The sequence below is a fragment of the Bradyrhizobium campsiandrae genome (genome assembly GCF_014529705.1).
GTDB classification, from domain to species: Bacteria; Pseudomonadota; Alphaproteobacteria; order Rhizobiales; family Xanthobacteraceae; genus Bradyrhizobium; species Bradyrhizobium campsiandrae.
Genome location: NZ_JAANIH010000005.1, coordinates 1 through 205,009, shown reverse-complemented (window position 1 = coordinate 205,009; position 205,009 = coordinate 1). Strand labels below are relative to the sequence as shown.

Below are 205,009 nucleotides of genomic sequence, written 5' to 3'. Positions count from 1 at the left end.
GGTGACCAGACGCTCGGACTTCGGACGCGCGGTCGAGCCCATCACGCTGGCGACCGGTCCCAATAGCTGCACGAGATCTGTGATGTAATACGGACCCATGTCGAGCATCGGCCCGCCGCCGCGCAGATAATAGAAGCCCGGCGCCGGATGCCAGCGCTCGTGGCCGGGGCAGCCGAAGAAGGCGTTGCCCGCCACGGGCGTGCCGATCGCGCCCTCGTCGATCAGCTTGCGCGCGGTCTGGTGCCCACCACCGAGGAAGGTGTCGGGCGCGCAGCCGACGCGAAGGCCCTTCTGCGCGGCGAGATCCATCACCTTGCGGGCTTCCGCGACGTTGATGCCGAGCGGCTTCTCGGAGTGAACGTGCTTGCCGGCGTTGAGCACCGCGAGGCTGACATCGGTATGTGCAAGCGGCACGGTGAGATTGATGACGATCTCGACGTCGTCGCGCTTGAGCAGCTGGTCGACCCGCATCGCCGGCAGGTTGAAGGCGGCACCCTGGCGCTCCGCGACATCGCTGCGCATGTCGGCGAGCGCCCTCACCTCCATGACGGGGAAGCGCTGCGCTGCCTTGAGGTAGGCTGTGCTGATGACACCACAGCCGATGATTCCCACGCCGACTTTTCTCATGATGATCTCCGTGAAGGCTTGTTCATCCCTTGACGGCACCTGCCGTCAGGCCGGCGACGATGTGCTTCTGCGCCAGCAGGAACAGTATGATCGTCGGCAGGATGGTGAGGGTGATGAAGGCCAGGATCAGGTGCCATTCGGACGAATACTCGCCCTGGTAAACCATGATGCCGAGCGGCCAGGGATAGAGCGCATCGGTGTTGAGCATCACCAGCGGCAGCAGATAGGCGTTCCAGCTGTTGACGAAGGTGATGGTGCCGACCGTCGCAAGGATCGGCCGCGACAAGGGCAGCGTCACGTAGCGGAAGAACTTGATGTAACTGCAGCCGTCGACCAGCGCTGCCTCGAGCAGCTCATAGGGGATGTCCTTGAAGAAGCGCCGCAGCAGCAGCACGCTCATGGCCAGGCTGAAGGCGACCTGCGGCAACGCGACGCCGAAATAAGTATCGAGCAGGCCGAGATCGCGTACCCTAATGAACAGCGGCAGCACGGCGGTCGCCGCCGGAAACAAGAGGCCGATCGTCAGATAGCTCAGCAGCATCGATGACCCATAGAACCTCACATGGGCGAAGGTGAACGCCGCCATCGAAGCCGTGATCAGGGTCAAGGTCACCGTGAGGGTCGAGATGATCAGCGAGTTGCGCAGGAGCTGCCAGTAACGCCCCGAAAACAGGATGTCGGCATAGTTCTGCCATTCCCAGTGCTGCGGCAGGCCGAACGGATTGACCCGCAATTCGCCAAGCGATTTGAAGCCGCCGAGCAAGGTCGCAAGCAGCGGCACCAGCACGAAGATGGCAACGATGCCGAGAAATGCCGCCTTGAACAGCACGGCGGGATCGAACAGCGCGCGCGTGGTTCCGACATCACTCATCGCGCATGAACCATCGCTTGTAGGTGAAGGCAAAGGTCACGCAGATCACAAAAAGAATGACGCCGATGGCGCTGCCGTAGCCGACCCGCATCCGCGAAATGCCATTGTTGTAGAGAAAGCTCACCATCGTGTTCGAGGAATCCGCAGGTCCCCCGCGCGTCAGCGGCATGACGAGATCGAACAGCTGCAGCGAGCCGATGATCGCGAAGAATACGGAGAGCCGGATGGTGGGATAGAGCAAGGGAATCACGACATGGCGCAGCGCCTGCGAACGCGTCGCGCCGTCGATGCGCGCGGCCTCGATCAGGCTCTTGTCGAGGCTCTGCAACGCCGCAATGAACAGCATCATGTGGAAGCCAAAATACTTCCAGACGATCACGATCAGCACCGCCAGCATCGCTGTGTCGGTCGAGGCCAAGAGATGCGGCGGCTCGGCGCCGAAAGTGCGCCAGATCGAGGCGACGAGGCCGTAATCGCCGTCGTAGACGAAGCTGAAGATGAGCCCCGTCGCGATCTCGGCCAGGATATAGGGCATGAAGAACAGCATGCGCAGCGCCACCGCCCCGCGAAAGCGCTCGGCGAGCATCAGGGCCAGCGTCAGCGCGAGCGGCAGCTGGATTGCGAGCGAGACGGCGATGATCAGTCCGTTGTTGCGCAGCGCGAGCCAGAAGGCGCGGGTTTCGAGCACGAAGCGGTAATTGTCGAAGCCGATCCAATTGGTGGGCCTGCCGAAGCCATTCCAGTTGAAGCCGGAGTACCAGGCAGCTTCGCCGATCGGCAGCACCACGAACAACGTGAACAGCAGCAAGGCCGGCGGCAGGAACAGGATCAGGACGGTGAAACGGCCGTCCCAGCCCGGGCCTCGGACCGCAGCCTGCGGGACTGCCCCGTCAGCAACACCGATCGGCGATGCGATCGCGATCCGCCGCGCCACCGTCAGTTACCCTGCTTGAACGCCGCATCGATCGCTTTTGCAGCATCCTGCGGGCTCATGCTGCCGCCGGCAATCTCCGCGGTGACGTCGTTGACGACGCGACCGATCGAGGGACCGAGGCTCTGATCGTAGAAGTTCTGGTGATAGTTCGACTTCGCCAGATTGGCGGCGATCAGCTTCATGAAGGAATTGTTGAGGCCGGCGTCCGCGCCCTGCACCACGGGGATGATGTAGCTGCCCGCAGCGAGCCGCGTCTGCACGTCCTTAGAGATGAAGTATTTCAGGAAGTCGACCGCCTCCTTCGGCGAGCCCTTGGTCACCAGCCAGCCGGTGATGCCGCCGAGCGTATCCGTCGGCGCGCCTTTGCCGCCGGGTACGACGGGGAAATCAAACCAGCAGATCTTGTCCTCGCTCAATCCTACCTTGTCGGCGGCGAGCGCGCGCTGCAGATTATAGACCGAGCTGATCGCGAGCGTCATCGCGGCCTTGCCGTCGCCGAAATAGCCGACAGCCTGCGGGTTTTTGAAACCGAGAAAGCCGTTCTGGAACGGCTGGAGATCAACGAGCTGCTTGAACAGCTCGCCGGATTTCTGGAAGGTCTCGCCGGCGAAGCCGCCATTCTCGCCGCGCAGCGCGGCGTCGAACGCCGCCTTGCCGCCGATACGCACGGCAAGGTGGGTCCAGTAGAAGTGCAGCGGCCATTTGTCGGCGCCGCCGACCACGATCGGCGTCATGCCCGCCGCCTTGAGTGTCTTCACCGCGGCGAGCAGATCGTCCCACGTCTTGATGGCGGCGGGATCGACCTTTGCCTTGGCCATCAGCTCCTTGTTGCAGAGGAAGCCGACCTGCGACAGCGAAATGGGCAGGCCATAGACGCGGCCATCGCGCGTGAACGCAGCGAGCGCCGCCGGCGTGATAGTGTCGCTGTAGCCCTTCACCTGGTCGGTGATGTCCTCGAGGACCCCGGCCTCGATCTGCGTCTTCAAGACGCCGCCGGCCCAGCTGTAGATGATGTTCGGCCGATCCTTGGATTGCAGGATGGTCGGCAGCTTGGCCTTGTAGGCCTCGTTCTCGAGGAATTGCATCTCGACCTTCACACCGGGATGCGATGCCTCATAGGCCCGTGCGACCTCTTCCCAGATCTTGACCTGGGCCGGATTCACCTCGATGTGCAGCCATTTGACGGTGGTGTCGGCCGACGCGGAACTGGCCCAAAGCAGGCATGCGGCAGCGGTGAGTCCCAGCTTGGCGAGCAGCCTCATCACGTCCTCCCAATCGGCTCTTGTTCTTTGGCCGCAATCCTGCCTTCAGTTTTTGAGGTACGCAACTAAAATTCTGACCTATGCACCTCACGCGCGAAATGGCTAAGGTCCGCAAAAGAATCGGGCGGCCTTCGCCGCCCGTAACAAACTGAAAGGTTCCCATGGCCGCCATCTATTCCGACCTCGCCGGCAAGGTCGTTCTCGTCACCGGCGGTGCAGCGGGAATTGGCGCTGCAATCGTGCGACGGTTCGCGGAGCAAAAATCCAGGGTCGTGTTCTTTGACATCAAGGTCGACGAGGGCCAACGCCTGGCGCGCGAGCTGTCGGACCAAGGCCTGGCGGCGCATTTTCAGCACGTCGATCTGACCGACATCCCAGCGCTGCGCGCCGGCATCGCGGAGGCACGCAAGGCGCACGGTGCGATCAACATTCTCGTCAACAACGCCGCGCATGACGAACGGCACAAGACCGAGGAGATGACGCCGGACTATTGGGACGACCGCATCGCGGTGAATCTGAAGCATCAGTTCTTTGCCTCGCAAGCCGTGCTGCCGGACATGAAGGCCGCAAACGCCGGCGCCATCATCAATTTCGGCTCGGTGTCGTGGATCGCCGGCCAAGGCGGCATGGCGGCCTACACCGCCAGCAAATCAGGCGTGATCGGGCTGACGCGGTCGCTAGCGCGCGACTACGGTCCCTACAACATTCGCGTCAATGCAATCGCCCCGGGCTGGATCATGACCGAGCGCCAGCTCGAGAAATGGATGACGCCGGCCGGCGAGATCGAACTGCAGCAGCGCCAGTGCCTGAAGCGCCGGCTCGTGCCGGACGAGGTCGCGAAATTCACCATCTTCCTCGCTTCCGACGAGGCCTCTGCCTGCACGGCGCAGCACTACATCGTTGATGGCGGCTGGGTGTGACATGCTTTGAGCATGGTCGCAGCAACTGGACACGGGTTGCCGAATTCATCCCACTGTATTGATCTTCCGCCTGCTGCACCGCGAAACCATCTGCGCCGCAACATCCAAAAATGAGACTGCCCGTCAAGCCGGACGAGGCGTCGACGCATGCATCGCGTGCGACTTCAGCTAGCTTCCTTCCAAAGCCGCGGGCCGCCGAGAGCCACGGGCGCCGCGCCGGTTCGGCGCGGCAACAAATCGACGACACAGGGAGGAGCACAATGTCGAAATGCAGTATTGGACTGCTCGCGCTGAGCAGCCTGTTTCTTTCGGGCGCAGCAATCGCCCAGGAGAAAATCAAGGTCGGCGTGACCGCGACTCTCGAAGGCACCTACACGGTGCTCGGCGAGGACGGCATGCGCGGCCACCAGACGGCTCTCAACGTGCTGGGCAAGAAGATCGGCGACAAGGAGCTCGAATTCATCGTCGCCTCGACCGACGCGACGCCGGACTCCGCGGTCCGCGCGGTCCGCAAGCTGATCGAGCAGGACAGGGTGCAGATCCTGCTGTCGCCGCTGTCCGGCGACGAAGGCATCGCGGTGAAGAATTTCGCGAAGACCCATCCCGAGCTGACCTTCATCAACGCGGCATCGGGCGCGCAGGAGACCACCTATGTCGATCCTGCTCCGAACTTCTTCCGCTACAACATGGACGGCGCGCAGTGGCAGGTGGGCCTCGGCAAATACGCCTATGAGGACAAGAAGTATCGCAAGATCGCAACTGTCGGCGAGGACTATTCCTTCATCTACACCCAGGTGTTCGGGCTGGTGCTCGAATTCTGCGGCTTGGGCGGACAGGTCACCAACCGGCAATGGGTGCCGCTCGGCACCAAGGACTTCGCCTCCGTCATCGCCGCCCTGCCCGACGACGTCGATGCGATCTATCTCGGGCTTGGCGGCGCGGATGCCGTCAACTTCCTGAACCAGTATCAGCAGGCCGGCGGCAAGGCGCATCTGATGGGCGGATCCATCATGATCGACCAGACCATCCTGTCGTCGAAGGGCAACGCCAAGAATGCCCTCATCGGCACCATCGCGGCGAGCGGCCAGGCCGACACCTGGGAGGATCCGGGCTGGCAAAAGTTCGTCAAGGCCTATCAGGACGCCTTCCCGCCCAACAAGCGCTTCCCGAGCCCTTCGCTGCTGGCCACCAACTATTATGGCTCGACGATGGCGCTGATCCTCGCGCTGCGTGAAGTCAACGGCGATCTCAGCGACAATCAGTCGAAGTTCAAGGCCGCACTGGCGAAGATCGAGCTCGACGCGCCCAACGGCAAGATCAAGCTCGACTCCAACCGCCAGGCGATCGGTACCAACTTCGTCACCGAAGTCGTCGATGACGGCAAGGGCGCGCTGTTCAGCAAGGTGGTGAAGGTGATCCCGAATGTGAACCAGACGCTTGGCTACGATCCGGCCGTGTTCTCCAAGATCGGGCTGCCGAGCCGCACCGTGCCGGAATGTAAGAAGTACTGACGCAACCAATCGGCAGTTAGCAACACCGGGGAGCGACCCGCTGACGCGGGCGCTCTCCGCTCTTGCAAATCCGGCCGCGTTGTTGAACGCTGGCTGAAAAGAAGAACGTTCGGGAGGGAAGGCATGAGCCGTGCGCTCGCCGTCTTCCACGGCCGCTTCGGCCGGGCGACGGTCTATCAGTTGAACCGCCCTTTCAATATCCACGCCCATCGAGAAGGTCATCTGATCTTCCATGTCGGCGGCATGCGCGCATGTATCGATGTGTCCGACGGACACTACGATCTCACCGACTCTTCCGTCGTCGCGGTCAATCCGTGGGAGCCGCACAACTTCCTGCCGACCGATCTCGATGGCGGCGCCATCTTCTTCGTGCTCTATGTCAATGCCGAATGGTTCGCGCCGGACGCCCCTGGTTCCGACCGGCTGCGTTTCGGCCGCACCCAGTTCAGGCGCACGCCTGCGCTCGACAAGCACATCAGGCGGACCGCCGCGCTCGTGTGCGGCGCGCCGTCGCTCTCCAGCCTCGATTCGGAACTGAGGCAGCTGATCGACATCTGCTACGACGAAAGCTGGCAGCAGGCGGAGATCGCGCGCGATCCGCGCGCAAGCGGTTCCGTCACCGATTTTCGCGTACGCAAATGCATCAAGATGATGTCGGAGAGTCCCGGCGCCGAGATCGAGCTCGACGCCATCGCGCGGGAGTCCGGCCTGTCGCGGCCGCACTTCTACCGGTTGTTCCGCGTCCAGACCGGCATCACCCCGAATCTCTATCTCAACACCCTGATCATGGAACAGGCGCTCGAGGCAGTGGTCACCGGCGAGACGCCCATCGCCGACATCGGCTTCGATCTCGGCTTCTCGTCGCAGAGCGGATTCACCCGCTTCTTCGCCGCCAATGTGGGGATGGCGCCGACTGATTATCGTCGCGCAGCCAAGGTTTTGCGCGGCTGACGGGCCACGAAAAGATACTCACGATCAAACGTCGCCCTCCCCGCCCGGCTAGGATGTCGGCAACGCGATCCCGAGACGATCGCGACCGACGGGAGCGCACGTCCATGGCAAGGCCTGCAGCCGCTGCAAGGCTGTCCGACCTGCATTCGATGAGCTATCGGCGTGCCGCCCCAACAACCGGGCGGCGCATATGAGCCGTTTCATCGAACGCCATCCTGCCTGGGCGCTGATCGTCATCATCGCGGTCGCAATAGCGCTCTGGCTGATCTTCGCCGTCTGGCCGCCGGGTCTCGAAGAGGCGATCGGCCGCAAGCGGGTCTTCCTCAACGCCGTCTTCAACGGCATCACGCTCGGAGGCCTCTACTTTCTCGTCGCCAGCGGTTTCACGCTGATCTTCGGCCTGATGCGCAACGTCAATCTCGCCCACGGCTCGCTCTATCTGTTCGGCGGCTATGTCGGCTACGCCATCAGTACATCGACCGGCTCCTGGATCCTCGGATTCATCGTTGCCTTCGTCCTGACTGCCCTGGTCGGCGTTCTGCTTCAGGTGATCGTGTTCCGACGCATGGAAGGCCAAGATCTCAGACAGACCATGGTGACGATCGGACTGTCGATCGTGTTCGCCGATCTCATGCTGTGGGCCTGCGGCGGCGATTTCTACCAGATCCAGACGCCCGGCTGGCTGATCGGGCCTGTGGACCTGCCGCTGATCACCGCGGTGAAATCCTCGGGCGAGCCGGTCTATCTCAGATACCCGATGGTGCGGCTCGTGATCTTCGCGGCGTCCGTCGTGATCGGGCTCGCGATGTGGCTTGCGCTCAACCGCACCCGGATCGGCATGATCATCCGCGCCGGCGTCGACGATCGCGACATCCTCGCGGCAACTGGCGTGCGCATCCAGCTCGTCTTCGTGCTGGTGTTCGCCTTCGGCGCGGGACTTGCGGGCATTGCCGGCGTCGTCGGCGGCACCTTCCAGTCCTTGTCGCCCGGGGAGGACATCCGCTTCCTGCTCGCCTCGCTCGTCGTCGTGATCGTCGGCGGCATGGGCTCGATCCCCGGTGCAGCGCTCGGCGCGCTGATCATCGGCCTCGCCGAGCAGCTCGGCTCGGTCTACATCCCGACCTACGCCATCGTCGTGACCTTCCTGATCATGGTGCTTGTGCTGGCTATCCGGCCGCAGGGCCTATTGGCGAGGCGCTGAGATGTCGCTCGCCCACGACGCCCGCGTCCCCGCTCGTCCCGCGCTGGCGCAGCGCCCCGCGCGGACATGGCCGGAGATCAACAATCCCGCTGCCTGGATCGTCGCGGCCATCCTCGTGATCATGCCGCTGATCGCCAACGGCTTCTTCCTGATCGAGATCTTCGCGACCGCGCTGATCCTCGGCATCATGGCACTGAGCCTGATGTTCCTCGCCGGCTACGGCGGCATGGTCAGCCTGATGCAGCTCACCATCGCCGGCTTCACCGCCTACATGGTCGCCGTATTCGGGGTCAGCGGCAACACCAATATCAGCCTGGGCTGGCCGTGGTGGCTCGCTGTCCCGATGGCGCTGGCGCTGGCGACCGCGTTCGGCACGCTCGGCGGCGCACTCGCGGTACGCACTGAGGGCATCTACACCATCATGATTACGCTCGCGATCGGCGCGGCGTTCTACTATTTCACCAACCAGAACTGGGCGATCTTCAACGGCCATACCGGGATCAACACCGTGGCCACGCCGCACTTCTGGGGCGTGAACTGGCGCGCGGACATTCCTTTCTATTATGTCGTGCTCGCGGTCGCCGCGCTCTGCTATTTCGCGGTCGAATATCTCGCGCGCGCCCCGTTCGGCCTCGCGCTTCAGGGCGTGCGCGACAATCCGAGGCGCATGGCTGCGCTGGGCTTCAACGTCAACGCCCATCGCGTCGCCGCCTATGCCTTCGCGTCCTTCGTCGCCGCGCTCGCCGGCGTTCTCCAGGTCTGGAACTATCGGCAGATTTCGCCGGGCTCGGTCAGCGTCGGTGCCTGCATCGACGTGTTGATCATCGCCGTCGTCGGCGGCATCACCCGGCCGATCGGTCCCTTCATCGGCGCTCTCATCTTCGTGCTGCTGCGCACTTTCGCGCTCGACTTCCTGGTCCGGCTCGGACTCGACGGCAATCGTTTCCGCCTCCTGATCGGGCTCGGCTTCCTCGCCATCGTGTTCTGGTCCTCGGATGGCGTGATCGGCCTGTGGCAGCGCTGGCGTCAAAGTCATCGTCCCCGCAGCGATCGCCCTGCCGGAGGGCGCGGCCATGGATAGCGTCGCCCAGCGGCTTTCCGCCGTCGGCGCTGGCGCAGCGCTAGAGCTGCGCGGCGTGACGCGGCTGTTCGGCGCGCTCGCCGCGCTGACCGACGTCACCATCACAGTGCGTCCGGGCGAGCGGCGCGCGGTCCTCGGCTCCAACGGCGCCGGCAAGACCACGCTGTTCAACTGCATCACCGGCGACTTCCTGCCCTCCTCCGGCACCATTCGCTTCTTTGGCGAGGACGTCACCCACTTCCCTCCCTATGAACGCATCCGCCGCGGGCTGCGCCGGACCTACCAGATCTCGGCACTGTTTCCCGGTCTCAGCGTGCAGGACAACGTCTACCTCGCCTGCCGCGGCGTCTCGCGCGGACGTTTCTCGTTCCTGCGTCCGGGAAAGAACGACGCCCTGATGCATGCCGCCGACAACCTCGTGCAGGCCGTACACCTGTCCGCCGTGAAGGACCAGCGCGTGGCCGAGCTCGCGCATGGCCAGCAGCGTCAGCTCGAGATCGCGCTCGCGCTTGCCGGCGCCCCGCGCTTCGTCCTGTTCGACGAGCCGGCCGCGGGCCTGTCGCCCACCGAGCGGGCCGAGCTGATCGAGATCCTGACCTCCCTGCCCGCTCATATCGGCTACATCATCATCGAACACGACATGGACGTGGCCTTGCGCGTCGTCGAAAGCGTCACGATGATGCACAACGGCCGCGTGTTCAAGGAAGGCCTGCCGCAGGAAATCCAGTCCGATCCCGAGGTGCAGGAACTCTATCTCGGAGGCGGCCATGACTGAGACCCGCCGCAGCAATGCCGCGCTCGAGGTCCGCGGCCTCGACGTCTACTATGGTCACTCGCACGCGCTGCAGGGCGTCGATCTCACGCTGGAAAGCGGCGTGTTCTCCGTCGTCGGCCGCAACGGCATGGGCAAGACCACGCTGTGCAAGGCGATCATGGGCCTCGTTGGCGTGAGCGGTGGCTCGATCCGCGTTCGCGGTGAGGACATCACGCGGCGGCCGCCGGCGCAGATCGCCCGGCTCGGCGTCGGCTATGTGCCGCAGGGACGCCGTCTCTGGCGCTCGCTCAGCGTCGACGAGCATCTGCAGCTTGCCGGTGGCATGCGGCAAGGGGCCTGGACCATCGAGCGCATCTACGACACCTTCCCGCGCCTCGCCGAACGAAGGGGACACGGTGGCGGCCAATTGTCGGGCGGCGAGCAACAGATGCTGGCGATCTCGCGAGCGCTGCTCACCAACCCGCATCTGTTGATCATGGACGAGCCGACCGAAGGGCTCGCGCCCGTCATCGTCGCGCAGGTTGAGGACATGCTGCTCCAGCTCGGCGAGGATGACGACATGGCCGTGCTCGTGATCGAGCAGAACATCGGCGTCGCCACGGCGATCTCGCGCAACGTCGCGATCATGGTCAATGGCCGCATCAACCGCATCATCGACTCCGGCCAACTTGCCGCCGACCGCGAGCTCCAGCAGCGCCTGCTCGGCGTCGGACTTCACGCCGAACTCGAGCCCGATGGCGACATCTCCCCGTCAGGTCCCGAGACGAGGCCCGCCCCGGCGCCGCGCCCTGACGGGCCGATCCGCATTTACATCTCCAACCCGACGCTGCCGACGCGATGGTCCCAACCCGTGCCCATCGCCCGCATCGAGGCAGCAGCCCGCACGGTCTCGACGCATGTCGCACGGCTGGAAGGGACGATGCGGCGCCAGCGGGAGGCGGCGGCGCCGCCGACCACAGGCCCGCCGGTCGTGCTGGTCGTCGGCACGCTCGACACCAAGGGCACCGAATTGCGTTTCATCCGCGACGTCATCGCAGGAACCGGTCTCCGGACCCGCCTGGTCGATGTTTCGACCAGTGGCAGGCATTCCAGCTGCGATGTCTCTGCGCAGGAGATTGCCCTGAACCACGGCCGCGGCGGATCCGCCGTATTCGGCGCCGATCGGGGCACTGCCGTGACCGCGATGGCCGATGCATTCGCCAACTGGCTGCGGCGTCAGGGCAATGTCGCCGGCGTGATCTCGGCCGGCGGTTCGGGGGCGGCATCGCTGGTCGCGCCGGCCATGCGCGCCCTTCCCGTCGGTGTGCCAAAGCTGATCATCTCCTCGGTCGCCTCGGGCGACGTCGGGCCTTATGTCGGCCCCGCCGATATCACGATGATGTACTCGGTCACCGACGTCCAAGGGTTGAACTCGATCTCGCGCGCCGTTCTGGCCAACGGTGCCAATGCGCTCGCCGGCATGGTCAAGGCGCGGATCGATACGCCTGCTGCGACGACGCGCGAGGCCGGCGCTCTGCCTTCGGTCGGAATCACCATGTTCGGCGTCACCACGCCGGCCGTGCAGAAGATCACCGCCGATCTGCGCGATGACTTCGAGTGCCTGGTCTTCCATGCCACCGGGGTCGGCGGCCGTTCCATGGAAAAGCTCGTCGAGTCCGGTCAGCTCTCGGGCGTCATCGACCTCACCACGACTGAAATCTGCGACCTCCTGATGGGAGGCGTATTTCCTGCGACCGAGGATCGCTTCGGCGCAATCATCCGCACGCGCCTCCCCTATATCGGCTCGGTCGGCGCGCTCGACATGGTCAATTTCGGCGCGCCCGACACCATCCCCGAGCGCTACCGCGGCCGCAAATTCCACGTCCACAATCCGCAGGTGACGCTGATGCGGACCACGGCCGAAGAGAACGAGCGCATGGGCCGCTGGATCGCCGACCGGCTCAACCAGATGGACGGCCCTGTGCGCTTCTTCTTGCCCGAGGGCGGCGTGTCCGCGCTCGATGCGCGAGGTCAGCCGTTCTGGGATCCGGATGCTGACGCCGCGCTGTTCCGCGCGCTGGAACGCAACGTGCGACAGACCGGCAACCGCCAGCTCATTCGCACGCCCAAGAACATCAACGATCCCGACTTCGCCGCCGCCATCGCCAGCGCGTTCCGAACGCTGTTCGGCCGCACCGGCACGCGGCGGAGACTAGCGAGGTGACCGATGGCCAGGTTTGAACGCGCAGCCCTTCTGAAGACGTTTCGCGACATGGCGAGGCGCGGTGAGCCAATCGTCGGCGGCGGCGCCGGCACCGGCCTGTCGGCAAAATGCGAGGAGGCCGGCGGCGTCGATCTCATCGTGATCTACAATTCCGGTCGCTACCGCATGGCCGGCCGCGGCTCGCTCGCTGGCCTGATGGCTTACGGCGATGCCAATGCCATCGTGCTGGAAATGGCCGGCGAGGTGCTGCCGGTGGTCACCCGAACGCCGGTGCTTGCGGGCGTCAACGGCACCGATCCGTTCCGCGACATGGACGTGTTTCTCGACCAGCTGAAGGCGCTCGGATTTGCGGGTGTCCAGAACTTTCCGACCGTCGGCCTGATCGACGGCACCTTCCGCGCCAATCTCGAAGAGACCGGCATGTCCTACGCGCTCGAGATCGACATGATCGCCAAGGCGCACGACAAGGACATGCTGACGACACCCTACGTGTTCAGCGAGAAGGAAGCCGCCGCGATGGCGATCGCCGGCGCCGACATCATCGTCTGTCACATGGGCCTGACGACCGGCGGCACGATCGGCGCCCAGACCGCGCCGAAGCTCGAGGACTGTCCCGCGCAGATCGACATCTGGGCCTCCGCCGCGCTCAGCGTCAATCCGGGGATCCTGGTGCTGGCCCATGGCGGTCCGATCGCCGATCCCGCCGACGCTGATTTCATCATGAAGAACACCCGCCATTGCCACGGCTTCTACGGCGCTTCCTCAATGGAGCGGCTGCCGGTGGAGCGGGCGCTGACGGAGCAGGTGCGGCAATTCAAGGCGATCGGCGCGCGCTGACGCCTGATAGGTTCGAGGGAGGGAAAGATGTCAGGGATGCTGGTCGGTGAGTTGATCCTCTGGCTGATCGTCGCGATCGTCGTGATCGTGGTCGGCGTCTATATCGTGAACTGGCTCTACCATCGGTCCTCCAAGGAGACCTCGTTCGTCCGGACCGGTTTCCTCGGCGAGCGCGTGGTGATCAATGGCGGCGCCTTCGTGCTGCCGTTCATCCACGACTACACGCCTGTGAACATGAACGTGCTGCCGATGGGCATCGTGCGTTCGCGGCAGGATGCCGTGATCACCCGCGACCGCATGCGCGTCGACATCGAGGCCGACTTCTATGTTCGCGTGCAGCCGACCCGCGAAGCCGTCTCGATCGCGGCCGCCACGCTCGGCCGCCGCACCATGGAACCGGGGCAGTTGCACGCCCTGCTGGCCGGCAAGTTCATCTCCGCGATCCGTTCAGTCGCCTCCGAAATGACGATGGAGGAGATGCACGAGCGGCGCGGCGACTATGTCGCGCGCGTCAAGACCAATGCGGCCGAGGCGCTCGCCCAGAACGGCCTCGAGCTGGAATCCGTCGCGATCACCGATCTCGACCAGACCGACCTCGAATTCTTCAACCCGTCGAACCGGTTCGACGCGGAAGGCCTGACGCGGCTGATGGAGGACATCGAAGCCAAAAGGAAGCTGCGCAACGACATCGAGCAGGACTCGATGATCAAGATTCGCTCCCGCAATCTCGAAGCCGAGCGGCAGGCGCTGGAGATCGAGCGTGAGAGCGAGACGGCGCGCCTCGAGCAGGAGCGCGACATCGAGATGCGCCGTGCGCTCCAGCGCACGGAAGTCGCCCGCGAACGGGCGCTCCGCGAGACTGAGGCCGAACAGGCGCAGATTTCGGCCCGCGAGGCCATCGAGCGCGCCCGCATTGCCAACGACCAGGCGATCGCGGAAGCCCGCATCGCCTCGGAGCGCGAGACCCGTCAGAGGGAGATCGAGCGAACCCGCACCATCGAGGAGAAGGAGCTGCTGGCGCGCGAGGAGATCGAAAAGACCAGGATCGCGAACCAGCGCTCGATCGACACCACCCGCATCGCCTCCGAGCGCGAGGTCCGCCAGCGAGAGATCGAGCGGATGCGCACGGTCGAGGAAGCCGAGATCGCGGCCCGCGAGGCGATCGAGAAGGCCCGGATCCAGCAGGACCGCGTCGTCACCGATGCCCGCATCGCCAACGAAGAGGAGACGCGGCGCCGCGAGATCGAGCGCACCCGCGCCGTGGACGAAGCCGAGATCGCCGCGCGCGAGGCCACCGAGAAGGCCCGCATTTCCCAGACCATGACCGTCAATGTCGAGCGCATCTCCTCCGACGAGCGCACGCGTGCGCTCGAGATCCAGCAGGTCCGCACCATCCAGGAGGCCGAGATCGAGGCGCAGCGCGCCGTCGAAGCCGCCCGCATCGCCCGCGAGCGGACGCTCGCCGCCGAGCGCATCGCCGCCGAGCAGAACACGCGTCAACTGGAGATCGAGCGCAACCAGGCGCTCGACGTCGCCGGCATTGCCGCGCGCGAAACCACCGAGGCCTCGCGCATCGCCCAGGAGGAGCGCGTTCGCTCGCTGGAGATCGCCCGCAATCGCGCCGTCGAGGAAGCCGACATCGCCTCGCGCGAGGCGATCGAGGCCGCCCGGATCGCCCAGGAGAAGGCGGTCGCGGCCGAGCGCATCCAGGCCGAGCGCGACACGCGCTCGCTCGAGATCGAGCGCACCGGCATTCTGGAAGCCGCCGAGCTGAAACGGCGCGATGCCATCGAGCGCCAGCGCATTACCGTCGATCTGGCGCTGGAGGCCGAGCGGATCAATTCGTCCAAGAAACGCGAGGTGCTCAATATCGAGCAGAAGAAGGCGATCGAGATCGCCGACGAAGATCGCGTCATCGCGCTGTCCGCCAAGAAGTCCGAGCGGATCGATGCGGACCGCCAGGTCCGGCAGGCCGAGATCGTCGCCCGCAAGGAGGTCGAGACCACAGATGTCTCGCGTGAGCAGGCGCTGGAGGCCGCCCGCCTGGAGCGCCGCCGCGCGATCGAGCAGCTCGAGGTGGCCCGCGTCCAGTCGCTGCAGGAGGCCGAGATCGCCTCCCGCGAGGAAGTGGAGCGTGCCCGCATCGCCTCTGATCGTGGCCTCGACGAAGCCCGGATCGGCCGCGAGCGCGAGTTACGCAAGCTGGAGGTGAACCGTGAGAAGGAGGTCGAGACGGTCCTGATGGAGAAAGCGATCGCGATTCATCAGAAGTCGCTTGAGGAATCGGCCGCCAAGGCGATGGCGGAGGAAGCCCGGATGCGCGCCACCGAGGCCACCGAACGCGTCATCACAGCGCGCGAGAGCGAGATCGCAAAGCGTCGCAAGACGGTCGAGGTACTGCTCGCCGAGAAGCAGGCCGAGGAGACCCGGATTGCCGCCGAGGCCGAGCGTGTGCGCGCGGCCGTCGAGGCCGAGGCGCAGCGGATGCTCAACGAGGCGGAGAACGTACTCACCGACCAGGCGCGCTACTCGCTGTTCCGCCGAAAGCTGCTCGACCGCATCGAGGGAATCGTGCGCGAGAGCGTCAAGCCGATGGAGAAGATCGAGGGCATCCGCATCCTCCAGGTCGACGGTCTCAATGGCAATGGGAATGGTGGCAATGGCGGCCGCAGCGCCACTGACGAGGTGATCGACTCCGCCTTGCGTTATCGCGTCCAGGCGCCGCTGATCGACTCCATCCTATCCGACATCGGGGTCGAGGGCGGCAGCCTCGCCAAGATGCCCGGCCTGATCCGCGAAGCCCGCGACATGCAGGGCATCAAGGACTCCGCGCGCAAGGGCGGCGGCGAGAAACCTGCGGCCTCCACGCCTGCGGCCGAAGGTAGTGGCGAGCCGCCGGCCGAGCGCGGGCCACGGAAGAAGAGCTGAGGTCGCGCCATGGCCCGCATCTACGTCTCCACCGTCGTCAATGCCCGCAACGATCGCGTCTGGGCGCGGGTGCGCGATTTCAACGGCCTGCCGAACTGGCACCCGGCCATCGCCGAGAGCCGCATCGAAGGCGGCGAGCCCGCCGACAAGATCGGTTGCGTCAGGGACTTTCGCCTGCGCAACGGCGACCGCATCCGCGAGAAGCTGCTCGGGCTCTCGGATTACGACATGTTCTGCACCTATTCGATCCTGGAATCGCCGATGGGGGTCGAGAATTACGTCGCGACCCTCCGGCTCACGCCCGTCACCGACGGCGACCAGACGTTTGTGGAATGGACCGCGGAATTCGACTGCGCGCCGGAGCGGGAGCCCGAGCTCGTCACCAATATCGGCGGCGGCGTGTTCCAGGGCGGGTTCGATGCCCTCAAGCGCGTGTTCGGAGGCTAGCCGGTGCCACACATCGTCAAGAGCACCATCCTCGATGCGCCGACCGATGCGGCTTGGTCGGTGCTGCGCGATTTCAACGGGCATGATCGCTGGCACCCCGCAGTCGCAACCTCTTCCATCGAACGCGCGCAGGCATCGGACAAGATCGGCTGCGTCAGGCGCTTCAAGCTCAAGGACGGCGCCGAGCTGCGCGAGCAATTGCTGGCACTGTCCGATCTCGAACAAAGCTTCAGCTACTGCCTGCTCGATACCCCGATCCCGATGTTCAACTACGTCGCCCATGTCCGCCTGCTGCCGGTGACCGACGGCGACCGCACCTTCTGGCATTGGGAATCCCGCTTCACCACGAAGCCGGAGGATCGCGACCGCATCGCCCACATGGTCGCTGAAAACATTTATCAAGCCGGATTCGACGCAATCCGCCGCCATCTGAAGGAGGCCGCCTAGATGGCCGTGACAGTGAAGACCTTTGCGAGCGCCAGCGAGGCGGCCGGAGCGCTGTCCTCGGACCGCAGCGCGCGCTATCTCGGCGGAGGCACGCTGGTGATGCGGGCGCTGAACGAGGGCGACGTTTCGATCTCGACCATCGTTCGCGCACAGGACCAGGCGCTGACCCGGATCGAAGCCTCCGGCCCGCGCGTCACGCTGGGCGCCAGCGTCACCTTCGCGCGCATCCTTGCCGAGCGTGACCTTTCCTTCCTGCACGCCCCTGCCCGTTCCATCGGCGGCCCGGCGGTACGCAACATGGGCACCGTTGGCGGCAACCTCTTTGCGCCGAACCCCTACGGGGATTTCACCGTCGCGCTGCTGGCGCTCGATGCCACCGTCGCTGTGCAAGGCGGCTTTGGCTCGCGCGATATCGGAATCGAAGAATTCCTGCAGGCGCGCGATCGGCAGGCCGGGACGTTGGTGCTGTCGATCTCGTGCACCCGGCCGGCAAGCGTCGAGGCATTCCGCTATCGCAAGATCGCGCGCATCAAGCCGAAGGGCGGTTCGGTCATCACGCTGGCCGCGCATCTGCCGATCTCGGGAGGCCGGATCGCTGGGGCCCGGATCGCGCTGGGCTCAATGGCTCCGACGCAGATCCGCGCACGCGCGGCCGAGCGGGCGCTCGAGGGCCGTTCGCTGGATGCGGCGACCATTGCCGCCGCGGCATCCGCTGCCACCGAAGGAACATCGCCCTCCGACAACGCGCTGGGCAGCGCGTGGTATCGCCGCGAGATCGTCGGCGTTCATCTGCGCCGCCTGCTGTCCGGACAGGAATAGAGCCAATGTCCAAGATTCCCTTGCAATTTCGTCACAACGGGCGCGAGGTCGCGATCTTCGTCGACGGCGGCACCAATCTGTTGGTGGCGCTGCGCGAGCTGATCGGCGATATGACGCCGAAATTCGGCTGCGGCCAGGGCGGCTGCGGCACCTGTAGTGTGATGATCGATGGTGAGCTTCACCTCTCCTGCCTGACCCTGGCAGAGACTGTGACTGGACGCTCGGTCGAAACGCTCGACGGCATGAAGCAGGGACCGAACCTGCATCCGCTGCAGCGCGCCTTCGCCGACAATTTTGCCGCCCAGTGCGGCTACTGCACGCCAGGCATGTTGATGGCTGCAAAAGCCCTGCTCGACCGCAACCCCTCGCCGAGCCGCGACGAGGTCATCGAGGCCATCTCCGGCAATATCTGCCGCTGCACCGGCTATGAGCCGATCATCAATGCCATCCTCGCCGTCGCCGGCGGCCGGGTCAGCGCCTGAAGGACGTCACCATGCTGGAATTGCGCAAGGACATTTTCGCCGACGAGCGCGACGATAATTTGAAGGAGATCGGCAAGGGCACGCAGCGCCAGGACATGCTAGGCCATGTCACGGGCACATCGAGCTACTTTAATGACCACAAGCTTCAGGGCATGCTGCACCTGAAGGTCGTGCGCTCGACGCAGGCGCATGCACGGATTCGCCGCATCGACACGTCAGAGGCCGAGCGGTCCGCCGGCGTGCGCCGGATCATCCGCGGCGCCGACGTACCTGTGAATCTCAACACGCTGCTCAGCCTGATCAATTTCGGCAAGGACGATGAGCCGTCGCTCGCCGTCGACAAGGTCCGCTACAAGGGCGAACCAATCGTCGCCATCGTCGCCGACAGCGAGCGCGAGGCCTTCGAGGCGATCGCAAAAGTCAGGATCGACTATGGGCCGCTGCCGGCCCTGTTCGACGTCGAGGACGCGCTCAAACCCGGCGCCCCCGTGGTCAACGAGACTTACCCGAAGAACACGTTCACCTACCACGAGACCTACGACCACCAGCGGCTTCGGTTCGGCGATGCCGATGCGGCGCTGGGGACTGCCGATCACGTGCTGGAGCAGCGCTACCAGATGTCGCCGATCGAGCACGCGCCGACCGAGACCAATGGCGCCATCGCCGCACCCGACACCAACGGCCGCTATGTCGTCTACACCTCGACCCAGGCGCTGTTCTTCTCGGTCGACACCTGCGCCAAGATCCTCGACGTCCCCTCGAACACCTTCCACTTCATCGGCGGCACCGTGGGCGGCGGCTTTGGCGGCAAGGTGGATACGCTGACCGAACCGCTCGCCATCCTCGGCGCCATGCTGACCGGAAAGCCCGTACGCTACGTGTTCGGACGCGAGGAGGAGATGCAATACGGCCCCCCGCGCGGCGCCGAGCGCATCTACATCAAGGACGGCGTGATGCGCGACGGCCGCATCGTCGCGCGCAAGATCCGATGCTATTTCGACAGCGGCGCCTATACGCGCCTCTCCAGCTACGCGGCGGTGAAATGCGCCGCGCATCTGCCGGGGCCCTACACCATCCCCAACGTCTATGGCGATGTCTATTGCGTCTTCACCAACCGCACGCCGGCGACCGCGATGCGCGGCTTCGGTGTGACCGCGATGGATTTTGCCATCGAGTGCCAGATGGACAAGCTGGCGAACCTCGTCGGCATGGATCCGATGGAGTTTCGCATCCTCAACGCCTATCGCGACGGCGACATGAAGGCGCACCGGCGCGAGGCCAAGAACACCGCGCTGATCGAATGCGTGCAGGTCGCGGCTGAGAAAGCAAAGTGGCCGATCCGCGACGAGTTCAAGCGCGCCTCCTCGCGCAAGGACGGCGGCGGCAGCCGCGCCGTGATCCCGCCGACACCCACGGACTCTTCGCGCGCACGATCCACTGCTCCGGTGCAGCAGCGTACCAGCTACGACCGGCTGCCGCCCACCGTCACCCGTGAACCGCCGCGCGAGCCGCCACCGCCGGCTCCGCCGCCACCCTCGCCGCGGCCGTCAGCGCCATCGCACGGCGCAACCCGTTTCTCCTCCGTCTTCGGCACCAGGAGGCGCTAGATGACCCGGCATCGCGGACGCGGCATGGCATCGATCAACTATCCCATCGGCATGAATCTCGGCGGCGATCCCAGCCAGGCGCTGGTGCATTCCAACCCGAGCGGCAAGTTCACGGTGGCGCTGTCGTCGATCGATCTCGGCCAGGGCATGAAATCGGTGACGCGGCAGATTTGCGCGGAGACGCTGGGCGTGCCTGTCGAGGACGTCTATGTCGACACGGCAGATTCCGACACCGGCCCGCACTGCATGGGCTCGTTCGCCTCGCGCGGAACGCATCGCGTCGGCAACGCCGTGATGGCCGCAGCGCGCGAGGCGCGCGGCGTCATGATGGAGGCCGCCGCCGAGGAACTGGAGGTCAACGCCGCCGATCTCGAGACCGACGGGCGCGGCAACATCCACGTCAAGGGCGCGCCGCACCGCTCGATCTCGACCAAGGACGTCGCGATCGCCGCGCAGTTCAAGCAGGGCAGGACCATCTCCGGCCGTGGCATCTTCCTGGTGCCGCTCTCGGAGGTGAATCCGGAGACCGGCGAGATGTCGCCTGCGACCTGTTACGCGCACGCATGCCTCGTCGCCGAGGTCGATGTCGACGACGAGACCGGCGAAGTGGCCATGATACGGATGGACTCGGCTTACGAGCTCGGCCGTGCGCTCAATCCCCGCCTGGTCGAGCAGCAGCTCGTCGGCGGCGCCTGGATGGGTGTCAGCCACGCGCTCTATGAGACGCCAGAGCCTTATTATCCCGAGCCCGTGCACGGCCCGCGCGACTTCGTCGAATATCTGATGCCGGGCCCCGGCGACATCTGCCCGCACGATATCGCGGTGCTGGAGCGCCCTGCCCCGGATGGTCCGTTCGGCGCGAAAGGTCCTGGCGAGATGTGCGCAAACCCGGTGCTGCCGGCCGTGGCCAACGCGATCTTCAACGCGGTCGGCGTGCGCATCGACGACCTGCCGATCACGCCCGAGAAGGTGCTGCGCGCGATCAAGGCCCAGGGCGGCGCACGGCCGCAGGCGCGGCGCTAGAGGCTTTGGTTCATGGCGGTCCGCGGCAACATCGTCGGCATCGACAGCCCCGAGGCGCTGGAGAAGGCGCTGCGTGCGGCCTATTACCTCGCCGACGAGGGCCTGGCGACATCAGCCTATCTCGGGCTCGCGCTCGGCAAGCCGCTGCTGCTCGAGGGCGCACCCGGCGTCGGCAAGACGGAAGCCGCAAAAGCCATCGCCGCCGTGCTCGGCCGTCGCCTGATCCGCCTGCAATGTTATGAGGGCATCGACGCCTCTGCGGCGCTCTACGAGTGGAACTATCCGCGCCAGATGCTCGCGATCCGCCAGGCCGGCGATGAGAGCATCGACATCTATGGCGAGACGTTCCTGATCGAGCGGCCGATGCTCGCTGCGTTGCGCGCACCCGATTCCACTGTCCTGCTGATCGATGAAATCGACCGCGCCGACCAGGAGTTCGAGGCATTCCTGCTCGAATTCCTGTCCGACTTCCAGATCTCGATTCCCGAGCGTGGCACGGTGCGCGCCGTCGAGCGCCCGGTGGTCGTGCTGACCTCGAACCGCACGCGCGATCTGCACGAAGCGCTGCGCCGCCGCTGCGTCTATCACTGGATCGACTATCCCACCGCCGAGCGGGAGGCGCGGATCATCATGATGCGCGCATCCAGCGTCGCCGAAGCCACGGCGCGCGCCGTCGTTGCGGCCGTCGGCAGGCTCAGGCGCGAGCCCCTCAGCAAGGCGCCTGGCATCGCGGAAGCTGTCGACTGGGCCGAGGCCGCGACCCTTCTCCATAAGGGTGGTGCGCGTTGGCCCGACGCGTTCAAGCGCTCGATCGGCGTGGCGCTCAAGGACGAGGAGGATCTGCACTTCATCTCGCCCCGGCTCGACGCCATGCTCGCGGAGGCGACCGCATGAGCACCGAACCTCAGCTGCCGCGCGCCGCCCGCATCTTCGTCTCCTTCGTTGCGCTGCTGCGCGCCAACGCCTTTGCCGTCGCGCCGGAGCAGACCACCGCGTTCCTCACCTCGATCGAGTTGCTCGGCCCGCGCAACCTCGGGGATATCAGGCAAGCCGCTCTGGCCACCCTCGCCCCGCCGCCGGAACGCCGCGTAACCTTTGACCGCCTGTTCGACCTTCACTTCCGCGGCAGTGAGGCGATCGAGCATGCCGATGACGGCGAGGACGACGAGACCGTTCGGCTCCAGGAGGAAGGCCGCCGCGACGAGGAGCCGCTGCTCTCGGACGATGCCAATGAATCCGGCCTGACCGCGACCCGTACCGAGGCATTGGTCGAGCGCCGCTTCGCGCAGCTCTCGACCACCGAGGCGTTGCGCCGACTGTCCCGCGAAGCGCCACGGCGCTTACCGCGACGGCGGGGTCATCGCCGCATGCGCGCCCGGCGCGGCCCATTCGCCGATCTCCGCCGTACTTTACGCGATTCCGTCCGCAGCGACGGCGAGATTTTGCGCCTCGGGCACATGAAGCGGCGCCAACGCCCGCGAAAGTTCCTGCTGCTGATCGACGTCTCCGGCTCGATGAAGAGCCGCACCGAGGACAACATGAAACTGGCGCATGCGCTGGTGCAGGCCGCCCCGAATGTCGAGGTCTTCACTTTCGGCACCCGGCTGACCCGCGTCACTCGCGCGCTGCGGCTGAAGCGCCGCGAGCAGGCCCTGAATGCGGCTGCCCATCTCGTCAGCGACTGGGACGGCGGCACACGCATCGGCGATGCGCTGCAGGCCTTTCTCGCGGTGCCACGCTTCGGCAGTTATGCGCGCGGGGCAGCCGTGGTTGTGATTTCGGACGGGCTCGAACGTGGCGACCCCGATGCGTTGCGCGATGCGGTGGCAAAGCTGTCGCGGCGGGCCTGGCGCGTCAGCTGGCTGACGCCGCTCGCAAACGGGCCAGGATTCCGCCCGCAGACCGAGGCGCTCGTCGCCATCGAACGCTTCGTCGACGATCTCGTGGATGGCGGAACGAGCGCCTCGATCGTCGCGCATGTCCTGGCATTGGGACGAAGGAGAGCTGCGTGACCGAGATTGTCGACGGACATCATCATATCTGGCGGCAGGCCGACCTGCCTTGGCTGACCGGCCCGATGCAGCCCCGCATCTTCGGCCCCTACGAGGCCATCCGGCGCGATTATCCGATTCAAGAATATCTCGACGACCTCAAGGGCAGCGGCGTCACCCGCTCGGTCTATGTCCAGACCAACTGGGCCAATGACCGTTTCGAGGACGAAGCCGCGTGGGTGCAGCGGACCGCCGATGAGCACGGCTGGCCGCACGCCATCGTCGCCTATGCCAATTTTGCCGTGGATGACGTCCGTCCGCAGCTCGACCGCCTCAAGCGCTATCCGTTGGTGCGGGGCTTGCGCATGCAGCTGCACTGGCATGACAACCCGCTGTATCGCTTCGCGGCCAAGCCCGATCTCTGCATCGATCCCATGGTCCGTCGCAACGTCGCGCGTCTCGCCGACTATGGCTGGAGCTTCGATCTTCAGGTCTTCACGCCACAGATGCCGGATGCCGCATACCTCGTCGAATCCTGCCCCAAGGTAACCTTTATCCTCCAGCATGCCGGCATGCTCGAAGACCTCTCGCCGGCGGGCCGCGCCGCCTGGCGCGCGGGCATGGCCCGGCTCGCCACATGTCCGAACGTGGTCTCGAAGCTGTCCGGCCTCGGCACCTTCATCCATCGCAACGATCCCGCGCATATGGCCGCTGTGCTCACCGACACGGTCGCGATCTTCGGCGCTGAACGATGCCTGTTCGGATCGAATTTCCCGATTGAGAAATTGTGGACCAGCTATCGCGAGCTCGTCGATGCATTTCGCGCAGCAGCCGCGCCGCTGAGCGCCGAGCAGCAGAACGCGATCTTCCGAGGCACCGCGACGCGCGTCTATCGACTTTGAAAGACAAGGAAGAACCCAGGGAGGGAAACGAATGGCGCTGGAGATCAAGATCCTGGACTACGGCGACATCGAGCTGGAATCGAGCTTTCTGGTGCTCGGTCGCGATTGCGGTCGCACCCGCCGCGTCCTCACGCTGGGCTTTTTGATCCTCGGCGGCAAATATCCTGTCGTGGTCGACACCGGCTATCGCTCCAACCAGATCATGGAGACGCTGGGCATGCGGGGCTTGCAGTACCACGAGAACATGATCGAGAACCAGCTCGCCCGCCACGGCGTGCGGATGGGGGACGTGCGTTTCGTCTGCCACACTCATCTCCACATCGATCACGCCGGCAAGGACGATCTGTTTCCCATGAACACGACGGTCGTGCTCAACCGCAAGGAGCTCGAATATTCCGTCTCCGGCCTGATGCACCCGCAATATCCGGCGCCCGACATCAAGCATTTGATCGACCGCCTGCACACCAAGAGTGCACTGCGGTTCCTTGACCTGGAGATCACCGGTCCGATCGAGCTGATGCCCGGTGTCTATTGCGATGCCGCCGGCGCCCACACCGAGGGCTCGATGAACGTCATCGTCGAGACCGCCGACGGCATCGCCACGATCTGCGGCGACGTGATCTACGATTTCAACGACCAGATCGTTACGCCGTTCAATGAAATCCACGATTGGGAGCCGCGTACGACGGGCAACCACGGCACCAGCAAGCGCGCCGAGAAGGCCGCGATCAAGAAGCTGCTGAGCAATTCGCGCTATCTGCTGCCGGTGCACGACCGTCCGGCCAAAATCGAAGGCGGCAACGTCGTCGGCCGGCTGCACGACCAGGTCCCCGGACCGATCGTGCAGTCCCTGCCCGCACGCAACTGGTTCCCCGCCTAGCATGATGTGAGGGCCGACCGATGACACATGTCACCCTACGCTCCGAATTCGAGACCCTGATCGATCCTTATGCGCCGGTTGCGCAAATCGGCACGGGCTTTGACTTCACGGAAGGTCCGATCTGGCATCCGGTCGATCACTACCTGCTGTTCTCGGACATGCCGGGTGACGTGCGGCGGCGCTGGGATGCGCGCCGCGGTGTCACCGAGGTCAAGCGTCCCTCGAACAAGTGCAACGGCATGACCTACGACGCCGATCTCAACCTGATCGTCTGCGAGCACGCGACCTCGTCGCTGATCCGCGAGCGGCCGGACGGGCGGCGCGAGGTGCTGGCCTCGCATTTCCAGGGCCAGGAGCTCAACAGCCCTAATGACGTCTGCGTGCATTCCTCCGGCGCGATCTATTTTTCGGACCCCTGGTATGGCCGCATGCCGGTTTACGGTGTCGAGCGGCCGCGCCAGCTCGGCTTTCAGGGCGTCTATCGCGTGGTGCCGGGCGGCGAACCGAAGCTCGTGGTCGAACGCAATTTGTTCGACCAGCCGAACGGGCTGTGCTTCTCGCCTGACGAGAAGCTGCTTTATGTCAACGACACCGTGCAGGCCCTGGTCCGCGTATTCGACGTCAACAGCGACGGCGCGCTGTCGAATGCGCGGGTGTTTGCAAGCGGCATCCGCTCCGAGCTCGAGCCGGGCCTGCCTGACGGCATGAAGTGCGACCAGCACGGCAACGTCTGGGTCACTGCGCCCGGCGGCGTCTGGGTCTATTCGCCGCGCGGCGAGCTGCTCGGCAAGGTCCGCGTGCCGGAGCTCGTCGCCAATCTCGCCTGGGGCAGTCAGGATTTCCGCACGCTGTATCTGACCTCGACGCATTCGGTCTATGCCATCTCGACCAGGACCGGACCGCGCCACGAACCCTATATGAGCGGCAGGCGCAGCAGTGGCGGTGCCACGAGCCCCGGCCCTGCGGCCGCTGCCCCGATCCTGACTGATGGCGAGTTGCGCCTCGATCCGAACCGCTGCGCCATGATCATCCAGGATCTCCAGAACGACGTCATCATGGATGGCGGTGCCTTTGCCGACTCCGGCGCGCCCGGCCATGCCAAGCAGCAGCAGGTCGTCGAGAATGTCCGGCGCCTGGCAGAGACCGCGCGGGCACGCGGCGTCGCCATCATCCACGTCTGGTTCGTGGTCGAGCCAGGAGCGCCCGGCGTGACGCTGAACGCGCCGTTGTTCGAGGGCCTCGTCGACAGCAAGGCCATGGTGCGCGGCAGCTGGGGCGCGGCGCCCGTGTCGGGCCTCGAGCCGCGGCCCGGCGATTTCGTGGTCGAGAAGATGCGGATGAGTGCCTGGGAAGGCACCCGGCTCGAAACAATCCTGAAGGCCACCGGCCGCGACATGATCATCAATACCGGCGCGTGGACCAACATGTCGGTCGAACACACGGCTCGGACCGGTGCCGACAAGGGATATTTCATGATCGTGCCCGAGGATTGCTGCTCGACCATGAATGCCGACTGGCACAGCGCCTCAATCAACTTCGCCATGCAGAACGTCGCCGTTGTGACCAGGGCCGACACCGTCATCAGAGCGCTGGGATGAGCTGTGGCAAAACTCCTGCATCTGTCCTGTTCGCCACGTGCCGCTTCCGAATCGGCGGCAGGCGCGCGCGTTTTCCTTGATCGCTTCCGCCAGGCCCGGCCAGACTGGGACGTGGATGTCGTGGACATCTGGCGCGAGCGGATGCCGGAGTTCACCGGTCCCATCGTCGAGGCCAAATACGCGCGTATGAAGGCTGAGGCTTTCACTGCGCCGCAACGCGAGAGCTTTGCCGAGGCCGAACGAATGGCGGTGCGCTTTTCGCTCGCCGACCGGGTGCTGATCTCGACCCCGATGTGGAACTTCGGCATCCCCTACAAGCTCAAGCAGTGGTTCGACATCATCGTCCAGCCCGGACTCAGCTTTCGATTCGATCCGTCGCAGGGTTATTTGCCGCTGCTGGCGGATCGGCCGACACTGGTGATCATCGCCAGCGGCAGCGATTTTGCCACCGGCATGAACCGTGGCCGCATCGACATGGCAACGCCTTACTTGCGGGAAATCCTGCGCTTCGTTGGAATCAGCAACGTCCGTTTCGTGCCGATCGGTCCAACCACCGGCCCGCAGCAGCCGATCGACGCTGCCCGCGAAGGGGCCTATCGACGCCTCGCTGCAATGGCCGCGACCTTCTAAAGCGCGAGAGTCGGAACGGACATGCTCTCTCATGGAGAAAGTCCAAAAATCTTCGACGACCATTTGGGCCTCCGTCAGCGAAGATCGAAGGCGCGCATCCGGCCCTCTAGGTTTGCGGGACCGTCCGTTCGATCGACCGGCTGGTCGACGCATCGTGCACGACGCCTCCGAGGACGATCCTGCAGAAGCCCAGCGTGAAGCGGCCGAAAATGGTGCCTGACCCGGGCTCCGAGGATGCAAACCGATATGAGGCGCCGAGACCGCGAGCGATCTCGAACAAACCCATGAGTTCGTGGTGCGCCACCGCCGAATGGATACCGAGCAGCGGCAGCAACAGTGCTTGAATGCCGACGCAGCTCATGACGGCCTCGCTTCGGGGCGCGGCAGCGGCAGAAATTGAGCAAGATGCGCACTCCGCCATTGATACGGCGTATCGCCCACGAAGCGCTTGAACACCGTCGTGAAGTGAGCCTGCGTCTGGAACCCGACGGTCAAGGCGATGTCGACGAGCGAGACATCGGCCTGTTGGAGCAATTCCTGGGCACGCTCGATCCGCCGCTTCAGCAGATACTCGTGCGGCCTGAGGCCGACTGCTGCGCGGAACTGAGCGGCGAAATGCATCCGGCTCAAGCCGGCGACGGCGGCCAGATTCTGCAAAGTCACCTTCGCGGCCAGATTGTCGTCGACATATTGCATAACGCGCTTGAGACGCCATTTCTGTAGCGAGCGCACCGCCCGTCCAGCTTGGCCTTCGTGATCGCCTTCGGCCGACGCGGGCTCGCCTCCGGCCACGGCCCGCCCGCTGGCCTTGCGGGTCAGAATGGCCAGACGCAACGCGTCGACAAGGATGGCCGAATGTGGAAGTTGCATCTCTCTGGTGGCGGCGAGCGCATCCGAGAGACGCTGCATCACCGGATCGGCGAGGCCCTCCGCACCCGTCCGCCGATCGGACTCTGCGGATGGGCGCGCAAGACGTTTCGCGGATACCTTGAAGCTCGGCTCGCTGCCGCCAAATCCGCGGATGTCCGACCCTGGCGGCTCGATGGCCAACGCAACATCCAGATGAACGAGGGACAGGGTCATGGCCTGCTCGCCAGAGCGCCCTGTATGTCCCGACGGCCGCTCGCCGTCGATTGACGAGACGTCGATTGCGGCGGCAACGTGATCCTTGGCGTTTTGCGGGTGTGACATCTGCAGCGACATCGTCGAATCTCCTTGTCCCAGTTCGCACCGGCAAAATCTGACCGAATTGACCGATTGCGATGGGAGCAGAGTAGTCCGGCGATCCGCGCGCTCCATTCTACGCGCGGGTGCATGGATAAGGTCTGGGGGTGACCGCATCATACGTAGGTATGATCGCCGCGGACGAGAGCGCGAACTGAACAGCTGGTCCCCATCCAGGAACGCACAAGCCCGATAGCTCGCCGGACCTGCGGTAAGTTGACGCGCCCGCGACCGTCGAGATCACAGGGGAAGCCCCGTTCTTCAGAGGAATCTCCCTGTCGGCACCGGCACCGGCTTGAATGGTTCAGGAGGTCTTCCAAGAGAGCACGAAAATCACCCTGATTGGATGTTGTGGACCCGATCAAATCGCGGCATCAACGCGGCTGCAATGAGAAGAGGCACCGCCTGCGACGATGACGAACCTTGACCGGCCCACGGGTTCATCCATGAGCCGCGCCAGCTTGCGGCTCTGGTCCGCCGTCCTCGCTCTCGCGGTCTTCATGGTCGACGTGCTGACGCCGCTCGAGGGCGCGGTTGCGGTTCTCTATGTCATCGCGATCCTGCTTGTTGCGAGGACGAACCGGCGCAACGATATCATCGTCGCCGCAACGGGCTGCACCGTCCTGACCATCACCGCTTACCTGCTGTCGCACGATCTGGAGACGATCGCCTCGCCCACCCTTCGCGCGCTGGTGAGCCTCGCTGCGATCGGAATTACGACCTTGCTGGTTCTGCAGAATCACGCGGCGACGACGCGCCTCGCGGCACAGGCACGCCTGCTCAATCTCTCGCACGACATGATCTTCGTCAGGGATCGCGGCGACGTGATCACGTTCTGGAACAAGACCGCAGAGCAGACCTACGGCTGGTCGGCCGACGAGGCGCTGGGGCAACTCGCCGACAAGCTGCTGCAAACCAGCTATTCCGACCGGCGGGCAGACATCGAGGCCAGCCTGATCGACACCGGCCGATGGGAAGGCAGGGTGGAGCAACGGACGAAGACCGGCGCAGTGCTCACTGTCGATGCCCGATGGGCCCTGCAACATGACCATCTCGGGACACCTGTCGGGGTGCTGGAAACGCATACCGATGTCACGGACCGCGTGGCAGCGCACAACGCGCTGGTGCAGAGCGAGCAGCGATACCGCCGGATGTTCGACGCGAGCCGGATCGGCGTGATCGAGGAGGACTGGAGCGGACTTCGGACCGCGCTGGATTCGCTGCAGACGGAAGGGGCCGAACTGCGCCACCATCTGGCTCGAAATCCCGATCTGGTCCGGCATATCCGCCACCTCGCCAGAATCACCGACGTCAATCCGGCCATGCAGAAGATGGCGGGGGCGAGCGGCTCGGCGGCGTTCATCGAGAACGTGGACAAGCTGCTAGGCGAGAACGATCGGAGCTTCCTCGACACCCTCGTCGCATTCGCCGAAGGACAGCGCTTCCACGAAGGGGAAACCCAGCTCGTGAGCCTCGACGGGCGCAAGGTGCCCGTGCTGTTCACGATCACTTTTCCGCCCGAGCCCGACGGGGACCAAAACGTACTCGTCTTCGTGATCGATATCACGGAGCGCAAGCAGGCTCAGGATGCGCTGCTTGCCGCACAGGCCGAGCTTGCCCATGCTGCGCGCGTCGCCACCCTCGGCGAGCTCAGCGCGTCCATTGCCCACGAGGTGAACCAGCCGCTGGCGGCGATCGTCACCAGCGGCGAGGCCGGTTTGCGCTGGCTGCGGCGCGACGTGCCCGATCTCAAGGAGGTTGCGGCCACGATCGGCCATATCGTTGCTCAGGGCCGCCGCGCCAGCGAGATCGTGACCCGCATCCGGACTTTCCTGAAGAAGGCTTCGCCCCAGCAGGACCTGCTGCAAATCGGCGAGGTCATCCACGAGGCGACGGCCCTGGTCGCGCGCGAGCTCGCCAAGGACGATGTCACTCTCATCGTCGAGTCGCCGCCGCACGGCCTGCCGCCGGTTCGCGGCGACAGAATTCAGCTGCAACAGGTCCTGGTCAATCTTCTGGTCAATGCCGGCCAGGCCATGTCAGGCCGACCCGGTTCCCGCACCGTCACGCTGAGCACCGGCATCGTGGACAGCGAAACCCTCGCCATCACGGTCCAGGATAGCGGCCCGGGAATCCATCCTGACAACCTGCCGCGCCTGTTCGATCCGTTCTTCACGACAAAGGAGGGCGGAATGGGCATGGGGCTTGCGATCTGCCGAACGACGGTGGAAGCTCACGGCGGCCGATTGTCGGTGGCCAGCCCGCCGGGCTCGGGAGCGACATTCCACCTGATATTGCCGCATAGCCAAGAACACGCCTCGCCATGACACGACCAAACCAGGCCCAGCCGCCGACGGCTCCGTCCAGCGCGACTGTCATCATCGTCGATGACGATGCTGGCATCCGCAGCTCGCTCGACAGCCTGTTCCGATCCGTCGGCCTCGAGACGCGTCTATTCGGCTCGCCGGCGGAACTGCTCGGCGGCTCGCTGCCCAACGGTCCCGGCTGCATCGTGCTGGACGTACGTCTCCCGGGCGTAAGCGGGCTCGATCTACAGAGTCAGCTCATCCGGCAGGGCATCAGCTATCCGATCATCTTCATGACAGGCCATGGGGACATTCCGATGTCGGTACGTGCGATGAAGGCCGGCGCCGTCGATTTCCTCTCCAAGCCGTTTCGCGACCAGGACATGCTCGATGCCGTGACGGCGGCGCTCGAGCGCGATGCACAGCACCGTGCCGAAGCCGCGACCAAGGAAGACATCCGCACCCAGTACGAGACCCTGACGGCGCGCGAGCGCGAGGTGATGGCCCATGTCACCGCCGGCCTGATGAACAAGCAGGTCGCGGCCCTGATCGGCCTCAGCGAGATCACGGTGAAGATCCACCGCGGGAACGTCATGCGCAAGATGGGAGTCCGGTCGCTGGCCGACCTCGTCCGCAAGGCCGAGGCGCTCGGGGTATCCCAACCCCGCAGGACTACGGACCAAACCTGAGTATAGTTTCGGCGGCACCGCCCCCGGTGCATAAGGCGCTATCGGCCGCGCAAAGGGAGATGCCCTCCTTGCGGAACAGTGCGGTCAGGATAGTGTGCCAATGGCCAAAACCCCGGTGATAGCGATCGTGGACGACGACGAAGGCGTTCGCGCATCGCTGGCGAGCCTGGTGCGTTCGCTCGGCTACGATGCCCATGCCTACGAATCCGGTGTGGACTTCCTGCGCAAGGCGCCGGAGATTGATCCGGCATGCATGATTGCCGACGTCCAGATGCCGGTCATCACCGGCGATGAACTCCAGGCACAGTTGATCGCCTCCGGCCGGCGCTTCCCCATCATCTTCATGACGGCATTTCCGAGCGAATCCGTGCGCCAGCGCGTGATGGCGGCGGGCGCGCATTGCTATCTCGGCAAGCCTTCCAGCGGCGACGAGATCATCCGCTGTCTTGAACAGGCGCTGGCAGGCCGGACGCCGTAGCCTCCCCGTCCATCTCGCACGGAATGGCACTCGAATCAGACGTGCATTCCGGTAACCTGGTTGATGGAGCGGAAATACCAGCAAGCCGGGCGAACCTCATATTCGGCCTCATCTTTATCGACATCGGCAGCGCGGCCCGCTCTGCCTGATATGAACGAGGCACGATACCAGTGACCGCCACCAGTGCTGCCGCACCGCGTCCGCTGGTCTTCGCCGGCTTCCCGGCGAGCTCCTGGGCCTTCGCGCTCCGAGTTTGGCTGGCGATGATGCTCGCACTCTATGTGAGCTTCTGGCTCGAGCTCGAATCTCCTTCGTCGTCCGCGCTCACCGTGGCTGTCCTTGCGCTGCCGACACGGGGCCAGGGCCTGGAAAAGGCCGGCTACCGTCTGCTCGCCACCGCCATCGGCGTTGCGGCATCGATCGCGATCGCCGGCGTGTTCTCCCAGACCGACAGTCTCCTGCTCGGCGTGTTCGGGATCTGGATCGGGCTTTGCGTCTATGTTGCGGGATTGCTGGACGGCAATCGCGCCTATGCGGCGGCGCTCTGCTGCATCACTGTCGCCCTGATCGCCGTTGAGCAGATCGACACGCCGCTGCAGGTGTTCCCGGCCGGCGTCGCTCGCGGCGCCGCGATCGGCATCGGGGTTCTTGCGGTGGCGCTGGTCAACGAGGTGCTGGCCGCGCCGGACTATCATCCGGTACTGGCAGACCGCATCGCGGCGCTGCATCGCCGCGTCAAGACCTTCGCGCAAGGTGCCGAGCGCGTCTCCGCAACGGCTGCAACGAGCCTGTTACATGACATCGCGGCGGTGCGTCCGGAAATCGCCAGCCTCGTGACGGAATCGAGCATCGGAACCGCAAGGACCGAGGCCGCACGTTCGGCGCTGGTCGATCTCGTCAGCGCCTTCTCTCTCGGCCGCATGCTCGCAGCGCTCCCCGCCACATCCGCGCCGGCAAAGAATGCCGGCGACCGGACCCAGGAGGCGGCCCGGCTGACGGCGATGGCCCGATCCTGGCTCCAGAGCGAGATCAACCGAAAGAACGCGCAAGTCAGCAGCAGCCTCGATGCGCTGCACGAGGGCACACCTCCCGATCACGTATGGCAGGCGCCGCTCTATCGCTCGCGTCGCATCGCGGCTGAAACCGGCGCACGGGCCGCGATCTCGTTCACGCTGATTGCCGTCTTCTTCGTCCTGGCAGGCTGGCCGAGCACCGAGCTCTGCCTCTCGCTCGTGGCGGTGATCCTCGGTCTCGGCTCGACCACGCCCTCACCGCGCAGCTTCACCATGGTGACGTTGATCGCGATGCCGATCGCCTCCGCGCTGGCCGGCATCCTGAAATACCTCGTCTTCAACGGCGTGTCCGAATTTCAACTGCTGGCGATCGGTTTTGCCCCCCTCGTCGTCGGTTGCGCGCTGCTGATCTCGCTGTCGAGCCCGATACTGTCTTCGCTCGGCCGGCTCGTTCTGGTGTTCACGATCGCCGTGCTCACGCCGACCAATCCGCAGAGCTACGACCCTGAGGTGTTTCTCGTGACGAGCCTCTTTGCCTGCCTGTCGTCCGTGCTCGTGTTCGCAGCGCAGATGCTGCTGCCTCCGTTGTCGGGCGAGCGGCGCGTTCAGTTGCTGCTGCGAGAGGCCCAGCGCGAGTTGCGCCGTCTGGACACCCGGCGTATCCGGCACCACGCGCCGGAGGAATCCGCTTTTCGCGACGCAGCGCGGATCGAACAGATGTTGACTGCGAACGGCTCCTTCCCAATCGACGATCAGATCGCGAGCACAACGATGCGCTGCTTCGACCAGGCCGAAGCTCTGCGGCGTTGCCGCGCCGAACTGGACCTGGTGCGGCAGGGCCCGCTCGCCGGACCAGTGCAGGCGGCGCGGAAGTCTCTCGTCCGGCGGAACGGTGGCGCGATCTTTGCTGCGGCCGAGGCGCTGCATCAGGCGTCGGAGAGAAGCGACCTGTCGGCCAGTGCGGCCATAGCCACGCTGGTTGCGGCAAGCACGACGTTCGCGGCGTCACTGTCTTCGACAGATTTCAGCCAAGGGAAACGGCCATGACGAACACCTATCAGGAGCTCGTGATCGGCGGCGTGCTCATCGCTCCCATCGTCTCCTATGCGGCCATTGCGCTGTTCGCATTCCTGATGCTCCGTCCGCTCCTGCGCTTCGTCGGATTCGCAAGAGCCTTCAGCAACCCGTCGCTGGCCGAATTCTGCCTCTATGTGGCGATGTTCGGCATTCTCGCGTCGTTCTTCTAGAGGGAAGGATCATGGCAGCCACCCTGCCCCGGGACGCCGCCAAGCTTCATGGCGAACCGCCAGCCGCAGCACCGGTCGATGCCGCAGATGCCGCACATGGTTCGGCTGCGCCGGACGCCGTGGCGCTTGACACTGGCGATCGCGCGGCGGATATCGTCGGACTTCCGCCCCAGGAGGCGCCTTCCGCAACGCCGCTGCGCGACACACTCGGCCGTTTCATGCTGGGCGCTGGCAAGCATCTGGCGACCCTCGGCATCGCACTGATTGCTGTTCTGATCTCGGTGGTGACATGGCAGCACTACGTCACCGCACCATGGACGCGGAACGGCAGCGTGCGCGTCCAGGTCGCCAACGTCGCGCCACAGGTTCCCGGCAAGATCGTGGAGCTGCGCGTGTCCGACAACCAGTTCGTCCACAAGGGCGACGTCCTCTATGTCATCGACCCCTTCGACTTCGAGGTAGCCGTCCGCGTCGGCAAGGCGCTGGTCGATCAGCGAGCCGCGGACCTGGAGGTGAAGCAGGCCGAGTTTGATCGCCGCCAGCATTTGTCCAACCTCGCAACCACACCGGAAGAGCAGCAGATCTTTGCCGGCAACGCAGCACAGGCGAAAGCCGCCTATGAGGCGGCTGTGCACCAGCTTGCACAGGCGGAGCTCAACCTGAAACGAACCAGCGTGGCCAGTCCGGTCGACGGCTACGTCACCAACCTCCTGCTGCGTGCTGGCGACTACGCCGTCACCGGTGTCAGTAACATCTCGGTGATCGATTCCGACAGCTTTTGGATCGATGGCTATTTTGAGGAAACCAAGATGGCCCGGGTCTGCATCGGAGATCGCGCCGAAGCGCAGCTGGTCGGCTACGCAAAGCCGATTATCGGGCATGTGAAGACCGTGACGCGCGGCGTCAGCGTGTCGAACGCGGCCACGGGAACGCAAGGTCTGCCCAATGTCGACCCAATCTACACCTGGGTGCGCCTTGCCCAGCGCGTGCCGGTTCGCGTCGCCATCGACACCGTGCCGCCGGACGTACCGCTGGTCTCCGGCATGACGGCGACCGTGACCATCCGACAGCCCTCCGTGGGCCATCACCAGACCGGCCTCGACCGGTTCCGCGCGAGTTTTGTGGATCCCATCATGGATTTGCTCGGCGCTGGAGATCCACCACGCGCAAACTGCCTGCAGGCGACGTCTCAGCAACGCCCGGAGGTGGAAGCAATTCCATATTCGCGTGAACCCGCGGTTCCCCCGGCGCAAACGATCGCGCCCGGCCTTGCACCCGGCATCGACGCATCACCGCGCCTACCCTGAATCAGGCCCGCGCCTTTCAGAATCGAATGGCCCCCACACTGGGCCTCACGACGCATCCGCTTGATCTCACTTGTTCAATTTGGCTTGTCGCGACACGCAATCGCTCTCGCATTTGCAAAATCTAATACCGCTTAAGCATCCTTAACGAGCCTTGTGGTGATATCGCACCTATCGTTTGAGCATCGACCATCGCATTCGGCAGCCATCGCGACGGCAGCCGAATTCAAGACACGGGGACGAACGATGCTCACTGACATCCAAGCGGCTGGCGCCCGGTTGACGTATCAACCCAGCCGCGCACCTTCCTTTTCGCAGGAGGTTCGCGCATTTCCGCCCGAACGGAAGTGGCGTCAGCCCGGTCAACGGGCCGACACCGCGCCAGACGAGATCGCGATCTCGCGCTGGACCTGCACGCAAACGGGCATACGGTACGAGGACGCGACGACGCCAGCGGATCGGTACTTCTTCGCCATCGCTTTGCAGACGACGCGCATCAAGCTGACCAGAGGCCGTCGTACCATCTTCGACGGCGTCATGCCGGAGGGCACGCTGTATATCGGCACCCCGTCACAGCAACTGAGTGCGCAATTCTGCGCGCCATGCGATTTCCTGCACTTCCACGTCCCGGCGAGCAGTTATTTCTCGCCTCCGCGGCCTGGAGCAGGACCTGCCTTGGCCGAAGGTCTCAACGACCTCATCCTGCTCCGCGACCCCTTCGCCGCTCAGCTTGCGAAAGCACTGACGGAGCGCGGCCACTCGACCGACCGGGAATTCGCGCGCTGCATCGGCCAGACATTGGCCATGCACCTCGCTCGGCGCGAACTGCCGCACGCGCGCGTGAATGCGCTGCCGAAATGGCGATTGCGGCGCGTCGAGGAATATGTCGGGACGCACTTCGACCACTGCATCAGCCTCTCCGAGCTTGCCAAGGTCGCGGGACTGTCGAGGATGCATTTCGCGGCCCAGTTTCGCGCCGCGACGGGATACCGCCCGCGCGAGTACCTGCTGCATCAGCGCATCGAGCGCGCGAAATCGCTGTTGTTGAATTCCGAGACGGCCCTCGCCGAGGTGGCGCTTGCCGTTGGCTTCTGCACGCAGGCGCATTTCTCGACCGTCTTCAAACGCATCACGGGCGACACCCCTGCGCGGTGGCGCTGCGCCCACCGGAGCGCATCGGTTCCGCTCAGCCTGTCCGATCGGGCTTCGACATCGAAACCCGTGGCTCACGTGCTGCCGCCTGATCTCTCGTGAATCATGCGAAATGAGAAACAGCCGGGATTCCTGGAATACTTCCGCCACCTGATCGGCGATTCTGTCCGTGTTAGGTGACTGAGACCCCCAAGTCACCGCTCGAGCCTCCCTCCTCCCTGGGCATACGAGCATCTCGGGGCCGTCCTCCCCCAAGGGACGGCCCCGTTTTTTCGACAGCGCGTCGGCTCCAGATCGCTAGTGTCTTGATCGCCGCCTAGTGGGGAGACAGCGTAGCGATCGCAATCGCCAGGCTCACGACGCTGAATCCGGTGCTGGCGATCACCATCGATCCCACCGTCGCAGAATCCAGCCGGTAGTTGACCGCAAACAGGATGCCGAAGAAGCCCGACGGCAATACCGCGAGCAGAATAGCCGTCTTCGCAATATCAGGCCCGAGATGAAATCCATAGACGAGCGCGACGGCCAGGAGCGGCCGCAGGATGTCCGCGGTTCCCGTTGCGGCAATAACCCGCCAATCGATACGGAGCGACTGAGCTGACAGAACAAGACCCGTCAGGAACAGCGCAACGCCGGCAGCCGCATTCCCGATCAGGTTCAGGCAGGCATGGACAAGCGGGGCGAGATTCAGATCGGACAACGAAAGCACGACGCCGAGCGCAGGCGCCCACACGACCGGTTTAGCGAACGCGCGCCGGATGGCCGTCAGAACCGGAGACGCCGGAGCGTCAGTGCCGCGGGACTTGCTGACGCTGATCTCCGCGATCACGAGGGTCAAGGGGCTGACGAGCATCGATCCGGTTGCCAACGCGACGGCAACAGGAACGACACCGGCCGGACCCAGCACGGTCGATAGGATCGGCAGACCGACGCCGGCAAGATTTGGGAAACCGACCGTCAGGGCCTGCACCGCCGCATCGGACCTCGTCACCTCGACGAATCTGCGGGCGAAGCAGTACCAGGCGAGATAGACAATCAGCATGGTCAGGCCAAACACCAGGAAGACCGAAACCTGATCGATGATCCGGTCGCGCGGAGCCGATGCTGTCGCGGCGAACAGCGAGGCCGGCAAAGCGAAATCCATCACGAGCGCATTGAGGCCGTCGACGCGACCGTTGTCGACGATGCGGGCCTTGCCGGCGGCGTAGCCCAGCAGCAAGACGAAGAAGACCGGCACCAGCGCCATCAGGATGACGTTCGACGTCATGGGCTCGGCCCCTCATGGGCGTCGATGAAGAGCATCATCAAGATTTCCTTCGCGGCCGGCGCTGGCGGCGGCAATCAAAGCGACGCGGCTGAGCAGATCCACCTGCTTCTGTTTGTCACCTTCGGCCCGTCACGATCTCTGCGCCTTCGCCGCGTTGGCGCCGCTCCAGAGCGACCCGGGATTGGCGCGATCGGGATAGAGCTCCAGCATGGCCTCGTAGAGTTCGCGCGGCGATGCTGTCGCTTCGTCGAGCCGATTGAAATCCACGAGATACTGCCGCGTTTCCGCGATATTGCGCGGATCGTCGTCATTGTCCGGCTTCTTGTGCCCGGCGACCACGAAGCGTGGCTCGAGCGCCTCCAGCCGGCCGAGCGCTGTGATCCATTCCAGGCGGCTGTCGGTATTGGTCTCGGCGAGATAGGGATGAATGCCGTTGTAGACAGTGTCGCCCGCAACGATCAGGTCGAGCGCCGGGACATGCAGCGCGGTGGATTGCGCCGTATCGGTTCGTCCCATGCCGATGACGGCGAGCTTATGTCCCTCGAGGGTAAGGTCTTCCGTGAGGGGTTCCGCCGCGACCAGACGGTCTGCGATCTCGCCCGGAAAGCGTTTGCGCCAGAAGCCGTCGAGCGATGCCGGCGACAGCTGGGCCTTCATCTCGTTGACGACCTCGGGAACGGCCACCGCTCTGGCGTTCGGAAAACGGTCGAGCAGCGGCACGAGGCCGAAGAAATGATCGCCGTGCCCATGCGTGACGTAGATCGCGGTCAGATTGCGCCCGTGCGAAACGACCCAGTCCAGCAGCGTCTGCGACTGGCCGGCGGTGAGAAACGTATCCACGAGGATCGCGTCGCGCTCGCCGTAGATGAGGGTCGAGGAATTCGCGACCCACATCAGCTCCGGATTGCCTGATGGCAATTCTCGGCTCAGTCCCGCCCGTTTCACCGTGGTCGCGCTCCAGTTCAGGACGGAACCAATGTTATCGATTGCGCTCATGGAATTTCTCGGGGGGGGGTGGTTGGTTCGGCCGACGGGAGTGCTGTCGCTCCCGTCGGCCTTCTTTCCGCCGGCCATGCGTCAGGACCGACAGGAAGGCTTGGTCAGCGCGTGGCGGGCTGCTGGATGCTACGCGCGGCGTGCGCGATGACTGCCGCCACTTCCTTCGGATGGGACACGTAGACCGAGTGGCTGGCACCGGGGATCACGGTGGTCTGGCTCTTGGCGCGCTCGTAGTACCAGCGCTCGAGATCCGGATTGATGATCTGGTCGCCGCCGGCAACAATGCCCCAGCTCGGCTTGGTCTTCCACGCCGCCGCCGTCAGCGGCGTGCTGAACACCTGCGCCGCAGCGGGGACCTGGGAGCGAGCAACGAACTCGGCGAGTTCGCGCGGCAGATCGGGAGCGAACAGTTTCGGGAATTGCACGGGATCGAGATAGGTGAACTTGTCGGGCGTCATCTTGACGACGCCTTCGGTCTTGCCGAGCACGCTCGGCGTCTTCTTGCCGAGCGCTGCTTCATCCTCGCCGACGTCGGGCGCGTGCGCAGCGACATAGACGAGCCCGGCGACGTTGGGGTGAACCCCGGCTTCGGTGATGATCGAACCGCCATAGCTGTGGCCGACGAGGAGGGTCGGGCCGTCCTGAAGATCGAGAATCCGCTTCGCCGCCGTGACGTCATCGGCAAACGAGGTCTCGGGCTCCTGCACCATGGTAACGCGGAAGCCTTCCTTGGTCAGGATCTCGTAGACCGGCTTCCAGCCTGACGCATCGACCCAGGCACCGTGCACCAGGACGATATTCTTCAGGGACTCCGCACGCGCCGTGGTGACGGTCGCGAACAGCGAGAGAGCGGCGGCAAGGGCGAGGCCTGCGTTGCGGTGTTTCATGTCGGGATCACTCCGGGTTGGAATGAGCCGACACTAGTTTCGGCGCTGCCTGGCGTATTTCGGCAAGCAACGGACCTTGCCACTTCGCACGCCGGGAAACGCTCGTCACAACGGCGGCCACTCACGCGTCCTCCGAACGCGCCCTACTTGGGCCGTGCACCTCAAACGGAGGACACACCATGCGTGCAGATATTCACGACGTCGCGAAAACGAAAACAGCGATCGTTGTCGGCAGCAGCCGCGGATTGCAGCGTTCGACATTGCCGGGATCCACAATGTCAGCGAATTCACTCATCAGGATCGCAACCGCCGTTATAATCCTCCTCCATGCGGCGTCTCCGGCTTATGCAGCTTCCTGCGCGGATTCGATCGAGCACGTCCAGGCGCAACTGGATGCGGCGATTGAGAAAAATGCCGGTGCACTTGGCTGGAGCCCGGAAAGCCTCGATGCATTGCGCAGTCATCAGCCCACACCGCGATCGCTGGCACAGGCAGAAGGCTCCAGCGGGCAGGACTTTCGGCTCGCACTCGATGCCCTGGATCGCGCCCGCGCGGCGGATCGTTCCAGAGACATCGCCGCGTGCCGCCGCGAGCTGTCCCAGGCGGCGCAATTCCTTGTGAAGCCGCAGCAATGATCGCCAAATGGATGCCTGTCGATCGTGCGGCCAGACAGCATGACGTGCATTCAGGAAATACGGTCGCATTGGCCGGTCCCTATCGTCCGGTGCAAGTGAAAGTCCTTGGAGCAGCCCATGCGAGAACAGCGCTCAACGATTAGCGATCAACCGGGCCGGTTCCGGCGCCCCCCTTTTGCGGCGATGCATCTGGGCGCAGCGCTCGCGGTGGGCCTATGCCTCACTCCGATCGCAGCCGTTGCGCAAATGGCGCTGCCGACGATGCCCGCGACGCCACAATCGATCGGCATGCCCTCGACATCGCCGCTCAACACGGGTTCGATGCGACCTGAAGGCATTCCGCTCGGCTCGACCGAAATTGCAACGCCGGGCGTCTCCCCCATCACGCCATCGCAGGGCATGACCAACTGCCCCGCATCAGGCAATGCCGGATCGTCGGGAGCCTTGTTCGATGGCGGCGGGCTGTCTGGAAGCTCGTCGCTCACCTGCGCCAACGGCATGACGAGCCAGTCGGCCCAGCCCTCCTCGACATCGACGGTTGGACGCGTCGGGATTCCGCTCGGATCCACCGAGATCGGCGGCGCCGGCATCAGTCCGTCCGTGCAGGTGCCTGGCCCCAACTCCACGGTCGGCACCATCCCCATCGACGGCTCCGCCAATCCCTGAGTCCAACAAGGACGATCACTGTGAAACGGAATCTCACCATTGCAGTCGTGGCGCTCGCCGTGGTCCTCGGCGGCGCAGGTCTCTGGTTCTTCGGCAACGACAAGACACCGGCCGTGGCGGCCGCGCCGGTGCCCCCCGCCGTGCCCGTGGTCGCCGCGACAGTCACCGGCAAGGACGTCCCGATCTATCTGCGCGGCATCGGCACGGTGATCGCCTACAACACCGACGTCGTGCGCAGCCAGATTCAGGGGCAGATCGTCAAGATCGCCTTCACCGAGGGGCAGACGGTCAAGTCCGGCGACCTGCTCGCCCAGATCGATCCGCGGCCCTACGAGGCCCAGATCGAGCAGCTGACCGCCAATCGCGACAGGGACCAGGCGCAGCTCGCCAACGCCGAGGCCAACCTGTCCCGCTACAATCAGCTCGGTGACAAGGGCTATGCGACCCCGCAACTGATCGAGACTCAGACCGCGCAGGTGGCGCAGCTCAAGGCCACCGTGAAGGCGGACCAGGCCCAGATTGATCAGGCCAATGTCCAGCTCAGCTATACGCGCCTGACATCGGCGATTCCCGGCATCACCGGCGTTCGCCAGATTGATGTCGGCAACGTCATCCATCCGACCGATGCCAACGGTCTCGTCGTCGTCACCCAGATCGAGCCGATCTCGCTGCTGTTCACCCTGCCGCAGACGGACCTGCCCCTGATCCAGCAGCATGCAGCAAAGGGAGAGCTGAAGGTCATCGCCTACAGCCAGGACAACAAGATCAAGCTCGACGAGGGTACGCTGCTGCTGGTCAACAACGAGATCGCGGGAACGACCGGCACCGTCCAGCTCAAGGCGGTGTTCCCAAACCATGAGCACCGGCTGTGGCCCGGCCAGCTCGTGAACGCGCGCCTGCTGCTTGAGGTTCAGAAGAACGCGCTCACAGTCGCCGGCTCGGCCGTACAGCAGGGACCGAATGGCAGCTACGTATATGTCGTAACTCCCGACCAGACCGTGGCCTTGCGTCCCGTTCACGTCGTGCAGATCAGTGACGGACAGGCGCTGATCGACCAGGGCTTGAAGCCGGGCGACGTCGTCGTGGTCGACGGCCAGTACCGGCTGACGGAAGGGAGCCGCGTTCGCGAGCTGCATGGCAAGGCCGCGCAGGAAGCCGACCTGCAGAGCGCCGTCCAGGATGCGATCCCATGAACCTCTCCGCGCCCTTCATCCTGCGGCCGATCGCAACCGCCTTGCTGATGGCCGGCCTGCTGCTGTGCGGCCTTGCGGCCTATCCGCTGCTGCCGGTCGGCGCGCTGCCGAACGTCAATTACCCGACCATCCAGATCTCGGCGCAATTGCCCGGTGCCGATCCGGGCACCATCGCCTCGTCGCTCGCAACGCCGCTCGAGCAACAGCTCAGCCAGATTCCCGGCGTCACCCAGCTCACCTCGTCCAGTGCGCTCGGTGTCGCCCAGCTCACCGTGCAGTTCGAGCTGTCGCGCACGGTGGACAGCGCGGCGGTGGACGTGCTCGCGGCGATCAATGCCGCAAGCCCTTTCCTTCCGCCGAACATCCCCTACCCGCCGACGATCAGGAAGGTGAATCCAGCCGAGACACCGATCATGCTGATCGCATTGACGTCGGACTCGCTGCCACTGACGACCGTCGACGCCTATGCGGAAAACATCCTGCTGCCGAAGATCTCTCAAGTTCCGGGCGTCGGCCTCGTCGGCATCGGCGGCCAGCAAAAGCCTGCGATCCGTGTTCGCGTCAATCCGCAGGCGCTTGCGGCGCGAGGCATCGGGCTCGAAGATGTCCGCAACGTAATCGCCGGCGCCAATGTCGACCTGCCCAAGGGCACGCTCAACAGCCCGCGTGTCACCTATACGTTGAACACCAACGATCAGCTGCTCAAGCCCTCCGCCTATGACGACCTCATCATCGCCTATCGCAACGGCTCGCCGGTACGGATCCGCGACATCGGCAACGCGATCGAGGGGCCCGAGAACGATCTCCTGGCCGGCTGGTACGGCAAGCAGCCCGCAATCATCCTGGCGGTACAGCGCGTTCCCGGCGCCAACGTGATCGAAACCGTCGATCGCATCAAGAAGCTGTTGCCGCAGCTCCAGGCCTCCGTTCCACCGGCGATCAAGGTGACGGTTGCGGCCGACCGGACTGCGACCATTCGCGCCGCCGTCTCCGACGTCCAATTCACGCTGATGCTGACGGTCGCCCTGGTGGTGATGGTGATATTCCTGTTCCTGCGGAATTTCTGGGCCACCATCATTCCGGCAATCACGGTTCCCCTGTCGCTCGTCGGCACGTTCGCCGTGCTTTACGTGCTCGGCTACAGCCTCGACAATTTGTCGCTGATGGCGCTGTCGATCGCGGTCGGTTTCGTGGTCGACGATGCCGTCGTCGTCATCGAGAACATCGTTCGTCATCTCGAGCAGGGCATGACGCCGATGGAGGCCGCACTCAAGGGTTCCGCCGAAATCGGCTTCACGATCGTCTCCATCACCCTGTCGCTGATCGCGGTGTTCATCCCGTTGTTCCTGATGGGGGGCTATGTCGGCAAGCTGTTTCAGGAATTCGCCATCACGATCACGGCTTCGCTGCTGTTGTCGCTGGTCATCTCGCTCACGTTGACGCCGATGATGTGCGCGCGGTTGCTGAGGGACGATTCGCACAAGAAGCACGGCCGGCTCTATCTCACCTTCGAGCGCGGCTTCGATGCGCTGTTGTCGGTCTATGCGCGAGGCCTGCGCGTCGTGCTGCGCCACCGCTTCGCAACGCTGCTGGTGATGCTCTCGACCATCGCGCTGACCGCTTATTTGTACGTCATCATTCCCAAGGGCTTCTTCCCGCAACAGGACACCGGCCAGATCGTCGGCATCACCGAAGCCGCGCAAGACATCTCCTTTCCCGCGATGTCCGAGCGCCAGCAGGCAATCGTCGACATCCTCTCGAAGGACCCGGCGGTGCAGTCGGTGGCGAGCTATATCGGCCCCGGCGGTCCGACCGCAACGCTCAACCAAGGCCGCATCTTCATCGTTCTGAAACCGAAGCCCGAGCGCAAGGCCAGCGCCGATCAGATCATCGAGCGGCTGGGGCCCCCGCTCGCCCACATCCAGGGCATCAGGCTCTACATGCAAGCTGCGCAAGACATCACCATCGGCGCCCGCCTGTCGAAAACGCAATATCAGTATACGCTGACGGACGCCGATTCGAACGAGCTCTCCAATTGGTCGGCGATCTTCCTGACCAAGCTGCGCGCGCTCGACCTCATCACCGACGTCGCGAGCGATCAGGCCAATGCCGGGCCGCGGCTGGAGGTCACGGTCAATCGCGAGGTCGCATCGAGCTTCGGCATCCTGCCCACGACGATCGACAACGCCCTCGATGACGCATTCGGCCAGCGCATCGTCTCCACGATGTTCACCTCGCTGAACCAGTACCATGTCGTGATGGAGGTCGATCCGCGCTTCCAATATGGCCCCGAGGCGCTCAAGGACATTTACCTGAACTCGTCCACCGGCCAGCAAGTCCCGCTGAGCACGCTGGTTCACGCCGTCATCGAGCCTGCGCCGATCCTGATCAATCACCAGAGCCTGTTTCCCTCGGTGACGATCTCGTTCAATCTGAAGCCCGGCGTCGCCCTGGGCGATGCGGTCGCCGCGATCCAGAAGATCGAGCGTGATACGGGCAAGCCCGCTTCACTCACCGCCTCGTTCCAGGGCAATGCGCAGGCGTTCCAGTCCTCCCTGTCGGGCACGCCGCTCCTGATCGGGGCCGCGCTGATCGTGATCTATATCATTCTCGGCGTGCTCTATGAGAGCCTGATCCATCCGATCACGATCCTATCGACGCTGCCGTCGGCCGGCATCGGTGCGCTGCTGCTGTTGCTGGCGGTCCATATGGATCTCAGCGTCATCGCCATTATCGGCATCATCCTCTTGATCGGCATCGTCAAGAAGAACGGCATCATGCTGGTCGATTTCGCCCTCGAGGTGGAGCGCCAGCAAGGACTTGGCCCCGAAGAAGCGATCTACCAGGCCTGCACGCTGCGCTTCCGCCCGATCCTGATGACCACGATGGCGGCGCTGCTCGGTGGCGTACCGCTCATGATCGGCTCGGGCACCGGCGCGGAGCTGCGCCAGCCGCTCGGCTACACGATCGTCGGCGGCCTGCTGCTGTCGCAGATCCTGACGCTCTACACCACGCCTGTCGTCTATCTCTATCTCGACCGGCTCGGCAACTGGCTCTCCGGACGCAAGCCACGGGAGGCCGCGATACCCACCCCCTCCACGACCGCGGCAGCGACGGAACTGAGCCATGAATCCGCTTGAGAAGGTAACAATCGGCATGACGGCGGAGAAGCTGGTGACCATCACGCCGGAAATGACGGTCGGCCACGCGGTGCCGGGCATGCCTGAAGTCTACGGCACGCCAATGATGATCCTGCACATGGAGATGGCCGCGGGATCCGCCGTTCAGCCGGTCCTGCCCGCGGGCCATGTCAGCGTCGGGATGATGGTCAATATCCGCCATCTGGCGGCGACCCCAATCGGCCGCACGGTACGCGCGATCGCCCGGGTTGTCGCGGTCGAAGCCAGGAGCATCCTATTCGAACTCGAAGCCTGGGACGGCGACCGCAAGATCGGCGACGGCACGCACCGGCGCGGCGTCGTCGACGTGGCCGAGTTCGAGCAACGATACGGCGTAACTGGGCCGATGACGGAGATGGCCTAGCGTCGCAGGCTTCGTGCGTTTCGACAAAGCGTCTGCGAAAACGCAAAAGACCGCTCTTCCGTGGCGCGGTACACCTGCCCCATGACGCTTGAACGCCTGGATGGTTCCCGTCCCGTAGAGCCCCAGCGATGGTGGCACCGTGTCCTCCCAGACTGGACCATTCAGGATCGCTCCCAGCTGTGGGCCTGGATCAGCGCGGTTCTTGCGCTGCTGTCGGCCACCTGCTCGCTGCTGGGATACAATTTCACTGCGATCGCTTTGACGGCATTTCTCGCAGCCTCGCTTGTTGCGATAAGCCTTGCCAGGAGGCCTGGTGAGCATGAGCACCAGGCCGCCTACCTCGCCGAGGCGCAGAAGCTGAGCCAGACCGGCAGCTTCGGCTGGAACGTCGTGACCGGCGAGCTTTTCTGGTCGGATGAAACGTTCAGGATCTTCGATCTCGCGTCGACCGCTCGCCCCTCGCTCGGCCTCGTTCTGAAACGCACGCATCCCGACGACGTCACGGCCGTGCGCGAGGCGATCGACCGTGCCGCGAAAGACAAGGGTGACTTTTCGCACGAGAGCAGACTGATGCTGGACGACGGCGCGATCCGGACCATCCGCGTGGTTGCCCGCGGCATGACGAACGGCCGCGGCCAGTTCGAGTTCGTCGGCGCGGTGATGGACATCACAGCCCAGAAGAAGGCGCATGTCGAGCTGGAGCGGAGCGAGCAGCGTTACCGCCATTTGTTCAGCCGCATACCGATCGCACTCCGGCAGCTTGACACCAGCCGGCTTGTAGCGCTGTTCCGAAAGTTGCGCGCCGAGGGCGTAACCGATCTCGGCTCCTATCTCGACAGCCATCCCGATTTCCTCCGGACCTGCATGGACGCGCTCTCGGTCCAGGAGGCCAACGAATGGGCCATCCAGAGCTTCGGAGCAGGCTTTGTGGGACGCCCTATGTCCGAAACCTGGAGGGAACGCCCAGACACGTTCCGCCGGGCCATCGAGTCGCGTTTCCGTGGAGAAACACATTTCGAGGAAGAGACCCGGATGGTCACCTGGGACGGCCGCGTCGTCGATGTTCTCTTCACGACGGCGCGCGTCGGACCGATCAACAATCTCGAAGCAAGCCTGGTCGCCACCATCGACATCTCGGAGCGCATTCGCGCCCAGGAGAAGCTTCGGCAGGTGCAGGCAGAGTTCGCGCATGCGTCGCGCGTCTCGATGCTCGGCGAGCTCACAGCCTCCATCGCCCACGAGGTCAATCAGCCCCTGGCCGCCATTGCAACCCATGGCGCAGCAGGACTTCGATGGCTGAACAGGCCGACCGCCGACCTCGCCGAGGTCCGCAGCGCAATTGAAAATATGGTTGCGGATACAAGACGAGCTGCAAGCATCGTGGCGCGCATTCACGGGATGGCCGCGCGCAAGGCGCCGGAGAGACACTGTCTGTCTCTTGACGAGATCATTCGCGAATCGATTCTGTTCCTGCGGCACGAGATGGAATCCCGCGGCGTCACGATCCTGCACGAGTCTGGATCGGCCGCACCTCACGTATTTGGTGACCGCACACAGCTGCAACAGGTGATCGTCAACCTGGCCATCAACGCGGTGCAGGCGATGACGCAACTCGGATACGAAGAGCGCAGGATCGTCATCAGCACGGCCGCGCAGGACGCGGCTACGTTGTGCTGCTCCGTGGAGGACAACGGTCCCGGCATCGCCACCGAACATGTCGGCCGGCTCTTTGAAAGCTTCTTCACGACCAAGGAGAGCGGGATGGGCATGGGGCTGCCGATCTGCCGGTCGATCGTCGAGGCACATGGAGGCCGGATCGGCGCGGGCGGCAGCGCCACGCATGGCGGCGCCCGTTTCTGGTTCACCCTGCCAGTCTCGTCGCGATCCGATCTCCCGGCGGGTGCCTGACCCCCGGCTTTTCCGCGGTTATGCCTGTTGCCCCTGCCCGGCCGAGCGCACAAGACGGATCGGGACGCCCTTGTATGATGGCGTGAAACTGAGGGGATCGCGCGCATAGAGCGGCACCAGCGGATTGGTCTCCGGATAATACGCAGCACAGCAGCCCGCCGGGAAGGAATAGGCTACGACGCGGAAATTGCGCACGATCCGTTCGGCGCCGTCGGTCGAGGCGGTGATCAGGTCGACGCGATCGCCATCGGCCAATCCGCGTTTCTTCAGTTCGTACGCGTTGAGGAACACCACGTCGCGCTGACCGAACACGCCGCGGTAACGATCGGACATCGAATAGAGCGTGGTGTTATACTGGTCGTGGCTGCGTATGGTGGTGAGCCACAAGACATCGTCATGGCTCTGCGGCGGGTCCTCGCCGCAGCCGGGAAAGACCAGGAAATTCGCCTTGCCCGACGGTGTCGCCCAGATACGTTCGCGCGCCGTCGAGGTGAGATGGAAGCCGCCGGGCACGCGAATGCGGGCATTGTAGCCCTGGAAGATGGGAAACACGGCCTCGATCGCATCGCGGATACGGTCGTAGTCGGCCACGAAGCCGTCCCAGTCGACGACCGTGCGCTCGCCCAGCGTCGCCTTGGCAACGCCTGCAATGATCGCAACCTCGCTGAGAAGATGCTCCGATGCCGGCTTGTTGCGGCCGCCGGACGCATGCACCATCGACATCGAATCTTCCACCGTGACCGACTGCGGCCCCGATGCCTGGACATCGATCTCGGTACGCCCGAGGCACGGCAGGATCAGGGCGGTGCGACCGTGGATCAGGTGGCTGCGGTTGAGCTTGGTCGAGACGTGAACGGTGAGATCGAGCCTGCCGAGCGCCACCTGGGTCGCCTGCCAGTCCGGTATCGCCGCAGCAAAATTGCCGCCCATCGCGAAGAACGCCTTCACCTCGCCGCGGATCATGGCTTCCAGCGCGGTAACCACGTTATGTCCCGGGGCGGCCGGCGGCTTGAAGCCGAAGCGTTGCTCGAGACGCTCGAGAAAGTCCGCCTTGGGCACTTCCGTAATCCCGACGGTCCGATCGCCCTGCACGTTGGAATGACCGCGAACCGGACAGACACCGGCGCCTTCGCGCCCGACATTGCCACGCAACAGTGCAAGGTTGGCAATCTGCTGGACGTTGTTCGCGCCGCGCCAGTGCTGGGTGATGCCCATGCCATAAACCAGAATGGCGCGCTCCGCCTTCATATAGGCTCCGGCGGCATATTCCATGTCCTCGCGCGTCAGTCCCGACTGGCGTTCGATGTCGGGCCACAGCGTGCGCTTGAGGTCGTCGATCAGCGCTTCGATGCCGACGGTGTGACCGCGGATGAAATCCCAGTCGAGAATCTCCGGCTGTTCGCTGGCGCGCGCGGCGTCGTCGGCCTCCACCACCAGTTTCATCAGTCCCTTGAGGACAGCGACGTCGCCGCCGACGCGCACCTGGAACAGCCTTGAGCTGATGGTCGTGGACGACAGCGTGATCATCTCGACCGGGCTCTGCGGCGCCTGGAAACGCTCCAGCGCCCGCTCGCGGAACGGATTGAAGGAGATGATGGAGGCGCCGCGGCGTGCCGCATTGCGCAGGCTCGTCATCATCCGCGGGCTGTTGGTGCCAGGATTCTGGCCGAAGATGAAGATGCAATCAGCCTTGTCGAAATCCTCCAGCAGCACGGTGCCCTTGCCGACACCGAGCGAATGCGGCAAGCCGACGCTGGTGGCCTCATGGCACATGTTCGAGCAGTCGGGGAAATTGTTGGTGCCGTATTCGCGCACGAAGAGCTGATAGAGGAAGGCTGCTTCGTTCGAGGTTCGCCCCGAGGTGTAGAACTCGGCCATATCAGGATCCGGCAGAGCCCTGAGCTCACGACCGATCATGTCGAACGCATCGCTCCATTCCACCGGGAGATAGCGGTCGGATGCGGCATCGTAGGCCATCGGATGCGTGAGCCGTCCGACCATTTCGAGATCGTAATCGTTCCAGCTTGCGAGCTCCGTGACGGTGTGCTCGGCAAAGAATTCGGGCGTGCATCGCTTTGATGTCGCCTCCCAGGCGATCGCCTTGCCGCCGTTCTCACAGAATTCGAACGACGATGTGTGCTTCGGGTCGGGCCAGGCGCAGCCGGGACAATCGAAGCCCTCCGGCTGGTTCATGCGGCGGAGCGTCGCTGCACCCTTCAGCGGCACTCCTTGCACCAGAAGCGCCTCGCTGAGCGCCTTGAGTGCGCCCCAGCCACCGGCTGGCTCGCGGTAGGGACGAACCGATTTCGTGGTCATCTCGATGTCTCTCGATATGGCAATTCACCAGGCAGTTAAGGGGCGCTCGGCTGGGGGCGTCTTCTCAAAAACGAAGGCGAATTTCTCAAATGCACACGTTCGAACCCGGTCGGCCTGCCGCAAGGGCCAGTGCATTCCGGCAAAAACAGCGCCGTTCCCGGAAGCTGAAACGACAGGCAGAAACTAGGCTTTACGGCAGGAGCCCGTCGCAACGGAGGGCTTTCGACAATTTCAGGAGCGACCCAAGATGTTCTCAAGACGTGATCTGCTGGCCATGTCTGCGGCAGGCGCCGCCATGGTCGGCTCCAGTGCGCAAGCCGCAACCTTCGGCAATCCCGACGAGCCGCCGCAAGGCGCCATCAACGCCAAGAGCCCCGGAAGCCTGACCGATCCCGGCCCGCAAAATCCCGACCTGGCCAGGCAATTTCCTTCCGCACTAGCGCCGCCGGCCACCGACGTCGGTGGCCTGCAGATGGACTGGGCCTCGTTCAACAATGCGCCACGACGCATCCAGAATGGTGGCTGGGCCCGTCAGGTCACCGTCGAGGACTTCGCCATCTCCAAGGAGATCTCAGGCGTCAACATGCGCTTGTCTGCCGGCGGCATCCGCGAGCTGCACTGGCATCAGGCGGCCGAATGGGCAATCATGACCTACGGCTCCTGCCGCATTACCGTGCTCGACGCGCAAGGACGCCCCTATGTCGGCGACCTCAAGGCCGGCGACCTCTGGTACTTCCCGGCGGGCGCGCCGCACTCGCTGCAAGGGTTAGGACCGGATGGCTGCGAATTCGTGATCTGCTTCGACGACGGCCACGCCAATGAGTTCAACACGCTGCTGGTGACGGACTGGTTTTCCCATACACCGCCCGAGGTCTTGGCGAAGAATTTCGGCGTGTCAGCCGAGGCGTTCGCAAATATCCCGCTGCACGATCGCTGGATTTTCCAGGGCACCCTGCCCGGCGATCTCGCCGCCGATCGCGCCGCAGCCGCAAGGCATGCCGAAGCGCCGCCCTATTCCTTCATCCACTCGCTCGGCAGCTCGACCCCGGTCAAGGAGAACTCCGGCGGCAGCATCCGCATTGCCGACAGCAATAATTTCAAGGTGGCCACCACCGTCGCCGCAGCGCTGGTGACGATGCCGCCGGGCGCGGTGCGGGAGATGCACTGGCATCCGAATGCCGACGAGTGGCAGTACTACATCAAGGGCAAGGCGCGGATGACGGTGTTCGACACCGGGCCCAATGCGCGGACGACGGATTTTTCGGCCGGCGACATCGGCTATGTCCGGCGCAATCTCGGCCATTACGTCGAGAATACCGGCGACACCGAGTTGCAGTTCGTCGGCGTGTTCCGTGCGCCGCGCTACGAGGAGGTCTCGCTCTCCAACTGGCTGACCCACACGCCGCCCAAGCTGGTCGCCCAGCACTTCAATATCGACGAGACGCTCGTTGCACAATGGCCGGACAACGGCCCCGGCGTCATGCCGAAATCCTGAGCGAGGATAAACGAGAAAGGCGCCGTTCCCGGCGCCTTTTTTATGTCCACGTTCATGTCTGCCGAAACGCCGGCCCTTGAACGTCGGCCCTTGGCAACTTCAATAGTGCTCGGCGGCGGAGGCCGCCTTGCCGCGGAAGATGCGATAGCCGACCAGCATGTAAAGCAGCATCAAGGGGAATACGAACAGCCCCGCGCCCCAGAACATGAAGGCGAGACTTGCATGCGGCGCCGCCGCTTCGTCGATCGTGACGACGAACGGGATCATGTAGGGCCAGAACGACAGCGCCAGCGTCGCGAAGGCCGATACGAAGATCAGCGCCACCATGTGGAACGGCCAGTAATCGTTGCGGTTCAGAATGCTCCTGGCGAGCACCATCGCTGCCACAAAACCGATCAGAGGAAACACAAACAGATAAGGCCGCTCGACCCACCGGCGCAGGATCGGAAGATGCTCGACGAGTGCATGGGCGAACACGATGACCAGGAACGCCAGGACGCCAATCGCCAACGTCGGGATCTGACGCCGCGCATCGTCCCGAACCGAGCCCTCGGACTTCCTGACAAGCCAGCAGGCGCCGAGCAGTGCATAGCCGAAGCAGAGTCCGGCTCCGCACAACGCCGAGAAGGCGGTCAGCCAGCCGAACGTTCCGCCGGTATAGTCGTTATTGGAAAATTGCAGTCCTTCAACGAGGGCGCCGACCATCGCGCCCTGCATGAAGCTGGCGGCAAACGAGCCCACAACGAAGCTGATGTCCCAGACCCAGCGCGAACGGCGCGCCCTGCCGCGAAACTCGAACGCGACCCCGCGCAGGATCAACCCGAGCAGCATCACAACGACAGGAATGTAGAAGGCCGACAGCACCATGGCATAGACCAGGGGAAACGAGCCCCACATGATCACGCCCGTGACGACCAGCCAGGTTTCATTGCCGTCCCAGACCGGCGCGACCGTGCCCAGCATGGCATTCCGCTTCGCCTCGCTGCCGGCGAGGCCGAACAGCATGCCGACGCCGAGATCAAATCCGTCGAGGAGGAGATAAATCAGAATGCTGATGGCAAGAAGGGCAACCCAGAACATCACCATGGCTATTCACCCGCCTCGAGATAGCTGTGCGAAGCCGGCACCTGTTCGGCAAACGACATCGGCCGGTTCGGCACGGGAGCGTGGAGCGGCCTGTCGCCAAATCCCGCCGGGCCGGCGCGCAGCAGCCGATAGATATAGTAAGTCCCGAACGAGAAGATGAAAGCATAGACCGCAACGAACAGAATCAGCGAAGCCGTCGCTGCTGCCGCCGTCAGATACGGCGTCACCGCATCGGCCGTCCTCAATACACCGTAGACCGTCCACGGCTGGCGACCGACCTCCGCGGTGTACCAGCCGGTGAGAATCGCAATCCATGGCAACGGGAAGCTGAGGAAGATTCCCCATAGTAGCAGGCGGCTTCGATCGAGCCGATGATTGAGGCCGAGCCACGTCCCAAGCCAGGCGAGACCCAGCATCACGAACCCGCAGCCGACCATGATGCGAAAAGCGAAGAAGGGTATCGCTACCGGCGGCCGGTCCTGCGGCGCGAAACTGGTCAGCCCGACCTCCTTCGACGTCAGGCTCATGCTGCCGATGATGCTTCCCAGCACGGGGATCGAGATCGCGTATTTGTTGGATTCAGTGCTCGCATCCGGAATTGCGATCAGCACTTCCGAGGCCGGTTGCTCGTCGTGCCAGCGCGCTTCGATCGCCGCGAACTTGGCCGGCTGGTAATCGTGAACATAGTCGCCGACGAGATGCCCGATCAAAAGCTGGACCGGCAGTAGCACCGCCGCAAGCGCAAGGCCCATCCGCAGCATGACACGGGCTTCGGCGCGATAGGTCCGCCGCAGCAGATACCACGCGCCGGTCGCGGCCACGCAGAACGCACCGGTTAAATAGGACGCGAGCAGCATGTGCGGAAACCGCACCCAGACCACGCGATTGAAGATGATCTGCGCCCAATCGTTCGGAACGAACTGACCGCTCTCCAGGGCGTAGCCGGTCGGCACCTGCATCCAGCTGTTGTTGACCATGATCCAGAACGCCGAAAGCGTCGTTCCGAGCGCGACCATCGCGGTCGAGAACAGGTAAAACCAGGGCGGTACCCGCGGGCGGCCGAAGATGAGGATGCCGAAGAAGCCCGCCTCCAGCATGAAGGCGGTGAACGTCTCGTACGACAGCAGCGGGCCCTGGATCGGGCCCGACATCTTCGACAGCACGCTCCAATTCGTTCCGAACTGGAATGCCATCACGACGCCCGACACCACCCCCATGCCGAAGGCCACGCCGAAGATTTTCAGCCAGAATTCGAACAGGGTGCGGTAGACCGGCTTTCCGCTGTACTGGTGCATTGCCTCGAGCACAGTCAGCCAGGCGGCAAGCCCGATTGTGAAGGCCGGGAAGATGATGTGGAACGAGATGGTGAAGGCGAACTGCAGCCGCGACAGAAGGAGTGCCGTCGGATCCATCGAGCAATCTCCCGTTCAGGCCCGCTTCGCGATCACCGGCCCACGTGCGGCCGGTTGCGGAATGTTGTCGATCTTGAGGACCGCTGCCGTCGCCGCGCGAATCCGGCGGCAGAACTCCGCGTCCTCGATCAGCGATACGCCGTAGGACGGCACGATCTGCTTCAGCTTCGGCAGCCAGGCGCTCGCCGTCAGCTCGCCGGCGAAACACTTCTCCAGCACGCTGATGGCGATGAACGCCGCAGTGGAGGCACCCGGCGAGGCGCCGAGAAGGGCGACCAGCGAATGATCGTCGGCGCCGACGAGTTCAGTGCCAAACTCGAGCAGACCACCACGCTTGACATCCGGCTTGATGATCTGGACGCGTTGGCCCGCGACCTGCAGTCTCCAATCCTTCGGATCGGCCTTCGGGAAATATTCGTCGAGCGCCGCGAGGCGATGGCTCTCAGACTGCAGCACCTGGCCGACCAGATATTCAGTCAGATCGAAATTGTCGCGGGCCACCGAAAGCAGCGGCTTCACGTTGGCGGGACGAATGGACTCGAACAGATCCAGCAGTGAACCATGCTTGAGGAACTTGCTCGAGAAGCCCGCATAGGGGCCGAACAGCAGCGAGTGCTGGCCGCCGATCACACGCGTATCGAGATGCGGCACTGACATCGGCGGGGAGCCGACCGCGGCCTTGCCGTAGACCTTGGCATGATGACGCTTGTTGATCTCCGGATCGTCGCAACGCAGCCAGATTCCGCTGACGGGGAAACCGCCATAGCCGCGCCCTTCCGGGATGCCGGATTTCTCCAGCAGCGGCAACGCCCCGCCACCGGCACCGATGAAGACGAATTTTGCGCGAACCGAGCGCGTCTCGCCGCTCGCTGTGTCGCGCACCTCAAGCCGCCACCGTCCGCCCTGCTCCCGGTTCAGGCCGGTGACGCAGCTGTTGTACTGGACCGAACAGCCCGGCTGGCTGACGAGATGATGAACCAGCAGATGCGTCAACGCGCCGTAATCGACGTCGGTGCCGGTAATGATCCGCGTTGCGGCGACCGGTTCGTCGCCACTCCGCCCATCCATCACCAGCGGCGCCCACTCGGCAATCTTTTTGGGATCCTCGGTATGCTCCATGCCCTCGTAGCAATGATGGGCCGACATCGCCTTGAACCGCTTCCGCAAGAAGTCGACATTCTCCCTGCCGTGCACGAAGCTCATATGCGGCACCGGATGGATGAAGGACCGGGGGTCGGCGATCGCCCCCCGCCCGACGAGATAGGACCAGAACTGCCGCGACAGATCGAACTCGACGTTGACCTGAAGCGCCTTGGAGATGTCGATGCTGCCGTCGGGCCGCTGCGGCGTGTAGTTCATCTCGCAGTTGGCGGCATGCCCGGTCCCGGCATTATTCCAGGAATCGGAGCTTTCCTGCGCGCAATCTCCGAGAAGCTCCAACATCTGGATCGATAGCGAGGGCTCGAGCTCCTTGAGAAAGACACCGAGGGTCGCGCTCATGATGCCGGCACCGATGAGGACAACGTCGGTTTCGCGATCGGAAGCTGCTGACATGATCTTTTCCTTCGTTGAGCGTTACTGTTGCGGATGCTCGATCAGGCCCGCAGCGATTGTCGCGCCTTGGCGCGGAACGGCACCTCCGCGCCCGGCCGCAGGATCACGTAGGCACGGCGCCACGACGAATCGTCGGTCAGTTTCCAGCTATGCCCGGAGCCGGCGGTGTCTTCGGCCAAGAGGACATTGCCGGGGTGGATCAGGAAATGGTGGCCGTCGCGCGTCTGGAAATCGAGAGTTCCACTCAGCGTGAGCACGAGTTGCCGGATCGGTGCAGTGTGCCAGGCGAACGCGCCCCCCGATTCCGTCTCCTGGAAGGAGACGCTGACGGCGTCGATCTTTCCGGTCAGGAAATCGCCGCGCTGGCCCGGCTCCAGCTCGAGAACGCCCTCCTCGAAATGCGAGTTGTTGTCCTCTCCGGTCCATAGACGCACACAGCGGATCATGATGTCTCTCCTTGCATGGTTGCTGCTTTGCCCGCGCGAGGTGGCGCGGACCGGATCATGTCCTTGGCCCCTTCATCAGGCTTTCGCGCCGATTGCCAGCGGCACCTTGATCTCGGCCACATATGGCTTGACCATCTTGGCCGGATCGACGATGCGGTCGAACTCCGGCTCGGTGACGAAACCGAGCCTCAGCGCCGCCGATTTCAGTGTGAGATCGTTGTCCATCGCGTAGTGCGCGATCCGGGACGCCTTGTCGTAGCCGATCACCGGTGCCAGCGCGGTCACGAGCATCAGCGACCTTTCGACATATTCCTGGATCTTCTTGCGGTTCGGCTCGGTACCTTCGACAAGAAAGACGCGGAAATTGGTGCAGCCATCGGCAAGGATGGTGACAGACTGGGCGATGTTGCGAATGATCAGCGGCTTGTAGACGTTCATCTCCAGATAGCCGCCGGCGCCGCCGAAGCCGACGGCGACGTCGTTCGCCATCACCTGCACGGCGATCATCGTCAGCGCCTCCGCCTGCGTCGGATTGACCTTGCCCGGCATGATCGAGGAGCCCGGCTCGTTCTCGGGAATCCGCAGCTCCGCAAAACCGGCGCGCGGACCGCAGGACAAAAGGCGGATGTCGTTTGCGATCTTGTAGAGCGAGCCGGCGAGCGTACGCAGCGTACCGGAGAGCTGAACCAGCGCATCGTGCGCACCCTGCACCGCGAACTTGTTCGGCGCGCTGACGAATGGCAGGCCGGTCAGCCGCGCGATCTCGGCGGCCACAGCTTCCGCAAAGCCGGGGGCCGCGTTGATCCCGGTGCCCACCGCCGTGCCCCCCAGCGCGAGACGGTAGACGCCCTTGAGCGCGTCGTCGATACGCGTGAGATTATCGGCGAGCATGCCGGCGTAGCCCGACCATTCCTGGCCGAGCGTCAAGGGCGTGGCATCCTGCATGTGGGTTCGGCCGATCTTGACGATGTCGTCCCAGCGGCTCGACTTTGCCGCGATGGCGTCGTGCAAGGCTTCGACCGCTGGAATGAGGCGCTCCGTCACATTCATCGCGGCCGCGATAGACATGGCGGAAGGGAAGCTGTCGTTCGACGATTGCGACATGTTGACGTGATCGTTCGGATGAACCGGCAGCTTGCTGCCGAGCGCCGTACCCGCGAGTTGGCAGCAGCGGTTCGAGATCACTTCGTTCACGTTCATGTTGAACTGCGTTCCACTACCTGTCATCCAGACGTGAAGAGGGAACATATCGTCATGCTGGCCGGCAAGAATTTCGTCGCAGACATGAACGATCAGCTTGTGGATCTTGCCGTCGAGACGACCACCAGCGTGGTTGGCATTCGCGGCCGCCTTCTTCAGAATGGCGTAGGAATGAATCATCTCGCGCGGCATCAGGTCCCTGCCGATACTGAAGTGCTCCAGTGAGCGCTGCGTCTGTGCACCCCAGAGCTTGTCGGCGGGAACATCCACTTCGCCCAGGCTGTCTGTCTCTTTGCGGAGGTTGTTCATTCTTGTCTCTCGTGGCCGTTGACGTCGGGAGCATCTCGTCGGCAATGGCCGAAAGTGTACGGACCGTCAGGCGCAAGGGCTTCCGCGAACGAACGTCCTTTTGCCTAATAGCAGGACGGGTGCCTTGGCTAGTGAGCGTCGCGATGTCCGTGCGAATAGCTTGATCGCCGGCAGAGCCAGAGAACGCATGCCGACGACGCGATCGGCAGAGCAACGCTCCACATGCCGAGCCACCTCGTCACGCTGCCGCCAGCTGCGGCGCCCAGCAGAAACATCAGGCAGAGCATCAGCATGGCTCTCGCGCCGCGTGCCGTATCGCGATCGGAACCGGCGACGAGCTGATCAATGGCGCGGAGCATGTTCCCGGTGACGGTCACCGACAGATATGTCCAGCGGCCGACCAGCCTGAAGCTTGCCGATTGCAACGCGACGCCGAAGGAGATGACGAAGATCGTGATCTCATCGGGAACGCGATGAAGCAGCAGCATCGCTGCGCCCAGGCATGCGATCTCCCCGACGAGGCACCGCAGCGCCATCCGGCTGCGCACCGCCACAAGCGATCCCAGGATGAACGCCGTGAGCGGAAGCAGGTGGTGAAGCATGAGGTGCCATTGCCCGGATGCCGTATAGATCCCGAGGAAAACAACGTTGCCTGTCTGTGAACTCGCGAAGACGCCAAGCGACAGCCACGTAAAGGCGTCGAGGAAGCCTCCCGACATGCTCAGCAGAGAGGCAACCAGCAGCGACCGTTCCGGAGCGAAGGCCTCGACGGGCGTCTCCAGCGATGCGGTTTGCATTGCCATACCGGCAGATCCGCAGGGTCAGAAGCCGGCGCGCGACGCGGTCTCTTCAGGCAGCAGAACGCGACGCGGATGCGTGAAAACGCCGTATCCGTCATCGCGGGCGACGGCGAGCAGCGTGACGCCCGCCTCGTTCGCGGTCTGGATCGCGAGCGCGGTCGGCGCGGAAACGGCGACGACGACCGGCGCGCCGATCATCGCCGCTTTCTGTACCATTTCCACGGAAACACGGCTCGTCAACAGCACGGCGCCGTCGCGGGCCGAGCCACCGTCGCGGACAATGGCGCCGGCGAGCTTGTCAAGCGCATTGTGCCGACCGACATCCTCCCTGACCAGAGTGATACCGTTGCGGGGATGCCAGAACGCCGCCGCGTGAACCGACCTTGTCTGTTGATTCAATGTCTGCAGAGGAGACAACGCCTGCATGGCGCCCAGCAGGTCCCGCGCGAGAAAGACGGTACTGCGCCCATCGACCCGCGACGGCGCACGACGGGCCTGTTCAAGGCTTTCGATGCCGCACAACCCGCACCCGACCGGTCCGCTGATGGCGCGGCGGCGCGCGGCCAGGGCCGCCGCGCGATTGCCATCGAGCCACATCCGCACCTCCAGGCCGAGCTCGTTCGAGACCAGCTCGATGCTTCTGATCTCACTGGCACGGTCGACAATGGCCTCGGTGAGGCTGAAGCCCACACCGAAATCCTCGAGATCAGCCGGTGTCCCCATCATCACGGCATGGGTCGATCCGTTGTAGGTCAGCGCGATGGCACTCTCCTCGGCAACCAATCGCGACGTCGACGTCGTGCGGCCGCCGCGCCATGCGATCTCGCGATGCCGCGTGAATGTTGCCCCCCTCATCGTGGCTCACGCCGCCGCCAGCCGAGCGGTGCCTTCGCGTTCGACACGTCAGTCATCGCCTGCCCCTGTGCATATGACCAGTCCTCCGGTCATGGATCGGAACAACCGTACAGGGAGTGGCTCGGAATGATCTTTCGAGGATGCCGCGATATTGTCTCATCCGCACGATGCAGGTCTCCGGTGCGCGAGCTCGCCGCTCGGCGGCGTCTGCCGCCGGTGATCATCCGCTTGTGCGTGGCCGCCACCGCGGGCGCAATCCCTGAAAACTCAGCGCCAGTTTGCGAAGGCATGTCCCGGCTTATGTCGAACCTCGCAGGTCTATCCGGAACCGGTTTCGGGCTTTCTCGGAATTTTCCGTGCGATCTGAGAATCGCTCGCTGGGCCCGAAAGACCTGTCGTGCAACTGGCTCTATTGCGAAGGCTCTTCACGCAACGCCAGCGATCGATCGACGAACGATGCTAGCGCCCTTGCGGAAGCTGGAATGCGATTGGGACTCGAATGAGCAAAGTGATCATCGTCACGGGAGCTGCAAACAGCATCGGACGAAACACCTGCAAGAAACTGGCCCAAGCCGGCCACACGGTCTACGTTTCGATGCGGGAAACGGGGGGCTATGATGAGCACGGCATTCGGGAGGCAGGAACCAATGGCAACGTCGATCTCCGCAGTTTGGAGTTCGACGTTTCCTCGGAGGCTTCCGTGAACGGCGCCATCGACACTATCGTCGCCGAGAACAGCCGCCTGGACGTGGTCGTGCACAACGCCCGGCAGGTCATCTATGGACCAGCTGAAGCCTTGACACCGGAACAGCTTGCCGACCTCTACGACACCAACGTGCTGGGCGCGCAACGGCTCAATCGCGCCGCTTTGCCACAATTGCGCAAGCAGGGCCATGGCCTGCTGATATGGGTTTCGTCAAGCTGCGCGCGTGGCTGCTCGGTTCCTTTCCTGGGCGCATATGCCTCCTCGAAGGCCGCGTTGGATGCGCTTGCACTCAGCTATGCCGGCGAGCTCGCACGCTGGGGTATCGAGACGACGATCGTCGTCCCCAGCGCGCTCGGTGCTAGCCATTACATTCGCTCCGGCCGGCCGCAGGACACCGTTCGGGCCGAGGAATACGCGGACGGTCCAACCGCCGATTTGAGCGAAATCGCACTCTCGGGACTTGCGCAGCTTTCGGGGCAAGACCGAATGCCCCAAGACGTTGCTCACACCATAGCGGATGTCGTCGACATGCCGTTCGGACAACGTCCGCTGCGGGTTCATTTCGGTCCGGACGACGACGGAGCGGCAGCCGTCGACGCCGTCGCCGAAAGCGTTCGCGCGGAACTGCTTCGCCGGATCGGACTGGAAGACATTCTCAAGCCCACTATCATCGGATAGGAGATTCTTTGCCCCCCAAACGAAAGTGATAGCCCCAATCCTTTACGCTGAAACTGCCGGATGTTACCGTGCCGCAACGTTCACACATCTCGGTGTGCTTGTCGTAGAAGGTGACGGGTCGTGCGCCGATCCCAAGATGGCCCCCGCTCGCAAAGCAACAACATGATCGCCGCTGCTGGCTGCGCCGCATCAGATGAAGCCACGCAGGAGATCTTGGTCTTCGGGCCGTTTCGGCTCGATCCCTCGCAGAGGCGAATCGAGAGAAACGGGAGCACGCTGCAACTGTCGGGGCGCGCATTCGACCTCCTGCTCGCACTGGTCCGGCAGGCCGGCAACGTCGTCAGTAAGACGGATCTGATCGCCATGACGTGGCCGGGAACCGGGATCGAGGAAAACACCCTGCGTGTCCATATCGCCGCGCTCCGCAAGGCACTCGGAGACAGCCATGGTGGCGACAGATATCTGAGCACCGTCTCCGGTCAGGGCTACTGCTTCGTTGCTGCGGTTTCGCGCGCAGAACAGGTGCAGGCTGCACCGACCAACCTGGCCGGCGCCCACAATTTGCCTGCGCGTCTCCGGCAGATGGTGGGGCGAGAGCAAGCCATCAAGGACATCTCGGAACGGCTAACAGCCCAGCGCTTCGTCACGGTCGTCGGCCCGGGCGGCATCGGCAAGACCACAGTCGCCGTTTCCGCGGGCCATGCCCTGCTCGCCAACTTCGCCGGTCACGTCCACTTCGTTAGTCTCGGCGAGACCGGCAACGCCGCTGCGGTGCCGGCGATCGTCGCATCTTCGCTTGGGCTCCAGGCGCGATCGAATGACCCGACGAGCAGCCTCACGACTTTCCTGCGCGACAGGCGCATGCTACTCATTCTGGATTGCTGCGAGCCTGTCATAGAGGCAGTAGCCGTACTGGCCGATCGGCTCTATCAGGCCGCACCGGAGCTGCACATCCTCGCCACCAGCCGGGAGTTGCTGCGCGTCGAAGGCGAGTTCACACACCGTCTGCAGCCGCTGCCGGCCCCGCCGGAGAAGACCTTTCTAACGGCCGCGGACGCCCTCGCCTACCCTTCCGTAAGACTCTTCGTCGAGCGTGCGACGGCTGCAGGCGGCGAGTTCGTGCTGACGGATGCGAACGCCTCCGATGTCGGCAGCCTGTGCCGCCGGCTCGACGGCATCCCGCTTGCCATTGAACTCACCGCTGCCCATGTCGGCGCATACGGCACCCGAGCGATGATCCAACTCCTCGACCAGCACCTCAATCTGCTGTGGGAGGGTCGGCGCACCGCGCTGCCCCGGCACCGGACACTGCGCGCGACCATCGAATGGAGCTACAATCTTCTTTCCGAACCGGAACGCGTGGTCCTCTGCCGCCTGTCCGTGTTCGTCGGCGGCATGACCCTGGATGCCGCCCGGTCGATTGCCTCTGATACGGAGGATGACGACGCAATCCTGGCGATCATCGACGGCCTCGCCGCCAAGTCGATGCTTGCGCTGAACACCGGCTCGCAACCGCCCCGCTACCGCCTTGCGGACTCGACTCGGGCCTACGCGCAAGAGAAGCTTGCCGCCAGCGGCGACGCCGCCGCGATCTCGCGACGTCACGCCTGCTACTTTCTCGACCTCCTCGAAAAGGTGGGTGGCAAGCCGGGTCGAGACTTTGCGGCGGTGGCCGAAGAATTCGGAAACGTCCGCGCTGCGCTGAATTGGTGCTTCTCGGATCAGGGAGACCGCGGAGCCGGCGTGGCGCTCGCTGCGGCGGCGATACCGCTGTTCTTCAAGCTGTCGCTGCTGGCAGAATGCGAGCTCTGGGTCACCCGGGCCATCGAAACACTCGACGAAACCGAAGGAAGCCTCAGGCAAGGCCTCCTGCTTCACACGGCGCTTGGGGCTGCCCGCATGTTCACCGGACAGCTGGATGAATTCGGCGCCAATCACCTCAAACGGGCGCTCGAACTGACGGAAAAGATCGGCGACATCCCCGGGCAGATCCGTTTGATCGACCAGTTGCATTTGATGCAATTGTTTGTCGGCAGATTTGATGAAGCATTGCGCACAGCCAAGCGCGGTGAAGACGTTGCCCTCGCCGGCAACGATTTCCTTGCGGCGGCCCGCATGCGCGTGTTGCTCAGCATCTCCTGCCAATATCTCGGCAAGTTCGCTGCCTCCCGCTCATACGTCGAGGCGGCATTACTGCATCCGGGCCTGGATGGAGTGGTCCCTAGCGGCCTTACCCTCGAATATCCCAAACGGGCTCAAATCACGCTTGCGCGCGTTCTCTGGCTTCAGGGATATCCCGACCAGGCCGCGCAAATGGTGCGGCGAGCCATCGCGGACGTCATCGCGGAGAACCATCCGGTCATGCTCTGTCGAGCACTGCCATGGGCATTCGACGTCTTCTTCTGGAATGGTGACATGGAGGATTGCGAAGGTCATATCGATAGATTCATCGTGGAGGCGCAAAGGCACAACCTCGCCATCCTCCAGATGGTCGGCGAGGCCATGAAGGGGATCACGTTGCTGGCCCGGAACGAGACCGCTGCCGGGCTCGCCATGCTAAGAGGGGCGATCGAGAAGCTGCAGAGCCGGTCTTTCGGCGCCGTAGCGGGGCTTCGCATGCCCCTCGCCGAAGCACTTGCGGCGGCAGGTCACGGCGACGAAGCCCTGGACACCATCGATCAGGCGATTGCCCACGCCCGGCATTGCAACTTCATGATGGACATGCCCGATATGTTGCGCGTCAGAGCAGAAGCGCTGATGCGCAAGAGCCATCCGGACCTTCTCCAAGCGGAACTGAACCTCGTGCAGGCGCTCGATGTCGCCCGCGATCAGGGAGCGCTCGGCTATGAGCTTCGCGTAGCAATAGCGCTTGCGAAACTGTGGCAACGAGGCGGACGCCGCCAGGAGGCCTACGACATGCTCGCACCCGTCTATCAGCGATTTACCGAAGGGTTTCAGAGGCGCGGCCTCGCGACCGCACGGGGCTTGCTTGCCGAGCTGAGGCCTCCGGCGAACTGCGGAACGTTCCGGCGCACGGAGGCAGCAGCAACTCGCCCTTGATGCGCCAGAGCTCGGCGACATACCACCCTTCGTCCCGTGCCTCGCGGCGCGCAAGCGCCTCGTCGGCAGTCTGATCGCCGCGATAGTGCAGCGTCGTCGCAAGCAGCCGGTCCGCCATCATGCGATCGACGGTATTGCCGGCATCAGCCACGACCTCTGCAAAACGCTCCGCAAATTCAAGGGCCCTGCGGAATTCACCGGTGTTGAACTGGTCGATGGAGGCCCCACTGCGCGCGACATAGGTAATCCGTGTCACCGAGTTGCTCGGCGAGCTGAAAGGTCGCGGCCCGGGTGGGACCGGCCTCCCTCGCCCTTCCGACCCCGTACATCAACGACCAGCCGCGCGGCCGAGAGCTGCATGAGAAGCCGCAGCGCGTTCGCGGCCGTCGGATCGAGGCGCTAGCGCAAGTTCGGTCCACTCGCGACATTCGGCGAGAGAGCGACATCTGTACCCAGAGCGGGACCGCAGCCGCCGTCAACGCCGCACCCGCTTGCGTGTCTCCATCGGACGAGAAAGCCCAGTCGAGACTCGTTCGCACATTGTCGATGTGGCGACCATAGACGGCAAGCTATTCCGCCTACGGCCTCACCTCGCTGTCGGCTTCAGCTCTCGCAAAGGATGCCGAATAGTACTTCGCCTGGCGGCGGGCGGCATCGGGATATTCGCCGCCGGCATGCAGCTTCTCCAACGCATACGCCCGCGTCGTGTCGAGCAGGCGGTAGTGCGGACTGTCGCAGCGAATATCTACGAGAACGAGCGACTTTGCCACCAGCCTCGCGAGCTGCCCGGTAACGTCGCCGCGCCCCTCCCCGGCAACTGCGATCACGGCATCGAGCTGGAATTCGCCGGCGAATATACCGAGCTGCCGCAACAGCCAGGCCTCGTCACCCGGCAGCAGGTCATAGCTCCAGTCGAGCGTTGCGCGCAGCGTTTGCTGGCGCGGCAACGCCGTGCGCCGCCCGGTCGTCAGGAACTTGAACCTGTCATCGAGGAGCGCCGCGATCTTCGGCGGGCTGAGCATGGCTGCACGTGCCGCCGCAAACTCGATCGCAAGCGGAATACCATCGAGCCGTCGGCAAATGGCTGCGACGGCGCGGATGTTCTCGTCATCGGGCGCAAAGCTCGACCCCAGTGCCTTGGCTCTGCTCGTGAACAGTTCCATTGCGCTGTATGCCGAGGCGTCGGCGGGCTCGTGCCATGTTTCGGGCGGCACGCCCAAAGGGGGCACGCGATACACGAGCTCTCCCTCGACGCGCAGCGCCTCCCGGCTCGTCGCAACAATGATCGTCCCTGGACAGCGGTTGACCACCAGCTCGGAGACCTGTGCGACGGCGTCGATGACATGTTCGCAATTGTCGAGAATGAGCAGCAATCGCCGGGAGCCGATCGCGCGCGCGATGGCTTCCGGCGAAATCTCCTCGCCCTCGAGCTTGGCGCCAAGCACGCCGGCGATGGCCGAGCAGACGAGCTTGGGATCCGACAACGAGGCCAGCTCGACGAGCAACCTGTCTGCCTCGAAACCGGGCGGCGGGGTTCTGGCGGCTTCAAGCGCCAGCGCCGTCTTTCCGATGCCCCCAGGCCCGATCAGGCTCAGCACGCGATGGACCCTCAGCAGCCGCCACAAATGCGCGATCGCCGCAGTCCGGCCGATCAGATCGAATGACGCGCTAGGAATGTTGACTGACGGCGGCAACTTGCTTGCAGCAGATTGCAGCGGGGGGTCCGTATGGCGGATCCGCCACGCACCCAACAAACGATAGCCGCGGCCAACGGTGGTTGACAGCATGTCACGGTCAGCACCAAGAGCCTTTCGGATCGCCGCGATATGCACGCGAAGCGCGCTCTCCTCGACAAACACACCCCGCCAGACGCGCTCCGCCAGGTCGTTCTTTGTAACGAGCTGACCCTGCGCCTGCGCCAATTCCACAAGAATCTCGAAGGCACGCCCACCCAAAGGAACGAGCTCTCCCCTCAGGCGCAGTTCGCGTCTGGCAGGATCGATTTCCCATTCCGCACAGGTGTAGACGGGATGCTGGCCTGGCTCAGCCATCATTGGGGCAGCCCCAAGCGGTCTAGTCATTCTTTACCCAACCTACCACCAACCCAGTCGAAAGACACAGGCGGCCGGACGGCGCAGCCGTCGGTCCCTGTCTCGCGATGCGCACTCTTCAGCAACCGCGGCAGATCGATCCTTCCAGCATCTTCTCGAGCCGGGCATCATCCTTGTCGATGGTCGGGTCCGAACCGAGCAATGGCCCCTTCATCGCGTGCCCAACCCCGTTCGATCCCGGCAGCGCCGTGCCCAGCGAGTTCGTGCCCGGCGCCGCGGCGCTCGTACCGAGCGAGCCGCCGTTCTCCATCGACATGTGCGATCCCATGCCGCCGCGGGCAGACGCATCGCTAGAAAGCGCGACCAAGGCGACGAGGCAAATGGCGGAAAATAATCTCATTGCTCACACTCCACATGCTCAAACAACCTGCTCTCCACAAACGGGTATCGAACGCGTTTGACCACCCACAATCGCGCGAGGATTCTGACAACGCTGACAGACTCCTCCCGCAAGAGTGATGCAGAGCCGCCGGGATTTTCCGTCCCTCCGACCTACATAGATCTCATCAGAATAATCTTTGGAAACGCCACCAGCCGAGCAGCGATCATCGCCAAGCGTCTCTCCGCACGGAGCAAGCAATGGAGAATCGCTATGACTGCATTCAAGACCCTGATTGCCGCGGCACTGATCTCAACGGCAACGATTTCGTCCGCATCCGCAGCCTGGTCCTTCGCCGATCAGGAGCCAGCTGCCTTTGCATCGATGTATCCCGATCGCGACGTGCTGAATGGTGGCGCGCTGACGCCCGCTGGGCGAATGGGACTCGAGCGGCCGGGTGGTGCCGCGCCCGTATTCGCCGCGGGCCGCCATCTCAATAACCATCACGAGCGGTGATGACGAGCGCCGCAGGCGGCATGATGCGACGACTTCGTGCGAAGGCGAAAATGTTCGTTCAATCGACACTCCGGACGTAGCAGACCAATGCACATCTCTCGCGTGCGGGCCGAGACGTTACCGGCGTCGCTTTCTCAAGGAGATGTTCAATGACGACACTGAAGTTCTTGTCGGCTGGATTCGTGCTCGCAGCTATGATTGCTTCCCCCGCGGTGGCTCGCGAAGGCAGCGCGAAGCGTACCAATTCCGACGCATATGCCTCGGCCCAGCGCGTCCCGGTCTCTTCGAAGCGCGGCTGCACCCGTGCTCCCGACGTCGGCGCGTATGCAAGCGCTCCTTGGCGCCGACCGCCCTGCGAGCCCACGTCGGGCTACTAAGCCCCGCGAAGCGCAGCAGTCCGGTTGATGCCAACTGGAAGTTGATCGTCTCAACGGTCCGGATTTCGATCTCTCGGCGGAAGCAGCAACGGCGGCGCGCGATCGGGCCGCCGTTCCCGTGAGTGACGTGCGTATCTCTGAAGCATCCGCACTTTGGACTTTCCTGCACCGACGCTTCTGCGCGGTGTGAAGCAATCATGCTTCCATTGACAGCATCGGGCGCCGCTCGATAGTTCCTTCCATCCTGATACAGCCCGGACCGCCGTCACGAATTCGTGTATCGAACACGAGCGCGTCGAGTGCGACCATCGAGAACAAACGAAGCGCCGGCGATAGAGCAGGCCTTCTTGACTCGCTGACGGCCTTCCCTGTACGACGCTTCAAGTGCATCTTCGCTGGCGAACTGCTTGCCAAGGGTCGGTGATCTCAAGGGCGGCCTCGTGAGTCCCCCGAATCACGGCAGCAAGGTTGTGCACGGACCCTCTATGTCATCGTCGATTGATCGCACCTACGCTTTTGGACGTTGGCTGATCGATTGCCAACGGAGGGAGCTGAAATACGATGACGTCGCGGTGCCAATTGGCAGCCGCGCATTCGAAATTCTCGAGATGCTGGTCGGCTCGGCGGGTGTCCTGGTCACCAAGGACGATCTTATCCGAAGTGTCTGGTCGGGTCTGACCGTCGAGGACAATACGCTCCAGGTTCATATTTCGGCCGTCCGCAAGGCGCTGGGCGAGGATCGAAATCTGCTCAAGACGGTTTCGGGCCGCGGATATAGCCTCGGCGGAACCTGGCGAAACAGGCAGCCGGATCAACCCGCAGTTGCCCCTCTCACGGTGCCCGTCGACACGCCTTTTTCCAACAATTTGCCGAGCGTCCGCGCGCCTCTCATCGGTCGTGACGACTGTCTGAGCGAATTGACCGATGTGTTGTCCGCATATCGGGCCGTGACTCTTGTCGGCCCCGGCGGCATCGGGAAGACCAAGCTGGCCATCGAGCTCGCGCGCCGCGTCGCCTCATCCTTCAACGATTCCGTGACTCTCGTCGAGTTCGCAACCCTGCAAGATCCGGCGGGCGCCGCATCTGCGACCGCCCGTGCCCTCAAGCTCGCCTCGAATGACAAGGAAGTAACACCCGCAAGCATCGCGCAGGCTATCGGCGCGCGCCGCCTGCTTCTTGTTCTCGACAATTGCGAGCATGTGATCGAAACCGCGGCGCAGATCGCCAACGCCGCGCTTCGCTATTGCCCGAACGTCACCGTTGTTGCGACCAGCCGCGAAGGTCTTCGCATCGATGGCGAATACGTTGCTGCCGTTCCGCCGCTGTCGGTTCCTCATCCCGGCACGAAGGATCCCGAGTTGCTGCTCCGGGAAAGCGCCGTGGAGCTGTTCGTCGCGCGAACGCGGGCGCTGCGCGCGAGCTTTGTTGCGAGCGCGGCCGAGCTTCAGAAGATTGCCGCCATCTGTCGTCGTCTCGATGGAATTCCGCTCGCATTGGAATTCGCCGCAGCGCGGGCCGCCAATCTCGGAGTGGACACCGTGCTGCTCCGCCTGGACAAGCGCTTCGAACTCCTGAGCGGCGGCCGGCGCGACCAGTTGCCGCGACACCAGACGCTGCGGGCGACACTAGACTGGAGCTACGATCTCCTGCCGCCGACGGAGCAGAACTTGCTTTGCCGGCTTGCGATATTCCCGGCCGGCTTCACGCTCGATGCGGCAATTGCGATGATGGACACCCTGTCCCGGTCGGACGTCATCGAAACCCTGTTCAATCTGATCGGGAAATCACTTGTGTCGCTCGACCCCTCATTCGAGGGGCGATGGCGGCTACTGGAGAGCACGCGTGCCTACGCGCTGGAGAAGCTCGCGGGCGCAGGTCTCGTCGAGCAGGCCGCCAGACGGCAGGCCGGCTTTCTCAGGCAGATCGTTGCGCCGCTTGGCGACAGCTCTCCAGCTCCCGACGACATCTCCCGCTTCGCGCAGGAAATCGGAAACGTGCATGCGGCGCTCGATTGGGCGTTCTCGCCCAGTGGAGATACCGCCCTCGGCATCGAGCTCACGGCCGGTTTCGTTCCGGTCTGGATGCAGCTATTGTCCTTCATGGAATGCTCGGCGCGGATCGAGCAAGCACTTGCGCATTTCAGTCCTGAGTTCGCCGGCGCCCCGAAACTCAAGGCGCAGCTCTATGTCGCGCTGGGGTTTGCACTCCTGAACACCACGGGGTCGGCGGATCGCATGAAGGCGGCGCTGAGCATCGGTCTCGCGCTCGCCGAGGAATTGGCCGATCTCGAGTTGCAGCTCAAGGCAGTCTGGACGTTGTGGAGCTACAATCTCAATTCGGGTCGATACGCCGAGGCCAAGGAGGTCGGCGAACGCTACCTCGAAATCGCACTGCGCACCGGCAATCCCACCAATGAAACGGTCGGCCGCCGCCTGATCGGCGCCGCCACCCATTTCTTCGGCGCGCAGGAGGACGCGCGGCGCGAACTGACACTGTCGCTGGACCACGCGGCTCACGGGCTGGACGACGATGCGAACCAGATGTGGTTTCTGCTGAACCAGAGCGTGCTTGCGAAGGCAATGCTGGCGCGCGTGCTGTTGTTGCAGGGGAAGATCAGCCAGAGCAGATCCCTCGCGGCCGAATGCCTCCAGGAGGCTCAGCGCGAGAAGGACAAGCTTGCGATCGCCTATGCGCTGCGGAACGCGGTCTGTCCGATTGCGCTGATGACGCATGATCTCGCCGCCGCCGATCAGGCGATAGCTTCGCTTCTCGAACTCGTCACACGTGAGGGAATAGCGTTCTGGACCAGCTGGACGTCCTGCCTCAAAGGACAATTGCTGGTTCTGCAAGGCAAGCATGCCGACGGGATAGCGCTGCTGCGTTCCGGCCTGAAAGCGCGAACCGAAAACGGGTGGCTGATGCGCAATCCGGAGTTTCTCGGATCGCTTGCCGAGAGCCTGCTCGCGGGCGGCGAGATTGCGCAGGCGCTGGCCGCGGTGGAAGAGGCCCTGACCATATCGCGGCAGGGGTGGCAATTATGGTGTCTTGCCGATCTGCTGAGAATCAAAGCTGAGATTCTTCTGGCCAATGACCCGTCCGGCTCCTCGCGATCCGAAGCGCTGCTCGCCGAGGGACTATCCGTGGCGCGAGACCAGCAATGCCGCTTCTATGAGCTGAAGGTTGCGGCGGCGTGGGCAAGGATCATGGTGGGTTCGAACCGCCGGCAGAGGGCACTTGATCTCGTCGGTCGGGTCAGCGCCCTGTTCGACCAGGATATCGATCTTCCCGCACTCGCCTTTGCCCGCGCTCTGGGTCCGGCGCCTTACACCTGCCACTAGAGCTCGGTTCGCCGCGCTCGTCAGCATCCTGGCGGCAGGATTGGCGGTACGCCCGGCGTCGGCGCAGCGCCTGAAGCGTTCGCCGGCAACACGGTCGCAGGCGAAGCGAGGTTCATCGAGACGCCCTCCATACAGGCCGAGCTGTTTGGGCTCGGGGCAACGGTAGCATTGGGGTCGATGCCCGTACCACCACCGCCGCTGACATCCGCCACGATCGTCCCGGGCGCCGGGCTCATGACGACTTGCGGGATCGACAATGCCAGGGACGCAGCGCTTGCCACCTGCCCTCCAGGCGTTGAGCTGCACGCCACCGGCGCCCCCGTTCCCGCCGGCGTCGCCGCGGTGATCGTCCCGATGGCGCTACTGTTCTGCCCTATGACCGGGAGCAACGGAGCAGCGATGCCCGGCGGTGCAAGGCCCGTGGGCGATACGATCGGCGTCGCCGGCACCGGCGTTGGCGACGACGACGGCGGAGCGCAGACCACCACTGTCCCCGGCGTCGTCGGATCCGAAGCTAGCGGAACCGGCGCCAGGGTCGTATCCGGAGCACCTGACACGGTCGTTGCGGAAAACGGCCCAGGGCTGTTGAGCGGTGAGATCACGATCGCGCCCGGCACCGTCGGCAGGTACATCGCGGTGCTGCCTGTCGTTGCGACCTGTGCCGTGCACGGATAGCTGCCGAGCAGCAAGGCTAACATCATCACCAGTGCGATCCGCATCATCTGTTGCGTCCCTAGCTGGTCTCAGTCTTGCGGGCAGTGACCTTACTGCCCTCCGCCAGATTGACGGCCGGATTGAGCACGACCTGATCGCCGGGCTGCACGCCGTCGCGCACTTCCACTGTGGTACCGAAATCCCGGGAGATCGATACCTGCTGGAAATGCGCCGTACCGTTCCGCACGACCACGACATGGAGGCCGTTCTGATCGAAGGCGAGCGCGTCGGACGGGATTGTCATCGACGGCGTCCTGAGCGGGATCGATAGCTCGACCGTGCAATAGATGCCCGGACTGAGCAGGCCGTCGGGGTTGGGAACGTCAATCTCGGTCAGCAGAGTGCGGCTCCCCGGCTGCAGCGCGGATGCGATCCGCGTGACCTTGCCGGCAAACGACCGTCCCGGAATCTCGGGGACGCGGATGTCCGCATCAACGCCCGGAGCGACGCCGAATGCCTCGTCCTGCGGTATGAACACCTGGGTTCGGATCACATCGGAATGCATCATCGTGAACATGAAGGTCGAGCCCGACTGCACCAGGCTGCCATTGTCCACGTTGCGCTGCGTGACCACACCGTCGAACGGCGCCACCACACGCTGGTAGGACTTTTCCTGCTGAAGGACCCGGATCTGCGCTTCCTGCGCTGCGACGTTCGACTGGGCGACGCCAACCGCGCCCTGCTGCGCCCGCAGGGTGAGACGATCGTTGTCGCCCTGTTGTGCCGTCAACCAGCCCTGCTTGACGAGGTTGCTGTCGCGCGAATTGGTGACGTCGGCCAACTCCCGGCTTGCCTGCGCCTGTTGAAGGGCGGCCTGGTCCTGGGCGAGTGTCGCCTGCGCCTGCGCAATCTGCTGATCCAGCTCCGGCGCAGTGATTTCCGCGAGAAGATCGCCCTTCTTCACCCGATCTCCAATATCGACGTAGCGCTTCTCGACGTAGCCGCTGGTTCGCGCAAAGATGTTGGCCGCCTCGAATGCGGTCGTCGTCGCCGGCAGGCTGACCTTCATCAGGTTCCCGCTGGGCTTGACCATCGCAACCCGAACCTCGGGAACGTTGGTCCGAATCTGCTCCGCCACTGCGGCAACGTCACGCGCGGCCTCGTAGTGCCGCCATCCGCCAACGCCGAGAGCGCCTATGAGCACAACGAGTACGCCTCCTCCGAGCAGTGCACTATAACGGCGTCCGGATCGTGTGGCCTTGCTCGGCAGCTCCACGACCCGCAGGCTTTCCTTCCCAGGACGGTCGTTGGCCTCGTCGTCATTGCTCCTTGCGCGAACATCGCTCATTCCGGTTGCTCCTCGAATACGCCATGGCGAGGCTTGCCGTCATTGCCCTTGCGCAGCATGGCAAAGAGACAGGGCACGATCAGCAAAGTGGTCGGGGTCGCGAACAGCAGGCCGCCGATGACCGCCCGCGCGAGCGCCGCATTCTGCTCCTCGCCAGGCCCGCCGATCGCCATCGGAATCATGCCCACGATCATCGCCGCCGCGGTCATCAGCACAGGCCGGATTCGCGTGCGGCCCGCGCTCAACGCTGCTTGGAAGGCCGAATGGCCCTTCAACTGCTCGTCGCGTGCGAAGGTGACGAGCAAGATGGAATTTGCGGAGGCAACGCCGATCGCCATGATGGCTCCCATCAGCGATGGCACGTTCAGCGTCGTGCCGGTGATGAACAGCATCGTAACGATGCCACAGAATGTCGCCGGTAGCGCCAGGATGACGACGAAGGGATCACCAAAATTCTGGTAGTTCACGACCATCAGCAGGTAGACCAGGATGGCTGCAAACACCAGGCCAAGTCCGAGATCGCGGAACGACTGATGCATGCTCTGGATCTGTCCGAGAACCTGGATCGAATTGCCCGGCTGAAGCTGCTTCTGCAGCGTGGATGTCACCTTCTCGATGTCGGCCGCGACACCGCCGAGATCACGGCCCTGCACGCTGGCATAGATGTCGTACACCGGCTGGACATTGGCCTGGTTGGAATTGGTCGGAACGGTGCCCCGTTTGAAGGTCGCGACGTTGCTGAGGAGGCCCGGCACCGTCTGCCCGCTCGCAGCGAGCGAGGCCGACACTGGCGTGTTGCCCAGGGCGTTCAGCGAATTGGCGCGGTATTCGGGCGTCTGCACGGCCAGGTAGTATGGAATGCCTGACGCTGGATCGGTCCAGAAATTCGGAGAGACCTGCGCGGACGACGAAAGGCTGACATTGATGTTGGTCGCCACCGTGCTCGCATTGAGGCCGAGTTGCGCGGCGCGGGTACGGTCTATGTCGGCATAGAATGCGGGAGCATCGACCTCCTGCTGCAGGTGCGCATCGACGACGCCGGGGATCGCGGCAAGACTCTTCTGCAGCTCCTTGGCGACGGAAAGATTATTGTTGCCGTAACCGACCGTTCGGACATCGATCTGTGCGGGGAGACCGAAGTTCAGGATCTGCGTGACGATATCGGCCGCCTGAAAATAGAAGGTGTCCTCCGGGTATTCCGTCGGCAACACCTGCCGCAGCTTCTTGATGTAGTCCGCAGTCGGCTTGTGTCCGTCCTTCAACGACACGAGAATGGTGCCGTCGTTCACCCCGATCGTCGAGCCGTCCGCGAAGGCGAGATTGTACGCCCGCGCCGGCAAGCCGATATTGTCGACGATCAGTGCCCGGTCGCGCTCCGGGATGACGTCGCGGATCTCGTCCTCGACCGCCTGGAAGATCGCCTCCGTCCGCTCGATTCGCGTACCCGCGGGCGCACGAACATGGAGCTGGATCTGCCCGCCGTCGATCAGGGGATAGAAATCTCGTCCGACGTAAGTGAACATGGTGGCTCCGAGCGCCAGCACCGCCACGGCGACGATCGGAACGATGGCGCGATGTCGCAGCAGCCGCAGCAGGAGATCGGAATAGCCATCGCGCAGGCGCTCGAAGGCGCGCTCGAACGCCGCGGAAGCGCGCGCGAAGACGTTTGACGGACGCTCGCCCTCTCCATGACGCCGCTCGCCCTTCAGCAGCAGACCGATGGTAATCGGCGTCAGCGTTCGCGACAGCCCGTATGATGCCAGCATGGCGAACACCACGGCGAGGCCGAGCGGTGTGAACAGGTATTTGGCCGGGCCCTCGAGAAACACCACAGAAGTGAACACGCAACTGATCGCGAGTGTCGAGACCAGCGTCGGCACCGCAATCTCCGCGGCCCCATGCAGGGTCGCGTCCGGCAGCGGCATGCCTTCCTCGGTCCAGAGCCGGTGCGTATTCTCGATCGTCACGGTCGAATCGTCGACGAGGATACCGACCGCAAGAGCCAGGCCGCCGAGCGTCATCGTGTTGAGGGTCTCGCCGAGGAAATAGAGGGCGATCAGAGAGCACAGCATCGCAAGCGGGATCGAGATCAGGACGACCAGCGTCGATCGCCACGATCCCAGAAACACCAGGATCATCAGCGCCGTCAGGCCGGCCGCGATCGCGCCTTCGCGCAACACGCCATCGACAGAGTGAGTGACGAAGATCGACTGGTCGAACAGCTCGTTGATCTTCATGCCCGCCGGCGCCGCCGCGCGGATCGATGTAAGGGCCGCTTTCACACCGTTGACGACGGCGAGCGTGGAGGCATTGCCGTTCTTGATGACGCTGAGCAGGACGGCGCGATGGCCGTCCTCGCGGACGATGTTCTGCTGGACCTGGGCGCCGTCGCGGACCTGGGCGACGTCCTTCAGGAAGATCGTGGCGCCGTTTGCGAACTTGACCGGGATCATATTGAGATCGTGGATCGTCGCCGGTGTCGCGTTGGTCCGAACGGTGTACTGGGTGTCACCGATCTTGGTCGTACCGGTCGGCAGCGTCAGGTTCTGGGTGTTCACCGCATTGACGATGTCGAGCGGCGTCAGCCCGCGCGACAGCAGCTTGTTCGGATCGATATCGACCATAATCTGGCGATATTTGCCGCCCGCGGGCGTGGGCAAGGTCACGCCAGGCACCGGTGCCAGTTGCTGGCGAACCCTATAGATGCCGAAATCATAGAGCTGCTGCTCGTTCAGGCTGTTGGATTCGAGGCTGAGCTGCAGCACAGGCACGCTGGAGGCATTGAACTGCACGATGATCGGCGGCTGGATGCCGGGCGGCATCAGGGCGCGAATGGCGTTGGTCGCCGAGACGATCTGCGAGATCGCAAGATCGAGATTCACGTCCGGCTGAAAGTAGATCTTCTGAATCGACAGGCCGTTCAGGGTCTGCGCCTCGATATTCTTGATGCCGTTGACATTGGCGCTGATCGAGTACTGGCTGTAGGTGCTGACGCGCTGCTCCATCTCCGGCGTCGAGAGGCCGGTGTAGCTCCAGATAACCGTGACGACGGGAATCCGGATCTCCGGAAAAATGTCTGTCGGCATCGAGCGGATGGCGATGCCGCCGAGGAACAGAATCAGTGCCGCGAGCACGTAGAACGTGTGCGGAAGCCGCAGAGCGAAACGGACAATTCCCATGATGGTCTGCCTGGAGCAAGATTGCGCAATTCGTCGGACAGGTGAGGACGGCCGGACCTCCGTTCAAATGAAAACGAATTCAGTCGCGGCATGCGACGGCGCGCGACGCATCCTGCGCGGCGAGCATCACGGTCCGCTTGACCTTGGCGAAGGCGCGTAGCTCGATCTGCCGAACCCGCTCACTGGATATGGACAGCTCCCGGGCGAGCTGATCGAGCGTCACCGGGCATTCCGCCAGTCGCCGCGCTTCGAAGACACGACGGTCCCGCGGCGCGAGCCCGTCCAGTGCAATACGCAAGGCTTTGCTGCGCCGCTCGGTCTGGTCGTGGTCGGCAAGCGACGTCTCCGCATCAACCGCTCCATCGACCAGCAAGGCTTCCAGCTCGGTTCCACCGTCCTCGTCACCGACGCGCGCGTTCAGCGACATGTCACCATTGAGCCGCGCATCCATTTCGATCACCTCGCGCGCCGTCACCTCCAGCCTCGCGGCGATCAGTTCGGCGACGTCGGGCGTGAGCCCCGCCATCACGCTCCCGGTGGCTTTCCTGATCTCGCCGCGGAGCCTGAAAAACAGCTTCTTCTGGGCAGCCGTCGTCCCGATCTTGACCAGAGACCAGGAGCGCAGGATGTATTCGTGAATGGTGGCCTTGATCCACCAGATCGCGTAGCTGGAGAACCGCGCGCCGTGGCCGGGTTCGAACCGCGACGCAGCGATCACGAGACCGAGATTCGCTTCCGCGATCAGGTCCACCAGTGGCAGACCGTATCCTTTGTAACCTCGCGCCAGCTTGGCGGCGAGCCGAAGATGGCTGGTGACGAGCGCATCCGCGGCGCGCGGATCCCGCGTTTCCTGCCAGCGACGCGCCAGCTGCTGCTCCTGACCCGGCTCAAGCATATCGAAGCGCCTGATCGTCGCCGAGTAAGCATTCAGGAACGGAATCGACACCGATGCGGTCGGCGCGCCAACAGGATCGCGCCTCACGACTTCATGGCTCGTCTGCATTTGTCACTCCAATCGCCCTGGCCGGCAGTTTGATCTCGAAAGCATTGCGCGCCATTTGCCTCATCCCATCTGGCACGCGTCTGCGTGGAGCAATGCGCGCGACCGGCGCGTGTTGGACCTGCCCGCCCTCCTGGCCCAGGCAAGGATCTCGATCCGACCACCGGGCGCAGGGCCGATGATCAGCCGGAAGCCATGCAGCTTGACGATCGCGGCCACCAGGCTCAGTCCAAGCCCGACGCCGGGAGTGTTGCGCATCTTGTCGGAACGGTAGAACCGCCGCAGCACGGCCTCGCGCTCCTGCTCGCTGATGCCGGGGCCGGTATCGCTCACGCGCACCAGCACGGTGTCGTCCTCCGCTTCCAGGGTGAGCTCCACGCACCCGCCTGACGGCGTGAACTTGATGGCGTTATCGACGAGATTGGCGACCGCCTCGAACAACAAATCCCGGTCACCCCACACCTGCACGTTGCGGGCGGTGACGGCACCAAGCTCGACATGCTTGTCCTCGGCGATCGGCTCGTAAACGTCGCATACCTCCCGCAGGATCTCGTCGAGCGCGACGTCGCCAAAGCCCGCCACGCGGCGGTTGTTCTCGATCTCGGTGAGACGCAGCAACGCCGTGACGATCGCAAGCGACTGGTCGATGCCGGCAATAGCCTTGTCCGTGATGTCCTGGAGGTGCTCCAGCGTACCCGCATGCGTCCGCCCGCGCTCCAGCGCCAGGCGGACGCGGGTCAATGGGGTCCTGAGATCATGAGCGATGTCGTTGCCGACGCCGGCGAGCGCATTGATCATCATCTCCATCTCGTCGAGCATACCGTTGACGATCCTGGCCAATCGCGCAAACGGATCGTCCGTTCCACCCTCCGGAAGCCGCTCACGCAGCTCGCCAGCCACGATGCGTTGGACCCTCTGGTTGACCTCCTCCACGCGTCTCTGGGCACGCAAGCTCAGCCAGGCACCCGCGAGCAGGCAGAGGCTGAACGCCGGCAGCAGACCCAGGGCGAGCGCCTGCCCCACCACGCTCGAGATCTCGCGCGTCTCGTCGACGTTCCGTCCCATCACCAGAACGTCGCCGCCATCGAGGCGCCAGCCGGCCGCCCTGACCGCCGGCACATGGACCGCCGGCTCTTTGAACAGATCGAGCCGCACGCCCTGCACCGCTCCATCGAGTCCCAGCTCGCGCGGCACGCGGTCGATATTGCCGGCAATGCGGGCGCCACCGGCATCAAACAATCCCGCATACTGCACGCCCCTGGAATCCTGCGCGAGATGATCCGCGATGGCGGTGATGCGGCGTGCGGAGGGCAACTCCGCGACGAAGCGGATCTGCGTCGCGATCATGCGATCGGATCGCGCGACCAGATAACCATCCAGCTTCCAGTAGATGAACGCGAACAAGGCGACCACGAAAAGCGCGAAGGCGGCCGCCACGGCGAGGGCCCAAAGGAACGTGCTGGAGCGGATCAACTGGATGTGCATCATTCGCTCCTATTGCCGCGATCGGAGGACGAAGCCGGAGCCGCGAACGTTGTGGATCAGCTGCGTCTCTCCGGGACCGTCCACCTTGTGACGCAACCGGCCCATATGCACGTCGATCAGGTTAGTGGTCGCCGGAACGAACTTGTAGTTCCAGACCTCCTCGAGCAGCATCGCGCGCGTCAGCAACTGGTCGCTCCGGCGCATCATGTATTCGAGCAAGCGAAATTCGCGCGGCAACAGCTCGAGCCAGCGCTCGCCGCGGCACGCGGTCCGCTCGATCAGATCGAGCTGCAGCGGCCCGACATGCAAGATGGTCTCACGACTTTCCGTCGGCCGGCGCAGCAACGCCTCGATTCGCGCCACCAGTTCGATGAGCGCGAACGGCTTGGTGAGATAATCATCCCCACCCATCCGCAGCCCTCGCACCCTGTCATCCACGGCGCCGAGCGCGCTCAACACCAGTACGGGCGTCCTGACCTGATCCTTGCGTAGCGCCTCGATGACGGTCAGCCCGTCCATTCCCGGCAGCATGCGATCGACGATCATGGCGTCGGGACTCGACGCACGGGCCCGATCGAGACCGTCGACGCCGTCGCCAGTCCACTGCACCTCGAAGCCACGATCGGCGAGCTCGGCGACAATCGCCTCGGCGGTCTCGGTGTCATCCTCGATCAGCAGAATCCGGCTCATGATCGTCGTCCCACGCTCCGCGCGACGCTTTGGTGGGCGGTGGGAACGCTCGGGCTCGGCGGCGCGCTGTGTCACGTTCGATGCCCGCCCGCTTCGAACGCACGCCGTTGAGACCGTCCGATGCCGGCCACCCGCGGCATGACGACGTAAATCGGCAGCGGCAGGGGCGCCATTGAATTACAGTTCATGATGTCGGCTCGGCGCCTTGCGAACAGCGCAAGTGCAGAGGCGATCCATCTTCCCAATGTCGTGATCATCTTTTCCGGTCCCCGCTGCGAACTTCGCTGGATCGAACATATGTCGTCAAACGCACGCGCTGTAGTTTCAGGGACCACGGATGTTATGCATTCGCACGATCGTGCTTGCTGCGCGGCATTGGCTCACAGCCGGTTGAACCGCGGTGAACGAATCGTGCGTTTGAATCGCGATCGATTGCTCACACCTCGATGACGAGCCGGCTGGTTCGGCCTGAAGTCATCAATGGAGAGAGCGAATGACCACGTCCAAATTGTTGTCGATGGGATTGATCGCAGCCGCCATGCTCGGAGGCCCCGTCATGGCGCGCGAGCATCATCGCGTCGTGCAGCAGCCCGCGGTGGAAGCCGACACGGTCGCAACGAACGCGCCATTCTACTATCCGGGCGAACGCGCCTGCATTCCGGCCCCCCGCGTCGGCGCCTTTGCCACCGCGCCGTGGACCGGCAACAACGTGCCGTGCGAGCCGGGCACCGGCAGCTACTGATCACGTCGACGCGATCGGCCGTGCACCGGCACCGGCCGCCGCTTGGAACGACAGGGGGCGGGCTGCTCCGTTCAGCCCGCTCCCTAGCGCGCGTCGCGGCCAGGCGCGGCAAGATCACCTTCACGGGCGGCGCGGCTCATCTATGACTGCGAATTCAGTTGGATTGCCGCGTGTCGCGCCTACCTCTCACCCATCGCTGACCCGGTCATCGGCAGCCTCGCGCACAGCATGGCCGGGCAGCACAACACGAGAGGAGCCTCCCATGAAGCGCACGATCATGATTCTGGCAACAGCGGCACTCGCCTCGACACTCGCCATCGGCGCAGCCAATGCGCATGGCGGTGGTGGTGGTCACGGCGGCGGTGGCGGCTTCGGCGGCGGACATGCGGGCTTCGGCGGTGGGCATTTCGGCGGCATGGGCCATGAGGGCGGTTTTGGTGGCGGTGCCCGGTTCGGCGGAGAGCACCTCGGCTTTGGTGACCATACCGCCGGTCTTCGCCAACACGCGTTTCACAGCTACGGCCGCTACCGGCCGGGCTATGGGTTCTACGGCGCCTATCCGGATTGTTACGACTGGTACGAGTTGCATCCCGGCCAGCCGCTGCCGCTGAGCTGCAGCTAACTCCACGTACCTTGATCCGGGTTGGCCAAGGCGCATTGCCGCCCGCATCGCAGATAGAGCTGATGACACGTGTCGAAGCCCCGGTCATGCAGGAGAATGGCGCTCGAAGGCTCTATTCGGGCGCCGCTACATCAGAACATCGCCTTTCTTTTCAGTCCTCTCGCGGTGCGGCCAGGACGCCGTTCGTATCGCGGACCTCCGTGCATTTCAGCAATGAGAATGGCTAGTGGAAATACGCGCTGTGAGCGACCCGATATTCGAACTGGAGGCGACACGGCAATGTCGCCACGAAAGGAAGGATCGCATGAAACGACTCGCAATAGCATTTCTCATCACGGCTACATTGGCCCTGAGCGGGCCTGCATTGGCGCAGCCGAGCGAGGACGGCGTGCGGGACTTTTTCTCGCAATTCGTGGCAGCACAGAATGCGCACGACGCGGCGAAAGTGAAATCAATGCTGTGGAATTCACCTCAACTTCTGTTCTTTTCGCGAGGTGTCGAAATCAGAGGGACGGAGTCGGTCGCGGCGCGCTTCAGCGAATACTATCAGGGAACCTGGCGGGTCGCGCCCGACATGTCGAAATTCCACGTCGCGCTGATCTCGGATCACGTCGCACAAATATTGGTCCCTATTGTGTTCACGCGAGGCTTGCCAGGGGCAGAGCCGCAAAGCAGCACCTTCCTAATCAGCCAGACCCTGGTTCGAGATTCGGATGGCTGGAAGCTGGCTTCGATCATGCCGATTGCAAACACCCAGTTCAAACAGTAGCGACTTGCGATTCCGTCAATCCGCTAAGCGGACGGCAACGCAAAACTGAAACTAGCGCCGCCGTCTGGTTCGTTCGCCGCAACCAGCTCGCCACCATGTTCGCGCACGATGCCGTAGCTGATCCAGAGGCCTAGTCCCGTCCCCTCGCCGACCCGCTTGGTGGTGAAGAACGGCTCGAAGACGTGGCTGATGTGGTCGTTGTCGATGCCGGGGCCATTGTCGCTGACCTTGAACAGGATCTCGTTGCCTGTGCGTGCGGCTGAGACGACCAACCGCGGCAGCTCCGTGCCCCGCATCGCGTCGATGGCATTCTCCACCAGATTGACGATCACTTGATGCAGTTGCCCCTCGTTGCCTGAAATCCAGAGTTCCGGCTCAATCTCCATCTGCAGGTCGACGCGTATCTGTTTGGTGCGGACTGCCCACAAAACCGCGGTGTTGATCAGCCGCTCGATATTGACGCGTTCGACCTCGCCGATCTTGCTGAAGGATAGCCGTCGCAGATTCTTCACGATCTCGCTGATACGGACCGCGCCCTCCAGCGTGCCTTCGATCAGCGGTCCGAAATCTTCCAGAATATCGTCGATGCGCAGGCTCTTCCTTTGAGCCTGCAGGTCGTCCGCCTTGCCCTTGCCGTGGACGGCATCGAGATAGGCGACAATCGCGGTGCGATAGCGTGTCAGCGTGTGGATGTTGCCATAGACGAAGCTGATCGGGTTGTTCAACTCATGCGCAACGCCGGCGACGAGCCGGCCGAGGCTTGCCATCTTCTCCTGCTCGACCAATTGACGCTGGGCGCGCTGCAACTCGTGATGCGCCTTGTGCAGCGCCTCATAAGCGCGGCGAAGCTCGCCGATCGGCCGTCCGGTCAGCACCACCCCGATGAAGCGGCCGCGATGATCGTGGCGCGGGGAGCTGTTGATGGCGAAGAGATCGGAACTGCCGCGTTCGCTCGAGAACCGTAGCTCGCCATCGACGACATCAGAACCGCTGCGCGGCTTCAAGAGCGAGACCAGCTTGGCATTGTCGGCGACATCGATGACATCGGCGATGTTCCTGCCGACGATCTCCAGCACACTGCAATTGAGCGTGTGCTGGAACGCGGAATTGACCTGCTGCACCAGTCCCTTCGCATCGCAGACGATGAGGATGTCGGAAACGGACTCGATGACGTTGGTGACGAAGGCCTGCGCCTCTTCGAGCTCCGCATTCTTGTGCTCGAGATCGACCTCGTAGCGCAGGAGGTCGGAGTAGACCTCGTCCATCTTGCGGATGACTTCGATCCAGGCGTCCTCGCGCTCATGATCGAACTCGATCGCACCGCGATTGGTGATCAGCTTGAGCAGCGATTCGGTTTCGCCAGCATCAGGAGAATGCGTCGCCTTTGGCATTTTTTCTCAAATCATACCTGGACAGCTTGTTCCTGAGACCGACACGCGACAGCCCAAGCTCGCTCGCGACCCGGCTGATATTGCCTTCGTACCGCTCCAGATAGCTGATGATAACCGACTTCTCGAGATCCTCCACCTTATCCTTCAGGGTGGCCGAACCGTTCAGCTTGCCATGGACCGCCATGGCCGGCTGCCTGCTGTTGCGCCGGCCGAGCTGCAGCGGGGCGCGCAGTTCGTCGGCGTCGGCCAGAACAGCCATGCGCTGGATCTCGTTCTGAAGCTCGCGCACATTGCCCGGCCAGTGATATTTGACGAACGCCTCGAGAGCTGGAGCGGCAAAGCGCAGGCTCGGCCGGTTGAAGGAGGTCTTGACGGACGACAGCACCCCCTCCGCGATCAGCGGAATGTCCATCGGACGCTCGCGCAGCGCCGGCATGTGAACGGGAAACGCGGCCAGGCGATAATACAGATCGCGCCGAAAGCGGCCCGCCTCGACCTCGGCCTCGAGATCCCTGTTGGTGGCGGCCACCACACGGACGTCGACCTTGCGCACCCGCTGCGCGCCCAGCGGCCGGATCTCGCTCTCCTGGAGCACGCGCAACAGCTTGACCTGGAATGCCGGCGAGGTCTCACCGATCTCGTCGAGGAAGATGGTGCCGCCATCGGCGACCTCGAACAGGCCGATGCGATCCTGGTAGGCGCCGGTGAAGGCCCCCTTCTTGCAGCCGAACAATTCGCTTTCCAGCAGCTCGTCAGGCAGCGCGCCGCAATTCTCGACCACAAAGGCCTTGCTGGCGCGGGCCGAGCCGTAATGGATCGCGCGCGCCAGCAGCTCCTTGCCGGTGCCGGACTCACCGGTGATCAGCACGGATATGTCGTATTCGGCGGCGCGCCGGCCGAGCTCGATGACGGCATGCATCGGGCTGTCAGGGGAATGCACGATGCGGTTGAAGTCGTAGAGCTGCTTTGCCGCGCCGCGCTTGACCGAGACGACCTTCTTGATGTGCTCCGGTGTCGCCTTGACGTCGACGCCGGCAGTTTCGGTCTCCTTCTGGAGGCGGTAGAGCTGGACCGCCTCCTTGACGATGTCGATGAGGCGGTCGGGCTGCCAGGGTTTTGTGATGTACTGGTAGATGCCGGCCTCGTTCAGCCCGGCGATGATGTCCTCCGAGTCCGAATAGCCGGAGATGATCATCCGCACCGGATCTGGCCAGACCTCTCTGACCCGCTTGAGGAAGCTGACGCCCGACTCATGAGGCATGCGCTGGTCGCACAGGATGGCGTGGACGATTTCGCCTTCCAGCAACTTTTCCGCGTCTGCCGCACTGCCGGCGCAGAGCACCTCAAAGTCCTCGCGAAGGACGCGCCGCAGTGCTTCCTGAGAGCGGACCTCGTCATCGACGACCAAAATGGTTCCCTGCACGCTCAAGATCGCACCGCCATGCGGCTGGATTGATCGGGCGTCCGCCGCGCCCGGTGAGTGGCGATGGTCAGCGGCGTGCGCGACTTCGGCACCTTGTGGATGAAATTGTAGCGAGCCACGTGATAGCTCGGATCGAAGCCGAAGAAATTGAGGCGCATCCGGCGCAATTCCTCGTCACGATAGGCCTGCAACGGCTTTGCGGCCTCATCGCTCGCGCGCCGTCGCTGCTTGTCGGCGAGGCGCGCGGCAAAACCTTCGTCCGCCACCATGGCGGCAGCGCGTTTCACGAGATCAGCCTCTGCAAGCTCCGCGCCCGACAGCACACGGTCGACGATGCCGAGCCGCCGAGCCTCCTCCACGCCCATCGGCAATCGGCACTGCGTCATCCGGGTTGCGTTCGCCGCACCCGCACGCCGCGGCAACAGATATGTCCAGTATTCCGAGCCGTAGAGATTGCCCATGTCCTTGTAATGCGGATTGAGGACGATCCGGTCGCTCGCCCAGACCTCATCGGCAGCCAGGCTCAGGAACACGCCGCCCGCTCCCGCATTGCCTCTGATCACCGAGACGACCAGACGGTCGGTGGTTTCGATGATCGCGCGGGTGAGATCGTCGATCGCATTGATATTGCGCCAGGACTCATCGGCGGCGCTGTCGGCCGCCTCGATCTCGGCAAGATGAATTCCGTTCGACCAATAGTCATGGCCGCCGGTCAGGAGCAGCACCTTGGTCGGGCGCCCCAGCGCCGTGCGATAGGCGTCGAGCAAGACTTCGCAGTCGCTGCTGCTCATCGCGCCGTTGTAGAACGAAAATTGCAATACGCCGACCTCGCCCTGCTCGCGATGTTGCACCGGCGCGTAGCCACAGCCGGGTCGGTGCGGCAGGCGAGCCGCCTCTGCGGCGAACACTTTTGTCGCCGGCAGCTTCAGGCTCTTCGGTCCCAGCCGCTTGACGTGACCGATCCAGACCGCGCCATCCACCGTGGCACGGCCGAGTGCACCGTCGCATTGGGCCACGACGGTGCCTGGCACACCGGAAATGCCGTGCGCCTCGTGCGCGTCGAACAGCCTGACGTCCTCGAAGAACAGGCTGTCGACAAGCCCCGGCATACCATCAGCGCTGTGGATCTTGCGCAGGACGGTCGCGGTCATATCGCGTTGCCAGTCGATCGCCCGATCCGCCTGACGACAGGGCCCCCTCACGCGAATGCGCGGATCGGCCGCATGCATCGGCTGCGGCGTCGCATGTCCGGATTCGATCGCATCAATGGCGTCCAGCACCGCCTCGACGGCGCACGCCGTCACCTCATTTCGGTAGATGCTGGATTTGGCCGCATTCCGCATTGGGAACGCGCGAAACGCCCACACCGGGCCGGCGTCGAACTCGCCGTCCGCCTGGAGCACCGTGACGCCCCACTCGCGGGCGCCCTCGAGAACAGCCCAGTCGAGCGCGGCCGGTCCGCGGTCGCCGGGCGGACCCGGATGCACGACCAGGCAGCGCACGCTTCGCCAGACGTCGTCAGGGATGGCGCGCTTCAGGAATGGTGCGATGACCAGATCGGGCCGGTGCAAGGCCACGCTCTCGCGCGTGACGTCCGCATGGATATCGAGCTCGACCGAGACCTCATGGCCACGCTCCCTGAGCTCGACATGGAGCCGCTGCGTCAGGCTGTTGAAGGAATGCGACAGGAGCAGGATGCGCATCGTGGCCTCGGCAGATTCCTCAACAGATTCTTCAACAGATTCTTGGCAGCTGCTCGCCCGAGAGCCAGTCGACGATTCGACCGCCGCCGAAGCTCGTCGCCATCTGCACGAAATGATGATCGTCAGCAACCGCCTCGCCGATATCGGCGGCATCCCGGCCGAGCGGATGCGCGCGCATTGCCGCCAGCACGGCTTCGGCCGCCTCCGGCGACACGATTGCGACCAGCTTGCCCTCATTGGCGACATGGAGCGGATCTAGCCCCAGCAGCTCGCAGGCCGCGGCCACGCCCGGCTTCACCGGGATCGCCTCTTCCTGGAGGCGGAAGCCGAGATCGGATTGCTCGGCGATCTCGTTCAACGTGGCCGCGAGCCCGCCACGCGTGGGATCGCGCATCAGGCGGATGCCGTGTCCCCCGACCTCCACCATCTTCGCGACCAGGTCGTTCAACGACGCCGAATCCGAGACGATCTCCGTTTCGAACGCGAGATTCTGCCGTTTGGACATGATGGCAACCCCGTGATCGCCGAGCGTGCCGGAAATCAGGACCCGGTCGCCGGCCTCAGCCTTCTCGGCCGACAGGTCCAGCTCGTCGGGCACAACGCCGACGCCGGCGGTCGAGATAAACAGACCGTCAGCCTTGCCGCGCTCGACCACCTTCGTGTCGCCGGTGATGATGTGGACGCCGGCTTCGCGCGCTGCTTGCCCCATGGACTCCGCGATCATCCTGAGGTCAGCGAACCGAAACCCCTCCTCGATGATGAAGCTGGCCGAGAGATAGAGCGGCTTCGCGCCGGCCATGGCGATGTCGTTGACGGTGCCATGGACCGCGAGCGAGCCGATATTGCCGCCGGGAAAGAACAGCGGCGAAACCACATAGCCGTCGGTCGTCATCACCATGCGCCCGGCGCCGACGGCGAACGCCGACTGATCATTGCCCCGAGCCAGCCATTCATTGCCAAAAGCCTCGTGGAACAGGCCGGAGATCAGCTGCGCCATGGCACGACCGCCCGAACCGTGAGACAGGTCGACGCAGCCGTTCTTGATATCGAGCTTGCGCTGATGGGCCTTCATGACGCCCGCCTCTGCTGATGGTCGCGGAAGCGGCCGTAGGTCCAATGCGCCGCACACGCGCCTTCGGAGGAGACCATGCAGGAGCCCATCGGCGTTTCCGGCGTACAGACGGTGCCGAACAGCTTGCAGTCGACCGGCTTCTTCACCCCGCGCAAAATGGCGCCGCATTCGCAGGCCGGATTGTCATCGACACGCAGCTCGTTCATGTCGAAGCGAATTTCGGCGTCATATTTGGCGTAGGCGCGCTTCAGCTTCAGGCCGCTGTAAGGCACCGAACCGAGCCCGCGCCATTCGAACTCGTCGCGCAGCTCGAAGATGTCGGCGACCTCCTCCTTGGCGCGCAGATTACCATCGCGGGTTACGGCGCGGCTGTACTGGTTCTCGACCTCGTGCCTGTTCTCGTTGACCTGCCGCACCAGCATCAGGATCGCCTGCATCATGTCGAGCGGCTCAAACCCGGAGATCACCACGGGCTTGCCGAATTCCTCCGCGAAGAATTCGTAAGGCGCAGTACCGATGATGGTCGAAACGTGGGCGGGTCCGACGAAACCGTCGATCTCGACCCGCCCGATGTTGCGGATGTCGGGACTATCGAGAATGTTCTGCATAGCCGGCGGTGTCAGCACGTGGTTGCAGAATACGCTGAAATTTTCAAGCTGTTTCCTGTCCGCCAGCCGGATCATGACCGCGGTCGGCGGCGTCGTGGTCTCAAAGCCGATCGCGAAGAACACGACCTCGCGCTCGGGATTCTCGTCCGCGATCCTGACCGCATCGATGGTGGAATAGACCATGCGGATATCGGCCCCGCGCGCCTTCGCCTTCAGCAGCGAGGCACCTTGCGACCCCGGTACGCGCATCAAATCGCCATACACACACAGGATCACCTCGCTGCGCTCTGCGAGCCGGATTGCCATGTCGATGCGCCCGGCTGGCAGCACGCAAACCGGGCAGCCGGGGCCGTGGATCATCCGCACGGTCTTCGGCAGCATGTCCTCGAGGCCATAGCGCGAGATCGCGTGGGTATGGCCACCGCAGAATTCCATGAAGCGATAGGGCCGCTGCGGATCGGCCTCGGCGCAAATCGCCTTTGCGAGCCCCAGCGCGATCTGCTTGTCGCGAAACTCGTCGGCATATTTCATGGCATGGCTCCCTGGGCCTCGGCGCTGAGCTCGCGCAACAATTCGAGAGTCCGCCGAGCCTCCTCGGGATCGATCTTGGCCAGCGCATAGCCGACATGGAGGATGACATAGTCACCCACGGCGAGATCCTCGATCAGGGCGACCGAGATCTCCTTGCTGACGCCGTCAATGGTGACGACGGCCATCGCGTCGGGCAAAAGTTTCGTGACCTCAGCGGGTATCGCGAGACACATCAGGCGGTTCCTTCCGGGCCTTGCTGTTCGAGGAAATGGAGCGCGGCGATCCAGGCCTGGCCGAGGCTGAGGCCGCCATCATTGGGCGGAACCTGTCGCGGCAGCAATGGCGAGAGCTTTGCGGCAATGCAGCCGCGTTCGATTTCGCCTGAAACAATCGCATTGAGAAAGCAGCCGCCACTCAGGGCGACGGTGGTGATGCCGGTCTGGCGCGCTGCACGACCGATCCAGTCGACACAGGCGGCGGCAAAGGTGCCGTGGAACAGCTCGGCACCAACGACCGGATCGACCTCCTCGGTCGCAACCCGCAGGAGCAACGGGCCAAGCGACAACACGCCGTTTTCGATCGTCCAGCCGTGCTCGGCGATGCGCGGCCTGCGCACGAGCGCTTCCAGCTTCATTGCGGCCTCGCCTTCATAGCTCTGCACGGCCGAGCCGCCAAGCAGCGCCGCAACGGCGTCAAACAGCCGACCGGCGCTGGTCGTAGTCGGCACATCGCACTGGTCGAGCAAGGCATTCAGGCGCGACGCCTGCGGCTGCTCCGCAAAGCGGCGCGCGATGTCGTCGCCATGGTGCAAACCGTGCAGCACGCTCGCCGCCATCCGCCATGGCTCGCGCGCGGCCCGGTCGCCGCCCGGCATCTTGAGCGGAGCGAGATGACCGAGGCGACGAAAACACCAGCCATCGCACAGCAGCAGCTCACCTCCCCAATTGCCACCGTCGCTGCCATGACCGAAACCATCCAGCACAAGAGCGAGCGCAGGACCTTCGATGCCGTGCTCGGCCATGACGGAGGCGGCGTGGGCATGATGATGCTGGACCGCGATCAGCCTCTTTCCGCTCGCTTCGGCGAAACGGGTCGAAGCCATGTTCGGATGCAGATCATGAGCGATAACGACCGGATCGACATCGAGCGTCGAAAGCAGATGATTCACGGTCTCCTCGAAGAAGCGAATGCCCTCGGCGGTGTCGAGATCGCCGATATGCTGCGAGACGAACGCCTCGCCGCCGCGCGTGACGGTAACGGTCGACTTCAGGGCACCGCCGACCGCAAGGAGGGGTGGAACAGATCGGGCGAGACGGACGGGTTCGGGAACGTAGCCGCGAGCACGGCGGATGAACTGCGTTCGTCCCGCGACCACCGACACGACGGAGTCGTCGGCGCGGGTCACGATGTCGCGGTCGTGGGTCACGACGAGATCGGCAATGGCTGCGAGCCTCTGCCTGGCCTCGTCGTTATCGATCAGGAGCGGCTCTCCGCCCGGATTGGCGCTGGTCGCGACGATCGCCCAACTCTCGTCGTGCCGTGGATGCGCCGAATTCAGGGCGTGGAGAACCAAGTGGTGCATCGGCGTGACCGGCAGCATGACGCCAACCCGCGACAGCTGCGGCGCGACCGCCGGAGCGAGCCGGTAGCGCGAGTTCATTAGCACGATCGGCCGCGTCGAACTCTCGAGCAAGGCGAGTTCCACCGGATCGGCCTCGGCGATCTCGGCAACGTCGCGCGCCGATCCGGTCATGACGGCAAACGGTTTCTGATCGCGATGCTTGCGCTGCCGCAGGCGCTGCACGGCCTGTTCGTTGCGGGCATCGCAGATCAGCTGATAGCCGCCAAGTCCCTTGATCGCGACGATTCCACCGGTCGCCACCGCGGTCGCGATCTCCTCGATACCATGGCTGAGCCGTGGGCCGCATTGCGGGCAGGCGATCGCCTCGGCGTGGAAGCGGCGGCTCGCTGGATCGGCGTAGTCGGCCGAGCAAGCCTCGCACATCGCAAAGCACTTCATGGCCGTCGTGCTGCGATCATAGGGCAGCCGTTCGGCGATCGTATAGCGCGGACCGCAATGGGTGCAATTGACGAAGGGGTAGCGGTGAAAACGGCTGGCCGGGTTGAACAGCTCACGCAGGCAGTCCGTGCAGGTTGCGGCATCGGCGACGATACGCGTCGAGACCTTGCCCTGCTCGCTTGGACGGATGCTGAAATCCTTGCTCGCCGCCACGCAGATCGGGCGCACCGAGATCTCGTCGATCCGCGCCAGTGGCGGTTTTTCGAGCGGAAGTGCGGTGACGAAGTCGGCGGCACGCTTGCCTTCGCCTTCGACCTCTATGACGACACCATGCGGGTCATTGGCGACGAATCCACCGAGACGATAACGCGTCGCAAGGCCGTAGATATAGGGACGAAAACCCACGCCCTGCACGGCGCCACGCACATGCAGGCGTAGCCGCTGTCGGTCTCGTGCTGTGGCCCCTTCGCTCATCGTCAATCCTGCGTGGCCATCGCCGTCTGCTTCATCTTTGCCCCGCGCCGGCGAATCCAGGCATAGAAGGCGGGAAATCCTTCACCTGTGCGCGCCGACACCGTCAGCACTTCGATCCCCGGGTTGACCCGCCGCGCATATTCGACGGTCCGGGCGAGATCGAAATCAAGCACTGGCGCGAGATCGATCTTGTTGATCAGCATCAAGGAGGAGGCCGCGAACATGTCGGGGTATTTCAACGGCTTGTCCTCGCCCTCGGTGGTCGAGAACACCACGATCTTGCAGGCTTCGCCGAGATCGAATGCGGCGGGGCAAACGAGGTTGCCGACATTCTCGATAAAGAGGATGCCGCCATTCAGCCACGGCAGGCGGTCATAGGCCTCGCCGACCATGGCGGCATCGAGATGGCAGCCCTTGCCGGTGTTGACCTGGATCGCCGCGACGCCGGTTGCACGAATCCGTTCGGCATCGTTGGACGTCTGTTGATCGCCCTCGATCACGCCGATCGGGAAGCCGTTCTTCAACTCCGAGACGGCACGTACCAGCAGCGAGGTCTTCCCGGCGCCCGGACTCGAGACCAGATTGAAGGCAAGCACTTCGTCGGCCTGAAAGCGGGCCCGATTGTCGGCCGCGAGCCTGTCGTTCTTGCCGAGAATGTCGCGCTCGACCTGGATGATGCGGTCGCTGCTCATGCCGGCGATCTTCTGGCCGGCCGGATTGGCGCCGCAGTCGAGCAGCCCTCCATCGTCAGGCGCGTGATCTCGGTGATGGTGGTGATCATGTCCATCACCGTGATGATGGTGATGATGATGATGTCCGCCATGACCATGATCATGATCATGATCGTGCGCGTGTCTAATGGACGCCTTGCCGTCGCTGCAGCCGCAGACCGTACACATCAGTCGACCTCCAATTCCCTGACGCGCATCTCTTCGCCGCCAGTCACCTGCAGTTGATGGCCGCCGCAGGACGGGCACGGCTCGTACCGCTGCTTGATCTCGACGCTCTTGGAGCAGGCCATGCACCAGGCCGTTCCCGGCGTCTCGACGATCTCGAGCCGCGCGCCTTGCGCGATGGTCCGCGCGGCGACGGCCTCGAAGCAGAACTTCAAGGCCTCCGGCGCGACATGGCTGAGCGCGCCAATCTCCAGACAGACGATGTTCACCTTCGCGAAGGCGCGCTTGCGCGCTTCCTCCTCGACGATGCCGATGATGCCTTCGCACAGCGCCATCTCATGCATGGCCGGCCTCGCGAAATTCGAGGCTGAAGCCGACGCAAGGGTCAAACGAGTCGACCATGACGCGAACCGCCTCCTGTCCCCGCCTGCCCGCGGCGATCAGCGAGCCCTTGAGGCTCCGGACCAGCGGTCCTCGGGTATGAAAATTCCATTCGGTCGGCGCCAGGAATTCGAAGTTGACGATGCGATCCTCCTCGTCGAGTGCAACGGCGTGATAGAGCCGGCCACGCGCGCATTCGACCGCCGCCGCGCCCCTGCCAGCGCCGAGGCGATAGCTCGCGACGGCCTCGTCGGCGGGATCGGCCTCGCCGCCGTCAAGCCAGGCGCAGAGTTGTGCGATCTCGGCGATGCGAGCCTTGAGGCGCGCGCCTGGGCTAGCCTCCGGCGACGCGGCTCGCTCACGCCGCGCCCTGCGCGCCCAGACACCGGTTTCCGGGATCTTGCCATCGAGATCCGGCGCATCGGAGTAGGCCGCACCGTCCGCCAGCAGGCGCGTGACGACGTCGAGATCATCAGCCGCCGTCAGGAATGATGGCTCGGCCATCGGCGACGACAAGCCCTTGTCATGACAGGTCGCGATGTAGGCGGCGAGCGCGCTGCTCGGGGCCAGCGTCTGGCCAGTGATCCCGAGAGCGCCGAGCGCGGCCTTGATCTGTGCGACCGCATCGCGGCGCAAAGCGTCGGGAACGGGCTCGCTCGAGCCGCCGAGGACCATGCCAGCCTGCATCATGCTCCGCACGGCCGCCGCGCCCGCCGCATCCAGTGCGAGCCGTCCGACGAACAGGCTGCGCAGCAGCTCGGTCAGTCGCTCGGCAATAACAGCCATCACGCGGCCCTGCACCGCCATCCGTGTCGCCTCCCGCCCTTGCGCTGCCTCGACGGCCGACAGGAATGCCACCTGGTGGGCGACGGAGCATAGCGAAAACAGCCGCGGCAGCACCGGGAGAAGCGAGACCGCCGGCTTTCCCGCAAACAGCCGCGTCATTGGTGGCCGGCTGCGCGGCCGGATCGCGACGTCGGCGATCTTGCCGCTGGCAAGCCACACAGTGATGTCGATCTCGTTGCGGAAGGCCAGGCTCATGCGCGCCGCTCCGTCAAAGTCCCGCGCAGGAAATGACGCCGATCGATCGGGGTTGTCGCGGGCCCGCGGCGTCGGACCGCCTCCTCACTGTCCGCCGCCAGCATCAGTTCGGCAAGCGCGGCCTCCGCCGTCGCCCGCGCCGCCGCCATGTCCGCAAACTGGAACATCGGCGAGAACAGCGAGCAGCTCGCGATCCGGCCCAACTGTCCGGCCTCGCTCAGGGTGAACTCGATGTCGCCTGCGGGAAAGCGGATGCGCACGGCCGCGCCCGAGCCGTCCCGCGCTGCGCTCGCCGGCATCATCACATTCATGAACCACGGCGTCACCAGGATGCCGACGATCGTGCCGTCGAAGTGGCGGAAACCGATTGCCTCGACGCCGAGCGCGTCATTGTAGATCGGCAGATCGCGCATCGCGCGCGCGCCGATCTCCCGGTAGGTTCCGGCCAGAAGCTCGCCCCACGCCACCGCGTCGGCCTCGCCGGCCAGATCTGGCGCGCTTGCCGTCATGCCTCGATCGCCATGAATTTGGATTTCGGAGCGTCGCAGTTTGGGCAATGCCACTCCTCCGGCAACGCCGCGAACGGCGTGCCGGGAGCGATCTGCGCGACCTCGTCACCATCGGCAGGATCATACACGGTCCAGCAGATGCCGCATTCCAGCCGCGTGACATCGGCAACGTCCTGGCGCACGCCGAAATTCTCGAAGGCGCTCATTTGAAATAGGCCTCGATGATTTCGTGAAGCCGCTCGGCGGAATCCTCGAAATCCTCATCCGCGGCAAGTGCGACGGTTGGCACGCCGCCGACTTCGAGCGTGTCGAGGATGATGGTGTCCATGGCGTTGAAGAACTGCACCGACCACACATTGCGAATGCCGGTGGACAGCACCCGGCAGGTGCCATAGCCACGTGAGACGAGCTGGATCGGTCCGTTCCGGATCGTGTCCTGCAGAAAACTCATGTCGACCGGGCTCATCGGCAGCAGCGTGAAATTGATGATCTGCGAGCGGAGACCGGGCCGCCAGGCCAGAGCACGTTCGCGGATCTCGGCGAGCACCGGCAGCACGTTCATGGCGCCGTCCGGCACCTCTCCGATCTCGAAATCGGCGGACGTCAGGTCGGCAGCCGCGCGCCTGACGATCTCGGGAATCGCTGCGATCTCGAGGTACTCATGATTGGCGTCGGTCTCGAGCCGCACGCGCCAGATTCCCGCGAGCACCGATTCCTGGATCTGCGCCAACGATCCGTCCGGCAGCGCGACGACGCCGCCGACCTCGCCCTCGCCGAGCACATCGGTAACGAGCTTGCTCTCGAGCTCGTTGAGATTGGCAAGCCGGAACAGTTGCGATGGCGCGTCCGCCTTTTGGGCCGCAATCGCCTCCGCGATCTTCGATAGCAGTGCGACCGCGTTCGGGCAGCTCTTGGCGAGCTCGGCGCTGTCAAGCGTCGCAAGCCTCGCGAGCGCGCCGGCCGCCGTCAGGCTGCCATTCGACGCATTGAGGCTCTCTTCGCCAATCGGAAATACGCTGACCGGCTGCTCGGCGCCTTCTGGTGCATCCCAGAATCCGACCTTCATAGTTCGACACCTTGCGCGCGATTCTGGGGAACGATGGTGACGGCGACTGCAGCGCTTTGCCCGCGCGGATGGTCGATTAGCCTGGTGATGCGATCGACATAGACCGACCAGTCCTGGATCTTGGCGATCAGCCCCAACGTCTCGCCCCTGGCGACGAAGATCAGCGTCGGCTGCACGCGTACGCCGAAGCGCTCGCCGAGAGCACGCTCGGCGTCACGCGCGATGACCGCGCCGCGCAGCCGGCCGCCGAATGCCGTGATCAGCTCCGGCAGCACCACGGCGACGTCGACCGCCTCCGGAAAGCGATTGGGATCGCCTGCCGACAGCAGCACCGCGACCACACCGGCCTCGTCAGCCGCGCCTAGAAACTGATCGACCGTCGCAGCATCGACCTCGTTGAGGCCGTGCCGCGTCAGATCGTGCTTTCCCACCTGGAATTCCATCAGACCTCCCCTGACAAGCTTATGATTTTGCTCGGGATAGAGGTTAGCAAGCGATGTGCCAGGACAATCCAGCATTCTTCCAGATTTATGTCATTGATTTATATCATGTCTTTCTAGTCACCGATCGTCGTACGGACCTCGATGATAAGTTACTTTCCATTTTCAATGAAAGCTTTCTTTGCATGATAGAAAGCTAGCTTCCAACGGACCCGCGGCGAGCACAAGCCGCTTCGGCTGCGAGCATGGCAATGAGCATGGCAATTTCGGGGGGACCTGGCCCTATTCGGACCGAAGATGGGCCGGCAACTGCGGCTCGCGGTCGATCAAGTCGGCGAAGAAGCGGTCACAATTCTCGCCGTCGAGCGCGGCACCGAGACCGTCGATCGCAGCGCCGATCAGGCGCGCCTCCTCCTCGTCGAGACACCGGATCGCGGTGTCGATGTAGACGAGGACGTGGGCGCCGACCGGCGGGTTGGCGAGCAGCAGCACGGAGACGCGCCGCTGCTCGCCGCGGAATTCGCACAGTGCCGACATCCCATCGGTCTCGATAACAGTCATCGGCAGGCCGAGGCACATCGCGCTTTCTCCGAAAGACCGTGCCGGTCAGGCCGGCCGCATCTCATAATTGGCGTAGTCGATGTCGTTGGCGAGCAGTCGCTCGGTGTCTGCCAATGGCACGCTGCGGCGGCCGACCGTGATGCCCCACTCCGCCAACACGGCGCAGGCGAGATCGATTGCCGGTGCGATCTGATCCCGTACCGGCGGCGTCAGCGGACCGCCCCAGTCCTCGAGATCGAGCGGCTGGCAGCCGATCAACACGAGATGCTGCGGACATCTGCCCAGCAGATCGGCGGCGCTGATCACTTCCTGAAAGCCGGTCTGATGCAGGCTCATCTTCTTGGCACCCGTGAAGCGCGGCACCTCGTCGTCGCGCACGAGCTTCAACTGGCCAGGCTCGAGGCCATAGTCGATTGCGTCGAACACGATCAGACGATCGGCCTCCTCCAGATAGTTGACGAGGTAGAGCCCCTGCGTGCCGCCATCGAGAATGGTGACATTGTCCGGCACGACGTAGCGACGGTGGAACTCTTCCACCGTGCGCACGCCAAAGCCTTCGTCGGCCCACAGGATGTTGCCGATGCCAAGCACCAGGATGCGGTCGTCATGCGGGGATGTCGGCATCGATAGCATCCCCTTCAATCACGGAACTGCCGCTCACCCGAGATCATCGAGGAGATGATGCTCTGGCGCGACATGATGTCTTCGCGGATGGCGGCATAGATGTGCACCATCACGAACGTCACCAATGCCCACATACCGAGATGGTGCCAGGTGTGGACGTCCTGGCTGTTCGGCCAAATCACGAACACCCAGCCAAACAGCTTGTGCTGCCAGCTGTCGATCCCCTGACCTTCCGAATACAGCGCAAAGCCGGTGATGATCATGAAGGCCACGAATAGCGTAAAGCCGGTGAACATCGCAGTCTGCGCCAGCGGATTGTGGCCGACATACATCTTCGGCTCGCGCTCTAGGAACGCGTACCAGCGGATCTCGTGCAGCACTTCCTTCCAGAACTGCTTGCGATGGACCGGGACGTAGAAGATCTGCCGGGAATGGTGATTGCCGACGAAGGCCCACAGGATGCGGGTGAGGAAGAATACCGCGAGCACCTGCCCTGCCGCGAAATGGGTGAAGCGAATGTAACCCATGACGAAATTGTCGGAAGCCTCGCCCGCGACCGTCGGCAGCGGCGTTCCGATCAGGTAGCCAGTCACCATCAACACCACAATCGAGAATGCGTTCACCCAATGGCAGATCCGCACCGGTGCTTCGTAGACATAGACGGTGGGTCTCCCCACCACCCGTTCTCCGGAAGCATCTGCTGCGATCGCCGCAAGGTTGGGCCCGGTATCCGAGGCCGGAGCAACTGCATCCATCATGTCCGCCTCCTACCTGACCTTGACCTTGGCGAGCTCCTGGCCGTCGGGGCTCATGACGTGGGTCGAGCAGGCCAGGCAGGGATCGAAGGAATGAATGGTGCGCAAAATCTCGAGCGGCTGCTCGGGGTTGACCATCGGCGTGTTCATCAGCGAGGCCTCGAAGGCGCCGATGTTGCCCTTGGGATCGCGCGGCGAACCGTTCCAGGTGGTCGGCACCACGCACTGGTAGTTGTCGATCTTGGTGTCCTTGATCTTGATCCAGTGCGCAAGCGCGCCCCGCGGCGCCTCGGTGAAGCCGACACCCTTGGCCTCCTTTGGCCAACTCTCCGGCTTCCACTTGTCGACATTGGCGGTCGAACTGTCGCCGGCCTTGATGTTGGCGACGAGCTTGTCCTGGAAGTAGCGCATCTGACGCCCAGCCCAGACGGATTCGAGCGCGCGCGCCGCGGTGCGGCCGAGCGTCGAGAACAGCGCCGACGTTGGCAGGTTCAAATCCTTCAGGAACTTGTCGACGGGATCCTTGAATTCGGCCTTGTTCTGCGCGTAGCCGACGACCCAGCGCGCCAGCGGTCCGACCTCCATGGCGTGCCCCTTCCAGCGCGGCGCCTTGATCCACGAATATTTGCCGCCCTCGTCGAGCTGCTCGATCGCGGTCTTGGTGCCCTTGGCGTTGGGCCCGAGCACGTAGTTCGGCTCCGTGACGCCATCCCAGGGATGCAGACCCTTGGTCTCATCAGGATATTTGTACCAGGAATGGACCACGAACTCCTGGATCTCATCCGGATTGGCATGATCGACCGGAAACACCTCAGAGAGATTGCCGTTGATGATGGCACCGCGCGGCAGCTTCAGGCTCTTTGTGGAATAGTCATTGGCATGTTCGGGCACGTCCCCATAAGCGAGCACGCTCTTGCCCGAGAGGCCGCCGCCGTAGAGCCAGTCCTTGTAGAACGAGCCGATCGCCGCGACGTCGGGCAGATAGACCTGCTCGTTGAACTCGATCAGCCGATCGATGATCGAGGAGATCAGGTTCAACCGTTCCATGTTGATTGCGCCGACGGCGCCGGTGCCGTCGACATTGATCGGACAGGGAACGCCGCCGACCAGCCAGTTCGGATGCGGGTTCTTGCCGCCGAAGATGGTGTGGACCTTGACGATGTCCTTCTGGAAGTCGAGCGCCTCCAGATAATGCGCCACCGCCATCAGATTGGCTTCGGGCGGCAGCTTGTAGGCCTTGCTGCCCCAATAGCCGTTCTTGAACGGACCGAGCTGTCCTGATTCGACGAACTTCTTCAGCCTCGTCTGCAGATCCTTGAAGTAACCGGGTGACGACAGCGGCCAACTCGAGATCGACTGCGCCAGTGTCGAGGTCGCGCGCGGATCGGCCGAGAGCGCCGAGACGACGTCGACCCAGTCCAGCGCGTGAAGGTGATAGAAGTGGACGATGTGGTCGTGCACCTGCAAGGCAAGCTGCATCAGGTTGCGGATCGAATTGGCGTTCTCGGGAATCGTGATCCCGAGCGCGTTCTCGACCGCCCGCACCGACGTCAGCGCGTGCGTGCCGGTGCAGACACCGCAGATCCGCTCAGTGAACGCCCAGGCGTCGCGCGGATCGCGGTTCTTCAGGATCACTTCGATGCCACGCCACATCGTACCGGTCGAAACCGCGTTGCGAATGACGTTGTCAGCGTCGACGTTGACCTCGACCCGCATGTGCCCCTCGATGCGGGTCACTGGATCGACGACGATGCGCTTGCCGGAATTGTCGAGATTGAAGCCGTTGGGAGTCTGGATGCCCATGGTTGTCCTACCCTGATATGTCTTTTCGATCAGCTGTTGTGGTCGGCGTCTTCGCGCTTGGTCGCGAGCCGCTTCACCGCGGTCACCGCCGCGTGTGCCGCCACCGCAGCGCCGACGGCGCCGGCCGCCGCCATGCCGATCTGATCGGCATTCTTCTCGATGCCGAACTGCTTGATGTTGGTGAGACGGTCGTAGAACGAGCCCTTGTCCCAGAAGCCGTCCTCGGAACAGCCGATGCAGCCGTGCCCGGACTGGATCGGGAACGACACGCCGCCGTTCCAGCGGACGGTGGAGCAGGCGTTGTAGGTGGTCGGCCCCTTGCAGCCCATCTTGTAGAGGCAGTAGCCCTTGCGCGCGGCCTCGTCGTCCCACTCCTCGACGAACTGGCCCGCGTCGAAATGCGGCCGCCGATAGCATTTGTCGTGAATGCGCTGCGAGTAGAACATCTTCGGCCGACCCTGACGGTCGAGCTCGGGCAGCTTGCCGAAGGTGGTGATGAAGGTGACGACGCCGGTCATCACCTCGGCGATCGGGGGGCACCCCGGCACCTTGATGATCGGCTTGTTGGTGATCACCTTGTCGATCGGGGTCGCTTGCGTCGGATTGGGCTTGGCCGCCTGGACACAGCCCCAGGACGCACAGGCGCCCCAGGCGATGATCGCCATCGCGTCCTCGGCCATCATCTTCAGCTTCTCGACGAACGGCTTGCCGCCATCAATGCAGAACATCCCGCCTTCGTTCAGCGGCGGATTGCCTTCCACCGCGAGGATGTACTGGCCCTTGTGCTTGGCGCGCGTCTCATCGAGGATCGCTTCGGCCTGGTGACCCGCGGCCGCCATGATGGTGTCGTCATAATCGAGCGAGATCATCGACAGCACGGCATCCTTGACCAGCGGATGCGCGGAACGGATGAAGCTCTCGGAGCAACAGGTGCATTCGAGGCCGTGCATCCAGATCACCGGCACACGAGGCTTGGTCTCGAGCGCGTTGGCGATGCGGCTTGCCGCCAGCGGACCGAGGCCGAGGCTCGTTGCGGTCAGACTGCAGAACTTGTGAAAGCTCCGACGCGTGATCCCTTGCCGCCTGATCACGCTGTAAAATGTTTCCGTCGCCGCGCCCATGAACCCTCCCGTCTCGGCTTTGACTTTTCAATGACGCCAAGGACAGCAAGAAGCAGGCCAACAGCCTGGAGTGATTCAAAAGTGGAGAGATTCCAGAACGTTGCGTTTGAATCGCTCTCATGAAAGGTACGTGAGGGCGCTAAAATGACGAGAAGCGGAAACAATTCGATTTGCAGCCGGCAACGAAGTTTCCGGTCAATGTGCGGTGCACACCATGCAGGGATCGAACGAGCGCACGATGTGCTGGATCGCCACCGCGCGGGGACCTTCATCGCCGACATCGGTGCCGACGAGCGCCTGCTCCAGCGGGCCACCGACGTCAAAGGAATCGCGCGGCGAAAAATTCCAGGTGGTCGGTGCGATGATCTGGTAGCGCTCGATCTTGCCGCCGCGTACCGCCATCCAGTGCCCGAGACTGCCACGGGCGGCCTCGACCAGCCCGACATAGCTACCATCGGGGATGTCGCCTGCGCTATGGCAGAACGGCTCCGACAAGCGCAGCGCTCGCGTCCACTGCTCCATCGCAAGCGCAATGCGCGCGGTCTCGATCAGCCGCGCGATCACGCGGTTGCGCACGTTGGTCCCGCTCGCAGACACCAGGTCAGCAATCAACGCCTGCCCCGCCACCATCTGGCGCGCGATGGCGCCGACTTCGATCGGCTGGCCCGATAACCGCGGCGCCTTGCACCAGCTATAGGCCGCCGGCTTGTCGGGATCTGGCACCGTATTGCTGTGGGCAGGGTCGACCGAAGACTCCCGCATCCAGGCGTGCGAGACATCCTCGGTGATCTGTGTCAGCGGCAGCGGCTCGATCGCTGCGCGGGGGCCGAACAGGCCGCGCGGAAACAACCCGCCATCAACGCCATGATAGGCGCCGTAGCTCATCATCAAGCCCGTGCCCTTGCCGAGCTCCGACAATGCAAGACTGTCCGCCAGCCGCAGGAAATGCGAAAAATCGCCGCGACGGCCATCGCGCCAGCGATCGAGCTCGTTCGCGGTCGTGATCGCCAGCACGTTCTCCAGCGAATCCGCGAACACGACGCGTTCGAGGAAGCTTCGAAACGCGGTCGTGATCGACAGCAGCCGGACGCGCTCGCCGAGGTCGATGGCGCGCGTCGTACCGCCGGGTTGGAACGCGAGGCTGTGCGGCCATTTTCCGGCGATGATGCCCATGGTCTCCAGCAGCCGTGCCCGCGCCGGCAGGGCATCGCGCGTCGCGCTGCCGCGGGTTGCCGCAAAGCGCTCGCGGGTCTCCTCGTGCCAGGCGTGCGCGGCATAGGCCTCGCGGGCGAAGTCCGGCATGAAGAAAATGTAGAAATGGGTCAGATGGTCGGCCGCGTTCTCCGCCGCATGGGCAATGTTGGTCGCGAGCGACCCGTTCGGCGCCGCCTCGACGGACATCGCGTCACGCAGCGCGGCCGCCGCCGCAACCGATTGCGACACCGAGCAGATGCCGCAGATTCGCGGCGCCAGCGCCAACGCGTCGAGCGGCGGCCTTCCTTCGAGAATCTGCTCGAAACCGCGGTAAAGCGGCGCCGTCACCTCGGCGCGCATGACCCGGCCACCCTCGACGTCGAGGCGGACTTCGAGATCACCCTCGACGCGGTTGAACGGGCCGATCGTGATCCGCGTCATGGCTTGCCCTTGGGCGTTGCGCGGCCAGGCGGCACGACCACATGGTCGGCGGTCGCGTTCAGCCGCACGCGCCGCGGCGTCGCCGACTTCGACAGCGCCGCGAGCGCGACGAACCAGGCTTTTGGCATGTCGGTTGGAAGGCCGACCGGAATGCCCGCGAGCTTGGCGGTCTCCAGAAAGTTCTGGGCGCCCTCGAAGCCCGGCGACGTGCAGGCGATGCAGGCATAGCCGCCCTTGGTGCAGGAGCCGCCGCCGTTCCAGGACCGCTGATTGCAGTCGCCGACGGCCTGCGTGGCCTTGCAGCCAAGATGCTCCATCAGGCAACCGCGCTCGGACATGGTCTCGGCGCTGGCCTTGAACTCGTAGAACTCGTTGCGCGAGCAGCCGTGATGGGCGAGATGATTGGCGATGAATTTCGGCCGCCCGTATCCATCGAGATCGGTCGCGGCAATATCCTTTGTGGTCAGTGCCAGGATGGTTTCCATCATCCAGCCCGGATGCGGGGCACAACCGGCGACGTTGATGACCGGCAGACCGAGCCGCGAGCGAAAGCCGGCCCCCAATGCACCACCGCTATCCGAGCCTTCAAACTGCAGCCCGACGGCATCGGTCGGGTTCGAGCCCGCGGCCGGAACGCCGCCAAAGGCGGCGCAGCTTCCGACCGCAATCACATAGTCGGCGCGCGGTGCCAGATCGAGCATCCAGCGATAGACCGAGCGGCCAGTTCCTGCGAGCATGTTGAAGCGGCCCGTGTCATTCGGCCCCCGCGCGACGGACCCCTCCAGCAGGAGCAGGTCAAGCCGGACCTTGCCGTCCAGCACGGATTGCAGCACCTCGATCGCCTCCTCGCCGGTCTCCTCGCTGACGGAGGGATGCCATAGCAGGTTGATGCCGAACTGCCTGAGCTCGTCGAACCAGCCGGAGGCGCCGCTTTCGAGGATCGACATGGTGCAGCCGCCGCAGCTGGCGCCCTGCAGCCAGAGCACGTTGGTCATTCCGTCGGATCGGCTCATGATACGTCTCCCGGTCGCCCCAGCTTCAACCGCTATCTTCCGAAGCGCAAGAGGCTCGTTTCCACAGCTCAATCGTGCGCGCCCGACGGCTCGTCGTGTTTGAGGTGCCGCCTGCGGATGTTGCGGGTCACGATCCAGACCAGGCCCACGGCCACCGGCACGAACACCGCGGTCGCCAGCGAAGGCTCGACATGCAGCCCGCCGTCATGCGCCCCCTTGGCGAGATAGCCGAACAGGCTGACGACGTAATAGCCGATCGCCGCGACCGACAATCCTTCGACCGTGCTCTGCAGCCGCAACTGCAGCTTGGTGCGCTCGTCCATCGAACGCAGCAGGTCGCGATTCTGCTCTTCGAGCTCGACGTCGACGCGGGTTCGCAACAGGTCGGCGGCGCGCGCGAGCTTGATCGATAAATTGGCTTGCCTGTCCTCCATCGTGGCGCAGGTCCGCATCGCCGGCGCCATGCGACGGGCGAGAAACGAGGACCAGGTCGGATAGCCCGCGATCTCGCCGCCTTCGATCACGGCGAGGCGGGCCTGCACGATGTCATAATAGGCCCGGCTCGCGCCGAAGCGGAACAGGCTGCCGGCAGCTCCCCTTTCCAGCGACGCGGCCAAAGCGGTCAACTCCGTCAACAGATGATTGTTGAGCTTGAGATCCTCCGCCCCCTGCATCTCCTCGAGCACTTCGACCAGTCGCCGGCCGATATGATCCACCGACGGCGCAAGCTCGAGCGCGGCCGGAAGGCCGAGCAGCGCCAGCGTGCGATAGGTCTCGATTTCGAGCACGCGCTGCACCAGGGCGCCGAGGCGGCCTGGCGACAGGCCATCATTGCACACCAGGATGCGTACGAAGCCCTGATCGTCGACCCGAAAGTCGGACGCAACGACTGCCGGTCCGCTGCGGACTGCGGCCATGGCGAGGCTGCTTCGCTCGAAAAGCTGTTGAGCACGCTCCAGCGCGGACGACGTCTGCTCGACCTCGAGCTTGACCGCGACCAGCAACTGGCCGGATTGCGAAAGGGACCGGATCAAACTGGCCGGCTCATCCCCGATCGCGCCGAACGCGCGTGACGATTGATTTGCGCGGCTGAGAATCCAGGTGAAGGTCGTGAATTCGGAATGCTGCTCCCACCGGAGCTGGATCGCACCAATCGTCACCTGATGATGCTTGGTTCCTTCGTCCGGTGGCGGTTGCCCCTGGGCGGCACAGAACGCTACGAATTTTTCGCGGTCGGCGGCAGCAACGTCGCCCTGACTGAGGAAAGCCATGCGCAGCACGGTCAGCGGCGCCGTCAGCCGCGTGAACGGGCGCGCGTGCACTTCGCCAAGCACCGCACCGCGCTGCGGATGCAGGTCAAAGCCGGCCAGATCGAGATCACGCTTCATCGATGTTTCCCCAAGGCTCTCCTGCCATTCACGACCACACCACCTCCATATTGCCGCAACCACCGACGGGACAAACCTAAAATGTCCCAGCCACCGTGAGACGAACCGTCAGCGGCTCGACCGGATGCAGCACGTAGTCCATCACGCCGTTGCGGCAGACCGCCGTCGGCGCGACGCCGCCGGCACAGAGGCCGTACAGCGTATCGGTCTTGAGCAGCGAACCGTAGGCATAGCTGATCTGGTTTGCCTTTGTGTCGAACAGGTTGAGCACGTCGAGCTGGATGCGCCAGCCATTGTCGATGCGATAACCGAGACGGCCGTTGACGATGCTGGTCGCTGACGAGCGGAACGCGTTGTCTTCGGTCAACGGGCTCGACGCCAGATAGCGCCAGCGCAACGAGCCGAACCAGCCGGTCTTTTCACCGAGCGTGACGCCGGCCGACGCCACCATCGGCGGCGCATTCGGGATGTAGCTGCCGGGCGCATTGCCAAGTTGCGCCTCCGGATAGCCGGCGAGCGAGGCATATACCGCCGCCTGCTCGCTGTCATAGCCGCGGAAGCGCGCATGTGTCATCGCCAGATCGGCGTCGATGTCGATCCAGGAGCTTGGGCGGTAGTGGTTGGTCCATTCGAAGCCGTAACGGCGGCTCGCCCGCGTCGCCTCGGTGTCGCCGGCATCGCCCGAGAACAGGATTTCGGAGTCCTGGTCGAGGATGAAGAGGCTGAATGACGACTCCAGACCGGTAACGGCCCTGCTGCGAATGCCGATCTCCGCCCCGCGCGTGCACACCAGCAACGGCGACGGCGAGAGTTTTGTGGCGGGATCGCCCGGATCTTCCGTCGTGGTCGCGCCGCGGGCGTCGTTCGAATGCATGCCATAGCCGGCGCCGAGAAACAGCTCGGTCCGATTGAATGGCCCGAGCACCATCCTGAACTTCGGACTCCCGAGCGATGCATCGACGCGCCCGGAATTGTTCGAATTGAACAGCGACGTGACATTGGCCGCGTAGTAGTCGCCGCGCCAGCCGACCGTGGTCCGGAGCCAGTCGGTCCAGCGCACGGTGTTCTCGGCATAGACTCCGACGCTGCCTTCGCCGACCTTGTCGCTGCGGATTGGGGAGATGAAGCCGCGCTGGACGGTGCTGGACAATGCGAGATCGATCGCATCGTAGCGCGATTGCAGGCCGATGGCGGTCTGCATCGGCAGGCCTGCGAAAGATCCGTTCAGCGTGCGCGAAATATTGGCGCCGGACATCAGCCGGTCGTCGTGCTGGTGAAACTGATCGCCGAGCACGGGATCGCCGAGGAAGTAGGTAAAGTTGTTGAAGAGATCGAGCTGGCTTTTCACCACATAGGCATTCGCCTTCCAGGAGCCGAGCTCGTCGCTCTGCGCCACGCGGCCGGATAGCGCGAAGCGGTTGGTGTTGCCGCCGTCGGTCGGATCCTCGGAGCCGAAGCGGTCGACGAAACCTGATGTGATCGCGCGCTGTGGAATCTGGTCGGTCGAATTCCATCTGTTCGCATAGGCCATGCCGGTGACGGACACGCCATCGGTCGCGGTGCCCTGGCTGTAGCGCACCAGACCGTTGAGCTTGCGCACCATGTCCGGGTTGTCCCAGGGGCCGTTGTAGGTGCCGATTTCGCCGGCCACGAGCAGCGCGCCGTCGCCGAGCTTGGCGGAGTCCATGCCGAGCAGACGGCGATAGCCGAAACTGCCGGCGGTCACCTGTGCAAGGGTCCTGGTGCGATCGATCAGGCCGATATGCACGCTCCCGACCGAGGCGAAATCGCCTTCGTCGGCAAAATACGGTCCCTTGCGTACGTCCATCGCAGCGATGGATTCCGGAATCAGCCAGTTAAGGTCGGCATAGCCTTGGCCGTGCGCGTGCGTGCGCATGTTGACGGGCACGTCGTCGACAGTGATGGCGAGGTCGGTCCCGTGGTCGAGGTTATAGCCGCGCAGGAAATACTGGTTGGCTTTGCCCTCGCCGGAATGCTGGGTGACGATCAGACCCGGCACGGTTTCGAGCGCTTCGCCCGGCCGCGCGAATGGACGGGCGTTGATCCTTTCGCCTGAAACGGTGAGCTCGCTCGCCATGCCGGGTGCCCGTTGTTCGCCGGAGGCGACGCTGCGCGGGTCGGCGGTTTGCGAGCCAGCCGGGGAAACATGGATGCGGCGGCCGACCGGGCGCGAGGCACCAGCGCGGCGCGACGCGGGAAGCTTCTTGTGATGAGTTGTCTCGCCAGCGGTGATCTGGATCGGCGGCAATTCCTGCGCGAGGCCATCGTCTCGCGCGAAGGCGCCGCCGCCATCCACGAGCAGAGCCAAGGCCGAGAGTGTCAGCACGCCATAGCGACGTCCGCCCTCAAACCGCCTCGGTCGCATCGGCGCCTCGCAGCTCATTCGCATGCGACGGGTCACATGCGATGACGCGGCGGTACAGCAACGCCGATACCAGCCACGCGACCGCGAACAGCGCAACGACCGCGGCACCGGCATTGGCAAGCGACTCATTGAGAGCGTCGACCAGCGCCCACACGCCGCCGGAAGGGCCGAGGCGATCAGAGATCAAGCTGAGCGCCTCGATGCCACCGATCATCAGCGCAACCGCAACCGACGCGCCGGTGATGGTGAGGTTGTACCAGAGCTTTCGCATGGGATCGACGAGCGCCCAGCGATAGGCGCTGACCATCAGCATGGAGTCGGCGGTGTCGACCAGAGCCATGCCTGAGGCGAACAGCGCGGGGAAGACCAGGATGTTGGCGAGGGAAGCACCGCGCGCCGCTTCGGTCGCGGAGATGCTGAGCAGGCCAATTTCGGTCGCGGTGTCGAAACCCAGACCAAACAACAGGCCGAGCGGAAACATGTGCCAAGGCTTCGTCACCAGGCGAAACATCGGGCCAAGCAGCCGCGCAAGCAAGCCGTGATGGGCGAGCGGCGCACTGAGCCCCGCGGCGTCATGGACGCCCTGCTCTCGCGCCGTGCGAAAGGTCCGCCACAGGCCGGCGAAGATCGCAAGGTTGATCGCCGCGATCGTGAGCAGGAACAAGGCGGATACCGAGGTGCCGATCAGGCTGCCGAGCTGCCTCAGCAGGCTGTCTCCGCCGAGGCTGACGACGCCGAGTGCAAGCAGCACGGTCGCCCCGAGGACGATGGAGGAGTGACCGAGCGCGAAATAGAGCCCCGCGGTCTTCGGCGCGTCGTCCACATGCATCAACTTGCGCACGACATTGTCGATGGCCGCGATGTGATCGGCATCCACGGCGTGACGCAGGCCGAACGCCCAGGCGAGCAACGCCGTCGCCATCACCGCGGGCCGATCGGCAAACAGCGCAACGGCCCAGGCCCACGAGGCAACATTGGCTGTGATCAGCCCACTGAACAGCACCAATATTCCGGGCTCAACTGCCCGCACGGACAATCTCGTCACGCCAGCCATCCCTGCCCGCACTCCGGTATGATGTTTCTATAAAACTATCATACCGGATAGCAATATCCGGGCCAGCCGGGCAGGATCTGGCGCGCGGCTCGATCTGGAGCCCCAAACCGTTGTTTTCGAGCAGATTTCGTATCCAACGGCGTTGCCGACGCGCTTTCGGGCGTGCCATCTGGAAACCAACTATCCACAATTGCCAACGTCGTGACGTCCGCCCTGGCACCTAGTGCATCAATCGCGCACCAGCTGCGACGCAGCCGAGCGCAGTCATGCGTCGATCGTGAGGAACGGAACCAACACGCTGATTCGTGCCTTGATGACCAAGGAGGATCAACATGGCACGTACAGCATGGAAACGTCCCGGCTCGCCGATCGGCAAGAAGGGACCGCGCAAGGCAAACCCCGCGTATAAGCGTCGTTCACGTCAGCCGTGGTCGACGGCGGACGTCAGGATGTTGCGACAGCTTGCAAAGGGCAACACACCCACGGGCGTCATGAGCATCAAGCTGCAGCGCCCGATCGCGGCGATCCGCAGCAAGGCCCATCGCGAGGGCATCTCGCTGAAGCCGATCAATCGTTCGCCCTATAACCGGCGGACGACCAAGACGCGCGCCGCGAAGCGGCGACGCTGACCAGGAAAGGCCCGGCCTCCACGCGAGGCCGGGCCCTCCGCGTCGGCGGCGATCGCTTTGGCATGACGTCCGTATCATGACGGAGAGCGGCAGATGATCCATCACGTATCAGTGGGCACAAACGACGTAGCCCGCGCCCAGGCGTTCTATGGCCCGCTGATGCAGCTGATCGGCTTCCGCCTCAAGGCATCCCCGACCGCGGTTCACTACGGCGCCTCCGACATTGTCTTCAGCCTCGAGACGCCCGTTGACGGCCGCCCGGCGTCTCCCGGCAACGGCGTGCACATTGCCTTCCAGGCGCCCGACCGCGACACCGTCAGACGCTTCCATCGACTCGCGCTCGAGAGGGCGGAACCGACGAAGGCGCGCCGGGGATACGGGCGAACTACAATGCGAATTATTTCGGTGCATTCGTCCGCGACCTCGACGGCAACAAGATCGAGGCCGTCACTTATACCGCACGCGAGAGCTTCGACTTGTTGGCGGCCTCCAGGGACGAGGCCGAATAAAAAATGCGAAGGACAGCAATTTAGGAACCCTCTTGCGGCGCAGCGTTTCACTCAACATGGCGCGCGTCCTGATTGGCACTTCCGGCTGGCATTACGATTCCTGGCGCGGCCCGTTCTTCCCTGAAGGCTTGCCGCTGAAGCAACAGCTTCGCTACTACGCCAGTCAATTCGAAACCACCGAGCTGAACGGCGTTTTCTACCGGACGCCGACACCCGAGGCGGTCGAGGGATGGCGAGAGCAAACCGGCGGCGAATTCGTCTTCGCCTGGAAGGCGTCCAAATTCATCACGCATTGGAAGCGCCTCACGGACCGATCCCAAAACAGCCTCGAGCTGCTTGAAGATCGCATCTCGTTGCTGCGGGGCAAGGTGGGACCGATCCTTTTCCAGCTGCCGCCGCAGTTCCAGGCGAATGCCGACAGGCTCGGCTCCTTCTTCAAGCTATTGTCCAGAAAACGCCGGTACAGTTTCGAATTCCGGCATCCGAGCTGGTATCAGCCCCGCATTCTGCGGATGCTGGCCGACGAAAACATCTCGCTCTGCCTGTCAGACCACGCCGATGCACCGGCGCCCTGGAAGCGTACGGCGGACTTCGTCTATGTGCGTGGCCACGGTCCGAGCGGACGATACCACGGGCACTACCCTCGGCCGACCCTGACGCAATGGGCGCGGCGGATCAAATCCTGGAAGCGGCAGGGCTGCGACGTCTATGTCTATTTTGACAACGACCAGAAGAGCGCCGCTCCGGCGGATGCGCTCAAGCTGAAGGCGATGCTCTAGCGGCTACGGCCCGCCAGCAACCGAACCTGCGATCACCATGACGAGCTCGGCAAGGTCGATCTTTCCATCGACGACCAGCTCCTCCGACGAGCCGGCGACCTTCAGCGATTGCGGCCGGTTGGCTGCCTGACGCTTGAGCTCACCTATGATTGCTTCCTTGAGCTTCTCTTCCAGCATCAGCGCATCCTCAGGCAGGCATCTCTTGAGTGGTCATGTTTTCGCTATGCGCCATCAGGTTCTCCCAGCGACGGCCGTCTCTCACACCCAAAACCAGGCGACCCGCTTCGTTCCTGGCTTTCGGCCCGATCGAACATCCTCACTTGGGGTTGGGGTCCTCGAGACCGGCGCCCGGCTCCCGGAGCAGACCGGTTCCGCGCCAGCCGGACGGCGTTGCCGAGCGCGCGCGCGGCGTTCAGTACCTCTTGCTGGAACTCTGCGTCGTCGTCGAGTTCGCGATGTGAGGTCGCATATTGCTCCATGTAGCCGACATAACCATCGAGCTCGCCGAAGCGCCCCGCCGAGACCAGATGCATGTCGGTCAGCCAATCGGACAGAGTTCGGCGCACGCCCTCGGCGCCGACGCTGTCACCGTGAACGATCAGCCCGAAATGCCGGCCGGCGAGATGCCGCGGATACGGCCAGCCCTTCAGCTCGATCGCCTTCGCCTCGGCAGCCTTCTTGCCATGGGTCGACGTCGGATCCGGGTTGCCGCCATCGGCGCAGACCAGGCGATCCATCATTGCCTTGAGGCCGCCCGGCACGTGATACCAATTTACCGGCGTCACGATCAGGATGCCGTGGGCCGCCACCCAGAGCGGATAGATCTCATTCATCCAGTCGCCGGTCTGACCCAGCGAATAGTTCGGATAGCAGCTGCACGGCCAGTGGCAGAGCGGCATCGCGGTCGCGACGCACGATTTACAGGGATGAATGGTCTTGCCGAACTCCGAGGTGAGCCGCGAGAGATCGAGAATGTCGACGGCAAACCCCATCTCGGCAAGGACGGGCTCCGCAAGCTTGACCATGCGCCAGCTCTTGGACATCTCGCCGGGACAGGTGTGCTCGCTGCGCGCCGAGCCGTTGACGACGAGAATGCGCGGCGTCGCCCCGGCATCGTCGTGCTGGCGTTGTGCGTCCAGGATGGCAGCACGTGCCGCCAGCCAATCGACAGAAAGGTCGTAGTCGGGATCGGCAAATCCGGCGCCCGCCTTCCGCGTTGCCGGCGCTTTGCGTGACTGGCTGTAGGCCTCCCACGCCGCGCCGACGATTGCATCGAGCTCTCGCTGCAGCGGCGCAAAGGCAGGATCGATGAACTGGCTCTTGTAGCGGCTCTCGAATTCCTCTCGCGACAGCTTGACGGGCGGCATCCCCTTGCGAACGTCCGGTTCCGGCATGCTGGCTCCTCGTTGGACGGGTCCAATCCGACCAACCCGAGATGCTGGACGCAGTTCCTAATCAGTGGGACCTGACCCATCCTTACCGTCGGCAGCCTGCGACAATCCGGGCGGCGCCTTCGCGTCCGCTGGGCGCGATGCGTCATCCACTTCCTGAACGTGATAGCCGGCGGGCAGGAGATGGCCCCCTTCCTCGTCCGCGACGGGAACGTCCGTCACCAGGCCTTCGATCAAAGCGGCCTCCCAGACCTCCCTCTCCGTTGCGAAGGGATTTCCGATCTGCCGCTTTCCTTCGAACAATGCGTACATGTTGGCTCCAATCACGGGATTCAGCCGGTCGAGATCGGAACCTCGCCGCCTTCGATCATCTCGGGGATGACATCCTTGAACAGCCGGACCGGGACCGATTTCGCCGCGGGCACCTTGCTGCCTTCCGCGTAGTGCCACAGCGGAATCAATCCGTTGCACTCGGGGTAATAGCCTGCGATCGTCCTGCGCGGAATGTCGTATGGCACGACCTGGAGCTCGCTCAAGCTGCGTTCGACGCCATCGCCGGCTTCCGTCACCAGCGTCACGGTATCGCCCGGCTTCAGGCCGTCCATCTCCATGTCGACGCTGTTCATCAGGACGACGTAGCGGCTGCCCTGGATGCCGCGGAAGCGGTCATCCTCGGTGTAGATCGTCGTGTTGAACTGCCCGTCGGCGCGCATGGTCATCAGTTCATAAACACCGTCGGTCCCTTGCGGCGGCGCGAAGGCCGATTTGGGCACGGTGAAGTTCGCCTTGCCGTTCGGTGTCTTCCACTTGCGCTCGCGCGCGGCGAGCGGTCGCGGAAAGCCGCCGGGCTCGAACATGCGCTTGTTGTAATCCTTGAACTGGTCGGGATAAGTCCGCTCGATCGCCTCGCGCACGCGCGAATAGTCGGCGACCCATGCGTCCCAATCCACCTTTGGATTTGGCTTCAGCGTCGCCTTGGCGAGGCCGGCGATGATCGCGGGCTCCGACAGGGCATCCCTCGCCACCGGCCTGCGCTGGCCACGCGAGCCATGGATACACGCAGTGGAATCCTCCATCGACACGGCTTGCGCGCCGCTCTGCTGCTCATCGATCTCGATCCGGCCGAGGCATGGCAGCAGATAGGTCACCTCCGCGGGCACGATGTGGCTGCGATTCAGCTTCGTCGCGATCTGCACCGACAGGCGCAGGCCGGACCAGGCCGGCTCCATCAGCGATTGCTCGGGAATGGCGCGCACGAAATTGCCGCCAAGACTGACGAAGCCACCTACGTCGCCCTTCAAGATGCCTTCGCAGGCATCCACAGTCGAAAGCCCGTCCCACCGCGGCGGCTCGAAGGCGTACAGCTCGGCGAGCTTGTCGAGCGGCACGAGCCTTGTCTTCTCCGAGATGCCCACGGTGCGCTGGCCCTGCACGTTGGAGTGGCCGCGGATCGGCGAAATGCCGGCCCCGGGCTTGCCGATATTGCCGCGCAGCAGCAGCAGGTTGACGATCATCTTGGCGGTCTCGACGCCGTGCTTGTGCTGGGTAACGCCCATACCGTAATTGGCGATCACCGCATTGGCGGCCATGTAGGTGTTCGCCGCCTCGCGCATCGCCGACCTCGCAAGCCCCGACGCCCGCTCGATCTCGCTCCAGTCCTGGTCGCGGCAGAAGGCCGCGAACGCATCGAAGCCGGAGGTGTGCTGCACGAGAAAGTCGACATCGACCAGGCGCGGCCCGCCATCCTTCGAGGCCCGATCGTCCGCCTCGATCACCCATTTGCAAATTCCAAGGATGGCTGCGGCATCACCGCCGAGCCGAACCTGATGGTATTGCGAGCTGATGCGCGTGCCACCCGCGATCATCTGGACGGGGCTCTGGGGATTGACGAACCGCTCCAGCCCGCGTTCCCGGAGCGGATTGAAGGTGATGATCGGCACGCCGCGCTGCGCCGCCTCTTGCAGCGGATGCAGCATGCGCGGCGCGTTGGTGGTGGTGTTGTGGCCGAAGAAGAAGATGCAGTCGGTATGATCGAAATCGCCGAGCAACACTGTGCCGACCGGGGAGCCGATCACCGGCGGCAGCGCGACCGAGGTCGTCTCGTGGCACATGTTGGAGCTGTCGGGGAAGTTGTTGGTGCCGTACATCCGGCCGAACAGCTGATACATGTAGCTCGCCTCCAGCGAGGCGCGGCCGGATGTGTACATGATGACCGAGCGTGGATCGAGCTTATTCAGCTCGCGGCCGATCTCGCGAAAGGCCTCGCTCCAATCGACCGGCACATATTTGTCGCTGGCCGGGTCGTAGCGCATCGGATGGGTCAGGCGCCCCAGCTCTTCCAGTTGATGATCGGACCAGCTTCGCAATTCGGACAGCGTATGCTGAGCGAAGAACTCCGGTGTGACCGTCTTGCCCGTGATCTCCCAAGCGGTCGCCTTGGCGCCATTCTCGCAGAATTCGAAGGGACGCGGCTCTGCGGGCTTGGCCCAGGAGCAGCTCACGCACATGAACCCGCCGGGCTTGTTCTGTTTCAGCAGGATCTCGCTGCCGAGAACGGCGACCTCCTCCTGCGTCAGGATGTGCATGACGGCATTGAGCGAGCCCCAGCCACCGGCCGGCGCATCGTAGGTTTCGATTTTTGCTTTTTGCCGCATGGCAGGCCCTTCGCTTGCAAGCCCCGTACGGAAAACCGGAGGCGACATCACTGGTTCCTCCGCACTGGGAACATTGGGCGCGCTGCAGCGTCGATAGTTCGACGCAGGACGAGCACCATGCACGGCTCCAATTTCCCCAGATGTGAACGCGCCGCAGGGTTGACGGCCTCGGTCCGGATGCCCCGGCTGACTTCGCGCGGAACGCAGGACGAGCGCGTGGTGGCCGAGGAATGTCCCGTTGCGCTGGTCTTTGACGGAACGACCATCGCCGTTCTGATGGCGACGCCATCGGATCTCACGGACCTCGCGCTCGGCTTCAGCCTGACCGAGGGACTCATCGAGGACGCAGGCGAGATCGAGGATTTGTCGGTCGTTCCCGCTGTCGACGGCATCGAGGTGCGAACCTGGCTGCGGCCGCGGGCCGGACGCCTGCTGAAGGATCGGCGGCGGCGACTGGTCGGTCCGACCGGCTGCGGCCTCTGCGGCGTCGAAAGCCTTGCCGAGGCCAATCGGATGCACCGCATCGTTGTGCGACAGACCAGTCTCACGCCGGAACAGATCCAAAGCGCAATCGAGGGCCTCGGCGAAGCGCAGTGCCTCAACCACGCAACGCGGGCCACACATGCGGCAGGCTTCTTTCGGCCGGACGATGAAGGTCACATGATTCTGCGCGAGGACGTCGGACGCCACAATGCGCTCGACAAGCTCGCCGGCGCGCTGGCCTCGCAAGGCATTTCAGGCGCTAGCGGCGCCGTCATTCTCACGAGCCGGATATCGGTCGAAATGGTGCAGAAGGCGGCCGCGATCGGCGTCGGCATCGTCGTTGCCATCTCCGCGCCAACGGCGCTGGCGATACGAACGGCCGAGACTGGCGGAGTGACATTGATCGGCGTCGCACGCGGCAGCGATTTCGAGATTTTCAGCCATCCCGCTGGGGTGGTTGGGCAGGCAACGATGTCGGCGGCCTCAGCGCAAAATGTTCGCGCCGAGCCCGTCTCCATCGAATGAGGTCCGCTATCGGCCCTTCATCTTCGGGTCGTTCACGGTTGCGCCGGGATTGGCCGTGCTCGGGCTGCTCGACGCTCCCTGACCTGTCGTCGCGGCTGGGCTGTTGCCGCCGCCTCCCGTTCCGCCAGCACTTGCGCCTCCACTCCCCGAACCGCCGGATCCCGCACCCGCACCGGCCCCGGCTCCAGCGCCGGCTCCTCCAGCTCCTGATCCGCCCGCACCGCCCCCACCTCCCGCGCCGCCGCCCTGTGCCGACACAGCAGCGATCGATCCGAACACCAGCGCGGCCGCCAGTGCAATACTCACGATTTTCATTGTCGCGTTCTCCTGTTGCTATCTGCCGGCAACCGGAGGTTCGGACCATCGTTCCTAACTCAGGGGATTGATCGCTGGCCCTTAATCTATCAAGCCGCCCTGGGCACGTCTTGCGAAGCCTCCTTCGACAGCGCGGCGGCGCCTTCCCCGCCGCGAGACAATTCCCGCCCCTTCACCAGGCCGAAGATGGCCGGGATGACGATGAGGGTGAGCAGTGTCGACGACGTCATGCCGCCGATCATCGGCACGGCGATGCGTTGCATGATCTCCGACCCCGTGCCGGTGCTCCACATGATGGGAAGCAGGCCCGCCATGATGGCGACGACCGCCATCATCTTGGGACGGACACGCTCGACCGCGCCCTCCATGATGGCGTCGTGCAGATCCTGCCGGGTCACGGCACGGCCCTCGGCACAGCATCTCGCTCTCGTCTCGGCGAGGGCATGATCGAGGTAGATCAGCATCACGACGCCGGTCTCGGCAGCAACGCCCGCAAGCGCGATGAAGCCGACGGCAACGGCAACGGACAGATTGAAGCCGAGCCACCACATCATCCAGATTCCGCCGACCAGCGCGAAAGGCAGCGACAGCATCACGATCAAGGTCTCGGTCGTGGCCCTGAAATTCAAATACAGCAGCAGGAAGATGATCGTGAGCGTCACCGGCACCACGATCTTCAGACGGGCGGCGGCCCGCTGCAGATATTCGTACTGGCCGCTCCAGACGACATAGTAGCCCGCGGGAAACTGGATGCTCTCGGTGACGGCGCGCTGCGCGTCCGCGACATAACTGCCGATGTCGCGGTCGCGGATGTCGACATAGATGTAGGTCGCAAGCTGTCCGTTCTCCGTCCGGATCGAGGTCGGCCCGCGCGCCGGCTCGACCTTGGCAACTTCGCCGAGCGGCACGGCGCCCCCCGCCGGCATCGGCACCAGGATGTCGCTGGCGATCGCCTTGGGATTGTCGCGCAGATCGCGCGGGTAGCGCATGTTCACCGTGAATCGCTGCCGGCCCTCCACGGTCGTGGTGACCGTCTGGCCGCCGAGCGCCGCCGCGATGGTGTCCTGAACGTCCTGGACCAGAATTCCGTAGCGCGCGAGCGCTTCGCGATCCGGAACGATCTCGAGATAATAGCCGCCGATGCCGCGTTCGGCGTAGGCCGACGAGGTCCCGGGCACGGTCTTGATGACTCGCTCGATCTGCTTGGCCAGCCGGTCGATCTCGACGAGATCGGTGCCCATCACCTTGACCCCGATGGGCGTGCGGATGCCCGTCGACAACATGTCGATACGGGCCTTGATCGGCATGGTCCACGCGTTGGAGACGCCCGGAAACTGGAGCGCGTTGTCCATTTCCGCGATCAGGCTGTCGACGGTCACGCCCGCGCGCCATTGGCTCTTCGGCTTCAAATTGACGATGGTCTCGAACATCTCGGTCGGCGCCGGATCCGTCGCGGTCGCGGCCCGTCCCGCCTTGCCGTAGACCGAGGCGACCTCCTGGAACGACTTGATGATCCGGTCCTGCGTCTGCATCAGTTCGGCCGCCTTGGTAACTGAAATGCCGGGAAGCGTCGTCGGCATGTACAGCAGCGTGCCTTCATTCAGGCTCGGCATGAACTCGGTGCCGAGTTGGCGGGCCGGCCACGCCGTCACGGCGAGCACGACGAGCGAGGCCAGGACCACGAGCAGCTTGGCCCGCAGCACGGCCTTGATCACCGGACGGTAGAGCCAGATCAGCAGTCGATTGATGAAATTCTTGCTCTCCGGGACGATCCGGCCGCGGACGAAGATCACCATCAGCGCGGGCACCAACGTCACGGACAGCAGCGCCGCCGCGGCCATCGAGAAGGTCTTGGTGAACGCCAGCGGGCTGAACAGCCGTCCTTCCTGGGATTCCAGCGTGAAGATCGGCATGAACGACACGGTGATGATCAGCAGGCTGAAGAACAGCGCCGGCCCGACTTCGGACGCCGCATCGATCAGGACCTGGACGCGTGACTGATCGGGCTTCGCCCGTTCGAGATGCTTGTGGGCATTCTCGATCATGACGATGGCCGCGTCCACCATCGCGCCGATCGCGATGGCAATGCCACCGAGGCTCATGATGTTCGAGCCCAGCCCCAGCAGCTTCATGGCGCCGAACGCCATCAGCACCCCGACCGGCAGCATCAGGATCGCGACCAGGGCGCTGCGGACATGCAGCAGGAACACGATGCAGACCAGCGCGACGACGATGCTTTCCTCGAACAGGGTGTGCTTGAGGGTGTCGATGGCGGCGTAGATCAGGTTGGACCGGTCGTAGACCGGCACGATTTCAACCGACTTCGGCAGGCTGCTCGCGATCTCCTTGAACCGCTGCTTGACGTTCTCGATGACGTCGAGGGCATTGACGCCGAAGCGTTGCAGCACGATGCCGCTTGCGACCTCGCCTTCGCCGTTCAGTTCCGCGATGCCGCGCCGCTCGTCCGGCCCGAGCTCGACATTGGCGACGTCGCGGAGCAGCACCGGCGTGCCGCCAGAGGTCTTCAGCACGACGTTGCCGAGATCGTTGATGCTCTTGACGTAGCCCTTGCCGCGAATGACGTATTCGAATTCCGACAGCTCGACGGTGCGTCCACCGACATCGGCATTGCTGGCGCGGATGGCGTCACGGACCTTCTGCATGCTGATGCCGCGGTCGCGCATCCGCTGCGGGTCGAGGACGACGTTGTACTGTTTGACGAAGCCGCCGATACTGGCGACCTCCGCGACGCCTTCGGCCTTGGCCAGCGCAAACTTCAGATTCCAGTCCTGAATCGTGCGCGTGTCTGCCAGGTTCAATTCCTTGGACATCACGGCGTACTGGTAAACCCAGCCGACGCCGGTCGCGTCGGGCCCGATGGTCGGGGTCACGCCCGCGGGAAGCCTGGACGACGCGCCGTTAAGGAACTCCATCACGCGCGAGCGCGCCCAGTAGATATCGGTGCCGTCCTCGAAGATCACATAGACGAAGGATACGCCGAAGAACGAGAAGCCGCGTACCACCTTCGATTTCGGCACTGTCAGCATCGCTGTCGTCAAGGGATAGGTGACCTGGTCCTCGATCACCTGCGGCGCCTGGCCCGGATATTCGGTGTAGACGATCACCTGCGTGTCGGAGAGATCAGGAATCGCATCCAGCGGAAGATGGACGAGCGCGTACAGGCCGGCCGCGGCCGCAAAGCCGGTGCCGAACAGCACCAGCAGTAAATTGCGGGCCGACCAGGCGATGATGCGGGCAATCATTTGTGCTCTCCCATCGCGTGCTCGCCGGCGACATCGGAAGCAGGCATGGCCTCCGCGAAGCCTTTCAGCGCCGCCTTCAGATTGCTTTCGGCATCGATCAGGAAGTTGGCCGAGGTGACCACCAGCTCACCGTCGGAGAGGCCGTTTCGCACCTCGACGTAGCCGCCACCACGCCGGCCGAGCTTCACGTCCCGCGGCTCGAACCGCCCTTCGCCCTTGTCGACGAGGACGGCCTGGCGGCTGCCTGTATCGAGCACCGAGCTGTCCGGCACGGCCAGAACCGGCGTGGAATCGGCGGTGTCGATGGTGGCATCGACATACATGTCGGGCAGCAGCGCGAAGTCCGGATTGGCGAGCTCGATCCTGACACGGGCCGTCCGGGTGTCCCGGTTCACCTGGGGATAGACGACCGCGATCTTTCCGGAGAAGGTCCGGTCTGAAAAACTCCGGGCCCGGATCGTCACCGGCTGGCCGACCGAGACGTTGCCGAGGTCGCGCTCGGCCACGTCGACGAGCGCCCACACCACCGAGATGTCGGCAATCCGGAACAGCACGTCGCCGGGATTGGCGCGCATGCCTTCGATGGCATTGCGTTCGAGCACGATGCCGTCGCGCGGCGCCGACCATTGGATGGTCACGGGCGCGACGTGGGACTTCTCCATCTCGGAGATGACCGGTTCCGGGACGTCGAGGTTGATCAGCCGTTGCCGGGCGCCGCGGCCGTAGGCCTCGATGCCGGCCGTGGTCCTGGACGTGATCGTCGAGAGATACTCGGCCGCGGCGGACGCGACGGCCGAACTGTAGATCTGCATCAGGGGCTGGCCGGCTCTCACGCGCGTGCCGGTGGTGACGTCGGCGACCTTCTGGACGAAGCTCTCGGACCTCATCGCGATCACCGACACCAGGCGCTCGTCGAGCTGGATCGTGCCGGGCGCCTTCACCGCAACGCGGATCGGGCGGCGCTCGGCCGGCTCCGACTTCACGCCGGTGCGCTGGATCTTTCCGGGCGAAAGCCTGACGCTGCCGTCGTCGGCATCGTCGCCGTCGTAGACGGGGACGTAGTCCATCCCCATTGGATCCTTCTTCGGGACAGGCGAGGTGTCCGGAAGTCCCATGGGATTGCGGTAGTACAGGATCTTGCGCGACGAAGCGGCCTGCGGCTTTGGCTTCGTCGGCTCGGAGAAGGCCTTGTCGTCGTCATAGACGGGCAAATAATCCCGCCCGCTCTCATCCTTCTTCGGCGCCGCCGACCAGAGCGATGCTCCGCCGGGATCGCGGTAATAGAGCGGAGTGCTGTGTTCGGCGGACACGGCCGTGGTCGCCTCGGCATGGGCGGACCAGCGTACGCCGTTCGCGTACCAGTAGGCACCGAAGGTCATGCCGCCCGTCAGAGCGAGTGCCGTCAGAAGACGCTGCGTGTTCATGGTGTGCTTCCCGCGCGGCGCGCGCGTCCATGTGATTGAGAAAGAAGAGTTCGGACACTGCCGCAAGGCAGCGTCCGAAGGCTCACTTCGTCGCCTGGACAATCACCTTGCCGGTGACGGTTTCGGCCTCGCCCTGCACCTTGGCGGAGAGCGTGACCTGGTAGCGTCCGGCCATCGGCAGATCGGTCTTGAAGGCGTAGACGCCCGGCTCCTTCGACGGCAGGGGCGCGACGTCAGACACCATCTCGGCCATTCCGTCGGGAGCCATGTCGACGCGGGTCTTGAAGATCACCGCATCCGGCACCGGCTTGCCGGTCCGCTTGTCGGTCAGACGAACGGCGAGCGTGACGTCATCGCCTTTCTTCATCGCCGGATTGACCGGCTCGAATGCATAATCGCCGGCGCCCGCCATGGCGGCTGAAGCGGCGAGCGAAAGGGTGGCGGCGAGAGCCGCAGTCGTGACTTTGGAAAGCATGATCCTGTCCTTATGAATTGATCTCGGCCGTCGCGCCATGGGCGCGCACGTCAGTCGTCGTCGCGTGCAAAGGTGCGCGCGCCGGACTTTTGCGGGATCAGCTTCGAGGAGGTCGGAAGGGAGGACTGCCGCTGCGGGACAGGACAATTTGGTCCGCGGGAATGGCGATCTTGCTCGCGGTCATGACGAAGAGCCCGAGAACCAGCGGACGCACATGACCCAGCGCAAGAGCGCCGCCGACGCAGCAGAAACCCATCCCGCACTTATAGCCGTCCTGGTGGAGAGGCGTTCCCTTCATGTCGTCCGGACAGCAATCGTCGATCGACATGTCGCCGTGATCCGCCATCTGCATGACGGCCTGCATGTCGTCCGGCGCCATCGCGCGGCCCGCGGCAGATGCGCCCGCGCCGAGCGGCAGCACCGCCAGCGAGACGGCAATCGCGAATGCCAGGATGGTACGGACGAACAGCATGCTTAAGTTTAATGACCTCTCCAGCCGCAGCACAGCCTGCCTAACATATTCCGGCTCCGGGCACAGTCCTTGATCCCGGTCAAGCCTGCGTGAACAGGCGGTGCCCGAGACGCCGTTTTGCAATTGCAAACCTTGAATCGCGTTCCGATCCTGGCCGGGGGCTGCGAACGGCCCCTCAGGAAATCGCCATTCCCGAAACCTTGTCGAACAGATGTGTTCGCTCCAGATCGAGCGCGACGTCGATGACATGATCCGGCGCTGCGGCCACCCCCACCGGCATCTGCGCCGTGAACGGAAAGGCCCCGACCGTGCCGATCACCAGCGTGTGCGGGCCGAGCGGCTCCACATCTTTCACCATCAAGCGGATCGAAGCGCCCGCCGGGGCATCCTGCCGCAGCACGTGATCGGGCCGCACGCCCAGCACGACCGGCTTGCCGATACTCCCCGCGTAGATCGCCTCGCGGGATTTCGGTAATTTCAGCGCGGTCCCCGACGGCTCGGTGAAGACCAGCGCGCCGTCACGGGCGACAATTTCGCCATGGATGAAATTCATGCTGGGCGCGCCCATGAAGCCGGCGACGAAGAGATTGGCGGGCTTCTCGTAGATCGTGATGGGATCGGCCGCCTGCTCGATCCGGCCGCGATTCATCACCACGACGCGATCGGCCATGGTCATGGCTTCGACCTGGTCGTGCGTGACATAGACTATCGTCTTGGCGAGACGGCGATGCAGGGCCTTGATCTCGGTCCGCATCTCGATCCGCAGCTTGGCATCGAGGTTGGACAGCGGCTCATCGAACAGAAACACGTCGGGACTGCGCACGATGGCGCGGCCGATGGCGACGCGCTGGCGCTGCCCGCCGGAGAGCTGCTTGGGCCGGCGATCAAGGTACGGCTCGAGGTCGAGAACCCGGGCCACGTCCTGGACGGCCTTGGTGATGCTGGCGCGCGGCTCGCCCCGCACTTTCATGCCATAGCCGATGTTCTCGCCAACAGTCATGTGCGGATAGAGCGCGTAGTTCTGGAACACCATCGCGCAGTTGCGCAGGCCCGGACGCAGCTGCGTGACATCGCGCTCGCCGATGCGGATGGTTCCGTCGGTGACGGTCTCCAGTCCCGCGATCATGCGCAAGGTCGTGGTCTTGCCGCAGCCCGACGGGCCGACCAGCACGACGAACTCCTCGTCGGCCACGTTCAGATCGAGCCCCTCGATGATCTTGTAGGGCCCGTATGCCTTGCTGACGTTCTCGATCTCGACGCGCGCCATGGAATCCTTTTTCCGTCCCTGATGTCGACGGTCAACAAAGCCCGGATGATGCTGGCGCATCATCCGGGAAGTCTCAGCGGAGGTCAGTTTTTGTCAGTTTCTTAGTTAGTTCTTCGGCGGCAGGCCCATCGCCGCGCGATAAGCGGCGAGCTGCTTCGCACGACCGAACTCGTCGGTCAGGCGATTCCATTCCTTCGCGACCGCGTCGAGCGCGGCCTGCGGCGTGGTCTGGCCGGCCAGCGCCTTGCCAAGCTCGATCTCCACCACCTCGGTGTAGGAGAAATAGCCGGGCAGACGCATGTCGAGCGCGACGTTCTTGCCGTTGATGGAATCAGCCTGCGCGCCGAGATATTCCTTGGCTTCCTGCGGCGAGAAGATCTTGCTCCACAATTCGAGATTCGCGGTGTGCGACTTGCGGTACGGGTTGACACCCGTGCCGCCGGTGATCGCAGCCTGGCCGGAGACTTCGGGGCTCGTCAGCGTCTTGACGAAATCCCACGCCGCCTCCTGGTGCTTGCCGACCTTCGGCACGGCGATCTGCCAGCCGCCGAACGCCATGAAGGGCGCCGGCAGGACCGCCGGGAACTTGTCCCACTTCTTCGTCTTGGCGTTCCAGATCTCGTCGGAGCCGGGCAGCACCGCGGAGCCGACCTTGCCCGAGATTTTCGACTGCTTTGGATCGGCCGCGATCACGCCGGTGTCGCCCCAACCGATCGATTCCGCCACCTGGCCGCCTGCGACCGCCGCGTTGACCTCGCCGAACGAGAAGTTCAGCGCATTGGGCGGGCCGAGCTTGGAGGCGCGGATATATTCCTCCAATCCCTTCACCCAGCCCGGATTGTTGATCTGGGCATCCATGGTTTCGGGGTCGAAGAACATCGCGCCTGGATAGTTCGGGTTGTTGGTGTAGGCGGCCGCGTGGCTGAAGAAGAACCAGAACTGCTGGCCGCCGCGCCGGAAGGCTTCCGCGGTGCCCCACAGTCCCTTGTCGGGGCGCTGGAAGAACTCAGCGATGTCGAGATATTGCTTCCAGGTCTTCGGCGGCGCCAGATCGTAGCCGTACTTGGCCTTGAACGCGTCCTTCTCCTTGGGATCGCTGAACAGGTCGGTGCGATACGTGTAGGTGTGGACGTCGCCGTCCATCGACTGCGAATAGATCTTGCCTTCCCACACCATCAGACGTTCGCGATAGGCCGGCTCGACATCGTCCCAATCCTTGCCTGATTGCATCGCCTTCGGCATCTCGCTGAGATAGGGCACGAAGTCGGGCAGCCAGGCCGGCGCGAAGCTGACGAGGTCGAAGGTCGCATCCGACGCCGTGAGCGACGTCACGATCTTCGGGTAGAGCTCCGACCACGGAAACTCGACGACATTGACTTTGCCGCAGGTCTTCTTGGTCCATTCATCCGCACCTAATTTGAGCGCGGAGGCGATGTACGGCCCGGTCTGCGACGCCACCGTCAAGGTGACGCCGGAATAGTCCGGGCTGCAGGCCGCGTTCGCCTGGCTCGCGGCACAAGCGACCGCGAGCGAAGTGGTCAACATCAGAAACGTCCGTCGCAACATCGTCCAGTCCTCCCTTAATGAGTTTTTGCTATTTGATGGCCCCGAGCAGCAGGCCCGACCGCATCATGCGGCTGAGCAGGCCCGCCATGATCATCATCGGAATGATGGCGACGAGCGCGGCCGCCGAGATCGCCCACCATTCATCGCCGCGCTGGCTGTTCTGTCCCGCCACCAGGATCGGCAGCGTCTGCCATTTGGAATTGGTCAGGAACAACGCGAACAGGAACTCGTTCCAGACGAAGGCCAGCGTGATCATGAACGTCGCAAGCAGCCCGTTCATCGACATCGGCACCACGATGCCGAGGAAGATGCGCCAGCTCGGCACGTTGTCGACCATCGCGGCTTCCTCGACCTCGATCGGGATCGCCTCGAAGAAGTCGCGCATCAGCCAGACCACGATCGGCAGCGAGAACGCGACGTAGCACAGCGTCAGGCCGACATAGCTGTCGATGAGCTGGAAGCCGAGCCGGCCAATCTCGGTGTAGAGCAGATACAGCGCGAAGGCGGTGACGATCGGCGGGAACATGCGCTGGCTGACGAACCAGAACAGGATGTCCTCATTGCCGAGGATCGGGCCCGGCAGCGGCAGGCGATTGGCGATGATGGCAATGACCAGCGCGATCGGGAACGCGAGCAGCAGCGCCTGCGCCCGGGTGAATCCGAGATTGTTGCTGAACAACAGATAGCCGCCGAGCGCGAGCAGGAAGAAGATCAGGCCGGCACCGAGGCGGACCCTGAACTCGAACCGGACAAGCGCATAGGCCGCCATCGCCCCGATCGCGGTCGCCATCGCCGCTGCCGACAAGCCGACGATGGTCGAGTTCAGGAAGGTCCGGAAGAATTCCCCGCGAATGCCCTGGTAGAGATCGATGAAAGGCTGCAGCGTCGGGGTGAAATCGACGAACGGAATATAGGTCGGGCCGCCGACCACGCCCGGCGGCGTCTTGAAGGCCGTCACCACCACCCAATAGAGCGGAAACGCCGTGATCAGGCACCAGGCGAGCACGCCAAGCGCGACCAGGCGACGGCTCAAGGTCGACAGTCCGGTGAGCCCCTGCCCGCTCATCGGCGCTTCTCCAGATGCGGCCGCAACAGCGCCAGATAAGTGACGCCGATGATGGTGATGGCGATCAGGAACAGGAAGCTGAGCGCGGAGGTGTAGCCGAGATTGAACTTCTTGAAGCCCTCCTGATAGGCGAACAGGGTCAGCGTCTCGGTGTCGACGCCGGGTCCACCGCCGGTCATGACGAACACGGTGTCCATGATCTTGTAGCTCTCGATCAGGCGGATGAAGACCACCGCAGCAGAGATCGGCAGCATCATCGGAAAAGTGATGCCCCAGAATTGCTGCCAGGCGCTGGCGTTCTCCAGCTCGGCGGCCTCGTAGACATCTTCGGGCAGCGTTTGCAGGCCGGCCAGCATCATCAGGATTACGAACGGCGTCCACTGCCAGATCTCGACCGCGATGATGCAGCCGAGCGCCCAATGACCGTTGGTGAGGAACGGAAGATTCGCGAGGCCAAACGTGGAGAGCAACTGGTTGAGCGGCCCCATGGTCGGATTGAAGATCATCCGCGCCACCAGCGCGACCGCAACCGGGGCCAGCAGCATCGGCAGCAGCAGGGCGACGCGAAACAGCCGCTCGCCCGGCACGCGCGCGTTCAGCGCGAGCGCAACGCCAAAGCCGATCACGTATTGCAAGCCGACCGCGATGAAGGCGATCAGCGTCGTCGTGAGGATCGCGTTCCAGAACCGCGGCTCCTGCAACAGCGTCACATAATTGCCGAACCACACCACGCGCGGTGGGATCGGCGGAATCAGACGGTAGCTGAGGAAGCTCGTGGTGAACGAATAGATCAGCGGAAAGATCGAGATCGCCAGCACGACGAGCACCGCCGGCCAGATGAAGACATGCTTGATCGGGTCGTTCCGCATCATGGGCAGATCATCCCTTCAGCAGGGCGTCGATCTCGGCCCGCCGCGGCATGGCGGGCGCAGTGCCGGCGCGTGTCACGGATATTCCTGCGGTCGCCGAGCCAAAGCGCGCCGCGTCGAGCGGATCGGCTCCATCAGCGAGTGCGGCGGCGAAGCCGCCGACGAAGGCATCGCCCGCGCCGGCCGTCTCGACCACCTTGCCGGCGGCGAAGGGCGGCACATGCAGCGAGCGATCTCGCCCATGAAACAGCGCGCCGCGTTCGCCGAGCGTGATCAGCGCAACGCTAGCGCCTTTGGCCAGCAGCGCATCTCCGGCGCGCCGCGCGCCGGCGAGATCGCCGACCGCGATCCCTGTGAGCGCCTCGGCTTCGGTCTCGTTGGGAACGACATAGTCGCACAAGGCGAACAAGCTGTCGTCGAATTTTCCGGCAGGCGCCGGGTTGAACACCGTGATACTGCCGGCTGCGCGCGCGATCTCGAGCCCGCGCTGCGCGGCGGCGGCCGGCTGCTCGAGCTGGGTCACGAAGACGCGGCTGGAGCGGATCGCCTCTGCGGCCGCATCGACGTCATCAGGGCCGAGACCGTCAGCCGCTCCGCTCACGACGATAATGGCATTGTCGCCGCGCGTCTCGTGGACATAGATGAAGGCCGCGCCAGTCGGCGCGTCCGCAGCCCTGGCCACGCGCGGCCTGATGCCTTCGGTTTCCCAGGTCTTGATGGCGAGATCGCCGAAGGCATCGCGGCCGATGCGGGAGATGAAGGTCACGTCCGCGCCGGCGCGCGCCGCGGCGACGGCCTGGTTCGATCCCTTGCCGCCCGGCCCCATGGCAAATCCAGAGCCCGCGATGGTTTCGCCGATCGCAGGCATGTTGCCGGCCCGGAAGGCCAGATCGACGACGAAGATGCCGAGGATTGCGACGCCGCTCTTGCTCATGGTCATCACTCCGCGTCCGGCGCGATGACGCCCTTGGTGAACAGGAAGCAGCCGTAGAAGCGCCGCTCGCCGGTGGCGATCACGCAATAGGCCGTCTTGGCTTTCTCATAGAAGGCATGACGCTCGACCCCGACCAGCGGCCAGGACCGCCCTTCGGCGCGGTCGATCACGGCCTGCACCTCGCGCTGCACCGGCGGCACTTCCTGCGGCTGGCCGACGATCTCCATCCGCATCGCCGCATCCTCCACGAAGGTGTCGAGCGGCATCACCGAGAGAATCGCTTCGATCGCCTTGGCGGTGCTGACATTGTCGATGCGCAGCAGCTCCCCGAACGCGGTCTGGCGCGCGATCGAATCAGCTGGAAAATTGGTGTCGCAGACGACGAGGCGGTCTCCGTGCCCCATCGCGCGCAAGGCATAGAGCACGTCGGCATTGAGCAGTGGGTTGATGCCCTTGAGCATTGTTGCGTCCCTCCCTTGTCTTCAACATCGCCCGGACTCTGACGGTCCGGATTCCCATTCCTATCACCGCAAGGTGACGTCTCTAGTCGCCATAGGGGATCCAGATGTTCTTCACCTGCACCGCATGACGGAGCAGGATCGGCCCCTCGCTCGCCGCCCTGTCGTACCAATCGAGCGCCAGACCATGGTCAACAAGCGTGCGCTTGAGGTTGCCGACCGACAGCCGCTCCGCCATCGTCGAGGCCTCCTGCGATCCGAACATCCAGAGCGCGTCGACGTCGTCATGCTCGGCAAGGACCTTGGCAAGCGCATCGCGCTCGCCGGTGACGATATTGACGACACCTGCCGGCACGTCCGACGTTTCCAGCACCTGATAGAAATCCGTCGCGGCGAGCGGATGCCGTTCGCTCGGCACCGCGACGACGCGGTTGCCCATCGCGATCAACGGCGCCACCAGGCTGATGAAGCCGAGCAGCGGCGCCTCGTCCGGACAGGCCACTCCGACAACGCCGATCGGCTCGTGCATGGCAAGCGCCACGCCGCGCAGCGGCGGCGCATGGATCGTCCCCTCATATTTATCGGCCCAGGCCCCATAGCTGAACAGCCGTTCGATACTCGCCTCGACCTCCGCCCGCGCCTTGGCGGGCGACACACCGGTCATGTCACCGATGCGCCGGGCGAACTCGTCGCCGCGCGCGGACAGATTCTCGGCAAGGTAATAAAGGATTTGGGCGCGATTATGCGCCGTCGCCCGCGCCCACGCTTCGGCCGAACGCGCGGCAGCCACGGCGTTGCGGATGTCCTTGCGATTGCCTTCGCCGATCTCGCCAAGGAGCTTCCCCTTCGGCGACAGCGCAGCGCGCGAATAATTCCCATCGGGGCGAGCCTGCTTGCCGCCGACGAACAGTTTGGCGGTTCGATCGATCGACGGCGTGGCGAACCCGGCGGCCTCGGTCGCGGCTTCAGGGAGCGGCGGCAGCTTGGCGCGGGCCTTGCGACCGCTCCATGCCTTCGGCTTGAGATACTCGTAAAGGCCCTCGCGCCCGCCCTCGCGGCCGAAGCCGGATTCGCGATAGCCGCCGAAGCCGACGCTGGCATCGAACAGGTTCGTCGCATTGACCCAGATCACGCCGGCCTGAAGCTTTGGCGCGATATCGAGCGCGAGGCCAATGGTCTCGCTCCATACGCTGGCGGCAAGGCCATAGCGCGTGTTGTTGGCGAGCATCACCGCCTCGTCAGGCGTGCGGAACGTCATCGCGACCAGCACCGGCCCAAAGATCTCCTCGATCGCGACGGTCGAGGACGGATGCACATTCCAGAGCAAGGTCGGCGGATAGAAGCAGCCCTCGGCAGGAATCGCCCCGGATGCCTGATACTTCTCGGCACCCTCCTTCACACCTGTTTCGACCAGCGCCTTGATCCGCTCGAGCTGGACCGGAGCGACCACCGCGCCCATGTCGATCGACTTGTCGAGCGGCGATCCGACGCGCAACGTCTCCATGCGGCGGATCAGGCGTTTGCGGAAGGTCTCTGCGATCCCCTCCTGCAACAGCAGCCGCGATCCGGCGCAGCAGACCTGGCCCTGGTTGAACCAGATCGCATCGACCACGCCTTCGACGGCGCCGTCGATATCGGCGTCGTCGAACACGACGAATGGCGACTTGCCGCCCAGCTCTAATGTCAGCGACTTGCCGCTGCCCGCCGTCGATTGACGGATCAAACGCCCGACCTCGGTCGATCCGGTGAAGGCGATCTTGTCGACACCAGGATTCTCAACAAGCAGCGCGCCGGTGGCGCCGTCACCCGTCACGACATTCAACACACCCGGCGGCAGGCCGGCTTCCGCCGCGAGCTCCGCGAACAGCAGCGCGGTGAGCGAAGTGAATTCAGCCGGCTTCAACACCACCGTGTTGCCGGCTGCCAGCGCCGGCGCGATCTTCCAGGCCAGCATCAGCAGCGGAAAATTCCAGGGGATGATCTGGCCGATCACACCGACCGGCACGTGATCGGCGAATTCGCGCTCCTGCAACTGCGCCCAGCCGGCGTGATAGAGGAAGTGGCGCGCGGCCAGCGGCACGTCGAGATCGCGGGTCTCCCTGATCGGCTTGCCATTGTCGATCGCCTCCAGCACGGCGAACAGTCGCGCGTGACGCTGCAGCATGCGCGCCAGCGCATAGAGATGGCGGGCGCGACCGTGACCACCGAGCTTCGCCCACGGCGCCTGCGCTGACCGCGCGGCGCCGACGGCGGCCTCGACATCGGCAGCGACACCTTGCGCGATTTTGGCCAGTGGCTTGCCCGTGGCCGGCTCGATCGTCGCCAGATGCCTGCCCGAAGCGGGCTCGGCGAACTTGCCTGATATGAAATGCCCGAACGTCGCGCCGTGCCGCTTCAGCCAAGCCCGCGCCTCGCCATCCGCCTCGGGAGCGGGACCATACTCCATGGTCTCGAAGTAATGTGCGATGCTCATGCTCAGCCTACGGGATGACGGTTGAAGGCCGAGTAGCGGCCGGTGACGTGATGCTCGAGCTGGCGCTCGATGTCGGCGAGCAGGCTCGAGGCGCCGATGCGGAACAGCTCCGGCTCGAGCCAGTCCCGTCCCAACTCCTCCTTCATCAGGAACTGGTAGTTGAGCACGTCTTTCGCTGTCGAGATGCCGCCGGCCGGCTTGAAACCGATCTTGAAGCCGGTGCGCTCCTCATAGAGCCGGATCATGCGCAGCATCGCCAGCGTCACCGGCAGCGTGGCATTGACGCCTTCCTTGCCGGTGGAGGTCTTGATGAAGTCGGCGCCGGCCATCATGCAGACCATCGAGGCTTTGGCGACGTTGCGCAACGTCTTGAGGTCGCCGGTCGCCAGGATCGTCTTGAGATGCGCCTCCCCACAGGCGGCGCGGAAATCCCGGACCTCGGCGTAGAGCGCGCGCCAATCGCCAGTCAGCACGTGCTCGCGCGTGATGACGATGTCGATCTCCTGCGCGCCATCCCTGACGGACGCCTCGATCTCCTTGAGCTTGAGATCGTGCGGGATGAGGCCGGCGGGAAAGCCGGTCGAGACCGCAGCGACCGGGATGTCGGAACCTTCGAGCGCTTCGACCGCGGTCGCGACGAAGCGGTGATAGACGCAGATCGCGCCGGTGTGCAGCCCACGCCCTGCGAAGCCGAGGGCCTCGAGCAGATCGCTGCGCAGCGGCGCCCGCGCCTTGGCGCAGAGGCGCTTCACGCGCTCGGTCGTATCGTCGCCGCTCAGGGTCGTCAGGTCGATGCAGGTGATCGCCTTGAGCAGCCACGCCGCTTGCGCATCCTTCTTGACGGTGCGTCGGCCGGGCAGGCTAGCAACACGACGCTCGGCGGCGGACAGATTGATCCTGATCTCATCGACCCAGTCCATCTCGAGCGCGCGGCCGGTGTTGCGCACGATTGAACGCGTGTGATTGTGGTCCCGTGCATGTGGCTGCATCGGCACCGCGGATGGAGTTGGTATCAAGACGCCCTGCGCCATCTCTACGCCGTGCGGTGCTAGCGAATCGGCTGAAGCGCCAGATAGACTGAATGTGCCGATTGCAACATGCGATCCTCCCATCCCTTGCCCATTGGAGCTTCCGCTGGCCTGCCATCGCTGACAGGAACGGGCCTATGGACCAGATGTTATTATTGTAACAAATTGACGTTGCTAAACTCACATCATTGTAAGATCATTGTCAACCGGATAAGCAAGCTCGGTGACGAAAATGGCTGAAACACCGACCGCACGCTCCAGCGAGACCCGCGTCCAGCGGCTGCAAAGGCTGCGCCGGGCCGTCGAGAGCAGCGGCGCACTGCATCTGAAGGACGCCGCGGATTTGCTCAAGGTGTCGGAGATGACGGTGAGGCGCGACCTCGCCGGTCCTGACGGTACGCTCGCTCTGCTCGGCGGCTATGTCGTCAACGCGGCCTCGCCCACCGGGATCAAGTACACGTTCGAGCAGGAAATCGATCAGCACACGCAGGACAAGCGCCTCGCCTGCCGGTCCGCCGCCGCCTTGATCAGGGAAGGCGACACCATCTTCATCGACTGCGGCACCACCATGCAGTCGCTGGCGGATTGCCTGCCCGAGGAGATGCCGCTCTCGGTGATCTGCTATTCGCTGAACGTCGCCACGATCGTCACGCACCGTCCGGCAACGCAGGTGATGCTGATGGGCGGACTCTATCATCCGTCGTCGCAGTCATTCTCGTCGGATGATGGTCTGTCCTATCTGCGGCGGCTCGGGGTCAACAAGGCCTTCATCTCGGCCGGCGGCCTGCACTGGACTCGCGGCGCGAGCTGTTCGAATTTTCACGAAGTCGCCATCAAGCAGGCCGTGATCGCCACTGCGATGGAGAGCATTTTGGTGGTCGACGCCAGCAAGCTCGGCAGCCTCAAGCCGGCGTTCTTCTCCGATGTCGGCTCGTTCTCGCGGATCATCGTCGGTGGCGCGGTGCCATCAGACACACGCAAGCACTTCCGCAGCCTTCCCGTCGAATACGTCACCAGCGCAACCTGATCCGGACGGGGGCTGGCTCGCCCGGATCAGGCTCACTGAACGATGCGCGGCCGCAGACGATCGTGCATCGCTATCACAAGCTCAGTTGCAGGCGGGCTTCGCCTTGTTGCAGGCATCCGTCAGCTCGGCCGGCGGATCTTTCTTGAAGACGGTTTTGTAAGACTCCAGCACATTCGCTTGCGTCACCGGCAGCGACTGCACACCGACCCAGCCGGGCGTTTCCTTGCCCAGCAGCGCATTCATCATCGCCATCGCCTCGGCGACGCCCTGGTCGTAAGGACGCTGCGAGCCGGTCGCCTTCAACGGACCGCCCTTGGCGATCTCGATCGCCGATTGCAGGCCGAGATCGACCGTCGTCATGGGAATGTCGATGCCCTGGGCCCGCATCGAGCTCAGCGTGTCCAGTGCCGGCTGATCCCACACGGCGTACAGGCCCTTGACGTCAGGATTGCCGGTCAGGAAGTCGCCCGCGATCTGCGAGACCTTTGGCGGATCGGTGAAATCGACCTGCTTCATCTTGATGTCCGGACGGTTCGCTTTCATCCACTCCCGCACGCCCTTGGTGCGCTCGTTGGTGCTGAAATAGTCGACGCCGAAATTGACCAGACCGATGGTGCCGCCCTGCGCCATACAGGACGCCAGGATCTGCGCCGCGATCTGGCCGTTGCCCTGGCTGTCCGCCGAGACCATCGTCGCGTATTCCTCGGGGTGCTTCAGGCCGGTCGGAATGCTGTCCATCAGCACGAGCTTGATGCCGGCCTTGGCGATCTTCTTGTAGGTCGGCGCGGTCGCGGTGAAATCGACCGGGATCGAGATGATGCCGTCAGGATGCTGCTGGATGGTGTTCTCGATGTCGGCGATCTGCTTGTCGACCTGGTATTCGGCGGACGCGACGCCCGTCACCGTCACGCCGTACTTCTTCAGCGTGTCGGTGATGCCCTGGATCTGGAGCTGCGACCAGTCGAGGTTGACCGTCTGCATGGAGATGCCGACCTTGAAGTGCTTGTCCTTGATCTTCGCGACATCGGCCTCGGACAGCGCGAGCACCTCGGGCGAAGCCGCCTTTTCGCCGTGGGGGCCCTGGCCGACGATCGATTTCGGCCCGAGCGTTGCGAGGTCGACGCCCTTGACGCAGGTCGCGGGCACTTCGGCGCGGGCCGCGGGAACAGCCACGACGGCCGCAGCGGCCATCAAAACGGTCAAAGGCAAGGCTTGGCGCAAGACTGGTTTCATTGTTTCCTCCATTTTTTTTGGTCGCCGATTACCTAGGGGCCAACGACCTTGCCCCTACCCACGCAATGCGATGAAATACATCGCGCCTGACTTCCGACTAGCGTTTCGTAAAAGCAACCGCGGCGACGATGATCGCGCCCTTGATCACCAGCTGCATCGGCGAGCTCACGCCGAGCAGGACGAGACCGTTGTTGAGCGTGCCGATGATCAGGCTGCCGAACAGCGTCCCCAGAATGTAGCCGCGGCCGCCGAACAGGCTGCAGCCGCCGAGGATCACCGCGGCGATGACGTCGAGCTCCATGCCCTGCACGACATCTGGCCGCGCGGCATGCGAACGCGCCGACAGCACCAGCGCGGCGAGGCCCGCCAGCGTGCCGGTCAGCACAAAGGCCGCCGTCGTGATCCGCTTGGTGTTGATGCCGGAATAGAGCGCCGCGGTCGGATTGCCGCCGACCGCATAGATGCGGCGACCGAACACGTTGTAATGCAGCAGCAGAATGCCGACGATCATCGCCGCCAAGGTCCAGGCGATCGGAACCGGTATGCCGAGGAACGTGCCTTCGCCGAAGATTGCGAAATAGGTCTCGTTGGTGATGATCACAGGCTTGGTGTTGGTCACCATCATCGCAAGTCCCCGCGCCATGCTCAGCGAGCCCAGCGTCACCAGGAAGGACGGGATCGAGAGTTGCGTGGTCAGGATGCCGTTGATCAGCCCGACCAGCGCACCAGTGCCGAGCCCCGCGACGGCGCCGACGATCCAGCTGTTGTTGATCTGGCTCATCGCCAGCGCGGCGGCCATGCCTGACAGCGCCAGCGTCGATGCAACGGACAGGTCAATCTGGCGCGCAATGATGATGAAGGTCATGCCGACCGCGATGATCGACACCAGCGTGGTCTGCCGTCCGATGTTCAGGAAATTGTCGACCGAGAGAAACCAGGGCGAGGACAGGCTGAACACGATCAGGAGGATCACGAAGGCGATGTACAGCATGTAGGGCCGTTCGCCCCGCAGCAGGTTCTGGACGAGCTTTCGGCGCCGATCGGAGCGGGTCGGCGAAGCGACGACGTTGGGAGCAGTCAGTTCGGTCATGCGGACAACTCTTGCAAGGAACCGGGCTCGGAGGCCTGGTACATCTGAAGCAGATGATGCAGCTCTTCGGCGTCATCGATCTCGCCGCGCACCAGCGTGCGCGCGACGTACCCGTCGACGATCACGGAGATACGGTCGCAGAGCTCGATCAGTTCGACGAGGTCGGAGGAGACCATCAGCACGCCGCTGCCGTCGCGGGCAGCATTGCGGATCACGGCGTAGATTTCCTCGCGCGCGCCGACGTCGACGCCGACCGTCGGTTCGTCCAATAGCAGCACCCGCGGCCGAGGATCATTCCACTTGCCGAACACGACCTTCTGCTGGTTACCGCCCGAGAGCGTCCTGACCAGGCTGGACGCGCCCTGCGCCTTCACCGCGAGCCGCGCGACCGCACTTTCCGCACGCCTGATAGCAGCGCGTTGTTGCATCCAGCCCCAGCGCGAGAAATGCGGGATCCGCGGCAAGGTGATGTTGCGTTCCACCGAATGGTCCAGAACCAGGCCTTGCACGTGCCGGTCTTCCGGCACCAGCGCGACGCCCTGCTCGATCGCATCGGCAGGCCCATTCGGAAGCCACCCTCGGCCTTCGATTTCGATTGCGCCGCCCTCGAGCGCCCGCAGGCCGAATACCGTCTCGAGAATCTCGGTGCGTCCGCTGCCGATCAATCCGGCGAGGCCATGGACCTCGCCCTTCAGCACGGTCAGATCGACGGCGCGAAGCCGGTCGTTCGACACGTCCGATAGCGACAAGACCGGCGACGGATCCAGCGCGCGTTTCGCGGTAGGCGCAGCGCGCGTGCCAATCGACGCCGATCGATCTGACCCGACGATGGCGTTGACCAGCCGCTTCATGTCGGTCTCGGCGGTGATGAACGTGCCAGCATTGGCGCCATCGCGCAGCACGGTCACGCGCTGCGAGATCTCGAAAACCTCGTTGAGGCGGTGGGTCACATAGATCACGCCAACGCCGCGCCGTGTCGCCTTGCCGATCGCGTCGAACAGGATGCGGACTTCATCCGATGTCAGCGAGGAGGTCGGCTCGTCGAGGATCAGAAGCCGAACCTCGCCCATCAGCGCCTTTGCGATCTCCGTCATCTGGCGATAGGCAAATGGCAACGAGCCGACGGTCGCGCGCGTATCCAGGGGGATGCCGAGCTCTTGCAGGAACGCCTCGGCCCTGGCCATCAGAGCGCGCTTCCTGACAAAGCCCAAGGCTGTGCGCGGCTCGCGACCGAGCAGCAGATTGTCCGCAACGCTCAAGGATTCGACGAGGCTGAGGTCCTGATAGACGACGGCGATCCCCGCCTCACGCGACTTCGCCGGGCTGTCGAATTCGACGGGCTTGCCCGCGATATCGATCGTGCCGCTATCGAGGCTATGAACCCCACTGAGAATCTTGATCAGCGTGGATTTGCCGGCGCCGTTCTCGCCCAGCAGCGCGTGCACCTCGCCGGCCCGGACTTCGAGATTGACGTCGCGCAGCGCACGCACGCCACCAAAGCGCTTGTTGATGGCCCTGACCATCACGAGCGAGGTCGACGGCAGGGATTCTGCTGCAACCGAACCGGACAATTCCAAGCGTTCCTCCCGTCGGCCCGGCGAGATGCTGGTACGATGGTGACATATTGTTATTTTTGCAACTTATCTTGTTATAATTCTATCACATCGGGCCGACTGTCAATGGCTGATCACATCGGCCGGCGGGAATGCCCCCCGCTTCCGACGGCACGTGAGGCGGCGAAGGTCGGAAGGGAGAGCTGGCGCAGGGACCTGGAAGCGAGCGGAATCTGCCCAGGTCATGCGGAGGGTCGGCAGGATCTACAGCAGCTTCAGCCCGATCGACTTGATCACGGGAGCAAGGCTTGCCGTGGTGGCGTCGACGTTTCGCTGGAATTTGTCCGGGCTCGAATCGCTGTCGGGCTCCATGCCCTGGGCGCGATATCTAGCCTGCATGGCAGGATCGGCCATCGCCGAGCGTGTCGTCTGCGCGATCTTGTCGATGATCGCATCGTCAGTCAGCTTCGGCGCGAACAGCCCGAACCATCCCTCATAGCTGAGATCCGGCAGGCCCGATTCCATGGCGGTCGGGATATCAGGTGCACCGCTCAGACGCTTGTCCGGCGTGACTGCGAGCAGCCTTATCTTGCCGGCTTGCCGCAATTGCAGCAACTGAACAGACATGACCGCAATCATGAGAGATATGTGGCCGCTGACGAGGTCGTTGGTAGCTTGCGCGATCCCCCGATAGGGAACGTGGACGATGTCCAGCCCGCCGGCCTGCTGTTTGAACAACTCGCCGACCAGATGATTGCCGGTACCGATGCCGGGCGTTCCATAGGACATCGTGCCGGCATTGACCTTGGCGTACGCGATCAGCTCTTTCAGATTTGTGGCCGGCACGGACGGATGGGTAGCAAAAACCAGCGCACTGCTGATCAGGCGATAGATCGCCCGGAAGTCGCCGACGGAATAAGTGGGATTCGCCGTCGTCAGCGGGATGATGACCTGTGTGCTGCCATTTCCGAGAAGCAGCGAGTAGCCGTCGGGCGCATCGCGCGCGACGGCAGCGGTCCCGATCGCGCCGCCTGCACCGCCAATGTTCTCGACGAAAGTGGGACCAAGCTGCGATGACATCCTCTCCACCCAGGGGCGTCCGATTTCATCGCCGGAACCGCCGGGCCCATAGGGAATCACGAGCCGGATCGGACGCGATGGATAGGCTGCGGCCCCTGCACTGGCTGGAAATCCGGCGGCTGACGCTGCAATCGCGGCTGCATGGAGAACGCGTCGCCGCGTGAGGATGGTCATGTCCCGTTCCTGAGGGTTGGCAGCTCGTGATCAGTGGCGGGACCGGCTCCCCGAAACTCCATTCGCAGCACTGTGCGGTTCCCGTCAATCGCCAGCGGAGAGCGGCTTGGCGATGACGCCCGTGAATAAAGCGGAGGCGACCCCCGTTTTGCCGCATGCACACCCTGCGCGGGAGCGACAGGTTCCGCCGCAGAGCGCTGCGTCAGACCGTGACTTAACCCCTTAATCAGAAAGCGATATTTTCACCGCGCGAACATCGATCAAGGCTGACGGGACGAGGCTGACGGCTGCTCCCGCTGCTTTCGTCCAGTTTACTCGCCGTCTCGATCTGCTAGACCCATTCAAACATTTTTGACTCCCTGCCAAGGGACCGGATGGCGCGTGCCAGACGAGAGCAACCAGAACTCGGCCATTTCCTTTGGGCCATTTCGACTGTTCCCGAAGTCCCGGCTCCTGGAGAAGGACGGCGCGCATCTTCACATCGGAGGTCGGGCGCTCGACATCCTGATCTTCCTGGCCGAACGGCCTGGCGAAGTCGTCGACAAGCGAGAGCTGGTCAAACGCGTCTGGGCCGACGTGAATGTGGACGATGGCAGCCTCCGGTTCCACATCGCAGCCCTGCGAAAGGCCCTCGGCGACACCGGCAAATCGGCCCGCTATGTCGTCAATGTTCCCGGGCGCGGCTATTGCTTCGTCGCCTCCCTCGCCCAGACTGCTGCCGAGCTCCAGCCGCCCGCGGTCGAGATCCCCTTCCCTCGCTCGCTGCCCGCTGCGCTCGCCCGGGTGATAGGACGAGACGACGTCATCGAGAAGATCTCGACCGGACTCACACTCCATCGTTTCGTCACGGTGGTCGGCCCCGGCGGCATCGGCAAGACCGCCGTGGCCGTGACCGTGGGCCATCGCCAGCTCGCGTCCTTCAATGGCAACGTCTTCTTCGTCGACTTCGGACCGGTGAGGAAGCCCGACCTCGCAGCCATCACCATCGCCTCGACTCTCGGACTGTCCATCAACGCGGAAGACCCGGTCCCGGCCCTGATCACCCATCTCCAGGCGAGACCGACGCTGCTGATCTTCGACAGTTGCGAGCACGTGCTGGAGACCCTCGCGCCGCTGGTCGAGCGCCTCGTGCGCGAGGTGCCGCGATTGCATGTGCTGGCCACCAGCCGCGAATCCTTTCGCAGCGAAGGCGAACGGATCTTTCGGCTGTTTCCACTGGATTGCCCGCCGCGGCGCGACGACCTCGCCGCAGCCGACGTCCTCGCTTATCCCGCAGCCCAGCTCTTCGTCGAGCGCATCGCGCAGAGCTCCGGACCGTTCCAGCTCAGCGCCGAGGAAGCGCCGCTGGTAGCGGACATCTGCCGCCGGCTTGATGGCATCGCGCTCGCGATCGAGCTCGCGGCGGGGCGCGTCAACGCCTATGGAATCGCAGGCACTGCATCCCTGCTCGACAGCCGTTTCTCCCTGCAATGGCGCGGACGGCGGACGGCCATCCCGCGACACCAGACGCTCAGCGCGGCGCTCGACTGGAGCTACGACCTCCTTCCCGAATCCGAGAGCGCGATCCTGCGGAGATTGTCGGTATTCGCCGGGCCGTTCACGCCGGAGGCGGCTGCCGCAATCGCTGCCGGCGACGGGCTCAGCACATCGGCGACCATGGAGGCGATCGACAATCTCGTCACCAAATCGCTGATCGCACCGTCAGGCGCACGGACGCTGCGTTATCGGCTGCTGGATACGACGCGCACCTACGCACAGGGCAAGCTGAACGAGGCCGGCGAGGCGAAGCGGATTGCGCAGCGGCACGCCGAATATTTTCGCGACCTGTTCGAGCGCGCTGAAGCCGAGACCTCCGCGCCGCTGTCGGACTGGCTCGGCGTCTACGGCGCGGAGCTTGACAATCTGCGCGCCGCGCTGGACTGGGCCTTTTCGCCTGAAGGCGACGCACGGCTCGGCATTGCGCTGACGGCGGCGGCCGTCACGCTCTGGGTCCGCCTTTCGCTGTTTGCGGAGTGCCGCGAGCGCGCCAGAACGGCGCTGGGCGCGCTCGGCGACCATGGCGAGGAGCGAGTGCGCATGCAGCTGCTGGCGGCGCTGGGCTGGTCGCTGATGTACGGCGAAGGACGGGCCCGTGAGGCGCGCCCAATCCTCGAAGCCACACTCGAACTGGCCGATAGGCTGGACGACAAGGATTTCCGGCTGCGGGCGCTCTGGGGCCTGTGCATCGACCAGTTCAACAACGGCGCCTTCGGCAAGGCACGCGCGCTCGCGGATCGCTTCACCGAAGCCGCCGCGAATTCACCTGACAAGACCGACCTCATGCTGGCAGACCGTCTCATGGCCGTCGCGCTGCATTATCTCGGCGACCAGCGCGAGGCGCGTGTCCGGATCGACCGGGTGAACGCCTCCCTGCATGTGCTGGCCGAGAAACCCAAGATCTTCCCGCTCGACTTGCGGATCTCGACGCAATATTTCCGCGCCCGCATCCTCTGGCTCCAGGGGCATGCGGATCAGGCCCTCGCGCTCGCCGAGCGCAACGTCCATGAGGGTCGCGCCAACGGCCACGCGCTGACCTTCTGCAGCGTGCTCGGACAGGCCGCCTGCCCGATCACCTTTCTCGCCGGGGATTACGATGCCGCCGAGCGCTACGGGTCCGAACTGCTCGAGCACGCCGAACGACACGCGATCAGGCTCTGGGTGCTGTGGGCCCGCGCCTTCAACGCCCTGGTCACGGCCAACCGCACGGATGCCGAGACCGGCTTGCCGCTGCTGCGCGACGAGCTCAATCGCGCCGGCGATGCGCGTTTCCTGCCGCGCTTTCTCCCCCTGCTCGGCGAGCTCGCGGCCTGTTTCGGACGGGCCAATCAGGTTCATCAGGGCTTTGACACGATCGAGAACGCGTTGGCGCGTTGCAACGACAGGCAGGAGCGCTGGTACCTGCCAGAGCTGCTCCGCATCAAGGGCGAGCTCATGCTGCGAGAGTCGCCCCGATCGGAGGTTGCGGACGCCTGCTTTCACCAGGCCATGGAGCTGGCGACACAGCAGGGCGCAGGCTTCTGGCAGCTGCGATGCGCCATCAGCATCGCACAGCTTCGGATTGAACGGCAGCAGCGCGCAGACGCGCTCGCCATCCTGGAGAAGGGATCTGACGCTTTTGCCGAAGGATCCGATATCGCCGACATGCGGATCGCGCGGGGTTTGATCGCGCAATTGCGCGCGTGACTCCTCCGGATCGGAGCTGGACCGATAGAACGCGATCCGATAGGCCTTGGCCCTTCCTAGGCTCTTGCAGCAGCCGCGCGCCGCGGCAGCTTCCAGTCCGGCCGGATGAAATGGCAGGTGTAGCCGTCGGGATAGCGTTCGAGATAGTCTTGGTGCTCGGGCTCGGCCTCCCAGAACTCACCGGCGGGCGTGACTTCGGTCACAACCTTGCCGGGCCACAGACCCGATGCTTCGACATCGGCAATGGTGTCTTCCGCGACGCGCTTCTGTTCATCGGACGTATAGAAGATCGCCGAGCGGTAGCTCGTCCCCCGATCGTTGCCCTGACGGTTGAGCGTGGTGGGGTCGTGGATCTGGAAGAAGAACTCCAGCATGGTTCGATAACTGGTCTTCGCCGGATCGAAGATGATCTCGATCGCTTCGGCATGGCCTTCGTGATTGCGATAGGTGGCGTTCTTCACCGCACCGCCGGTGTAGCCGACGCGCGTGGAGACGACGCCGGGCTGCTTGCGAATGAGATCCTGCATGCCCCAGAAGCAGCCTCCGGCCAAAACTGCGCGTTCTGTCGTCATTTGATGCTCCATCTGCTTCATCGGGACGCCTGCAAGTGGAGAGCAAGCGTATCCTCTCCCTGACGGCCTCTCGCCCAGGACTTTGCCTTCATCCGGCCGATGCTGGCAAGTCCCGGGGCCGCTTCCGCTGTTCGACTAGGTCAGCTTGGCGTCGAGCGTGATCGTCGCGTTCAGCACCTTAGAAACCGGGCAGTTCTTCTCTGCTTCTCCGGCGATACGGGCAAAGCCGGCATCGTCGAGGTTGGGCACCTTGGCGCGCAAGGTCAGCGCCGACTTGCTGATCTTGAATCCCTTCCCTTCTGGATCGAGGGTGACCGCGGCTTCAGTGGACAATTCAGTCGGCGTGAAGCCGGCGAGCTGAAGACCGAAAGCCAGCGCCATCGTAAAGCAGCCGGCGTGGGCCGCCGCGATCAATTCCTCGGGATTGGTCCCCTTCTCATTCTCGAAGCGGGTTTTGAACGAATAGGGCGTCTGCGCGAGCACGCCCGACTCGCTCGAGAGATGGCCCGTGCCGTCGCGACCGGTGCCCTGCCATACTGCCGTTGCCTTGCGGATCATCTTGTTTCTCCTGGTTTGATTGGGGGTCGTTGAGCGGCGCTCCGGACTTTTCGAAGACTATCGCGGCACCTGCGCCATGCAACCGGTCGAGCGCCGCAGCGGTTCCATCAGTTCCAACTCAGATCGACTGGCGCAGCGGCCGGAACGCGGTCCGCATTTCCGCGCAGAACAGCGCGGGCTGCTCCCAGGCCGCAAAGTGGCCACCCTTGTCGAGCCGGTTGTAGTGGATCAGCTTGGGATAGGCTTTCTCCGCCCAGCTGCGCGGCGCCGCGTAGATCTCGTCCGGGAAGACACTGACGGCGACCGGGATCTTCACATGCTTGGGGGCGAAGAACGGCAGCTTGCTCTCCCAGTACAGGCGCGCCGAAGACACTGCCGTGTTGGTCAGCCAGTAGAGCGTGATATTGTCGATGATGTCATCGCGCGACAGCCCTTCGGTCTTGCCGTCGAAGACACGCGCGATCATCGCGGCGCTGCGGGCGTCGTGGTCGAGCATCCAGGACGCCAGGCCCGCCGGCGAATCCACGAGGCCATAGAGTGTCTGCGGCCGGTTCGACATCTCGATCGCGTAGCCGAGGCCATGCTTGTAGAAATCGTCGAGCTGATCGTAGGCATAGCGCTCATCCGCAGAAAGACCTGATGGCCTCGATCCGCCGGGCTGGAGTGCGCTGGCGATCTCGTCGGGAACGGTCGCGGGCATGTTGGTGTGAATGCCGATCAGTTCGGGCGGCGCCAGCAGCGCCATCTGCTCGGTGACCGCGTTGCCCCAATCGCCACCCTGGGCGACGTAACGGCTATAGCCAAGCCGCGCCATCAGCACGACCCAGGCTCGCGCAATGCGCTGCGGATCCCAACCGAGAGCCGTCGGCTTGCCCGAGAAACCGTGCCCCGGAAGCGAGGGGATCACGAGATCGAATGCATCCGCGGCCGTTGCGCCATGCGCGGTCGGATCCGTCAGCGGGCCAACGATCTTCATCTGCTCGATGATCGAGCCGGGCCATCCATGGGTGACGATCATCGGCAACGCGTTGTCGTGCCTGGAGCGCACGTGGATGAAGTGAATGTCGACGCCGTCGATTTCGGTCACGAACTGCGGCAGCGCGTTCAGGCGCGCCTCCATTTTGCCAGTCATAGTCGGAGTGCCAATAGCGCACGAGCTGCTGGACCGTCGTGAGCTGAACACCCTGCGACTGATCGGCGACGATCTCCCGATCCGGCCACCGCGTTGCCACCAGGCGCCGGCGCAGGTCCAGCAGATCCTCCTCGGGTATATCGACGCGAAACGGACGGACCACGCCGCTCGCGGCTGATGTCGCCGGATGCGACGGAAACAGGCTCACCATGCCGGCGACCGCGACGCCCATCGCGGCCTGGCTCAACAATTGACGTCGGTCGGGATTGAGGATGTCGGCTCGTGCGTGCGTCGTCATTTTGGATCTCCCTTCGCTTTGGTCGGCAACGTTGACCGAATTCAAACTCGACAGATCGGTTTCGTCCTGCAACGGAGAATGGCTCAAGCACTCGCAATTGGCTCGTTATGGATTGTTAGGCCGCGTTAGCCGTTGCGAGTCGGCGCAAGGCCGGGCGAGAACGCAATGTGTGATGATTTTCACCCCAATGTCGAAATGCATCACGGCGCACGACTTGGCATCGCGCACCGTGTGACGCGAGGCAGGGCTCAATGCCTGCGATGACGACGGTCTATTCAGGTCGGGAGCGGCTGGCCGGCCTGCTCTCGCACGATGTAGTCGGCATACCAATCCTGCCAATTATCGTCGTGCACGCCGGTCCGCTTTTCGTGCTCGCCATGCGCCGACGCCGCCCGGCGCAGCGCACGCGCAAGTTCGCCTGACGAGGTGAACGTCGTGTCGGTCGCCTCGATACGGCCGGGCAGCCGCGCGGTGATTTCCTGGAACAGCCAGCCGTTGCCGTCGGGATCCCTGAAGGAGGCAAACGAGCTGTAGCTGCCGCGTTGCGGGTCCGCACCGTTGAGCCTGACGCGGCCGAAGAGATACGGCTCGTCCGTGCCGGCGTGAACGTCGCCGGCACCATGGAAGGGTTCGCTGACCTTGACGCCGCGCGCCAGCAGATCCTCTCGCGCCGCTTCGAGATCGGAGACGATCAGATACAGGCCTTGCGCCGATCCCGGCGCCGCGGGCGTCACGTTGTTGCCGAAAATCACAGAACAGGCCGAGCCCGGCGGCGTGAACTGGATGACGCGCCAACCATCGGCGGATGCGAAATCGGCGTCCAGTCTCCAGCCGAGACCCGCATAGAACGTCTTGGCGCGATCGACGTCCGATACCGGGATCACGACGACCTCGAGCCTGACATCGACTCGCTGCGATTTCGGCGCGTTGGTTCCGAGCTCGTGCCTCGTTTCAATGATGGTCATGTCGAACTCCCTGATTTGAGGCCGCGGGCTCGCGACCGAAGCGGCTTGTGGCTGACGCAGGCGAGCTGTTCAGATCCGCTCCATCGGCATCGCGATGGACACGCGCGTGCCGCCCTGCCGGGCTTCGCCTTGCAAGCCCGCACCAAGGCTGCGAGCGAGACCTTCCAGGATCCGACTGCCGGCCCCCTTGAGCGGTCCGGTCGCACCAACGCCATTGTCGGCCACGGTGCAGAACCAGCAGCCCTCGCGGTTTTCCATTTCGACGCGGATCAGCGCATCGCTCCTGTTCGAAAAGGCGTGTTTTGCTGCATTCGTGACCAGCTCCGTCATCATCAGAGCGAGACGGTGGCAGCGCCATGCCGGCAACGTACCGCTCTCGATAGCGGCCTCGCACCGTATCCCCGCCGGTTGCAGCACCGCCTCGGAGAGCGCACCGCACAGACGTTCGAAGAAGGGCTCGACAGCGACCTCCGAGAGATCATCATTGTCAGACAGAAGCTGATAGAGCCTGCCAAAGGCGACGATGCGCCGCTCCAGCCGGTCCACCGCCACCGACATATCCCTGGCCCCTGCGCGCCCGAAGTCCCGACGGACCGACGCACCCAGCAGCGTCAAAGTGTTCTTCATGCGATGGTGCGACTCGCGCAGCACGAGCTCCCAATCGCGTGAGGCATCGTCGAGATTGGCCACGACATGAGATCGAACGCCCCCGTCGTTCGGCCGCGAGCTGAGATCGGACATCAGAGCCTCCCCCGATGGAAATGGACCTAATTCGAAAGCTATAGTGATGCAGAGCTGGCCCTCACGCTCGTTAGACGTTGCAAGATTCTGTTATGATCGGATGGCGCGGCGATATTTGCAGGGCGCGACTGAAACACACGCGCACGCGCCCTGCCGCATTTTTCCCCTTTCCGCTTAAGCCGTTCACGTTTAAACAAAATTCGCCGCGTTTCACCCTGACGCTTTCGACGCGATCTCGTGCCTCCTGCTCGATTTCGCCGCTTTCGACCGGTTTACTCACAGCATCGTTCTGGTAGATCAAACAGACAGCAGCACTTTCCTTTTGCTGGAAACATGGCGCGTGCCGGACAATAACGACCAGGACTCGGCCATCTCCTTCGGGGCCTTTCGGCTGCTCCCTCGCTCGCGGCTGCTCGAGAAGGATGGCGTGCCACTTCATCTCGGCGGCCGCGCGCTCGACATCCTCGTCTTTCTCGCCGAGCGAGCCGGCGAGGTCGTCGACAAGCGGGAATTGGTCAAGCGGGTCTGGGCCGACGTAAATGTCGACGAGGGCAGCCTGCGCTTCCACATCACCTCGCTGCGTAAGGCGCTGGGCGATGCCAGCGAAGGTTCCCGCTACATCGTCAACGTCCCCGGGCGCGGCTATTGCTTCGCGGCCCCGCTGCTCCGTGCCGCGCCCGCGGAGATCAGGACAGATGCGGTTGTTTCCTCGCTTCGTTCCCTGCCCGCCCCGCTCGCCAAGATGATCGGCCGGGACGAGGCCGTCGACAGGATCGCGACCGAGCTGTCCCTGCATCGCTTCGTCACCATCGTCGGCCCCGGCGGCATCGGCAAGACCTCGGTCGCCATCGCCGTGGCGCATGGCCAGCATGCGAGCTTCGAGGGGCAGATCTGCTTCGTCGATTTTGGTGCCCTGACCGACCCGCGGCTCGTTCCCGCGACGATCGCCGCCGCCCTCGGCCTGACCGTCAATTCCGGCGACCCGATACCGGGGCTGCTGATGTCGCTGCGCGGCCGCCGACTGCTGCTGGTCTTCGACAGCTGCGAGCATGTCATCGACGAACTGGCTCCACTCGCCGAGCGCATGGTGCGGGAAGCCGAGGGGCTGCATGTTCTCGCCACCAGCCGCGAATCCTTCCGCACCGAGGGCGAACGGGTCTACCGGCTATTTCCGCTCGATTGCCCGCCGCAGCGCGAGGGCCTCAGCGTGGCCGAGATTCTCGCCTATCCGGCGAGCCAGCTTTTCGTCGAGCGGATTGCCGAAAGCCTGAGCGAGTTCGAACTCAGTGAAGAGGATGCCCCTCTCGTCGCCGATATCTGCCGGCGCCTGGACGGCATTGCACTTGCGATCGAGCTTGCCGCCGGACGGGTCAACGCCTACGGCATCGCCGGTACGGCCTCGCTGCTCGACAGCCGTTTCTCGCTGCTATGGCGGGGACGTCGCACCGCGATTCCGCGCCACCAGACCTTGAGCGCGGCGCTGAGCTGGAGCTACGACCTCCTGCCTCCGGCCGAAAGCGCGACCTTGCGCGGCCTGTCGGTCTTCGTTGGGCCATTCACGCTGGAAGCCGCACTCGCCGTCGCCGCATGTCAGGGCATCGCCGAGGCGGAGGCGGTCGAAGCGATCTCGAATCTGCTGTCAAAATCCCTGATCGCGACGTCACCCGCGGAACGGCGGCTGCGATACCGCCTGCTCGACACGACCCGCGCCTTTGTGAACGACAAGCTTGTCGAAAACGGAGAAGCTGCCCGGGTCGCGCGCGCCCACGCCGAATATTTCCGCGACTTCCTCCACGACATCTCGATCAAATCGACGGGCCTGCAGAGCGCGGGCGGGTTCCTGCCCTATGCCGATCATCTGCCCAATGTGCGGGCCGCGCTGACCTGGACTTTTTCCGAGGCCGGCGACCGCGTGGTCGGCGTGGACCTCGCGGCATCCGCCGCGCAGTTCTTTCTCGAGCTCACCTTGCTGACGGAATGCCATAGCTGGACCCGGCAGGCGCTCGCCCACGCCGACGCGCTTGACGGTCGGAAGGAAATGACGCTGCAGGCCGCCCTCGGCGTCTCCGTGATGTTCACGCAAGGCAATACGGAAAGCGTCCGGTCGGCCTTCACGCGAAGCCTGCAACTGGCCCAGCAGCTCGACGACCTGCACTGGCAGCTCTGGCTGCTCCGCGGGCTGCACATCTTCCTGACCCGGGTCGGAGATTTTCACGGTGCGCTCGGCACCGGCGTCCAGGGCGAGAGCGTCGCCAGGAAGCTGAACGATCCCACCAGCACGCTGAATGTCGAGTGGATGATCGGCGTGGCGCATCATCTGATCGGCAACCAGGACAAGGCCGTCCAGTTCTGCGAGAGCGCGATGGTGCACAATCCGAGCTCGCAGCGGCTCAATATCGGCCATCTCGGCTATGACGACCGCATTGTCGCGCTGGTCGCCCTGGCGCGCGGGCTCTGGCTCAGCGGCCGGCCCGATCGGGCCATCGCGGCGGCACGATACACCGTGAGGGCGGCCGAACAGCTCGAGCAACCGTTGACGCTTGGGATCGCCCTGATCTGGACCATCTACGTGTTTCTGTGGGTCGGCGACTGGGCCAGCGCCGAAAGCCTGATCGACCGGCTGATCGACCACGCCGCACGGCACTTCCTCGGCCCCTATCACGCGGTCGGCATCGGCCAGAAGGGCGAGCTCCTGCTCCGCCGCGGGGACATTGCGGGCGGCATCGAGCACCTCAGGCGCAGCCAGGCGACCTTGTACGCCACGCGGCACCGGATCATGACGACCGTGTTTGCGACAGCGCTCGCGGAGGGGCTGGCGGCCCAGAACGAGGCCGACGAAGCGCTCCGCACGATCGAGGAAGCCATCGCCCAGATCGGCGATCACGGCGAATCCTTCGACATGCCGGAAATGCTCCGCGTCAAGGCGGACATCCTGGTCCAATCCGCCCGGGCGACGGAGGCCGAAGCCTGTCTTCAGCAATCGCTGGCCTTGTCGCGCCGGCAATGCGCGCGCGGATGGGAGCTGCGGGGGGCGATGAGCCTCGCCCGCCTCTGGCGGCAGGCGGGACGTCAGCGCGACGCGCAAGCGCTGCTCGCACCGCTCATCGCGCAATATCAGGAAGGCCTGACGAGCCACGACCTGGTCGCCGCCAAGGGGCTCCTGGGCGCCCTGAATTAGGAGCATCTTCAACGGGATACCGCCCGATCCGCGTCTTGCAACTCCTAACAACTTCTAACACGCCAAGCCGCTTCTGTCCCGCCATGGTGCAGGCACTTCATGGTGGATGCAGTGAGACATGGCACTTCTTGACGACGCGATCGACGCCTGCGGAGGCCTCGCCCACTGGAGCAGTTTGAGCCGGTTCACGCTGCATCTTTCCGTTGGCGGCACGCTCTTCTCGGACGCCGGGCACGCAAGCGAATTCAAAGACGTCACCGCGGAGGGATCGACCCAGACGCAATCGGTCCGCTTCACCGGGATGACTGGCGGCGAGCAATCCGGCGCGTTTCAGCCCGACGCGGTCACGATCGAAAGTCTGGATGGACAGGTGCTGCGGACCTGGCGCAACCCGACCCTTGCCTTCCCCACCAATGGCACGCATGCGCTGGCGGATGAACTGCATCTGGTCTTCTTCTGCGGCGTCCAGATCTGGAACTATCTCACGACGCCCTTCCTTCTCGCCCACCCTGATGTCGTCGTCGAGGAACTGCCGCCGTGGCAGGAGCACGGCGAAATCTGGCGACGCCTGCGCGCGCAATTTCCGCCGAGCCTCGTCAGCCTCGCGTCCGAGCAAGTGTTCTACTTCGATGGAAACGCCTTGCAGCGGCGGACCGATCACGATCTCCTGGGCGCACCCGTTGCGCATTTTTCGTGGGCCCATGAGAACTTCAGCGGCATCGTGGTTCCAACCCTTCGGCGCACGCTGACGCAGCAGGCCGACGGAACCGTTGTCGCCAAGCCCGTGCTGGTCGACGTCGAGATCTTCGACGCGGTCTTCGAGTAGCTCATCGCAATTCATGCGACGGGTCGGCGCACCTCGTCCGCCTCCACATAATCTAACAGATCCTAATCACCCCTAACGGGCGTCCGGGCGCACCCACGTCTATCCTGCGACCATACCGAGAATGCGACTTCACCGGTCACAGCGAACGACCGCGAAGCTCAGAAGGAACAGGCCATGCTGACCGAATTGCAGAGCACCCACAGCTGGATCGATCTTCTCGGTGGAAGAGATCACGAAGCTCCTGACGCGTTTGCGGCGATCGCACGCGAGGCGCGGTGGCGTCAGATCGCTTGCAACGCGCAAGCCGTGCCGGAAGACATCATGATCTCGCGATGGGAGGACTCGCGCCAGGCCTCGCGGCACGACGCGACCACGCCGCCCGGCCGTTATTTCGTCGGCATCGCGCTGAAGACCACGCGTGCCATCCTGACCAGGGGCGAACGGGTTATTTTCGACGGCATCATGCCGCCGGGCACGCTGTATGTCAGCGCGCCATCGAGACAGCTCAGCGTGCAATTCCAGGCGCCCTGCGCCTTCCTGCACCTCCACATTTCCGTCGACCATTTTCCGGCGCGATGGTCGCAAGGCGCGGAAGGGCTCGATGATCTCGTTCTGTTGCGCGATTCCCTCACCGCAGGACTGGCCAAGGCGCTCGCCGAGCAAGGCGATGCCGCGGGCTACCAATTTGCCCGCTGCATCGGCCAGATCCTCGCCATGCGCCTGGCGCGCTCCGAATCGCCGCGAGCCAAAGTCAACGCCCTGCCGAAATGGCGCCTGCGGCGCGTCGAGCACCATATCGCCACCCATTTCGAACGCAGCATCAGCCTCTCCGATCTCGCCAATGTCGCGGGCCTGTCGAGAATGCATTTCGCCGCGCAGTTTCGTGCGGCGACCGGATATCGCCCACGCGAATATTTGCTCAATCATCGCATCGAGCAGGCGAAGTCGCTGCTGACGACGACCGAACGGCCCTTGGCCGAGATCGCGCTCGCGGTCGGGTTCAGCACCCAGGCGCATTTTTCAACGGTGTTCAAACGCATCAGCGGCCAGACACCGGCCCGTTGGCGCATGGCAGCCAAAAACCAAAGGCCTGACGTCGAAGCGCTGCCGCGACGGCGTCCGTCCTGGGACGGCGACCGGTTCGCGGGCACGGCCGCATGACAGTGGTTTCGGCGCAAGGACCCGCCGCTTTGCGCCGGATCGTCCTTGATCATCACCGAGCGCAAATCAGAGATATCTTTGCCATCCGCCGGGCGCTGAGCAACATGGGCTGACGCCCCGCTACCCCTCCGGCAGCTCATCGAGGTGGCAAGCGACCCATTGCTCGCCATCCGCCGAACGAAGCTGCGGCTCTTCGGTCCGGCAACGATCGAACACGTACGGGCAGCGGGTGTGGAAACGGCAACCTTTCGGCGGGTTGATGGGGCTTGGCACGTCGCCGCCGAGGATGATGGGATTGCGCTGGGCCCCGGGCTCCGGCAGCGGCACGGCGGAGAGCAATGCCTTCGTATAGGGATGTCGGGGCGCGGCAAAGATCTGCCGGCGCGGCGCCACCTCGACGATCTTACCGAGATACATCACCGCGACGCGGTGGGTCATGTGCTCGACGATGGCGAGATCATGGCTGATGAACAGCAGCGCCAGGCCGAACTCACGCTGCAGATCCTGCAGCAAATTGACGATCTGCGCCTTGACCGAGACGTCGAGCGCCGAGACCGCCTCGTCGCAGACGATCAGCTCCGGCTCGGCCGCAAGCGCCCGGGCGATGCCGATGCGCTGGCGCTGGCCGCCGGAGAATTCGTGCGGCCGGCGGTTCAGCGCTTCCCGCGGCAGCCGCACCGTGTCCATCAGTGCGGTCACGCGCGTCTCGAGGTCGATTGCGGATTTGGCGAGGCCGAAATTGCGGATCGGCTCGGCCAGGATATCGCGCACGCGCATACGCGGATTGAGGCTCGAGAACGGATCCTGGAACACCACCTGCACGCGCCGCCGCATCTGGCGCATCGTCGCAGGCGCCGCGTCGTCGATGCGCTGGCCATCGAGGATCACCTGGCCCGACGTCACATCGAACAGCCGCAGGATGGCGCGGCCGACCGTCGACTTGCCGCAGCCGGACTCGCCGACCAGCGAGAGTGTCTCACCGCGCGCGATCTCGAACGATACACCGTCCACCGCATAGACGAATTCGGTCTTCTTGCCGAACAGGCCCTTGTTGACTGGAAAGTGCTTCTTGAGGTCGTTGACCTGGAGCAGCGGAACACTCATGCCGCGACCGCTCCCTTGGCGGCGTAGTGGCAGGCGGCGACGTGGCGCGGTCCCTTCTCTTCGAGCCCCGGCGCATATTGCCGGCAGAGATCGGTTGCGAGCGCGCAGCGACCTGCAAAGACGCATCCGGTGATTGGCTTGCGCAGATCCGGCACCTGCCCCGGAATTTCAGCGAGCCGCGTCGTGGTGCCGGCGAGAGAGGAGCCCAGCTTCGGCACCGCGCCGAGCAATCCTTGCGTATAGGGATGTCGCGGCGAACGGAACAGCTCCGCCACTGGCGCCTCCTCGACCTTGCGGCCGGCATACATCACCATGACGCGCTCGGCGATCTCGGCGACCACGCCGAGATCGTGGGTGATCAGGATGATCGCGGCGCCGACGCGGCGCTTGAGGTCCAGCATCAGCTTGAGAATCTGCGCCTGAATGGTGACGTCCAGCGCCGTGGTCGGCTCGTCCGCAATCAGGAGCTTTGGACTGCAGGCAAGCGCAATTGCGATCATCACGCGCTGGCGCATGCCGCCGGAGAGCTGATGCGGAAATTCGCGCACGCGCCGCTTCGGCTCGGGAATGCCGACCAGCGTCAGCATCTCGATCGCATGCGCCTCTGCGGCCTGCTTGTCCAGGCCCTGATGGATCATCAGCGTCTCGCGGATCTGGCGACCGACGGTGAGAACCGGATTGAGGCTCGTCATCGGCTCCTGAAAGATCATCGAGATGTCGTTGCCCCTGATGGCGCGCATCTCGCGGTCGGATAATTTCAGCAGATCCTTGCCCGCGAAACGGATGCTGCCCGCGATCCGGCCCGGCGGCTCCGGGATCAGCCGCATCAGCGACATCGAGGTCACCGACTTGCCACAGCCGGATTCGCCGACGATGGCGAGCGTCTCGCCTTCATTGACATGGAAGGACACGCCGTCCACCGCGCGGTTGATGCCGCTGGGGGTGCGGAAATGGGTCTGGAGATTCTCGACTTCGAGCAGCGCCATCGCAATCAGCCTCGGCTCGTCAAAGACGCTTGGCCATGCGCGGATCGAGCGCATCGCGAAGGCCGTCGCCGAGCAGGTTCACGGCGAGCACGGTGACGGAGAGGAAGGCTGCCGGGAAGAACACGATGTAGGGCTTGACCTGCCAGAGCGCACGGCCCTCGGCCATGATGTTGCCCCAGGATGGAATGGTCGGCGGCGTGCCGGCGCCGATGAAGGACAGGATCGCCTCGGTGATCATGGCGCTGGCGCAGATATAGGTCGCCTGCACCAGCATCGGCGCCAGCGTGTTCGGCAGGATGTGGCGCAGGATGATCATCGGCGTGCGCGTGCCGCAAGCCACCGCCGCATCGACATAGGGCTGCTCGCGCAGCGACAGCACGACGCTGCGGACAAGACGAGAGACCCGCGGGATCTCGGCGATGGTGATCGCCAGGATGACGTTGCCGACGCTGCCGCGGGTCAAGGCCATCAGCGCGATCGCCAGCAGGATCGGCGGAATCGACATCAGGCCATCCATGAAGCGCATCAGGATGCCGTCGGCCCAGCGGATGAAGCCCGACACCATGCCGATGGCAAGGCCGGCCGCGGAGGCGAAGATCGCAACCGACAACCCGACCGTGAGCGAAACCTGTGCGCCGAACAGCACGCGTGAATAGATATCGCGCCCCAGCACGTCGGTGCCGAACCAGAAGGCCGCCGACGGCGCCCTTGTGCGCTTGGCCGGCGCGAGTGCGGTCGGGTCGACCGTCCAGAGATACGGCGCAAAAACTGCGATCAGGACGAGCAACAGCAGCAACATGCCGCCGATCGCGACGGTCGGATGGCTGCGCAAGAACCCGATGAACCCGCGCCGGATCGCGACCGGCCGGAGGATCTCGGGCAGTTGCGGCGCGAGGACCAGACCGGCCGGAAGCGATTGCGGGTTGACGGTGGTATCGGTCAATAGCGGATCCTCGGGTCAACGAGCGTGTAGGTGATGTCGATCATCAGATTAACGAGGACGTAGACGAAGCTGAACAGCAGCACGATGCCCTGAATGACCGGATAGTCGCGGCGCAGGATTGCATCGATGGTGAGACGGCCGAGGCCGGGAATCGCGAACACGCTCTCGGTGACGACCGCGCCGCCGATCAGGAGCGCAATGCCGATCCCGATCACGGTCACGATCGGCACTGCCGCGTTCTTCAGTGCGTGAATGAACAGGATGCCGCCCTGCCCGAGGCCCTTCGCCTTGGCCGTGCGGATATAATCCTGCTGCAGCACTTCGAGCATGGCCGCGCGCGTGATGCGCGCGACCAGCGCGATGTAGACGCAGCCGAGCGCGATCGCCGGCAGGATCAGATTCTCCAGCCACGGCCAGAGGCCTTCGGTCATCGGCGTATAGCCCTGCACCGGAAGCCATTCGAGTTCGAGCGCGAAGATGTAGGCAAGCATGTAGCCGACCACGAAGACCGGCAACGAGAAGCCGAACACCGCAAAGCCCATGATGGCGCGATCGATGAAGCTGCCCGCCTTCCACGCCGCCACCACGCCGAGCGGCACCGCGACCACGATCGTGAGCAGTAGGGTGACGATCATCAGCGACAGCGTCGGTCCGAGACGCTGCCCGATCATGGTCGAGACCGGCAAATTGGTGAAGATCGAGGTGCCGAGATCGCCATGCAGAATGCGCCAGACCCAGCTTCCGAACTGGATCAGGAAGGGACGGTCGAGGCCGAGGCTCTGGCGGATGCGCTCCACATCCTCCGGGCTCGCCTGGTCGCCCGCAATCACCACGGCGGGGTCACCCGGCGCGATGTAGAGCAGGCTGAACACGAACAGCGCGACGATCGCCATCACCGGCAAGGTCGCGACCATGCGACGGAGGATGTAAGAGAGCATCTGGCTTCAGCGCATCATCATGCGGATTTCGACACGCCCCAGAACAAGGGCACGGGTCCCTTGGCAACGCCGGAGACGTTCTTGCGCCACGCGGTGTAGCTCAGGAAGAAACCGGTCGGCGCATAGACGACGTCATTGATCGCCGCCGTGTTGAGGCGAGCGATGGCGGCCTTCTCCTCGTCGAGGTTCTTGGCCTCGAACCAGGACGTAACTTCCTTTTCGGTGGCCGCGCTGGTGGGCCAGCCGAACCACGCCTTGTCGCCATTGGCGCGAATGGCGGTGTAGGGAGCCGGATTGACGCAATCGGCGCCCGCATGCCAGGTGTGGAACATGTTCCAGCCTCCCTGTCCGGGCGGCGTCTTCTGCGCACGGCGGGAGCCGACCGTGCCCCAGTCGGTCGCCACGAAGTCGACGTTCATGCCGAGCTTCTTCAGGAGGTCCGCTGTCACGTCGCCCTGCGCCTTGGTGATCGGCTGGTCCTGCGCCACGAGGCACGTCACCGGCTGGCCGGAATAGCCGCTCTCGGCGAGCAGCTTCTTGGCGGCGTCGAGATCGCGCTTGCCCTTCAGGATATCGCCGCCCGCTTCGGTATAGAGCGGCGTATCCGGCGTGAAGTAGCCGGGCAGCGGCTTCCACAGCGAATTGTCGTCGCCGACGATCGCGCGCATGTAATCTTCCTGGCTCATCGCCATCAGCACTGCGCGTCGCGCCTTGACGTCGTTGAAGGGCGGATAGAGGAAGTTCATGCGGAACGAGCCGACATTGCCGAGGGGATCGCCGATGTCGACGCTGATGTTCTTGTTCTTCTTCAGAACCGGAACGAGGTCCGCGATCGGATTTTCCCACCAATCGACCTCGCCGTTCTGCAGCGCGGCCGCCGCGGTGGCCGGGTCCGGCATGATCACCCACTCGACGCGATCGATCATCACCTGCTTGCCGCCGGCGAGCCAGGACGGCTTCTCCTGCCGCGGCACATAGTCGGCGAATTTCTCGAACACGGCTTTCGCGCCGGGGACCCACTCGCCCTTGGCGAATTTCAGCGGACCGGATCCGATATAGTCGGAGATCTGCTTGAACGGGTCGGTCTGCGCGATGCGCTCCGGCATGATGAAGGCGACCGGCGCGTTGTTCTTGCCGAGCGCGAACAGCAGTTTCGGAAAGGGTTGTTTGAGGACCCATTTGAAGGTGCGGTCGTCGACCGCGGTCAGCTCCTGCTGGATCGCCTTGATCATCAGACCCATGGGATCGCGCGCCGCCCAGCGGCTGAGACTCGCGACGACGTCCTTGCTCAGCACCGGCTCGCCATCGTGGAATTTGAGGCCCGAGCGCAGCTTGAATGTCCAGGTCGTGCCGTCATCGGTCACTTCCTCGGACTCGACCATCTGCCGCTGCGGCTGGAACGAGGAATCGATGCCGTAAAGCGTGTCCCAGACCATCGCAGCCGCATTGCGCACGACATATTGCGTGCCCCAGATCGGGTCGAAATTGGCAAGATTGGCCTGTGGCACGAAGCGCAGGGTGCGGGCAGCGGCGCCTTGCGCGATCGCCGGCGCCGAGAGGCCGCCGGTCAACGCCAGACCGCTTGCGCCGGCCAGTCCCTTCAATACGGTCCTGCGATCCATGAAATCCTCCCAGTAATGCCGTGATGCCGGCCGTTCATTGGCCAAGGGCAGGTGAAACCGAGCCCATTAGCGTGCAAATGGTATGCCAGTAACCGGGCGACCGCCAGCGGGTTCTCGGCCACTTTTGACCCTCGCTGCGCAGCAGCATGGACGCGGCCTCGCCAAGAGCGCGCGTGCTGATCCGTTCGAGCGAGCCCGGGCGACGATCTTCATCGCGCCCGGTCCGCGATCACAGCAGTCTTGCTCCGAAATTTCGCTCAGGATCCATATCAGCTACGAGCCGGCCGGTCGGCTTGGCCGCATCGCCGCCGCTGCGCGCCAGGAATTTGCCACTGCCGGCGCTGGCGAGACATTTGTTCCCGTCGATGATCACGCGGCCGCGCGACAGCACTGACACCGGCCAGCCTTTCAGCTTGCGGCCTGCGAACGGCGTGTAGCCGGCGAGATCATGCATCATCTCGTCCGCGATCGTGGTCTCGCGATCGGGATCCCAGATCGCGATATCGGCATCAGCACCGACCGCGATCGAGCCCTTGCGCGGATGCAGATTGTAGATCTTTGCTGGTGCCGTTGCGGTGAGCTCGACGAACTTTTCGAGGCCCAGCCGTCCCTTCGACACCATTGCATCGAACAACAGCGGCAGCCGCAGTTCCAATCCCGGCAGACCGTTCGCGACCTGCTTGAAATTGGGATTCGGCCCGGCGCGCAGCTTGCCGGTCTCGTCATAACGATACGGCGCGTGATCTGACGAGATGGTCTGGAGATCGCCGAGCGACAGCGCCTGCCACAGCGCCTCCTGGTCCTGATGCGTGCGCGGCGGCGGACTGCACATCCACTTGGCGCCTTCTGCGCCCGGCTTGTCGAGATCGGCCGCCGTGAGGAACAGATATTGCGGACAGGTCTCGGCGAAGACCTTCAGCCCCTGCCCCCTGGAGTCGCGGATGACCCTGGCACCTTCGGCCGTGGACACGTGGAAGATCATGATCGGCTGGTCGATCAGCGCCGCCATGCCGATCAGCCGGGTGAAGGCTTCTGCCTCGGACACGCGGGCGTGACTGACGGCGTGGTATTTCGGCATCGTGTAGCCGCGCGCAAGCAGCCGCTTCACCATCCAGGCGATAATGCCGTGATTTTCGGCATGAGCGCACAACATCGCGCCGGACTGGCGCGCGGCAAGGAGAATATCGAGCAGCGGCTCGTCATCCACCTTGAGCCGGTCATAGGTCATGAAGATCTTGATCGAGGCATGCCCTTGCTTCACCAGCGCGGGAATATGCTCCTCGACCGTCTCCTTGGTTGCATCCGCAATGATCATGTGGAAGGCGTAGTCGATCACGGCGCCCTTCCTCGCCAGCGCGTGATAATCCTCGACGACTTGCGGCAGCTTCATGCCGACATGCTGGGCGGCGAATGGGATCACCGTTGTGGTGCCGCCGAACGCTGCGGAGACGGTCGCGCTCTCGAACGTGTCGGCGTTCATGATGCCGGCGGCGGACAGTTGCTCGATATGCGCGTGGCTATCGACGCCGCCGGGCAATACCAACTTGCCGCGCGCATCGATTTCGCGCTTGGCGCGCGGAAGCCCGCGGCCGATGGCTGCGATGGTCTCGCCGGAGATGGCGACATCGGCCTCGAACACGTCGGTCGTGGTTGCAACGCGTCCGCCGCGGATGATCAAGTCGTAACTGGGTTCAGTCATGAGGCACTCCGTGATGGGCTTGGATTGGATGATCGCTGGCTTGCGCCTTTTGCCTTCGCCTCGTCCATCAGCGCGATCATGCGCTTGACCCCGGCCTCGCGGCTTTCGGCCTTCTGGATCGACCCCATCTGGGCGGCGGCAACATTGACGATGCGCATCGCGCGATTTCCTGATTCGTTCGTAGATTGACTGGCGAGGTTGGCTTCATGGGCGTGTCGGTCCCGCGCAGCATAGCGCAGCCTCGCGCCGGTTGGCCACCCAAGCAGATTTCATGCCGCGCAGCGCGGACGCGGCATGCGCAAATGCGGACCCTGGCTACGCTTCCGCTCCATCCGGATCACAAGTATTCAAACGACATCATCATGATACAATTCGTCAACGCGCCGCGCTCGCGGAACGCTGGCGCTGGCTCCTGGTTGATGATTTAAGCGCCTCGCCCGCGATCGCGCGCTTCGTTTCCCTCCCGGAGCTTCACCGATGACCTCAGCCGACCGGCCGGCGACGCGGCTCGCCACGCGTCTTTCGTTCCTGGTCGCCGGATTTGGTATCGCGTGCTGGGCGCCGCTGGTGCCGTTCGCGAAGGAACGGCTCGCGGTCGACGACGCCGTTCTCGGCTTGCTGCTGCTGAGCCTCGGCATCGGCTCGGTCGTCGCGATGCTTGCCACCGGTATATTGAGCGCCCGCCGCGGCAGCAAGCCGATCATCATTGCTGGCGGGATCGGCCTTGCCCTGGTCCTGCCACTGCTGGTGATCGCCGCCACACCGTTGACTTTGGCATTGGCGTTGCTTGCATTCGGGGCAGCGCTCGGCTCCATCGATGTCGCCATGAACATTCATGCGGTCGAGGTCGAACGCGCGGCAGGACAGCCGCTGATGTCGGGCTTTCATGCGCTCTTCAGCATCGGCGGGTTCGCTGGATCCGCCGTGATGACGGCATTGTTGTCGCTGCATCTGGGGCCGCTCGCGAGCGCATTGATCTGTTCGGTCCTGATGCTGATCGCGATGGCACTGGCCTGGCCGCGCCTGCTGCGATCGGCTCAAGCGCAGGAGGGGTCGCTGTTCGTGCTGCCGCACGGCATCGTGCTGTTGCTGGCGCTGCTGGCGGCTGTCACCTTCCTGATCGAAGGCGCGATGCTCGACTGGGGCGCGCTGCTCGTGATCGGCTCGGGTCTCGTCAGCGAGGCGCAGGGCGGGATGGGTTACATCGTATTCTCGATCGCGATGACCATCGGCCGGCTTGGCGGCGACGCCGTCGTGGCCCGCATCGGCGACCGCGCGACACTGACCGGCGGAAGCCTGCTTGCGGTCGCGGGCCTCATCGTGCTGCTGCTGGCGCCGAATGCGGTTGTTGCGATGGCGGGCTTCCTGCTGATCGGTCTCGGCGCCTCGAACCTCGTGCCGGTGTTGTTCCGCCGCGCCGCCATGCAAACGGCAATGCCCACGGGGCTCGCGGTGGCCTCGATCACCACCGCCGGCTATGCCGGTGTTCTGGTTGGCCCCGCCGGCATCGGTTTCGTCGCCCACGCCGTCGGCCTGCCGATGGCGTTCTGGCTGCTCGCGGCGATGATGTGCCTCGTCACGCTGTCCGCGCGCGCCGTGACCGCAAAATAGCAGGGCCCGTCACACCAGGCTGGACTTGCCGCGGCTCAGCACCTCGCCTGCGCCCTTGTCGCCCACGATCTGGCCTTGCTCATAGACCATCCGCCCCCGCGCGATCGTCGTGACCGGCCAGCCGGTGACGTCGAAGCCCTCCCAGGGCGTGTAGTCGGAGCCGTGGTGCAGATCGGCCTGCCGGATCGGCTTCTTCAGCTTCGGATCCCACAGCACGATATCGGCGTCGAAGCCGATGCCGATCGAGCCCTTGCGCGGATAGAGGCCGTAAATGCGGGCATGGTTGGTCGCGGTCAGCTCCACGAATTTCTGCAGGCTGATACGACCCTTCGAGACGCCCTCGGAAAACAGGATCGGCAGCCGCGTCTCGACGCCGGGAATGCCGTTCGGCACCCAGCGGAACGAGGTGCGTGCGTTCGGCGTGAGCTTGCCCTTGGGATCGTCGTAGCGGAACGGGCAGTGGTCGGACGAGAAGGTCTGGAACACGCCCGTCGTGATGCCTTCCCAGATCGCCTGCTGGCTCTCGACATCGCGCGGCGGCGGCGAGCAGACATATTTTGCCCCCGTGATGTCCATGTTGAGGCCCTTCATGTCGTCGGCCGTCAGCGTGATGTATTGCGGGCAGGTCTCGGCATGAACCGGCAGGCCGCGCTGCTGGGCCCAGCGCACCTGCTCCATCGCCTCGCGGCCAGAGACATGCACGATCATGATGGGAACGCCGATCACCTCGGCATGGCTGATGGCGCGGTGCGTCGCCTCGCGCTCGACAGCCTGCGGCCGCGAGGTGCCGTGATAATAGGGCGCAATGTGACCTTCGCGCTCGAGCTTGCTGGTGAGGAAGCGGATGGCGTCGTAGCCCTCGCAATGCACCATCACCAGCGCCTCCTCGCGGCGCGCAACCTCGAACACCTCGAGCAGCTGCCTGTCGCTGAGCACGAGGTCGTCATAGGTCATGAATACCTTGAACGAGGTGTAGCCGTCCTTGACCAGGGCCGGCAGCTCCTGGCCCAGCACGATAGCGGTCGGGTCGGAGATGATGAGGTGGAAGGCGGTGTCGATGTAGCACTCGCCCTCCGCAAGCTTGCGGTAGTTCTCGACGCAGCTGCGCAGCGACGTGCCCTTTTCCTGGAGCGCGAAGGGCAGCACCATGGTGTTGCCGCCGGCGGCGGCCGCCCGCGTCGCCGAGGCAAAATCGTCGGCCATGACGACATCGGGGCCCGACGGCTGCGAGATGTGGACGTGGCTGTCGATGCCGCCAGGCAGCGCCAAAAGGCCGGTCGCATCGATCTCGCGCGTCGCGCCTTCGATGCCGTCGGCGATGGCAACGATGCGGCCGTCGCGGATGCCGATATCGGCGCGAAACTCGTCGCTGGCCGTCACGATGGTGCCGCCGCGGATGGCGAGATCGAGCTGCGTCACTGGTGTCTCCGTCACTTCATCGTTGCCGGCGTCTGAAATATCCGTCCCCACGGCGCCAGCGCCGCGATGTCGCCGCCGGCAAGACCAAGGCTTCGCCACAGCGTGACGGCAACGGAATCGAGCACGGCGATATCGAGCTCTTGTTCGAGTGCGGTGGCGAGCGCGGCGCCATCGAGATTGGTGCAGAGGATGACGACGGCGTCGGCCCCTTCCGCCGCCACGGCGCGGATCATCTCCGCAATCGTCGCGGGGGCGACCTCGCCGAAGGAAAAATTGTCGCGCAGGCCGAGATGTCGCTCGGCATGGGGCGCGATGCCTTCGGCGGCCCAGACATCGCCGATCCGCCGCTGCACGTCGTCCGTATAAGGCGACACCAGCGCGACGCGCCTCGCTCGAAGCGCGCGGACGGCATCGATGCAGGCCAGCGTCGAGGTCGTCGCCGGCACGCGCGTGCGCGCCGTGATCGCTTCGCACAGGCTCCTGTCTCTGTCGATGCCGAGCCAGCTCGCCGAGGTGCCGTTCCAGGCGATGGCATCGACCTTGGCATCGGCCAACAGATCCGCCGCCGGCAGCATCACTGAAGCATCGAACTGGCTCAGCGCAGCAGTGTCGAGCGCAATCTCGGTGACGCGAAAGCGGGCGAAATGGGCGCTGACGCCGGTCACGCCATGCAGCATCGCGCTCGTGACGGGCTCGAGCACCGAGTTGGACGACGGCGTGATCATGCCGAGGCGTTTGCGCATGGCGATAACCTTACGACGCCTGCGCAAGGCGCGTCGATTCCTCCCGGATCAAAGCCAGGATGTGGCGCTTGGCATCGTTGAATTCCGGGCTGGTGATGTCCCGCGGCCGCGGCAGGTCGAAACTGACGGCCTCGCGGATCCGGCCCGGGCGCCTCGTCATCACCACGATCTTGTTGCCGAGCACCAGCGCCTCGTCGACGCTGTGGGTGACGAACACGATGGTGCAGCGGCGCTTCTGCCAGATCGCGACCAGCTCCTCCTGCATTTCGAGCTTGGTCTGGGCGTCCAGCGCCGCGAACGGCTCGTCCATCAGGATGACGCTCGGATTCATCAGAAGCGCGCGGGCAATGCCGACCCGCTGGTTCATGCCGCCGGACATCTCGGAGGGATGGTGGTGCTCGAAGCCGCGCAGGCCGACCAGATCGATGAACTCCATGGCCCGGTGATGCCGCTCGGCCTTGGCGACGCCCTTGAGCTTGAGGTGGAAGGCAATGTTGTCGATCGCCGTCAGCCACGGCATCAGCGTCGGCTGCTGGAACACGACGCCGCGGTCGGACCCGGGCCGCTCCACCTGCTGGCCGTCGACCAGCGTGCGGCCTGAGGTCGCCTGTTCGAAGCCGGCGATGATGTTCAGAAGCGTCGACTTGCCGCAGCCCGACGGGCCGAGCAGGCAGACGAAATCATTGGCCTCGATGTCGAGATTGATGTTGTCCAGCGTCAGGAGGTCGCGACCGCGCCGCTTGTCCGAAAACACCTTGACGATGTTGCGAAGCTCGATTGCCGCCATCAGCCCGCCCTGCCCTGCACCGTGGTTGCCTGTTGCCAGCGCAGCGTGCGCGCCATGATCGCCTTGAGACCGAGATCGGAGAGATAGCCGAGCAGCCCGATCGAGATCATCGCAGCGAGCACGATGTCGTAGCGCAGGAAGTAGTAGGAATCCCACAGCACGTAGCCGAGGCCGCTCTTCACCGCGACCATCTCGGCCGTGACCGTCAGCATCCAGGCCGAGCCGACCGCGATGCGCAAGCCCGCGAAGATCGAGGGCAGCGCCGCCGGCAGCACGATGTCGGTCAGCATCTGCCGCCCGCTCGCGCCCATCATCGCACCGGCACGGACGAGATTGTGATCCACGGTCTTCACCCCATGGATGGCGTTCATCAGCACCGGAAAGAAGGCGCCGAGGAAGACGAGGAAGATCGCCGGCTTGTCGGCGATGCCGAACCAGATGATCGCGAGCGGAATCCACGACACCGGCGGGATCGGCCGCAGCATCTGCAGCGTCGGCTCCAGCGTCTTCTCGAACAGGCGCGACCAGCCGATGGCGACGCCGGCGAGAATGCCGAGGACGCTCGCCAGCGTGAAGCCGCCGAACACGCGCAACGCGCTGGCGAGCGCATCGCGCAACCAGTGGCCGGAATAGGTCTGCGTGGTCTCGTCGAAGCCGAACATCCAGTCGCCGAGCGCGTGCAGCACCGCGCTTGGCGCCGGCAGCAGCGCCGGCGGCAGCATGCCGCTGCGGGCAAAGGCCTCCCAGCCGGCGATCAGCAGCGCGGGCACGACGAGACGTTCGAGCCCCTGAAATGCCCGCGACAGCCGGAACGCCGGCCGCGTCGGCGCCGTGTCAATAACCGAGGTCATTCCTGGCCTTTCCGGTCGCCTGCTCCAGGAACGAATAGTCCATGTTCTTCTCCGCTTCCGCGGAGACGTCCTTGGAGATGTATTTGAGATCGCGCATCATCGCGGCGATCGCCAGTGTCTGCGCGCGGTGGATCGCCGGATCGGGCGAGGCGTTGTTCAGCGCTTCCGTCGCCACGTTCTTGTCGAGACCGGTGAGCTTGTTGATGACCTCGATCCACGGCCCCTTGTCGGCGATCAGCTTGTTGTCGAGCTCGACCACGGCGCTGACGACCCCCTGCACGCCGGCGCGCTGGCCGGCGATCACGTCCGAGCGGGTGACGATCAGGTTGGTCAGATTGCCGGCCGCCTGATCGTACGGCAGCACAAAGTGCTTGCCGGCCCCGGCAAGGCGGATTTGCGAGGCGAACGGCTCGACCGAGCAGATCATGTCGACCTCGCCGCGCTGAAGCGCCGCGAGATGGTCGGACGGATTGGGGATGTTGATGAACTGGATGTCCTTGTTGGGATCGACGCTCTGCTTGAGGAACGCACCGCGCATGTGGATGTCCTGCGCATTGCCGCGAGACGCCGCGACCTTCAACGGCTGGCCGTCGCTCTTCGCCTTCGCAACGGTTGCCTTGAACGCAGCCCAGTCCTCGGGCGGCAGGTTCAGCTTGGCGGAGGAGAGACATTCCGAGCCGCCATTGATCTGGCCGGACACGGCGACGACGTCGAAGCCCTTGTCGAGCGCGGTGATGTAATGGAGGTAGGTGACCTGCGCGACGTCGATGCTCTTCGACACCAGCGCAGTGAGCACGTCGTTGCCCGAGTTGAAGCCGGTCGCCTCGACCTCGACGCCCTTGGTCATGCCAGGGATCAGCGACATCGGCAGGCAGTGCGCGCATTTGGCGTAGCCGAGCTTGATCTTCGCGGTCTGCGCGGACGCAAGATCGCCTCCGCCGAGCATGGCCACCATTGCCACGAGACCCAGTCGCAAACCCGTCCGCATCGCTTACTCCGTTTCGAAGGCGCGAGACCTCGCGCGTGTCGCAAGATCATCAGCCGAGCTTCGCGGCAGCGCAACGGGGATTCTGCATGCTGCATACAATTTGCGCGCTATGCCATTGTTTTCAGCGACATACGTCATCATTTTGGGCAAGCCAGGGAGCCGGAAGCGGCTAGGATGAACTGAAGCAACGAGGCGCAGGTGCAGCAGAAGTCGGAAAGCCCGAAGGGACGAAAGTCGCCCAAGCTCAAGCGGATGGGCCTGCATGAGCGCGCCGCCGCGCGAATGCGGACGATGATCATTCGCGGCGAGTTGCCGCCGGGATCGCAGACCCAGGAAACGAAACTGTCGAAGGAGCTCGGCGTATCGCGCACACCGCTGCGCGAGGCGATGAAGGTGCTCGCGGCGGAAGGCCTGATCGAGCTGCGGCCGAACCGCAGCCCGCGCATCGCCGACGTCGCGGTCGAGGACATCTCGGAATTGTTCGAGGCGCTCGCCGGCATCGAGCGGCTGGCGGCCGAGCTGGCCGCGGAGCGCGCCACCGAGCGCGATCTCGCCCGCCTGCGTACGCTCCAAACCCGCATGGAGGGTCACCACCGCAACGGCAAGCTCGACGATTACTTCGCCATCAATGGCGAGATCCACAACACTATCGTCCGCATGGCCCGCAACACGCCGCTGCGCGAGGCGCACGAAACGCTGATCGCCCGCGCCGAACGTGCGCGCTATCTGGCCCTCGGCGCCGATCGGCGCTGGAGCAATTCGGTCGAGGAGCACGCGAACATCCTCAAAGCCCTCGAGGCCCGCGACAGCGAGGCTGCCGGACGCCTGCTCGGCGCCCATGTCCGCCAGACCGGCGTCGCGCTGCTCGCAACGCTCGCTCCCCCGAAGCCCAGGCGAACTGCGGCGTGACCATGAAGCTGCTATTGCTCAACCCCAACACCAGCACCGCGGTCACGCAATTGATGACGGACGTCGGGCAGCGCGCAGCCGCACCCGGCACCGAGCTCGTCCCCTGCACCGCGACCCGCGGCGTGCCCTATATCGCGACGCGCACCGAGGCGCAGATCGGCGGCGCCATCGCGCTGGAGATGCTGGCCGAGCAGCACGCCAAGGTCGATGCCGCGATCATCGCCGCCTTCGGCGATCCCGGCCTGTTCGCGGCGCGGGAGACCTTCGACATTCCCGTGGTGGGCATGGCGGAAGCTGCGATGCTGACGGCCTGCATGGCCGGACGGCGCTTCGCCATCGTCACCTTCGCGCAGGCGCTTGGCCCCTGGTACGAGGAATGTGTCCGCGACCACGGCCTGCGCGAGCGCTGCGCCGGCATTCGCATGCTCGATACGCCGTTTCAGGCCATCTCCGAGGTCGGCACCGAGAAGGAGGATGTGCTCGTCGAGCTTGCGCAGCGCGCGATCGTCGAGGACGAGGCCGACGTCCTGATCTTTGCCGGCGCACCGCTCTCGGGTCTGGCCGAGCGCGTCGCCGACCGGATCCCCGTTCCCGTGGTCGACCAGGTCGTCGCCGCGGTGAAGCAGGCCGAAGCGCTGGTGGCGCTACGCCTGCGCAAGGCGACAGCGGGCACATTCCGCCGGCCTGCCGCCAAGCCGACCGTCGGCCTTGCCGGCCCGCTCGCCGCGCGGCTTGAGCATCGCGACCTCTAACGGAGTCTCGGCCAGCGATGCGAAAAACCCAATTCGTTCTCGATGATACGGCCGACGGCAAACAAACGGGCTTCGCAGCCCGGTGGTGCGATGATCTGGATACCGAAGGGGAGTTCGCCCGCCTCTCGGCGCACCGGCACGGTCAGGACCGGAAAGCCGACCAGCGACACGATGAAGGTGACGGCGAGATAGTCGATCGGCGTCTCCAGCGCTGCGCCGTCGATCGAAGTGACGTCGCTGGTCTCGTTCGGCCAGGGGAACACGGACGCCGCCGGCGCGACCAGGACATCGGCACGGCTGAACAGATCGCGAAAGCTGCGGTAGATCGCGGTGCGGCGACGCTCGGCGTTGAGGTAATCCTCGGCGGAGAGCTTTGCGGCCGCCTCGATGTTCCAGATCACGGTGGGCGTGAGCTCGGCCCGGCGGGTCCCGAGCAACTCGCCATAGCTGTTGGCGATATGCGCCGCGCGCAGCGTGCGGAAGGTTTCGATCGCGCCTCCGCAGTCGGGCGAGGACGACGCAATCTCGGCAATTCCGGCGAGCGCGTCGCAGGCGGTCGCAAAGCGCGCACGAACATCGCGCGCCACCGGCGCGACACCGAAATCGGGCGTCACGGCGATCCGAGGACGTCCTCCGAGCGACCGATCGTCGCCGACGATAGCAGTCGAGAGTGGATCCTCGGCATCGCTGCCCGCCGATACGGACAGCGCAAGTTCGAGATCGTCGACGCGGCGGGCGAGAAAGCCGTGGGTGGCCAACATGTCCCAGCCGAGCGGACGGCGCGGCGACGGGATGCGGCCCGGCGTCGGCCTGATCGAGGCGACATCGCAGAAGCTGGCCGGCGTGCGCACCGAGCCGCCGAAATCGGTCCCGTGAGCCAGCGGCACCATGCCCGCGGCAACTGCGACGGCGGAGCCACCGGACGATCCGCCGGAGGTCAGTTCAGGATTGAACGGATTGCGCGTCGGCCCGCACAATGTGTTGGTGCAGACCGCGCCGAAGCCGAATTCGGGCGTGTTGGTCTTGCCCACAACGATCGCGCCGGCGCGCCGAAGCCTGTTGACCACGAGATCGTCCGCAGCCGGGACGTGATCGCGAAACAAGACCGATCCGTACGTTGTCCTCAAGCCGGCGGTGTCAGTGAGATCCTTGACCCCTACGGGGACACCATGCAGCGGGCCGATCGGCGCAGCCGCCGCATCGCAGATATCGGCGGCGCGCCGAGCGCCGTCGGCATCGATGGTCACGAATGCAGCCAATTGCGGATTCTGTTCCGCGATCCGCGCCAGATGTGCCTCCACGGCGGCGCGCGCCGAGAGCTCGCCTCCGGCGATGGCACGCGCAAGGTCCGTGGCGGAGAGATCGCAGATCGATGGCGTCGCTGTCATCGCGCCACAATGCCAAACCTCGCGGCGAAAAGCGACCATCGCGGGCACGAGACTTGCTTTCTTGCCCTGACAGTCGGGAGGCAACATCATGGCTGAAGCGCAAGGCGGACGTTCGCTCGTCGTCGACGCGGTCACCCACCGCTATCCGAGCGGTGCGCTCGCGGTCGAGAACATCAATCTCGACGTCAAGGGTGGCGAGATCATCGCCCTGCTCGGCCCGTCCGGCTGCGGCAAGACAACGCTTTTGCGCATCATCGCCGGCTTCATCGCGCAGACGCAAGGGCGGATCATCATCGGCGATGACATCGTCGATAGCCTGCCGCCGAACAAGCGCGCCGTCGGCATCGTATTCCAGAACTACGCGCTGTTTCCGCATCTCTCCATCAGCGAGAACGTCGCTTACGGCCTCGCCGCCCGTGGCATCGACAAGGCGACGCGCCAGCGCGAGGCGCAGCGGCTGCTCGAGCTGGTGCAACTGCCTGGGATGGCCGAACGGCTGCCGCGCCAGCTTTCCGGCGGCCAGCAGCAGCGCGTCGCGCTCGCCCGCGCGCTCGCGATCAAGCCGTCGGTGCTGCTGCTCGACGAGCCCTTTGCGGCGCTCGACAAGAATCTGCGGCTCGACATGCAGATCGAGGTCAAGCGATTGCAGCGCGTTTCCGGCATCACCACGCTGATCGTGACGCATGACCAGGAAGAGGCGCTGTCGATGGCCGACCGTGTCGCGGTGCTCAGCCACGGCAAGCTCGAGCAGTTCGGATCGCCGTCCGACGTCTACGACCGGCCGCAGACGCTGTTCGTGAACACGTTTGTCGGCTCGACCAATCGCATGCCGGGAGTCGTGGTCTCCGCCGACCGCACCGCTGCAAAAGTGCGTCTCGATGCCGGCGCGGAGATCATCGCGCGGCCCGCCGGCGGCGCGCTCAGCGAAGGCGGCCGCGTCACCGTCTGCATTCGCCCCGAGCATCTGCAGTTCGTCGGCGACGAAACCGGCTTTGCCGGCGTGGTCGGCATGTCGTTGCCGCTGGGCGCGACCGTCGTGCACGAGGTCACCACCGCCGACGGCTCCGGCGTGAAAGTCTCCCAGGCGCGCATCGGCGAGACGCGCGCGCTGGAGAACGGCGCAGCGGTGCGCCTCGCCCCGCTCGCCCCGTCGCTCGCCAATGCCTTTCCCGCAACACTTTAGATCCAGTCTTTTGTCCAGAGGGGAGTAGTTCGACATGATCATGAACCGCAGAAGCCTGCTGACCACGGCGCTCACACTCGGAGCCATGAGGGCGTTTCCGGGCCTAAGCTATGCCCAGGCCCGTCCGCTGGTGTTCGCGACCTTCACCGGAAGCTGGGAGGAAGCGCACAAGGCCGTGCTGGTGCCGGCGTTCCGGAAAGCCAACGCGGATGCGGCGATCGTGCTCGACCCGATGCTCTCGGTCGACCAGATCGCCAAGGTCAATGCCGCCAAGGCCAACCCGCCGATCGACGTCATGCTGCACGATCCCGGTCCGGCGCTCGTCGCGATCGGCCAGGACCTCGCCGAGCCCTATCCCGTCGAGAAGAGCGCCTATTACAAGGATCTGATCGCCGAGGCGCAGGAGCCGATGGGTCCCGCTCCGTTCTTTCAGGTCGTCGGCCTCACCTACAATCCGGAAGCCGTCAAGACACCGCCGACCTCCTGGGCCGATCTCTGGAAGCCGGAATTCAAGGGGCGTGTCGGCATCACCAATCTCAATTCGACGCTCGGCACCGGCTGGCTGGTCGAGATCGCCAAGATGCGCGGCGGCTCGGAGGCCAATGTCGATCCCGCGTTCAAGGCGCTGGAGGAGTTGAAGCCCAACCTTGCCGCAGTCGCTGCCAATCCCGGCGCGCTCGCCACCCTGTTCCAGCAGGGCCAGATCGACATCTCGCCCGGTAATTTCAACGCCATCCAGATCCTGAAAGCCCGCGGCGTGCCGGTCGAGTTCGTGGCCCCGAAGGAAGGCGCCATCGCCTTCAAGACCACGATCCACATCGTCAAGAACTCCCCGAACAAGGAGCTCGCCTTCAAGCTGATCGAGGCCTCGCTGAGCCCCGAGGTCCAGACCACCCTGATGAACCCGCCCTATCTGATCGTGCCGACCAACTCCAAGGTGGCGATGGGCGGCGAGATCGCGCGCGTGCTCGCCAAGGACACCGCCGAGCTGAAGCAGAAATTCGTGTTCCAGGACTGGAAGAAGATCAACGAGCAGCGCTCGGCCTGGATCGAACGCTTCAACCGCGAGATCAAGATCTAGCAGCGCAAAGGACCAACGATGGGCGCAGCACCGGCACCACGGGACGTCACCTCCTACGGGATGGGATTGGCAGCGCCGCTGGCGCTGTTCTTCCTGGTGTTCTTCGTGGCGCCGCTGCTGCAACTGCTCTGGCTGTCGCTGCACAACGACACGGCCGGGCTCCATTGGGGGCTCGGCCAGTACCTGCACTTCCTGACCGACCCCTTCAGCCTCGGCGTGCTCGGCTCGACGTTGCTGCTTGGAGCCGAGGTGACGGCCGTCTGCCTCGTGCTCGGCTTTCCCATCGCCTGGCTCTATCAGCGGGTCGGACCAAAGCTTCAGACCGTCATCATCCTGATCGTGCTGCTGCCGCTGCTCACCAGCGTCGTGGTGCGCACCTTCGCCTGGATCGTCATCCTCGGACGCCAGGGCATCATCAATGCGACGCTGCAATCCCTCGGGATCATCGATACACCCCTCAAGCTGCTCTACACCCAGTTCGGCGTGGTGATCGCGCTGGCGCAGGTACAGATGCCGCTGATGACGCTGCCGCTGATCACCGCGCTCGGCCGCATCGATCCCAATCTCGACGACGCCTCCTGCTCGCTCGGCGCCGGAAGCTGGCGCACCTTTTTCCGGATCGTGCTGCCGCTGTCGCTGCCCGGCGTGATCGCCGGATGCACGCTGACCTATGCCGCCGCCATCACGGCCTTCATCACCCAATCGCTGATCGGCGGCGGACAGATGCTGTTCATGCCGATGTATCTCTATCAGCAGGCCTCGACCTTGCAGAACTGGCCGTTTGCGGCGGCGATCTCGATCATCTTCCTGCTCGCCGTGCTCGCGGTCGTCTCCGTCTTCACCACGCTCGGCCGCCTGTCGCGCGGCTATGGAGGGGCGTGATGGCTGGTCGCAAGCGCACGCTCGAAGCCATCAGCTTCGAGCTCGTCATGAGCGTGATCGCGATGATCGCGCTTGTTATCATCATCGCGCCATCGCTGGTGGTGCTGGTCGTCTCCTTCACCAGCGGATTCTCGTTGCGGTTCCCGCCGCAGGGCTATTCGCTGCGCTGGTACGCCGAATTGTGGGACGCATGGCAGCTGCACTTCGCGGCGAAAAACAGCCTCGTCGTGGCGCTGTGGGCGACGGGCCTGTCGATCCTGCTTGGTGTTGCCGCCGCGCTCGCGATCTCGCGGTCGCGGACGCTGTCGGCGCGGCTGCTCGATTCCCTCTTCATGTCGCCGCTGGTGCTGCCGGCGCTCGCCTTCGGCCTCGCCGCCCTGATGCTGTTCTCGCTGGTTGGCCTGCCGGTGTCGCCGCTGACGCTGGTGATCGGCCATACCGTGGTCTGCGTGCCCTATGTCGTGCGCAACACGGTCGCCGCGCTCGCGCAACTCGAGCCGACCCTGCTGGAAAGTTCGGCGGTGCTCGGCGCCAGCCGCTTCTATACGTTCCGTCGCATCGTGCTGCCGCTGATCCGGCCGGGCATCATCGCCGGCGCCTTCATCGCTTTCATGTCGTCGTTCGACAACGTGCCGGTGTCGCTGTTCCTGCGCGATGCCGCGACCGACATGCTGCCGATCCGGATGTGGCAGGACCTCGAGGGCAAGCTGGATGTCACCATCGCAGCCCTGTCCGGCGTGTTGATCATCGCCACCGTCGCGCTGGTCGCAATCATGGAGCGCGTCACCGGCTTGTCGCGGCGGCTGACGAACTGATCAAGCGCCGCGGAACAGCGAATAGCCCCAGCGCGTGAACTTCAGCGGCAGATGAAAATGTTCGTTGACATCCCTGATGCGAAAGCGGAACGGCGTCACGGTGAGGAAGCCGTCGCTGTCCGCATAGAACTCGCCGAGATGAAACAGCACCTCGTATTCGCCGGCCGTCACGCCCGCGCCCCGCGCGATGGGATGATCGAGTACGCCATTGGCGCCGAGCCGTCCGTCGGCAATGCGCGAGGAGTCCGGATCGATCCGCCAGATCTCGACGCGCAGCCCCTGCGCAGGACGCCCGCTCGCCACGTCGACCGCATGAATGGAAATGCCGCCCGCCATCTTGCTGCCCCTCCCGTGAACGCGCTCCCATGGTAGACGCAAACACGGTCCTTCGGCCAGCGCCCGCGCTGCTGCCGGCCTTGGGCGCGATGACCCTGCTCCAGGCCCTGGTCGCCCTCGCTCTGTTTGCGCCCGGCGTGGTCGCGCCGCGGGCCCATATCGAGGTGTGGCAGCTCTCGATGTTCTCCGGCGCGGTGTTCGCGGTCGGCATTCCCGCCTCGTTCTGGGGCGGCGGCCTCATCGCAAGGCTCGGCTCGCTGCGGATCGCAAGCCTGTGCGCGGCCGCCATCGTCGTCAGCATGGTGCTGGCCTCGCTCGGATCATCCTCCGCCCTGCTTGCCGCCGGCCTCTGCCTCGGTCTTGCCATGGGGCCCGAGACGCCCGCGAGCGCGGCGCTGCTGGCGCGGCTCGTGACGCCCAGGCGGCGCGCCTTCGTGTTCTCGGTACGCCAGACCGGCAACCAGATCGGCGCGGTCTGCGGCTCGCTGGCCCTGCCCGCGATCGCGATCTCGCTGGGGCCGTCGTGGTGTTATGCAGTGGTCGGCATCTGCGCGCTGGTCGCCGTCGCGCTGTTCGAATGGTTGCGCCCGGCCTACGCCGGCAAGATCGCGCCCCCACCCAACCTCGATCTGCGCGCCCGGCTGGCCCTGGTGACCGCTGATCGGCGGATCGCGATGCTGGCGCTGGCCTCGATGCCGTTCAGCGCCATGCAGGTCTCGCTCAACACCGTCTTCGTCACGCTCGGCACGCGCGAGCTTGGCCTCAGCCATATCGAAGCCGGCATGGCGCTCGCCTGCGCGCAAGCCGGTGGTCTCGTCGGCCGGCTCGGCTGGGGCTTTGTCGCCATGCGCCTCAACGCCTCGCGCGCCGTGCTCGTCGTCATCGGCCTCGGCATGGCCTTCTGCGCGGCGCTGCTTGGCTTCCATGGCGCTTCGCTCGGCCGTGCCGGGCAGTTCGCGGTCGCCGCGCTGTTCGGCCTGACGGCTTCCGGCTGGAATGGTGTCTTCGTCGCCGAGATCGCGCACCTCGCCCCGCAGGACCGGATCGGCGAGACCACCGGTGCGGTGCTGACCGCGTCCTATGCGGGCCTGCTGGCCGCGCCGATACTGGTCTCGATCCTGGATGGCGCAGCCAGCCTCGGCGCGGCCTTCGTCACCTTGGCGGGCCTTGCCTTTTGCGGCACTTTGGCGCTGATGTGGGGAGCCCATGATATCGCGGACCAATAGCGCGCGCGAGATTGTTGCCGACGTTACCGCCGGGCGGACGACGGCGGTCGAGACAGCCAAGGCCGCACTTGCGCGCATCGAGGCCGCCAAATCGTTGAACGCGATCGTCACGACCGATCCCGCCCGCACGCTCGCCGATGCCGCCGCAATCGACGCTCGCCTGCGGGCCGGCGAGACCATGCCGCTGGCCGGCGTTCCTATCGTCGTCAAGGACAACATCTGGACCGGCGGTTGGCGCGTCACCCAGGGCTCGCGCCTGTTCGCCGATTTCATCGCGCCGGAGGACGCCATTGCCATCGCGCGGCTGCGCGATGCGGGCGCAATCGTCGTCGGCATTGGCGCGACATCCGAATTCGCCTGCAAGGGCGTCACCACCTCGGAACTATTCGGGCCGACGCGGCATCCGCAAAATCCGGCGTTAACGCCGGGTGGCTCATCCGGCGGACCCGCCGCCGCTGTCGCGGCCGGCCTCGTGCCGCTCGCGATCGGCACCGATGCCGGCGGCTCGAGCCGCAGGCCGCCAGCCCATGTCGGCATTGCCGGCTTCAAGCCGTCCTATGGCGCGATCCCCTATGGCCCCGGTTTCGCCGAGCCGTTCTTCGGCTTGTCCGTCATCGCGCCGATCGCCGCTGACGTTGCCGATATCACGCTCGCCTTCGAGGCGATGGCCGGAGCCGACCCGCGTGACCCGGATTCGGCGAGCATTGCGCAAGAAGCCAGGGACATCGCTGGCCTCCGCGTCGCCTTCTCGCTGCGCCTTGGGCTTGACGTCGCCGTCGATGACGTCGTTGCCGATGGTCTGGTGTCCGCCGTCGCCCGTCTCTCCGCTGCAGGATTGCACGTCACGCAGCGCGATCCCGTCTGGCCGGCGGGCGCGACGGAAGAAGCGATCATGCCGCTTCAGCATGCCGGCCTCGCCGCCCTCCATGGCGATGCCTTCCGCAGGGATCCGACCATCTTCGATCCTGACATCGCCAGGCAGATCGAGCGAGGGCTGTCCTGGTCAGGCGCTGAGGTTGCAGCAGCGCTGATCGCGAGCACCGCGATCGCACGTGCATTCGCAGGCTTCTTCGACGAGATCGACCTGCTGCTCACGCCCACGGTTCCCTGCGTGGCCTGGCCATTCACGCAGCTTGGGCCCGACATGATCGGCGGCCGCGCGGCGAGCCCGCGCGCGCACGCGGTGTTCACGCCGTTCGTCAATCATGCCCGGCTTCCGGCGATCTCGATTCCCCGCGGGGCCGACGCATACGGGCTTCCCTTTGGCCTGCAGATCATCGCTCCTCGCGGCGAGGACCGCACGCTGTTGCGCGCGGCTCGGCAGATCGAGGCACAGTTGCGGACATAGACGTCGGTGATCCAGCGCGGCTCGCACGCCGCGTCCGCCCGCCGAGGATTTCGGAATAATCGCAATATACGCCTGTTTTGCCCGACGAGTCAAGTTTCAGCTCGATGCCGGCGTGAGCCGTTGATTCCGCTATCACCGGCTACTGTGCATGGGGTTGTTTTCGCGGTTCTTGTTTGATCAGGCCTCAGGGCTGGCGAAAGACCGACGCAAGCGCCGCCAGCCGATGACAAGTCCAGTCATCGAGAACACGAGACCAAGCAGGCAGAGCCCGACGATCAGGACATCGCGCAGGCGCTGATGCGCCACGAGGATCGGAAAGTCGAGCGTGTGCAATGCGCTGTAGGCCCAGCGATAGGCTCGCCGCGACGGATCCAGTCGTTGCAGGACGTTGCCGTCGGCGCTGTCGATATCGAACCAGAGCTCGCCGCAGCGAGAGCGGTAGACCGGCGCGCCCGGAATGATAGACCGAGCGGGGTAGTCATCGTCGGCGGCAACAACGGACACCGTGTCGCAGCCGCTCGCAAGGCGCGTCGACAAAGTCAGGACATCCTGCGCGCTGAGAACTTCAGAGGTCCCGCCATCCGGCCGCAGCAGAACCTGCTTGTCGCGCCCTACCCGCTCTCGTCGGTAGACATTGCCGTTGAAAGCAAACCACTCGACATCCCGAACCGATGGCGATATCGGCCGCTGATCGACAGATCGGGCCGCGCGCCAGTCCGGCACGGCGTTCGTCACGCTCGCTTCCGCCGGGGTCAATTGCCCACGCGAGAACAGCCGGCCGTGATCCATCGAGAGCCAGCCGCTGAAAATCCAGCTCAGCACGAAAACGGTCGACACGAGACCGATGATGTGGTGCAAGCCATGCCAGCCGCGGTAAGGCGACGAGATCCGGCGGCCGCGGATCCTGATCCTGATGACGCCCAGCGCTGCCCCCAGCACTGCTGCAATCAAGGCAACCGCCGACAGATTCGATACCAGCCGGTCCCAGAGTGCCCAGTTGCTCCGCAGAACCGTCGGATAGATCCAGTGCATCACGCTCCCGACCCAATTCCATCCGCGCTCGCTGCGGGTCGTATCCAGCACCACCTCGCCGGTGCGCGACGAGACATAGATGTCTGTCCCGGCCGCATCGCCGAGCGCGATGCGGAACAGCGGCCGATGGCGGTCAAAGCCATTCGGCACGCTCCATTGATCGTAATCAGCACACGCAACGATCGCAGCGTGCGTGGAATCGAGCCCGCGTTGACGGGCATGGTCTCGGGCAATGGCGAGCGCGACATCGGAGAATTTCACGGACGCATCGGCTCCGTCCGACGCATGGATAGCCTGCAGGCGCGACGGCCCCGACATGATGTAGACCGGCCCGTCGCTGCGCTCGATCAAGCGCACGCGCGTGGCATCGGCGATCCCGCTCGCAGCCACCGCATCGGCTATTGCCATGGTGGCCTGCCCGCGCTCCACCGGCGCGGGGCCGGCAAAGCGCTCGGCTTCCGTCAGCGACGGAAACGGAATGAAGTGCATCACGATGCCGCTCGCAAACCACATCGCGAACAGCAGGCAGAACGCGATCCCGAGCCAGCGGTGCAGCAAGACGATCGCGCCGATCATGCGATTTATCATCTCACCATTTGAACGCGACGGAGATCTCGTAGGTCCGCGGCGCCCCCAGCAAGATCTGATCGGGATAGAACGGGTCGCCCCAGATCGCGTAGCGCTTGTCGGTGAAGTTGCGGACTCGGAAAGTCAGGCGAGCCTGGTCGACGGTGTCGAACACCATCCTCGGGATATCGACGAAGGCGTAGACGTCACCGACGGTGTAGGCATTCATCGTCACGGTGTTGGCGTCGGTATTGTGGCGATCGCCGACATGGCGCCCGGTGATGCCGACCTCTACCGGCCACGGTGTAAAGAAGCGCCAGGACGCGCCGGCATTGGCGACGACGCGCGGCACGTTCGGCGGCGTATTGCCTGAGAATGAGCCGCCGGCGAAATCATAGTCGGCATAGCGCGCATCGACATAGGCGATGTTGCCCCACAGCTTCAAAGGCTCGATCGGACGGATCGATCCGGCCAGCTCGAGGCCCTTGGACTCCTGCCGTCCCGCAATGTTGAGCGTCTGGCCGCCGGCCGCGGCGTAGACGTTCTTGCGCAAAATGTCGTAGGCCGAGAACGACCATTCGGCCCTGTTGTCCCAGAGCACGTGCTTGACGCCCGTCTCGTAGGTGCGCGCGGTCGTCAGGTCGAGCGGCTGGGTCGGCGAAAGCAGGAAGATGTTGTTGGCGGACACGTCGGCGCCGGTGGCGTACTGGCTGAAGAAGGTCAGGCCGGGCGCGGCCTCCCAGGTGTAGCCGATGCGCCCCGTCACCGGCGCCCCGTCCTTGGTGAACGGGAAGCCTGCGTTGACCAGGCCATTGACGTCGGTCGAGTTGCGGTCGAGCCCGATATGTTCGACGCGAAGGCCGCCGATCAGAGAGAAAGTTCGCGTGAGCTTCAGCCGGTCCTCGAACGACAGCGCCTCGTTGTCGATGCGCGCGGTCTGCTGCCTGGTCGCGAGATCGCCATAGAAGCCTCTGACGGGATCGACCAACGAGACAAGATCGTTCGGGAAGTTGGCAGCGCCCGGCCTGACGAAGTCGAGATAGCTCGACGACAACGTCGTGACCATGCGGTTGTCGAATCCCGCGATATTGGCATCCCAAACCAAATCGGTGATGTTGCCGACCAACCGCTGGCTGTGCGCGACATAGAAGCGCTCGCGATAGACCTGGTTGTTGGCGGAATCGAACGCCTCGATTTCGTTGTTGAACCAGCTGCGCTCGGCGCCATAGGCATAGGCTTGGCTCTTCAAGGTCAGGTCGGGCGCGAGCTTCAGCTCGAACCCGCCGCGCAGCCACACCTCTTGCGCGACATTGCGGTTGTCGAGAACGTTGTAGTTCGTGCTGAAGGTGCGGTCGTCGATCGTGATGGCTCCGAGGTCCGTCCTGTTGAAATAGCTGCCGGAGACGATGCCGCTCGTCGCATGGGAGCCGCTGAAGGCCACCGGCACCAATGGGGCGCCCCAGTAGGCCTTGGAGCGATCTTCCCGATACTCGATCGCGCCCCAGACCTTGAGGCTATCGGAGATTCGATAATTGAGCTGGCCGGAGACGTCGAGCGTTTTGGTGTTGGTGTCGTCGGCGAAGCCATTGAGCGAGGAGCGGCTGACATCGAAGCGGTAGTCGAGCCCCTGGACATTCGTGCTGCCACCCGAACCGTAATACGTGCGGAATGAGTTCAGCGAGTCCCAGGAAAAGTCCGCTTCGTTCCGGATCGGCCCGGTGTGCGGCTGCTTGGTGACGAGATTGATCGCACCGCCCGCGGCGCCCTCGCCCGAGATCAGCGAAGCCGGGCCTTTCAGGATTTCCACAGCTTCGAGATTGGCCGTGTCCATGATCCGCGAAGTCATGTTCTGCGGGCCAATCTTGATACCGTTATAGAGCGTGTTGATCTGGCTGTTGGTGAAGCCGCGCATCGAAAACGCCGAGGGCTCGCTCGGATTGTCGCCCGCGATGACGCCGACCGAGCCTTGCGCGACGTCGGAGACGGTGCGGTAGCCCTGCTCGCGGATGGTTTCGGCGGAGATTACTTCGACGGTCGCCGGCGTCTGCCGCACCGTCAGGCCGAGGCGCGATGCGCTCTCGGCAACGGCATTCGTGTTCAGCGGCGTCGGCGCCGCAGCATTCGGCACGACCGGCTTGGACGCGGCCGGGGCCACTACAGCCCTGCGCGCCGCCGCACGGCGTGCACTTGCGGCATCCCGGCCGGCCTGCTTCACTTGTTTACGGGATTGCGGAGCCGACACCTCCACGGCAGGCAGGGGCTCGCGGAGCTGCTGCGCCAACGCGGCCGGCATGTCGATGGTGACAAGCGACGTGAGAGCGGCGGATGCAAGCAGAAAACGGCGCGGTCGCGCAATACGGATGGAAGACACGGTCTTGGACCTCGGTGTGACGTCAGTGGCACGTCACCGCGAACCAAGGTCCCATCATCAGGCGCAAAAGCCGTCAGATGAAGCCGAATGTCTGTACTCCCCGACCGACATCTTCGCGTGTGACCACGGCTGACGGCAGGTCTCCTGGCTCGCGGGTCGTGACCGCTTCGTCGCCTTCCCGGGACCGAGGACCCAGTGGCTTAAAGACGAAGGATTCACCGCTTACAGTTGCGGGGGCAGCTACGGCATTGGGGAAACATCCCCGCACCGCATTCCCTTTTCATCCCCTTTGGGGGAAACCGTCACAGCCATCTAGGATTACGGCGAAGACAGAGTCAATGTGTCAGATGCGGCGATATTGCCACACCGGCCAACTTCCTCGGGAGATCTGCATGGAAGGCGAAACCTTCCTCTGGCTGATACGGCATGCTCCCGTCGACGGCGTTGCGGGCACCATCCATGCGATGGATGCGCCCGCCGACCTCGGCGATCGCGCCCAGTTGGAGGCGCTACGAAGCTGCTTACCGCGCGGCGCGGCAAGCTATGCCAGCCCGGCACGACGCACGGTCGAGACCGCGCGCGCGCTAGGGCTCGCGCCCGAACTGGTGCCTGAATTCGGCGAGCAGGATTTCGGCGATTGGACCGGACGCAAGCACGATGAGCTCGCCGCGGCCGGCGGTGAGGCCTATGCGGACTTCTGGTGCGATCCTGCGCACGGCCGGCCACCGGGCGGTGAAAGCTTCAAGGACCAGATCGCGCGCGTGCAGCTGGGCCTGACAAGCGTCAACGCTGGTGCGGCAACGCTCGTCGTACATTCCGGCACCATCCGTGCAGCGCTCTGCATCGCGCTCGACCTGACGCCTCAGGCCGCGCTGCGCTTCGTAATCGATCCGCTGTCACTGACCCGGATCGACCGGCTGGCGACCGGCTGGCGCATCGTGTCGGTCAATCAGCAGATCAGCTAGGCCTGTCCGGCACGTTGGCCTGCGCGAACGTCGCCATGTCATTGTGAAGCGCGCAGGCAGATCGCACCAGCGGCAGCGCAATCGCTGCGCCAGATCCTTCGCCAAGCCGGAGATCGAGGCTGATCAGCGGCTGCGCGTCGAGCGCGCGCAGCACCAATCGATGCCCCTGCTCCGCCGATTGATGCGACGGCAGCAGGAACGGCCGGCATGACGGATTGAGACGCACGGCGGCGAGCGCCGCAACCGAGACGATAAAGCCATCGATCAACACGGGAATGCGCGCCTGCGCGGCCGCAATGATCGCGCCTGTGATCGCCGCGATCTCAAGGCCGCCGACGGCACACAGAATCGTCTCAGGCGACGCGCCGGCAACGCCATGATGCGCAATCGCCGCCTCGATGACGCGCACCTTGTGCGTACGGCCCACCGCATCGACGCCGGTGCCCGCACCGGCAATCTCTTCGGCACTGATGCCGAGCAGGCTCGCGGCGATCGCCGCGGATGTCGTGGTGTTGCCGATGCCCATCTCGCCGAAGATCAGCAGATCCGGTTGGCTAGCCTCGGCACGCCCGACTGCGCGCCGGCCGGCCTCAAGGGCAAATGCCAGCTCCGCCGGCGCGAGCGCAGCCTCGACGCTGAAATCGCGGGTGCCGAGGCGCGGCTTGTCCGTGACGACGCCCGGCATCGCGGACTCGGCCAGCGTGCCGGCATCGACGACCTCAAGGGTCGAGCCAAGCTCGCGCGCGAGCACCGAGATCGCAGCGCCGCCAGACGCAAAGTTCGCCATCATCGCGATGGTGACGGCCTGCGGATAGGCCGACACGCCCTGCGCGACGATGCCGTGATCGCCGGCGAAGATGATGATCGGCACGCGCGCAGCGCGCGGCTTCTCGACTGCCTGCAGGCCCGCGAGCTCGATCGCGAGCTGCTCGAGCCGGCCGAGCGCTCCGGTCGGCTTGGTCAGTTGCGCCTGACGCGCGATCGCCGCCTCACGATGGACCGTGGAAATCTCGGGGCATTTCTGGGTGACCCATTCAGGGAGCATGCTGCCTCGCTACGACCCGCGCTTGAGGATGTAACTGTCCATGATCCAGCCGTGCCGCGCGCGTGCTTCTTGCCGTGTGGCGACGATGCGTGGGCCAATCTCGGCCAGCGCGCCGGACATGATGATCTGACCGGCCATGCCGAGGTAGGCACCCCACCAGATGTGAATTCGATCGGGATCGAGCGACTGGAACGCCGTACCGCCGTCGAGCATCACCACCACGGTGTCGACACCGTGCGGCCAGCCGCCTTCACGCAGGCGGCGCCCCGTCGTCACCAGAAATGGTTTTCCGATATCGTTGAGCGGCAGCGTATGCGCGGCGCACAGCGCCTGGATCGCGGTGATGCCGGGCACGACCTCGATGTCAGGCAAGGGATCGAGCCTGCGCGCGATGCGCAGCGAGGAATCATACAGCGAGGGATCGCCCCAGATCAGCAGCGCCACCTTGCCCTCGTCGCCGAGATGATCCGCAATCGTCTGCGACCAAGTGGCGGCGACCGCATCGTGCCAATCATCCACGCCTCTGCGGTAATCGGCCTCCGTGGCGTCGCGCACGGGAAGATCGAACTCGGCGATACGCGTGGCGGGGTTGGTGAGTACATCGGCGCAGATGCTCCGCCTGAGATCGGCGAGATCGGACTTTGCGGTTCCCTTGCGTGGGATCAGAACGAGATCCGCCGCATTGATGGCATCGATCGCTGCACGCGTGAGCTGCGCCGGATCGCCACAACCGATGCCGATCAGCGAGAGTGTCGTCATGACGATCCGCCTTCCGCCAGCGCACCGAACATGATCACGGCCGCCGTGGAGGCCGCACCGCCGCGCGCAAGCTGCTCGGCAAGTTCAGTGATCGTGGTGCGGACCAGGCGTTCGTCGGCACGACCGAGCGATTCGGCGAAAAGCGCCGGTGTGCCAGGTGATAGGCCGTGCTCGATCAATGTCGTGACCAACGCCGGAAAGGTGCGGCGGCCCATATAGACCACCGTCGTCGCATCGGGATCGGCGAGCGCCGCCCAATTCAAATTCTGCGGCAGCTCACCGGTGACGTCGGCCCCGGTGACAAACTGCACGCGACGCGAGGTGTGGCGACGGGTGAGCGGAATTCCGGCCTGCGCAGCGGCAACGCAAGCCGATGTGACACCGGGAATGATCTCATAACCGATGCCGGCCTCACGCAGCGTCTCGAGTTCCTCCTCGAGCCGGCCAAAGATGCCGGCATCGCCCGATTTCAACCGCACGACACGCACGCCCGTCGCGGCGTAGTCCACCAGCAGGCGGTTGACGTGATGCTGTTTCGTCGACGGCCGCCCCGCCCGTTTTCCAACCGCGACGAGATTGGCACCGGGTCGGGCCAGATCGAGGATCGCACCCGACGCAAGGTCGTCATAGAGCACGACGTCAGCCTCGCCCAACCGCGCGGCACCCTTGAGCGTGAGCAGTTCGGGATCGCCGGGGCCGGCGGAAACAAAGGAGACAAATCCGCTCACCGGTCCTCCGCGATCAGATGGAAGAACGTGCCGGTGGCCCGCCCGCGCCGCGAGCCGGTCTCGGCAATGACCGCACCTGTGGCATCATGCACGACAGCCAACGGCGTATCGGGCTGGGCGAGGATCGTCGAATAATGGAATTCGTGGCCACGCAGCCGCGCACCAATTTGATGCCCCGGCATCGGCGTCGCGAGCGCGGCGAGACGATAGCCCAGATGCATGCGGCGCTTGGCAAAGCTCGTCTCGAGGCCAAGCAGGCCCGTCATCTCGTGGCGAACACCGTCCGCGTCCGTCAATGCAGTCCCCAGGACCATATAGCCTCCGCACTCGCCATGCACAGGTCGCGTCTCGGCGAAGCAGCGTAGACCATTGCGGAAGCGCGCAGCGGCGGCGATCTTACCAGCATGAAGCTCGGGATAGCCGCCAGGCAGCCAGCAGACATCTGCACTGGCATTGGGCGCCTGGTCGGCGAGCGGCGAGAAGGTCGATATCTCCGCGCCCGACCTGCGCCAGGCCTCCAGCATGTGCGGATAAACAAAGGAGAATGCCGCATCGCGGGCCAGCGCGATGCGCTGCCCCGGCGGTGTCACGTTGGGATCGCTGGCGGCGGTCTGCGGCGACCAGACGGCCGCCGATCGCAGCACCGCATCCAGATCGACATGCTCGGCGACGAAACGCGCGGCCTCGTCGATCAGCTTTCCGATCTCAGCCTGCTCCTCGGCCTGCACGAGGCCAAGATGCCGCTTTGGCAGGCTGATCTCGGCATGGCGCGGCAGCGCGCCGAACACCGCGATGCCGGCGTCATTCAGCGCACGCCGCACCAGATCTTCGTGGCGTGGGCTGGCGACACGATTGAGCACGACGCCTGCAAGACACACGCCGGCACGGTAGTCGCGCAGGCCCGCCGCGATCGCCGCCGCGGTCTGCGCCTGTCCGGATGGATCAATCACCAGCACCACTGGCCAGCCCAGCATCTCGGCGATGTCGGCGGTGGCGCCGGTGCCGGAGGCGCCGCGCGCGGCGACGCCGTCGAACAGGCCCATCGAGCCCTCCGCCAGCACGATATCGGCATCTGCACCGCGGCTGACGAGATGCGCGATGGTCGCGCGGTCCATCGCCCAGCTATCGACATTGACCGAGGCGCGCCCCGTGGCGGCGGCATGGAAGGCAGGATCAATGTAGTCAGGTCCGCTCTTGAAGCACTGCACGTTGAGGCCGCGATTGCGCCAAGCGCGCGCGAGCGCCAGCGTCAGCGTGGTCTTGCCGACGCCGGAGGCCGGCGCCGAGATGACGAGGCCTGCCGCCATCACGCCCCCTCCGGAAAGCGCGGCTCGGTGCCGACGGGGCGATAGCGGCGGTCGTAATCAACCGCGTAGAGGCGGCTCTCGTCAAAATCCGCAGCGCCAAGCGTCTTGCCGACCAGGATGAGCGCCGTGCGCTCCATCTCGACAGCTATGTCGTCATCGAGCGTTGCGAGCGTGGCGCGGACGATGCGCTGGTCGGGCCAGCTCGCGCGCCAGACAATCGCGACCGGGCAGTCTGCGCCATAGTGCGGCGTGAGTTCGGCGACGACCTTATCAAGCAGATGGATCGACAGATGAATGGCAAGCACGGCGCCCGTCGCGGCGAACGCCGCAAGTCTCTCCCCTTCGGGCATTGCACTGGCCCGGCCCGGCGTGCGGGTCAGCACCACCGTTTGGGCAAGGCCGGGCAGCGTCAGCTCGGCTTCCAGTGCAGCGGCTGCTGCGGAGAAGGATGGCACACCTGGTGTGACAGTGAATGGAATACCGAGCGCGCGGAGGCGACGAAGCTGCTCGCCCATCGCCGACCAGATCGACAGATCGCCGGAATGCAGACGCGCAACATCCTTGCCGTCCGCATGCGCGGCAGCGATCTCTGCGATGATCCCATCCAGCGACAGCGGTGCTGTGTTGACGATCCGCGCGCCAGGCTGGCAATGCGCCAGCACGCCCTCGGGCACCAGCGAGCCCGCATAGAGGCAGACCGGACACGCCGCGATCAGATCGCGACCGCGCAGGGTGAGAAGGTCGGGGGCGCCAGGACCGGCGCCAATGAAGTGCACCGTCATGGGCCGTCTCCCTCCGCAATCGCGGCGGTCGCGGTGCGATCCTGCGAGACCACGCGCGATGCGATCAGACGGGCACGAGGTCCGACCGCCGCGAGCGCGACTGCCTCGGCGACCGAGCCCGTGCCGAACTTTTCGACGATGAACTCTGACTGCGTCGGTGTGTGAATGCTGGCCAGCACGTCGGCAGGCACAGCCCTGACCGGAACGCCGCACTCGCAGGCGAGCTGCTTCAGCGCCTCCGCGTCGGCCTTGTCGCTGATGGTCGCCACGGCCGCGAGGCCATCGGGGCCGCCTGCGGCCTCGAGCGCTTCGCGCAACGAGGCCAGCGTCACATCCTGTTTGAATCCGAGCCCGGCGACCCTCATCGGACCGTACTCCACTGCACCACCGGCCGCGCCGCGTCCCACGAACGGTAACGGCCGAGCGGAGCGGCATGCGCGATCTCGACCCGCATCAGCTCACCGCCATGCTGCTGGTGCAGTTCGCCGAGCAGCGCTTCCGTCTCCAGGGTCACGGCGTGTGCCACGAGCCGTGTATCGGGCGCGAGCCGCGACCAGATCGCATCGAACATCCTGCGATCGAGGCCGCCGCCGATGAAGACCGCGTCCGGCACGTCCAGCGGGGCGAGAACTTCGGGCGCTTTTCCCTCAATAATGGCGATCCGATGTGCCAATCCGAACGCAGCCGCATTCTTGCGGATATTCGCGGCGCGATCCTCGCGCGCCTCGATAGCGGTCGCCGTTCCCCTGCACAGCGCCCACTCCACCGAGATCGAACCCGAGCCGGCGCCGACGTCCCACAGCCGTTCGCCGGGCCGCGGGGCCAGGGCCGAAAGCGCGAGCGCACGCACGGACCGCTTGGTGATCTGGCCGTCATGGACGAACAGATCGTCTGGCAGGCCCGAACTGCGGGGAATGCCCTGTGTTCCCCTCGCCCACACCGCCACCGCGACCAGATCAGCAGCAACCTCCTCGGCAAAGAGGTCGACGCGATGCTGATCAGTGTATTCCCGTGGCCCGCCAAGCGCCTCGAGCGTCCACATCAGTGACGCACCCCATCCGCGCTCGGTCAGCCATTTCGCGAGCTCGCCGACCGCCGCTGCATCGCGCATCAGGCAGATGATGTGCGCATCTCGCACCAGATGCGGCACCAGACGCTCGAACGGCGCCGCATGGAGGCCGATGCACGTCGCGGCCTCAAGTCGCCAGCCCAAGCGCGCGGCCGCAAGCGAGAAGGTCGACGGTGCCGGATGCGCGATCCATTCGTCGCTACCGAGCCTTGCGGCAAGGCCCGCGCCGGCGCCGTACCAGAACGGATCACCGGAGGCCAGCACCGCCGTCGGCTGCCCGCGGCAGCTCAGCACGACATTTGCGTCGAATGGCACAGGCCACGCACGGCCACGACTTCCGACGTCTGCAAGCGCAAGATGACGCTCGCCGCCGAACACGGTTTCGGCGCTAGCAAGCGCCTTTCGACTTGCTTCCGACAGCCCGGCAAGGCCATCTTCGCCGATACCTATGATGGTCAGCCAGGGATCAGCCAAGGAATCCACCATGATGCGAGCCCTTATTCTGGGCGGAATTGCCGACGCGAGCCTGCTCGCCGCGGAGATCGCGCGCGCTGGGATCGACGCCGTGTATTCCTATGGCGGCCGCACGCGGACCCCTGCTGATCAGCCGCTGCCGACCCGCATCGGCGGCTTTGGCGGCGCGAGCGGGCTTGCCGACTACATCAGGCGCGAAGGCATCACGCATGTGATCGACGCGACGCATCCGTTCGCTGCCGAGATGAGCCGCAACGCGGTTGAGGCCTGCGCACAAACCGGGACTGCGTTGATTGCGCTGGAACGCGCGCCCTGGAGCAAAGCGCCCGGCGATATCTGGATTGAAGTCGGAAATGTCAACGCAGCAGTCGCTGCGCTGCCCGATGCAGCGGCGCACGTATTCCTCGCCATTGGTCGCCAGCATATCGCGCCGTTCGCCGCGAGGCCACAGCATGACTACACGCTGCGCTTCGTCGACCCGCCCGAAGCGCCCCTGCCCTTTGCCGCCGACGTCATCGTATCGCGCGGGCCGTTCACGCTTGACGGCGAACTGGACATGATGCGCATGCGCGGCATTGCCTGGCTTGTCGCCCGCAATTCCGGCGGCGACGGCGCGCGCGCCAAGATCGACGCCGCGCGCATGCTCGGCCTGCCCGTGATCATGATCTCGCGGCCGCAATTGCCGGAACGGCTGCGGGTGGAGAGCGTCACGGAGGTGATGCAATGGCTCGGTCATAGCACCCGCCTCGGCGTATAGACCCAGCGGCCGACGCGGCGGGTCTGCGAGTTGCCGACGATGACAAGCGTCCGCATGTCGGCCATCTCGGGCCGGGCCTCGTTCAGCGTGACGGTTTCGATCCGCTCGTCCACTGCGCTGACCGCACGCGCGAAGGTCACCAGGCGCGCACCGCAGCCGGCTTCCTTCAACACCGACAGCGCGCGGCCGAATCCCCCCGGTCGGCTCGCCGAACGGGGATTGTACATTGCGATGGCAAAGTCCGCGTCCGCCGCCAGCCGCAGACGCTTCTCGATGACGGCCCATGGCTTGAGATTGTCAGAGAGGTTGATCGCACAGAAATCGTGGCCAAGTGGTGCGCCGGCGCAGGCAGCGGCAGCCAGCATCGCCGTGATGCCGGGCAACACGCGGATCGGCAGATCCCGATATTGCGGCGCCCCTTCCAGCGCCTCGAACACGGCCGCCGCCATCGCAAAGACGCCTGGATCGCCGGAGGAGACGATCACCACCTGTCCGCCTTCGGCGGCAAGCCGCAAGGCCTCGGCCGCCCGTTGCAACTCTTCGCGGTTATCGGACGGATGCAGGGTGAGCCCTGGCCGCGGCGCCACACGCGCGACATAGGGGGCGTAACCCAAAATATCGGTCGCCGCGGCGAGCGCGGCGGAAACCTCCGGCGTCACCAAAGCATCATTGCCCGGACCGAGGCCCGCGATGGTCAGCGTGCCCGTCATTCGGCAGCGTCCGGAAGCCGGCCTTTGCCGTGCACCAGCACGATCGCGAAGTAAGGACAGTCGGTCGCATCGATGTCCGCAAGTCGAGCCACGCGCTCGCCTGGCATGGTGCCGCGCTCGACCAGCCACGCATCGTCCAGCCGGCCGGCAGCGGCGAGCGCTTGTCGTACTTTTACAAGGTTGCGACCGGTCTTCATAATCACCAGCGCGTCGGAATCGCGCATGCGGCGTTCGAGCTCGGCTTCCGGGAGAGTGCCCATCAGCACAGTCGTCACGTCGTCGCCAAGCGCGATCGGCTGGCCCACGCCATTCCAGCAGCCGACCATGCCAGGAATGCCGGCGATCACCTCGATCGCCACGTGGCCTTGCAGGCGCGTGTACAGATGCATGAAGGAGCCGTAAAAGTAAGGATCGCCTTCACAGAGCACGACGACATCGACCGCACGCGACAGCCGGGCCAGACGCTCGGCCCATTCGTCATAGAAGCCTGACAGCAGCTGGACGTAGTGCGGACTGGCGAAGGCGATCTCGGTCGTCACAGGATATTCCATGGGATATTCGGTCACGTCGGCGGCCAGCATGCCCTCGACGATGCGCCGCGCCTGGCCGGGCCTGCCCTTCTTGCGAAAATAGGCAACATGCTTCGCCGCCCGCACGGTGCGATCGGCGCGCACGCTCATGAGATCAGGATCACCAGGGCCGAGACCGCAGCAAATGATGCGTCCCATCGCTATTCGCTCCGGCTCGCCAGCGCGTTCACGGCGGCGACCGTGATCGCGGAGCCGCCGAGGCGCCCCTCGACCGTCAGCGCCGGCGCCGGCGGATCGGCCATCAGTGCGGCCTTGGATTCAGCAGCGCCGACGAAACCCACGGGGCAGCCGATGATCGCCGCAGGCCGCGGACAGCCAGGATCCTCCAGCATGTTGAGGAGATGAAACAGCGCCGTCGGCGCATTACCGATCGCGACGATCGCACCATCCAGCTGCGGGCGCCACAGCTCCAGCGCCGCGGCCGAGCGCGTGTTGCGCATGGATTGTGCCAACGCGGGAACCGTCTCGTCGCCGAGTGTGCAGATCACCGCATTGGCCGCAGGCAATCTCGCGCGCGTAATTCCCTCCGACACCATGCGCGCATCGCATAGGATCGGCGCGCCCATCTGCAAAGCCGCGCGCGCGACTGTCGCCATATCAGGCGTGAAGCGGACATGCGCTTCCAGGCCTACCATGCCGGCGGCATGGATCATCCGCACCACGACCTGCTCCTCCTCGGGCGTGAAGCGCGCAAGATCGGCCTCGGCCCTGATGGTCGCAAAGGATTGCTGGTAGATCGCCGCACCATCGGTCTCGTAAGAATGCGGCATCAGTGCCCTCCCATCAGGATGGAGGGATCGCGCACGAGTTCGTCGCGGTCGAGCCCGCGCAGGATCGGCGCGTCGCGGGTCGAGCCGCTGCGCACGAGATCGAATCCCGCAGGCGTCGCGATCAGCGTGATCGCGGCCGCACCGGAATGGGCGCAGCCTTTGGCACAGCCCGAGACGTGAAGCTGCGCGGCACCGCCGATGTTCGGGGCCAGCGCCGCCGCCAGGTCGCGCGTGTCGGCATGGGCTTCGCGGCAGCGCGGCGCGCCGCTACAGGCGACGACGCGCAGCGCAGGATCATAAGCCTCGGTGATCAGGCCGGATGCGGACGGCATCGTCCGCTTGCCCTCGCTCAGGACCATCCGCCACGGTGTCATCCGCAACGCATGCCCGCAGCCGGAGAACTGATTGAGCGTCGTGTGCGGCATCTGCCCAAAGGCGATGCCGACCATGGCGCCTTGCGGATATAGTCCGGGACGCGCCGCCGCCATGATGGGCGCGGGCTCCGCCTCGCCGCGCAGCCCGTCAGGCAATTTCGCACCGGCGGCAAGATGCGTTGCCATCCGCCCACGCCCCTCCCTGACGCCTGATGCGATGAACCAGCGTGCGACGGCAAGCGCGGTGGTCACAACTTCGCCACGCGCGACGCTGCGGCCGAGCCTGGCGCCATCCGCGCGCACCAGGAGACCACCGGCTGCGTCACGCTCGATCCGTATGTCGGCGGAGTTGCCGGCGAGCACGCGCGATTTGCCGTCATCGATGGCGAAGCCGAATTTCGTCGGCAGTTCAAGCATCGAGTCCACCAGCGCCTCTTCGAGCTCGGCGGCGAGCGCCTGGGTCTCGTCACCGTCGCGCCAGAACGGCGTAACCAGGATGTTGCGGCGGGATTCGGTGTCAACATCGGGGTCGAGCAGCGCCAGCTGCGCAAGACCGTCAAGCAACAGCCGGTGGCTGCTTTCGCTGACTCCCCTGATCTGGAGATTGGCGCGGCTAGTCACGTCGATCAGACCATTGCCGTGGTGCTCGGCGAGATGCGCAAGTCCGGCAGTTTGAGCCGCATCGAGCCGGCCGCCGAACGGGCGCACGCGGACCACGAGCCCATCGCCCGATTGCATCGGCCGCAATGCGCCAGGACACCAGCCCTTCACCGAAGCCGCGCTCATGACGCCTCCTTCAGTGCAGCCGCAATCGAATTGCGGCGCGTTCGCCAGAGCGAGGCCTCGTGCAGGCGCGTGAAGCAGGCCTCCATCGCGGCAAGCGCCGCCGGATTTTCGCGCGCCATGAACGCACGGACATTGGTGTCGCCGAGCGTCGCATCATAGTAGAGATCGAACAGATGCGGCGGCACGACACCGGCGAGATGGGCGAAGGCGGCCATGTGCTCCAGCGTCGCCGTGATCTCGGCAGCGCCACGAAAACCGTGGCGCATCATGCCGGCGATCCAGGAAGGATTGGCGGCGCGGGAGCGGACGACACGGGAGATCTCTTCGGTCAGCGTGCGCGCGTGCGGCTCGTCGGGGCGCGTCGTATCGAGGTGATAGAGCGACGGTGTCGATGCGCCGAGATGCGCGGCTGCCGCGGCGATGCCGGCTTCATGCGCGGCATAGTCGGCCGCGAGCAGCAGATCGGTTTCCGGCAGATCCTGGGCGTGGACAAAAGCGTCGGCGGAGGCCAGCCGCTGCGCGATGCCGGCGCGATCTGGCTTGATCCCGCCGTCGGCGGAGAACGCCCAGGACGATGCCGACAGCCAGGCCTCGCCGGCAGCATCGCGCGTCTCCAGCGTGAAGACATCGGGGAGCGCCGAGAGGCCGACGCCGTATTGTCCGGGCCGCGGCGCGAAGACGCGCGAGACGCGATGACGGTAGGGATTATCGTCGCTCTCATCTTCGCGCGAGGCGAGCGCCTCGGACGCAGCCTCGAACAATTGCGCCAGGCCCGCAAAGACATCGCGGAACAGGCCCGACACGCGCAGCGTGACGTCGATGCGGGGGCGGCCGAGCTCGGCGAGCGCGATGATGTCATAGCCGGTGACGCGGCCGGAGGCGTGGTCCCAACGCGGCGCGAGGCCGGCCAGATGCAGCGCCATCGCGAACTCCTCGCCCGCCGTGCGCATCGTCGCCGAACCCCAGAGATCGACGACGAAGCCCTTCGGCCAGTCGCCGTGATCCTGCAAATGGCGGCGCAGCAGCTCTTCGGCGAGTTTGATCCCCTGCGCATGCGCCGCCGGCGTCGGCACCGCGCGCGGGTCGACGGCGAAGAGATTGCGTCCCGTCGGCAGCACGTCCTGCCGCCCCCGATAAGGTGAACCTGATGGGCCTGGTGCGATGCGTTGGCCTGAAAGCGCGGTGCGTAGCGCGTCCCGCTCCGCTTCGCCGCAGGCGCCACGGCCGAAGACGTGCAGGCCGTCGCCGAACTGGCTCTCCTTGAGATCGCAGACGAAGCGATCGATGCGAGGGATGGCTTCAGCGGGCGCTGCCGTCGCGTCGAGGCCGAGATCGTCTTCCAGGCCGGCCGCACGCGCCTCATCACGGATCGCCGCGATCAGGCGCTGACGGCGCGCAGGATCGAGACCGTCGGCGGTCGAATATTCGTCGAGCAGACGTTCGAGCCGGCGCAGCCCTTCCGGCACCGCGGATTGTTCGAGCGGCGGCGGCAGATGGCCGATGGTGACGGCACCAATGCGGCGTTTGGCCTGCGCGGCCTCGCCTGGATCGTTGACGATGAAGGGATAGACGACGGGGAGATCGCCGACCAGCGCTTCCGGCCAGCAGCGCGATGACAGCGCTACGGATTTTCCGGGCAGCCATTCCAGCGTGCCATGCGCACCCATGTGGACGACGGCATCGATCCCCTGTGCGCGGAGCCAGAGATAGAACGCAACATAGGCATGGCGCGGCGTGCGGGCGAGATCGTGATAATCGGCATCGCGCATGGTCGCATCGCCGCGCTCGGGCTGGACCGCGATGATCGATCGGCCGGATTGGATCGCGGCGAAGTGGAAGGCACCGTCGCGGTAGCTGGGATCGCTCTCCGGGGCGCCCCAGGTCTGAGCAAGGTCATCCTGCAGGACCTGCGGAAGGCGCGCGAACGCAGCGCGATATTCGGCAACACTCCACGTCAACTGCCGCTTGAGCAGTGTCTCGCCAAGCGCATGAACCGGCGCGACATCGAAGCCGGCCTCTGCGAGATCCGCCGCCAGCGCTTCGACGGAGGCGAGCGCATCGAGACCGACCGCATGCGCGATCTGATGGGGACGGCCCGGATAGTTCGAGAGCACGATGGCGAGCCGCTTCTCCGCGACCGGCTTCTCCGCGAACCGCCGCCACGCCGCAACGCGGGCTGTGACGGCCGCCACACGCTCTCCGTCCGGCCTGTGAGCCAGATGCGAGAACTGCAGATCGGGATCGCGCTCCGCAGCCGATTTGAAACTCACCACGCCCGCAAACAGCCGGCCATCGACCTCGGGCAGCACCACATGCATTGCGAGATCGCCGGGCGACAGGCCGCGCAGGGACTCCGCCCAGTCCTTGCGCCGCGCCGAAGAGAGCGCGACCTGGAAGACGGGACACGACGCAGCATCGAAGGGCGTTGTGCCGTCATCGCCCATCGCCGAGAACGCCGTCGCGTTAACGATCGCGGCCGGAGGATTCTGGGCGAGATGTGCCCGCAGCCAATCTGAGACGCCCGCAGCCTTCAGCGAGGTCACGAACACGCCGCAGCCATCGAAGCCCTTATCGCGTAGCGCGGTGATCAACGCATCGACAGGACCCGTGTCCGCGGCGGTGAGATAGGAACGATAGAACACCACGAGCGCGGGGGGCTTTCCCTGGCTCGCCACCGGCGCTGCGATCACGCCGCGCGCGGGATCGTAAAAGCCCATCTCGGGCACGCTCATCTCGCCGGCGACCGGGCCGGCATAGAAACCCGAGGCCAGCGCCAGCTGCGCGATCGCGGCCTGGGCCGCGACCGGACCGCCGGTGTCGCAGAGCACTTTGAGCCGGCGCAGCGTTGAGACCGGCAAGGTCGAGTACGCATCCAGCCTAGTGTCGTCGCGGCCGTCGGCCGGCAGCACGGCGAGCACGATGCCGCGATCCTTCGCGAGTTGCTGGAGCGCTGTCAGGCCATAGGGCCAATAGGACTCACCGCCAATCAGCCGCACCAGAATGCCCCGCGCCTGCGACAGCGTGCGCTCGATATAGGTGTCGACCGACAGCGGATGGCGCAGTTCAGCAAGATTGGCGAGCCGCAGCGACGGCAGGCCGCTCTGGCCACGCCGCCAGCCCGCTGCAAACGCCGCGAGATCGGAATCCGAATACGAGAGCACCACGAGATCGGCCGGATCCTGGCCGATGTCTCTTGGCGTCGCGGTCTCTTCGAGACCACGGCTCTCGCGGAAGACGACGTGCATCAGATACCAAGTCCCGCCTTGATCGCAGCTTCATCAATATCGCCGTGCTCGCCGATCACGACGAGTTTTGATCGCCTGCCCCCCACTTCCCAGGGCTTGTCGAATTGATGGCGCACGCGTTCGCCGACCGCCTGCAACAGCAGCCGCATCGGCTTGCCCGCCACAGCGATGTACCCCTTGGCGCGCAGCACGTTCTGCTCACGCGCCAGTTTCTGCACCGATGCGACCAGCGCATCGACGTCAGCAACCTCAGGAAGATCGATCACGACGGAGGCGAAATCGTCGTGCTCATGCTCCTCCTCGCCATCATGATGCGAGGGGCGCGCGGCAAGATCGTTCTCGGCGGCAGCACCGAGACCGAGAATGACGCGCGCATCGATGGCGCCGTCGGTGACGGGTAGCATCGGCACGCGACGCGGCATTTCCGCGGTGATCGCGGCCTTGGCGGCTTCAATACCGGCGCTGCCGGCAAGATCAGCCTTGGTCAGCAGCACGATATCGGCGCAGGCGATCTGGTCCTCGAACACTTCCGACAGCGGCGTCTCATGATCGAGATTTTCGTCCGCCGCGCGCTGCGCCTCGACCGCCGCCGGATCCGGCGCGAAGCGGCCGGCTGCCACAGCCTCGGCGTCGGCAAGCGCGATCACGCCATCGACCGTGATGCGCGAGCGGATCTCGGGCCAGTCGAACGCCTTGAGCAGCGGCTTCGGCAGCGCCAGGCCCGAGGTCTCGATCAGGATGTGATCGGGCCGCACCGGACGGGCCAGCAGCTGCTCCATGGTCGGAATGAAATCGTCGGCGACGGTGCAGCAGATGCAGCCATTAGCGAGCTCGACGATGTTCTCCTCCGGGCAATTGGCATCGGCGCAGGATTTCAGGATCTCGCCATCGACGCCCTCGCTGCCGAACTCGTTGACCAGCACGGCGAGTTTCTTGCCGTTCGCATTGCTGAGCAGATGCTGGATCAGCGTGGTCTTGCCGGAGCCGAGAAAACCGGTGACGACCGTCACCGGGACTTTTGCGAGCGAGTTCATTCTGCGGCCTCCGGCACGACGGCAATGGGGGGAATGCGGGCAAGCGATTGCTTGCGGAAGATGTCGGGCCGACTGCGCCAGGGCACGAGACCATCGGGCGCGGCGGCATAGGCGGCAGCGCCCGCGACGACGTCCTGCGCATTGGCATCCGAGAGACGGCCATAGACATAGGACCAGCGCCCCGGCGCACTGAGTGCGACGGAACAACCCTGGCTGCATGCAGACAGGCATTCGACGGGAACCACGCTGACCCCCTCTGGCACGCCCGCCTCGAGGATTGCGCCATGCAGGCGCTTGCCGGGCGCGACCTCGCCCTCGCCGAGCGTCTGGCCGGCGCGACAGGTGATGCAGACGTGCAGTGTGACAGTCATCGCCTCTTCCAGAAGTATCAGCGGGAGGCGAAGAGGCCCACGGACTATTCTTGCGAAGGCCCGTTTCCCCGTCGCGGAACACCCCGTCCGCCGGTCCAAAAATCGTCCGCGCTGGCAGGTCTCCCGGCTTGCGGAGCAGGGTTTCCCCTTCGATCCCCGCCTTCCCGATCCCCTCACGGGATCAGTGGCTTTGGGCATCTCTCCGGTCACGGTCGCGGGGGCGGCTGCATTTTGGACCCGAATCTTGCCGATTCGGACCCTATCGCATTCCCTCTTCGCCTGTCATAGGACAGGAACCAACGCCGGAGCACCATTTGCCCCCGGCCGCCTCTTGTCAAGCCGAAGGACTGGGTACGATGACGAGCGAACCGGAGACCCAAACGGCCGGCGAAACCGACGCCAAGCACGCCGCTAAAATGGCGAAGATCAAGGTCGCCCGCGACAAGATCATGGCGACCAAGAGCGGCGAAAAAGGCCTCATCATCGTCCATACCGGCGCCGGCAAGGGCAAGTCGTCCTCCGCCTTCGGCATGATCGTGCGCTGCGTCGCCCATGGCTTTCCCTGCGCGGTGGTGCAGTTCATCAAGGGCGCCTGGGATACCGGCGAGCGGCGCCTGCTCACCGGCCATTTCGGCGAGCTCTGCCAGTTCCACGCCATGGGCGAAGGCTTCACCTGGGAGACGCAGGACCGCGCCCGCGACATCGCCGCAGCGCGCGCCGGCTGGGAGAAGGCCAAGGAACTGATATCAGACGACCGGCTGCGCATGGTCGTGCTCGACGAGATCAACATCGCGCTGCGCTACGACTATCTCGACATCGCCGAAATCGTCGATTTCCTCAAGGCCTCGAAGCCGCCGATGACGCATGTCGTCCTCACCGGACGCAATGCCAAGGACGAGCTGATCGAGATCGCCGATCTCGTCACCGAGATGACGCTGGTCAAGCATCCGTTCCGCTCCGGCATCAAGGCGCAGCCCGGCGTCGAGTTCTGAATGTGATGGCACGCGCGTTGATGATCCAGGGGGCCGGCTCGGACGTGGGCAAATCGCTCATCGTCGCCGGCTTTGCGCGCGCCTTCACGCGGCGGGGCTTACGCGTGCTCCCCTTCAAGCCCCAGAACATGTCGAACAATGCCGCCGTCACCGTCGATGGCGGCGAGATCGGCCGCGCTCAGGCGCTGCAAGCGCTCGCCGCCGGCGTCGAGCCGCACACCGATATGAATCCGGTGCTGCTCAAGCCCGAGACCGATGTCGGCGCGCAGGTCATTGTGCAGGGCAAGCGCGTCGCCACCGCGCGGGCGCGGGACTATGCGGCGATGAAGCCGTCCCTGATGGGCGCAGTGCTGGAGAGCTTTGAGCGGTTGAGGACGCGCGCCGATCTGGTGCTGGTCGAAGGCGCCGGCAGCCCGGCCGAGGTGAATCTGCGCAAGTCCGACATCGCCAATATGGGCTTTGCGCGCAAGGCTGACGTCCCCGTCGTGCTGGTTGGTGACATCGACCGCGGCGGTGTCATCGCCCAGCTCGTCGGCATCAAGACGGTGATCGATCCTGATGATGCCGCGATGATCCAGGCCTTTATCATCAACAAGTTCCGCGGCGATCCCACCCTGTTCGACGACGGTTACAGGCTGATCGAAGCGAAGACGGAATGGCGCGGCCTCGGCGTGCTGCCATGGTTTTCACGCGCCGGCGAGTTGCCGGCCGAAGATGCGCTGGGCCTTTCCGATGCGCGCAAGCCGGGCCAGACCAAGATCGCCTGCCTCGCCCTATCGCGCATCGCCAATTTCGATGATCTCGATCCGCTCAAGCTCGAGCCTTCAGTCGATCTCGTGATGGTGCGTCCGGGCGAAGCTATTCCGGGCGACGTGCGACTGGTCATCATCCCCGGCTCAAAGTCCACCCGCGGCGACCTCGCCTTTCTGCGCGCGCAAGGCTGGGACATCGACCTCTTGGCGCATCACCGCAGGGGCGGCCATGTGCTTGGCCTCTGTGGCGGCTATCAGATGCTCGGGCGCAGCGTCGCGGACCCGGAGGGGATCGAAGGTCCCGCGGGCGACACGCCCGGCCTTGGCCTTCTGGACATCGAAACGGTGATGAGTCCGCAGAAAACGCTGACGCGCGTCGCGGCCGTGCATGCGGCGACCGATCAGCCGATCCAGGCCTACGAAATCCACATCGGCCGCACCGATGGGCCAGACCGCGCGCGGCCGTTCGCGAGCCTGAACGGCGAGCCCGAAGGTGCGATCTCGCACGATGGACGCGTGCAGGGCAGCTATCTGCACGGACTGTTCACCTCGGATGATTTCCGCAAGGCTTATCTCGCAAAGCTCGATATCCCCGCAGGCAACGAGCCGTATCACGCCAGGGTCGAGAGCGCGCTCGACGCGCTCGCCGACCACATCGAGAGACATCTTGATGTCGAGGGCCTGCTCGCGCTAGCGCGCTAGGACCTCTGCGAGCCGCTCCCATTCAGCCTCAGGCCCGGGAACCCCGAGCCGCAGCCAAGCCGGCTGCTGTGCGAATAGGCGGGACCATATCTGACCGCGGGCAAGCTTTTCCTGCGCAGCGACCGCGTCGGGTGTTTCATAGAGGCGGAACAACGGCGCGCCGCCGACAAGCCGCCATCCCTTCGCTTGCGCCATCTCATCGAGGCGCGTGCAATCCTGCGCAAGCCGCGCTGACGTGGACTTGGCCCAGTCATCGTCACGCAAGGCGCGGCAGCCGATTGCGATCGCCGGGCCTGACACGGGCCATGGCCCTGAGGCTGCCGCGAGCTTGCCTATGTCGTCCGCATGGCCGAGTGCGAAGCCGAGCCGCAGACCGGCCAGGCCATAAAACTTTCCGAACGAGCGCAGGATCAATAGGCCCGATTGGCCCGCTTCCGAAGCGAGCGAGAGTTCGGGCATGGCGTCGACAAAACTCTCGTCGATGATGAGACGGCCGACGTGCGGCAGCAACGTGAGCAGGTCCTTTGGCGCATGACGGCGGCCATCGGGATTGTTGGGATTGATGACGACGGCGAGATCCGCTCCCACCAGTGCATCGAGCGCCCTCACCTCCTCGACCTGCCAACCCGCGGCCGTCAGAACGGGCGCATATTCGTTATAGGTCGGCGCAAGAATGCGGGCCCGGCCATTCGGGGCGAGCTGCGGCAGCAGCTGAATGGCGGCTTGTGCGCCGCCGATCGCGACGACCGGTGCGCTCGTCCTGTAAGCGCGCCGCGCGGCCTGATGCAGCGCCTCGATCTCGGATCGCGACGGCAGCGCCTGCCAATGATGCGCGGCGATCTTACCGACGGGATAAGGCAGCCGGTTGATCCCGGTCGACAGATCGATCCAGTCTTCCGCGCGCCCACCAAAACGCTGCTGGGCCAGATCGAGATTTCCACCGTGCTCGCGCATGCCCGGTTCTTTCACGCAAAGGCCAGGATCGCAAGCAGACCGGCGAGCAGCAGCATGGCGCGGCGGTAAACCGCCAATCCTTCGCTGATATCGGCGGCGAGCGGATTGCGCGCGCCCTCGTTGAGCCAGGGCTCGTTGGTGACGGCGCCGTGATAGATGCGAGGGCCGCTGAGCCGCACGCCAAGCGCTCCCGCCATCGCCGCCTCCGGCCAACCGGCATTGGGCGATCGATGACGACGGGCATCGCGCGTCATGCACGACAGCGCTTCGGCTCGCCGCTGCGTGAGCAGCACAAACAGGAAGCCGGTCAGACGCGCCGGAATGAAGTTGGCGGCATCGTCGATGCGCGCGGCGGCCCATCCGAACGCTTCATGCCGTTCGCTGCGATGGCCGATCATGGAATCCAGCGTGTTGATCGCCTTGTAGCCGAAAATGCCGGGCAGACCGAACAGCGCGCCCCAGAACACCGGTGCGACAATGCCGTCAGACGCATTTTCCGCAAGGCTCTCGATCGCGGCGCGCGCGATTCCAGCTTCATCGAGCGCGGTGGGATCTCGGCCGACGATGCGCGAGACAGCCTCGCGCGCGCCTGCGATATCGCCGCGCAGCAGAGGCTTGGCGACATCAGCGACGTGATCGTGCAGCGAGCGCAGCGCAACCAGCGGCCAGGACAGGACACCCACCAGCACGATTCCAACCCAGCCCACGGGGAGCACAGACTGAATCACCCAGCCGATCGCAACGGAAAGCGCAATCACGAGCAGCGTTCCAGCAGCGCCAGCGGCGCGGCGGAGCGGCGGCGGGTCAGCCGCGCGATTCCAGCCGGTGTCGATGGCGGCGATCAGCCGGCCAAGCCAGGTCACGGGATGGCCGATCCGCGCGAACAACGGTGACGGCCAGCCCAGAAGGGCGTCCACCGCCATCGCCATCACCATCGCGCCCGCAAAACCCACACCTGCCTCCTGTCCCGCCCCTGTTGCGCAAAGCGAGGGGTGAGCGCAAGCCCCTACCCGCCTGATTTCGGCTTTGTCTTTGGCCGCGATTGGTGATTAGTCAGGCTCACAGGAGACTTTGATGGCCGTCATCTTGATCACGGGCGGAGCCCGATCGGGCAAGAGCAGGCGTGCGGAAGCGCTTGCGCGCAGCTTTCCGGGCCAGCCGCCGATCTACATCGCTACGGCCGAGGCGCTCGATGCCGAGATGGCAGCACGCATCGCCGCGCATCGCGCGCGGCGCGGAACCGGCTGGATCGAGCGCGAGGCTCCGCTCGACCTCGTGGCCGCGCTGGTCGCAAGCGACGGCGGCGGCGCAAGGCTGGTGGACTGCCTGACGTTGTGGCTCTCCAACCTGATGCATGCAGAGCGCGATTGGGAGCGCGAGGTGGGCGAACTCGCCGCCGCCCTGCCCCGTCTTACGAGCCCCGTCATCTTTGTCACCAACGAGGTCGGACTTGGCATCGTGCCCGACAACGCATTGGCGCGCAGCTATCGCGATGCTGCCGGCATTATGAACCAGACCATTGCTGATGTCGCGGATAAGGTCGAGTTCGTGGTCGCCGGCCTGCCGATGAAGCTGAAATGACGCCGCGCGCCGACATCCTAAAAGACGTCGTCGCTGATCTCAGGATCGCTGCGTCCTTCGTCACGATCATGCCGGTGTCCTCATCGAAGCCATCAGGCGACGGCGCCATTGCACGCGCAACCTGGGCGCTGCCGGTCGCGGGACTGCTGGTGGGGCTTGCGGGCGCACTTGCCTACAAGATCGCGATCCGCCTTGGCCTCGCGCCCAACCTCGCCGCTTTGCTCGCACTGGCAACGACAGCCCTCATCACCGGCGCGCTGCATGAGGATGGGCTCGCCGACACCGCCGATGGTCTCGGCGGTGGCCGCACGCGCCAGCGCAAGCTGGAGATCATGCGTGACAGCCGGATCGGGACGTATGGCGTTTGCGCGCTGATCCTGTCGTTCGGCTTGCGCTGGAGCGCGCTGGTCGCGATCGCCAGTCCGTGGGGCGTGATGCTCGCATTGATCGCGGCACATGCCGCGTCACGCGCGGGCCTGCCGGCCTTCATGTCGCTGGTGCCCCCGGCGCGACGCGATGGACTTGCGGCGAGTGCTGGCGTGCCGCCGGGCCGCAGTGTCGCCATCGCCTTCGCTGTTGGAACGCTCGCGCTTGCCCTTGCGCTCGGACCTGCCAAGGCGCTGGTCGGCCTGGTCCTGCTGTCGATTGCGGGACTGACGCTGGCGCGCCTCGCGATCCGTCAGATCGGCGGCCAAACCGGCGACATCCTCGGCGCGTTCGAGCAAATCTGCGAGATCCTGATTCTGCTGGTTGCCGCAGCCTTCCTTCATACGGGAGGATGAGCCGTGGTCGAGTTCGACGATACCTTCCGGCGGCAATTGCACGAGCTGTTCGTGTGGCGCCGCGACGTGCGCCGCTTTCGCACCACGGCGCTGCCTGATGGCGCCGTGGAGCGGCTGATCGAGACGGCGTGCCTGTCGCCGTCGGTCGGGCTCAGCCAGCCATGGCGCTTCGTCATCGTCGATGACGTTGAGCGACGCCGTGCCGTGATCGACGATTTCAAGAGCTGCAACGCCGACGCTCTGAATTGCTATTCGGGTGATCGCGCGGCACGCTATGCCACCCTGAAACTCTCAGGCCTCGAGCAGGCCCCGGCTCATCTCGCTGTATTCGCCGACAAGGCCAGCGATACCGGCCACGGCCTCGGCCGCGCGACCATGCCGGAGACGACGGAATATTCCGTCGTCGCCGGGATCACCGCGATGTGGCTCGCCGCGCGTGCTGAAGGGATCGGGCTCGGCTGGGTCTCGATCCTCACTCCGGATCGCATGCACACCATTCTTGACGTGCCGCAAGCATGGAAATTCATCGCCTATCTCTGTATCGGCTATCCCGAGGCGGAATGCGAGCAGCCCGAGCTCGAGCGGGCGAAATGGGAGCACCGGCGCAGTTCGCAGGAATTCACACTGCGTCGCTAGTTCCGCTGTCATTGCGCAGCGAAGCAATCCAGACTGTCACCATGACGTAGCGATACGGTATCGGGTTGCTCGCGGCTGCGAATGAACATTCACAGGCCGATTTTTTCGTCAATTGTGGTTGTCAGGCTTTCGCGTTATGCACTTGGCAGGGATCATTTTTGCGAAACATTTCATGACTGAGGGGCCCGCTCCTGCCCGCGTTATGCCGGCGGTCGCCCGCCGCGATTTCATTCGCCTTGCGGGCGCAACTGCCGCGGGCTTTCTGGCGCTTGGCGCAACGCCGGATCGCATGCGGATCGTGGCCACGTTGACGGCATTGTCGCTCGAAGACGACCTGACCAGGCGCAGCATGACCGAGGCTGCGACCACGCGGCTTGGCGGTCTCATCGCAGGTCTGAGGCAACGGGGCTGGGTCGAAGGGGTCAATTACCGCTTCGAGATCCGGTCGAGCTTCGGCGGACCGGACAAGTTGAAGACCGCCGTGCAGGAGCTCATCGATCTCAAGCCAGACGTGATCCTGACCGGCTCGACAGGCGAAACCGCAGCCGTTCTGGCGGCCACGAAGACGATCCCGATCGTGTTCGCGACCTCCAACGACCCCGTCGGCAACGGCTTCGTCGAGAGCCTCGCCCATCCCGGCGGCAACGTCACGGGCTTTACCAGCAGCACCCCCGAGATGGGCGGCAAATGGCTCCAGCTCATCAGGGAGGCGGTGCCTGATATCGCACGGGTCGGAGTGCTGTTCAATCCTGCGACGACGCCCGGCGCCGGGCGCTTCTATCTCGACTCCCTCGAACAGGAAGCGGCGGCCTCCGGCGTCAGAGTGATCCTTGCTCCGGTCGGCAATTCAGCTGAAGTCGATGACGCGATCAGCCGCTTTTCCGCCCCGCCGAAGGCGGCAATGATCTCACTCGTGGACAGTTTCCTGGTGGTGAACCGCCAGACTATCATCGCGGCAGCGGCGAAATATCGTGTCCCGATGATCTATCCGTTTCACTACTTCATGGACGCAGGCGGGCTGATGAGCTACGGGCCGACGCTGGAGGTCCGCTCGGCCGACTATGTCGATCTCATCCTGCGCGGCACCAAGGCCGGCGACCTCCCGGTGCAATCGCCACGAAAATACGAGCTGCTGATCAACCGCACCGTCGCCAAGACGCTCGGATTGACCATCCCCTTCACGCTCCTCGCGCGCGCTGACGAGATCCGCGAGTGAACGGGCAGGTCGATCAGGGAGATTTGCGCACGCCTCCGGGCAAGCTGTTCCGCAAATATCTCTACTCGATCGTTGCCCTCGCCTTCGCCGCGCTGGCGATCAACACCGCTTTCGACGTCTGGTTCTCCTATCGCGAGCAGAAGCAGCTGTTGGCGGCAACCCAGCGCGAACAGGCTGCCAGCGCGGCCATCCAGATCGGCCAATTCATCGGCCAGATCGAAAACCAGGTCAGATGGTTCGCACGCCTGCCGCCGGAGCTGTCGACCAACGAGGACGAGCGGCTGAACGCGATCCGCCTCCTGCGCCTGTCGCCCGCAATCGCCGAGATCACCGAGCTCGACGCGCAAGGTCACGAGCAGGTGCGCGTGTCGCGCCGCGTTGCGGACCGGATCGGCAGCAAAGCGGATTTCTCTGGCTCTCCCGCCTTCCGCGGCGCCAATGAAAGCCGAGCCTATTACGGACCCGTCTACTTCTTCGGCGACACCGAACCTTTCATGACGCTCGCCACGCGCGCGGCCGGCCAGCACGCCAATGTGGTTGTCGCAGAGGTCAATCTGCGCTTCATCTGGGATCTCGTCGCCGGGATCAGGGTGGGCAACACCGGAAAAGCCTACGTGGTCGATCGCATGGGCGTGCTGATCGCGCATCCCGACCTGTGGCCGGCCCTGCAACGGAGCGATCTCTCGGCCCATCCGGACGTCCGCGCCGCGCTCGACGGTGTCGGCCCCCCCTCCGGCGGTCTCGTTAAGGAAGATTTTTCGGGTCAACGCGTGCTGTCGACTTATGCGACGGTCCCCTCGCTCGGCTGGCTCGTATTCGTCGAGCTGCCGCTCAGCGAGGCCTACGCTCCGATTTACGCCTCGATCGGACGATCGACATTTCTTCTGATCGTCCTGTTGGCCTTCGCGGCGCTGGTATCGCTCTGGCTCAGCCGGCGCATGACCGTGCCGATCCAGATGCTGAGCCAGGGCGCACGGCGCATCGGCAGCGGCGATCTCGAATTGCGGCTCGCGATCCGAACCGGCGACGAGTTGGAGGCGCTCGGCGATCAGTTCAACCGGATGGCTGCTCACTTGCGCGAATCCTACGCCACACTCGAGCGCAAGGTGATCGAGCGCACCTCCGAGCTCGAGAGGGCACGCGATCACGCGCTTGCCGAGCACGATGCGGCCGAGCGCGCACGCGGCGTCGCGGTTGCAGCCAACGAAACCAAATTGCGATTCCTTGCCGTCGTCAGCCACGAGCTGCGGACGCCGCTCAACGGTGTCATGGGTGTGCTGCAGCTGCTCGACGACGGCAGCCTCAGTGAGATCCAGCGCCGTCACCTCGCGACCGCGGCGGCCTCAGGGGAAACGCTGATCGCGCTGGTCGACGCCATTCTCGAATATGCCCGCCTGGAAGCCAGCACCGAAGCGCTGGAGACGCGCGACTTCCGCCTCGATCAGCTGATCGAGACGGCCGCCGATCTAATGCGCCCGCAGGCCGTCGGCAAGGGACTGAGCTTCGACCTCGCTTGCGACGGGGCGGTCGGCACCACCGTGCACGGCGATCCCGTCAGGCTCAACCGCATCCTGCTCAACCTGATCGGCAACGCCATCAAGTTCACCCCGAGCGGCGGCATCTCAGTGGGTGCGGCAGCCGAACGACACGACGATCATGCGCTGATCCACGTTACCGTTCGTGACACCGGCATCGGCATCGCCGCCGACATGCACGAGCGGATCTTTGAAGACTTCGTCCAGGCCGACGACAGCATCGCGCGGCGGTTCGGCGGCACTGGTCTCGGCCTTGCAATCGCGCGCCGCCTCACGCGGCTGATGCGGGGCGAGCTGATGGTGGAGAGCACGCCCGGCGTCGGCAGCGTGTTTACGCTTCTGGTTCCGCTCCGCCTCGGCGCAAGAGGCGTCGCGCAAGGCGTGCAGCCGCCGCCGTCGCGGCAGCTCCGCGTATTGCTGGTCGACGACGATCCGGTCAATTGCGAAGTAGGCGAAGCGATCCTGCGGCGGCTCGGCCATCAACCCACAATCGCGCGGAACGGCGCAGCTGCGGTTGCGCTTGCCGGCGAGCAGCCGTTCGACGTCATTTTGATGGATCTGCACATGCCCGACATGGATGGCGTCGAGGCGGCCACGCGCATTCGGCGGCTCCCCCTGCAGCCGATGCCGCGGATCATCGTCGTGACCGCCGACGTATCCCGCAGCACAAGCGAGCGGCTCGCAACCGCCGGAATCACTGAGGTCGTCAGCAAGCCGATCCTGATCAGTGCACTTCGCGAGGCGATCGAGGACGAGCCCGGACAGGGCGCGCCAGCCTCCTTGCTCGAAGCCGGCGCATTGATCGACTGGCATTTTCTCGATGACCAGAGGAACCTGCTCGGCGCCTCGCAGATCGCGAAGCTGCATCATCTGCTGAACGAGACCGGCGAAAAGCTGATCGCCGATATCGAGGCTGCCGCCGCGGCCGGCGATCCCAAACAGCTCGCGCGCTCTGCGCACCAGCTCGGTAGCGCCGCGAGTGCGCTCGGCCTTATCCGCCTGTTCGAGCTCTGCCGTGAGGTCGAACTGACCGCGCCATCGATGTCGTCAGAGGCGTGCCGGGATGCAGCCCGCGAACTCGCCACGCTTCGCGAAGCGTCGATGAACGCACTGGACAATATGCTCGCACCAGCCCAGGAAGGTACCGCTACGCGCTGAAAGCTAGGAATCACAGGGGGCGCCGTTGCGCGCAAGATATTTCGCCATTCTCCTCACGCTGCTCGCGCCCGCCGCCCGCGCCGAGGTCGCACAGTTCCCGTCCTCCTTCCATACCCGCACGATCCCGGCCAACGGCACGCAGATCCATCTGCGTGTCGGCGGCAAGGGCCCCACCGTGATCCTGATCCACGGCTTTGGCGATACCGGCGATATGTGGGCCAGGCTCGGGGCTGACCTGTCGCGCGACCACACCGTGGTCGTACCTGACCTGCGCGGCATGGGCCTCTCCGGCAGACCCGAGAACGGCTACGACAAATGGACAGAGGCAGCCGACATGCGTGCTGTCCTCCAGTCGCTCGGGATCGACAAGGCGGTCGTCGTCGGACACGACATCGGCACCATGGTGGCCTATGCCTATGCGGCGCGCTATCGCGACCTCACCGAGAAGCTGGTCGTCATGGACGCCCCGGTGCCCGGCGTGCCGCCGTGGGACGAGATCGTGCGCAGTCCGCAACTCTGGCACTTCGATTTCGGCGGCTCCGACATGGAGCGGCTGGTCAAGGGACGCGAGCGCATTTACCTCGACCGCTTCTGGAATGAATTCGCCGGGACGCCCTCGAAAGTCACGGAGGCGACCCGCCGCCACTACGCAGAACTCTATGCGCGACCGGGCGCCATGCATTCTGCCTTCGCCCAGTTCAGGGCGATCCGCACCGACGCCGAGGACAACAAGAAGGCGATCGCGACCAAGCTGACCATGCCGGTGCTCGCCATCGGCGGAGAAAAGTCGTTCGGCAAAATGGAGGCCGTCGTGATGCGAAACGCCGCAAACGATGTCACCGAGGTCGTCATTCCCGGCGCTGGACACTGGCTGATGGAGGAGGATCCGGCAGCGACCATCAAGGCGGTGCGCGAGTTCCTGGACCGGAAAAAGTAAGACGGCGGGCCGGGCTGAGGCAACGCGTCTCTCAACCCAGCCCTGCGCCCTCCCCCTCCCCCCCAAACCGCTCCACCAGAAAATCGATGAACAGTCGCACCTTCACCGACAGATGCCGCGTCGGCGGATAGACAGCGTAGAGCGCGAGCGGCGGTGCCGAATAGTCGTCCAGTACCGTCCGCAGTTCGCCTTTGTGCAAGGCATCAGCGGCGATGAACTGCGGCAGCAGCGCGAGCCCCTTGCCCTTGATCGCGGCATCGCGCAACACCTCGGCATTGTTGACGCAGAGCGACCAGTCCGGCTGGATCCAGTGATCGCCGTCACGGCCGGTCAGCTTCCACTGATTGCCCGTGAGCAGAAAGCCGTAAGTGAGCGAGGCATGCGCGCGCAGGTCTTGCGGATGCTTTGGCGTGCCGTGCTGCGCGAGATAATCAGGCGAGGCGCAGATCATCCGCGGCACCGGCATGATTTTTCGCGCGATCAAACTCGACGATTCCAAATCCGCGATCCGCAAGGTCACATCAAAGCCGTCTTGCACCGGGTCAAGCAGATCATCGCTGAGCACGATCTGGAGCTGAAGCTCCGAATAATTTTCCATGAAGTCCGCAAGCACCGGCCCGAGCCGCATGGTGCCGAACGACATCGGCGCGTTGACGCGCAGCAAACCTCGCGGTGCCGACTGGGCCTGCGTCACCGCCTGATCTGCCGCCTCGATCTCCGAGAGGATCACGACCGCGCGCTCGAAATAGCGCTGGCCATTCTCCGTCGGGCTCGCGTGGCGGGTCGTCCGGTTCAACAGTTGGGCGCCGAGGCTCTCCTCGAGGTCGGCGATGTATTTGCTGATCGCCGAGCGCGATAGCCGTAGCTGCCGGCCGGCTTCGGCAAAGCTGCCGCTTTCGACCACCTTCACGAAGGCCCGGAGGCTGGCGACCTTATCCACGTGCCGGCCGCCTCGATTGTTTCCAAATCGTAGACATAGCCGTCATATTTGCATGGATTGTCTCCAATCCAAAGCGGAACAATATTTCCACCCAGAGCAAGACCGCTCCCGATTTTTGGAGGACGACAATGTCTGGACTGCACCATGTCACCGCGATTGCCGGCGACCCCATCCGCAATTTCGGCTTTTACACCAGGGATCTCGGCCTGCGCTTCGTCAAGAAGACGGTCAATTTCGATGATCCCGGCACCTATCACTTCTATTATGGCGACGAGACCGGCCGCCCCGGCACCATCCTGACCTTCTTCCCCTGGGCCGGCGTTTCCCCCGGGCGCCGCGGCGTCGGCGAGACCCATCAGACCGCCTTCCGCGTGCCGCAGCGTTCGCTCGGCTATTGGACGCAGCGCTTCATCGAGAAGGGCATTGCCTACGAGGCGCTGGAGAAGCGTTTTGGCGAATCCGTGCTGCCGTTCACCGATCCTGACGGCATGGCATTGGCCCTGGTCGGCATTCCCGGCGCCGAGAACGAACCTGGTTGGAGCAATGGCGACGTGCCGTCAGAGCACGCGATCCGCGGCTTTCACGGCGTGACCTTGCTGCTCGACAGCGCGGCGAAGACGGCCGCCGTGCTCACCGACGTGTTCGGCTTCAAGGAGACGGGCCGGGAAGGCTCCGTGATCCGCTTCAAGGCGCCCGGTGACGCTGAAGGTAGTGTCGTCGACATCTACGAGGCCAAGGGCTTTCTGCGCGGGCATCAGGGCGGCGGCTCGGTGCACCACATCGCCTTCCGTGCGGCTGATGATGCCGAGCAGGGCAAGATGGCGCAAAAGCTCGTGAGCAATCATGGCCTGCATCCGACCGAGCAGCGCGATCGCAACTATTTCCGCTCGATCTATTTCCGTGAGCCTGGCGGCGTGCTGTTCGAGATCGCAACCGACATCCCCGGCTTCGCCGTGGACGAATCCGTCGCAACGCTCGGACGCGATCTGAAGCTGCCCAGCTTCCTCGAGCAGCATCGCAAGCAGATCGAGGGCGTTCTCCCGAGCCTGGAAGAGACTGCGTCATGACCGACTTCATCCATTGCTTCGAGCCCGCGACCAGCGCGGGCTCCCCGCCTCTGCTGCTGCTGCACGGCACCGGTGGAGACGAGAACGACCTGCTCGGGCTCGGCCAGATGGTTTCGCCGGGCTCGGCCCTGCTCTCGCCGCGCGGCCGCGTGCTCGAACACGGGATGCCGCGCTTCTTCCGTCGTCTCGCCGAAGGCGTGTTCGATGAGGACGACGTGCGTCGTCGTGCGCTCGAGCTCGGTGACTTCATCGCGGAGGCGCGCAAGCAATACGGCATCGCCGCCCCAATCGCAGTCGGCTTCTCCAACGGCGCCAACATCGCGGCCGCGTTGTTGCTGCTGAAGCCTGACGCGCTGGCCGGCGCGATCCTGCTGCGCGCGATGGTGCCGCTGTCGGATCCACCCAAGGCCGCACTCGGCGCCAAGCCTGTTCTGCTCCTGTCCGGGCAGGCAGATCCGATCGTGCCGGCAAGCAACTCGGCACGGCTCGCTGCGTTGCTATCGGCAGCGGACGCGAGCGTGGTCCACAAGGTCCTGCCGACAGGCCATCAGCTCTCGCAGGCCGATGTAACACTCGCCCGCGACTGGATCGGCAACGTCGCCGCCGAAGTGGCCTGATCC

General features: G+C 64.6%; 176 protein-coding genes, 3 pseudogenes and 2 riboswitches. Of the genes and pseudogenes, 72 read left to right on the top strand and 107 right to left on the bottom strand.

All coding sequences use genetic code 11. The annotated features are described in order from the left end of the window. The 4 genes from G8O24_RS05910 to G8O24_RS05895 all read right to left on the bottom strand — a co-directional run. Positions 1-627: Gfo/Idh/MocA family protein (locus G8O24_RS05910; RefSeq protein WP_188097413.1), on the bottom strand; the 627-nt coding region annotated here is incomplete at its 3' end. A gap of 22 nt (positions 628-649) precedes the next feature. Further along, the gene (locus G8O24_RS05905; RefSeq protein WP_188097411.1) at positions 650-1,498 is read right to left on the bottom strand and encodes a carbohydrate ABC transporter permease; all 849 of its coding nucleotides are present in this window, start codon (positions 1,496-1,498) and stop codon (positions 650-652) included. After that, the gene (locus tag G8O24_RS05900; protein ID WP_188097410.1) at positions 1,491-2,432 is read right to left on the bottom strand and encodes a carbohydrate ABC transporter permease; all 942 of its coding nucleotides are present in this window, start codon (positions 2,430-2,432) and stop codon (positions 1,491-1,493) included. The genes G8O24_RS05905 and G8O24_RS05900 overlap by 8 nt, the downstream gene beginning before the upstream one ends. A gap of 2 nt (positions 2,433-2,434) precedes the next feature. Next, complete coding sequence (locus G8O24_RS05895; protein WP_188097408.1) at positions 2,435-3,694, bottom strand: ABC transporter substrate-binding protein; 1,260 nt, start codon at positions 3,692-3,694, stop codon at positions 2,435-2,437. 161 nt (positions 3,695-3,855) lie between these two features. Between G8O24_RS05895 and G8O24_RS05890 the strand changes: the two genes are divergently transcribed. The 21 genes from G8O24_RS05890 to G8O24_RS05790 all read left to right on the top strand — a co-directional run bounded on the left by G8O24_RS05890 (position 3,856) and on the right by G8O24_RS05790 (position 26,927). After that, positions 3,856-4,614 carry an SDR family NAD(P)-dependent oxidoreductase gene (locus tag G8O24_RS05890; protein WP_188097406.1) on the top strand — a complete coding sequence of 253 codons (759 nt, stop codon included), beginning with the start codon at positions 3,856-3,858 and terminating at the stop codon, positions 4,612-4,614. 260 nt (positions 4,615-4,874) lie between these two features. Continuing rightward, entirely contained in the window at positions 4,875-6,125 is a 1,251-nt protein-coding gene (locus tag G8O24_RS05885; RefSeq protein WP_188097404.1) for an ABC transporter substrate-binding protein, read from the top strand. Positions 6,126-6,248: 123 nt separating this feature from the next. After that, positions 6,249-7,076 (top strand): helix-turn-helix transcriptional regulator, encoded by an 828-nt coding sequence (locus tag G8O24_RS05880; protein WP_188097402.1) that lies wholly within the window; start codon positions 6,249-6,251, stop codon positions 7,074-7,076. Positions 7,077-7,266: 190 nt separating this feature from the next. After that, positions 7,267-8,277, top strand: a complete 1,011-nt coding sequence (locus G8O24_RS05875; protein ID WP_188097401.1) for a branched-chain amino acid ABC transporter permease — start codon at positions 7,267-7,269, stop codon at positions 8,275-8,277. A gap of 1 nt (position 8,278) precedes the next feature. Further along, positions 8,279-9,358: a branched-chain amino acid ABC transporter permease gene (locus tag G8O24_RS05870; protein WP_188097399.1), complete on the top strand. Its 1,080-nt coding sequence runs from the start codon at positions 8,279-8,281 to the stop codon at positions 9,356-9,358. Next, positions 9,351-10,133 (top strand): ABC transporter ATP-binding protein, encoded by a 783-nt coding sequence (locus G8O24_RS05865; RefSeq protein WP_188097397.1) that lies wholly within the window; start codon positions 9,351-9,353, stop codon positions 10,131-10,133. The genes G8O24_RS05870 and G8O24_RS05865 overlap by 8 nt, the downstream gene beginning before the upstream one ends. Beyond that, on the top strand, positions 10,126-12,336 hold the full coding sequence (locus G8O24_RS05860) for an ABC transporter permease (RefSeq protein ID WP_188097395.1): 2,211 nt from the start codon (positions 10,126-10,128) through the stop codon (positions 12,334-12,336). Before G8O24_RS05865 ends, G8O24_RS05860 begins: the two co-directional genes overlap by 8 nt. Before the next feature lie 3 nt (positions 12,337-12,339). Next, on the top strand, positions 12,340-13,173 hold the full coding sequence (locus G8O24_RS05855) for a phosphoenolpyruvate hydrolase family protein (RefSeq protein ID WP_188097393.1): 834 nt from the start codon (positions 12,340-12,342) through the stop codon (positions 13,171-13,173). A 27-nt stretch (positions 13,174-13,200) separates the two neighbouring features. Next, positions 13,201-16,101, top strand: coding sequence for a flotillin family protein (locus G8O24_RS05850; protein WP_188097391.1), 2,901 nt, complete (start codon positions 13,201-13,203; stop codon positions 16,099-16,101). Positions 16,102-16,110: 9 nt separating this feature from the next. Further along, entirely contained in the window at positions 16,111-16,548 is a 438-nt protein-coding gene (locus G8O24_RS05845) for an SRPBCC family protein (protein ID WP_188097390.1), read from the top strand. Between the two features lie 3 nt (positions 16,549-16,551). After that, positions 16,552-16,995, top strand: a complete 444-nt coding sequence (locus G8O24_RS05840; protein ID WP_188097388.1) for an SRPBCC family protein — start codon at positions 16,552-16,554, stop codon at positions 16,993-16,995. Then, positions 16,996-17,814 carry an FAD binding domain-containing protein gene (locus tag G8O24_RS05835; RefSeq protein WP_188097386.1) on the top strand — a complete coding sequence of 273 codons (819 nt, stop codon included), beginning with the start codon at positions 16,996-16,998 and terminating at the stop codon, positions 17,812-17,814. A 5-nt stretch (positions 17,815-17,819) separates the two neighbouring features. Further along, complete coding sequence (locus tag G8O24_RS05830; protein ID WP_188097384.1) at positions 17,820-18,296, top strand: (2Fe-2S)-binding protein; 477 nt, start codon at positions 17,820-17,822, stop codon at positions 18,294-18,296. 11 nt (positions 18,297-18,307) lie between these two features. Further along, positions 18,308-19,903 (top strand): xanthine dehydrogenase family protein molybdopterin-binding subunit, encoded by a 1,596-nt coding sequence (locus G8O24_RS05825; RefSeq protein ID WP_188097382.1) that lies wholly within the window; start codon positions 18,308-18,310, stop codon positions 19,901-19,903. After that, positions 19,904-20,926, top strand: coding sequence for a xanthine dehydrogenase family protein molybdopterin-binding subunit (locus G8O24_RS05820; RefSeq protein WP_188097380.1), 1,023 nt, complete (start codon positions 19,904-19,906; stop codon positions 20,924-20,926). Between the two features lie 12 nt (positions 20,927-20,938). Then, positions 20,939-21,820, top strand: a complete 882-nt coding sequence (locus G8O24_RS05815) for an AAA family ATPase (RefSeq protein WP_188097378.1) — start codon at positions 20,939-20,941, stop codon at positions 21,818-21,820. Further along, positions 21,817-22,938 carry a vWA domain-containing protein gene (locus tag G8O24_RS05810; protein WP_188097377.1) on the top strand — a complete coding sequence of 374 codons (1,122 nt, stop codon included), beginning with the start codon at positions 21,817-21,819 and terminating at the stop codon, positions 22,936-22,938. The genes G8O24_RS05815 and G8O24_RS05810 overlap by 4 nt, the downstream gene beginning before the upstream one ends. After that, entirely contained in the window at positions 22,935-23,819 is an 885-nt protein-coding gene (locus G8O24_RS05805) for an amidohydrolase family protein (RefSeq protein WP_188097376.1), read from the top strand. The genes G8O24_RS05810 and G8O24_RS05805 overlap by 4 nt, the downstream gene beginning before the upstream one ends. Before the next feature lie 31 nt (positions 23,820-23,850). After that, positions 23,851-24,699 carry an N-acyl homoserine lactonase family protein gene (locus tag G8O24_RS05800; protein ID WP_188097374.1) on the top strand — a complete coding sequence of 283 codons (849 nt, stop codon included), beginning with the start codon at positions 23,851-23,853 and terminating at the stop codon, positions 24,697-24,699. Between the two features lie 20 nt (positions 24,700-24,719). Continuing rightward, positions 24,720-26,297, top strand: a complete 1,578-nt coding sequence (locus G8O24_RS05795) for an isochorismatase family protein (RefSeq protein WP_188097372.1) — start codon at positions 24,720-24,722, stop codon at positions 26,295-26,297. A gap of 3 nt (positions 26,298-26,300) precedes the next feature. Beyond that, positions 26,301-26,927, top strand: coding sequence for an FMN-dependent NADH-azoreductase (locus tag G8O24_RS05790; protein WP_188097370.1), 627 nt, complete (start codon positions 26,301-26,303; stop codon positions 26,925-26,927). Between the two features lie 106 nt (positions 26,928-27,033). Here the strand turns inward: G8O24_RS05790 and G8O24_RS05785 are convergent, their stop codons facing one another. Together G8O24_RS05785 and G8O24_RS05780 are read right to left on the bottom strand one after the other, a co-directional pair. Then, complete coding sequence (locus G8O24_RS05785) at positions 27,034-27,288, bottom strand: hypothetical protein (protein WP_188097368.1); 255 nt, start codon at positions 27,286-27,288, stop codon at positions 27,034-27,036. Then, positions 27,285-28,130: a helix-turn-helix domain-containing protein gene (locus G8O24_RS05780; RefSeq protein ID WP_188097366.1), complete on the bottom strand. Its 846-nt coding sequence runs from the start codon at positions 28,128-28,130 to the stop codon at positions 27,285-27,287. Before G8O24_RS05780 ends, G8O24_RS05785 begins: the two co-directional genes overlap by 4 nt. 467 nt (positions 28,131-28,597) lie before the next feature. Here G8O24_RS05780 and G8O24_RS05775 point away from each other — a divergent pair, with 467 nt between their 5' ends. The 7 genes from G8O24_RS05775 to G8O24_RS05745 all read left to right on the top strand — a co-directional run bounded on the left by G8O24_RS05775 (position 28,598) and on the right by G8O24_RS05745 (position 36,442). Continuing rightward, positions 28,598-30,478 carry a PAS domain-containing sensor histidine kinase gene (locus tag G8O24_RS05775; protein ID WP_244645751.1) on the top strand — a complete coding sequence of 627 codons (1,881 nt, stop codon included), beginning with the start codon at positions 28,598-28,600 and terminating at the stop codon, positions 30,476-30,478. Then, positions 30,475-31,146, top strand: coding sequence for a response regulator transcription factor (locus tag G8O24_RS05770; protein WP_188097362.1), 672 nt, complete (start codon positions 30,475-30,477; stop codon positions 31,144-31,146). Before G8O24_RS05775 ends, G8O24_RS05770 begins: the two co-directional genes overlap by 4 nt. A gap of 100 nt (positions 31,147-31,246) precedes the next feature. Next, complete coding sequence (locus tag G8O24_RS05765) at positions 31,247-31,624, top strand: response regulator transcription factor (protein ID WP_188097360.1); 378 nt, start codon at positions 31,247-31,249, stop codon at positions 31,622-31,624. A 164-nt stretch (positions 31,625-31,788) separates the two neighbouring features. Continuing rightward, complete coding sequence (locus G8O24_RS05760; protein WP_188097432.1) at positions 31,789-33,684, top strand: FUSC family protein; 1,896 nt, start codon at positions 31,789-31,791, stop codon at positions 33,682-33,684. Next, the gene (locus G8O24_RS05755) at positions 33,681-33,884 is read left to right on the top strand and encodes a DUF1656 domain-containing protein (RefSeq protein WP_188097358.1); all 204 of its coding nucleotides are present in this window, start codon (positions 33,681-33,683) and stop codon (positions 33,882-33,884) included. The genes G8O24_RS05760 and G8O24_RS05755 overlap by 4 nt, the downstream gene beginning before the upstream one ends. A gap of 11 nt (positions 33,885-33,895) precedes the next feature. Next, entirely contained in the window at positions 33,896-35,191 is a 1,296-nt protein-coding gene (locus G8O24_RS05750; protein WP_188097357.1) for an HlyD family secretion protein, read from the top strand. Between the two features lie 243 nt (positions 35,192-35,434). Continuing rightward, positions 35,435-36,442, top strand: a complete 1,008-nt coding sequence (locus G8O24_RS05745; protein WP_188097355.1) for a helix-turn-helix domain-containing protein — start codon at positions 35,435-35,437, stop codon at positions 36,440-36,442. A gap of 214 nt (positions 36,443-36,656) precedes the next feature. Here the strand turns inward: G8O24_RS05745 and G8O24_RS05740 are convergent, their stop codons facing one another. The 3 genes from G8O24_RS05740 to G8O24_RS05730 all read right to left on the bottom strand — a co-directional run bounded on the left by G8O24_RS05740 (position 36,657) and on the right by G8O24_RS05730 (position 39,493). Next, positions 36,657-37,607, bottom strand: a complete 951-nt coding sequence (locus G8O24_RS05740) for an AEC family transporter (protein WP_188097353.1) — start codon at positions 37,605-37,607, stop codon at positions 36,657-36,659. 129 nt (positions 37,608-37,736) lie between these two features. Beyond that, positions 37,737-38,603 (bottom strand): MBL fold metallo-hydrolase, encoded by an 867-nt coding sequence (locus G8O24_RS05735; RefSeq protein ID WP_188097351.1) that lies wholly within the window; start codon positions 38,601-38,603, stop codon positions 37,737-37,739. A 104-nt stretch (positions 38,604-38,707) separates the two neighbouring features. Further along, positions 38,708-39,493, bottom strand: a complete 786-nt coding sequence (locus tag G8O24_RS05730) for an alpha/beta hydrolase (RefSeq protein WP_188097350.1) — start codon at positions 39,491-39,493, stop codon at positions 38,708-38,710. Between the two features lie 179 nt (positions 39,494-39,672). Here G8O24_RS05730 and G8O24_RS05725 point away from each other — a divergent pair, with 179 nt between their 5' ends. The 6 genes from G8O24_RS05725 to G8O24_RS05700 all read left to right on the top strand — a co-directional run bounded on the left by G8O24_RS05725 (position 39,673) and on the right by G8O24_RS05700 (position 47,438). Beyond that, positions 39,673-40,128: a hypothetical protein gene (locus tag G8O24_RS05725; RefSeq protein WP_244645750.1), complete on the top strand. Its 456-nt coding sequence runs from the start codon at positions 39,673-39,675 to the stop codon at positions 40,126-40,128. A gap of 246 nt (positions 40,129-40,374) precedes the next feature. Further along, complete coding sequence (locus tag G8O24_RS05720; RefSeq protein WP_210324900.1) at positions 40,375-40,794, top strand: hypothetical protein; 420 nt, start codon at positions 40,375-40,377, stop codon at positions 40,792-40,794. A 20-nt stretch (positions 40,795-40,814) separates the two neighbouring features. Next, positions 40,815-41,987 (top strand): efflux RND transporter periplasmic adaptor subunit, encoded by a 1,173-nt coding sequence (locus G8O24_RS05715; protein WP_188097338.1) that lies wholly within the window; start codon positions 40,815-40,817, stop codon positions 41,985-41,987. Beyond that, on the top strand, positions 41,984-45,127 hold the full coding sequence (locus tag G8O24_RS05710; protein ID WP_188097337.1) for an efflux RND transporter permease subunit: 3,144 nt from the start codon (positions 41,984-41,986) through the stop codon (positions 45,125-45,127). The genes G8O24_RS05715 and G8O24_RS05710 overlap by 4 nt, the downstream gene beginning before the upstream one ends. Next, positions 45,114-45,530 (top strand): thioesterase family protein, encoded by a 417-nt coding sequence (locus G8O24_RS05705; RefSeq protein WP_188097335.1) that lies wholly within the window; start codon positions 45,114-45,116, stop codon positions 45,528-45,530. Before G8O24_RS05710 ends, G8O24_RS05705 begins: the two co-directional genes overlap by 14 nt. 81 nt (positions 45,531-45,611) lie before the next feature. After that, on the top strand, positions 45,612-47,438 hold the full coding sequence (locus tag G8O24_RS05700) for a PAS domain-containing sensor histidine kinase (RefSeq protein WP_188097333.1): 1,827 nt from the start codon (positions 45,612-45,614) through the stop codon (positions 47,436-47,438). 18 nt (positions 47,439-47,456) lie between these two features. Here G8O24_RS05700 and G8O24_RS05695 read toward each other — a convergent pair whose 3' ends face one another. Continuing rightward, positions 47,457-49,754, bottom strand: coding sequence for an FdhF/YdeP family oxidoreductase (locus G8O24_RS05695; protein WP_188097331.1), 2,298 nt, complete (start codon positions 49,752-49,754; stop codon positions 47,457-47,459). Between the two features lie 247 nt (positions 49,755-50,001). Here G8O24_RS05695 and G8O24_RS05690 point away from each other — a divergent pair, with 247 nt between their 5' ends. Further along, positions 50,002-51,249 (top strand): oxalate decarboxylase family bicupin, encoded by a 1,248-nt coding sequence (locus G8O24_RS05690; protein ID WP_188097328.1) that lies wholly within the window; start codon positions 50,002-50,004, stop codon positions 51,247-51,249. Between the two features lie 99 nt (positions 51,250-51,348). Here G8O24_RS05690 and cydB read toward each other — a convergent pair whose 3' ends face one another. The 7 genes from cydB to fdhD (G8O24_RS05655) all read right to left on the bottom strand — a co-directional run bounded on the left by cydB (position 51,349) and on the right by fdhD (G8O24_RS05655) (position 58,911). Next, the gene (cydB, locus tag G8O24_RS05685) at positions 51,349-52,335 is read right to left on the bottom strand and encodes a cytochrome d ubiquinol oxidase subunit II (protein WP_188097326.1); all 987 of its coding nucleotides are present in this window, start codon (positions 52,333-52,335) and stop codon (positions 51,349-51,351) included. A gap of 2 nt (positions 52,336-52,337) precedes the next feature. Further along, complete coding sequence (locus G8O24_RS05680; protein WP_188097324.1) at positions 52,338-53,747, bottom strand: cytochrome ubiquinol oxidase subunit I; 1,410 nt, start codon at positions 53,745-53,747, stop codon at positions 52,338-52,340. Between the two features lie 15 nt (positions 53,748-53,762). Next, positions 53,763-55,301 carry a malate dehydrogenase (quinone) gene (gene mqo / locus G8O24_RS05675; RefSeq protein ID WP_188097322.1) on the bottom strand — a complete coding sequence of 513 codons (1,539 nt, stop codon included), beginning with the start codon at positions 55,299-55,301 and terminating at the stop codon, positions 53,763-53,765. Between the two features lie 41 nt (positions 55,302-55,342). Beyond that, positions 55,343-55,747 (bottom strand): cupin domain-containing protein, encoded by a 405-nt coding sequence (locus G8O24_RS05670; RefSeq protein WP_188097320.1) that lies wholly within the window; start codon positions 55,745-55,747, stop codon positions 55,343-55,345. Between the two features lie 75 nt (positions 55,748-55,822). Beyond that, entirely contained in the window at positions 55,823-57,256 is a 1,434-nt protein-coding gene (gene fumC, locus G8O24_RS05665; RefSeq protein ID WP_188097318.1) for a class II fumarate hydratase, read from the bottom strand. A gap of 128 nt (positions 57,257-57,384) precedes the next feature. Then, positions 57,385-58,059: a YoaK family protein gene (locus G8O24_RS05660; protein ID WP_188097316.1), complete on the bottom strand. Its 675-nt coding sequence runs from the start codon at positions 58,057-58,059 to the stop codon at positions 57,385-57,387. 18 nt (positions 58,060-58,077) lie between these two features. Then, positions 58,078-58,911, bottom strand: coding sequence for a formate dehydrogenase accessory sulfurtransferase FdhD (fdhD, locus tag G8O24_RS05655; protein WP_188097314.1), 834 nt, complete (start codon positions 58,909-58,911; stop codon positions 58,078-58,080). A gap of 499 nt (positions 58,912-59,410) precedes the next feature. Between fdhD (G8O24_RS05655) and G8O24_RS05650 the strand changes: the two genes are divergently transcribed. Next, the gene (locus tag G8O24_RS05650; RefSeq protein ID WP_188097312.1) at positions 59,411-60,295 is read left to right on the top strand and encodes an SDR family oxidoreductase; all 885 of its coding nucleotides are present in this window, start codon (positions 59,411-59,413) and stop codon (positions 60,293-60,295) included. Positions 60,296-60,457: 162 nt separating this feature from the next. Then, positions 60,458-63,355 carry an ATP-binding protein gene (locus G8O24_RS05645; RefSeq protein ID WP_188097310.1) on the top strand — a complete coding sequence of 966 codons (2,898 nt, stop codon included), beginning with the start codon at positions 60,458-60,460 and terminating at the stop codon, positions 63,353-63,355. A 578-nt stretch (positions 63,356-63,933) separates the two neighbouring features. On the opposite strand, the gene G8O24_RS05640 is transcribed toward G8O24_RS05645, so the two are convergent. Further along, positions 63,934-65,409, bottom strand: a complete 1,476-nt coding sequence (locus G8O24_RS05640) for an ATP-binding protein (protein WP_244645749.1) — start codon at positions 65,407-65,409, stop codon at positions 63,934-63,936. Between the two features lie 115 nt (positions 65,410-65,524). After that, positions 65,525-65,806, bottom strand: coding sequence for a hypothetical protein (locus G8O24_RS05635; protein ID WP_188097308.1), 282 nt, complete (start codon positions 65,804-65,806; stop codon positions 65,525-65,527). A gap of 252 nt (positions 65,807-66,058) precedes the next feature. Between G8O24_RS05635 and G8O24_RS05630 the strand changes: the two genes are divergently transcribed. The 3 genes from G8O24_RS05630 (at position 66,059) to G8O24_RS05620 (ending at position 70,691) form a co-directional block, all read left to right on the top strand. Beyond that, complete coding sequence (locus G8O24_RS05630; RefSeq protein WP_188097306.1) at positions 66,059-66,301, top strand: hypothetical protein; 243 nt, start codon at positions 66,059-66,061, stop codon at positions 66,299-66,301. Positions 66,302-67,163: 862 nt separating this feature from the next. After that, entirely contained in the window at positions 67,164-70,016 is a 2,853-nt protein-coding gene (locus tag G8O24_RS05625; protein ID WP_188097304.1) for an ATP-binding protein, read from the top strand. A 177-nt stretch (positions 70,017-70,193) separates the two neighbouring features. Continuing rightward, positions 70,194-70,691, top strand: a complete 498-nt coding sequence (locus tag G8O24_RS05620; RefSeq protein WP_244645748.1) for a hypothetical protein — start codon at positions 70,194-70,196, stop codon at positions 70,689-70,691. 58 nt (positions 70,692-70,749) lie between these two features. Here G8O24_RS05620 and G8O24_RS05615 read toward each other — a convergent pair whose 3' ends face one another. The 5 genes from G8O24_RS05615 to G8O24_RS05595 all read right to left on the bottom strand — a co-directional run bounded on the left by G8O24_RS05615 (position 70,750) and on the right by G8O24_RS05595 (position 78,372). Beyond that, the gene (locus tag G8O24_RS05615) at positions 70,750-72,018 is read right to left on the bottom strand and encodes an efflux RND transporter periplasmic adaptor subunit (RefSeq protein WP_188097302.1); all 1,269 of its coding nucleotides are present in this window, start codon (positions 72,016-72,018) and stop codon (positions 70,750-70,752) included. After that, a complete protein-coding gene (locus G8O24_RS05610) occupies positions 72,015-75,197 on the bottom strand; it encodes an efflux RND transporter permease subunit (RefSeq protein ID WP_188097300.1) in 3,183 nt (1,060 codons plus the stop codon). The genes G8O24_RS05615 and G8O24_RS05610 overlap by 4 nt, the downstream gene beginning before the upstream one ends. A gap of 79 nt (positions 75,198-75,276) precedes the next feature. Next, a complete protein-coding gene (gene rpoH / locus G8O24_RS05605; protein ID WP_188097298.1) occupies positions 75,277-76,200 on the bottom strand; it encodes an RNA polymerase sigma factor RpoH in 924 nt (307 codons plus the stop codon). Positions 76,201-76,260: 60 nt separating this feature from the next. Further along, positions 76,261-77,685, bottom strand: coding sequence for a sensor histidine kinase (locus tag G8O24_RS05600; protein WP_188097296.1), 1,425 nt, complete (start codon positions 77,683-77,685; stop codon positions 76,261-76,263). Positions 77,686-77,691: 6 nt separating this feature from the next. Next, the gene (locus G8O24_RS05595) at positions 77,692-78,372 is read right to left on the bottom strand and encodes a response regulator transcription factor (protein WP_188097294.1); all 681 of its coding nucleotides are present in this window, start codon (positions 78,370-78,372) and stop codon (positions 77,692-77,694) included. 493 nt (positions 78,373-78,865) lie between these two features. Here G8O24_RS05595 and G8O24_RS05590 point away from each other — a divergent pair, with 493 nt between their 5' ends. From G8O24_RS05590 to G8O24_RS05580, 3 genes are all read left to right on the top strand, one after another. Beyond that, a complete protein-coding gene (locus G8O24_RS05590; RefSeq protein WP_188097292.1) occupies positions 78,866-79,114 on the top strand; it encodes a hypothetical protein in 249 nt (82 codons plus the stop codon). A gap of 262 nt (positions 79,115-79,376) precedes the next feature. Then, positions 79,377-79,736, top strand: a complete 360-nt coding sequence (locus tag G8O24_RS05585) for a hypothetical protein (RefSeq protein WP_188097290.1) — start codon at positions 79,377-79,379, stop codon at positions 79,734-79,736. A 304-nt stretch (positions 79,737-80,040) separates the two neighbouring features. After that, a complete protein-coding gene (locus G8O24_RS05580; protein WP_188097288.1) occupies positions 80,041-80,505 on the top strand; it encodes a YybH family protein in 465 nt (154 codons plus the stop codon). A 23-nt stretch (positions 80,506-80,528) separates the two neighbouring features. Here the strand turns inward: G8O24_RS05580 and G8O24_RS05575 are convergent, their stop codons facing one another. From G8O24_RS05575 to G8O24_RS05460, 24 genes are all read right to left on the bottom strand, one after another. After that, entirely contained in the window at positions 80,529-81,896 is a 1,368-nt protein-coding gene (locus tag G8O24_RS05575; RefSeq protein ID WP_188097286.1) for a PAS domain-containing sensor histidine kinase, read from the bottom strand. Further along, the gene (locus G8O24_RS05570) at positions 81,871-83,325 is read right to left on the bottom strand and encodes a sigma-54-dependent transcriptional regulator (protein ID WP_188097284.1); all 1,455 of its coding nucleotides are present in this window, start codon (positions 83,323-83,325) and stop codon (positions 81,871-81,873) included. The genes G8O24_RS05575 and G8O24_RS05570 overlap by 26 nt, the downstream gene beginning before the upstream one ends. Next, positions 83,322-85,022 (bottom strand): hydrogenase maturation protein, encoded by a 1,701-nt coding sequence (locus G8O24_RS05565; protein WP_188097282.1) that lies wholly within the window; start codon positions 85,020-85,022, stop codon positions 83,322-83,324. Before G8O24_RS05565 ends, G8O24_RS05570 begins: the two co-directional genes overlap by 4 nt. A gap of 31 nt (positions 85,023-85,053) precedes the next feature. Beyond that, positions 85,054-86,094 (bottom strand): hydrogenase expression/formation protein HypE, encoded by a 1,041-nt coding sequence (hypE, locus tag G8O24_RS05560; RefSeq protein ID WP_188097280.1) that lies wholly within the window; start codon positions 86,092-86,094, stop codon positions 85,054-85,056. Beyond that, on the bottom strand, positions 86,091-87,233 hold the full coding sequence (gene hypD, locus G8O24_RS05555; RefSeq protein WP_188097279.1) for a hydrogenase formation protein HypD: 1,143 nt from the start codon (positions 87,231-87,233) through the stop codon (positions 86,091-86,093). Before hypD ends, hypE begins: the two co-directional genes overlap by 4 nt. Continuing rightward, a complete protein-coding gene (locus G8O24_RS05550) occupies positions 87,230-87,466 on the bottom strand; it encodes a HypC/HybG/HupF family hydrogenase formation chaperone (protein WP_188097277.1) in 237 nt (78 codons plus the stop codon). The genes hypD and G8O24_RS05550 overlap by 4 nt, the downstream gene beginning before the upstream one ends. After that, positions 87,466-89,727: a carbamoyltransferase HypF gene (gene hypF / locus G8O24_RS05545; RefSeq protein ID WP_188097275.1), complete on the bottom strand. Its 2,262-nt coding sequence runs from the start codon at positions 89,725-89,727 to the stop codon at positions 87,466-87,468. Before hypF ends, G8O24_RS05550 begins: the two co-directional genes overlap by 1 nt. Before the next feature lie 2 nt (positions 89,728-89,729). Then, complete coding sequence (gene hypB / locus G8O24_RS05540) at positions 89,730-90,626, bottom strand: hydrogenase nickel incorporation protein HypB (protein WP_188097273.1); 897 nt, start codon at positions 90,624-90,626, stop codon at positions 89,730-89,732. Further along, positions 90,626-90,967, bottom strand: coding sequence for a hydrogenase maturation nickel metallochaperone HypA (gene hypA, locus G8O24_RS05535; RefSeq protein WP_188097271.1), 342 nt, complete (start codon positions 90,965-90,967; stop codon positions 90,626-90,628). Before hypA ends, hypB begins: the two co-directional genes overlap by 1 nt. Further along, on the bottom strand, positions 90,960-92,045 hold the full coding sequence (locus G8O24_RS05530) for a nickel-dependent hydrogenase large subunit (RefSeq protein WP_188097269.1): 1,086 nt from the start codon (positions 92,043-92,045) through the stop codon (positions 90,960-90,962). The genes hypA and G8O24_RS05530 overlap by 8 nt, the downstream gene beginning before the upstream one ends. Beyond that, complete coding sequence (hybE, locus tag G8O24_RS05525; protein WP_188097267.1) at positions 92,042-92,554, bottom strand: [NiFe]-hydrogenase assembly chaperone HybE; 513 nt, start codon at positions 92,552-92,554, stop codon at positions 92,042-92,044. Before hybE ends, G8O24_RS05530 begins: the two co-directional genes overlap by 4 nt. Further along, entirely contained in the window at positions 92,551-92,760 is a 210-nt protein-coding gene (locus tag G8O24_RS05520; protein WP_188097265.1) for a rubredoxin, read from the bottom strand. Before G8O24_RS05520 ends, hybE begins: the two co-directional genes overlap by 4 nt. Then, complete coding sequence (locus tag G8O24_RS05515; protein ID WP_188097263.1) at positions 92,757-93,620, bottom strand: hydrogenase expression/formation protein; 864 nt, start codon at positions 93,618-93,620, stop codon at positions 92,757-92,759. Before G8O24_RS05515 ends, G8O24_RS05520 begins: the two co-directional genes overlap by 4 nt. Then, positions 93,617-94,063, bottom strand: a complete 447-nt coding sequence (locus tag G8O24_RS05510; protein ID WP_188097261.1) for a thioredoxin domain-containing protein — start codon at positions 94,061-94,063, stop codon at positions 93,617-93,619. The genes G8O24_RS05515 and G8O24_RS05510 overlap by 4 nt, the downstream gene beginning before the upstream one ends. Positions 94,064-94,342: 279 nt before the next feature. Then, positions 94,343-94,639 (bottom strand): HypC/HybG/HupF family hydrogenase formation chaperone, encoded by a 297-nt coding sequence (locus G8O24_RS05505; RefSeq protein WP_188097259.1) that lies wholly within the window; start codon positions 94,637-94,639, stop codon positions 94,343-94,345. A 27-nt stretch (positions 94,640-94,666) separates the two neighbouring features. Next, complete coding sequence (locus tag G8O24_RS05500) at positions 94,667-95,245, bottom strand: HyaD/HybD family hydrogenase maturation endopeptidase (RefSeq protein ID WP_188097257.1); 579 nt, start codon at positions 95,243-95,245, stop codon at positions 94,667-94,669. A gap of 14 nt (positions 95,246-95,259) precedes the next feature. Further along, positions 95,260-96,003: a Ni/Fe-hydrogenase, b-type cytochrome subunit gene (gene cybH / locus G8O24_RS05495; RefSeq protein WP_188097255.1), complete on the bottom strand. Its 744-nt coding sequence runs from the start codon at positions 96,001-96,003 to the stop codon at positions 95,260-95,262. A 9-nt stretch (positions 96,004-96,012) separates the two neighbouring features. Continuing rightward, a complete protein-coding gene (locus G8O24_RS05490) occupies positions 96,013-97,803 on the bottom strand; it encodes a nickel-dependent hydrogenase large subunit (RefSeq protein ID WP_188097253.1) in 1,791 nt (596 codons plus the stop codon). 29 nt (positions 97,804-97,832) lie between these two features. After that, on the bottom strand, positions 97,833-98,924 hold the full coding sequence (locus G8O24_RS05485) for a hydrogenase small subunit (protein ID WP_188097251.1): 1,092 nt from the start codon (positions 98,922-98,924) through the stop codon (positions 97,833-97,835). A 195-nt stretch (positions 98,925-99,119) separates the two neighbouring features. Continuing rightward, positions 99,120-100,559, bottom strand: a complete 1,440-nt coding sequence (locus tag G8O24_RS05480) for a nickel-dependent hydrogenase large subunit (RefSeq protein WP_188097249.1) — start codon at positions 100,557-100,559, stop codon at positions 99,120-99,122. After that, positions 100,556-101,572: an NADH-quinone oxidoreductase subunit B family protein gene (locus G8O24_RS05475; RefSeq protein WP_188097247.1), complete on the bottom strand. Its 1,017-nt coding sequence runs from the start codon at positions 101,570-101,572 to the stop codon at positions 100,556-100,558. The genes G8O24_RS05480 and G8O24_RS05475 overlap by 4 nt, the downstream gene beginning before the upstream one ends. 68 nt (positions 101,573-101,640) lie before the next feature. Further along, positions 101,641-102,960 carry a DUF3422 domain-containing protein gene (locus G8O24_RS05470; protein ID WP_188097245.1) on the bottom strand — a complete coding sequence of 440 codons (1,320 nt, stop codon included), beginning with the start codon at positions 102,958-102,960 and terminating at the stop codon, positions 101,641-101,643. A 76-nt stretch (positions 102,961-103,036) separates the two neighbouring features. Next, a complete protein-coding gene (locus G8O24_RS05465; protein ID WP_188097243.1) occupies positions 103,037-105,346 on the bottom strand; it encodes a TonB-dependent receptor in 2,310 nt (769 codons plus the stop codon). Next, the gene (locus G8O24_RS05460) at positions 105,327-106,400 is read right to left on the bottom strand and encodes a HoxN/HupN/NixA family nickel/cobalt transporter (protein ID WP_188097241.1); all 1,074 of its coding nucleotides are present in this window, start codon (positions 106,398-106,400) and stop codon (positions 105,327-105,329) included. Before G8O24_RS05460 ends, G8O24_RS05465 begins: the two co-directional genes overlap by 20 nt. A gap of 332 nt (positions 106,401-106,732) precedes the next feature. Between G8O24_RS05460 and G8O24_RS05455 the strand changes: the two genes are divergently transcribed. Together G8O24_RS05455 and G8O24_RS05450 are read left to right on the top strand one after the other, a co-directional pair. Continuing rightward, a complete protein-coding gene (locus tag G8O24_RS05455; RefSeq protein WP_188097239.1) occupies positions 106,733-107,029 on the top strand; it encodes a hypothetical protein in 297 nt (98 codons plus the stop codon). A gap of 565 nt (positions 107,030-107,594) precedes the next feature. Next, positions 107,595-108,317, top strand: coding sequence for a DUF72 domain-containing protein (locus G8O24_RS05450; RefSeq protein ID WP_188097427.1), 723 nt, complete (start codon positions 107,595-107,597; stop codon positions 108,315-108,317). A 3-nt stretch (positions 108,318-108,320) separates the two neighbouring features. On the opposite strand, the gene G8O24_RS05445 is transcribed toward G8O24_RS05450, so the two are convergent. From G8O24_RS05445 to G8O24_RS05430, 4 genes and pseudogenes are all read right to left on the bottom strand, one after another. Then, complete coding sequence (locus tag G8O24_RS05445) at positions 108,321-108,494, bottom strand: hypothetical protein (protein ID WP_188097237.1); 174 nt, start codon at positions 108,492-108,494, stop codon at positions 108,321-108,323. Positions 108,495-108,633: 139 nt separating this feature from the next. Beyond that, a pseudogene (locus G8O24_RS05440) lies at positions 108,634-109,711 on the bottom strand (flavodoxin family protein). 57 nt (positions 109,712-109,768) lie between these two features. After that, complete coding sequence (locus G8O24_RS05435) at positions 109,769-110,020, bottom strand: hypothetical protein (protein ID WP_188097434.1); 252 nt, start codon at positions 110,018-110,020, stop codon at positions 109,769-109,771. A 20-nt stretch (positions 110,021-110,040) separates the two neighbouring features. Beyond that, positions 110,041-112,362, bottom strand: coding sequence for an FdhF/YdeP family oxidoreductase (locus G8O24_RS05430; protein WP_188097425.1), 2,322 nt, complete (start codon positions 112,360-112,362; stop codon positions 110,041-110,043). Between the two features lie 177 nt (positions 112,363-112,539). Here G8O24_RS05430 and fdhD (G8O24_RS05425) point away from each other — a divergent pair, with 177 nt between their 5' ends. Next, on the top strand, positions 112,540-113,370 hold the full coding sequence (gene fdhD / locus G8O24_RS05425; RefSeq protein ID WP_188097235.1) for a formate dehydrogenase accessory sulfurtransferase FdhD: 831 nt from the start codon (positions 112,540-112,542) through the stop codon (positions 113,368-113,370). Positions 113,371-113,774: 404 nt separating this feature from the next. Here fdhD (G8O24_RS05425) and G8O24_RS05420 read toward each other — a convergent pair whose 3' ends face one another. The 12 genes from G8O24_RS05420 to deoC all read right to left on the bottom strand — a co-directional run bounded on the left by G8O24_RS05420 (position 113,775) and on the right by deoC (position 128,872). Next, positions 113,775-116,948, bottom strand: a complete 3,174-nt coding sequence (locus tag G8O24_RS05420; protein WP_188097234.1) for an efflux RND transporter permease subunit — start codon at positions 116,946-116,948, stop codon at positions 113,775-113,777. Further along, a complete protein-coding gene (locus G8O24_RS05415; RefSeq protein WP_188097232.1) occupies positions 116,945-118,372 on the bottom strand; it encodes an efflux RND transporter periplasmic adaptor subunit in 1,428 nt (475 codons plus the stop codon). Before G8O24_RS05415 ends, G8O24_RS05420 begins: the two co-directional genes overlap by 4 nt. Before the next feature lie 82 nt (positions 118,373-118,454). Then, on the bottom strand, positions 118,455-118,847 hold the full coding sequence (locus tag G8O24_RS05410) for a FixH family protein (protein ID WP_188097230.1): 393 nt from the start codon (positions 118,845-118,847) through the stop codon (positions 118,455-118,457). 97 nt (positions 118,848-118,944) lie between these two features. Then, positions 118,945-119,448 (bottom strand): hypothetical protein, encoded by a 504-nt coding sequence (locus G8O24_RS05405; RefSeq protein WP_306666293.1) that lies wholly within the window; start codon positions 119,446-119,448, stop codon positions 118,945-118,947. Positions 119,449-119,494: 46 nt separating this feature from the next. After that, positions 119,495-120,586: an ABC transporter ATP-binding protein gene (locus G8O24_RS05400; RefSeq protein WP_188097228.1), complete on the bottom strand. Its 1,092-nt coding sequence runs from the start codon at positions 120,584-120,586 to the stop codon at positions 119,495-119,497. Positions 120,587-120,691: 105 nt separating this feature from the next. Further along, a complete protein-coding gene (locus tag G8O24_RS05395) occupies positions 120,692-122,131 on the bottom strand; it encodes an extracellular solute-binding protein (protein ID WP_244645747.1) in 1,440 nt (479 codons plus the stop codon). 49 nt (positions 122,132-122,180) lie between these two features. Further along, entirely contained in the window at positions 122,181-123,218 is a 1,038-nt protein-coding gene (locus G8O24_RS05390; RefSeq protein ID WP_188097223.1) for a carbohydrate ABC transporter permease, read from the bottom strand. Beyond that, positions 123,215-124,090, bottom strand: coding sequence for a carbohydrate ABC transporter permease (locus G8O24_RS05385; protein WP_188097221.1), 876 nt, complete (start codon positions 124,088-124,090; stop codon positions 123,215-123,217). Before G8O24_RS05385 ends, G8O24_RS05390 begins: the two co-directional genes overlap by 4 nt. 7 nt (positions 124,091-124,097) lie before the next feature. After that, positions 124,098-125,021 carry a ribokinase gene (gene rbsK / locus G8O24_RS05380; RefSeq protein ID WP_188097219.1) on the bottom strand — a complete coding sequence of 308 codons (924 nt, stop codon included), beginning with the start codon at positions 125,019-125,021 and terminating at the stop codon, positions 124,098-124,100. 5 nt (positions 125,022-125,026) lie between these two features. Further along, the gene (locus tag G8O24_RS05375; RefSeq protein ID WP_188097217.1) at positions 125,027-125,482 is read right to left on the bottom strand and encodes an RbsD/FucU family protein; all 456 of its coding nucleotides are present in this window, start codon (positions 125,480-125,482) and stop codon (positions 125,027-125,029) included. Between the two features lie 82 nt (positions 125,483-125,564). Beyond that, positions 125,565-127,952: an aldehyde dehydrogenase family protein gene (locus tag G8O24_RS05370; protein WP_188097215.1), complete on the bottom strand. Its 2,388-nt coding sequence runs from the start codon at positions 127,950-127,952 to the stop codon at positions 125,565-125,567. A 2-nt stretch (positions 127,953-127,954) separates the two neighbouring features. After that, the gene (gene deoC / locus G8O24_RS05365) at positions 127,955-128,872 is read right to left on the bottom strand and encodes a deoxyribose-phosphate aldolase (protein ID WP_244645755.1); all 918 of its coding nucleotides are present in this window, start codon (positions 128,870-128,872) and stop codon (positions 127,955-127,957) included. A gap of 340 nt (positions 128,873-129,212) precedes the next feature. Between deoC and G8O24_RS05360 the strand changes: the two genes are divergently transcribed. After that, positions 129,213-130,007, top strand: a complete 795-nt coding sequence (locus tag G8O24_RS05360; RefSeq protein WP_188097212.1) for a DeoR/GlpR family DNA-binding transcription regulator — start codon at positions 129,213-129,215, stop codon at positions 130,005-130,007. An 81-nt stretch (positions 130,008-130,088) separates the two neighbouring features. Here G8O24_RS05360 and G8O24_RS05355 read toward each other — a convergent pair whose 3' ends face one another. From G8O24_RS05355 to G8O24_RS05340, 4 genes are all read right to left on the bottom strand, one after another. Then, complete coding sequence (locus G8O24_RS05355) at positions 130,089-131,240, bottom strand: substrate-binding domain-containing protein (protein WP_188097210.1); 1,152 nt, start codon at positions 131,238-131,240, stop codon at positions 130,089-130,091. Positions 131,241-131,337: 97 nt separating this feature from the next. Further along, positions 131,338-132,330, bottom strand: a complete 993-nt coding sequence (locus G8O24_RS05350) for an ABC transporter permease (protein WP_188097207.1) — start codon at positions 132,328-132,330, stop codon at positions 131,338-131,340. Further along, positions 132,327-133,907: a sugar ABC transporter ATP-binding protein gene (locus G8O24_RS05345; protein WP_202988747.1), complete on the bottom strand. Its 1,581-nt coding sequence runs from the start codon at positions 133,905-133,907 to the stop codon at positions 132,327-132,329. The genes G8O24_RS05350 and G8O24_RS05345 overlap by 4 nt, the downstream gene beginning before the upstream one ends. Positions 133,908-134,147: 240 nt before the next feature. Then, positions 134,148-135,137 carry a Bug family tripartite tricarboxylate transporter substrate binding protein gene (locus G8O24_RS05340; RefSeq protein WP_188097205.1) on the bottom strand — a complete coding sequence of 330 codons (990 nt, stop codon included), beginning with the start codon at positions 135,135-135,137 and terminating at the stop codon, positions 134,148-134,150. A gap of 381 nt (positions 135,138-135,518) precedes the next feature. Here G8O24_RS05340 and G8O24_RS05335 point away from each other — a divergent pair, with 381 nt between their 5' ends. After that, positions 135,519-138,359, top strand: coding sequence for an ATP-binding protein (locus G8O24_RS05335; RefSeq protein ID WP_188097203.1), 2,841 nt, complete (start codon positions 135,519-135,521; stop codon positions 138,357-138,359). Between the two features lie 56 nt (positions 138,360-138,415). On the opposite strand, the gene msrA is transcribed toward G8O24_RS05335, so the two are convergent. From msrA to G8O24_RS05305, 6 genes and pseudogenes are all read right to left on the bottom strand, one after another. Further along, a complete protein-coding gene (gene msrA / locus G8O24_RS05330) occupies positions 138,416-138,931 on the bottom strand; it encodes a peptide-methionine (S)-S-oxide reductase MsrA (protein ID WP_188097201.1) in 516 nt (171 codons plus the stop codon). A 135-nt stretch (positions 138,932-139,066) separates the two neighbouring features. Next, positions 139,067-139,489, bottom strand: coding sequence for an OsmC family protein (locus G8O24_RS05325; protein WP_188097199.1), 423 nt, complete (start codon positions 139,487-139,489; stop codon positions 139,067-139,069). Positions 139,490-139,607: 118 nt separating this feature from the next. Then, a pseudogene (locus G8O24_RS05320) lies at positions 139,608-140,919 on the bottom strand (epoxide hydrolase family protein). A gap of 275 nt (positions 140,920-141,194) precedes the next feature. Continuing rightward, entirely contained in the window at positions 141,195-141,884 is a 690-nt protein-coding gene (locus G8O24_RS05315) for a VOC family protein (RefSeq protein WP_188097197.1), read from the bottom strand. 69 nt (positions 141,885-141,953) lie between these two features. After that, entirely contained in the window at positions 141,954-142,625 is a 672-nt protein-coding gene (locus G8O24_RS05310) for a sensor histidine kinase (RefSeq protein WP_188097195.1), read from the bottom strand. Positions 142,626-142,695: 70 nt separating this feature from the next. Beyond that, complete coding sequence (locus G8O24_RS05305; RefSeq protein WP_188097193.1) at positions 142,696-142,926, bottom strand: hypothetical protein; 231 nt, start codon at positions 142,924-142,926, stop codon at positions 142,696-142,698. Positions 142,927-142,965: 39 nt separating this feature from the next. Here G8O24_RS05305 and G8O24_RS05300 point away from each other — a divergent pair, with 39 nt between their 5' ends. The 3 genes from G8O24_RS05300 (at position 142,966) to G8O24_RS05290 (ending at position 147,790) form a co-directional block, all read left to right on the top strand. Further along, on the top strand, positions 142,966-145,803 hold the full coding sequence (locus G8O24_RS05300; RefSeq protein WP_188097191.1) for an ATP-binding protein: 2,838 nt from the start codon (positions 142,966-142,968) through the stop codon (positions 145,801-145,803). 118 nt (positions 145,804-145,921) lie between these two features. Then, on the top strand, positions 145,922-146,629 hold the full coding sequence (locus G8O24_RS05295) for a hypothetical protein (protein ID WP_188097188.1): 708 nt from the start codon (positions 145,922-145,924) through the stop codon (positions 146,627-146,629). Positions 146,630-146,803: 174 nt separating this feature from the next. After that, entirely contained in the window at positions 146,804-147,790 is a 987-nt protein-coding gene (locus G8O24_RS05290; RefSeq protein WP_188097186.1) for a helix-turn-helix domain-containing protein, read from the top strand. Positions 147,791-147,910: 120 nt separating this feature from the next. On the opposite strand, the gene G8O24_RS05285 is transcribed toward G8O24_RS05290, so the two are convergent. The 7 genes and pseudogenes from G8O24_RS05285 to G8O24_RS05255 all read right to left on the bottom strand — a co-directional run. Further along, a complete protein-coding gene (locus G8O24_RS05285; protein ID WP_188097184.1) occupies positions 147,911-148,894 on the bottom strand; it encodes an ABC transporter ATP-binding protein in 984 nt (327 codons plus the stop codon). Next, on the bottom strand, positions 148,891-149,880 hold the full coding sequence (locus tag G8O24_RS05280; protein WP_188097182.1) for an ABC transporter ATP-binding protein: 990 nt from the start codon (positions 149,878-149,880) through the stop codon (positions 148,891-148,893). Before G8O24_RS05280 ends, G8O24_RS05285 begins: the two co-directional genes overlap by 4 nt. A 19-nt stretch (positions 149,881-149,899) precedes the next feature. Next, entirely contained in the window at positions 149,900-150,823 is a 924-nt protein-coding gene (locus G8O24_RS05275; RefSeq protein WP_188097180.1) for an ABC transporter permease, read from the bottom strand. Further along, positions 150,820-151,761: an ABC transporter permease gene (locus G8O24_RS05270; protein ID WP_188097178.1), complete on the bottom strand. Its 942-nt coding sequence runs from the start codon at positions 151,759-151,761 to the stop codon at positions 150,820-150,822. The genes G8O24_RS05275 and G8O24_RS05270 overlap by 4 nt, the downstream gene beginning before the upstream one ends. A gap of 17 nt (positions 151,762-151,778) precedes the next feature. Beyond that, the gene (locus G8O24_RS05265; RefSeq protein ID WP_188097176.1) at positions 151,779-153,383 is read right to left on the bottom strand and encodes an ABC transporter substrate-binding protein; all 1,605 of its coding nucleotides are present in this window, start codon (positions 153,381-153,383) and stop codon (positions 151,779-151,781) included. A 229-nt stretch (positions 153,384-153,612) separates the two neighbouring features. Beyond that, positions 153,613-155,082 carry a dihydropyrimidinase gene (gene hydA / locus G8O24_RS05260; RefSeq protein ID WP_188097174.1) on the bottom strand — a complete coding sequence of 490 codons (1,470 nt, stop codon included), beginning with the start codon at positions 155,080-155,082 and terminating at the stop codon, positions 153,613-153,615. 41 nt (positions 155,083-155,123) lie between these two features. Beyond that, positions 155,124-155,240, bottom strand: a pseudogene (locus tag G8O24_RS05255) (N-carbamoyl-D-amino-acid hydrolase); the annotation flags it as partial. A gap of 319 nt (positions 155,241-155,559) precedes the next feature. Between G8O24_RS05255 and G8O24_RS05250 the strand changes: the two are divergent. Further along, positions 155,560-156,693 (top strand): MFS transporter, encoded by a 1,134-nt coding sequence (locus G8O24_RS05250; RefSeq protein WP_188097172.1) that lies wholly within the window; start codon positions 155,560-155,562, stop codon positions 156,691-156,693. Positions 156,694-156,702: 9 nt separating this feature from the next. Here the strand turns inward: G8O24_RS05250 and hydA (G8O24_RS05245) are convergent, their stop codons facing one another. From hydA (G8O24_RS05245) to G8O24_RS05225, 5 genes are read right to left on the bottom strand one after another with little or no spacing between them, the layout of a single operon-like run. Then, entirely contained in the window at positions 156,703-158,112 is a 1,410-nt protein-coding gene (hydA, locus tag G8O24_RS05245; protein WP_188097170.1) for a dihydropyrimidinase, read from the bottom strand. Between the two features lie 11 nt (positions 158,113-158,123). Further along, on the bottom strand, positions 158,124-158,855 hold the full coding sequence (locus G8O24_RS05240) for a maleate cis-trans isomerase family protein (protein ID WP_188097168.1): 732 nt from the start codon (positions 158,853-158,855) through the stop codon (positions 158,124-158,126). A 10-nt stretch (positions 158,856-158,865) separates the two neighbouring features. Beyond that, on the bottom strand, positions 158,866-159,642 hold the full coding sequence (locus G8O24_RS05235; RefSeq protein ID WP_188097167.1) for an ABC transporter ATP-binding protein: 777 nt from the start codon (positions 159,640-159,642) through the stop codon (positions 158,866-158,868). Then, positions 159,642-160,493, bottom strand: coding sequence for an ABC transporter permease (locus G8O24_RS05230; protein WP_188097165.1), 852 nt, complete (start codon positions 160,491-160,493; stop codon positions 159,642-159,644). The genes G8O24_RS05235 and G8O24_RS05230 overlap by 1 nt, the downstream gene beginning before the upstream one ends. After that, positions 160,477-161,481 carry an ABC transporter substrate-binding protein gene (locus G8O24_RS05225; protein ID WP_188097163.1) on the bottom strand — a complete coding sequence of 335 codons (1,005 nt, stop codon included), beginning with the start codon at positions 161,479-161,481 and terminating at the stop codon, positions 160,477-160,479. Before G8O24_RS05225 ends, G8O24_RS05230 begins: the two co-directional genes overlap by 17 nt. Before the next feature lie 198 nt (positions 161,482-161,679). Here G8O24_RS05225 and G8O24_RS05220 point away from each other — a divergent pair, with 198 nt between their 5' ends. Continuing rightward, positions 161,680-162,390, top strand: coding sequence for a GntR family transcriptional regulator (locus G8O24_RS05220; RefSeq protein ID WP_188097161.1), 711 nt, complete (start codon positions 161,680-161,682; stop codon positions 162,388-162,390). 2 nt (positions 162,391-162,392) lie between these two features. After that, positions 162,393-163,142, top strand: coding sequence for an aspartate/glutamate racemase family protein (locus G8O24_RS05215; RefSeq protein ID WP_188097419.1), 750 nt, complete (start codon positions 162,393-162,395; stop codon positions 163,140-163,142). On the opposite strand, the gene G8O24_RS05210 is transcribed toward G8O24_RS05215, so the two are convergent. Further along, positions 163,139-164,530 carry an amidase gene (locus tag G8O24_RS05210; RefSeq protein ID WP_188097158.1) on the bottom strand — a complete coding sequence of 464 codons (1,392 nt, stop codon included), beginning with the start codon at positions 164,528-164,530 and terminating at the stop codon, positions 163,139-163,141. The two genes, G8O24_RS05215 and G8O24_RS05210, sit on opposite strands and share 4 nt — an antisense overlap. Positions 164,531-164,618: 88 nt before the next feature. Between G8O24_RS05210 and G8O24_RS05205 the strand changes: the two genes are divergently transcribed. Genes G8O24_RS05205 through G8O24_RS05190 form a run of 4 tightly spaced genes read left to right on the top strand, consistent with a single transcriptional unit; the run spans position 164,619 to position 168,491 of the window. Further along, positions 164,619-165,713: an ABC transporter ATP-binding protein gene (locus G8O24_RS05205; RefSeq protein ID WP_188097156.1), complete on the top strand. Its 1,095-nt coding sequence runs from the start codon at positions 164,619-164,621 to the stop codon at positions 165,711-165,713. Between the two features lie 34 nt (positions 165,714-165,747). Then, positions 165,748-166,794: an ABC transporter substrate-binding protein gene (locus tag G8O24_RS05200; RefSeq protein ID WP_188097154.1), complete on the top strand. Its 1,047-nt coding sequence runs from the start codon at positions 165,748-165,750 to the stop codon at positions 166,792-166,794. An 18-nt stretch (positions 166,795-166,812) separates the two neighbouring features. Further along, positions 166,813-167,676 carry an ABC transporter permease gene (locus G8O24_RS05195; RefSeq protein WP_188097152.1) on the top strand — a complete coding sequence of 288 codons (864 nt, stop codon included), beginning with the start codon at positions 166,813-166,815 and terminating at the stop codon, positions 167,674-167,676. Continuing rightward, positions 167,676-168,491, top strand: coding sequence for an ABC transporter permease (locus tag G8O24_RS05190; RefSeq protein ID WP_188097150.1), 816 nt, complete (start codon positions 167,676-167,678; stop codon positions 168,489-168,491). Before G8O24_RS05195 ends, G8O24_RS05190 begins: the two co-directional genes overlap by 1 nt. On the opposite strand, the gene G8O24_RS05185 is transcribed toward G8O24_RS05190, so the two are convergent. Continuing rightward, entirely contained in the window at positions 168,492-168,827 is a 336-nt protein-coding gene (locus tag G8O24_RS05185) for a hydroxyisourate hydrolase (protein WP_188097148.1), read from the bottom strand. A 29-nt stretch (positions 168,828-168,856) separates the two neighbouring features. On the opposite strand from G8O24_RS05185, the gene G8O24_RS05180 reads away from it, so the two are divergent. Together G8O24_RS05180 and G8O24_RS05175 are read left to right on the top strand one after the other, a co-directional pair. Then, positions 168,857-170,053, top strand: a complete 1,197-nt coding sequence (locus G8O24_RS05180; protein ID WP_188097146.1) for an MFS transporter — start codon at positions 168,857-168,859, stop codon at positions 170,051-170,053. Next, positions 170,034-171,401: an amidase gene (locus G8O24_RS05175; RefSeq protein WP_188097145.1), complete on the top strand. Its 1,368-nt coding sequence runs from the start codon at positions 170,034-170,036 to the stop codon at positions 171,399-171,401. Before G8O24_RS05180 ends, G8O24_RS05175 begins: the two co-directional genes overlap by 20 nt. Positions 171,402-171,578: 177 nt before the next feature. Here the strand turns inward: G8O24_RS05175 and G8O24_RS05170 are convergent, their stop codons facing one another. Continuing rightward, positions 171,579-173,009, bottom strand: a complete 1,431-nt coding sequence (locus G8O24_RS05170; protein WP_188097143.1) for a PepSY domain-containing protein — start codon at positions 173,007-173,009, stop codon at positions 171,579-171,581. Between the two features lie 13 nt (positions 173,010-173,022). Next, complete coding sequence (locus G8O24_RS05165) at positions 173,023-175,371, bottom strand: TonB-dependent receptor (RefSeq protein ID WP_188097141.1); 2,349 nt, start codon at positions 175,369-175,371, stop codon at positions 173,023-173,025. Between the two features lie 117 nt (positions 175,372-175,488). After that, positions 175,489-175,690, bottom strand: a riboswitch (cobalamin riboswitch). A 73-nt stretch (positions 175,691-175,763) separates the two neighbouring features. On the opposite strand from G8O24_RS05165, the gene G8O24_RS05160 reads away from it, so the two are divergent. Beyond that, the gene (locus tag G8O24_RS05160; protein WP_188097139.1) at positions 175,764-176,336 is read left to right on the top strand and encodes a histidine phosphatase family protein; all 573 of its coding nucleotides are present in this window, start codon (positions 175,764-175,766) and stop codon (positions 176,334-176,336) included. Here the strand turns inward: G8O24_RS05160 and cobT are convergent. Genes cobT through cbiE form a run of 7 tightly spaced genes read right to left on the bottom strand, consistent with a single transcriptional unit; the run spans position 176,329 to position 182,500 of the window. Beyond that, on the bottom strand, positions 176,329-177,381 hold the full coding sequence (gene cobT / locus G8O24_RS05155) for a nicotinate-nucleotide--dimethylbenzimidazole phosphoribosyltransferase (RefSeq protein WP_188097137.1): 1,053 nt from the start codon (positions 177,379-177,381) through the stop codon (positions 176,329-176,331). The genes G8O24_RS05160 and cobT overlap by 8 nt on opposite strands. 9 nt (positions 177,382-177,390) lie before the next feature. Further along, the gene (cobF, locus tag G8O24_RS05150) at positions 177,391-178,140 is read right to left on the bottom strand and encodes a precorrin-6A synthase (deacetylating) (protein ID WP_188097135.1); all 750 of its coding nucleotides are present in this window, start codon (positions 178,138-178,140) and stop codon (positions 177,391-177,393) included. Continuing rightward, positions 178,137-178,868, bottom strand: coding sequence for a uroporphyrinogen-III C-methyltransferase (cobA, locus tag G8O24_RS05145; RefSeq protein WP_188097133.1), 732 nt, complete (start codon positions 178,866-178,868; stop codon positions 178,137-178,139). The genes cobF and cobA overlap by 4 nt, the downstream gene beginning before the upstream one ends. Then, positions 178,865-180,175: a cobyrinic acid a,c-diamide synthase CobB gene (locus tag G8O24_RS05140; RefSeq protein WP_188097130.1), complete on the bottom strand. Its 1,311-nt coding sequence runs from the start codon at positions 180,173-180,175 to the stop codon at positions 178,865-178,867. Before G8O24_RS05140 ends, cobA begins: the two co-directional genes overlap by 4 nt. Next, on the bottom strand, positions 180,175-180,957 hold the full coding sequence (gene cobM / locus G8O24_RS05135; RefSeq protein ID WP_188097128.1) for a precorrin-4 C(11)-methyltransferase: 783 nt from the start codon (positions 180,955-180,957) through the stop codon (positions 180,175-180,177). The genes G8O24_RS05140 and cobM overlap by 1 nt, the downstream gene beginning before the upstream one ends. Next, entirely contained in the window at positions 180,954-181,322 is a 369-nt protein-coding gene (locus tag G8O24_RS05130) for a cobalamin biosynthesis protein (protein ID WP_188097126.1), read from the bottom strand. The genes cobM and G8O24_RS05130 overlap by 4 nt, the downstream gene beginning before the upstream one ends. Beyond that, positions 181,319-182,500, bottom strand: a complete 1,182-nt coding sequence (cbiE, locus tag G8O24_RS05125) for a precorrin-6y C5,15-methyltransferase (decarboxylating) subunit CbiE (protein ID WP_188097418.1) — start codon at positions 182,498-182,500, stop codon at positions 181,319-181,321. The genes G8O24_RS05130 and cbiE overlap by 4 nt, the downstream gene beginning before the upstream one ends. 10 nt (positions 182,501-182,510) lie before the next feature. On the opposite strand from cbiE, the gene G8O24_RS05120 reads away from it, so the two are divergent. Next, complete coding sequence (locus G8O24_RS05120; RefSeq protein ID WP_188097124.1) at positions 182,511-183,257, top strand: cobalt-precorrin-6A reductase; 747 nt, start codon at positions 182,511-182,513, stop codon at positions 183,255-183,257. On the opposite strand, the gene cobJ is transcribed toward G8O24_RS05120, so the two are convergent. The 7 genes from cobJ to G8O24_RS05085 are packed head-to-tail and all read right to left on the bottom strand — an operon-like array spanning position 183,233 to position 191,137. Further along, complete coding sequence (gene cobJ / locus G8O24_RS05115; protein WP_188097122.1) at positions 183,233-183,967, bottom strand: precorrin-3B C(17)-methyltransferase; 735 nt, start codon at positions 183,965-183,967, stop codon at positions 183,233-183,235. The genes G8O24_RS05120 and cobJ overlap by 25 nt on opposite strands. After that, positions 183,964-184,695 carry a precorrin-2 C(20)-methyltransferase gene (locus tag G8O24_RS05110; protein ID WP_188097120.1) on the bottom strand — a complete coding sequence of 244 codons (732 nt, stop codon included), beginning with the start codon at positions 184,693-184,695 and terminating at the stop codon, positions 183,964-183,966. The genes cobJ and G8O24_RS05110 overlap by 4 nt, the downstream gene beginning before the upstream one ends. Before the next feature lie 2 nt (positions 184,696-184,697). After that, on the bottom strand, positions 184,698-185,327 hold the full coding sequence (locus G8O24_RS05105) for a precorrin-8X methylmutase (protein ID WP_188097118.1): 630 nt from the start codon (positions 185,325-185,327) through the stop codon (positions 184,698-184,700). Then, entirely contained in the window at positions 185,327-186,487 is a 1,161-nt protein-coding gene (gene cobG, locus G8O24_RS05100; RefSeq protein ID WP_188097116.1) for a precorrin-3B synthase, read from the bottom strand. Before cobG ends, G8O24_RS05105 begins: the two co-directional genes overlap by 1 nt. Next, a complete protein-coding gene (gene cobN, locus G8O24_RS05095) occupies positions 186,484-189,732 on the bottom strand; it encodes a cobaltochelatase subunit CobN (RefSeq protein WP_188097114.1) in 3,249 nt (1,082 codons plus the stop codon). The genes cobG and cobN overlap by 4 nt, the downstream gene beginning before the upstream one ends. After that, entirely contained in the window at positions 189,732-190,766 is a 1,035-nt protein-coding gene (gene cobW, locus G8O24_RS05090) for a cobalamin biosynthesis protein CobW (RefSeq protein WP_188097112.1), read from the bottom strand. Before cobW ends, cobN begins: the two co-directional genes overlap by 1 nt. Next, positions 190,763-191,137, bottom strand: coding sequence for a DUF1636 family protein (locus G8O24_RS05085; protein WP_188097111.1), 375 nt, complete (start codon positions 191,135-191,137; stop codon positions 190,763-190,765). The genes cobW and G8O24_RS05085 overlap by 4 nt, the downstream gene beginning before the upstream one ends. A gap of 96 nt (positions 191,138-191,233) precedes the next feature. Beyond that, positions 191,234-191,453, bottom strand: a riboswitch (cobalamin riboswitch). Between the two features lie 40 nt (positions 191,454-191,493). Between G8O24_RS05085 and cobO the strand changes: the two genes are divergently transcribed. Together cobO and G8O24_RS05075 are read left to right on the top strand one after the other, a co-directional pair. Continuing rightward, positions 191,494-192,129 carry a cob(I)yrinic acid a,c-diamide adenosyltransferase gene (gene cobO, locus G8O24_RS05080; RefSeq protein WP_188097109.1) on the top strand — a complete coding sequence of 212 codons (636 nt, stop codon included), beginning with the start codon at positions 191,494-191,496 and terminating at the stop codon, positions 192,127-192,129. Between the two features lie 5 nt (positions 192,130-192,134). Continuing rightward, the gene (locus tag G8O24_RS05075; RefSeq protein WP_188097107.1) at positions 192,135-193,583 is read left to right on the top strand and encodes a cobyric acid synthase; all 1,449 of its coding nucleotides are present in this window, start codon (positions 192,135-192,137) and stop codon (positions 193,581-193,583) included. On the opposite strand, the gene cobD is transcribed toward G8O24_RS05075, so the two are convergent. Continuing rightward, positions 193,572-194,537 (bottom strand): threonine-phosphate decarboxylase CobD, encoded by a 966-nt coding sequence (gene cobD, locus G8O24_RS05070; protein WP_188097105.1) that lies wholly within the window; start codon positions 194,535-194,537, stop codon positions 193,572-193,574. The two genes, G8O24_RS05075 and cobD, sit on opposite strands and share 12 nt — an antisense overlap. 11 nt (positions 194,538-194,548) lie before the next feature. After that, the gene (cbiB, locus tag G8O24_RS05065; protein WP_311972265.1) at positions 194,549-195,490 is read right to left on the bottom strand and encodes an adenosylcobinamide-phosphate synthase CbiB; all 942 of its coding nucleotides are present in this window, start codon (positions 195,488-195,490) and stop codon (positions 194,549-194,551) included. 121 nt (positions 195,491-195,611) lie between these two features. On the opposite strand from cbiB, the gene cobU reads away from it, so the two are divergent. The 6 genes from cobU to G8O24_RS05035 all read left to right on the top strand — a co-directional run bounded on the left by cobU (position 195,612) and on the right by G8O24_RS05035 (position 202,382). Next, positions 195,612-196,118: a bifunctional adenosylcobinamide kinase/adenosylcobinamide-phosphate guanylyltransferase gene (cobU, locus tag G8O24_RS05060; RefSeq protein WP_188097103.1), complete on the top strand. Its 507-nt coding sequence runs from the start codon at positions 195,612-195,614 to the stop codon at positions 196,116-196,118. Beyond that, positions 196,115-196,900, top strand: a complete 786-nt coding sequence (gene cobS, locus G8O24_RS05055; RefSeq protein WP_188097101.1) for an adenosylcobinamide-GDP ribazoletransferase — start codon at positions 196,115-196,117, stop codon at positions 196,898-196,900. Before cobU ends, cobS begins: the two co-directional genes overlap by 4 nt. Before the next feature lie 3 nt (positions 196,901-196,903). Further along, the gene (gene bluB / locus G8O24_RS05050) at positions 196,904-197,536 is read left to right on the top strand and encodes a 5,6-dimethylbenzimidazole synthase (RefSeq protein WP_188097099.1); all 633 of its coding nucleotides are present in this window, start codon (positions 196,904-196,906) and stop codon (positions 197,534-197,536) included. A 172-nt stretch (positions 197,537-197,708) separates the two neighbouring features. Next, positions 197,709-198,752 carry an ABC transporter substrate-binding protein gene (locus G8O24_RS05045; RefSeq protein WP_188097097.1) on the top strand — a complete coding sequence of 348 codons (1,044 nt, stop codon included), beginning with the start codon at positions 197,709-197,711 and terminating at the stop codon, positions 198,750-198,752. Next, positions 198,749-201,445 (top strand): hybrid sensor histidine kinase/response regulator, encoded by a 2,697-nt coding sequence (locus G8O24_RS05040; RefSeq protein ID WP_188097095.1) that lies wholly within the window; start codon positions 198,749-198,751, stop codon positions 201,443-201,445. Before G8O24_RS05045 ends, G8O24_RS05040 begins: the two co-directional genes overlap by 4 nt. 25 nt (positions 201,446-201,470) lie before the next feature. Continuing rightward, positions 201,471-202,382 carry an alpha/beta fold hydrolase gene (locus G8O24_RS05035; protein WP_188097093.1) on the top strand — a complete coding sequence of 304 codons (912 nt, stop codon included), beginning with the start codon at positions 201,471-201,473 and terminating at the stop codon, positions 202,380-202,382. A 31-nt stretch (positions 202,383-202,413) separates the two neighbouring features. On the opposite strand, the gene G8O24_RS05030 is transcribed toward G8O24_RS05035, so the two are convergent. Further along, positions 202,414-203,322: a LysR family transcriptional regulator gene (locus G8O24_RS05030; protein ID WP_188097091.1), complete on the bottom strand. Its 909-nt coding sequence runs from the start codon at positions 203,320-203,322 to the stop codon at positions 202,414-202,416. Between the two features lie 128 nt (positions 203,323-203,450). Between G8O24_RS05030 and G8O24_RS05025 the strand changes: the two genes are divergently transcribed. Next, positions 203,451-204,389 carry a ring-cleaving dioxygenase gene (locus G8O24_RS05025; protein WP_188097089.1) on the top strand — a complete coding sequence of 313 codons (939 nt, stop codon included), beginning with the start codon at positions 203,451-203,453 and terminating at the stop codon, positions 204,387-204,389. Next, a complete protein-coding gene (locus tag G8O24_RS05020) occupies positions 204,386-205,006 on the top strand; it encodes an alpha/beta hydrolase (RefSeq protein ID WP_188097086.1) in 621 nt (206 codons plus the stop codon). Before G8O24_RS05025 ends, G8O24_RS05020 begins: the two co-directional genes overlap by 4 nt. Positions 205,007-205,009 lie beyond the last annotated feature (3 nt).

What these genes read in the sequence shown, in the direction of transcription:
- G8O24_RS05445 (WP_188097237.1), bottom strand. Translation starts at nt 108,494, where the DNA reads ATGCTGGAAGAGAAGCTCAAGGAAGCAATCATAGGTGAGCTCAAGCGT.
- G8O24_RS05075 (WP_188097107.1), top strand. Translation starts at nt 192,135, where the DNA reads ATGGCACGCGCGTTGATGATCCAGGGGGCCGGCTCGGACGTGGGCAAA.
- G8O24_RS05240 (WP_188097168.1), bottom strand. Translation starts at nt 158,855, where the DNA reads ATGCGCAAACGCCTCGGCATGATCACGCCGTCGTCCAACTCGGTGCTC.
- G8O24_RS05195 (WP_188097152.1), top strand. Translation starts at nt 166,813, where the DNA reads ATGGGCGCAGCACCGGCACCACGGGACGTCACCTCCTACGGGATGGGA.
- G8O24_RS05780 (WP_188097366.1), bottom strand. Translation starts at nt 28,130, where the DNA reads ATGTCGCTGCAGATGTCACACCCGCAAAACGCCAAGGATCACGTTGCC.
- msrA (WP_188097201.1), bottom strand. Translation starts at nt 138,931, where the DNA reads ATGACGACAGAACGCGCAGTTTTGGCCGGAGGCTGCTTCTGGGGCATG.
- G8O24_RS05515 (WP_188097263.1), bottom strand. Translation starts at nt 93,620, where the DNA reads ATGAAGGTCGGATTCTGGGATGCACCAGAAGGCGCCGAGCAGCCGGTC.
- G8O24_RS05140 (WP_188097130.1), bottom strand. Translation starts at nt 180,175, where the DNA reads ATGGCGGCAGGCCTCGTCATCTCGGCGCCGGCCTCCGGCGTCGGCAAG.
- G8O24_RS05110 (WP_188097120.1), bottom strand. Translation starts at nt 184,695, where the DNA reads ATGGGACGCATCATTTGCTGCGGTCTCGGCCCTGGTGATCCTGATCTC.
- G8O24_RS05700 (WP_188097333.1), top strand. Translation starts at nt 45,612, where the DNA reads ATGACGCTTGAACGCCTGGATGGTTCCCGTCCCGTAGAGCCCCAGCGA.
- G8O24_RS05485 (WP_188097251.1), bottom strand. Translation starts at nt 98,924, where the DNA reads ATGGGCGCGGCGACGGAAACATTTTACAGCGTGATCAGGCGGCAAGGG.
- G8O24_RS05620 (WP_244645748.1), top strand. Translation starts at nt 70,194, where the DNA reads ATGCCCGTACCACCACCGCCGCTGACATCCGCCACGATCGTCCCGGGC.
- G8O24_RS05285 (WP_188097184.1), bottom strand. Translation starts at nt 148,894, where the DNA reads ATGAGTGTTCCGCTGCTCCAGGTCAACGACCTCAAGAAGCACTTTCCA.
- G8O24_RS05865 (WP_188097397.1), top strand. Translation starts at nt 9,351, where the DNA reads ATGGATAGCGTCGCCCAGCGGCTTTCCGCCGTCGGCGCTGGCGCAGCG.
- G8O24_RS05660 (WP_188097316.1), bottom strand. Translation starts at nt 58,059, where the DNA reads ATGGCAATGCAAACCGCATCGCTGGAGACGCCCGTCGAGGCCTTCGCT.
- G8O24_RS05590 (WP_188097292.1), top strand. Translation starts at nt 78,866, where the DNA reads ATGACCACGTCCAAATTGTTGTCGATGGGATTGATCGCAGCCGCCATG.
- G8O24_RS05130 (WP_188097126.1), bottom strand. Translation starts at nt 181,322, where the DNA reads ATGAGGGTCGCCGGGCTCGGATTCAAACAGGATGTGACGCTGGCCTCG.
- G8O24_RS05635 (WP_188097308.1), bottom strand. Translation starts at nt 65,806, where the DNA reads ATGAGATTATTTTCCGCCATTTGCCTCGTCGCCTTGGTCGCGCTTTCT.
- G8O24_RS05385 (WP_188097221.1), bottom strand. Translation starts at nt 124,090, where the DNA reads ATGATGCGGAACGACCCGATCAAGCATGTCTTCATCTGGCCGGCGGTG.
- G8O24_RS05170 (WP_188097143.1), bottom strand. Translation starts at nt 173,009, where the DNA reads ATGATCGGCGCGATCGTCTTGCTGCACCGCTGGCTCGGGATCGCGTTC.
- cobO (WP_188097109.1), top strand. Translation starts at nt 191,494, where the DNA reads ATGACGAGCGAACCGGAGACCCAAACGGCCGGCGAAACCGACGCCAAG.
- G8O24_RS05680 (WP_188097324.1), bottom strand. Translation starts at nt 53,747, where the DNA reads ATGGATCCGACGGCACTCCTTCTGTCGCGGCTGCAGTTCGCCTTCACC.
- cobJ (WP_188097122.1), bottom strand. Translation starts at nt 183,967, where the DNA reads ATGACGGGCACGCTGACCATCGCGGGCCTCGGTCCGGGCAATGATGCT.
- G8O24_RS05185 (WP_188097148.1), bottom strand. Translation starts at nt 168,827, where the DNA reads ATGGCGGGCGGCATTTCCATTCATGCGGTCGACGTGGCGAGCGGGCGT.
- G8O24_RS05430 (WP_188097425.1), bottom strand. Translation starts at nt 112,362, where the DNA reads ATGCGGCAAAAAGCAAAAATCGAAACCTACGATGCGCCGGCCGGTGGC.
- G8O24_RS05350 (WP_188097207.1), bottom strand. Translation starts at nt 132,330, where the DNA reads ATGACCGAACTGACTGCTCCCAACGTCGTCGCTTCGCCGACCCGCTCC.
- G8O24_RS05610 (WP_188097300.1), bottom strand. Translation starts at nt 75,197, where the DNA reads ATGGGAATTGTCCGTTTCGCTCTGCGGCTTCCGCACACGTTCTACGTG.
- hypA (WP_188097271.1), bottom strand. Translation starts at nt 90,967, where the DNA reads ATGCATGAGATGGCGCTGTGCGAAGGCATCATCGGCATCGTCGAGGAG.
- G8O24_RS05670 (WP_188097320.1), bottom strand. Translation starts at nt 55,747, where the DNA reads ATGATCCGCTGTGTGCGTCTATGGACCGGAGAGGACAACAACTCGCAT.
- G8O24_RS05795 (WP_188097372.1), top strand. Translation starts at nt 24,720, where the DNA reads ATGACACATGTCACCCTACGCTCCGAATTCGAGACCCTGATCGATCCT.
- G8O24_RS05880 (WP_188097402.1), top strand. Translation starts at nt 6,249, where the DNA reads ATGAGCCGTGCGCTCGCCGTCTTCCACGGCCGCTTCGGCCGGGCGACG.
- G8O24_RS05225 (WP_188097163.1), bottom strand. Translation starts at nt 161,481, where the DNA reads ATGCGGACGGGTTTGCGACTGGGTCTCGTGGCAATGGTGGCCATGCTC.
- G8O24_RS05725 (WP_244645750.1), top strand. Translation starts at nt 39,673, where the DNA reads ATGCGTGCAGATATTCACGACGTCGCGAAAACGAAAACAGCGATCGTT.
- fumC (WP_188097318.1), bottom strand. Translation starts at nt 57,256, where the DNA reads ATGAACAACCTCCGCAAAGAGACAGACAGCCTGGGCGAAGTGGATGTT.
- G8O24_RS05200 (WP_188097154.1), top strand. Translation starts at nt 165,748, where the DNA reads ATGATCATGAACCGCAGAAGCCTGCTGACCACGGCGCTCACACTCGGA.
- G8O24_RS05450 (WP_188097427.1), top strand. Translation starts at nt 107,595, where the DNA reads ATGGCGCGCGTCCTGATTGGCACTTCCGGCTGGCATTACGATTCCTGG.
- G8O24_RS05595 (WP_188097294.1), bottom strand. Translation starts at nt 78,372, where the DNA reads ATGAGCCGGATTCTGCTGATCGAGGATGACACCGAGACCGCCGAGGCG.
- G8O24_RS05630 (WP_188097306.1), top strand. Translation starts at nt 66,059, where the DNA reads ATGACTGCATTCAAGACCCTGATTGCCGCGGCACTGATCTCAACGGCA.
- G8O24_RS05565 (WP_188097282.1), bottom strand. Translation starts at nt 85,022, where the DNA reads ATGCGCATCCTGCTCCTGTCGCATTCCTTCAACAGCCTGACGCAGCGG.
- G8O24_RS05765 (WP_188097360.1), top strand. Translation starts at nt 31,247, where the DNA reads ATGGCCAAAACCCCGGTGATAGCGATCGTGGACGACGACGAAGGCGTT.
- G8O24_RS05845 (WP_188097390.1), top strand. Translation starts at nt 16,111, where the DNA reads ATGGCCCGCATCTACGTCTCCACCGTCGTCAATGCCCGCAACGATCGC.
- G8O24_RS05290 (WP_188097186.1), top strand. Translation starts at nt 146,804, where the DNA reads ATGCTGACCGAATTGCAGAGCACCCACAGCTGGATCGATCTTCTCGGT.
- G8O24_RS05895 (WP_188097408.1), bottom strand. Translation starts at nt 3,694, where the DNA reads ATGAGGCTGCTCGCCAAGCTGGGACTCACCGCTGCCGCATGCCTGCTT.
- G8O24_RS05205 (WP_188097156.1), top strand. Translation starts at nt 164,619, where the DNA reads ATGGCTGAAGCGCAAGGCGGACGTTCGCTCGTCGTCGACGCGGTCACC.
- G8O24_RS05265 (WP_188097176.1), bottom strand. Translation starts at nt 153,383, where the DNA reads ATGGATCGCAGGACCGTATTGAAGGGACTGGCCGGCGCAAGCGGTCTG.
- G8O24_RS05645 (WP_188097310.1), top strand. Translation starts at nt 60,458, where the DNA reads ATGATCGCCGCTGCTGGCTGCGCCGCATCAGATGAAGCCACGCAGGAG.
- G8O24_RS05855 (WP_188097393.1), top strand. Translation starts at nt 12,340, where the DNA reads ATGGCCAGGTTTGAACGCGCAGCCCTTCTGAAGACGTTTCGCGACATG.
- G8O24_RS05875 (WP_188097401.1), top strand. Translation starts at nt 7,267, where the DNA reads ATGAGCCGTTTCATCGAACGCCATCCTGCCTGGGCGCTGATCGTCATC.
- G8O24_RS05830 (WP_188097384.1), top strand. Translation starts at nt 17,820, where the DNA reads ATGTCCAAGATTCCCTTGCAATTTCGTCACAACGGGCGCGAGGTCGCG.
- G8O24_RS05455 (WP_188097239.1), top strand. Translation starts at nt 106,733, where the DNA reads ATGGCACGTACAGCATGGAAACGTCCCGGCTCGCCGATCGGCAAGAAG.
- G8O24_RS05550 (WP_188097277.1), bottom strand. Translation starts at nt 87,466, where the DNA reads ATGTGTCTCGCGATACCCGCTGAGGTCACGAAACTTTTGCCCGACGCG.
- hydA (WP_188097174.1), bottom strand. Translation starts at nt 155,082, where the DNA reads ATGACTGAACCCAGTTACGACTTGATCATCCGCGGCGGACGCGTTGCA.
- G8O24_RS05575 (WP_188097286.1), bottom strand. Translation starts at nt 81,896, where the DNA reads ATGCCAAAGGCGACGCATTCTCCTGATGCTGGCGAAACCGAATCGCTG.
- G8O24_RS05500 (WP_188097257.1), bottom strand. Translation starts at nt 95,245, where the DNA reads ATGCCGACATCCCCGCATGACGACCGCATCCTGGTGCTTGGCATCGGC.
- G8O24_RS05325 (WP_188097199.1), bottom strand. Translation starts at nt 139,489, where the DNA reads ATGATCCGCAAGGCAACGGCAGTATGGCAGGGCACCGGTCGCGACGGC.
- G8O24_RS05870 (WP_188097399.1), top strand. Translation starts at nt 8,279, where the DNA reads ATGTCGCTCGCCCACGACGCCCGCGTCCCCGCTCGTCCCGCGCTGGCG.
- fdhD (WP_188097235.1), top strand. Translation starts at nt 112,540, where the DNA reads ATGCCCCGGCTGACTTCGCGCGGAACGCAGGACGAGCGCGTGGTGGCC.
- G8O24_RS05340 (WP_188097205.1), bottom strand. Translation starts at nt 135,137, where the DNA reads ATGACCATCCTCACGCGGCGACGCGTTCTCCATGCAGCCGCGATTGCA.
- G8O24_RS05375 (WP_188097217.1), bottom strand. Translation starts at nt 125,482, where the DNA reads ATGCTCAAGGGCATCAACCCACTGCTCAATGCCGACGTGCTCTATGCC.
- G8O24_RS05505 (WP_188097259.1), bottom strand. Translation starts at nt 94,639, where the DNA reads ATGTGCCTCGGCCTGCCGATGACTGTTATCGAGACCGATGGGATGTCG.
- G8O24_RS05215 (WP_188097419.1), top strand. Translation starts at nt 162,393, where the DNA reads ATGAAGCTGCTATTGCTCAACCCCAACACCAGCACCGCGGTCACGCAA.
- G8O24_RS05210 (WP_188097158.1), bottom strand. Translation starts at nt 164,530, where the DNA reads ATGACAGCGACGCCATCGATCTGCGATCTCTCCGCCACGGACCTTGCG.
- G8O24_RS05470 (WP_188097245.1), bottom strand. Translation starts at nt 102,960, where the DNA reads ATGAAGCGTGATCTCGATCTGGCCGGCTTTGACCTGCATCCGCAGCGC.
- hybE (WP_188097267.1), bottom strand. Translation starts at nt 92,554, where the DNA reads ATGACGGCAAGCGCGCCAGATCTGGCCGGCGAGGCCGACGCGGTGGCG.
- cybH (WP_188097255.1), bottom strand. Translation starts at nt 96,003, where the DNA reads ATGATGGATGCAGTTGCTCCGGCCTCGGATACCGGGCCCAACCTTGCG.
- hypF (WP_188097275.1), bottom strand. Translation starts at nt 89,727, where the DNA reads ATGAGCGAAGGGGCCACAGCACGAGACCGACAGCGGCTACGCCTGCAT.
- G8O24_RS05615 (WP_188097302.1), bottom strand. Translation starts at nt 72,018, where the DNA reads ATGAGCGATGTTCGCGCAAGGAGCAATGACGACGAGGCCAACGACCGT.
- G8O24_RS05270 (WP_188097178.1), bottom strand. Translation starts at nt 151,761, where the DNA reads ATGCTCTCTTACATCCTCCGTCGCATGGTCGCGACCTTGCCGGTGATG.
- G8O24_RS05390 (WP_188097223.1), bottom strand. Translation starts at nt 123,218, where the DNA reads ATGAGCGGGCAGGGGCTCACCGGACTGTCGACCTTGAGCCGTCGCCTG.
- G8O24_RS05415 (WP_188097232.1), bottom strand. Translation starts at nt 118,372, where the DNA reads ATGAACACGCAGCGTCTTCTGACGGCACTCGCTCTGACGGGCGGCATG.
- G8O24_RS05600 (WP_188097296.1), bottom strand. Translation starts at nt 77,685, where the DNA reads ATGATGCACATCCAGTTGATCCGCTCCAGCACGTTCCTTTGGGCCCTC.
- G8O24_RS05580 (WP_188097288.1), top strand. Translation starts at nt 80,041, where the DNA reads ATGAAACGACTCGCAATAGCATTTCTCATCACGGCTACATTGGCCCTG.
- hypB (WP_188097273.1), bottom strand. Translation starts at nt 90,626, where the DNA reads ATGTGTACGGTCTGCGGCTGCAGCGACGGCAAGGCGTCCATTAGACAC.
- G8O24_RS05750 (WP_188097357.1), top strand. Translation starts at nt 33,896, where the DNA reads ATGGCAGCCACCCTGCCCCGGGACGCCGCCAAGCTTCATGGCGAACCG.
- G8O24_RS05860 (WP_188097395.1), top strand. Translation starts at nt 10,126, where the DNA reads ATGACTGAGACCCGCCGCAGCAATGCCGCGCTCGAGGTCCGCGGCCTC.
- G8O24_RS05355 (WP_188097210.1), bottom strand. Translation starts at nt 131,240, where the DNA reads ATGAAACCAGTCTTGCGCCAAGCCTTGCCTTTGACCGTTTTGATGGCC.
- G8O24_RS05295 (WP_188097188.1), top strand. Translation starts at nt 145,922, where the DNA reads ATGGCACTTCTTGACGACGCGATCGACGCCTGCGGAGGCCTCGCCCAC.
- G8O24_RS05625 (WP_188097304.1), top strand. Translation starts at nt 67,164, where the DNA reads ATGTCATCGTCGATTGATCGCACCTACGCTTTTGGACGTTGGCTGATC.
- rbsK (WP_188097219.1), bottom strand. Translation starts at nt 125,021, where the DNA reads ATGAGCAAGAGCGGCGTCGCAATCCTCGGCATCTTCGTCGTCGATCTG.
- G8O24_RS05460 (WP_188097241.1), bottom strand. Translation starts at nt 106,400, where the DNA reads ATGGCTGGCGTGACGAGATTGTCCGTGCGGGCAGTTGAGCCCGGAATA.
- G8O24_RS05180 (WP_188097146.1), top strand. Translation starts at nt 168,857, where the DNA reads ATGGTAGACGCAAACACGGTCCTTCGGCCAGCGCCCGCGCTGCTGCCG.
- G8O24_RS05025 (WP_188097089.1), top strand. Translation starts at nt 203,451, where the DNA reads ATGTCTGGACTGCACCATGTCACCGCGATTGCCGGCGACCCCATCCGC.
- G8O24_RS05360 (WP_188097212.1), top strand. Translation starts at nt 129,213, where the DNA reads ATGGCTGAAACACCGACCGCACGCTCCAGCGAGACCCGCGTCCAGCGG.
- G8O24_RS05160 (WP_188097139.1), top strand. Translation starts at nt 175,764, where the DNA reads ATGGAAGGCGAAACCTTCCTCTGGCTGATACGGCATGCTCCCGTCGAC.
- G8O24_RS05890 (WP_188097406.1), top strand. Translation starts at nt 3,856, where the DNA reads ATGGCCGCCATCTATTCCGACCTCGCCGGCAAGGTCGTTCTCGTCACC.
- G8O24_RS05820 (WP_188097380.1), top strand. Translation starts at nt 19,904, where the DNA reads ATGACCCGGCATCGCGGACGCGGCATGGCATCGATCAACTATCCCATC.
- G8O24_RS05370 (WP_188097215.1), bottom strand. Translation starts at nt 127,952, where the DNA reads ATGAGCATCGCACATTACTTCGAGACCATGGAGTATGGTCCCGCTCCC.
- G8O24_RS05480 (WP_188097249.1), bottom strand. Translation starts at nt 100,559, where the DNA reads ATGACGCGGATCACGATCGGCCCGTTCAACCGCGTCGAGGGTGATCTC.
- G8O24_RS05705 (WP_188097335.1), top strand. Translation starts at nt 45,114, where the DNA reads ATGAATCCGCTTGAGAAGGTAACAATCGGCATGACGGCGGAGAAGCTG.
- cobF (WP_188097135.1), bottom strand. Translation starts at nt 178,140, where the DNA reads ATGACGACACTCTCGCTGATCGGCATCGGTTGTGGCGATCCGGCGCAG.
- G8O24_RS05520 (WP_188097265.1), bottom strand. Translation starts at nt 92,760, where the DNA reads ATGAGCGCCTTCGAGAATTTCGGCGTGCGCCAGGACGTTGCCGATGTC.
- G8O24_RS05770 (WP_188097362.1), top strand. Translation starts at nt 30,475, where the DNA reads ATGACACGACCAAACCAGGCCCAGCCGCCGACGGCTCCGTCCAGCGCG.
- G8O24_RS05490 (WP_188097253.1), bottom strand. Translation starts at nt 97,803, where the DNA reads ATGGGCATCCAGACTCCCAACGGCTTCAATCTCGACAATTCCGGCAAG.
- G8O24_RS05410 (WP_188097230.1), bottom strand. Translation starts at nt 118,847, where the DNA reads ATGCTTTCCAAAGTCACGACTGCGGCTCTCGCCGCCACCCTTTCGCTC.
- cobD (WP_188097105.1), bottom strand. Translation starts at nt 194,537, where the DNA reads ATGCGCGAGCACGGTGGAAATCTCGATCTGGCCCAGCAGCGTTTTGGT.
- G8O24_RS05775 (WP_244645751.1), top strand. Translation starts at nt 28,598, where the DNA reads ATGAGCCGCGCCAGCTTGCGGCTCTGGTCCGCCGTCCTCGCTCTCGCG.
- G8O24_RS05085 (WP_188097111.1), bottom strand. Translation starts at nt 191,137, where the DNA reads ATGACTGTCACACTGCACGTCTGCATCACCTGTCGCGCCGGCCAGACG.
- G8O24_RS05105 (WP_188097118.1), bottom strand. Translation starts at nt 185,327, where the DNA reads ATGCCGCATTCTTACGAGACCGATGGTGCGGCGATCTACCAGCAATCC.
- G8O24_RS05315 (WP_188097197.1), bottom strand. Translation starts at nt 141,884, where the DNA reads ATGACCATCATTGAAACGAGGCACGAGCTCGGAACCAACGCGCCGAAA.
- G8O24_RS05850 (WP_188097391.1), top strand. Translation starts at nt 13,201, where the DNA reads ATGTCAGGGATGCTGGTCGGTGAGTTGATCCTCTGGCTGATCGTCGCG.
- cobG (WP_188097116.1), bottom strand. Translation starts at nt 186,487, where the DNA reads ATGAGCGCGGCTTCGGTGAAGGGCTGGTGTCCTGGCGCATTGCGGCCG.
- G8O24_RS05815 (WP_188097378.1), top strand. Translation starts at nt 20,939, where the DNA reads ATGGCGGTCCGCGGCAACATCGTCGGCATCGACAGCCCCGAGGCGCTG.
- G8O24_RS05825 (WP_188097382.1), top strand. Translation starts at nt 18,308, where the DNA reads ATGCTGGAATTGCGCAAGGACATTTTCGCCGACGAGCGCGACGATAAT.
- G8O24_RS05190 (WP_188097150.1), top strand. Translation starts at nt 167,676, where the DNA reads ATGGCTGGTCGCAAGCGCACGCTCGAAGCCATCAGCTTCGAGCTCGTC.
- cobU (WP_188097103.1), top strand. Translation starts at nt 195,612, where the DNA reads ATGGCCGTCATCTTGATCACGGGCGGAGCCCGATCGGGCAAGAGCAGG.
- G8O24_RS05735 (WP_188097351.1), bottom strand. Translation starts at nt 38,603, where the DNA reads ATGAGCGCAATCGATAACATTGGTTCCGTCCTGAACTGGAGCGCGACC.
- G8O24_RS05395 (WP_244645747.1), bottom strand. Translation starts at nt 122,131, where the DNA reads ATGTTGACCACTTCGCTCGCGGTCGCTTGTGCCGCGAGCCAGGCGAAC.
- G8O24_RS05785 (WP_188097368.1), bottom strand. Translation starts at nt 27,288, where the DNA reads ATGAGCTGCGTCGGCATTCAAGCACTGTTGCTGCCGCTGCTCGGTATC.
- hypD (WP_188097279.1), bottom strand. Translation starts at nt 87,233, where the DNA reads ATGAAATATGCCGACGAGTTTCGCGACAAGCAGATCGCGCTGGGGCTC.
- G8O24_RS05690 (WP_188097328.1), top strand. Translation starts at nt 50,002, where the DNA reads ATGTTCTCAAGACGTGATCTGCTGGCCATGTCTGCGGCAGGCGCCGCC.
- G8O24_RS05640 (WP_244645749.1), bottom strand. Translation starts at nt 65,409, where the DNA reads ATGATGGCTGAGCCAGGCCAGCATCCCGTCTACACCTGTGCGGAATGG.
- G8O24_RS05475 (WP_188097247.1), bottom strand. Translation starts at nt 101,572, where the DNA reads ATGAGCCGATCCGACGGAATGACCAACGTGCTCTGGCTGCAGGGCGCC.
- G8O24_RS05175 (WP_188097145.1), top strand. Translation starts at nt 170,034, where the DNA reads ATGATATCGCGGACCAATAGCGCGCGCGAGATTGTTGCCGACGTTACC.
- rpoH (WP_188097298.1), bottom strand. Translation starts at nt 76,200, where the DNA reads ATGCAGACGAGCCATGAAGTCGTGAGGCGCGATCCTGTTGGCGCGCCG.
- cobW (WP_188097112.1), bottom strand. Translation starts at nt 190,766, where the DNA reads ATGAACTCGCTCGCAAAAGTCCCGGTGACGGTCGTCACCGGTTTTCTC.
- G8O24_RS05530 (WP_188097269.1), bottom strand. Translation starts at nt 92,045, where the DNA reads ATGAGCCTGGCCTTCCGCAACGAGATCGACATCACTGTGTGGCTTGCC.
- mqo (WP_188097322.1), bottom strand. Translation starts at nt 55,301, where the DNA reads ATGTCAGCAGCTTCCGATCGCGAAACCGACGTTGTCCTCATCGGTGCC.
- G8O24_RS05585 (WP_188097290.1), top strand. Translation starts at nt 79,377, where the DNA reads ATGAAGCGCACGATCATGATTCTGGCAACAGCGGCACTCGCCTCGACA.
- G8O24_RS05710 (WP_188097337.1), top strand. Translation starts at nt 41,984, where the DNA reads ATGAACCTCTCCGCGCCCTTCATCCTGCGGCCGATCGCAACCGCCTTG.
- G8O24_RS05435 (WP_188097434.1), bottom strand. Translation starts at nt 110,020, where the DNA reads ATGTACGCATTGTTCGAAGGAAAGCGGCAGATCGGAAATCCCTTCGCA.
- G8O24_RS05810 (WP_188097377.1), top strand. Translation starts at nt 21,817, where the DNA reads ATGAGCACCGAACCTCAGCTGCCGCGCGCCGCCCGCATCTTCGTCTCC.
- G8O24_RS05280 (WP_188097182.1), bottom strand. Translation starts at nt 149,880, where the DNA reads ATGGCGCTGCTCGAAGTCGAGAATCTCCAGACCCATTTCCGCACCCCC.
- cobT (WP_188097137.1), bottom strand. Translation starts at nt 177,381, where the DNA reads ATGCTCCCTGAATGGGTCACCCAGAAATGCCCCGAGATTTCCACGGTC.
- cydB (WP_188097326.1), bottom strand. Translation starts at nt 52,335, where the DNA reads ATGGTGATGTTCTGGGTTGCCCTTCTTGCCATCAGCATTCTGATTTAT.
- G8O24_RS05695 (WP_188097331.1), bottom strand. Translation starts at nt 49,754, where the DNA reads ATGACCACGAAATCGGTTCGTCCCTACCGCGAGCCAGCCGGTGGCTGG.
- G8O24_RS05400 (WP_188097228.1), bottom strand. Translation starts at nt 120,586, where the DNA reads ATGGCGCGCGTCGAGATCGAGAACGTCAGCAAGGCATACGGGCCCTAC.
- G8O24_RS05510 (WP_188097261.1), bottom strand. Translation starts at nt 94,063, where the DNA reads ATGGAATTCCAGGTGGGAAAGCACGATCTGACGCGGCACGGCCTCAAC.
- G8O24_RS05905 (WP_188097411.1), bottom strand. Translation starts at nt 1,498, where the DNA reads ATGAGTGATGTCGGAACCACGCGCGCGCTGTTCGATCCCGCCGTGCTG.
- G8O24_RS05235 (WP_188097167.1), bottom strand. Translation starts at nt 159,642, where the DNA reads ATGGCGGCAATCGAGCTTCGCAACATCGTCAAGGTGTTTTCGGACAAG.
- deoC (WP_244645755.1), bottom strand. Translation starts at nt 128,872, where the DNA reads ATGGACTGGGTCGATGAGATCAGGATCAATCTGTCCGCCGCCGAGCGT.
- cobM (WP_188097128.1), bottom strand. Translation starts at nt 180,957, where the DNA reads ATGACGGTGCACTTCATTGGCGCCGGTCCTGGCGCCCCCGACCTTCTC.
- G8O24_RS05745 (WP_188097355.1), top strand. Translation starts at nt 35,435, where the DNA reads ATGCTCACTGACATCCAAGCGGCTGGCGCCCGGTTGACGTATCAACCC.
- G8O24_RS05885 (WP_188097404.1), top strand. Translation starts at nt 4,875, where the DNA reads ATGTCGAAATGCAGTATTGGACTGCTCGCGCTGAGCAGCCTGTTTCTT.
- G8O24_RS05740 (WP_188097353.1), bottom strand. Translation starts at nt 37,607, where the DNA reads ATGACGTCGAACGTCATCCTGATGGCGCTGGTGCCGGTCTTCTTCGTC.
- G8O24_RS05120 (WP_188097124.1), top strand. Translation starts at nt 182,511, where the DNA reads ATGATGCGAGCCCTTATTCTGGGCGGAATTGCCGACGCGAGCCTGCTC.
- G8O24_RS05650 (WP_188097312.1), top strand. Translation starts at nt 59,411, where the DNA reads ATGAGCAAAGTGATCATCGTCACGGGAGCTGCAAACAGCATCGGACGA.
- G8O24_RS05310 (WP_188097195.1), bottom strand. Translation starts at nt 142,625, where the DNA reads ATGTCCGATCTCAGCTCGCGGCCGAACGACGGGGGCGTTCGATCTCAT.
- cobN (WP_188097114.1), bottom strand. Translation starts at nt 189,732, where the DNA reads ATGCACGTCGTCTTCCGCGAGAGCCGTGGTCTCGAAGAGACCGCGACG.
- G8O24_RS05250 (WP_188097172.1), top strand. Translation starts at nt 155,560, where the DNA reads ATGACCTCAGCCGACCGGCCGGCGACGCGGCTCGCCACGCGTCTTTCG.
- hypE (WP_188097280.1), bottom strand. Translation starts at nt 86,094, where the DNA reads ATGAAGGCCCATCAGCGCAAGCTCGATATCAAGAACGGCTGCGTCGAC.
- G8O24_RS05755 (WP_188097358.1), top strand. Translation starts at nt 33,681, where the DNA reads ATGACGAACACCTATCAGGAGCTCGTGATCGGCGGCGTGCTCATCGCT.
- G8O24_RS05045 (WP_188097097.1), top strand. Translation starts at nt 197,709, where the DNA reads ATGACTGAGGGGCCCGCTCCTGCCCGCGTTATGCCGGCGGTCGCCCGC.
- G8O24_RS05230 (WP_188097165.1), bottom strand. Translation starts at nt 160,493, where the DNA reads ATGACCTCGGTTATTGACACGGCGCCGACGCGGCCGGCGTTCCGGCTG.
- G8O24_RS05020 (WP_188097086.1), top strand. Translation starts at nt 204,386, where the DNA reads ATGACCGACTTCATCCATTGCTTCGAGCCCGCGACCAGCGCGGGCTCC.
- G8O24_RS05835 (WP_188097386.1), top strand. Translation starts at nt 16,996, where the DNA reads ATGGCCGTGACAGTGAAGACCTTTGCGAGCGCCAGCGAGGCGGCCGGA.
- G8O24_RS05465 (WP_188097243.1), bottom strand. Translation starts at nt 105,346, where the DNA reads ATGCGACCGAGGCGGTTTGAGGGCGGACGTCGCTATGGCGTGCTGACA.
- G8O24_RS05720 (WP_210324900.1), top strand. Translation starts at nt 40,375, where the DNA reads ATGGCGCTGCCGACGATGCCCGCGACGCCACAATCGATCGGCATGCCC.
- G8O24_RS05800 (WP_188097374.1), top strand. Translation starts at nt 23,851, where the DNA reads ATGGCGCTGGAGATCAAGATCCTGGACTACGGCGACATCGAGCTGGAA.
- cobS (WP_188097101.1), top strand. Translation starts at nt 196,115, where the DNA reads ATGACGCCGCGCGCCGACATCCTAAAAGACGTCGTCGCTGATCTCAGG.
- G8O24_RS05730 (WP_188097350.1), bottom strand. Translation starts at nt 39,493, where the DNA reads ATGAAACACCGCAACGCAGGCCTCGCCCTTGCCGCCGCTCTCTCGCTG.
- fdhD (WP_188097314.1), bottom strand. Translation starts at nt 58,911, where the DNA reads ATGAGGGGGGCAACATTCACGCGGCATCGCGAGATCGCATGGCGCGGC.
- G8O24_RS05420 (WP_188097234.1), bottom strand. Translation starts at nt 116,948, where the DNA reads ATGATTGCCCGCATCATCGCCTGGTCGGCCCGCAATTTACTGCTGGTG.